At 32.7% G+C, this 227114-nt stretch carries 202 protein-coding genes, 17 tRNA genes, 1 other RNA gene, 2 pseudogenes, 3 riboswitches and 3 other annotated features (1 of these 228 cut by a window edge); of the genes and pseudogenes, 181 read left to right on the top strand and 41 right to left on the bottom strand.

The genetic code is table 11. From position 1 onward, the window contains the following. The first annotated feature begins 90 nt into the window (after nucleotides 1–90). From ACA31_RS06540 to fumC, 18 genes are all read left to right on the top strand, one after another. Nucleotides 91–164 (top strand) — tRNA-Trp (locus ACA31_RS06540). Nucleotides 165–166: 2 nt separating this feature from the next. Then, a tRNA-His gene (locus ACA31_RS06535) sits at nucleotides 167–239 on the top strand. Between the two features lie 11 nt (nucleotides 240–250). After that, a tRNA-Gln gene (locus ACA31_RS06530) sits at nucleotides 251–322 on the top strand. A gap of 8 nt (nucleotides 323–330) precedes the next feature. After that, nucleotides 331–404, top strand: a tRNA-Cys gene (locus ACA31_RS06525). Between the two features lie 7 nt (nucleotides 405–411). After that, nucleotides 412–486: transfer RNA gene (locus ACA31_RS13265), tRNA-Gly, on the top strand. A gap of 18 nt (nucleotides 487–504) precedes the next feature. Then, nucleotides 505–579 (top strand) — tRNA-Gly (locus tag ACA31_RS13260). A gap of 18 nt (nucleotides 580–597) precedes the next feature. Continuing rightward, nucleotides 598–672: transfer RNA gene (locus ACA31_RS13255), tRNA-Gly, on the top strand. Between the two features lie 18 nt (nucleotides 673–690). Then, a tRNA-Gly gene (locus tag ACA31_RS06520) sits at nucleotides 691–765 on the top strand. 41 nt (nucleotides 766–806) lie between these two features. Next, nucleotides 807–890: transfer RNA gene (locus ACA31_RS06515), tRNA-Leu, on the top strand. Between the two features lie 263 nt (nucleotides 891–1153). Beyond that, complete coding sequence (locus tag ACA31_RS06510) at nucleotides 1154–2236, top strand: PTS transporter subunit IIC (RefSeq protein WP_057512534.1); 1083 nt, start codon at nucleotides 1154–1156, stop codon at nucleotides 2234–2236. A gap of 169 nt (nucleotides 2237–2405) precedes the next feature. After that, nucleotides 2406–3869, top strand: a complete 1464-nt coding sequence (locus tag ACA31_RS06505; protein ID WP_057512533.1) for an ABC transporter substrate-binding protein/permease — start codon at nucleotides 2406–2408, stop codon at nucleotides 3867–3869. Beyond that, the gene (locus ACA31_RS06500) at nucleotides 3862–4584 is read left to right on the top strand and encodes an amino acid ABC transporter ATP-binding protein (RefSeq protein ID WP_057512532.1); all 723 of its coding nucleotides are present in this window, start codon (nucleotides 3862–3864) and stop codon (nucleotides 4582–4584) included. Before ACA31_RS06505 ends, ACA31_RS06500 begins: the two co-directional genes overlap by 8 nt. A 180-nt stretch (nucleotides 4585–4764) precedes the next feature. Further along, nucleotides 4765–5895, top strand: coding sequence for a tRNA epoxyqueuosine(34) reductase QueG (gene queG / locus ACA31_RS06495; RefSeq protein ID WP_057512531.1), 1131 nt, complete (start codon nucleotides 4765–4767; stop codon nucleotides 5893–5895). Nucleotide 5896: 1 nt separating this feature from the next. Beyond that, on the top strand, nucleotides 5897–6367 hold the full coding sequence (trmL, locus tag ACA31_RS06490; RefSeq protein WP_046466318.1) for a tRNA (uridine(34)/cytosine(34)/5-carboxymethylaminomethyluridine(34)-2'-O)-methyltransferase TrmL: 471 nt from the start codon (nucleotides 5897–5899) through the stop codon (nucleotides 6365–6367). Nucleotides 6368–6551: 184 nt separating this feature from the next. Next, the gene (locus ACA31_RS06485; protein ID WP_057512530.1) at nucleotides 6552–7151 is read left to right on the top strand and encodes a 6-phosphogluconolactonase; all 600 of its coding nucleotides are present in this window, start codon (nucleotides 6552–6554) and stop codon (nucleotides 7149–7151) included. Between the two features lie 23 nt (nucleotides 7152–7174). Continuing rightward, the gene (locus ACA31_RS06480) at nucleotides 7175–7366 is read left to right on the top strand and encodes an SAS053 family DNA gyrase inhibitor (RefSeq protein WP_057512529.1); all 192 of its coding nucleotides are present in this window, start codon (nucleotides 7175–7177) and stop codon (nucleotides 7364–7366) included. A 207-nt stretch (nucleotides 7367–7573) separates the two neighbouring features. Beyond that, nucleotides 7574–7990 (top strand): hypothetical protein, encoded by a 417-nt coding sequence (locus tag ACA31_RS06475; RefSeq protein WP_057512528.1) that lies wholly within the window; start codon nucleotides 7574–7576, stop codon nucleotides 7988–7990. A 246-nt stretch (nucleotides 7991–8236) separates the two neighbouring features. Continuing rightward, on the top strand, nucleotides 8237–9622 hold the full coding sequence (gene fumC / locus ACA31_RS06470; RefSeq protein ID WP_057512527.1) for a class II fumarate hydratase: 1386 nt from the start codon (nucleotides 8237–8239) through the stop codon (nucleotides 9620–9622). 69 nt (nucleotides 9623–9691) lie between these two features. On the opposite strand, the gene ACA31_RS06465 is transcribed toward fumC, so the two are convergent. Continuing rightward, the gene (locus tag ACA31_RS06465) at nucleotides 9692–10519 is read right to left on the bottom strand and encodes an RluA family pseudouridine synthase (RefSeq protein ID WP_057512526.1); all 828 of its coding nucleotides are present in this window, start codon (nucleotides 10517–10519) and stop codon (nucleotides 9692–9694) included. Between the two features lie 196 nt (nucleotides 10520–10715). Here ACA31_RS06465 and ACA31_RS06460 point away from each other — a divergent pair, with 196 nt between their 5' ends. The 3 genes from ACA31_RS06460 (at nucleotide 10716) to ACA31_RS06450 (ending at nucleotide 13876) form a co-directional block, all read left to right on the top strand. Continuing rightward, a complete protein-coding gene (locus ACA31_RS06460; protein ID WP_057512525.1) occupies nucleotides 10716–11825 on the top strand; it encodes a GAF domain-containing sensor histidine kinase in 1110 nt (369 codons plus the stop codon). A gap of 20 nt (nucleotides 11826–11845) precedes the next feature. Further along, nucleotides 11846–12469 carry a response regulator gene (locus tag ACA31_RS06455; protein WP_057512524.1) on the top strand — a complete coding sequence of 208 codons (624 nt, stop codon included), beginning with the start codon at nucleotides 11846–11848 and terminating at the stop codon, nucleotides 12467–12469. A gap of 120 nt (nucleotides 12470–12589) precedes the next feature. Then, a complete protein-coding gene (locus ACA31_RS06450; protein WP_057512523.1) occupies nucleotides 12590–13876 on the top strand; it encodes a dicarboxylate/amino acid:cation symporter in 1287 nt (428 codons plus the stop codon). 544 nt (nucleotides 13877–14420) lie between these two features. Here ACA31_RS06450 and purU read toward each other — a convergent pair. Then, nucleotides 14421–15272 carry a formyltetrahydrofolate deformylase gene (purU, locus tag ACA31_RS06445; RefSeq protein WP_057512522.1) on the bottom strand — a complete coding sequence of 284 codons (852 nt, stop codon included), beginning with the start codon at nucleotides 15270–15272 and terminating at the stop codon, nucleotides 14421–14423. Between the two features lie 430 nt (nucleotides 15273–15702). On the opposite strand from purU, the gene xdrA reads away from it, so the two are divergent. The 6 genes from xdrA (at nucleotide 15703) to yhaM (ending at nucleotide 23299) form a co-directional block, all read left to right on the top strand. Continuing rightward, nucleotides 15703–16167: an XRE family transcriptional regulator XdrA gene (xdrA, locus tag ACA31_RS06440; RefSeq protein WP_057512521.1), complete on the top strand. Its 465-nt coding sequence runs from the start codon at nucleotides 15703–15705 to the stop codon at nucleotides 16165–16167. A 307-nt stretch (nucleotides 16168–16474) separates the two neighbouring features. Continuing rightward, complete coding sequence (locus ACA31_RS06435; RefSeq protein ID WP_057512520.1) at nucleotides 16475–17605, top strand: DUF445 domain-containing protein; 1131 nt, start codon at nucleotides 16475–16477, stop codon at nucleotides 17603–17605. 68 nt (nucleotides 17606–17673) lie between these two features. Beyond that, nucleotides 17674–18018, top strand: a complete 345-nt coding sequence (locus tag ACA31_RS06430; RefSeq protein WP_057512519.1) for a YlbF/YmcA family competence regulator — start codon at nucleotides 17674–17676, stop codon at nucleotides 18016–18018. Between the two features lie 220 nt (nucleotides 18019–18238). Beyond that, complete coding sequence (locus ACA31_RS06425) at nucleotides 18239–19423, top strand: metallophosphoesterase family protein (protein ID WP_057512518.1); 1185 nt, start codon at nucleotides 18239–18241, stop codon at nucleotides 19421–19423. Nucleotide 19424: 1 nt separating this feature from the next. Continuing rightward, nucleotides 19425–22358 carry an ATP-binding protein gene (locus ACA31_RS06420; RefSeq protein ID WP_057512517.1) on the top strand — a complete coding sequence of 978 codons (2934 nt, stop codon included), beginning with the start codon at nucleotides 19425–19427 and terminating at the stop codon, nucleotides 22356–22358. Then, nucleotides 22358–23299 carry a 3'-5' exoribonuclease YhaM gene (yhaM, locus tag ACA31_RS06415; RefSeq protein WP_057512516.1) on the top strand — a complete coding sequence of 314 codons (942 nt, stop codon included), beginning with the start codon at nucleotides 22358–22360 and terminating at the stop codon, nucleotides 23297–23299. Before ACA31_RS06420 ends, yhaM begins: the two co-directional genes overlap by 1 nt. A gap of 192 nt (nucleotides 23300–23491) precedes the next feature. Here yhaM and prsA read toward each other — a convergent pair whose 3' ends face one another. From prsA to ACA31_RS06395, 4 genes are all read right to left on the bottom strand, one after another. Further along, nucleotides 23492–24493 carry a peptidylprolyl isomerase PrsA gene (gene prsA, locus ACA31_RS06410; RefSeq protein WP_057512515.1) on the bottom strand — a complete coding sequence of 334 codons (1002 nt, stop codon included), beginning with the start codon at nucleotides 24491–24493 and terminating at the stop codon, nucleotides 23492–23494. Between the two features lie 272 nt (nucleotides 24494–24765). Then, nucleotides 24766–25323, bottom strand: a complete 558-nt coding sequence (locus ACA31_RS06405; protein WP_057512514.1) for a DUF3267 domain-containing protein — start codon at nucleotides 25321–25323, stop codon at nucleotides 24766–24768. A gap of 268 nt (nucleotides 25324–25591) precedes the next feature. Further along, nucleotides 25592–25963: a YtxH domain-containing protein gene (locus tag ACA31_RS06400; RefSeq protein WP_057512513.1), complete on the bottom strand. Its 372-nt coding sequence runs from the start codon at nucleotides 25961–25963 to the stop codon at nucleotides 25592–25594. A 79-nt stretch (nucleotides 25964–26042) separates the two neighbouring features. Then, nucleotides 26043–26468, bottom strand: a complete 426-nt coding sequence (locus tag ACA31_RS06395) for an HIT family protein (RefSeq protein WP_057512512.1) — start codon at nucleotides 26466–26468, stop codon at nucleotides 26043–26045. A 127-nt stretch (nucleotides 26469–26595) separates the two neighbouring features. On the opposite strand from ACA31_RS06395, the gene ecsA reads away from it, so the two are divergent. Together ecsA and ecsB are read left to right on the top strand one after the other, a co-directional pair. Next, on the top strand, nucleotides 26596–27333 hold the full coding sequence (gene ecsA, locus ACA31_RS06390; RefSeq protein ID WP_057512511.1) for an ABC transporter ATP-binding protein EcsA: 738 nt from the start codon (nucleotides 26596–26598) through the stop codon (nucleotides 27331–27333). Beyond that, a complete protein-coding gene (gene ecsB / locus ACA31_RS06385; protein ID WP_057512510.1) occupies nucleotides 27330–28553 on the top strand; it encodes an ABC transporter permease EcsB in 1224 nt (407 codons plus the stop codon). Before ecsA ends, ecsB begins: the two co-directional genes overlap by 4 nt. Before the next feature lie 82 nt (nucleotides 28554–28635). Here the strand turns inward: ecsB and ACA31_RS06380 are convergent, their stop codons facing one another. Continuing rightward, a complete protein-coding gene (locus ACA31_RS06380; RefSeq protein WP_057512509.1) occupies nucleotides 28636–29139 on the bottom strand; it encodes a hypothetical protein in 504 nt (167 codons plus the stop codon). A 231-nt stretch (nucleotides 29140–29370) separates the two neighbouring features. On the opposite strand from ACA31_RS06380, the gene hemE reads away from it, so the two are divergent. The 15 genes and pseudogenes from hemE to ACA31_RS06310 all read left to right on the top strand — a co-directional run bounded on the left by hemE (nucleotide 29371) and on the right by ACA31_RS06310 (nucleotide 36854). Further along, nucleotides 29371–30405 (top strand): uroporphyrinogen decarboxylase, encoded by a 1035-nt coding sequence (gene hemE, locus ACA31_RS06375; RefSeq protein WP_057512508.1) that lies wholly within the window; start codon nucleotides 29371–29373, stop codon nucleotides 30403–30405. A gap of 84 nt (nucleotides 30406–30489) precedes the next feature. Further along, entirely contained in the window at nucleotides 30490–31413 is a 924-nt protein-coding gene (hemH, locus tag ACA31_RS06370; RefSeq protein ID WP_057512507.1) for a ferrochelatase, read from the top strand. Between the two features lie 17 nt (nucleotides 31414–31430). Continuing rightward, complete coding sequence (gene hemY / locus ACA31_RS06365) at nucleotides 31431–32825, top strand: protoporphyrinogen oxidase (protein ID WP_057512506.1); 1395 nt, start codon at nucleotides 31431–31433, stop codon at nucleotides 32823–32825. 192 nt (nucleotides 32826–33017) lie between these two features. Further along, the gene (locus ACA31_RS06360; protein ID WP_057512505.1) at nucleotides 33018–33575 is read left to right on the top strand and encodes an RBBP9/YdeN family alpha/beta hydrolase; all 558 of its coding nucleotides are present in this window, start codon (nucleotides 33018–33020) and stop codon (nucleotides 33573–33575) included. Between the two features lie 375 nt (nucleotides 33576–33950). Next, a tRNA-Met gene (locus tag ACA31_RS06355) sits at nucleotides 33951–34022 on the top strand. Between the two features lie 13 nt (nucleotides 34023–34035). Beyond that, nucleotides 34036–34108 (top strand) — tRNA-Asp (locus tag ACA31_RS06350). A 13-nt stretch (nucleotides 34109–34121) separates the two neighbouring features. After that, nucleotides 34122–34194: transfer RNA gene (locus ACA31_RS06345), tRNA-Phe, on the top strand. A gap of 18 nt (nucleotides 34195–34212) precedes the next feature. Beyond that, nucleotides 34213–34288 (top strand) — tRNA-His (locus ACA31_RS06340). Nucleotides 34289–34301: 13 nt separating this feature from the next. Further along, a tRNA-Gly gene (locus tag ACA31_RS06335) sits at nucleotides 34302–34375 on the top strand. A 10-nt stretch (nucleotides 34376–34385) separates the two neighbouring features. Then, nucleotides 34386–34460, top strand: a tRNA-Asn gene (locus ACA31_RS06330). A gap of 3 nt (nucleotides 34461–34463) precedes the next feature. Then, nucleotides 34464–34535 (top strand) — tRNA-Glu (locus ACA31_RS06325). A gap of 45 nt (nucleotides 34536–34580) precedes the next feature. Continuing rightward, nucleotides 34581–34669 (top strand) — tRNA-Ser (locus ACA31_RS06320). A 213-nt stretch (nucleotides 34670–34882) separates the two neighbouring features. Further along, nucleotides 34883–34991: pseudogene (locus ACA31_RS13465) on the top strand (single-stranded DNA-binding protein); the annotation flags it as partial. Nucleotides 34992–35275: 284 nt separating this feature from the next. Beyond that, nucleotides 35276–35437: pseudogene (locus tag ACA31_RS13590) on the top strand (SH3 domain-containing protein); the annotation flags it as partial. A 976-nt stretch (nucleotides 35438–36413) separates the two neighbouring features. Next, on the top strand, nucleotides 36414–36854 hold the full coding sequence (locus ACA31_RS06310) for a carboxymuconolactone decarboxylase family protein (protein ID WP_057512503.1): 441 nt from the start codon (nucleotides 36414–36416) through the stop codon (nucleotides 36852–36854). 75 nt (nucleotides 36855–36929) lie between these two features. Here ACA31_RS06310 and ACA31_RS06305 read toward each other — a convergent pair whose 3' ends face one another. Continuing rightward, nucleotides 36930–37493, bottom strand: a complete 564-nt coding sequence (locus ACA31_RS06305; protein ID WP_057512502.1) for a PepSY domain-containing protein — start codon at nucleotides 37491–37493, stop codon at nucleotides 36930–36932. A 425-nt stretch (nucleotides 37494–37918) separates the two neighbouring features. On the opposite strand from ACA31_RS06305, the gene menE reads away from it, so the two are divergent. Continuing rightward, nucleotides 37919–39307 (top strand): o-succinylbenzoate--CoA ligase, encoded by a 1389-nt coding sequence (gene menE, locus ACA31_RS06300; protein WP_057512501.1) that lies wholly within the window; start codon nucleotides 37919–37921, stop codon nucleotides 39305–39307. Between the two features lie 12 nt (nucleotides 39308–39319). Beyond that, nucleotides 39320–40324 (top strand): o-succinylbenzoate synthase, encoded by a 1005-nt coding sequence (gene menC / locus ACA31_RS06295; RefSeq protein ID WP_057512500.1) that lies wholly within the window; start codon nucleotides 39320–39322, stop codon nucleotides 40322–40324. On the opposite strand, the gene yidD is transcribed toward menC, so the two are convergent. Beyond that, the gene (gene yidD / locus ACA31_RS06290; protein ID WP_057512499.1) at nucleotides 40325–40558 is read right to left on the bottom strand and encodes a membrane protein insertion efficiency factor YidD; all 234 of its coding nucleotides are present in this window, start codon (nucleotides 40556–40558) and stop codon (nucleotides 40325–40327) included. 62 nt (nucleotides 40559–40620) lie between these two features. Here yidD and ytkD point away from each other — a divergent pair, with 62 nt between their 5' ends. Together ytkD and ACA31_RS06280 are read left to right on the top strand one after the other, a co-directional pair. Next, nucleotides 40621–41097, top strand: coding sequence for an RNA deprotection pyrophosphohydrolase (ytkD, locus tag ACA31_RS06285; protein ID WP_057512498.1), 477 nt, complete (start codon nucleotides 40621–40623; stop codon nucleotides 41095–41097). Beyond that, nucleotides 41081–41875 carry an alpha/beta hydrolase family protein gene (locus tag ACA31_RS06280; RefSeq protein WP_172793154.1) on the top strand — a complete coding sequence of 265 codons (795 nt, stop codon included), beginning with the start codon at nucleotides 41081–41083 and terminating at the stop codon, nucleotides 41873–41875. Before ytkD ends, ACA31_RS06280 begins: the two co-directional genes overlap by 17 nt. Before the next feature lie 52 nt (nucleotides 41876–41927). On the opposite strand, the gene pckA is transcribed toward ACA31_RS06280, so the two are convergent. Continuing rightward, nucleotides 41928–43517, bottom strand: a complete 1590-nt coding sequence (pckA, locus tag ACA31_RS06275; RefSeq protein ID WP_057512497.1) for a phosphoenolpyruvate carboxykinase (ATP) — start codon at nucleotides 43515–43517, stop codon at nucleotides 41928–41930. A 166-nt stretch (nucleotides 43518–43683) separates the two neighbouring features. Beyond that, nucleotides 43684–43796, top strand: a riboswitch (SAM riboswitch). A 109-nt stretch (nucleotides 43797–43905) separates the two neighbouring features. Between pckA and metK the strand changes: the two genes are divergently transcribed. From metK to ACA31_RS06260, 3 genes are all read left to right on the top strand, one after another. Continuing rightward, entirely contained in the window at nucleotides 43906–45102 is a 1197-nt protein-coding gene (metK, locus tag ACA31_RS06270; protein WP_057512496.1) for a methionine adenosyltransferase, read from the top strand. Nucleotides 45103–45197: 95 nt separating this feature from the next. After that, entirely contained in the window at nucleotides 45198–46106 is a 909-nt protein-coding gene (locus tag ACA31_RS06265; RefSeq protein WP_057512495.1) for a nuclease-related domain-containing protein, read from the top strand. 198 nt (nucleotides 46107–46304) lie between these two features. Further along, nucleotides 46305–47141: an aldo/keto reductase gene (locus tag ACA31_RS06260; RefSeq protein WP_057512494.1), complete on the top strand. Its 837-nt coding sequence runs from the start codon at nucleotides 46305–46307 to the stop codon at nucleotides 47139–47141. A 139-nt stretch (nucleotides 47142–47280) separates the two neighbouring features. Here the strand turns inward: ACA31_RS06260 and ACA31_RS06255 are convergent, their stop codons facing one another. The 3 genes from ACA31_RS06255 to ACA31_RS06245 form a co-directional block, all read right to left on the bottom strand. Further along, nucleotides 47281–47637 (bottom strand): fluoride efflux transporter FluC, encoded by a 357-nt coding sequence (locus ACA31_RS06255; protein WP_057512493.1) that lies wholly within the window; start codon nucleotides 47635–47637, stop codon nucleotides 47281–47283. After that, complete coding sequence (gene crcB, locus ACA31_RS06250) at nucleotides 47634–47999, bottom strand: fluoride efflux transporter CrcB (RefSeq protein WP_057512492.1); 366 nt, start codon at nucleotides 47997–47999, stop codon at nucleotides 47634–47636. Before crcB ends, ACA31_RS06255 begins: the two co-directional genes overlap by 4 nt. A 67-nt stretch (nucleotides 48000–48066) precedes the next feature. After that, nucleotides 48067–48372 (bottom strand): hypothetical protein, encoded by a 306-nt coding sequence (locus ACA31_RS06245; RefSeq protein WP_057512491.1) that lies wholly within the window; start codon nucleotides 48370–48372, stop codon nucleotides 48067–48069. A gap of 279 nt (nucleotides 48373–48651) precedes the next feature. On the opposite strand from ACA31_RS06245, the gene ACA31_RS06240 reads away from it, so the two are divergent. The 3 genes from ACA31_RS06240 (at nucleotide 48652) to ACA31_RS06230 (ending at nucleotide 50758) form a co-directional block, all read left to right on the top strand. Beyond that, nucleotides 48652–49365 (top strand): transaldolase, encoded by a 714-nt coding sequence (locus tag ACA31_RS06240; protein ID WP_057512490.1) that lies wholly within the window; start codon nucleotides 48652–48654, stop codon nucleotides 49363–49365. A 196-nt stretch (nucleotides 49366–49561) separates the two neighbouring features. Next, the gene (locus tag ACA31_RS06235; RefSeq protein ID WP_057512489.1) at nucleotides 49562–50197 is read left to right on the top strand and encodes a pentapeptide repeat-containing protein; all 636 of its coding nucleotides are present in this window, start codon (nucleotides 49562–49564) and stop codon (nucleotides 50195–50197) included. 111 nt (nucleotides 50198–50308) lie between these two features. Continuing rightward, nucleotides 50309–50758, top strand: a complete 450-nt coding sequence (locus ACA31_RS06230; protein WP_057512488.1) for a hypothetical protein — start codon at nucleotides 50309–50311, stop codon at nucleotides 50756–50758. A gap of 10 nt (nucleotides 50759–50768) precedes the next feature. Here the strand turns inward: ACA31_RS06230 and ACA31_RS06225 are convergent, their stop codons facing one another. Then, nucleotides 50769–51191, bottom strand: coding sequence for a competence protein ComK (locus ACA31_RS06225; protein WP_057512487.1), 423 nt, complete (start codon nucleotides 51189–51191; stop codon nucleotides 50769–50771). An 18-nt stretch (nucleotides 51192–51209) separates the two neighbouring features. Further along, on the bottom strand, nucleotides 51210–51674 hold the full coding sequence (locus tag ACA31_RS06220; RefSeq protein WP_057512486.1) for a sigma-70 family RNA polymerase sigma factor: 465 nt from the start codon (nucleotides 51672–51674) through the stop codon (nucleotides 51210–51212). Nucleotides 51675–51894: 220 nt separating this feature from the next. Here ACA31_RS06220 and ACA31_RS06215 point away from each other — a divergent pair, with 220 nt between their 5' ends. Further along, a complete protein-coding gene (locus tag ACA31_RS06215) occupies nucleotides 51895–52119 on the top strand; it encodes a hypothetical protein (RefSeq protein ID WP_057512485.1) in 225 nt (74 codons plus the stop codon). Nucleotides 52120–52282: 163 nt separating this feature from the next. After that, on the top strand, nucleotides 52283–53137 hold the full coding sequence (locus ACA31_RS06210; protein WP_057512484.1) for an N-acetylglucosaminidase: 855 nt from the start codon (nucleotides 52283–52285) through the stop codon (nucleotides 53135–53137). A 717-nt stretch (nucleotides 53138–53854) separates the two neighbouring features. Here the strand turns inward: ACA31_RS06210 and ACA31_RS06205 are convergent. Continuing rightward, nucleotides 53855–54781, bottom strand: a complete 927-nt coding sequence (locus ACA31_RS06205) for an osmoprotectant ABC transporter substrate-binding protein (protein ID WP_057512483.1) — start codon at nucleotides 54779–54781, stop codon at nucleotides 53855–53857. A gap of 176 nt (nucleotides 54782–54957) precedes the next feature. Here ACA31_RS06205 and ACA31_RS06200 point away from each other — a divergent pair, with 176 nt between their 5' ends. The 5 genes from ACA31_RS06200 (at nucleotide 54958) to ribH (ending at nucleotide 60362) form a co-directional block, all read left to right on the top strand. Continuing rightward, nucleotides 54958–56427: an FAD/NAD(P)-binding protein gene (locus tag ACA31_RS06200; RefSeq protein ID WP_057512482.1), complete on the top strand. Its 1470-nt coding sequence runs from the start codon at nucleotides 54958–54960 to the stop codon at nucleotides 56425–56427. A 286-nt stretch (nucleotides 56428–56713) separates the two neighbouring features. After that, nucleotides 56714–56847: riboswitch (FMN riboswitch) on the top strand. A gap of 160 nt (nucleotides 56848–57007) precedes the next feature. Next, nucleotides 57008–58051 (top strand): bifunctional diaminohydroxyphosphoribosylaminopyrimidine deaminase/5-amino-6-(5-phosphoribosylamino)uracil reductase RibD, encoded by a 1044-nt coding sequence (ribD, locus tag ACA31_RS06195; protein WP_057512553.1) that lies wholly within the window; start codon nucleotides 57008–57010, stop codon nucleotides 58049–58051. 6 nt (nucleotides 58052–58057) lie between these two features. After that, nucleotides 58058–58699, top strand: coding sequence for a riboflavin synthase (gene ribE / locus ACA31_RS06190; protein WP_057512481.1), 642 nt, complete (start codon nucleotides 58058–58060; stop codon nucleotides 58697–58699). 10 nt (nucleotides 58700–58709) lie between these two features. Next, nucleotides 58710–59891, top strand: coding sequence for a 3,4-dihydroxy-2-butanone-4-phosphate synthase (ribB, locus tag ACA31_RS06185; RefSeq protein ID WP_057512480.1), 1182 nt, complete (start codon nucleotides 58710–58712; stop codon nucleotides 59889–59891). Nucleotides 59892–59903: 12 nt separating this feature from the next. Further along, nucleotides 59904–60362, top strand: a complete 459-nt coding sequence (gene ribH / locus ACA31_RS06180; RefSeq protein WP_057512479.1) for a 6,7-dimethyl-8-ribityllumazine synthase — start codon at nucleotides 59904–59906, stop codon at nucleotides 60360–60362. Between the two features lie 110 nt (nucleotides 60363–60472). Here the strand turns inward: ribH and ACA31_RS06175 are convergent, their stop codons facing one another. Further along, a complete protein-coding gene (locus ACA31_RS06175) occupies nucleotides 60473–61474 on the bottom strand; it encodes a proline dehydrogenase family protein (protein WP_057512478.1) in 1002 nt (333 codons plus the stop codon). Nucleotides 61475–61738: 264 nt separating this feature from the next. Between ACA31_RS06175 and ACA31_RS06170 the strand changes: the two genes are divergently transcribed. The 3 genes from ACA31_RS06170 to ACA31_RS06160 all read left to right on the top strand — a co-directional run bounded on the left by ACA31_RS06170 (nucleotide 61739) and on the right by ACA31_RS06160 (nucleotide 64319). Beyond that, nucleotides 61739–62563, top strand: a complete 825-nt coding sequence (locus tag ACA31_RS06170; protein WP_057512477.1) for an alpha/beta fold hydrolase — start codon at nucleotides 61739–61741, stop codon at nucleotides 62561–62563. 249 nt (nucleotides 62564–62812) lie between these two features. Next, nucleotides 62813–63769: an L-lactate dehydrogenase gene (locus ACA31_RS06165; protein ID WP_057512476.1), complete on the top strand. Its 957-nt coding sequence runs from the start codon at nucleotides 62813–62815 to the stop codon at nucleotides 63767–63769. 148 nt (nucleotides 63770–63917) lie between these two features. Further along, a complete protein-coding gene (locus ACA31_RS06160) occupies nucleotides 63918–64319 on the top strand; it encodes a transcriptional regulator, SarA/Rot family (protein WP_021339039.1) in 402 nt (133 codons plus the stop codon). Between the two features lie 300 nt (nucleotides 64320–64619). Here ACA31_RS06160 and ACA31_RS06155 read toward each other — a convergent pair whose 3' ends face one another. Together ACA31_RS06155 and ACA31_RS06150 are read right to left on the bottom strand one after the other, a co-directional pair. Beyond that, entirely contained in the window at nucleotides 64620–65186 is a 567-nt protein-coding gene (locus ACA31_RS06155) for a tRNA (mnm(5)s(2)U34)-methyltransferase (RefSeq protein ID WP_057512475.1), read from the bottom strand. Continuing rightward, entirely contained in the window at nucleotides 65183–66136 is a 954-nt protein-coding gene (locus ACA31_RS06150) for a TIGR01212 family radical SAM protein (protein WP_057512474.1), read from the bottom strand. The genes ACA31_RS06155 and ACA31_RS06150 overlap by 4 nt, the downstream gene beginning before the upstream one ends. Nucleotides 66137–66246: 110 nt before the next feature. Between ACA31_RS06150 and ACA31_RS06145 the strand changes: the two genes are divergently transcribed. The 3 genes from ACA31_RS06145 (at nucleotide 66247) to ACA31_RS06135 (ending at nucleotide 70560) form a co-directional block, all read left to right on the top strand. Then, nucleotides 66247–67416 (top strand): MDR family MFS transporter, encoded by a 1170-nt coding sequence (locus tag ACA31_RS06145; RefSeq protein WP_057512473.1) that lies wholly within the window; start codon nucleotides 66247–66249, stop codon nucleotides 67414–67416. A 398-nt stretch (nucleotides 67417–67814) separates the two neighbouring features. Then, the gene (gene leuS / locus ACA31_RS06140) at nucleotides 67815–70229 is read left to right on the top strand and encodes a leucine--tRNA ligase (RefSeq protein WP_057512472.1); all 2415 of its coding nucleotides are present in this window, start codon (nucleotides 67815–67817) and stop codon (nucleotides 70227–70229) included. A gap of 19 nt (nucleotides 70230–70248) precedes the next feature. Next, entirely contained in the window at nucleotides 70249–70560 is a 312-nt protein-coding gene (locus ACA31_RS06135) for a rhodanese-like domain-containing protein (protein WP_057512471.1), read from the top strand. Between the two features lie 296 nt (nucleotides 70561–70856). Here ACA31_RS06135 and ACA31_RS06130 read toward each other — a convergent pair whose 3' ends face one another. Next, a complete protein-coding gene (locus ACA31_RS06130) occupies nucleotides 70857–72116 on the bottom strand; it encodes an NAD(P)/FAD-dependent oxidoreductase (RefSeq protein WP_057512470.1) in 1260 nt (419 codons plus the stop codon). A gap of 121 nt (nucleotides 72117–72237) precedes the next feature. On the opposite strand from ACA31_RS06130, the gene ACA31_RS06125 reads away from it, so the two are divergent. The 8 genes from ACA31_RS06125 to ACA31_RS06090 all read left to right on the top strand — a co-directional run bounded on the left by ACA31_RS06125 (nucleotide 72238) and on the right by ACA31_RS06090 (nucleotide 80447). After that, a complete protein-coding gene (locus tag ACA31_RS06125; protein WP_057512469.1) occupies nucleotides 72238–73875 on the top strand; it encodes a putative polysaccharide biosynthesis protein in 1638 nt (545 codons plus the stop codon). Further along, entirely contained in the window at nucleotides 73872–74570 is a 699-nt protein-coding gene (locus ACA31_RS06120) for a pseudouridine synthase (protein ID WP_057512468.1), read from the top strand. The genes ACA31_RS06125 and ACA31_RS06120 overlap by 4 nt, the downstream gene beginning before the upstream one ends. Before the next feature lie 15 nt (nucleotides 74571–74585). Beyond that, complete coding sequence (locus tag ACA31_RS06115; protein WP_057512467.1) at nucleotides 74586–74993, top strand: YtxH domain-containing protein; 408 nt, start codon at nucleotides 74586–74588, stop codon at nucleotides 74991–74993. A gap of 218 nt (nucleotides 74994–75211) precedes the next feature. Next, entirely contained in the window at nucleotides 75212–76621 is a 1410-nt protein-coding gene (pepV, locus tag ACA31_RS06110; protein ID WP_057512466.1) for a dipeptidase PepV, read from the top strand. Nucleotides 76622–76623: 2 nt separating this feature from the next. Beyond that, nucleotides 76624–77469, top strand: coding sequence for a D-amino-acid transaminase (dat, locus tag ACA31_RS06105; protein WP_057512465.1), 846 nt, complete (start codon nucleotides 76624–76626; stop codon nucleotides 77467–77469). Nucleotides 77470–77935: 466 nt separating this feature from the next. After that, the gene (locus ACA31_RS06100) at nucleotides 77936–78727 is read left to right on the top strand and encodes a phosphotransferase family protein (RefSeq protein WP_057512464.1); all 792 of its coding nucleotides are present in this window, start codon (nucleotides 77936–77938) and stop codon (nucleotides 78725–78727) included. A gap of 12 nt (nucleotides 78728–78739) precedes the next feature. Beyond that, nucleotides 78740–79384, top strand: a complete 645-nt coding sequence (gene trmB / locus ACA31_RS06095) for a tRNA (guanosine(46)-N7)-methyltransferase TrmB (RefSeq protein ID WP_057512463.1) — start codon at nucleotides 78740–78742, stop codon at nucleotides 79382–79384. Nucleotides 79385–79619: 235 nt separating this feature from the next. Then, nucleotides 79620–80447: a YtnP family quorum-quenching lactonase gene (locus ACA31_RS06090; RefSeq protein ID WP_057512552.1), complete on the top strand. Its 828-nt coding sequence runs from the start codon at nucleotides 79620–79622 to the stop codon at nucleotides 80445–80447. A 157-nt stretch (nucleotides 80448–80604) separates the two neighbouring features. On the opposite strand, the gene ACA31_RS06085 is transcribed toward ACA31_RS06090, so the two are convergent. Beyond that, the gene (locus tag ACA31_RS06085) at nucleotides 80605–80925 is read right to left on the bottom strand and encodes a hypothetical protein (RefSeq protein WP_057512462.1); all 321 of its coding nucleotides are present in this window, start codon (nucleotides 80923–80925) and stop codon (nucleotides 80605–80607) included. Between the two features lie 115 nt (nucleotides 80926–81040). Here ACA31_RS06085 and ACA31_RS06080 point away from each other — a divergent pair, with 115 nt between their 5' ends. From ACA31_RS06080 to ccpA, 10 genes are all read left to right on the top strand, one after another. Continuing rightward, nucleotides 81041–82084: a M42 family metallopeptidase gene (locus tag ACA31_RS06080; protein WP_441296194.1), complete on the top strand. Its 1044-nt coding sequence runs from the start codon at nucleotides 81041–81043 to the stop codon at nucleotides 82082–82084. A gap of 19 nt (nucleotides 82085–82103) precedes the next feature. Then, entirely contained in the window at nucleotides 82104–82412 is a 309-nt protein-coding gene (locus ACA31_RS06075; protein WP_057512460.1) for a thioredoxin family protein, read from the top strand. Between the two features lie 128 nt (nucleotides 82413–82540). Then, nucleotides 82541–83404 carry a DUF1444 domain-containing protein gene (locus ACA31_RS06070; RefSeq protein ID WP_057512459.1) on the top strand — a complete coding sequence of 288 codons (864 nt, stop codon included), beginning with the start codon at nucleotides 82541–82543 and terminating at the stop codon, nucleotides 83402–83404. A 13-nt stretch (nucleotides 83405–83417) separates the two neighbouring features. After that, complete coding sequence (gene ytpR, locus ACA31_RS06065; protein WP_057512458.1) at nucleotides 83418–84017, top strand: YtpR family tRNA-binding protein; 600 nt, start codon at nucleotides 83418–83420, stop codon at nucleotides 84015–84017. Nucleotides 84018–84034: 17 nt separating this feature from the next. Beyond that, nucleotides 84035–87733, top strand: coding sequence for a DNA translocase FtsK (locus ACA31_RS06060; protein WP_057512457.1), 3699 nt, complete (start codon nucleotides 84035–84037; stop codon nucleotides 87731–87733). Nucleotides 87734–87755: 22 nt separating this feature from the next. After that, nucleotides 87756–89069, top strand: a complete 1314-nt coding sequence (murC, locus tag ACA31_RS06055; protein ID WP_057512456.1) for a UDP-N-acetylmuramate--L-alanine ligase — start codon at nucleotides 87756–87758, stop codon at nucleotides 89067–89069. Between the two features lie 70 nt (nucleotides 89070–89139). Next, the gene (locus tag ACA31_RS06050) at nucleotides 89140–89634 is read left to right on the top strand and encodes a DUF948 domain-containing protein (RefSeq protein ID WP_057512455.1); all 495 of its coding nucleotides are present in this window, start codon (nucleotides 89140–89142) and stop codon (nucleotides 89632–89634) included. A gap of 77 nt (nucleotides 89635–89711) precedes the next feature. Next, entirely contained in the window at nucleotides 89712–91094 is a 1383-nt protein-coding gene (locus tag ACA31_RS06045; RefSeq protein WP_057512454.1) for a hypothetical protein, read from the top strand. Between the two features lie 683 nt (nucleotides 91095–91777). Next, nucleotides 91778–92869 carry a bifunctional 3-deoxy-7-phosphoheptulonate synthase/chorismate mutase gene (locus ACA31_RS06040; protein WP_057512453.1) on the top strand — a complete coding sequence of 364 codons (1092 nt, stop codon included), beginning with the start codon at nucleotides 91778–91780 and terminating at the stop codon, nucleotides 92867–92869. Between the two features lie 416 nt (nucleotides 92870–93285). Further along, entirely contained in the window at nucleotides 93286–94275 is a 990-nt protein-coding gene (gene ccpA, locus ACA31_RS06035) for a catabolite control protein A (RefSeq protein WP_057512452.1), read from the top strand. A 117-nt stretch (nucleotides 94276–94392) separates the two neighbouring features. Here the strand turns inward: ccpA and ACA31_RS06030 are convergent, their stop codons facing one another. Together ACA31_RS06030 and ACA31_RS06025 are read right to left on the bottom strand one after the other, a co-directional pair. Then, nucleotides 94393–95547: an acetoin utilization protein AcuC gene (locus ACA31_RS06030; RefSeq protein ID WP_057512451.1), complete on the bottom strand. Its 1155-nt coding sequence runs from the start codon at nucleotides 95545–95547 to the stop codon at nucleotides 94393–94395. Nucleotides 95548–95560: 13 nt separating this feature from the next. Next, on the bottom strand, nucleotides 95561–96193 hold the full coding sequence (locus ACA31_RS06025) for a hypothetical protein (RefSeq protein ID WP_057512450.1): 633 nt from the start codon (nucleotides 96191–96193) through the stop codon (nucleotides 95561–95563). A gap of 182 nt (nucleotides 96194–96375) precedes the next feature. On the opposite strand from ACA31_RS06025, the gene acsA reads away from it, so the two are divergent. Both acsA and ACA31_RS06015 read left to right on the top strand, forming a co-directional pair. Next, the gene (gene acsA, locus ACA31_RS06020; protein WP_057512449.1) at nucleotides 96376–98088 is read left to right on the top strand and encodes an acetate--CoA ligase; all 1713 of its coding nucleotides are present in this window, start codon (nucleotides 96376–96378) and stop codon (nucleotides 98086–98088) included. A gap of 364 nt (nucleotides 98089–98452) precedes the next feature. After that, nucleotides 98453–100120 (top strand): formate--tetrahydrofolate ligase, encoded by a 1668-nt coding sequence (locus tag ACA31_RS06015; protein ID WP_057512551.1) that lies wholly within the window; start codon nucleotides 98453–98455, stop codon nucleotides 100118–100120. Nucleotides 100121–100233: 113 nt separating this feature from the next. Here ACA31_RS06015 and ACA31_RS06010 read toward each other — a convergent pair whose 3' ends face one another. After that, entirely contained in the window at nucleotides 100234–101145 is a 912-nt protein-coding gene (locus ACA31_RS06010; protein WP_057512448.1) for a biosynthetic peptidoglycan transglycosylase, read from the bottom strand. Between the two features lie 414 nt (nucleotides 101146–101559). On the opposite strand from ACA31_RS06010, the gene tyrS reads away from it, so the two are divergent. Further along, the gene (gene tyrS / locus ACA31_RS06005) at nucleotides 101560–102822 is read left to right on the top strand and encodes a tyrosine--tRNA ligase (protein ID WP_057512447.1); all 1263 of its coding nucleotides are present in this window, start codon (nucleotides 101560–101562) and stop codon (nucleotides 102820–102822) included. 228 nt (nucleotides 102823–103050) lie between these two features. On the opposite strand, the gene ACA31_RS06000 is transcribed toward tyrS, so the two are convergent. After that, nucleotides 103051–104349 (bottom strand): S1C family serine protease, encoded by a 1299-nt coding sequence (locus ACA31_RS06000; RefSeq protein ID WP_057512446.1) that lies wholly within the window; start codon nucleotides 104347–104349, stop codon nucleotides 103051–103053. A 167-nt stretch (nucleotides 104350–104516) separates the two neighbouring features. On the opposite strand from ACA31_RS06000, the gene ACA31_RS05995 reads away from it, so the two are divergent. The 3 genes from ACA31_RS05995 (at nucleotide 104517) to ACA31_RS05985 (ending at nucleotide 108159) form a co-directional block, all read left to right on the top strand. After that, nucleotides 104517–105137 carry a lysophospholipid acyltransferase family protein gene (locus tag ACA31_RS05995; protein WP_057512550.1) on the top strand — a complete coding sequence of 207 codons (621 nt, stop codon included), beginning with the start codon at nucleotides 104517–104519 and terminating at the stop codon, nucleotides 105135–105137. A 178-nt stretch (nucleotides 105138–105315) separates the two neighbouring features. Further along, nucleotides 105316–106806, top strand: a complete 1491-nt coding sequence (gene nagE / locus ACA31_RS05990) for an N-acetylglucosamine-specific PTS transporter subunit IIBC (RefSeq protein ID WP_057512445.1) — start codon at nucleotides 105316–105318, stop codon at nucleotides 106804–106806. Nucleotides 106807–107037: 231 nt separating this feature from the next. Beyond that, entirely contained in the window at nucleotides 107038–108159 is a 1122-nt protein-coding gene (locus tag ACA31_RS05985) for an HAD family hydrolase (RefSeq protein WP_057512444.1), read from the top strand. A gap of 160 nt (nucleotides 108160–108319) precedes the next feature. On the opposite strand, the gene serA is transcribed toward ACA31_RS05985, so the two are convergent. From serA to ACA31_RS05970, 3 genes are all read right to left on the bottom strand, one after another. Beyond that, the gene (gene serA, locus ACA31_RS05980; RefSeq protein WP_057512443.1) at nucleotides 108320–109936 is read right to left on the bottom strand and encodes a phosphoglycerate dehydrogenase; all 1617 of its coding nucleotides are present in this window, start codon (nucleotides 109934–109936) and stop codon (nucleotides 108320–108322) included. After that, on the bottom strand, nucleotides 109929–111089 hold the full coding sequence (locus ACA31_RS05975) for a pyridoxal-phosphate-dependent aminotransferase family protein (protein WP_057512442.1): 1161 nt from the start codon (nucleotides 111087–111089) through the stop codon (nucleotides 109929–109931). Before ACA31_RS05975 ends, serA begins: the two co-directional genes overlap by 8 nt. A 163-nt stretch (nucleotides 111090–111252) precedes the next feature. Then, entirely contained in the window at nucleotides 111253–111693 is a 441-nt protein-coding gene (locus ACA31_RS05970) for an SACOL1771 family peroxiredoxin (protein ID WP_057512441.1), read from the bottom strand. 79 nt (nucleotides 111694–111772) lie between these two features. Here ACA31_RS05970 and ACA31_RS05965 point away from each other — a divergent pair, with 79 nt between their 5' ends. Beyond that, complete coding sequence (locus ACA31_RS05965) at nucleotides 111773–112513, top strand: glycerophosphodiester phosphodiesterase (protein WP_057512440.1); 741 nt, start codon at nucleotides 111773–111775, stop codon at nucleotides 112511–112513. A gap of 81 nt (nucleotides 112514–112594) precedes the next feature. On the opposite strand, the gene ACA31_RS05960 is transcribed toward ACA31_RS05965, so the two are convergent. The 3 genes from ACA31_RS05960 to ACA31_RS05950 all read right to left on the bottom strand — a co-directional run bounded on the left by ACA31_RS05960 (nucleotide 112595) and on the right by ACA31_RS05950 (nucleotide 114633). After that, on the bottom strand, nucleotides 112595–113122 hold the full coding sequence (locus ACA31_RS05960; protein ID WP_057512439.1) for a GNAT family N-acetyltransferase: 528 nt from the start codon (nucleotides 113120–113122) through the stop codon (nucleotides 112595–112597). A 189-nt stretch (nucleotides 113123–113311) separates the two neighbouring features. Then, nucleotides 113312–113914, bottom strand: coding sequence for a 30S ribosomal protein S4 (rpsD, locus tag ACA31_RS05955; protein WP_057512438.1), 603 nt, complete (start codon nucleotides 113912–113914; stop codon nucleotides 113312–113314). Between the two features lie 254 nt (nucleotides 113915–114168). Then, entirely contained in the window at nucleotides 114169–114633 is a 465-nt protein-coding gene (locus ACA31_RS05950; protein WP_057512437.1) for a GAF domain-containing protein, read from the bottom strand. Nucleotides 114634–114861: 228 nt separating this feature from the next. On the opposite strand from ACA31_RS05950, the gene ezrA reads away from it, so the two are divergent. The 9 genes from ezrA (at nucleotide 114862) to ACA31_RS05905 (ending at nucleotide 124784) form a co-directional block, all read left to right on the top strand. After that, nucleotides 114862–116553 (top strand): septation ring formation regulator EzrA, encoded by a 1692-nt coding sequence (gene ezrA, locus ACA31_RS05945; RefSeq protein ID WP_057512436.1) that lies wholly within the window; start codon nucleotides 114862–114864, stop codon nucleotides 116551–116553. Nucleotides 116554–116774: 221 nt separating this feature from the next. After that, nucleotides 116775–117911 carry a cysteine desulfurase family protein gene (locus ACA31_RS05940; protein ID WP_057512435.1) on the top strand — a complete coding sequence of 379 codons (1137 nt, stop codon included), beginning with the start codon at nucleotides 116775–116777 and terminating at the stop codon, nucleotides 117909–117911. Continuing rightward, the gene (gene thiI, locus ACA31_RS05935) at nucleotides 117908–119131 is read left to right on the top strand and encodes a tRNA uracil 4-sulfurtransferase ThiI (protein ID WP_057512434.1); all 1224 of its coding nucleotides are present in this window, start codon (nucleotides 117908–117910) and stop codon (nucleotides 119129–119131) included. Before ACA31_RS05940 ends, thiI begins: the two co-directional genes overlap by 4 nt. A gap of 113 nt (nucleotides 119132–119244) precedes the next feature. After that, entirely contained in the window at nucleotides 119245–120018 is a 774-nt protein-coding gene (locus ACA31_RS05930) for a sulfite exporter TauE/SafE family protein (protein ID WP_057512433.1), read from the top strand. 235 nt (nucleotides 120019–120253) lie between these two features. Further along, on the top strand, nucleotides 120254–121246 hold the full coding sequence (gene sppA, locus ACA31_RS05925; protein WP_057512432.1) for a signal peptide peptidase SppA: 993 nt from the start codon (nucleotides 120254–120256) through the stop codon (nucleotides 121244–121246). A gap of 17 nt (nucleotides 121247–121263) precedes the next feature. Continuing rightward, complete coding sequence (locus ACA31_RS05920) at nucleotides 121264–121797, top strand: RDD family protein (protein WP_441296191.1); 534 nt, start codon at nucleotides 121264–121266, stop codon at nucleotides 121795–121797. A gap of 89 nt (nucleotides 121798–121886) precedes the next feature. After that, nucleotides 121887–122381: a thiol peroxidase gene (tpx, locus tag ACA31_RS05915; RefSeq protein WP_057512430.1), complete on the top strand. Its 495-nt coding sequence runs from the start codon at nucleotides 121887–121889 to the stop codon at nucleotides 122379–122381. Nucleotides 122382–122550: 169 nt separating this feature from the next. Beyond that, entirely contained in the window at nucleotides 122551–123498 is a 948-nt protein-coding gene (locus ACA31_RS05910; protein ID WP_057512429.1) for a class I SAM-dependent methyltransferase, read from the top strand. A gap of 86 nt (nucleotides 123499–123584) precedes the next feature. Then, nucleotides 123585–124784, top strand: a complete 1200-nt coding sequence (locus tag ACA31_RS05905; RefSeq protein WP_057512428.1) for an acetate kinase — start codon at nucleotides 123585–123587, stop codon at nucleotides 124782–124784. A 133-nt stretch (nucleotides 124785–124917) separates the two neighbouring features. Here ACA31_RS05905 and ACA31_RS05900 read toward each other — a convergent pair whose 3' ends face one another. After that, nucleotides 124918–126090, bottom strand: a complete 1173-nt coding sequence (locus tag ACA31_RS05900; protein WP_057512427.1) for an esterase-like activity of phytase family protein — start codon at nucleotides 126088–126090, stop codon at nucleotides 124918–124920. 262 nt (nucleotides 126091–126352) lie between these two features. Continuing rightward, nucleotides 126353–126856, bottom strand: a complete 504-nt coding sequence (locus tag ACA31_RS05895; protein WP_057512426.1) for a universal stress protein — start codon at nucleotides 126854–126856, stop codon at nucleotides 126353–126355. A 141-nt stretch (nucleotides 126857–126997) separates the two neighbouring features. Between ACA31_RS05895 and ald the strand changes: the two genes are divergently transcribed. Continuing rightward, nucleotides 126998–128146: an alanine dehydrogenase gene (gene ald, locus ACA31_RS05890; protein WP_057512425.1), complete on the top strand. Its 1149-nt coding sequence runs from the start codon at nucleotides 126998–127000 to the stop codon at nucleotides 128144–128146. Nucleotides 128147–128490: 344 nt separating this feature from the next. On the opposite strand, the gene ACA31_RS05885 is transcribed toward ald, so the two are convergent. Both ACA31_RS05885 and ACA31_RS05880 read right to left on the bottom strand, forming a co-directional pair. Next, on the bottom strand, nucleotides 128491–129120 hold the full coding sequence (locus ACA31_RS05885; RefSeq protein WP_057512424.1) for a copper homeostasis protein CutC: 630 nt from the start codon (nucleotides 129118–129120) through the stop codon (nucleotides 128491–128493). After that, entirely contained in the window at nucleotides 129117–130169 is a 1053-nt protein-coding gene (locus tag ACA31_RS05880) for a M24 family metallopeptidase (protein ID WP_057512423.1), read from the bottom strand. Before ACA31_RS05880 ends, ACA31_RS05885 begins: the two co-directional genes overlap by 4 nt. Nucleotides 130170–130375: 206 nt before the next feature. Between ACA31_RS05880 and ACA31_RS05875 the strand changes: the two genes are divergently transcribed. After that, entirely contained in the window at nucleotides 130376–131065 is a 690-nt protein-coding gene (locus tag ACA31_RS05875; protein ID WP_057512422.1) for a metal-dependent hydrolase, read from the top strand. Between the two features lie 215 nt (nucleotides 131066–131280). On the opposite strand, the gene ACA31_RS05870 is transcribed toward ACA31_RS05875, so the two are convergent. After that, nucleotides 131281–131694 carry a universal stress protein gene (locus ACA31_RS05870; RefSeq protein WP_057512421.1) on the bottom strand — a complete coding sequence of 138 codons (414 nt, stop codon included), beginning with the start codon at nucleotides 131692–131694 and terminating at the stop codon, nucleotides 131281–131283. A 228-nt stretch (nucleotides 131695–131922) separates the two neighbouring features. On the opposite strand from ACA31_RS05870, the gene ACA31_RS05865 reads away from it, so the two are divergent. From ACA31_RS05865 to pyk, 8 genes are all read left to right on the top strand, one after another. Next, nucleotides 131923–133215 (top strand): DRTGG domain-containing protein, encoded by a 1293-nt coding sequence (locus tag ACA31_RS05865; protein ID WP_057512420.1) that lies wholly within the window; start codon nucleotides 131923–131925, stop codon nucleotides 133213–133215. A gap of 36 nt (nucleotides 133216–133251) precedes the next feature. Continuing rightward, on the top strand, nucleotides 133252–134187 hold the full coding sequence (locus ACA31_RS05860) for a DHH family phosphoesterase (RefSeq protein ID WP_057512419.1): 936 nt from the start codon (nucleotides 133252–133254) through the stop codon (nucleotides 134185–134187). Between the two features lie 21 nt (nucleotides 134188–134208). Then, nucleotides 134209–137412 carry a DNA polymerase III subunit alpha gene (locus tag ACA31_RS05855; protein ID WP_057512418.1) on the top strand — a complete coding sequence of 1068 codons (3204 nt, stop codon included), beginning with the start codon at nucleotides 134209–134211 and terminating at the stop codon, nucleotides 137410–137412. A gap of 255 nt (nucleotides 137413–137667) precedes the next feature. Continuing rightward, nucleotides 137668–138900, top strand: a complete 1233-nt coding sequence (locus ACA31_RS05850) for an NAD(P)-dependent malic enzyme (protein ID WP_057512417.1) — start codon at nucleotides 137668–137670, stop codon at nucleotides 138898–138900. An 80-nt stretch (nucleotides 138901–138980) separates the two neighbouring features. After that, nucleotides 138981–139847 (top strand): acetyl-CoA carboxylase, carboxyltransferase subunit beta, encoded by an 867-nt coding sequence (gene accD, locus ACA31_RS05845; RefSeq protein ID WP_057512416.1) that lies wholly within the window; start codon nucleotides 138981–138983, stop codon nucleotides 139845–139847. Then, nucleotides 139840–140784 (top strand): acetyl-CoA carboxylase carboxyltransferase subunit alpha, encoded by a 945-nt coding sequence (locus tag ACA31_RS05840; RefSeq protein ID WP_057512415.1) that lies wholly within the window; start codon nucleotides 139840–139842, stop codon nucleotides 140782–140784. The genes accD and ACA31_RS05840 overlap by 8 nt, the downstream gene beginning before the upstream one ends. 515 nt (nucleotides 140785–141299) lie before the next feature. Beyond that, nucleotides 141300–142268: a 6-phosphofructokinase gene (pfkA, locus tag ACA31_RS05835; protein ID WP_057512414.1), complete on the top strand. Its 969-nt coding sequence runs from the start codon at nucleotides 141300–141302 to the stop codon at nucleotides 142266–142268. 20 nt (nucleotides 142269–142288) lie between these two features. Continuing rightward, the gene (gene pyk / locus ACA31_RS05830) at nucleotides 142289–144049 is read left to right on the top strand and encodes a pyruvate kinase (protein ID WP_057512413.1); all 1761 of its coding nucleotides are present in this window, start codon (nucleotides 142289–142291) and stop codon (nucleotides 144047–144049) included. 246 nt (nucleotides 144050–144295) lie between these two features. Here the strand turns inward: pyk and ACA31_RS05825 are convergent, their stop codons facing one another. Next, nucleotides 144296–145639: an amino acid permease gene (locus ACA31_RS05825; RefSeq protein WP_057512412.1), complete on the bottom strand. Its 1344-nt coding sequence runs from the start codon at nucleotides 145637–145639 to the stop codon at nucleotides 144296–144298. A gap of 355 nt (nucleotides 145640–145994) precedes the next feature. Between ACA31_RS05825 and ACA31_RS05820 the strand changes: the two genes are divergently transcribed. The 28 genes from ACA31_RS05820 (at nucleotide 145995) to ACA31_RS05685 (ending at nucleotide 178654) form a co-directional block, all read left to right on the top strand. Further along, the gene (locus ACA31_RS05820) at nucleotides 145995–147113 is read left to right on the top strand and encodes a citrate synthase (RefSeq protein ID WP_057512411.1); all 1119 of its coding nucleotides are present in this window, start codon (nucleotides 145995–145997) and stop codon (nucleotides 147111–147113) included. A gap of 105 nt (nucleotides 147114–147218) precedes the next feature. Continuing rightward, a complete protein-coding gene (gene icd / locus ACA31_RS05815; protein WP_057512410.1) occupies nucleotides 147219–148487 on the top strand; it encodes an NADP-dependent isocitrate dehydrogenase in 1269 nt (422 codons plus the stop codon). A gap of 472 nt (nucleotides 148488–148959) precedes the next feature. Continuing rightward, entirely contained in the window at nucleotides 148960–149670 is a 711-nt protein-coding gene (locus tag ACA31_RS05810; protein WP_057512409.1) for a response regulator transcription factor, read from the top strand. Further along, nucleotides 149670–151364 carry a two-component system histidine kinase PnpS gene (pnpS, locus tag ACA31_RS05805; protein WP_057512408.1) on the top strand — a complete coding sequence of 565 codons (1695 nt, stop codon included), beginning with the start codon at nucleotides 149670–149672 and terminating at the stop codon, nucleotides 151362–151364. The genes ACA31_RS05810 and pnpS overlap by 1 nt, the downstream gene beginning before the upstream one ends. 188 nt (nucleotides 151365–151552) lie before the next feature. Continuing rightward, the gene (gene polA, locus ACA31_RS05800; protein WP_057512407.1) at nucleotides 151553–154183 is read left to right on the top strand and encodes a DNA polymerase I; all 2631 of its coding nucleotides are present in this window, start codon (nucleotides 151553–151555) and stop codon (nucleotides 154181–154183) included. 15 nt (nucleotides 154184–154198) lie between these two features. After that, complete coding sequence (gene mutM / locus ACA31_RS05795; RefSeq protein WP_057512406.1) at nucleotides 154199–155071, top strand: bifunctional DNA-formamidopyrimidine glycosylase/DNA-(apurinic or apyrimidinic site) lyase; 873 nt, start codon at nucleotides 154199–154201, stop codon at nucleotides 155069–155071. Nucleotides 155072–155086: 15 nt separating this feature from the next. Further along, on the top strand, nucleotides 155087–155710 hold the full coding sequence (gene coaE, locus ACA31_RS05790; protein WP_057512405.1) for a dephospho-CoA kinase: 624 nt from the start codon (nucleotides 155087–155089) through the stop codon (nucleotides 155708–155710). Between the two features lie 298 nt (nucleotides 155711–156008). After that, nucleotides 156009–157034, top strand: coding sequence for a type I glyceraldehyde-3-phosphate dehydrogenase (gene gap, locus ACA31_RS05785; RefSeq protein ID WP_057512404.1), 1026 nt, complete (start codon nucleotides 156009–156011; stop codon nucleotides 157032–157034). Between the two features lie 393 nt (nucleotides 157035–157427). Next, entirely contained in the window at nucleotides 157428–157898 is a 471-nt protein-coding gene (gene nrdR, locus ACA31_RS05780) for a transcriptional regulator NrdR (RefSeq protein ID WP_002507372.1), read from the top strand. Beyond that, entirely contained in the window at nucleotides 157899–159305 is a 1407-nt protein-coding gene (locus ACA31_RS05775) for a replication initiation and membrane attachment family protein (RefSeq protein ID WP_057512403.1), read from the top strand. It begins immediately after the preceding gene. Next, on the top strand, nucleotides 159306–160229 hold the full coding sequence (dnaI, locus tag ACA31_RS05770; RefSeq protein WP_057512402.1) for a primosomal protein DnaI: 924 nt from the start codon (nucleotides 159306–159308) through the stop codon (nucleotides 160227–160229). Nucleotides 160230–160580: 351 nt separating this feature from the next. Beyond that, nucleotides 160581–162518 (top strand): threonine--tRNA ligase, encoded by a 1938-nt coding sequence (thrS, locus tag ACA31_RS05765; RefSeq protein WP_057512401.1) that lies wholly within the window; start codon nucleotides 160581–160583, stop codon nucleotides 162516–162518. Nucleotides 162519–162588: 70 nt separating this feature from the next. After that, a riboswitch (Lysine riboswitch) is annotated at nucleotides 162589–162761 on the top strand. A gap of 217 nt (nucleotides 162762–162978) precedes the next feature. After that, the gene (locus ACA31_RS05760) at nucleotides 162979–164463 is read left to right on the top strand and encodes an amino acid permease (RefSeq protein WP_057512400.1); all 1485 of its coding nucleotides are present in this window, start codon (nucleotides 162979–162981) and stop codon (nucleotides 164461–164463) included. Nucleotides 164464–164525: 62 nt separating this feature from the next. Then, nucleotides 164526–164654 (top strand) — a sequence feature (ribosomal protein L20 leader region). Nucleotides 164655–164676: 22 nt separating this feature from the next. After that, the gene (gene infC / locus ACA31_RS05755) at nucleotides 164677–165204 is read left to right on the top strand and encodes a translation initiation factor IF-3 (protein WP_057512549.1); all 528 of its coding nucleotides are present in this window, start codon (nucleotides 164677–164679) and stop codon (nucleotides 165202–165204) included. Nucleotides 165205–165231: 27 nt separating this feature from the next. Next, nucleotides 165232–165432, top strand: coding sequence for a 50S ribosomal protein L35 (gene rpmI / locus ACA31_RS05750; protein WP_002507378.1), 201 nt, complete (start codon nucleotides 165232–165234; stop codon nucleotides 165430–165432). 49 nt (nucleotides 165433–165481) lie between these two features. After that, on the top strand, nucleotides 165482–165838 hold the full coding sequence (gene rplT, locus ACA31_RS05745; protein ID WP_057512399.1) for a 50S ribosomal protein L20: 357 nt from the start codon (nucleotides 165482–165484) through the stop codon (nucleotides 165836–165838). 119 nt (nucleotides 165839–165957) lie between these two features. Continuing rightward, nucleotides 165958–166569 carry an NUDIX domain-containing protein gene (locus ACA31_RS05740; protein WP_057512398.1) on the top strand — a complete coding sequence of 204 codons (612 nt, stop codon included), beginning with the start codon at nucleotides 165958–165960 and terminating at the stop codon, nucleotides 166567–166569. A gap of 12 nt (nucleotides 166570–166581) precedes the next feature. Continuing rightward, nucleotides 166582–167505: a hypothetical protein gene (locus ACA31_RS05735; protein ID WP_057512397.1), complete on the top strand. Its 924-nt coding sequence runs from the start codon at nucleotides 166582–166584 to the stop codon at nucleotides 167503–167505. A 171-nt stretch (nucleotides 167506–167676) separates the two neighbouring features. Beyond that, a complete protein-coding gene (gene tig / locus ACA31_RS05730; RefSeq protein ID WP_057512396.1) occupies nucleotides 167677–168987 on the top strand; it encodes a trigger factor in 1311 nt (436 codons plus the stop codon). Nucleotides 168988–169175: 188 nt separating this feature from the next. Continuing rightward, the gene (gene clpX, locus ACA31_RS05725) at nucleotides 169176–170438 is read left to right on the top strand and encodes an ATP-dependent Clp protease ATP-binding subunit ClpX (RefSeq protein WP_057512395.1); all 1263 of its coding nucleotides are present in this window, start codon (nucleotides 169176–169178) and stop codon (nucleotides 170436–170438) included. A 150-nt stretch (nucleotides 170439–170588) separates the two neighbouring features. Further along, a complete protein-coding gene (gene yihA / locus ACA31_RS05720) occupies nucleotides 170589–171176 on the top strand; it encodes a ribosome biogenesis GTP-binding protein YihA/YsxC (protein WP_057512394.1) in 588 nt (195 codons plus the stop codon). 171 nt (nucleotides 171177–171347) lie between these two features. Beyond that, entirely contained in the window at nucleotides 171348–172679 is a 1332-nt protein-coding gene (gene hemA / locus ACA31_RS05715) for a glutamyl-tRNA reductase (protein WP_057512393.1), read from the top strand. A gap of 21 nt (nucleotides 172680–172700) precedes the next feature. Then, a complete protein-coding gene (gene ccsA, locus ACA31_RS05710) occupies nucleotides 172701–173537 on the top strand; it encodes a cytochrome c biogenesis protein (RefSeq protein ID WP_057512392.1) in 837 nt (278 codons plus the stop codon). Between the two features lie 53 nt (nucleotides 173538–173590). Further along, nucleotides 173591–174517, top strand: coding sequence for a hydroxymethylbilane synthase (gene hemC / locus ACA31_RS05705; protein WP_057512391.1), 927 nt, complete (start codon nucleotides 173591–173593; stop codon nucleotides 174515–174517). An 18-nt stretch (nucleotides 174518–174535) separates the two neighbouring features. Next, on the top strand, nucleotides 174536–175222 hold the full coding sequence (locus tag ACA31_RS05700) for a uroporphyrinogen-III synthase (protein ID WP_057512390.1): 687 nt from the start codon (nucleotides 174536–174538) through the stop codon (nucleotides 175220–175222). Beyond that, entirely contained in the window at nucleotides 175212–176189 is a 978-nt protein-coding gene (gene hemB, locus ACA31_RS05695) for a porphobilinogen synthase (RefSeq protein ID WP_057512389.1), read from the top strand. Before ACA31_RS05700 ends, hemB begins: the two co-directional genes overlap by 11 nt. A gap of 14 nt (nucleotides 176190–176203) precedes the next feature. After that, a complete protein-coding gene (gene hemL, locus ACA31_RS05690; protein WP_057512388.1) occupies nucleotides 176204–177487 on the top strand; it encodes a glutamate-1-semialdehyde 2,1-aminomutase in 1284 nt (427 codons plus the stop codon). A gap of 96 nt (nucleotides 177488–177583) precedes the next feature. Further along, complete coding sequence (locus tag ACA31_RS05685; protein WP_057512387.1) at nucleotides 177584–178654, top strand: AbrB family transcriptional regulator; 1071 nt, start codon at nucleotides 177584–177586, stop codon at nucleotides 178652–178654. 592 nt (nucleotides 178655–179246) lie between these two features. Here the strand turns inward: ACA31_RS05685 and ACA31_RS05680 are convergent. Beyond that, the gene (locus ACA31_RS05680) at nucleotides 179247–179825 is read right to left on the bottom strand and encodes a DNA-3-methyladenine glycosylase I (RefSeq protein WP_057512386.1); all 579 of its coding nucleotides are present in this window, start codon (nucleotides 179823–179825) and stop codon (nucleotides 179247–179249) included. Between the two features lie 59 nt (nucleotides 179826–179884). Beyond that, nucleotides 179885–180126, top strand: a binding site (T-box leader). A gap of 42 nt (nucleotides 180127–180168) precedes the next feature. Between ACA31_RS05680 and ACA31_RS05675 the strand changes: the two genes are divergently transcribed. The 7 genes from ACA31_RS05675 (at nucleotide 180169) to ACA31_RS05645 (ending at nucleotide 188333) form a co-directional block, all read left to right on the top strand. Then, the gene (locus ACA31_RS05675; RefSeq protein ID WP_057512385.1) at nucleotides 180169–182799 is read left to right on the top strand and encodes a valine--tRNA ligase; all 2631 of its coding nucleotides are present in this window, start codon (nucleotides 180169–180171) and stop codon (nucleotides 182797–182799) included. A gap of 11 nt (nucleotides 182800–182810) precedes the next feature. Next, a complete protein-coding gene (locus ACA31_RS05670; RefSeq protein ID WP_057512384.1) occupies nucleotides 182811–184073 on the top strand; it encodes a bifunctional folylpolyglutamate synthase/dihydrofolate synthase in 1263 nt (420 codons plus the stop codon). A 318-nt stretch (nucleotides 184074–184391) separates the two neighbouring features. Continuing rightward, nucleotides 184392–185210, top strand: coding sequence for a squalene/phytoene synthase family protein (locus tag ACA31_RS05665; protein WP_057512383.1), 819 nt, complete (start codon nucleotides 184392–184394; stop codon nucleotides 185208–185210). 309 nt (nucleotides 185211–185519) lie between these two features. Next, entirely contained in the window at nucleotides 185520–186224 is a 705-nt protein-coding gene (locus ACA31_RS05660) for a prepilin peptidase (protein WP_057512382.1), read from the top strand. Beyond that, nucleotides 186221–186898 (top strand): RadC family protein, encoded by a 678-nt coding sequence (radC, locus tag ACA31_RS05655; protein ID WP_057512381.1) that lies wholly within the window; start codon nucleotides 186221–186223, stop codon nucleotides 186896–186898. Before ACA31_RS05660 ends, radC begins: the two co-directional genes overlap by 4 nt. Before the next feature lie 154 nt (nucleotides 186899–187052). After that, the gene (locus ACA31_RS05650; protein WP_057512380.1) at nucleotides 187053–187901 is read left to right on the top strand and encodes an aldo/keto reductase; all 849 of its coding nucleotides are present in this window, start codon (nucleotides 187053–187055) and stop codon (nucleotides 187899–187901) included. Between the two features lie 150 nt (nucleotides 187902–188051). Continuing rightward, nucleotides 188052–188333 carry a hypothetical protein gene (locus ACA31_RS05645; protein ID WP_057512379.1) on the top strand — a complete coding sequence of 94 codons (282 nt, stop codon included), beginning with the start codon at nucleotides 188052–188054 and terminating at the stop codon, nucleotides 188331–188333. Between the two features lie 147 nt (nucleotides 188334–188480). Here the strand turns inward: ACA31_RS05645 and ACA31_RS13090 are convergent, their stop codons facing one another. Continuing rightward, nucleotides 188481–188660 carry a hypothetical protein gene (locus ACA31_RS13090; protein ID WP_071561853.1) on the bottom strand — a complete coding sequence of 60 codons (180 nt, stop codon included), beginning with the start codon at nucleotides 188658–188660 and terminating at the stop codon, nucleotides 188481–188483. 147 nt (nucleotides 188661–188807) lie between these two features. On the opposite strand from ACA31_RS13090, the gene ACA31_RS05640 reads away from it, so the two are divergent. The 24 genes from ACA31_RS05640 to ACA31_RS05535 all read left to right on the top strand — a co-directional run bounded on the left by ACA31_RS05640 (nucleotide 188808) and on the right by ACA31_RS05535 (nucleotide 212767). Next, a complete protein-coding gene (locus tag ACA31_RS05640; RefSeq protein WP_057512378.1) occupies nucleotides 188808–189266 on the top strand; it encodes a DUF4930 family protein in 459 nt (152 codons plus the stop codon). A gap of 70 nt (nucleotides 189267–189336) precedes the next feature. Further along, nucleotides 189337–189495, top strand: a complete 159-nt coding sequence (locus tag ACA31_RS13350; RefSeq protein ID WP_172793153.1) for a hypothetical protein — start codon at nucleotides 189337–189339, stop codon at nucleotides 189493–189495. A 579-nt stretch (nucleotides 189496–190074) separates the two neighbouring features. Then, complete coding sequence (gene mreC / locus ACA31_RS05635; protein ID WP_057512377.1) at nucleotides 190075–190917, top strand: rod shape-determining protein MreC; 843 nt, start codon at nucleotides 190075–190077, stop codon at nucleotides 190915–190917. Next, entirely contained in the window at nucleotides 190917–191441 is a 525-nt protein-coding gene (mreD, locus tag ACA31_RS05630; RefSeq protein WP_057512376.1) for a rod shape-determining protein MreD, read from the top strand. The genes mreC and mreD overlap by 1 nt, the downstream gene beginning before the upstream one ends. A gap of 29 nt (nucleotides 191442–191470) precedes the next feature. Continuing rightward, nucleotides 191471–191544 (top strand) — a sequence feature (ribosomal protein L21 leader region). Nucleotides 191545–191557: 13 nt separating this feature from the next. Then, on the top strand, nucleotides 191558–191866 hold the full coding sequence (gene rplU, locus ACA31_RS05625) for a 50S ribosomal protein L21 (protein ID WP_046465508.1): 309 nt from the start codon (nucleotides 191558–191560) through the stop codon (nucleotides 191864–191866). A 2-nt stretch (nucleotides 191867–191868) separates the two neighbouring features. After that, nucleotides 191869–192189, top strand: a complete 321-nt coding sequence (locus ACA31_RS05620; RefSeq protein ID WP_057512375.1) for a ribosomal-processing cysteine protease Prp — start codon at nucleotides 191869–191871, stop codon at nucleotides 192187–192189. Between the two features lie 11 nt (nucleotides 192190–192200). Beyond that, nucleotides 192201–192485: a 50S ribosomal protein L27 gene (rpmA, locus tag ACA31_RS05615; RefSeq protein WP_057512374.1), complete on the top strand. Its 285-nt coding sequence runs from the start codon at nucleotides 192201–192203 to the stop codon at nucleotides 192483–192485. 130 nt (nucleotides 192486–192615) lie between these two features. Further along, entirely contained in the window at nucleotides 192616–193911 is a 1296-nt protein-coding gene (obgE, locus tag ACA31_RS05610) for a GTPase ObgE (protein WP_057512373.1), read from the top strand. Nucleotides 193912–193922: 11 nt separating this feature from the next. Beyond that, nucleotides 193923–194378 (top strand): ACT domain-containing protein, encoded by a 456-nt coding sequence (locus tag ACA31_RS05605; RefSeq protein ID WP_057512372.1) that lies wholly within the window; start codon nucleotides 193923–193925, stop codon nucleotides 194376–194378. A 12-nt stretch (nucleotides 194379–194390) separates the two neighbouring features. Next, a complete protein-coding gene (gene ruvA / locus ACA31_RS05600; RefSeq protein WP_057512371.1) occupies nucleotides 194391–194993 on the top strand; it encodes a Holliday junction branch migration protein RuvA in 603 nt (200 codons plus the stop codon). Nucleotides 194994–195024: 31 nt separating this feature from the next. After that, complete coding sequence (ruvB, locus tag ACA31_RS05595; protein ID WP_057512370.1) at nucleotides 195025–196026, top strand: Holliday junction branch migration DNA helicase RuvB; 1002 nt, start codon at nucleotides 195025–195027, stop codon at nucleotides 196024–196026. Nucleotides 196027–196028: 2 nt separating this feature from the next. Continuing rightward, nucleotides 196029–197054, top strand: a complete 1026-nt coding sequence (gene queA, locus ACA31_RS05590) for a tRNA preQ1(34) S-adenosylmethionine ribosyltransferase-isomerase QueA (RefSeq protein WP_057512369.1) — start codon at nucleotides 196029–196031, stop codon at nucleotides 197052–197054. 20 nt (nucleotides 197055–197074) lie between these two features. Further along, nucleotides 197075–198214, top strand: a complete 1140-nt coding sequence (gene tgt / locus ACA31_RS05585) for a tRNA guanosine(34) transglycosylase Tgt (RefSeq protein ID WP_057512368.1) — start codon at nucleotides 197075–197077, stop codon at nucleotides 198212–198214. 18 nt (nucleotides 198215–198232) lie between these two features. After that, nucleotides 198233–198493 carry a preprotein translocase subunit YajC gene (gene yajC / locus ACA31_RS05580; RefSeq protein ID WP_057512367.1) on the top strand — a complete coding sequence of 87 codons (261 nt, stop codon included), beginning with the start codon at nucleotides 198233–198235 and terminating at the stop codon, nucleotides 198491–198493. A gap of 363 nt (nucleotides 198494–198856) precedes the next feature. Beyond that, entirely contained in the window at nucleotides 198857–201133 is a 2277-nt protein-coding gene (secDF, locus tag ACA31_RS05575) for a protein translocase subunit SecDF (protein WP_057512366.1), read from the top strand. Between the two features lie 317 nt (nucleotides 201134–201450). Next, nucleotides 201451–203730, top strand: a complete 2280-nt coding sequence (recJ, locus tag ACA31_RS05570) for a single-stranded-DNA-specific exonuclease RecJ (protein ID WP_057512365.1) — start codon at nucleotides 201451–201453, stop codon at nucleotides 203728–203730. A gap of 12 nt (nucleotides 203731–203742) precedes the next feature. Beyond that, nucleotides 203743–204261: an adenine phosphoribosyltransferase gene (locus tag ACA31_RS05565; protein ID WP_021339119.1), complete on the top strand. Its 519-nt coding sequence runs from the start codon at nucleotides 203743–203745 to the stop codon at nucleotides 204259–204261. 417 nt (nucleotides 204262–204678) lie between these two features. Continuing rightward, nucleotides 204679–206868 (top strand): RelA/SpoT family protein, encoded by a 2190-nt coding sequence (locus ACA31_RS05560; RefSeq protein ID WP_057512364.1) that lies wholly within the window; start codon nucleotides 204679–204681, stop codon nucleotides 206866–206868. A gap of 13 nt (nucleotides 206869–206881) precedes the next feature. After that, nucleotides 206882–207334, top strand: a complete 453-nt coding sequence (gene dtd, locus ACA31_RS05555) for a D-aminoacyl-tRNA deacylase (RefSeq protein WP_057512363.1) — start codon at nucleotides 206882–206884, stop codon at nucleotides 207332–207334. Beyond that, a complete protein-coding gene (locus ACA31_RS05550) occupies nucleotides 207331–208203 on the top strand; it encodes an N-acetylmuramoyl-L-alanine amidase (RefSeq protein ID WP_057512362.1) in 873 nt (290 codons plus the stop codon). The genes dtd and ACA31_RS05550 overlap by 4 nt, the downstream gene beginning before the upstream one ends. 331 nt (nucleotides 208204–208534) lie before the next feature. Further along, nucleotides 208535–209797, top strand: a complete 1263-nt coding sequence (gene hisS / locus ACA31_RS05545) for a histidine--tRNA ligase (RefSeq protein ID WP_057512361.1) — start codon at nucleotides 208535–208537, stop codon at nucleotides 209795–209797. A gap of 11 nt (nucleotides 209798–209808) precedes the next feature. Continuing rightward, nucleotides 209809–211575 (top strand): aspartate--tRNA ligase, encoded by a 1767-nt coding sequence (aspS, locus tag ACA31_RS05540; protein WP_057512360.1) that lies wholly within the window; start codon nucleotides 209809–209811, stop codon nucleotides 211573–211575. A 63-nt stretch (nucleotides 211576–211638) separates the two neighbouring features. Then, nucleotides 211639–211829, top strand: a non-coding RNA gene (ssrS, locus tag ACA31_RS13085) — 6S RNA. Between the two features lie 167 nt (nucleotides 211830–211996). Next, entirely contained in the window at nucleotides 211997–212767 is a 771-nt protein-coding gene (locus ACA31_RS05535; RefSeq protein WP_057512359.1) for a tRNA threonylcarbamoyladenosine dehydratase, read from the top strand. A gap of 93 nt (nucleotides 212768–212860) precedes the next feature. Here the strand turns inward: ACA31_RS05535 and ACA31_RS05530 are convergent, their stop codons facing one another. Further along, nucleotides 212861–214138: a replication-associated recombination protein A gene (locus tag ACA31_RS05530; RefSeq protein WP_057512358.1), complete on the bottom strand. Its 1278-nt coding sequence runs from the start codon at nucleotides 214136–214138 to the stop codon at nucleotides 212861–212863. An 86-nt stretch (nucleotides 214139–214224) separates the two neighbouring features. Here ACA31_RS05530 and cymR point away from each other — a divergent pair, with 86 nt between their 5' ends. From cymR to ACA31_RS13345, 3 genes are all read left to right on the top strand, one after another. Then, entirely contained in the window at nucleotides 214225–214644 is a 420-nt protein-coding gene (gene cymR / locus ACA31_RS05525) for a cysteine metabolism transcriptional regulator CymR (RefSeq protein ID WP_002507427.1), read from the top strand. A gap of 136 nt (nucleotides 214645–214780) precedes the next feature. Further along, nucleotides 214781–214963: a CsbD family protein gene (locus tag ACA31_RS05520; RefSeq protein WP_057512357.1), complete on the top strand. Its 183-nt coding sequence runs from the start codon at nucleotides 214781–214783 to the stop codon at nucleotides 214961–214963. 36 nt (nucleotides 214964–214999) lie between these two features. Further along, the gene (locus ACA31_RS13345; protein ID WP_172793152.1) at nucleotides 215000–215155 is read left to right on the top strand and encodes a hypothetical protein; all 156 of its coding nucleotides are present in this window, start codon (nucleotides 215000–215002) and stop codon (nucleotides 215153–215155) included. An 86-nt stretch (nucleotides 215156–215241) separates the two neighbouring features. On the opposite strand, the gene ACA31_RS05515 is transcribed toward ACA31_RS13345, so the two are convergent. Beyond that, nucleotides 215242–216240: an LLM class flavin-dependent oxidoreductase gene (locus ACA31_RS05515; protein WP_057512356.1), complete on the bottom strand. Its 999-nt coding sequence runs from the start codon at nucleotides 216238–216240 to the stop codon at nucleotides 215242–215244. A gap of 302 nt (nucleotides 216241–216542) precedes the next feature. On the opposite strand from ACA31_RS05515, the gene sal reads away from it, so the two are divergent. The 8 genes from sal to ruvX form a co-directional block, all read left to right on the top strand. Next, complete coding sequence (gene sal / locus ACA31_RS05510; protein WP_082587053.1) at nucleotides 216543–218174, top strand: Sal family ABC-F type ribosomal protection protein; 1632 nt, start codon at nucleotides 216543–216545, stop codon at nucleotides 218172–218174. A 60-nt stretch (nucleotides 218175–218234) separates the two neighbouring features. Next, nucleotides 218235–219377, top strand: coding sequence for a cysteine desulfurase family protein (locus ACA31_RS05505; RefSeq protein ID WP_057512355.1), 1143 nt, complete (start codon nucleotides 218235–218237; stop codon nucleotides 219375–219377). Beyond that, the gene (gene mnmA, locus ACA31_RS05500; protein WP_057512354.1) at nucleotides 219378–220490 is read left to right on the top strand and encodes a tRNA 2-thiouridine(34) synthase MnmA; all 1113 of its coding nucleotides are present in this window, start codon (nucleotides 219378–219380) and stop codon (nucleotides 220488–220490) included. Nucleotides 220491–220614: 124 nt separating this feature from the next. Further along, on the top strand, nucleotides 220615–221280 hold the full coding sequence (locus ACA31_RS05495) for a tetratricopeptide repeat protein (RefSeq protein ID WP_057512353.1): 666 nt from the start codon (nucleotides 220615–220617) through the stop codon (nucleotides 221278–221280). Nucleotides 221281–221283: 3 nt separating this feature from the next. Further along, nucleotides 221284–223680 carry an SF1B family DNA helicase RecD2 gene (gene recD2 / locus ACA31_RS05490; protein ID WP_057512352.1) on the top strand — a complete coding sequence of 799 codons (2397 nt, stop codon included), beginning with the start codon at nucleotides 221284–221286 and terminating at the stop codon, nucleotides 223678–223680. 353 nt (nucleotides 223681–224033) lie between these two features. After that, the gene (alaS, locus tag ACA31_RS05485) at nucleotides 224034–226664 is read left to right on the top strand and encodes an alanine--tRNA ligase (RefSeq protein WP_057512351.1); all 2631 of its coding nucleotides are present in this window, start codon (nucleotides 224034–224036) and stop codon (nucleotides 226662–226664) included. Between the two features lie 68 nt (nucleotides 226665–226732). After that, nucleotides 226733–226993: an IreB family regulatory phosphoprotein gene (locus tag ACA31_RS05480; RefSeq protein ID WP_057512350.1), complete on the top strand. Its 261-nt coding sequence runs from the start codon at nucleotides 226733–226735 to the stop codon at nucleotides 226991–226993. Between the two features lie 3 nt (nucleotides 226994–226996). Next, nucleotides 226997–227114, top strand: the start of a protein-coding gene (gene ruvX / locus ACA31_RS05475; protein WP_057512349.1) for a Holliday junction resolvase RuvX. Its footprint extends 311 nt past the window's final position; the window shows 118 of its 429 coding nt (coding positions 1–118); it begins with the start codon at nucleotides 226997–226999; its stop codon lies beyond the right edge, outside the window.

Genomic DNA, 227114 nt, shown 5'->3' with positions numbered 1-227114 from the left:
GAAGTGGCTAAACGCGGCGGACTGTAAATCCGCTCCTTCGGGTTCGGCAGTTCGAATCTGCCCCCCTCCACCATATAACTTTAATTTAATAGGGGCATATTTCAACGGTAGAATACAGGTCTCCAAAACCTTTGATGTGGGTTCGATTCCTACTGCCCCTGCCATGGCGGTTGTGGTGAAGTGGTTAACACATCGGATTGTGGTTCCGACACGCGTGGGTTCGATCCCCACCATCCGCCCTTTGTATTTTTGGGCTATAGCCAAGCGGTAAGGCAACGGACTTTGACTCCGTCACTCGTTGGTTCGAATCCAGCTAGCCCAGTTTTTATTGGCGGCATAGCCAAGTGGTAAGGCAGAGGTCTGCAAAACCTCTATCACCGGTTCAAATCCGGTTGCCGCCTCCATCAATATGCGGGAGTAGTTCAATTCTTAGAACACGTTCCTTCCCGGAACGAGGTATAGGTGTAAGTCCTATCTTCCGCTCCATAATTAATATATTTGCATGCGGGAGTAGTTCAACTCTTAGAATAAGTTCCTTCCCGGAACGAGGTATAGGTGTAAATCCTATCTTCCGCTCCATATTTATTTATATCCCATGCGGGGGTAGTTTAACTTTTAGAACACGTTCCTTCCCGGAATGAGGTATAGGTGTAAGTCCTATCTTCCGCTCCATAATTAATATATTTGCATGCGGGAGTAGTTCAACTTTTAGAACACGTTCCTTCCCGGAATGAGGTGTAGGTGTAAGTCCTATCTTCCGCTCCATTGATACTTCCACATTGGGAGTTTTTTATTTATTAAATTGAGCCGGCGTGGCGGAATTGGCAGACGCGCGGGACTCAAAATCCCGTTCCATTATTGGAGTGTCGGTTCGATCCCGACCGCCGGTATATATAACGTACTTAGTTGTACATGTTAAGCAACCTCATATTATGAGGTTGCTTTTTTATGTTCGAAATTAATTATGAGTCAATGATTTTCATTATACTCAGTGTTTATATCTATTACTTATTAATAATGTACTATTTTACTCGATTAATAAAATACACTTTATAAAACCATGTATACAATATTAATATAATCAAAGTGAATATTGTAGTTTTAGCTAAAATATAATATTATTAGTCTAATGTTATATTTGGAGGAAAATTCAATGGTTAAAACTAAAACAACCGAAACTAAAATAAATAAACCAAAAGGAAAGCAATTTTTTGGTAATATCTTACAGGCTGTCGGTGCAGGGGTAGTTATTGCGTTAATACCTAATGCACTATTAGGTGAACTATTAAAGTTTTTTAAAGAAGGCAATGAGTTATTAGAAACAACATACCAATTAGTAGTTTTAATTCAATCATTTATGGCTTTTATTATAGGTGTATTAGCTGCTCATCAATTTAAATTTAATGGTGCAGGTGCTACGATGATAGGTGTTTCTGCTATGTTGGGTAGTGGAGCTGTTAAAATTACTCCTGATGGATTTATGCTAAATGGTATTGGCGATATTATTAATACTATTTTAGTTATAATTATTGCTTGTTTTTTATACTTAATATTGCAAAATAAATTAGGTTCATTAGAAATGATCTTGTTACCAGTTATTATTCCCGTAGTAAGTGGAATTATTGGTCTATATACATTAGGTTATGTGTCTAATGTTACAAAAGGTTTAGGCCACATAGTGCACTCATTTACTGAACTCAATCCATTATTAATGTCAGTGTTAATATGTGTGACATATTCATTGCTGATGGTAACGCCAATATCGGTTGTAGCTATTGCAACAGCAATTAGTCTATCAGGACTTGGAAGTGGTGCAGCTAATATGGGTATTGTTGCAGCTTGTGTTACATTCTTATTTGGATCAATCAGAGTTAATGGTGCTGGTGTGAATCTGGTATTAATTATTGGTGCTGCTAAGATGATGATACCTGTCTATTTCAGACATTTAATCATTGCGATACCTTTAACAATTAATGGTATTATAGGCGGTTTGATTGCTTACTTTATTGGTATTGAAGGTACACCGATGTCAGCTGGTTTTGGTTATACAGGACTTGTAGGTCCAATTAATGCCTTTAACCGTATGTCTGGAGATCCAACAATGAATATCATATTATTAATTTTTGGTTATTTCATTATTCCTTTTGTTGCAGCATTTTTTGTTCATGAATTATGTAAAAAATTCATTAGTAAATATACTGATGACATATACAGTTTTGAAATTCCTAAACAGTAAGCTAGGGAGACTTAATAGTTATTAGGTCTCTTTTTTTATACATAGATAATGCATAAATTGTAATTTTAATTAAAAAAATCTTTCATACATAGCTTTTATATAAAAAGTTATTGAATAATATTACGTTATTATGTATAATAATTAATTATATAGAGAGGGGATAAACAAGATGAAACACAGTATGAAACTATTTATGGCCTTTATTATATTAATTAGCGCCATAATTACATATATAAATCCAAATGCTCATGCAGCAGAAAATGATCAATGGGATAAAATTAAAGAACGTGGAGAATTGAGAGTAGGTTTATCGGCAGATTATGCACCTTATGAATTTGAACATAATGTGAATGGTAAATCTGAATATGCCGGTATTGATATAGATTTGGCAAAGAAAATTGCAAAGAATAATGATGTAAAGTTAAAAATTGTTAATATGCAATTTGATAGTTTGTTAGGAGCAATTAAAACTGGGAAAATCGATTTAATAATTTCTGGAATGACACCAACACCTGAACGTGAAAAGGAAGTTGATTTCTCAAATCCATATATGACAGTTGAACAAAAAATGATTGTTAAAAAGTCTGAAGCAGACAGATTTCAAAATATAGATGATTTTGCTAATCAAAAAATTGGTGTGCAAAAACAAACACAACAAGAAAAGATTGCTAAAACTGAAATTGAAAATGCACAGATACAATCTTTAACGAGAGTACCTGAAGTAATCATGTCATTGAAGAGTGGTAAAGTGAACGGTATGGTGATTGAAGGACCAGTTGCAGAAGCTTACTTGAAACAAAATGAAGATTTAGCATTTGCAGATGATGTGAAATTTAATGAAGGTACGAAGCAAACAGCAATTGCAGTACCTAAAAATTCCCCTGAATTGATGGAAAGACTTAATGCTACTATTAAAGATGTTGAAGATAAAGGGTTGCTAGCAGATTATAAATCATCAGCAGCAGAAGCGATGAAAAAGGATGATGGAAATTTCTTTACTAAATATGGAAACTTCTTTATAAAAGGTATTCAAAATACGATACTAATTTCAGTTGTGGGTGTAGTACTAGGTGCAGTGTTTGGTGCATTTATTGCGTTATTAAAACTAAGTAAAGTTAGAGTTTTAAGATGGTTAGCTTCAGCCTATATTGAATTCTTAAGAGGCACACCATTGCTTGTTCAAGTATTTTTAGTTTATTTCGGTACAACTGCAGTATTAGGTTTGAATATTTCCGCATTAATTTGTGGTATGATCGCGCTTGTAATTAACTGTTCTGCATATATTGCTGAAATTATTAGAGCCGGCATAAATGCGGTAGATAAAGGACAAACTGAAGCTGCACGTAGTTTAGGATTATCTTATGGTCAAACTATGAAATCAGTCATATTACCACAAGCTATTAAAAATATTTTACCTGCCTTAGGTAACGAGTTTGTTACAGTTATTAAAGAATCTTCTATAGTATCTGTAATCGGTGTTAGTGAGATTATGTTTAATGCACAAGTTGTTCAAGGTGCATCATTTGATCCATTTACCCCATTAATCATTGCAGCAATACTATATTTTATTCTCACATTTACGTTATCTAGAGTTATGTATTTCTTTGAAGGGAGATTGAAAGTTAGTGATTAATATTAAAAACTTATACAAGTCATTTGATGAAAATGAAGTTTTAAAAGGCATTAATTTTACTGTGAACCAAGGCGAAGTTGTTGCTATCATAGGTCCTTCAGGTAGTGGGAAAAGTACATTACTGCGTTGTATGAATCTATTAGAGACACCAACAAATGGTGAAGTTATATTTAAAGACAATAATTTAACGAGTAAAGATACAGAGTTAGAAAAATTGCGTCAACAAATGGGGATGGTATTTCAAAATTTTAATTTATTTCCGCATAAAAAAGTAATAGATAATGTCATTTTAGCTCCTAGTTTATTAAAAAAAGGGAATCAAAGTGACTTAAAAAAAGAGGCACAGTTATTGCTAGAAAAAGTAGGTCTAGAAGATAAATCTGATGCATATCCAGCACAATTATCTGGAGGTCAAAAACAAAGAGTGGCAATTGCTAGAGCATTAGCAATGAACCCTGAAGTTCTATTATTTGATGAACCTACATCAGCTTTAGATCCAGAGGTTGTAGGAGACGTATTGAAAGTTATGAAAGATCTAGCTAAAGAGGGAATGACAATGGTAGTTGTAACCCATGAAATGCACTTTGCTAGAGATGTAAGTGATAAAGTAGTATTTATGGCTGATGGTGTCATTGTGGAGTCTGGGACACCGGAAGAAGTCTTTGACCACCATCAAAATGAAAGAACGAAAAACTTTTTATCAAGAGTTTTATAATTATTAAATACTAAGAGCAAGTTGGTAAAATAGGATTGTTTAAAATCAATTTTATGCTATCGATTTGGTCTTTTGTTTTTTTATATTTAAATTATAATAAAAGTAATATAGCTAATACTTCAAAGCCATATGAATGTGTTAAACTGTAGAATGTATGTTTTTAAGGTGGGGTGTAAGAAAATGGATTTAAACCAATTAAAACAAGATGTTATAGACTATGCCCATTCAATTGGAATTGATAGTATTGGTTTTACGACGGCTGATCCTTTCGATGAAATGAAGCAGAAATTAGTGGACTATCATGCAAAAGGGTATGCATCTGGTTTTGAAGAATCTGATATAGAGTTAAGAACAGAACCGAAATTAAACTTGCCAACAGCGAGATCTATTATAGCAATAGGAGTTGGCTATCCAAATAAATTAAAAGGTGCGCCTAAAAGTATCCGGGGAGACAGAAGAGGAATGTTTGCCAGAGCTTCTTGGGGGCAAGATTATCATAGTATTATGAGGAAACGATTAGACAAATTAGGTGAATATTTAGAATCTAGAGTAGAAGACGTTGAAATTAAATCTATGGTAGATACTGGCGCATTATCTGATCGCGCTGTAGCAGAACGCGCAGGACTTGGGTTTGTTGGAAGAAATGGCTTTGTCATCAATCCTGACCTTGGTACATGGACGTATTTAGGAGAAATGCTAGTTAGCATACCTTTTGCACCTGATGACCCGTTAATCGATAGCTGTGGCGATTGTACGATTTGTGTCGATCGCTGTCCAACAGGAGCACTCGTTGGTGACGGACAGTTAAATAGTCAGAAATGTATCAGTTTTTTAACTCAGACGAAGGGCTATCTAGAAGATGAATATCGTTATAAAATTGGTAATCGCCTTTATGGATGTGATACATGTCAACAAGTGTGTCCTAAAAATAAAGGGATTAATACACAACATGACGATATAGAATTAGAACCCGAAATTTTAAAACCAAGACTAGTGCCTTTATTAAAAATGAGCAATAAAGAATTTAAAAATACTTACGGTCATTTAGCAGGTGCATGGAGAGGTAAGAAACCTATTCAACGTAATGCAATTATTGCTTTGGCACATTTTAAAGAAGAAACAGCAATACCAGAATTACAAGATGTTGCATTAGATGATCCGAGACCTATGATTAGAGCTACAGCATATTGGGCAATAGGACAAATTCAAGGCGAGGCTGCTAGACCATTTATTGACCAACATTTTGAAAATGAACTAGAAGAGGTTCAAATTGAAATGTTAAAAGGACTTGAAAGGAGGAGCGAAAAATAGAATGACAAATCACATAGTACTATTTCAACCACAGATACCAGGTAATACAGGCAGTATTGCAAGAACATGTGCAGGCACATATACACATTTACACTTAATTAAGCCACTTGGTTTCAGTACAGATGATAAGATGCTAAAACGTGCCGGATTAGATTATTGGGAAACTGTTAATATCACTTATCATGAAAGTATTGAAGACTTTTTTGAAGCAACAGAAGGTACTTATTATTTATTAACTAAATTTGGGAAGAAAACATATTCAGATTTTGATTTTACTGATACTACTCATGATCACTTCTTTATTTTTGGACGTGAAACGACAGGATTACCTGACTGGGTGAAAGAAACATATCAAGAAACGGCGTTACGTATCCCTATGAATGATAATATTAGATCATTAAACTTATCTAATACAGCTTCATTGCTTATTTACGAAGCATTAAGACAACAAAGTTTTCCAGAATTACATTAATAAATGCGCTAAATGAATGAAAATAATGTGATAGATTTGTATAATAGAGATAAGTCTTATAATTTAGCATTTAATTAATCAAATTGGTACATGAGTAATGTTGTGGTTTACCTCCATTACATCAAGGGTATTAATAAAAATAATGCTAGAACGCGTCTTAATAAAAAAGAGGAGTGTAATTACTATGGCAATGAACTTTAAAGTTTTAGAAAATGAAAAAAATGTAGCTGAATATACTGCAGATATCTTAAGAAAACAATTTAACAACAATCCGACAACAATTGCAGGCGTACACCTTTCTAATGATAATTCACCAGTATTAGATGAATTAAAGAAAAACGTAGATAATCATCCTGTAGACTTTAGTCAAATTAATATTTTAGATTATGATGATAATAAATCTTATTTTGAAGCTTTAGGTGTACCTGAAGGTCAAATTTATAGTGTTTCATTTAATGAAGACACTGAATCATTTATTGGTGATAAAATTAAAACAAAAGAAAATAAAGGTAAATTGATTACACAAGTACTGTCAATTGATACTAATGGTAAATTGAACGTAAACGTGAAACAAGGTCTATTTTCAGCACGTGAAGTTATTTTAATCATCACAGGCGCTGACAAAAAAGAAATTGTGCACAAATTATATGAAGAAAATGGTAAAACAAACTTCGAACCTTCAGATTTAAAAGCACATCGTATGGTAAATGTGGTATTAGATGAAGCGGCAGCAGAAGGATTACCTGAAGATGTAAGACATTATTTCACAGCACGTTTTGCTTAATATATAAATGTGGGGTGATAGGTATGGCAAATGAAAAGAATAATAAACATTTACAAAATGATTTATCTGAACCTGAGCCTGAAAATGAAATGGTCAGTGACTACGAGGATGTAGTAGAACTTGGTAAGGAAATGGAACAAATTTCTGAGGAAAATGATGAGGATAAGTTAAATAAATCTCATGACTCAGAAGTCCGTTCAGATTTAAAAAATTAGTTTTAAAACAGCACTTTGTGGAATCTCTATTCACAAAGTGCTGTTTTTTACGTCGAAATTTAGAAATGGAAGTTTAGAGAAAATGAAAATCAAACCGTTTCGATTATCAATAATACGATAAATTATTTTTAATTTAAAAAGAAATGCCAAGTTAAAAGTGAATGTGTTATTATTAAATCATTATGGGATTTAAGGAGACTTATACATATGTTAAGTAAGTATTGGAAATACATTATGATTAGTGCTGTCATTGTTAATTTAATTTCTATTAAAGGTTTTCCTATGGCGATTGGTGCACTCTACTTACCCGTGTTGTTTAAAGTTATAAAATTACAGATAAATTTATCTCGTGGACTTGTTGATCAAGTTAATGCTTCAACGTTCGTTAAAGGTAATCAAACTGGAATTATTATAAGTGTGATATGTTGTATTGTAATAAGTGTATTGTTGTTTAAACCATTAGGAGATTTTTATAGTGGTTTAACTGGATTCTTAGGTACATTAGTTATGATTAGTCCTGTTACTATGGTTATCGGTGCGATTCTACTTATATTAACGGCAGTAGGCGTAATACAAGCAGCAAAAGTACAATTCAACAAAATAAACATTACTAAAGAAAGCTAAACTTCATAGCTGTTGGATGATTTATAAAAAATAAGATAGTTAATAAAAATGCCGTAAAATCTCATTGATTTTTGACGGTATTTTTTATGAAAAAGTGAAGGGTTCTAGTTAATAAGGTAAAATAATAACTCATAAATTCAGTTTAAAATAAAATAATATGTAAACGCTCTATAATACGATTGCCCCTTTAAAATAATTAATGCTATACTAAAGCTGAATAACGAATAGTGAAGGGGAGAATATGAAATGTCAGTTAGAATTGAACATGATACATTCGGTGAAATTGAAGTACCTGCAGAAAAATATTGGGGTGCTCAAACAGAAAGAAGTAAACGTAACTTTCCAGTAGGTAAAGAACAAATGCCAATTGAAGTTGTTTACGGATTTGCTCAGTTAAAAAGAGGAGCAGCTTTAGCTAACAATGAATTAGGAAAACTATCAGATGCTAAAAAAAATGCTATTATTTATGCTTGTGACCGTGTCATTAATAAAGAGCTAGATGAACATTTCCCATTAGTGGTTTGGCAAACAGGTAGTGGCACACAGAGTAATATGAATGTAAACGAAGTTGTGAGCTATGTAGCTAATGAATATTTAAAATCACAAGGCAGTGATGAAACGATTCACCCTAATGATGACGTTAATAAATCACAAAGTTCAAATGACACATTCCCAACAGCAATGCATGTTGCATTATATAATGAAGTAGAAACAAAACTTGAACCAGCTTTAAAAGCGTTACGTGATACTTTTAAAGAAAAAGAAGAACAATTTAGCGATATTATAAAAATTGGACGTACGCACTTACAAGATGCAACGCCTATTCGTTTAGGACAAGAAATTAGCGGATGGCGTTTCATGCTTGATAAATGTGAAACGTTGTTAGGTGAATCAAAAGCACACATTTTAAATTTAGCGATTGGCGGTACAGCTGTAGGTACAGGTATTAATGCGCATCCTGAATTTGGCGATAAAGTAGCTAAATTCATTTCAGAAAATACAGGTTATGCATTTGTATCATCTGAGAATAAATTCCATGCTTTAACTGCACACGATGAAGTGGTTCAATTACATGGTACTTTAAAAGCATTAGCAACTGACTTAATGAAAATTGCTAATGATATAAGATGGCTAGCATCAGGCCCACGTGCAGGGCTTGCTGAATTATCTATTCCTGAAAATGAACCTGGTTCATCTATCATGCCAGGAAAAGTAAACCCTACACAATGTGAAATGTTAACAATGGTAGCAGTTCAAGTTATGGGTAACGATACTGCAGTAGGTATCGGAAGTTCTCAAGGTAATTTTGAGCTTAATGTGTATAAACCTGTCATCTTGCATAATACATTACAATCTATCTATTTATTAGCAGATGGCATGCAAACATTTAATGATAATTGTGCAGTTGGTATTGAGCCAATTCCTGAAAATATAGATAATTATTTAAATCAATCATTAATGCTAGTGACTGCTTTAAATCCACATATTGGATATGAAAATGCTGCAAGTATTGCTAAAAAAGCACATCGTGAAGGACTTACATTAAAAGAATCTGCGGTACAATCAGGTCATTTGACTGAAGAACAATTCGATCAATGGATTAAACCTGAAGATATGGTTGAACCAAAATAAATATAATATTAAAAAGCCAACGGTTCTCAAATAGAACGCGTTGGCTTTTTTGTATCCAATTCATATGATTTATATTTCATCGTCCATACTTACTGAAATCGTTTTTTGAGTAAGTGGATGAATAAATTCAATTTTATAACTATTTAATTGAAGCTGTCTTAATGTTGAATTACCATATAATGGATCACCAATTACTGGATGACCAATTTCAGCTAAGTGAACGCGAATTTGGTGGGTTCTACCGGTATCTAATTTCAAATCTACTTCACTTACATCTTCCTTAATCATTTTAGAATTAATGATATGTGTAATTGCAGTTTGTCCGGTAGGTGACACTCTACGTTTGTTAGAGTGGAATTTATCTTTGCCTATTGGCATATCAATCGTTTGTGGTTTGATAGGTAATAAACTGTGCACATTTGCTTTATAAACACGGTCTATTTCATTTTCTTCTAGCATACGGTCTAAAATTTTCTTCATTAATGGATTTTTAGCAACAATCAATAAACCAACCGTTTCTTGGTCTAAGCGATGTATTGGCTCAACGTAATCACTTTTGACTGTATAGATAACATGATTCATTAATGTATTACTTTCTTTTAAATCATTCGGGTGTGTTTTAACGCCTTTTGGCTTCATCACAACAGCGATGTCATCATCTTCGTAATAAATTTGAGCATAGCGATAACTTGGTAAATAATTGCTCACTTCTTCTGGTGTAGGAATATAAGCTACATCACCAGTGTTTACTTTAGACATTAAAGTTGCAGGTTCATCGTTAATTGTAATTGACTTAGACATATTTAAGTTATGTAAGTCTTTTTTAGGTAAGTGCAATTGTTGAAAAATTTCTCTCAATGTTAATTGATTATATTTAATAGGGATTTCAAATTTCATAGTATCCTCCTTGATTATCATATATAATCATACCATAAACAACGTGTTAAAAATATTAGACATAGTAATTCTATGAAATTTATTTTATTGTTATTTAAATCATTTTAAAGGTAAATAATAACTGTATTTTTCAATTAGTTTGTGAGGCTGTATAATGTATGTAAAGTAATATTGTATAAAAGAATGGACTGGTTAAATGGAAAAACCGACTAGACTTGCTTTATTAAAAGAAATTGCAGAATTTTTAAATGTGGAAACAGAAACATATAGTATGATGCAAGGTGCATTGAAGTCTTTAATTCAAGGAAGTGAATTTACAACAGGCTGGATTTTCTTTATCGATGATTCAGGTCAACATGAACTTGTATCTCATATAGATCTACCAGGCGCATTAGCTAAACAAAACTGTAAATATATGTGTGAAGGCACGTGTTGGTGTGTTCAAGCCTATCAAAACAAGAAACTGACCAAAGCATCTAATATCATTAATTGTTCGCGTATCAACCTTGCAAACCGTGCATATCATGATGAAACTGATGGTGTCACGCATCATGCAACTGTACCGCTTAGATCAGGAGATGAACAATTCGGATTATTAAACGTTGCTACACCACATACAACGCATTATAGTGAAGAAGATTTGGAAATGCTAGAGTCTGTAGCGTTTCAAATTGGCTCTGCAATTAAACGTATATGGCTAACGGATCAAGAAAAAGAAGCAGCTCGTATAAGTGAACGAAATCGCTTAGCAAGAGACTTACATGATTCAGTGAATCAAATGCTCTTTTCTGTGAAATTAACAGCCCATGCAGCTGAAGGAATCACTAATGAAGAAGTATCACGCAAAGCTTTTCAAGTAATAGAACAAACAAGCCAACAAGCAGTTAACGAGATGCGTGCCTTGATTTGGCAGTTAAAGCCAGTCGGACTAGAACAAGGTTTAGTTAACGCTCTAAAAAAATACAGCAAGCTTTTACAACTTGAATTAACTGTTAAAGTAGATGGTCTGATTAATCTACCAAGTATAATTGAAGAAAATATTTACCGTATGATACAAGAAGCAATGAATAATACGAAAAAACATGGTGGTACCACAGAAATAAATTTATCGCTAGTTCAAAAAGATAGTTTTTTAACTATTAATATCGTAGATCATGGCAAGGGATTTAATATTAATAAATCCAATCCCCCAGATTCTCATGGTTTAAGTAATATGAGACAGCGTACAAAAATGATTAATGGTAAATTAGAAATAGATTCAACTCAAAATAAAGGCACTACAATTCATATAGCAGTTCCATTATAGTTTTTGAAAGGAAGTTTAGCATGCATCGAATTATACTCGTGGATGATCATCATATCGTAAGACAAGGATTAGAATTCCTACTATCTACTGTTGACGATATAGATGTAATAGGAGGATTTTCAGACGGTAAATCTTTCTTTGAATATTTAGAAACAAATGAATTACCTGATATTGTATTATTAGATTTAGTTATGCCTGAAATGAATGGTATTGAAATTACAGAAATAATGAAAAAAACATATCCAGAAGTGAAAATATTAGTACTTACAAGTTATGTAGACGATGAGCATGTAATTTCTGCTATTAATAAGGGTGCAGACGGATACGAGATGAAAGACGTTGAGCCTGATCAATTAATAAAAACAATTAAGAAAGTACTTTCAGGTGAGAAAATGATACACCCTCAAGCGCAAAGTGTCATAGAAGCGGTGAATAAAAAGCCGCACTTTACTAATAAATTATCAAAGCGTGAATCTGAAGTATTGGCAGAGATGGCTAAAGGTAAAACAAATAAAGAAATTGCAGAAACATTATTTGTTTCTGAGAAAACTATAAAAACACACGTAAGCCATATTTTTAACAAACTTCAAGTAACTGATCGCACACAAGCAGCGATATATGCGATGCAAAACAAACTCATTTAATATAGCGAAGTCACAGTATTGGAAGCGTATTCATTTTTTTGTCATTATTTTCAAATTTTGCTTTTAATTATATTATATTACTATATAATACAGAGTAATAAACAATAGGGGGATAATGCAATGAAAACTAAAAACCTTTCAATGAAGATTGTCATAGCATTAATATTAGGTATTACCATTGGTTCAATTTTTAATATGTTTGCACAGTCTGGATTCGTTATTAATGTTGATAAATACGTGTTTAATGTTATTGGACAAATTTTCTTGAATTTAATATTTATGTTAGTAGTGCCAGTAGTTTTTGTGTCAATCGTATTAGGTGTAGTTGGGGTTGGGGACCCGAAACTGCTCGGTGGTATAGGTTTGAAAACAATTACATTCTTTTTAACAACTACGGCTTTAGCAATTACAATTGGTATAGCTTTGGCATTAATATTTAATCCAGGGGAAGGTAAATCAGATTTATTAAAAAGCGACGACGTTTCTAGTTATCAAAAAACTTTAGATAAAGAAGAGGGCTCACAAAGCGCTGCAGCCGGTCAATCGTTTGATCAAACTTTAATTAATTTATTTCCAAAGAATCCATTACAATCAATGACTGATGAAAATATGCTTCAAATCATTACATTCGCTATTTTTATTGGGGTCGGTATTATTATGGTCGGTTCCAAAGCACAAATGGTACATAAGTTTTTTGAACAAACCAACGAGGTACTCATGTATATCGTGACAATGATTATGAGTGTCTTTGCACCAATTGGTACGTTTGGTTTAGTTGCACATGCTTTTACAGGGGCTGGTTTTGGTGCAATTAAACAATTAGGTATGTACTTCTTTATCGTACTGTTAGCACTCGCAATTCATTTCTTCGTGGTTTACGGTTCAGCAGTTAAATTCATGGGAAAAACAAGTCCATTACAATTCTTTAAAGATTTTATCCCAGCGATTTCGCTTGGATTTAGTGCTTCTAGTTCAACAGCAACGTTACCAGTTTCACTAAGATGTACGAAGAAAATGGGTGTGAGACCTGAAATTGCCTCCTTTGTTCAACCTTTAGGTGCGACAATTAATATGGATGGTACAGCAATTATGCAAGGGGTAGCAACTATTTTTATTGCTCAAATTTCAGGCGTGGACCTATCAGTTGGACAACTTATTACTGTAGTAGTGATTGCAGTTGTAGCATCAATTGGAACTGCAGGTGTGCCGGGTGTTGGTTTAATTATGCTAGCAATGGTATTAAATGCAGTGGGACTAGATCCAGCAGCAATTGGTATTATTTTAGGTATAGATAGATTGTTAGATATGACAAGAACTTCCGTAAATATTACTGGTGACGCAGCTTGTGCATTAATTATTTCAAACGCAGCAGACAGAAAAGATGCTGCTAAAAAAGCTCAAGCATAAAGCATTAATGATATTTTAATAAAAAAGCCTTCCATTCGATTATTTGAATGGAAGGCTTTTTTGAATGCCAATTTATAAATATATATAGCTACTAGTTTAGAGGATAGTACAAAACTTAATTTCTAATATTTGCTAATAGCTTCATACATGCTTACGTAGATAGAAATAGATTTATCATCGCTAAATACGTGACATCTGGTAATGTTCAGGATAGTACAAAACTCAAATTAAGATTGAAATATTAACAGTGGAAAATTTGAAAATCAGTGAGTAATATTATTACAGAGATGACCACTCGATTAACTGTTATAGAACAGATACTATTAAAATTAAAGGTATTCATTTGGATAGTGTTGAATTTAAAAAGATATAATTGCTTCACTCAATAGTGAGAAGGTAAATAAAAAACGAGATAATGCCTAAAGATTCTAGGTGCTATCTCGCTTTTGAAAATCATATTTATAATAGAAGGTATTGATATTTATTATTAAAAAAAGATATATGAGAATATGATAACAGCGAGTAGTACACGCTGTTTTTACTATTAATTAAATACGATTGTTTTATTTCCTTTTGTAACAATTACTTTGTGTTGTACATGATATTCAACGGCTTGTGCTAAAACACTTGATTCAACATGACGACCAATTTTTCTTAAGTCTTGAACATTATAACGATGATTAATACGCGTCACATCTTGGTCAATGATAGGACCTTCATCTAAGTCAGATGTTACATAGTGACTCGTAGCTCCGACAAGTTTCACTCCACGTTCCCAAGCTTGTTTATAAGGGTTTGCTCCAATAAATGAAGGTAAGAAGGAATGATGGATATTTATGATTTGATTTGGATATTGGCTCACGAAATCGTCACTTAGAATTTGCATATATTTTGCCAATACGATGAGTTCAATTTCGTGTTTAGCACAAATATCTAAAATGTTTTTTTCAACTAAATCTTTAGCATCGTTGCTAGGTACATAATAAAAAGGAATATTAAACGTTTCTGCAAAGTGTCTATTATTTTCGTGATTACTGACAACACAAACAATTTCCGCAGGTATTTCTCCACGTTTCACTCTCAGTAAAACTTCATTAAAAGCATGATCTTCTTTTGAAACAAATAAGGCAATTTTAGTTTTATGACTATTATCGAATAAGTTAAATTCAATACCATTTTCACTTAGTGTTTTGTCTAAAGCTTCTTTTACTAAAGGTACTTTATTAAATTCAAATCTTAAATATAATTTTCCATCGGCATCTTGTGCATGATCGTATTCAGTAAAATGATCTAAATGTAAAATATTAGAATCATATTGTGAAATGATATTTGTGATTAATGATGTAATTCCAACTTTGTCTGAACATGTTGCTAGTAATATGTATTTATCTTCCATTTTAAGCACCTCTAATTTTGAAAAGTAACTCAGAGTATAATGAAAATTCAGAAAAAAGTAAACGATTATAGCTTAATTTAATTACTTTAAAAATTTTCAATCTTTTTCTATGCGTAAAAAGGTAAAGTAGGCTATAATGATTAATAGTGTTTTTATCTTAAAAGAGTAATAAGTAATTTGAGAAAATAACACTTTTCACAAAAATAATACGCTTACAATTAAGATATTTTTTATTTGTAACTTATTTATAAGATATAAGATTGATTATTTTGATAATTGCGCCAATGATAAAAAACAATGAAAATTTCATTTCACTCTTTTATTTTCTTGAAAATTGTATTAAGATGTAATTTGTGTTTCAAGAAGCGTGTATTATTGCAATTTCTTGTGTCCGGATAAAATATTCTTTTATGAAAGGTAGATTAAAGTAATGGATAGACAGCATTTCACAGATTTAATTCAAACAAAATTTAAAATGGTACGTATTGAAGCAGGTTATACGCAAGATACGATGGCCCAAACTATTGGTCTTTCAAAAAAGACATTAGTTCAAATAGAAAAAGAGAGAGTATTACCTAACTGGACTACGTGTGTATCAATTTGTGCATTATTCAGAGATTCAGATGTTTTAAATAGTACTTTTGGTTGTGACCCTTTAGAAATGGTACAAACGATTTCTCGTAATCATTGTGCATACCCTAACCATTCTACAACAAGTGACATATACTGGAATACTATTGATAGCCGCAATGGTTTCATCTTACAAAGTAATAAAGTGAGTGATGTCTATCGTGTGCTTAATAACGAAACGCAACCAATATTTGGAACGTCTAAATTAAGAGAAGCTGAAACATACTTCGGCAGAATATCAAAAGAAGAATTAATGCACGTATAAAATTAATTCATTTTGTGATAGGAGAATCATTATTTATATAATTGGGTGACATGGGACTTTAAATTGTATATGAATGATTTAGTCACTTTACTCTACTTGACCTAAACAAAGATTTAGGTCTTTTTTTATTTGGTTGTTTTAGTTACTTGTAATATTTAAGATAAAAAGAGTAATTAAATATGAAAAACAAGGTATTTTTACTACACATTTTTATAGTAAGTATTGTACAATGTAAAAATGAGTGTAATTTAAAATAGTCTTTCAATAAAACAGAAATAAATCATAGAATTTAAAGGAGAAATCATCTATGCATACTTTTTTAATAATTGTATTTATGATGGTGATTGGAGCATTGATAGGTGGAGTAACAAATATTTTAGCAGTTAGAATGCTATTTCATCCATTTAAAACCTATTACATTTTTAATAAACGTGTGCCCTTTACACCTGGATTAATACCAAAACGTAGAAAAGAAGTCGCTGATAAGATTGGTCAAGTTGTTGAAGAACACTTATTAACAGAAAGTTTAATCCAATCAAAATTAAATGCACCATCTTCAAGACAAGCAATTGAAGAAGTATTACTTAAACAAATTCAAAAATTAAAACAAGAGCACATGACATTGCAATATTTCGCTGATAAGTTAGATTTAGATGTTGCGCAGTTAGCAAATGAAAAATTAGACTTAGTGATTTCAAATAAATTAGATGCGTTCTACCAAGATAATCAAACTAGATCTATCAAACACATTATTCCTGAAGAGATAGAGGCTAGCATTGATAGTAAGATAGATTTAGTTCCTGATTTATTGTTTGAAAGAGCAAGCGTGTACCTCAGTTCAGAAAAAGGTGCAGCTGACATTGCATCTATGTTGGAGACTTTCTTCAACGAAAAAGGTAAAATAGTCGGCTTATTACAAATGTTCATGACTAAAGAAAGTATTGCTGATCGAATACAACATGAACTTATTCGTTTAACTAAACATCCTAAAGCTAAGGAAATTGCAAAACAGGTCATTGATAATGAATATGAGACTATGAAATCTAAAAATTTAAATGAACTTGTTAGTGAAAGTCAGTACAAGTCATTTAAAACTTCTGTAACTGAGTTAGCTATTGGTTATTTAGATGTAGATAAAGTATCAACACAATCGTTTAATACTTTGATGCCAAGCTTTATTCATTTCTTAGAAAGCAAAGTTTCTCAAAAACTAACAGATGTTATTATTGAGAATATATCAAAACATATATCTCCAATCATGAGAAAGATTAATTTAAGACAAATGATTGAAGAGCAAATTAATACATTTGATTTAGCTTATATAGAAAGATTAATTATTGATGTCGCAAATAAAGAACTGAAATTAATTATGCTTTTAGGTTTTTTATTAGGGGGCATAATAGGGCTATTGCAGGGTGTAATTGCAATTTTTGTATAACATATTAAATTGTGTTATTGTAATACCGATGTGGTTTTCACATATATATATAAAAGGAGTGAAGTATAGTGGCAGTAAATTTACACGATCATGCAAATCAATTAGAACAAGCTTTAAGAGAAAGTGATGAATACCAAGCTATTCAAAAAGCTTATGCAAATGTTAAAGAAAATAAAGAGTCAAAAGAATTATTTGACGAATTCCGTGAAACTCAATTAGAATTCCAACAAAAACAAACGCAAGGTGAAGAAATCGGTGAAGAAGAGCTACAAAAAGCACAAGAACAAGCTCAAAAAATCGAAAATGATTCAAATATTTCAGAATTAATGGCTGCTGAACAAAATATGAGCCAAATATTCCAAGAAATCAACCAAATCATTGTCAAACCTTTAGATGAAATCTACGCTGACTAATATCAATTAATCAGATTTTTGATTTCTAGCTACAATACATTTTATGTATTGTAGCTTTTTTTGTTTTATCGACTGAATCTTAGACAATGTGGTAAAATGTAGAGATACAAGGTATTAGCATGCACATATCTTAAAATTTAAATGAACAATCAATTCATTTATAGATTGTCTTACATGTATCATCTTAAATAAACCTTTAGATAAAGGAGAACTGTACTGTATGGTGAAATTTATTCATTGTGCTGACTTACATTTAGATAGCCCATTTAAGTCAAGAAGCTATTTAAGTCAGTCGATTTTTGAAGATATGCAAAAAAGTGCGTACGAAAGCTTTAAAAAAATAGTGGATTTAGCATTGAATGAAGAAATAGATTTTATGGTTGTTTCTGGTGATTTATTTGACCAACAGAACCGGACATTACGTGCAGAAGTGTTTTTGAAAGAGCAATTTGAGCGCTTATCTAAAGAACAAATATTCGTATATATTTGTCATGGTAATCATGATCCTTTATCATCGAATATTGGTACAGAATGGCCAGATAACGTTTCAGTGTTCTCAGAAAATGTTGAAACTTATCAAACAATTACTAAAAATGGAGAAGAAATCTATCTTCATGGTTTCAGTTATCAAAATGATGCTAGTTATGAAAATAAATTAGATGCTTATCCATCAAGCCAAGGACAAAAGGGAATCCATATTGGCATACTTCATGGCACATATAGTAAATCTAGTGCAAAAGACCGTTATACAGAATTTAGATTAGAAGATTTAAACAATAAGTTGTATCATTATTGGGCACTAGGCCATATTCATGAACGTCAACAATTAAGTGATATGCCTCAAATTCACTATCCAGGTAATATACAAGGTCGACATTTTAAAGAATTAGGCGAAAAAGGCTGTTTACTAGTAGAAGGCGACGATCTAAATCTCGAGGCTAAATTCGTATCTACACAATTTATTCGTTTTGAAAAAGCAACGCTTGAAACAGATAAAACTTCTAAGCAAGGTCTTTTTGAAGCAATTCAAACTTTTAAAACTCAAGTGAGAAAAAATGGTAAATCGATTTATCAATTAAAAGTTATTGTTAATTCAGATCAATTGATACCTGAACAAGACAGCTTACAAGTTCATGAAATGATTAGTGATTATGAAGAAAATGAACATAACTTTGTATTTATTGAAAATTTAACAATCAATAATAAATATGAAGATCAAAATACATTAGTAAAAGAGTTTTCACCAGAATTAATTGATGACAACACTGTGTATGATAAAGCTATGAGCGATTTGTATTTAAATCCAAAAGCTTCTAAATATCTAGAAAATTATAACGATTTTGATCGACGTGGTTTAATAGAACATGCCGAAGGATTGTTAAAGTCAGATATGAGGGAGGAATAATATGAAAATTAAATCGTTAGAAATATATGGTTATGGCAGATTTATACAAAGAACAATCGAATTTGATGAGACTTTCACTGAAATATATGGTGAAAACGAAACTGGAAAGTCTACGATACAAGCTTTTATTCACTCCATTCTATTTGGTTTTCCGACAAAGAAAGAAAATGAACCACGTTTAGAACCACGATTAGGTAATCAATATGGTGGTAAATTAACTTTAATTCAAGATGATGGTACACGAGTTGATATAGAGCGTATAAAAGGTAGTGCAGTAGGCGATGTGAAGGTTTATTTACCTAATGGCACGATTAAAGATGAAAATTGGTTGAAAAAAGAATTGAATTTTATTTCTAAACGTACATACCAGGGTATTTTTTCTTTTGATGTACTTGGGCTACAAGATATTCATAAAAATATGGATGAGACACAATTACAAAATTATTTATTACAAGCGGGTGCATTAGGTTCTACAGAGTTTACTAGCATGCGTGGCATTTTAAATGAGAAAAAAGAAATTTTATATAAGAAAAATGGACGTAATCCAATTATTAATCAGCAATTAGAACAGTTAAAAGACTTAGAGGGTCAAATTAGAGCAGAAGAATCGAAGTTAACTACTTATAAAAGACTTGTGGATGATAAAGATAAATCAGAACGTAGGTTAGATAATATAAAGCAAAACCTATCACAATTATCTAAAATGCATAATGAAAAACAAAAAGAACTCACTTTGCATGAACAAACACAAGAGTGGAAAACGTTAGAATCTCAACTTAATATTGAGCCGATACTTTTCCCAGAACAAGGTATTGATCGCTATGAATCTGCAAAAATTCAGACGCAAAACCTTAAAAGAGATTTGGGCTTGAGAGAAGAAAAATTAGCACATCTTAAATCAGAAAACGAAAAAATTAATGTTCCACAACAAAGTGATATAGATGCTTTCAATCATTTACACCAACAAGAGAATGAAATTAAACAAAAAGAATACGAACTTAAAGCTATTGAAAAAGACATTCAAGATAAAGAACGCGAAAAGACAGGTCTGAAGTCTAATATTGGTTGGCATGATGTTCATCATCAAGCTGACAGTTCAGAAGCAATGAAAAGCTTTGTGAGTAATCAAATTAAAAACAAACAAGAACAAACTGCATTTGTACAACAACTTGAACGTAATATCGAAGAGAATAAAATTGATCAAGAGACCAATGCTACGGAAATAAATGCTTTAGAAGCAGATATTGTACCTGAAGAAAATTTTGAAAAGAAAAAACAATATAATAAACAAGTATTTGAGCTTCAAGAAAAGAATAACCTTTACCAAAAAATGAAAGAGGCTTTTGATAAAGATCAACGAGAAAATGAGAAAAAACAAAATCTATTACGCATAAGCTTAATTATATTAGCAGTAATAAGTATAGGATTAACCATTTTCTCGTTTGTATCTGCGAACATACTCTTTGGTGTTGTATTTGCGATATTGTCAGTCATATTTATCATAGGCGTTTTCTTTGTAAAATCTAAGGAAATAGGTCATAGTGAAACTTTCTCAAATGAAATAGATGATTTGCAACGACAAATTACGCATTTAGAAGATAATTATGATCTTGACTTTGATTTGGATGATCAGTACCGAGTGCGAGAACAGTTGTATAGTACAGTTAAGACAAAAGAAGCACTTGATAAAAAGGCCGAATATTTAGCAACGAGTTTAGACCAAGCTCAAAAACAATACAAAGAAGCACAAGACAATATTCATAAAGTTAAAACAGATTTACATTTATCTGATAAAATGTCAGATGAACTGATTATTGATAGTATTGGCACAATGAATAAGATTAAAGATCATGATAAACATATTGATGAACTTAAAGAACAAGCTCGACAATTGCGTGAATCAGTAGAAGCATTTTATGCGCATGCGAAAGAAATAACCAATAACCAATTTACGTATTTCAATGAATTATCACTATTCCATGACATTAGACAATGGCTCAAAGAAGAAACAAGTAATCTTGAAAAATGGAATAGAAACGATGAACAAATCAAATTAATTGAGAGTGAAGTATCACAACTACGCAGTCGATTAAACGAAAATAATAATGTGATTACACAGTTGTTTGGATACGTTAATGCTTCTGATGAAGAAACTTATTACCGACATCATGTACAATATAAAAATTATCAACAACAAATGACGAGATTTAATGATTTATCGAAATACCTAGAGAATCAAAATTATAATTATGATCTAAGCTCAAGGTTAAGTGAAAAGACTTATGCGCAATTAACGCATGAAGATGAAGTTTTAGCACGACAAGTAGATGAATATAATGATCAATATTTAGCAATGCAGTCAGAAGTTAGTGACTTGAACGCAAAAATAACTGATATGGAAACAGACAAGACATTAGCTGATTTAAGACATAGATTCCATATTCTTAAAAATAAAGTAAATGATGAAGCAAAAGATTGGGCAAGTTTGAGTTACTTACAATCTTTAGTAGAAGGCCATATTACACAAATTAAAGATAAACGTTTACCAGAAGTGATAAACGAAGCAACTGATATATTTACGCATTTGACAAATGGTCATTACGTACAAGTGACTTATGCTAACGATGAATTAATGGTAAAACAACAAAATGGTCAAATGTATGAACCAGTAGAACTTAGTCAGTCTACTAAAGAAATACTTTATATTTCACTACGTTTGAGCTTAATCAAAACGTTAAAACCATACTATCCATTTCCAATTATCATTGATGATGCATTTGTACATTTTGATAAGCAACGCAAAGAGATTATGATGAATTATTTAAGACAAATGCCAAAAGACTATCAAATTTTATTCTTTACATGTGTGAAAGATACAAGTGTGCCTTCAAAACAAATCATTACTTTGAATAAATTCGAGGAAGGCGGTAAATAATGAGAAACGTAGAAAATTTAAAGCCTGGAGATGCTGTAGATCACTTTTTTTTAATTCATAAAGCAATACAAGGTGTGACAGCTCAAGGCAAAGATTATATGACACTACATTTGCAAGATAAAAGTGGGGATATAGAATCTAAATTATGGACGGTTTCTAAAGAAGATATGAAAATATTAGAGCCTGAACAAATCGTCCATGTTACTGGTGATGTTATCAATTATCGTGGTAGAAAGCAGATGAAAATTAATAAAATACAGTTAGCTAAACCTGAAGATAATATGAAAACACAAGATTTTGTTGATGGTGCACCATTAACACCAGATGAAATTCAAGAAGAAGTTTCACATTATATGCTAGATATTGAAAATGCTACTTTACAACGCATTACTCGTCATTTGATACGTAAGCATCAGGAAGCATTTTTCACATTCCCAGCTGCAAGTACACACCACCATAACTTTTCTAGTGGTTTAAGTTATCATGTATTAACAATGTTGCGTGTTGCTAAATCTATATGCGATATTTATCCGTTACTAAACCGTAGTCTATTATATAGCTCAATTATCTTACATGATTTAGGTAAAGTAAGAGAATTAAGTGGACCAGTTGCTACGTCGTACACAGTAGAAGGTAATTTACTTGGTCACATCTCCATAGCGAGTGATGAAGTTGCAGAAGCGGCAAGAGAGTTGAATCTTGACGGGGAAGAAGTACTTTTATTGCGCCATATGATTTTAGCACATCATGGAAAGATGGAATATGGTTCACCTAAGTTACCACATATGAAAGAAGCAGAAATATTATTCTTTATTGATAATATCGATGCTAAAATGAATATGTTTGAAAAAGCATATAAGAAAACAGATAAAGGTCAATTTACTGAACGTATTTTTGGACTAGATGGCAGACAGTTTTATAATCCGACGTCACTAGACTAATCACGTCATTGCTTATATAAGAGGGTAGTTTGGAGCGTCAATATCTTATCCTTAAATTAAATACATCAAGCCATTAGTTTTGTGCTAGCTTGATGTTTTCTATTATATAAAAAAAAGGCTGATAGAATCTCTTTTGGAATCTATCAGCCTTTTTTTATTTTGCTAGCTACCTCAGTGACACTGTGCTGGCTTTTATTGTCCTGTAGACATTCCAGCTCCACCTTGTTGCATAGCTTGTTGTTGTTGCTGCTGTTGTTGTTGTTGTTGTTGTTGTTTTATTTTTTCTGGGTCTAAAATTGAATCTTCAATAGCTTTTTTAATATCTCTATCTTTATAGTCTACATTATATTCATCTAATAATTCTTTGTATGAATCTGTTAATAATTTAGGCTCTTTTTGCACTTTAGATTGTAATAATTGAGATTTAAGTTTATCTTTTTCTTTATCAAAGTCGTTTGCTTTGTCTGCTTTAATAATGTGATAACCATAATCTGTTTTCACTACTTTAGAAATCTCGCCTTCTTTAAGTTTAAAGAGGGCTTTTTCAAATTTATCTTCCATTTGGCCTTTCATTACATAGCCCAAGCTACCGTCTTTTTTAGCTGATGATTTATCTTCTGATTTTTCTTTTGCGATTTCACCGAATTTTTTTGGATCTTTATCGACTTGTTTTTTGATTTTTTCTGCTTTTGCTTTTGCATCTTTATCTGATAAACCTTCTTTATCATCTTTGTTTTCTTTTACTTTAATTAAGATATGAGAACCTTTTTTAGTGTTTTCTTTGATTTCTTTATCTGAAACATCGACTTTATCATTAAGTAATTCTTTTTGATAAGCTTGTGTTTTCTTCTGTTCTTTATAGTCACTTATAGACATTTTTTGCTGTTTTAACATACTTTCAAACTGTTCTTTACCGCCATATTGCTTTTGTTCTTTTTCGACTTCCTTGTCAATGTCTTTCGTATTAACATCGTCTTTATATTTATCTGCTAGTAATTTGTTTAATAAGATTGAGAATGAACTGTTGGCAATTTGTTCATCGCCCATTTTACTCATGACATCTTCTACTTTAACGTCTCCAGCTTTTGATGAAATAATCGTATCATCTTTTGAATCTGTTGCACTACTACCGCAAGCACTTAATAACAACGCGCTTGCCGTAACCGGAAGTATAACTTTTTTAAATGTTTTCATGGTTGGAAACTCCTTTTGTAATAATAACAACGTAAATATAACATATTATGCTGTGTGCACCAATAAGAAACCCTGTTTCTAGGACTATAGTATTAGTGAATATATATAAATAGATTATTAAAATTAATTTGAATAAAAAACAAAAAAGCGGGATAGAAATCAAATTTAAAATTTGATTTCTATCCTGACCACAAGACTTATTAAGTATCAGATAGTTATTATACAATATCTAATATCATAGCATGCTACTTTTATGTCGAAGACATTTTGCATTATTGTTCATATTTAGTTTCAACTTTATTTAAAATATTAATTCCAGTTTGATGTTCTTCTATATATGAACCTTCATTGGAAAATAGTATTATTTTTAAATAAAGAAAATCCATTACTGAATAACCCATATTTAATGCAAGAATAAACATAAAGTAATGACCGAATTGTGGAAACTGTATGCTGGCATATGCACAGGTGCTTGTAATGATGATTACAGGTGTCATTAAATCAAAGCAAAAGTAATATTTGTTTACAGGCGAGTTTACATAGGTGTTATAAAAAGGTACGGATTTATGTCGCACTAATTTATATTTTTTGAAAGATTTATAATAAGGAAACAAAAATACTAAATGAATTGCTTTATGAATAGGGTATAAAATCACCACTAATACTAAAAATACTAAAAAATATTGATCCGTTAATTTTGTATTGGAAAAAAAATACAAAATCTCATAGGCAATTAAGAATGTAATAATCGTTGTGACTAAACTTAGAAATGCGATTCTAGGTAAACCGAAACGTGCATTAATATCAATTTGGCGTGTACATAGATACATTACTAAATCATGCTCCTCTACTTAATAAATAACAGCACTTATATACTTTCGTATTATCTATCCTAATAGAAAAAAGGTCAAGATAATTTTGAATATGAAATAGGGCGTATATAAAAGAAGAAATAAATTATCACTTTAATATTTTTAAATGACGTTTTATCAGTATATAAAAAAGTGCTGTAAACCTCATTATGGACAATGTTTAGGTTTACAGCGCTATGTTATGTTTGTTAGATATTTAGAATGAAATTAATTTAATAACTGTAGGTTATTTATCTTTTTCAAAAGTTTTGCTAATTTCTTCGCCACGATTTTGTAAATTCTCGATATGAGACTGTAATTTTTCAATGTTAGGATTGATATCAGATTTGAAGTCACCAATCATTGTTTTTACTTCATCACCAATCGTACTACCAAATTCTGTACTTTCAGATTTAATTTGGGAAATATAATTCGTAATATCATTTATACTTTGCTTAATGGTATTTATTTCTCTATCAACTTCTGATTCAGCGCCGGCAGGTCTTTTTGTTTGCGCATTAAATTGATTAGAATCTCTTTTATCGCGATTCATCAAAGCGAAACCAAGACCAGTTGCAACGCCAGCACCAAGACCTAATAATATTTGAGCTGTTTTCATAAAAATTCTCCTCATTTCTAAATAATATCGCATTCTTTAATATGTTTTATATACCCCATATGAGATAAGATAAGCATGTTTAGTCGAATTGAGCTGCTATTTCTTGTGCGATTATAGCTTTTTGGTCATCATCAATTGTATCTTCATGCGTTTCCCATTTATAGCCAAAGCCATCCACATCATTTTCATATCTTGGTAAAAAGTGGAAATGAAGATGGAGGACAGATTGATCGGCAAATTCACCATTATTCTGTATAATATTTAATCCATCAGGGTTAAATGCTTTTTTAATAGCATTTGCCACTTTAGGTAATGCTGCACCAATATGTTTCATCGTCTCAGTATCTGTTTCGAAAATATTGGGTGATGCTTTTTTAGGAACTAATAGTGTGTGACCTTTTGTAACTTGAGAAATGTCTAAAAATGCGTAAACATAATTATCTTCATATACTTTATGGCTAGGTATGTCACCATCAATAATTTTACTAAAGACTGTTTCTGACATGAATCTTCACTCCTTGTAAGATTGTTACTGACTATTATAGCATTAGTATATTATTTTCGTCATTTTTCGCAGTAAATTTATGCCTATAGACTGATTTTTGATACAATATAATTTGTGGAGGTGCCATATGACAGTAAAAATAGAACATTTAACAGGCGGGTATGGTAAACGACCTGTAATTAAAAATATAAATTTTGAATTAATCCAAGGTGAAATTGTAGGGCTTATAGGATTAAACGGAGCAGGTAAAAGCACGACAATCAAGCACATGCTTGGTTTACTGACTCCTATGGAAGGTGAAATGACAATTTCTAATATAAATATAAAACAAGATGTTGAAACTTATAGAAGGAAGTTATCTTATATTCCAGAGTCTCCGGTTATTTATGAAGAATTAACATTGCAAGAACATATCTACATGACTGCTATGGCTTATAATATTAGCAAAGAATCTGCAATGGAAAAAGCACAACCTTTATTAAAAACATTTCGTTTAGAAGATAAATTGAATATATTTCCAAGCCATTTTTCTAAAGGTATGAAGCAAAAAGTGATGATTATCTGTGCCTTTATAGTAGATCCAGAATTATACATTATTGATGAACCATTTCTTGGATTAGATCCTCTAGGTATTCAATCAATGTTAGATTTAATGGTTGAGAAAAAAGACGAAGGTCGTACTGTATTAATGAGTACTCATATTTTGGCAACTGCAGAAAGATACTGCGATAGATTCTTAATTATGGATGAAGGTCAGATTGTCGCATTCGGAAACTTAGATGAACTAAGAGCACAAACAGGCTTAGAAGGTAAAACATTAGATGAAATATATATATATGTCACACAAGGTGGCCAACAAACATGAACCAAAATGCGAAACAATTATTTAGTACAAGAAAACAAGAGATAAGCAAAGAAAAACAATACTATAATAAATTCATATTTAATGGACATTTCTCTGTATTCCTTGTAATTATGTTCGGCGCCTTTCTAGTAGGCTATGGTGATTGGCTACAATCTATACCAAAACATTTTAATTACGCTTTGGTTGCTAGCATTGTCGTAGCATTAACATCTATGTTTCCAATTAGAACGTTGCTTAAAGATGCAGATAGGCTTTTTTTATTACCATTTGAAAAACACATGTCGGAATATATGAAACATAGTTTGATTTATAGTTACTTTTCTCGAATAGGGTTACAGGTAATAACACTAATTGTGTTATTCCCATTGTTTTTTGTAATTAATAATCAAAAGTTTGTTTTTTATATTTTGTTTGCTGTATTAGCACTCATTTTTCCATTATTAGGATTATTACTAAAATGGCAATGGTATAAATACCAATTAGAAGGTTGGTCTCTTTATGTATTACTCTTTATTATTTTTACCTCAGGATATTACTTAGCATTAGAACCGAAACAATTATCAAGTATTACTTCTGTTTTTGTACTTGCAGGTATAACGATGTTGATCCGTTATCAAAATAAGACACATTTATATCCTTGGGAACAAATGATTAAATCAGAACATCAACATCATATGAATTATTATAAATTTGTTAATATGTTCACGGATGTAAAATATCTTAAAGAAACAGCGGTAAGAAGAAGTTATCTAGACCCATTGCTAATTACGCCAAAAAGTAAAAGTTTTAATTCAAATTATATGTATCTTTATTTATTTATAAGAAGTTTTGTTCGTGGTAAAGATGCTTTTAATATTATTTTAAGGTTAGTAATTCTTGCGCTTGTTTTAATGTTTTGGTTAGAACAACCCATTATCATGTTAATTATTGGTAGCTTGTTTATGTACATTATCTTATTACAAATGGCACAATTTTATACACAACAAGCCTATGGTTTGTGGCCACAAGTATGGCCAGTTACTGAATCAAAAGTAATAAAAGGATATGAACAATTCTTATATAGATTAATGTTAATTGTAGGAGCGTTATTTATTATCGTTTATGCTTTTGTATTTCCACTCTATAGTTACTTTGGTTTGTTATTCTTCCTTGTAGGTTGGCTAACAATTATAAATGTCATTAAAAAACTTAAATATCAGGAAACATTGTTAAGAGATTAAAAAAGTCGTTTCTCGATGCGCTAGATAGTTTATCTAGCGCATAAGAAACGACTTTTTATTTTAAGAATTGTAATTTTCAATATTAATTGTCATCAATCGGGAATAAATGTCTTTCGAAATAGCTTGAATGTTGACGACTTGAGCCGAAGAATTGGCTTAATGCTAGCTTATCAAAGTTATCTTTGAATATAGATGAAGCTCTAAAATCTTCATAAGCATTTCTACTTTCGAAGCCAAAGTAAATCTTATATGTTAAACCTTGTTCCGGTTTTAAGAAACGATAACTTCTATAACCAGCAAATTGATTGAAATCAGTAGAAAAACCTTCCAATTTTTTCTCTAATTGATAAGCATGATCTTCTGAAGTCGGAATAAATAGTACTGAATAAAAGTTATTCTCATCTAAATCACCCTCAGCCTTTAGAACTTCATAAACTAAAGGTTGTTTTAAAACGGATTGATTATCTGTTTCTTCAATGATTACTGAAGAGTCAGAAGCTGAAAATTGTAATAAGTTATGACTAGGGTTATTAAGTCTGATTTGATTCAAATAACCAAAAGTACCATAAGATGCATAAATTTTCATAAGATTTCCCCCTTGCTTTGTTTAAGAAAATGCGTACAGCTATTATACTGTACTATAGATATATCTATTTTATCAAATAAATAGATATCTAAAAGAAAACAATAGTCAAATAATTAAGGTGATAAAAGTAGACTGTTTGTCTTTTTTATGACATTTTAACACAATGAACTACGGGGTATATAACAGTATGGTATTATAAATAAGAATGATTATAATGTAGGAGGATTCAAGGTGCATAATAAAAATAATACAATCCTAGATATGATAAATGGTGAGGCGGTAAACCACACACCAGTATGGTTTATGCGTCAAGCTGGTAGATCGCAGCCTGAATATAGAAAACTAAAAGAGAAATATTCTTTATTTGAAATTACACATCAACCTGAGTTATGTGCTTATGTTACACATTTACCAGTTGATAATTATAATACAGATGCAGCGGTGTTGTATAAAGATATTATGACACCACTTCAGCCGATAGGGGTAGATGTGGAGATTAAATCAGGTATAGGTCCAGTAATTCACAATCCTATAAAAAACATACACGACGTTGAAAAGTTAGGGAAGATTGATCCTAAGCGTGACGTGCCATATGTTTTAGATACAATAAAAATATTGACTGAAGAAAAATTAAATGTGCCATTAATTGGTTTTACAGGAGCGCCATTTACATTAGCAAGTTATATGATTGAAGGTGGACCTTCAAAGAATTACAATTTTACTAAGGCAATGATGTATAGTGACGAAGCAACTTGGTTTGCACTTATGGATCATTTAGTAGACATCTCCATCACGTATACATCTGCTCAAGTTGAGGCTGGCGCAGAAATAATTCAAGTGTTCGATTCTTGGGCTGGGGCATTAAATGTAAAAGATTATCGTTATTATATTAAACCAGCGATGGAGAAACTTATTAATGGTATAAAAGCTAAACATGATGTACCTGTAATATTATTTGGCGTAGGAGCGAGTCATTTAGCACATGAGTGGAATTCATTACCTATCGATGTATTAGGTTTAGATTGGAGGCTTTCTATCAAAGAAGCTGGAGATTTGAATATCACTAGAACCCTACAAGGTAATTTAGATCCATCATTGTTATTAGCACCATGGGATGTTATTGAAGAAAGACTAAAACCAATATTAGATCAGGGTATGGAACATGGACAGCATATTTTCAATCTTGGACATGGCGTTTTTCCAGAAGTTAAACCAGAAACACTTAAACGTATAACAACATTCGTTCATGATTATACAAAGAGATAGTAGACATAAACACACCTCTTCAAGAGTAACAACATATTATGTCATATACATCTAAAATTTATTATACAAAAGGATGATTTTAAAATGACAAAAACAATAGGCTTATTAGTTATGGCATATGGAACGCCATATCAAGAAAGTGATATTGAGGCTTATTACACAGATATTAGACATGGAAAAAAACCTACAGAAGCAGAATTACAAGATTTAAAAGATAGATACAAACATATCGGTGGGTTATCACCATTAGCTAATACAACAAATCGTCAAGCTGAAACTCTTTGTGATGCACTAAATGAAGCATACAGTGATGTTGAATTTAAATTATACATTGGTTTGAAACATATACATCCATTTATAGAAGATGCAGTTAAATCAATGCATGATGAAGGTATAGAAGAAGGGGTTACTGTAGTATTGGCTCCACACTATTCTAGTTTCTCTGTAGGTTCATATAATAAGAGAGCTCAAAAAGAAGCGGATAAATATGGTATTACATTGAAACATGTAGAACACTATTATCAACAACCTAAATTCATTCAATATTGGACAGAAAAAGTGAATGAATCATTATCAGAAATTCCTCAAGATGAACATGAGGAGACAGTGTTAGTTGTATCAGCCCATAGCCTACCAAAAGGGCTTATTGAGCAAAATAATGATCCATATCCAAACGAATTGCATCATACGGCACAATTATTAGAAGCACATTCTAATATTATCCATGTAGCCGAAGGATGGCAATCTGAAGGTAATACTGGTACGCCGTGGTTAGGGCCTGACGTTCAAGATTTAACTAGAGCATTATATAAAGAACATGGTTATAAAAATTTCATTTACACACCTGTTGGTTTTGTATGTGAACATTTAGAAGTGTTATACGATAATGATTATGAATGTAAAGTAGTCTGTGATGAATTAGGAGTTAACTATTTCCGCCCCTCAATGCCTAATACGGATCCATTATTTATTGGGGCAATCGTTGATGAAATCAAAAATGTTTATTAAAGGAAGCGTGAACTGTTTTGACTAAAAGTATTGCGATTATTGGTGCTGGTATTACAGGTTTATCAAGTGCATATTTTATTAAAAAACAAAGACCTGACATTGATGTCACTATATATGAAGCATCTAATAGAACTGGCGGTAAAATTCAAACATATAGAACTGAAGGTTACACCATCGAACTTGGGCCAGAATCCTATTTAGGGCGCAAACAGGTAATGACAGATATTGCTAAAGAAATTGGTTTAGAAAATGAACTGATTACAAACCAAACAGGTCAATCTTATATATATGCTAAAAATAAATTATTCCCGATTCCGGGTGGATCAATTTTAGGTGTACCAACTGACATTAAACCATTCTTAAAAACAAAATTAATTTCTCCTACAGGTAAATTAACAGCTGGATTAGATTTATTTAAGAAATCGATAGAAATGGAACATGATATTTCAGTTGGGTCATTTTTCCGTCAGCGCTTAGGGGATGAAGTGTTAGAAAATTTAATAGAACCTCTAATGGGTGGCATTTACGGTACGAATATAGATGATTTGAGTTTGATGAGTACTTTTCCAGAATTCAAACAAAGAGAAGAGCAATTTGGTAGCTTAATTAAAGGTATGCGATATGAAAAAGAACAGCGTCAGAAACAACGTCAACTATATCCAGGTTCGCCAAAAGGCCAATTCAAGCAATTCAGACAGGGTTTGAGTTCATTTATAGAGGCTTTAACAAAATATGTATTAAATCAAGGTGTGAAAATAGAATTTAATACGCCTATTCAAGATATTATTGTTGCGCAAAAATCTTATGAAATCGTCTCAGCAGAAATGAAAACTGAATATGATGGTGTCTTAGTTACTACGCCGCACCAAACATTTATGCAATGGTTTGGCAATGATCCTTCCTTTGACTATTTCGATACAATGGATTCTACAACTGTTGCAACAGTTGTATTAGCTTTTGATGAAGAAAATATTGAAAACACATATGACGGCACCGGATTTGTCATTGCGCGTACAAGTAAGACGAGTATCACTGCATGTACATGGACAAGTAAAAAATGGCCATTTACAACACCAAAAGGAAAAGTACTTATTCGTGCATACGTAGGTAAACCTAATGACACGGTCGTGGACGATCACACTGATGAAGAAATTGTGAATATTGTTAAAAAAGATTTGAGTCAAATGATGACATTTAAAGATGCGCCAAATTTCAGCATCGTGAATAGATTACCTAAAAGTATGCCACAATACCATGTAGGCCATATAGATTGTATTAAAGAAGTACAAGCACATATTAGAATAAGCTATCCAAGACTACGTATTACTGGAGCCTCATTTGAAGCAGTAGGGTTACCTGACTGTATTCAACAAGGTAAAAATGCTGTAGAAGAATTAATAGCTGAACTATAATAGAAAGTTTAAAGAGTCGTTTTTCGATATAATAAGTTATTATATCGAAGTAGCGGCTTATTTTTATATTTTTAATTGTTGGATAATTTAATAGTTATAACAATTGTGAGATACTTAATACATAGCGTAGTAGAAACGTAAGCAGTAGCAATTAAACAAGATATTATGAGCTATTGTACAGGGGGAGTAATGATGACAGATATTATAATAGTACATTCCAAAATTGGAGATGCTACAAATCATTGGTATAAATGGTTAGCTAATAATCTTATTTTAGAAGGTTACAACGTGACATTATTTGATTTACCAGTAGAAGAAAATGATAATCTTGAGCAGTGGGTGGAAAGAATGAAAGACCAGATCACTGTTAGAAAATATGAAACGTATTTTATAACACATGGTTTTGGTACTTTAGCATCACTAAAGTATATAGAGGATATGAATATAAGCCACATCGAAGGATTGTTTAGTGTTGCTGGCTTTATGGATGATGCGGAAGAAATAGATGCCTATGTCGATCCTGAAACGAAAGCAATTGATTATGAGATTGTTAAAAATAAAGTAGATCAATTTTATGGTTTATGTTCTAAAAATGATAAATATGTATCATTTTTAGAAACTAAAAGATTAATGGATACATTAAATGGTGTATGTAAAGTAACAGAGAATGGTGGCCACTTTATGGAAGATGATGGCTTTACTACATTTACAATTTTACACGGAAAAATGCAAGGTATCATGAGTAAGTAATTTACTATTTAACATTAAAGAACATTATTTAATTAGTTATTGTTCTTTAATGTACAATATTGAACGTAATGACATCACTATAAATGTAGTATTTAAGCGTGAAAACAATAAGTTTTTGTATAAATAAGGAACTAAAGATAAAATATTATTATTATATTCCTTTTTTACACAAAATAGTTTGTAAAAGTTATTGACTAAAGTGCTGGAAGTTTATATACTAAGTTAGTACTAATTGATAGGTGATGTGCAAACATTAATTATCGCATTAAAGTTTTAACGCCTGATTAAGCCAATGTAAATTACTTTTAAAAAGTTATTGACATTAAGTAAATATTCATGGTATATTAGTTGGGTAGGCGTCATTAATAATATTACCGCGGGATGGAGCAGCGGTAGCTCGTCGGGCTCATAACCCGAAGGTCGGTGGTTCAAATCCGCCTCCCGCAATTTTTTTATTTTAGGTCCCGTAGTGTAGCGGTTAACACGCCTGCCTGTCACGCAGGAGATCGTGGGTTCGAATCCCATCGGGACCGTCATTATTGTTATGGTTCAGTAGCTCAGTTGGTAGAGCAATGGATTGAAGCTCCATGTGTCGGCAGTTCGACTCTGTCCTGAATCATTTTTAATATTAGCTTTGGCGGTTGTGGTGAAGTGGTTAACACATCGGATTGTGGTTCCGACACGCGTGGGTTCGATCCCCATCATCCGCCCCATAATAATTAATAAGCGGGTGTAGTTTAATGGGAAAACCTCAGCCTTCCAAGCTGATGTTGTGGGTTCGATTCCCATCACCCGCTCCATCTTAATTATTCCACAGTAGCTCAGTGGTAGAGCTATCGGCTGTTAACCGATCGGTCGTAGGTTCGAGTCCTACCTGTGGAGCCATATGGCCCCGTGGTCAAGCGGTTAAGACACCGCCCTTTCACGGCGGTAACACGGGTTCGAGTCCCGTCGGGGTCATACAAACAGAAGTGAAATATCGCTTCTGTTTTTTTATATTCTATTGGAGAGTTGTCCGAGTTGGCCGAAGGAGCACGCCTGGAAAGTGTGTAGACGTCACAAGCGTCTCGAGGGTTCGAATCCCTCACTCTCCGCTATTTAGTTAATTCCCGTTAAGTTGACGTAAGTAAAACGTTGATTTGACGGGGTTTTCTTATACCTCGATATATACCGTAATTATACTTTTACGCCAACCGAACGCCAATATTGGCATTCAATTTATATCATTACTCCAACGGCTTCTAACGTAGTCATAGCCTTGTCTTTTTTAATTTCTGCCGTTTCATCTGGTAGAAATGAATAAACTTGAATATTGTAGCAAAGGTTCAAAAAATAGGTATAGATGGAACAACTAAACAAGATAGATTCACTGATAAAGAAGGTAATAATCGTTCAGGAGTACGTATTACAGCTAATTACAACATGACTGACTATAGCGGTAAAGTAAAGGGCGTTTTAATCCATAACACAGCAAGTAATGATGTGCCAGATAGAAACACAATACCTACTGAACAAGGTAAAAATGATTTTAATAAAGAAAGTGGAGATAAAGTAGATAATAGATGGAGAAAGAATAAACATAATATTCTTTGGAAACCTGAAAAGCTACATTTACTTGTAAAGCGCTAGACGAAAACGGTGAAGAAAGTTTTATTTATACAAGATACTATGGTCTATGGATAGGCTAGCCAGTAACTGTCCAGTTACATTACGGTCAATCAGTAAACTATGATGAAGTCTATGATTATGGTGGCTATATTCGTATTGCATGGACAGTAAATAATGGCGCACGTGTTTATATGCCGATTGGTTATTCAAATAGTAATGGTAGTTGGAGAGGAGACACAGGGGGCTTTAGTTAATTAAATTAATTATTGAGCAAACAATATAATAGCGTTAATATATAAATCGAGATAATTATATAAGTTATTTTTTACATTCATTAATTATTTACCTTTGGCGCTTCGGCGCCTTTTTTTATTTGTAAAAATACATAATTGGTACAAAAATGAAACAAAAGCTATTGGAGATAACGAGAGGGAGAGGAATAAATGGAATTAGGGATTATTTTTGTTTTGCTTTTAATAATACTCATTAGTATCGTTTTGACTGTTGTGTTTACACTATATAAATTGTTGATTTTATGTAAATTTTATATTAAAATGAGTGCCCAGACATAAAAATCTATCTATTTTGGGGTAAGCATTAGCGAGTGCTTGCTCTTTTTTATTATATAAAAGACTAAAAATTGATTTTAAAAAAGTTATATAGATTTCATACTCAAGGTAGATATTTATGCACAATGTTTTCACTTACTATGAAAGAACTGGAATAATTAAGATAAAATTAAGTGGAATAATTGAAATAAAATGAAGGGATTTCTTGTTGAGAGGCAATTGTCCTTTGTAATAAGTAGTGTAGTAAGTAGGTGGCAAACAGTGAACCGTTTAGAAGGGCAAGAAAACGAAGCGAAAATAGCTTTTGCTAACGAAGTGATTGAAAATAAAATCATAAAAATATTAAAAGTAATTTTTATGAAACCCACTCATTAATTTAGGTGGGTTGTTTTTACGCCAACGAAATAGCGAAAACGTTGGTATTATAGACTTCTTAAGTTCCCTCACTCTCCGCTACTTGATTATGATTACCTCATTACTCAACATTACTTAGAATGTTGATGTAGGGGGATTGTGCCTCATTATTAAAAAATAACAGTATTTTAATAGTGAAGGGTTTAAAATATGGCTGTTAAACAAAGAAATTGTGATTTTTAAACTTGAAAACTATACTGAATTAGAAAATAGAAAGATTGAAAATTATAATTATGGGGGCTCATACTTGGAAAATAGAATAGATTATTATGAAATTGCTGGAGAAGAAATGGCATTAATAATGGATTTGGAAAAACAACTAAAGAAAACATCTATTAATAGAAAGTTAAGAGAGTTGATTAAAATACGTGTCTCTCAAATAAATGGCTGCGCTTTTTGTATTGGTATGCATACTGCAGATGCTAGAAAAATGAAAGTATCAGAAGAAGAAATTTATTTATTAAACGCATGGCATGAAACTAATATATATTCTGAAAAAGATAAACTAGCTTTTAAACTTGCAGAAGCAGTGACGAATATTACTGTGAATGGCGTTACAGAGGATCTATTTAACGAAGTTCGTAAGAAGTATACAGAAGAGGAGTACACAGATTTAATATTAATTATTAATCAAATTAATATGTGGAATAGATTATCTATTTCTATGGGGAATAAACATATCATTTAAGTCATAATTTTATAGTAATAATGATAAATGAGGGTAATAATTTTTTATTGACCCTCATTTATTATTGAGTGAAGTTTAATCGTCTTGCTCATTCTTTAGTACTTTACCACTTTTAGCATCAATTGTGATTTCATGCTTAGTGCTGTTATTTTTTAGGTCTAAATCGTAAACGAGTTTGCCGTCATCTTCAGAAAGTGACCATTCCTTGATGTCACCATCAAATTCTTTTTGTCCTTTTTTGACAGCTTCTTTATAATCGATGGCATCACTATACTTAAAGGCTTCATTTTCATTTATTGAATCTTCTTTTTCAGTTTCTTTGTTTAAAACTTTTTTGTTTTTATCGGAAATGATAACTTCTGATTCTTCACCATTTTTTTGTTGTTCTATTTTATAAGCCCATTCACCGTTACTCTTTTCATAATTAATACCTTTTAAATCTTGTCCACTATATTCATCTTGTGCTTTTTTGATAGCATCTTTAGGACTTGTTTTGATTTTATCTAAAGCAATAACTTGTTTATCTGTGTCTTTATTACTAGAGTTCTCAGATTTAGTATCGCTTTCTGAATCTCCATTACCACATGCTGTAAGCAAAATACCTGATAGTGCAACCGCAGTCATTAATTTTAATTTCATATTTTAACACTCCTTGTAAATGATTCAATAATTATTCTATACCCATTAACAATACTTTTAAAATAAAAAATAAGTTTTCGAGGAATTTTAGTGTGAAAAACTTATAATCTTGAGTATAAATAACAAAAAAGTGTAAATTAAATGTTTTTCTATGACATGAAATCTTATTTATAAATTGTTCTATATAGCGTATAGCATGCAATGTGCAGCTACCTAATATATTATTTAAACGAAACGTTGTAAGCCTTAAGAAACTGCATTGTGATTAATTGTAGAAGCACCTAATCTGAATATATCTCGTCTAAATTAATAGAGAAATCATTTTCCCCTTATTATATATAGTCATAAAATTAAAGTGAAGATTTGGGCCATGTTAAATAATAATAAAAGCGTTATAATATAATATGATATGGAGGAATGTGGACGTGGAATTTTGGTTGAAAAAACAAGCAGAACTAAATGGTGAAAAGGTGTTTATAGATGATGGAATAAAGCAAATTTCATTTAATAAAACCTATCAATATGCTTCGAGATTAGCATACCAATTAAAAAAATTAGATAAGGAAAGAATTGGATTATATATCGATAATTCGATAGCATCCGTCATTTTAATTAATGCAGCGTGGTTAGCTGGTATTGAAATTGCTATGTTAAATACAAGGCTTACTAGAAATGAGATGCTTGCACAAATGGCATCCATTGAAGTTGATACTGTGATAGCGCGAGATCCTATAAAATTAGAAGGCATTCATATACTTAATTATGAAAACTTATGGACTAATTTGGATGATAATCAATTTGAAGCGTCATTTTCAATAGAACGTATTGCATCGATTATGTTTACATCAGGTACAACGGGATCTCAAAAAGCTGTGCCACAGACATTTAGCAATCATTATGCAAGTGCAAGTGGTTGTAAAAAAAGTCTTGGATTTGATCAAAATACTAAATGGCTATCGGTTTTGCCAATTTATCATATTTCAGGATTAAGCGTAATATTAAGAGCATTAATTGAAGGCTTTACAGTTCGTATAGCATCTAAATTTAATTCTGCAACTATGTTAAGTATTATAAAAGAAGAATTTCCTACACATGTGTCACTTGTGCCACAAACATTAAAGTGGTTAATGGATGAAGGATTTGACCATCCCTATCATGTTCAAAAGATATTACTTGGTGGCGCGAAACTCTCTAGTGCTCTGATTGATCAAGCACTTCAAAGTAAATTACCAATATATAATTCCTTCGGTATGACAGAAACGTGCTCACAGTTTTTAACTGCTTCGCCAGAGATGTTAGCACATCGTTATGATACAGTAGGTAAACCGAGCGAAAATGTTGATGTGAAAATTAAAGATCCAAATATGCAAGGTCATGGTGAATTGTTAATCAAGGGAGATAATGTTATGCAAGGTTACTTATATCCTGAAAATAAGCAAGATACCTTTGAAGCAGGTTATTTTAATACGGGTGATATTGCAGAAATAGATGATGACGGTTATGTAATGGTTTATGATCGCAGAAAAGATTTGATAATTAGTGGAGGGGAAAATATCTATCCCTATCAAATCGAGTCAGTAGCTAAGAATTATAATGGCATAGAAGATGCGATGTGTATCGGCGTAGAAGATTGTACATGGGGAGAGGTACCATATTTATATTACGTTGCGAATGTAACGTTATCCGAGCCGCAATTATTAGAGTATTTTGAACGAAATTTAGCAAAATATAAAATACCTAAGCAATTTGAACGTGTTAAATCATTACCTTATACATCAACAGGAAAGCTACAGAGAAATCGTTTGAAACTTTAATTCGAGGTGGATATGAAATTACAGACAGTGAAATTATACGAATATAATGCTAGTTTTAAACATACTATTGTGACACCGAAAATTAATTTGAATTATCGGAAAGTATTAATCATTGAATTAGTTACTGATACGGAGCAACATTATTTTGGAGAATGTAATGCTTTTGAGACGGATTGGTACTCATCAGAAACGATAGAAGTTGTGCGCCAACAAACTGAGAAATGGATTAAACAATACAAAAATAATACGTTTAATCATTTTGGAGAGGCACAAACAACATTAGATGGTTTGACGCCATATCCAGCTACAAGAAGCATGCTGGTAATGGCTTTTTATCAAATTTTTTATGAAATGCATTCATTTTATGTTCCATATGGTGCAACGGTAAGTGGTTTGACTGAAGGGAATTTAAAGCAACTTGTAGATACCCAACCACAACGTGTTAAAATAAAATGGTCACAGCATATACTACAAAATATTGAAACGTTAGAACAATTAGATTTTCAACCTAATATCGCAATAGATGCGAATGAAGCTATTCAAGATAATGAATCACACAAGTTAAAACAACTTGCTAATAAATCGTTACTTTATATCGAAGAACCTTTTAAATCATTAGAAAGACTGAGGGCTTTTACTAAATCTGAACTACCACCAATCGCAATAGATGAAAAAGCATTATCTAAAGATAAAATCTTGAAAATCATTGATAACAACCTTATTAATGTAGTTGTGTTGAAGCCATTTAGATTGGGTGGAGTAGACAAGGTATTAGAAATCATTAACGTATTAAAATCAAAAAACATCAAAATTGTTATCGGCGGTATGTATGAATATGGATTAAGTAGATATTTCACCGCATTGTTAGCTCAATATGCTGATTATCCAAGCGATATCACACCGGAAGGTTATTATTTTAAAAGTGATATAGTAAAAAATGCAGGTATATTAAAAGGAGATTCAATATATTTTGAACCTCCCGTAGTTAATACAGCACAATTACAGCGCGTTTATTAATCATTTTTTATTTTCTTTTTTCTTTAATGGTACTGGGTCAAAGCCACCTTTATGAAGTGGATGACATTTCGAAATTCTTTTAACACCTAACCATGTGCCTTTAAATGCACCATAGACTTGTATCGCTTCTCTCGTATATTCAGAGCAGGTAGGATAAAAGCGACATGTGGCAGGTGTCATTGGTGAAATGAAACGTTGATATATACGTATGAGTCCTAGGAACAATGTTTTCATTATAATTTTGCCTCCAACAAATAACTTAGCATAGACAGTTTAACATAATTAAAGGGAGAAGGATGAGCGTGAAGTTTAAAGATAGCGAAAATGATGATGTGTTTTTATCATATAAAAATGACGGAAATCGTGCTGATGGTAACCATGTCCTGATTATTCCTGTATTTCAAGGACAGTTGCTGTTTACTAATCATAAATTGAGAGGTATCGAGTTTCCTGGTGGCAAAAAAGAAGTAGGAGAATCCAGTGAAGTAGCAGCAGCTAGAGAATTATTCGAAGAAACAGGTGCAACGATAAAGCGGTGTAGTTATATTGCGCAATATCGTGTGGAAAGGCAAAGTGGATTAAGCTTTACTAAAGATGTATTTATGGTTGTCGTTAAGGATGCAAAGCAACAAAACGACTATTTAGAAACAAATGGACCTTTATTTTACAATAATGTATCTGATATTCCAGAAGAACGCAAAAGCTATTTATTGAAAGATGCAGCAATTTTACAATGTTTAGAGAGAGTGATGGAGCTTGGATTTTATTCATAGAAAACGTATGCCAGTTGAATCATCAACTCATTTTTTTGAAGAAGTCACATATAGTGTCGATGTGTTAAAAGTGCGTGGTCTTTTAATGTCACCTAAAGCCGATATTAAAAGAATTGTAATTTATTTACGCGGTGGAAAAGGGCAAGTTGGTAAGGTGCGTACAGGACGTTTGATGCAATTTGCAGACGATTATACATTAGTTTTCGGTCCTTATTATCGTGGGAATAATGGTAGTGAAGGAAAAGATGCATTTTACGGTGCGGATTTAAAAGACGTTACTGTTGCTATTAGAATGTTAAACCAAATGTATCCAGAAGCTTATATACATATGGTTGGATTTTCTAGAGGTGGTCTACAAGGATTGTTAACATTTCAAGAATTACCGATATCTAGTTATATTATTTGGGGTGGAGTCTCTGATATATATTTAATGTATGAAGAACGTGTTGATTTAAGAGGTATGCTTAAACGTATGATTGGTCATCCTAAAAAGAATGGTGATGCATATAGGCAGCGAGATGCAGTCTCTCAAATTACTGAGGATAGTCCACCAATTTTAATAGTACACGGTGGAAAAGATCATCAAGTTGGTATTCACCAAGCGTATTATTTAGCTGAACAATTAGATCATATAGGTACAACTTATCGCACATTTTATCAAATGGAAGAAGGGCATATTCCTAGACCCTTTGCATTACAAGCAACATTATCTACAATTAAACAATGGATGACGGATGTTGAACACCAGAAAATCAAACAAAATTATAATGAAAAATAAAAGGTATGAACTACAATTCTTTCGTAGTTCATACCTTTTTTATTAGTTTGAATTATTTGAAACCGCCATTGTAGGCTAAATCCTCTACTTCTGTACCGAATTTTTCAAAATTATGTTTAAAACGGTTAATTAAATCCTGAGCTTGCTCTCTATATGCTTCTGGCTTACTCCAAGCATTAATAGGGTTTAATAATGTCTGTGGTACACCTTCAATTTCTACTGGGATATCTAATCCGAACATATCATCTTTAATATATTCAATTTCACTTAATTGCCCAGTAATAGCTTGATTTACCATTTGTCTTGTATAGTTAAGGCTGATGCGACGTCCAAGCCCATATTGGCCACCCGTCCAACCTGTATTAACTAGATAAACATCTACATCATGTTTATCAATTAAATTTCCTAATAAGTCTGCATATACTTTTGCGTTGAGAGGTAGGAATGGTGAACCGAAACAAGTTGAGAATGATGGTTCTGGCTCTGTAACACCACGTTCTGTACCAGCTAATTTAGCTGTGAAACCACTAAGAAAATGATACATCGCTTGATCTTTAGATAGTTTGGAAATAGGCGGTAATACACCAAAAGCATCAGCAGTTAAGAAAATAATTGTATTCGGGTGTGCTGCTTTAGATGGTGTAACGATATTATCGATATGATCAATTGGATATGCGGCTCTTGTATTTTCAGTGTAGTAATTATCATCGAAGTCTACATCACCATCTTCATCGACAACTACGTTTTCTAAAATAGTACCATATTTAATTGCGTCGTAAATTTGTGGTTCTTTTTTATATGAAAGGTTAATTGCTTTGGCGTAACAACCACCTTCAATATTGAAGATGCCGTTTTCATTCCAGCCATGCTCATCATCACCAATTAGTTTACGTGTTGGGTCAGCAGAAAGTGTTGTTTTGCCTGTACCGGATAAACCGAAGAACAATGCAACATCACCCTTATCGCCAACATTAGCCGAACAGTGCATGCTCATGATTTTATCTTTAGGGAGTAAATAGTTCATTACTGAGAAGATTCCTTTTTTCATTTCTCCAGCATATTCAGTGCCACCAATCAATATCACTTTATGTTTGAAAGAGGTAATTATAAATGTTTCGGAGTTTGTGCCATCAACTTCAGGAACTGCTTTGAACGAAGGTGCTGAAACAATAGTGAAATCAGATTTGATTTCGCTAGCTTCTTCTTTAGTGCTTGGGCGAATGAACATATTTTGTGCGAATAAATTATGCCACGCCAATTCATTAATTACAGTGAGTTTTAATTGTGAATCTTCATCACTTCCTGCATAACCATTAAATACATAAAGTTCATCTTTTTTGTTTAAATGAGCTAAAACTTTATCATACAAATTTAAGAAAGTTTCTTCTTCGATAGGTTGATTTATGTTACCCCAATCGATGTCATCTCTATAAGATGGTTCATTTACAATAAACTTATCTTTTGGAGAACGACCTGTGTATTTACCTGTTTTAGCGTTAATTGCTCCAAGTTCAGTCAATGCACCTTCATCATTATTTAAAATTTTGTTATACAACTGTGTTGTAGATAATTGAAATAATGATGATGGTTTGTCCAATATACTTTCGATTTTGCTTGTGTATGTGTATGTATCTACCGCCATACTAATCCCTCCAACGCTATTTAGTTAATGTAAGCCTTTACAATTAAAAAGTATAACATATATGAAGTAATAGTCTACATCATATTAAAAGGAATTTTAAATAAATATTAATAATTGTTAAATTGACAATATATCATAGATTAGGTACTATAGGACTTAACGGATTCTCTTATCCTGAGTGGCGGAGGGACATGGACCCAATGAAGCCCAGCAACCTCTTCTTAATACGAAGAAAGGTGCCAAACCGTTTGCAGACATATATCGTCTGAACGATAAGAGCGAATGGACGTATAAGGGCCTTCTCTCTATTTAATATAGTGATGAAGGCCTTTTTTAATGAGCTCAACAGAGAGAGAATTTTCGTAATTTAAAACTAAAGGAGCAAATTATGACATACAATAGAAGATTATTCACTTCAGAATCTGTAACAGAAGGGCACCCAGATAAAATAGCGGATCAAGTATCTGATGCAATATTAGATGAGATATTAAAAGATGATCCTAATGCAAGGGTCGCTTGTGAAACTACGGTAACTACTGGTATGGCGTTAATTTCAGGTGAAATATCTACAACAACTTATGTTGATATTCCAAAAGTAGTAAGAGAAACAATTAAAGAGATTGGTTACACACGTGCAAAATATGGATATGACAGTCAAACCATGGCCGTATTAACTGCAATTGATGAGCAATCTCCTGACATCGCGCAAGGTGTCGACACAGCATTAGAATATCGTAATGATGTTTCTGAAGAAGAAATTGAAGCAACCGGTGCTGGTGACCAAGGCCTAATGTTTGGTTATGCTACGAATGAAACGGATACGTATATGCCATTACCAATCTTCTTATCACATCAACTCGCTAAGAAATTATCTGATGTGCGTAAAGATGAAATATTAAAATATTTACGCCCAGATGGAAAAGTACAAGTAACAGTTGAATATGATGAGCAGGATAAACCACAACGTATAGACACTATCGTTGTTTCTACGCAACATGCAGAAGATACTGAATTACAAAAAATTCAAGATGATATTAAAGCACATGTCATTTATCCTACAGTGCCTGAAAATCTATTAGATGAAGACACTAAATTTTATATTAACCCTACTGGTCGTTTTGTGATTGGTGGTCCTCAAGGAGATGCTGGACTTACTGGTCGTAAAATTATTGTAGACACATATGGTGGTTATGCACGTCATGGTGGCGGTTGTTTCAGTGGTAAGGATCCAACAAAAGTTGACCGTTCTGCTGCTTATGCTGCACGTTATGTAGCTAAAAATATTGTAGCTGCTAAATTAGCAGACAAATGTGAAGTACAATTAGCATATGCAATTGGAGTTGCTGAACCAGTTTCAATTTCTATTGATACATTTGGGACAAGTAGCGTAAATGAAAATGAATTAGTAGAAGCGGTACGCAAACATTTTGACTTAAGACCTGCTGGCATTATTAAAATGTTAGATTTAAAACATCCAATCTATAAACAAACAGCTGCCTATGGTCATTTTGGCCGCACAGATATCTTATTACCATGGGAAAAATTAGATAAAGTAAACCTATTAAAAGATTCTGTAGAAGCATAAAAAGCTAACATTTAATTTTGTGGACTTTTCTATCGAATGATGAGCTATTATCTATTATAATTAAGTTATTGAACACATAAAGGAGCGTTTTTGTTATGAATTCATTAGGCCCAATAGAAATTGGTTTAATCGTGGCAATCATCGTAGCAGTCATTTGTTTGATATTATTTATGCTTGCTTTAAAAAGTAAAAAGAAAGCGCAAAAAAAAGCTGAAGAGCAGTATAAATCTAGAGAACAAAAATTAAGCGATGAGCATGAGGAAGAGTTGGAAAAAGAAAGAATAGAAAATAAAAAAACTGTAACGAAGCAAAAGGAAGAATATGTAGCTACAGTTAGTTCTAAAGATAGAGAAATTGATGCCTTGAAATTATTTTCTAAGAACCATAGTGAATATGTAACTGACATGAGATTGATTGGTATCCGTGAACGTCTAGTAAATGAGAAAAGAATACGCCCTGAAGATATGCATATTATGGCTAATATATTTTTACCTAGAAATGAATTTAGTGATGTTCAACGCATCAGTCATTTAGTGCTGACACGTACTGGTCTATACATTATAGATTCACAGTTATTGAAAGGCCATGTATATAATGGCGTTAGTACAGCCCAATTCAAAGAACAACCAATGATGGAGCAAGTATTTAATACTTTAGATCTTGATAAGCGTACGCCACAAACACTTGTATTAGATCAGAATGAAGATGCGCAATCATTATCGTTTGTAAATTATACGTCGCACTTAAATGAAATAGAAAAACTTGCCGGTGATATTCAAACGGAGCTCAATTTAAAATTCACACCAACTACTATTTTGTATTTCAATCCTAAAAATGAAGGTGCTGTAACGATTTCAAATTATGCACAAAGTTCAAATACTAAAGTACTAGTGGGTGCAGAGCAACTTGATGAGTTCTTTAATAAATTTGTATTCCACGGGCGAATTCAATACAATGTTGAAGATTTGCAACGTGTTATGGATGAAATAGAAACATTTAATTAATGTGAAACACTTAATTTAAAAACAGATAGGTAGCCATATAGGTTATCTATCTGTTTTTTTGTTGGATTTTTTAGTACATAAACGATGTGTTTTAAGGGATGATTCAAGAAAATTTGGTTAATTAAAGTCCTTTTAATTTATAATTTAAAGAAAATTGATTAGTATAATAGTTATCTAAATAGAAAAGGGGTTTTTAATTTGGAACATATAACTTTTTATAATGGTAATGAAATGCCGATAGTTGGTTTAGGTACTTTTCGTGTCGAAAATAGTGATGAATGTAAAGCGTCAGTAAAACATGCGATAGAAAATGGTTATACACATATAGATACGGCAATGATATATGACAACGAAGAAAAAGTAGGCGAAGGTATCGCAGAAGGTTTAGCAGCTACTGGTAAAAATAGAAGTGATTTGTTTATCACATCTAAATTATGGTTAACAGATTATGGACGTGAGAACGTTGCAGATGCTTATGAAACGAGTTTGAATAAACTTGGATTAGATTACCTAGACTTGTATCTCATGCATTGGCCAGGTACAGATGAAGCTTTAATGATAGATACTTGGCAAGGTATGGAAGATTTATATAAGAATGACAAAGTGAAAAATATTGGTGTAAGTAATTTTAACTCGGAACATTTTGAAGCGTTGTTAGCCCAAGTTTCTATTAAACCCGTGATAAACCAAATTGAATTCCATCCATATTTATTGCAAGAATCATTAAGAAGATATTTAGAAGTACAGAATATTCATGTGGAATCGTGGTCGCCACTTATGAATGCACAAATTTTAGAAGATGATACTGTAAAAAGTGTTGCATCTGAAGTAGGAAAATCACCAGCACAAGTGATTATTCGTTGGAACATAGAACATGGTGTCGTAGTAATACCTAAATCAGTGACACCTTATAGAATTGAAGAAAATTTAAATGTATTTGATTTCCAATTAACGTCAGCACAAATAGAAAAATTAGATAAACTCAATGAAGATAGAAGAATTGGAGCAGATCCATCAAAATTTAGTGGACACTAGTATTAAAAAGAAGAGAGTAAGTTACAAATACGCGATTCTTAAATAAAAAAGGACCAATCTATTAGTTATTTTAAATAGATTGGTCCTTTTTAAATCTTTTAAAGTTGTATTTATATGCATCTGAATTTCAATCAATCAGCTAAACTATGACATATCCTAATAAACAAGCTAAAAATGAAACACCGTATTGTAATAAAGAATAAATTAAAAAGTTGAACATGTTCTTTTCGGATGTTAGTAATTTGACTAACTCTGAAGATAAAGTGGAAAATGTCGTTAATCCTCCGAGAACGCCGACAATTATAAAGGGATGGACCCAATCTATATTTAATGACATACCCATCAATAAACCGATTATAAAACTCCCTAATATATTAACAATTGGCGTTGCAATAGGTAACGTACTATTAAATCTACTTGTACAAACGTTAGTAACAAAGCCTCTGATTACAGCTCCGAGACCGCCACCTAACATAACTAACAGTAATTGTGTCATGATAAACGAGCCCCCAATTTCACACCAAGATAACAGGTCATTATACCTATGATATAACTACTTAAAGCGTATAAACTCATTAATAAATATGCTTGCTGTTCTAAAAATGAAACAAGCTCAAATTGAAAAGTAGAAAAAGTAGTGAGTGCTCCTAAAAATCCAGTAGTTATACCTTTTTTTAGTAATAGATTATTTCTAAAATACTTTATAGTCATAGTTCCAATAAGTCCCATTAAAAAAGCACCAACAATATTAGCGATAAATGTGCCTGTTGGAAATTCAGCAGTTTGATTAATGAATGTTAATAGATATCTTAGTAAAGCACCAATCGCACCGCCTATAAAAATATATAAGTATTGCATTGTTTTTATTCTTCCTCTCAACAAAAAATAAAAAACTACAAAAGTATTATAACTTTTGTAGCATTAATTAGAAAATAATACCAAACGTTGATAGTGAAGCAACAATATGGATAATAAGCACTACCAATATCACATAAGGTAATATTTTACTTGGTTTTCTAACCCAACCAGAATTTTCATGTAAGTGTTTAATTGATTTATCTGCAAAAATAATTGAAATTATTAAAATAATAGCGTTAATAATACTACAAACAAAAATTAATTTGATCATTGAACTAAAATGCATAGTAATTAGAGGATTTCTAGTATTAAAATACAAGCTAATAATAACCAATAAACTAGATAAATAAAAATAAAGTTTTGAACGTGCCATATTTACCTCCTAGTACAATTCATTAAATAATAATACCATAGATTTACAAAAAATTAACTAATTTGTAAATTTAGAATATATATTAAGATTTAGAGTAAATCATAACAACATATAGCTTCAAGTACGCTTAATGTTTCTTTTTACTCTAAAGATTTTGACAATTCAAGCAAAAAATTAGAATTTAGTGTTTAATGGTGGTATAAATGAGTTGTATGGTTAATAACCGTTATAAAAATAATTCTTTATTGAATTATTTATTTAAGTCAGGAGGAATTAGTAATGGCAAAATTAAATGTTGAAGTGTTTGCAGATGGTGCAGATATTGAAGAAATGAAAACAGCTTATAAAAATAAACAAGTAGATGGTTTTACTACTAACCCTAGTTTAATGGCAAAAGCAGGTGTAACAGATTATAAGGCTTTCGCAGAAGAAGCTGTTCGTGAAATTCCTGATGCTTCTATTTCATTCGAAGTATTCGCAGATGATTTAGAAACAATGGAAAAAGAAGCTGAAATTTTGAAACAATATGGTGAAAACGTATTTGTTAAAATTCCAGTTGTAAACACAAAAGGTGAATCAACTATTTCTCTAATTAAAAAATTATCAGCAGACAATGTACGTTTGAATGTAACTGCTGTTTATACTTTAGATCAAGTTAAAGAAATTACAGAAGCTGTAACAGAAGGTGTTCCAACTTATGTATCAGTATTTGCCGGTCGTATTGCTGATACTGGTGTAGATCCAGTTCCATTGATGAAAGATGCAGCAGAAGTAACGCATAGTAAAAAAGGCGTTAAATTACTTTGGGCAAGCTGTCGTGAAGTAATCAATGTAATCCAAGCGGATGAAGTTGGCGCAGATATCATTACATGTCCTGCAGACGTTGTTAAAAAAGTAAATAACAACCTTGGCCGTGATGTTAACGAATTATCAGTTGATACAGTACAAGGATTTGCTAAAGATATTCAAAGTTCAGGATTATCTATTCTTTAATAGAAAATTAAGAAATTTAAATTTCAAATAATAATAAGCTGAGGCAATTCATTCTAAATGAGTTGCCTCAGCTTTTATATTGAGTATAAGTATAGGATATTGAGATATCTGTTATACTGTTGAAGGCTTTAAACTTCAAATACATATATTTACTTGTTCGATTAAACTATGAATGATAAGGAGCCGAAGATTATTTATGAAAATACAGCAACCCAAAATTAGCGTAAATTTAGAACTTAAAGAATTAGAAGAAATTTTTCAAGACGAAGAGGATATAGTTGAAGTTGCAAAAATACAAAATGCTAATTTAAGTAATAAAGTTTTAGAAAGGTTTGTAGTTTATGGTTCTTATATCAAGGATTGTGATTTTTCTAACTCTGATTTAGGTCGTGCTGATTTTACAGATGTTATTTTTGAAAATTGTGATTTCTCGAATACGAAAATGGACCATGGCTCCATACATAGAGTGATATTTAAAAGTTGTCGTATGACTGGAACTTTATTTAACTATATGAGGTTTGGAAATATAGTGTTTGATGAAGTGAAAGCTGATTTTATAAGTGTTGTGGACTCTAAGATAGAAGCGCTGATGACACAAAAAAGTAACTTTGAAAATGCTGAATTTCATAATTCAAATTTGAAAAAGGTTGTTTTTGACAATAGTAATTTAGAACATTTATCTATTTACCAAACCTCATTAAAAGATTGTGATTTAAGCCAATCTTATTTTGAGTCATTTGTGGTTAATAAAGAAGACTTATATGGTTGCAAAGTTTCCAGAAATCAGGCTGTACAATTTGCTGCATTAATGGGGTTAGTTATCGTAGATTAGATAAAATAAAAATTAATACAAATATTTTAAAATTTAATTGAATAAACTAGATGATTGATTTATTATTTAATGAGTATAGAGCACTATGAAAGTTCTAAAGGAGAAACATTTATGAAACTAAATATCTTTAAACAAAAAGTTAAAAAGCAATTATGGTTTTTAAATAAGAAAGAGAAAAATCAATTAAATAAAATATTAGAGGAAGTTACTAAGTCTAGTGACGGACAAAATTTTAATCGTCCTATTGCATTTTCAAATCAATTTTTAAAGGAATATGTCTTTAGAGAGAAAGTCGTGTCATCGACACAATTATTTGCATTGCTTATAGGTATTTTAAGCACTTATATCGTGCTATTAGGCTTGTTTTTATTTGGTTTTTTGGCAAGTCTATCATCTGTGCAGTACTTTATTAAACCTGAAGTGCAATTAGCTACCACTACTGTTATTTTGACCTTGATTGGCTCAATATTACTATTAATCGTCAGTTTATATTTGATTAAAATTGTAACTGCTTATTTTACGAAAAAATTATTAGAATATAAGCATAATAAGGCGTTATAGTTAAATAATGCTACGTTAAATGGTGAGAAAGTGTTAAACTTTCTTGCCATTTTTTATAAATAAATACATAGGAGGCATTAATTGTAATGTAGGTAGCGTTTTCAAAGTGTATAATTGTTTGTGCTCCTTTTGACTTTAATCCAGTGATTGAGATTGCGTTAATATAATATTGTATTGGTGAGCGCTGTGGTTTTACTGGAAATAATGTTATATCGCTATTAATATATATTGGAACGAGCTTCCGTATTTTTAGTAATTGTTTAGCTTGTTTTGTCTGAAGTGTTAAGGATAAATGTCGTGATTCTAAAAAATAATTTAATGTGAGATTAATTGTAGTAGGGTAAGTGAATTGGTGTGTAGTATATTGGCATATTGTTAATATTTCTGGTCCAACAACTGTTTTGAAATAGAGCAATTTAGTAAGTGGAGTCATATCACATTCACCTCAATCTTAGGTATAAAATTTTAAATACTTTTGTTGAATTCGTTTTTGATAGTTTTTTAAAGTTGAGACAGAACAATTTAGAAGTTTTGCAATTTCATATTGTTTAAGCCCCGCAAATTTTAATAGTAGCCATTGCTGTTCTTTATCAGCCAATAACAATAAAAATTGTTGGAAGACTAGCATACTGTCATAATCAACATTATTTAAAGTAGTTTTAACTTCTTGCTCTAAAGCATCAATTAGAGGTAGAGCATGGTGTTTACGGAAAAGGTCTATCAAATAGAAATTTAACCGTGAATATAAGAAGGCGTTTAATGAGTTGCTCTTTTGTGAATTGTAGATTTTGCTTAGCTCCCACATTTTAATTAAGAGGAGTTGAGCATATTCATCATAATTGTACTGAATATTGTACTTTTTTAATAGATAATGAATAATATGTTTGTACTTTTTATAAACTTCTTCAAAGATCATTCATTCTCTCCATTGTCGTATATACAACATATATTTCCGGATATTATTATTTTATTATAAGAAATAGTAATTTTCATTTGCCAAATAGGCATAATAGGTGTTAAATAGTAGTCATAAGATAGATAAATTTTAAGTTTTATAACATTAGCGCGTATTCAACTTAAAGATATAACACTTTAGAGGTATATTATTATCTTCGGACAATTATCAGGAGGTTTATATGGATTACGCATATTTAAATTTAGAACATTTTTTCGCAAAGCATGATGATTTGGATATAATTAAAGACAAATCAGATTTTGTTATGATAAACAATATGGCAAATGAAATGATGTATCGAGATGGGGAAATAGAAGGTACGATTGATTTAAATCGTTATTTTTATAAAAATAGATCACAAGCTGTAAGCTTTATTATAATGGATTATTATAAAAGTCAAGAGTAATGAAATTAAAATTTCATTACTTTTTTTATGAATATGTAACAAAATTCATATTAAATTGTCTGTTCAAGTAATTAGTGTTAAACTTTATTATCGGATATCTTTAAAGCTATGATACATATGATGAAGGTGTGACCTTCCTAATTATTACCTAAGAGGTGTAAACATGACGAAGCATAAAAAAGGCTCAATTCTATCAATCATTGTTTTATTGATAGTCTTAGGTGTAGCTGTGGTTGTTGTTTTTTCAATGATCTCAGATCAAATCTTTTTTAAAGAAGTTGACGAACAAGAAAAAGTAGAAAATCTTAAAGTAACTTTGGATAAAGCATCTGAAAAACAAATTGATAATTATACAAGTCAACAAGTTTCAAGTAAAGATAATAAAACATGGAGAGATGCGTCGTCTACTGAGATAAAAGCTGCGATGAATAGTAGTGAATTTATTGAAAGTGATACGCAAAAATACCAGTTTTTAGAATTAGATAAATATCAAGGTATTGATGAAAATAGAATAAAACGCATGCTCATAGATAACCCTACGTTGTTAAAGCATTCAGATGATTTTATAAAAGCAGCACAAGACAAGCACGTTAATGAAGTTTATTTAATTTCACATGCATTACTTGAAACAGGCTCTGCTAAAAGTGAGCTCGCAAGTGGCGTAGAAATTGATGGTAAAAAATATTATAACTTCTTTGGTGTAGGTGCACTTGACGAAGATCCGGTTAAAACAGGTTCAGAATATGCAAAAAAACATGGCTGGGACACACCACAAAAAGCAATTAGTGGCGGCGCTAACTTTATCCATGATCACTTTCTAGCTAATGAAGATCAAAACACGCTTTATAGTATGAGATGGAACCCTAAAAATCCAGGAGAACATCAATATGCTACAGACATTAAATGGGCTGAAAGTAATGCGACTTTAATGGCTCATTTCTATAAAGATATGAAAACAGAAGGCAAATATTATAAATATTTTGTTTATAAAGATGATGAAAAGCACAAAACTAGATAAGTATTTGTGAAATATTAATTTCTAATACAATAGAGAACTAAGAGAACGTAGACAAACCAATTGCTATAAAAGCAATTGGTTTGTTTTTTTTATAGATATTATTCTCTTGAGTCAAAATTCGGTCATTAATTTTTATATGAAATAGAGTGAGTACCTTTCGCTTGTTCAGTTATATATCTATTTTTATGTGCGTTTGCCAATATATTTATTTTTTTTGAAAATGGCAGTGTTTAGAACCAACGCTTGACTAGTTAATAAAGTATTAGCTGAAGACTTTAGGATGAGGCTGTGCCAGCAGAAAGCGTGCACAAAAAATGCTAACAAAAGTGGAGGTTTTGTCGACGCTCTGAAAGAGGCTGAGATATAAATATATGTTTCGGTTTCAATTATTATATTGGTTGTGGCTGACTGAAGGTAAAATACGCTTATACTAAGATGTTGAAGAACTACTACTTCATTTAAGAAGACAAGCAGTTTTTATGCAAGAGACAGCTCTTGTATTTAATTTTATATAAAGAAAAGAGTCTCCATTTTTGGAAACTCTTTATAGTTATTCAACTTTATTTTTTTGGCTTATAAGTATGAAGAACATGAGTGCTGATATAAACACTTTTATAGTAAATTTCATATTATCACTTCCTAATCTATGCCAACATATTAACATTAATTTGATGTAAAGATATATCGATAACTATTGACAAGCGTATATATTGTGCATTATTCTTTGTCAAAATAATTGTGCTCTTTTAAAAATTCTTCTGCAACAACTGCTGGTTCTTTGTCTTCTCCATCTGCTTCATAATTCAATTTTTGCATTTGTTCAGTACTTATTTTATCGTTCAATTTATTGAGTGCTTTCTTAACTTTTGGTTGTTCTTTTAATAGTTTGTTTGGTGCTACAGCGCTTGCATCATATGTTGGGAAGAACTTTTTATCGTCTTTTAGTACTACTAAATCATAAGCTGCAATTCTACCATCAGTCGTATAGCCTAGAGCAACATCTAATTTTTTACTTTTCAAAGCATCGTAAACGAGTCCGATTTGCATTGGCTTAATAGAATCAAATGCAAAACCATAACGCTCTTGGAAAGGTGCATAACCATCACCGCCACGTTTAATCCAAGTGGTATCTGTGCCTACGTCTATTTTATCTTTTACTTTTTCTAAATCTGAAACAGTCTGTAAATCATATTTTTCTGCAGTTTCTTTAGTTACCATAAAAGCAAAGGTATTTTCAAAACCATATGAATCAAAAAAGGTCTGGTTAAATTTTTGCTGAAACAATTTTTTAGTTAAATTCATTGCTTTTTTAGGGTCAGTAATGGGTTCAGATTCAAGCACACCCACCAAATCTGTCCCAGTATATCTTGTACTCGAGATATCAGCGTCGTCATTCATTAGGGCATTATGCTGAATTGTGGCTGAGCCTAAGTTATTAATGATTGACCCTTTAATTTCACCTTTTGTATCATGTTCGATAAGATCTATTATCATATATGCCATGATTTGAGACTCACTCGTAGTCAAAGCTGAAACTTTAATTTCATCCTTTGATTGGCTTCCACCAAGTCCTGGCAATCCACAACCGGATAATAACATTGTACTCGCTATAATTAAGAATAATAAATGTTTTAAAAATTTCATTGTCTAGCTCCTTAAAATAATTACAGAAATAATATTTTTTCAATATATTAATATTAACATATTTATCAAAATATTATAACAACATTAAATTGTACAGTTATTGAATACATTAGCATGTAATATAAGGTTAATCATTGCTATAATGAATATAAATAATTTTAATAAGGATGTGTACAATGCGAATAGCTATCATAGGAATGGGAACAGCGGGTGTAAGCTTGCTAAAGGAATTAGTGAAACATGATAATTTTGCAACGATGAATATAGACGTGTACGATAATCCTAAAAATATGGGGAAAGGTGTACCTTTTCAAAATGACAGTGATCAATTGTTAATTAATATGCCTGCCAAACAAATGTCTTTAAACTTAGAAAATCAAGGCGAGTTTTATGAATGGTATAAATCACAATCGATATTTAAGTTTTCTAATCCGGAGTATTTACCAAGATTTATATTTGGACATTATATGAAAGCTTTTTTAGAAAAATATAACCATCAATTTGAAAGTGTCCAGATGATTAAAGAAGAAGTGTCAGAAGTTTTTATTGAGGCTGATGTAGGTCAAACGGATGTTAAATATTATGTTTGTACGTCGAAAGACATGTCAAATTGTCAAAAGTATGATGCCGTATTTTTAACGATTGGTACACTGTCATACCATGATCCGTATCATTTGAAAGGAAATAAGGGATATATTCATACACCATATCCAACTTATAATACGTTAGACGATGTGAATGATACTGACAGAATAGCCATCATTGGCACAGGTTTAGCATCTTTAGATGTGATTCGTTATGTTACTGCACATCATCCTAAATTACCGATTACTATAACAAGTCGCAAAGGTCAATTACCAAGTGTAAGAGGTGAAATGCCTGACATTGAATTTAAATACTTAACACCTGAAAATTTCAATACAATAAAGAACGAAAATTTCGGAAATGTACCTTTGGAAAAAGCACTAAACTTATTTATGAAAGATTGTGCATATTATGATATTGCAATTAAAAAATTAGTGCACCGTAGACAAAATGATCCGGTGAAGGATTTAACATATGATTTAGAACACGAAACTGAAATAGGAGCATTCCAAAGTATACTTGAATTAGTAAAAGAAAATTTAAATTGGATATGGAATAGTTTCAGTAGAGAAGATCAAAAACGATTTTTAAAAGATTACCAATCTATATTAAAGGATAATTCTAACCCGATGCCTCCACGTACTGCTAAATTAATTATAGAGCATATAAAAAATGGGACTATTGAAATTAAAAGTGGTCTAGAGGATGTTCAATATGAAGCAAGTCAATTTTATTTCAAATATAAAAATGAAACAGGGGCAATCCATAAATTTGATGTCGTAATCAACGCAACTGGTTCAAAAACGCAACTTTCAGATCTTGATAGTGATGATCAATTGGTTTTGAACCTTGAAAATAGACAGGTTGTACAAGCACATCCGCTTGGTGGTATTCAAATTATTGCTGAAACAAATCAAATTATAAGCCCCCGCTATGGAACGCTTAAACATATGTACGCATTAGGTCAGTTAACAAATGGAATCAATCAGTCTAGAAATGGTGTAGCAATGATAGTTAAACAAGCAGTAAGCGTAGTAAATCAATTGTTAGCTGATAAGTAATTGTAAAAATGAAATCATTAACTGTATATTTTTGAAGATTTTAATTTTTTTAAAATGATAACTATAATATAAAGGTTAAAAAAGTCATAATACAAATTAATTTTATATTCATTAATTTAAGTAAAAAGCTTTTCCTATTAGTATTTAAAGCATTTTAATAATAATAATGCGTTGAAAATAAAGCCGACTTAGATAATATGAATTGTCATTCTGTTTAAAATGTAGTACGATATTGTTGTAACTTAGTAATAGTTACTTGACTCAATCATTAATTACAATTTCATAGATATTCTTTCGGGGCAGGGTGAAATTCCCAACCGGCAGTAAACAAAGCCTGCGACCTGCATTTGATTGTTCAAATGTGGCTGATCTAGTGAGATTCTAGAGCCGACAGTAAAGTCTGGATGGGAGAAAGAATGAAGTATAACAAAAATGACACTTTTTAAGTGTTTATTTGGCATACACTTATGTTTGAAAATAGATAAGTGTATTTAACTTGAAGCTAATGATGTTATATCAATATATCCCACACCTGAAATATTTTATTTCAGGTGTTTTTTTATTATTTAGAGGTGATAACGTGAGTCAATATTTAAATTATGCAATCCAATTAGCAAAAATGGTAAGTGGTCAAACGGGTGTAAACCCACCTGTAGGCGCCGTAGTTGTTAAAGACGGACGAATCGTAGGTATGGGTGCACACTTAAAAAAAGGCGATAAACATGCTGAAGTACAAGCGTTAGATATGGCGCAAGATGAAGCTGAAAATGGTACTATATTCATTTCATTAGAACCATGTACACACTTTGGTTCAACTCCACCTTGTGTGAATAAAATTATCGACTTTGGCATAAAGAAAGTTATATATGCTGTAAAAGATAAGACTTTACCATCTAACGGTGATGAAATATTACAACAAGCAGGAATAGAAGTTGAATTTCGTCATAATGCAGAAGCAGAGCACTTGTATAAAGACTTCTTTATAAGCAAAAGTAAAGAGGTACCTGAAGTGACAGTTAAAGTAGCTTGTAGTCTAGATGGTAAACAGGCTACTGATAAAGGTGAAAGCAAATGGATAACGAATAAAGCCGTCAAACATGATGTATTCAACCTGCGTCATACGCATGATGCTGTACTTACAGGCAGAGGCACATTAGATGCAGATAACCCTCAATATACAACACGAATTGAGGAAGGTAAGCATCCAATAAAAGTAATTTTATCGCAATCAGGCCAAATTGATTTTGAATTAGACATGTTTAAAAATGCTAATACACCTATATGGATTTATACACAAAATGAAAACTTAAAAACAGATATTGAACAAGTAGAAATTATTATTTTAACTGATTGTTCAATTGAAAATATTTTAACAGATTTATATCAAAAGGGAATTGGGAAATTGTTAGTAGAAGCAGGTCCAACCGTATCTTCAGCATTTCTACAATCTCAATATACGAATGAACTTATCTTATATTATGCCCCGAAAATTATAGGTGGTTCTGGTAATTATCAATTTTATCAAACTAAAAACATTTTTGGATTATCAGAAATACCACAATTCGAAATTGTTAATTCTCAAATGCTTGAGCAAAACATTAAATTAGAGTTGCGAAAGAAGTGAATAATCATGTTTACCGGTATTGTTGAAGAAATAGGCACGATTAAAAAAATAACGACACAACAATCTGTAGTTAACTTAACGATTGATTGCGAGACCATCTTATCAGACATGCATATAGGAGATTCTATAAGTGTGAATGGCGCATGTTTAACTGTAGTTGATTTTAATAAGCATTCGTTTTCTGTACAAGTGATTAAAGGCACAGAAAACAAAACTTATCTAAACCATTTAAACCATTTAAACCAATCTGCAGAAGTGAATTTAGAAAGGGCGATGAGTGGTCAAGGTCGTTTTGGAGGTCACTTTGTGCTAGGACACGTAGATGAAGTAGCTAAGATTACACGTGTTCAAGCATCAGATAATTCTAAAATTATAACAATAAAACCGAATACTACACTCATTAAACAAATGGTGCCGCAAGGTTCCATAACTGTAGATGGCGTGAGTTTAACTATTTTTCAATTAAAAGATACTGAATTCGACATCCATCTCATTCCTGAAACACGAAGATCCACTATTTTAAATCAAAAACGTGTAGGCGATCCGGTCCATATTGAAACTGATATGCTATTCAAATATGTAGAGAGAATTGTCAGTAATAATGAATCAGGGTTAAGCACTGAAAAGCTTAGAGCATTTGGATTTTAGGAGGGGTAATATGAAATTAGATAATATAGATACAGCGCTTGTGGAACTTAAAAAAGGTAAAAGTATTGTTGTCGTTGATGACGAAAACAGAGAGAACGAAGGCGACCTAGTAGCTGTGACAGAATGGATGCAAGAAAATACCGTTAATTTCATGGCGAAATATGCTAGAGGACTCATTTGTGCACCAATTAGCAAAGATATAGCAAGAAAATTAGAACTCAAGCCCATGGTCGATCATAACTCTGATATCTATGGTACAGAGTTCACTGTGAGTGTCGATCATATTAATACGACGACCGGTATCAGTGCCGGAGAAAGAACAATGACAGCAAAAGCGTTAATAGAGGAAAATGCCACAGCTAGTGATTTTAATAAACCAGGTCACTTATTTCCATTAATTGCACAAGATAATGGTGTGTTAGAAAGACGTGGTCATACAGAAGCATCTGTAGATTTAGCAAAATTAACAGGTGCTAAGCCAGCAGCATTAATTTGTGAAATTATGAATGAAGATGGTTCTATGGCTAAAGGTGAAGAATTAGAAGCCTTTAAGGAAGAACATGAGCTTGTAATGATTTCAATTGAAGATTTAGAAACATATAGAAAATCATTAACATCTAAGTTAGAAGCAAAAGCAAAAGTGAAATTGCCTACTAAACATGGTAAGTTTGATATGTATGGTTTTACTTCACAGACAAGTGGCGAAGAACTTGTGGCGATTGTAAATGGAGACATAAAGAAAACTGAAAACGTGCGTATTCATTCTTCTTGTCTGACGGGCGACATTTTTCATAGTCAAAGATGTGACTGTGGAGAACAACTTGAAGCTTCTATGAAATATATAAGTGAACATGGGGGTATCATTTTATATTTACCTCAAGAAGGTAGAGGTATTGGTTTAATTAATAAGTTGAAAGCATATGAACTAATTGAACAAGGTTATGATACTGTGACAGCTAATATTGCTTTAGGTTTCGAAGAAGATTTGAGAGATTATAAAGATGCCGCGAAAATTTTGAAATATTTTGGTATTGAAAGCGTGAATTTGTTAAGCAATAATCCCAAAAAATTCGAAAGTTTAGAAACTTATGGTGTGAATATTGCTAAAAGAATTGAGCTAGTAGTTCCAACAAATAAATTTAATCAAGATTATATGGATACAAAAAAGGAAAAAATGGGTCATTTAATATAGGAGGTCAATAAGATGAATTTTGAAGGTAAATTAATAGGTTCAGATTTAAAAGTAGCAGTTGTGGTAAGTAGGTTTAATGATTTTATTACAAGTCGTTTATTAGATGGTGCTAAAGATACTTTAGTACGACATGAAGTGCAGAAGGAAAACATTGATGTAGCATATGTACCAGGTGCGTTTGAAATTCCATTAGTAGCAAAAAAATTAGCTCAAAAAGGTGAATATGATGCTGTAATTACTTTAGGTTGTGTAATAAGAGGATCTACTTCTCATTATGATTATGTTTGTAATGAAGTGGCGAAAGGTGTTTCTAAGGCAAACGATGTTGCTGATACACCAGTTATCTTCGGTGTTGTAACAACTGAAAATATTGAACAAGCAGTAGAACGTGCGGGTACAAAAGCAGGAAATAAAGGTTCAGATGCAGCAATTAGTGCAATAGAAATGGCTAATTTATTGAAAGAAATATAATAGAACAAAACTGATAACCAACCATTTAAAAGGGATTTAGAAGTTTCTACTAAATTAAAAGAATTGGACAATAACGATTTCGTTAAGTCCAATTCTTTTTTGTATTAAAATTATTTTTTGAAAAGACGATATACTAAGGTACTTGATGCTCCAAAGGCTGCAACTACACCTGTAACGATACCCACTTTTTTCATTACTTCTGGTTTCATTAATTCTTTAAACATTAAATTTAAATTCTGAGGTCGTTCAGCTAGTCGTCTCATAAAGTAACTAAACCAATCATCACCATATGGTACATAAATACAGAAATTGTTACCTTCACCAGCTATTATTTCTGCTAAATCAGTACGGAAACCATATAACATTTGAAATTCGTACTGATCTTTTTCAATATTATTGTCTTTAATAAATTGTTTTATATGTGTAATAACTTTATCATCATGGGTAGCAATTGAAGTTACATTTTTAGCGTTTAATAATCTTTTTTCAATTAAACGTATGTAATTTTCGTCAATGTCTTCTTTAGTTTGATAAGCTATTGTATCAATTTCTTTATATGCGCCTTTAACCATACGCAATCGTAATTCTGGATATTTTTCTACAAGTGTATCAGCTTCATATAAATAACCTTGAATTACTGTACCTACATTTTTGAATTCGCCTTTTAAACGATCTAATACTTGCGTAATGTCAAATAAACTATCATACTTTTCAGTATCGATATTAATATGCATATTATTAAACTCATTAGCTTTTAATAATATTTCACGGAGATTGCGATAAGCAAGATCTAAATCAAATTCAGAGCCTAATTGGCTTAATTTAATAGACATGTGACCATCTAAGCTATGATTGTAAATAGCGTACATCACTTCTAATATTTGATCTTTTGATTGAATTGCTTCACCTTCAGTTACAACAAATTCTCCAAGGCAATCTACAGTAACTGTAATTCCCTTGCTGTTTAGACGTTCAATTGTGTCTAACAAGGCTTTGATTGTATTGCCGGCAACCACTTTATTAGCACCGAGCATTGGACCGATTTCCTTTGCAGTCTTATTTAAAAAAGGATTGTTAGATAACCCGATAAAAAATTTTTTCACAATTGGCATATTAATTCCTCCCATTCTGCTTACAGCTGATCTTTCAAGATAAGTGTAGCATGAATCTAAAAGGAATGAAAACGTTTACAATGGCATATATTACACCTTGTTTTATTTAATACACATATGGAGAAGTGTTGATTATAAGATGCGTTTAATTTTTAAAACAAATTGAGTTTTTCACATCCTTGGTTATCTTTAAAATGGAAAAAGCACCTCGTATTTTGATATAATATATATAATGAAATTTAACGAAAAGGGGAAGTATGTATTATGTGGAAATGGGAAACCGAAAAGGAAGCTAAAGGTGTCGTTGTAATTGCACATAACATGCTTGAACATACGGGAAGATACGCATATGTAATTACGATGCTTCGCCGAAATGGATATCATGTTATTATGGGCGATTTACCTGGACAAGGACAAACGTCACGTTCTAACAAAGGTCAAATCAACAATTTTGATGTATATCATGAACATATTTTAGAGTGGATTAGAATAGCGAATGAATATAAAATACCTACTTACGTGTTAGGCGTCGGTCTAGGTGGTTTAATTATTCTTAATTTACTTGAAAAAGTAGAAGTACCAATTGAAGGTTTGATGCTTTTATCTCCACTTTTAGAATTTAAGAAGAGTAATAAATCTCGTAAAGATAAAATAATTTCAAATATAGGTAAAGTAGCTAAAGATACAAGATTTAAAGTAGGAATCACAGTTGAAGACTTAACTCGAAACGAAGAAGTCATTGGAGAAACAAAAAATGACCAGCTGATGTTGCAGAAAGTTACTTATCATTGGTATAAACAAATCATAGAAATTATGCAAGAAACAGTAACACATTTAACTGATATTAAATCATTACCACTACTTTTAATGTATGGTCTAGAAGATCAAGTTGCAGATGTATCCACAATGAAATTAATTAAAGACAAAGTGAAAACGGATGAATTATATTTCAAAGCATGGAAAGGACTTTATCATGAGGTACATAATGAACCTGAAAGAGATGAAGTAATGAGATATATCTTGGCATTTTTAAATAATAGTGCAAGTAATAATGGTTTTATTGTTCATGATGAACATGAAGTATCTTAATTAAAAGCATCACCATATTAAAATAGGGTAAGAAAAGCATCGGAAAACATAAAATGTTATCTGATGTCTTTTTTTATAAAAATCATCGAGAATATGGAGTATGCACATCATTCTTATGGATGTTATTAAAAACGTTTGTGAAAAAAATAACAAAGTTATTGAAAAACTCGTAAAATACTGTTACATTTATATTGTGAAATAAATCACAATATGTGACTTAAAGATTGAATACGTGAGGAGAATTATATAATGAAACAAGTGAAAAATAATAAAGTAGTGTTAATAGGTGATGGGGCGGTAGGTTCAAGTTATGCTTTTGCATTAGTAGCACAAAGTGCTGCAGATGAATTAGTAATTATTGATTTAGACGAAGAAAAAGTTAGGGGCGACGTCATGGATTTAAATCACGGCGCGCCATACGGTGATTTACCAGTGAAAATTAAAGCAGGTACATATAATGAATGTACAAATGCAGATTTAGTTGTTATTACTGCTGGAGCAGCTCAAAAACCAGGTGAAACACGCTTAGATCTTATTGAAAAAAACACTAAAATTTTTAAAGGAATTGTTTCTGAAGTTATGAAATCAGGATTCAATGGTATTTTCTTAATTGCTACAAATCCGGTAGATGTCTTAACATATGTGACATACAAAGTATCTGGTTTATCGAAAGAAAAAGTGATAGGGTCTGGTACAATTTTAGATACAGCACGTTTTAAATATGAATTAGCTAAAGAATTTGGCATTTCACCAAACAGCGTGCATGGGCAAATCATCGGTGAACACGGCGATTCAGAATTAGCGGTATGGTCTCAAGCTAATATAGCCGGTCAGTCTTTGTATCAACTATTACAAGATGACCCTGAAAAACAACACAGAGTTGAAGAGATTTTTACAAATACGCGTGATGCAGCTTACGATATAATACAAGCAAAAGGTTCAACATATTATGGTATTGCAATGGGATTACTACACATTACAAAAGCAATTTTAAATAATCAAAATATTGTATTAACAATTTCAAGTTATTTAGAAGGTGAATATAACCAAAAAGATGTCTATATTGGTGTACCAACACAAGTAAATAAAGAAGGTGCTGTGAAAGTTTTTGAAATGTCTCTAGACAGCCACGAGCGCGAATTATTAGAAAAATCAGCTGCTATTTTGAAAGAAATGCAAAATAAAATATCTCATATAATTGCATAATTCATAGTTTAAATTTAAACTGTAAATGAGGTTAATTTTATTAAAAATTCAAATGTTATTTCAGTGAAGAATTTATTTACTAAGAATGATGTTTTTGATAAATTAATTTTACATGTTTAACTTTATACTATGATTGGGGGATTATTCTATGGGGAAGACATTTACTGATAATGTTGATGGCGTTTTAAGATTAGAAATGGTGCTGAATGACATCGAAGATATCTTTAACAAAGTTCAAAAGCAGTACAAGATGTCGAAAGAAGAAATATTGATTCTTTTAACGCTTTGGAAAGAAGGATCGATGACTTTAAAGGAAATGGATGATTTTGTACACATTAAATCTTATAAGCGTACAAGAACTTATAATGATTTAGTGGAAAAAGCGTGGATCATTAAAGAAAGACCACAAAATGACGAACGTACAGTTATCATTCATTTCAATGAAGATTTAAAAGCGCAACGGGAAAGCCTTTTAAATTTCTTCAAAGAAGAAATTGAATCAAAATCAACTAGCATTCAAACTAGTCTTAAATCTATCATTAACTTATAGGGAATAAGCAAGGCCTCGGTAGTCAAATACCGAGGCTTTTGTTTATCTTGTTTAATTTTATTGTAAATAAGATTTGTGCACGCTTTCCTCAGGTACAGCTTGAGCCTATAGTCTTTGGCTTGTGCTATTCCTATTGGAGTCAGCACAAATCAGTGATAGTAAATGGAAAATGGATTAAAATATAAACAAACCAAACGTTAGTATTTACGTTTGGTTTGTTTGAGGTTTAAAATAGCTATTTTGTCTTCGAATAAAATGTTAATAACCGTGATTGCGTTTAGAAATCATACCTTGAATCCATTAGGTATTAAAAGTCTGAATTTTTTCAAGTGCACAGATAAACGGCGGGTTATTCTGTTGATTAATAAATTGATATTGCAATACATGTGCTTTAGTTTGATCAAATTGTGATAAATATTCAATTATAGTATCACGTTCTAACTTGCCTTCATCATGACCATGATAAATCACTAATATGATGAGGCCCTCTGGAGCTAACATATCAAAAATTGAGTTGATAGCAGATAATGTACTTTCAGGGTGGGTAACAATGGATTTATCACCTTTAGGTAAATATCCTAAATTGAAAATTGCAGCATCCACTTCACTCTTTTGAATGTGTTGTTTTACATGTGCATGGCTATCTTGAATCAACGTTATATTGTGATAACCTTCAGTTTTTTGTTTTGTATTGTTAATGGCTTCTGTTTGGATATCAAATGCATATACTTTACCTTGTGGCACTTGTTGTGCAAGAAAAAGTGTGTCATTGCCATTACCACAAGTAGCATCTATGACAATGCTTTCTGATGTAATGTGTTGTTGGAGCAATGTTTTTGCAAATGGTAAAATACGTTCTAATTTCATGACTTTATCGTGCTTTCAAAATGTTTACCTTGATATGATTCTCTCCGACCAAGTTCATTGTCGATTTCGTTCAGTACTTCCCATTTATTAACGCTCCACATTGGACCTACCATTAAATCAATCGGGCCATCACCAGTAATTCTATGAATAATCATTTCTTTTGGAATGATTTCTAATTGATCACAAACTAATTTAGTGTATTCATCCTGTGACATAAATTCTAACATGCCTTTATCATACTGTTTCACCATTGGCGTGCCCTTAAGTAAATGAAGTAAATGGATTTTAATACCTTGGACGTCCATTTGAGCGACTTCTTTAGCCGTCTCCATCATCATCGTATAGTCTTCGCCTGGCAAACCATTAATAATATGCGTACAAATATTAATATTATGCTTACGTAATTTTGCGATACCTTCATAATATGTTTGCATATCATGCGCACGATTGATTAAATCTGATGTTTCTTGGTGGACTGTTTGTAAACCAAGCTCTACCCATAAATATGTACGCTCGTTTAACTCTGCCAAATATTCAACCACATCATCAGGCAAACAATCAGGTCTTGTACCTATAGAAAGGCCAACAACACCAGGTTCCTTCAAAGCAGTTTCATATTTTTCACGTAATTCTTCGACAGGCGCATGAGTATTTGTAAATGCTTGGAAGTAAGCAATGTATTGACCGTCACTCCATTTTTCGTGCATTCTATCTTTAATTTGTTGAAATTGTACATCGATTGGATCCACACGATTACCTGCAAAATCTCCACTACCTGCAGCTGAACAGAAAGTACATCCTCCATGTGCTACAGTACCGTCTCTATTAGGACAATCAAAGCCACCGTCAATTGCTACTTTGAAAATCTTTTGTCCGAATTTATTTTTTAAGTGATAATTCCAAGTGTGGTATCTTTTGTTTTCGAATGCGTAAGGGAAAAATTGTCCCATATAACATTTTCCTTTCTGAATTCATTCTAGTTAAAGATTTTAACATATTTTAATGATATAGTGTTTAGAGTAAAATTAGAAATTTTTAAAATAGAGAGGAGCTTACTGTTATGAAAATGCCTAAATCAGTGTGGTGGTTAGTTATTGGGATGGCATTAAATATCACTGGCTCAAGTTTTTTATGGCCCTTAAACACAATTTATATGAATGAACAATTAGATAAAAGTCTTACAATGGCTGGTTTTGTCCTAATGATTAATTCGTTTGGTATGGTCATTGGTAATTTATTAGGTGGTAATTTATTTGATAAATTAGGTGGCTATCCGACAATTATGATAGGTACTGTTATATGTTTAATTAGTACAACGTTATTAAATTTCTTTCATGGATGGCCTTGGTATGGAGTTTGGCTCGTTGCATTAGGTTTTGGTGGGGGGATGATTATTCCAGCTATTTATGCTCTCGCAGGAGCGGCATGGCCTCAAGGTGGACGTCAAACATTTAACGCAATCTATTTAGCGCAAAATTTAGGCGTCGCGATAGGAGCAGCATCTGGAGGTTTTGTGGCAGAGTTGAGTTTCAATTATATATTTATAGCCAACTTATTAATGTATGTAGCGTTTGCAGTGGTAGCAATGACACAATTTAATATTAAACTTGATGTGAAAGTAAAAGCGAATGATACGATGTCTTTATTATCTAAACAAAACAGAGTTCAATTTACTGCGCTATCACTTTTATGTGTGATGTTTAGTATTTGTTGGATTGCATATATTCAATGGGAGAGTACGATTGCTTCTTTCACTCAAGAAATTAATATGTCAATGAGCCAATACAGCTTGTTATGGACTGTTAATGGTATTATGATTCTGGTAGCGCAACCGCTAATTATGCCGGTAATCAGGTTACTAAAAGGTAATTTGAAATATCAAATGTTTGTAGGTATAGCGATTTTCATAGTGTCATTTTTAGTGACGAGTTTTGCTGAACAATTTTCAGTGTTCATGATAGGTATGATTATACTGACATTAGGTGAAATGTTTGTTTGGCCAGCCGTTCCAACGATTGCAAACCAATTAGCTCCAAAAGGAAAAGAAGGGGCGTTTCAAGGGTATGTTAACTCAGCAGCAACTGTAGGTAAGGCTTTTGGTCCGCTTATAGGCGGTGTTCTTGTAGATTCACTAAATATGAAAGCGATGTTTTTAAGTATGATGGTTTTACTTGTTATCGCAGTGTTTTTCTTAATGATTTATGATAGTAAATTACCAAAAGATGTGTAAGTTTTACGTGGAAAATAAAAAATATAGTGATTTGATCGAACAGGTATAAGGTTGCTTGTTCGATTTTTTTGTAAAAAACTAACAAATCGCAACACAGAAACTTTTAGTGCAGCTTTATTTCGCGTTTTCCACTTGAAATAAAACCCTTTTTCAAATATCATTAGTAATGTATAGGAGTAGTAACTTGATAGCTTTTCTAAAGAGAACTAGGAAAGGTGGAACCTAGTGTTAAGCATTAAGTGAACTTACCAGGACTTAAATGAATTTATAACATCTCTAACTATTAATTTAAATGAGCGCACATTTAATGTGAAACTGGGTGGTACCGCGGTGAAAGTCGTCCCTTTTGAAATCGATAATAGTCTGAGGTGTTTTTTTATTGAATAGGAGGAAAAGTAGTGAATTACAATCATAATGAAATTGAAAAGAAATGGCAGGATTATTGGGCAGAATATAAAACTTTTAAAACGAGCGATAATTTAGGTCAAAAAAAATTCTATGCGCTAGACATGTTTCCATATCCATCAGGTTCAGGACTTCATGTAGGCCATCCAGAAGGTTATACAGCTACAGATATTATTTCTCGTTATAAACGTATGCAAGGTTATAATGTGTTACATCCAATGGGATGGGATGCATTCGGCCTTCCTGCAGAACAGTATGCCTTAGACACTGGGAATGATCCTCGTGAATTTACTAAAGCAAATATTCAGACGTTTAAACGTCAAATTAAAGAATTAGGTTTCAGTTATGATTGGGATAGAGAAGTTAATACTACAGACCCAGAATATTATAAATGGACGCAATGGATTTTTATTCAATTATATAATAAAGGACTCGCTTACGTTGATGAAGTTGCAGTAAACTGGTGTCCAGAACTTGGAACAGTACTTTCAAATGAAGAAGTTATTGATGGTTTGTCTGAACGTGGTGGTCACCCTGTGGTAAGAAGACCAATGAAACAATGGGTATTAAAAATTACTGAATATGCAGATCGTTTACTTGAAGATTTAAATGACTTAGATTGGCCTGAGTCATTAAAAGACATGCAACGTAACTGGATTGGCCGTTCAGAAGGGGCTGCTATCTCATTCGATGTAGAAGACAGTGATGCCCAAATTGAAGTATTTACAACACGTGCAGATACTGTATACGGCGCAACGTTCTTAGTGTTAAGTCCGGAACATGAACTTGTAAACCAAATTACAACTGATGATCAAGAAGCGGCTATTAAAGATTATCAACATGAAGCGGCTAAAAAGTCAGACTTAGAACGTACAGGTTTATCTAAAGAAAAATCAGGTGTGTTCACTGGTGCATATGCAACGAATCCTTTATCTGGACAACAAGTTCCAATTTGGATTGCTGATTATGTACTTGCCACATACGGAACTGGTGCAGTTATGGCAGTACCAAGTGGAGACCAAAGAGATTATGAATTCGCAAAAACTTTTGACTTGCCAATTTTAGAAGTTATTGAAGGTGGAGACTTAACACTAGAAGCCTATGATGGAGATGGACCACATGTTAATTCAGGCGAATTAAATGGTTTGTATAACGAAGAAGCGATTGCTAAAGCAATTGAATTGTTAGAACAAAAAGGTTCAGGTACTCGAAAAGTAAATTATAAATTACGAGACTGGTTATTTAGTCGTCAAAGATATTGGGGCGAACCAATACCTGTAATTCATTGGGAAGATGGTTCAATGACCACAGTTCCAGAAGAAGAATTACCGTTGCTTTTACCTGAAACGGATGAAATTAAGCCTTCAGGTACAGGCGAATCTCCATTAGCTAACATTTCAGATTTTGTTAATGTAGTTGATGAAGAAACTGGAATGAAAGGTCGTCGCGAAACAAATACCATGCCACAATGGGCAGGTAGTTGTTGGTATTATTTAAGATATATTGATCCAGATAATGATCAAATGCTTGCAGATCCAGAAAAATTAAAACACTGGCTACCGGTTGATTTATACATTGGTGGTGTGGAACACGCGGTACTTCACTTATTATATGCGAGATTCTGGCATAAAGTTTTATATGATTTAGGCGTAGTCCCTACGAAAGAACCATTCCAAAAATTATTTAACCAAGGCATGATACTTGGTGAAGGTAATGAAAAAATGAGTAAGTCAAAAGGTAATGTAATCAACCCAGATGATATCGTAAAATCACATGGTGCAGATACTTTACGTATGTATGAAATGTTTATGGGACCACTTGATGCAGCAATTGCATGGAGTGAAAATGGTTTGGACGGCTCTAGACGTTTCTTAGACAGAGTTTGGCGCTTATTAGTTACTGATGATGGTTTGATTTCTGATAAAGTGGTAAACCATAACAGTAAAGCTTTAGATAAAAGTTATCATCAAACAGTGAAAAAAGTCACTGAGGATTATAATACTTTGAATTTCAATACTGCGATAAGTCAACTTATGGTATTTATCAATGATTGTTATAAAACAGATGAAATTTATAAACCATATATTGAAGGATTCATTAAAATGTTGGCACCAATTGCACCACATATAGCAGAAGAATTATGGACGCAACTTGGACATGAAGAAACAATCACTTATCAACCATGGCCTTCATATGACGAATCATTGCTCGTTGACGATGAAATCGAAATTGTTGTTCAAGTGAATGGTAAAGTGCGTGCTAAGATTAATATTCCAAAAGGCACTTCAAAAGAAGAAATGGAACAATTAGCACTTGATAATGATAATGTTAAAGCTGAAATTGAAGGTAAAGATATCAAGAAAGTCATTGCAGTACCAAAAAAATTAGTTAATATTGTAGCTAAATAATAGTAGGAGGAATTATTTTATGGAGTCTATTACAATTGATGAGTTGAAAGATAAAGTTTTGAATTCTGATCCAATTCATATCGTTGATGTTAGAACAGATGAAGAAACAGCTATGGGTGTGATACCAGGCGCAGAAGAAATACCGATGAGTCAAGTTCCAGATGAATTAAATCATTTTAACAAAAATGAAACATACTACATTATCTGCAAAGTGGGCGGACGTAGTGCACAAGTTGTTCAATTCCTTGAGCAAAATGATATACATGCAGTTAATGTTGAAGGCGGTATGGATGCATGGGGCGACGAAGGTTTAGATATCAAGAGTGTTTAAATTAAAAAAGCATATAATCTGGAATTAAAAAGTTCTTGATTTAATAAATTCTAGTTAGCTTTCTTTTTTAGAGGGTTAACTACAATTTTTAAAGTGTCGACAAAGTCTTTGACTTTGTTGATTTTTTTGTGCACGCTTTCTGCAAGCACAGCATCCACCTATAGACTTCGGCTAGTGCTTTATGAACTTATCGAAGTCAAAGAGCGCTCACAGAAAAATACTTATCAAAAAAAACAAACAAAATGCCTTTATAGCATTTTGTTTGTTTTTTGATTTGTGAAGAATAAATTTAAGCATTAAAGATGAAATTCACCTGCATTTGAACCTGCAATATTACCAGTGACTAAAGCGCTTGTGATATTATACCCTCCGGTGTAACCATGTATATCTAATACTTCACCACATAAAAATAATCCTGGTACGTATTTTGACATCATTGTTTTAGGTTGAATTTCTTTTAATGACACGCCACCACCAGTTACAAAAGCTTTGTCGATGGACAAAGTCCCGTTGACAGTAAAAGTAAATCCTTTAAACAATTCAACTAATTTACTAATTTGTGCGTTTGAAATGTGATGGGCAGTTAAGTCATCACTAATTTGTGCTTGTTCAATAATGAATAATAAATAACGTTCTTCGATTAATCCGTGCAAACTATTTTTAATATATTTGTCAGGTGTATCTTTTAATATATTTCTAATTTGTACTTCTACTTGAGCCACGCTCAAATTTGGAAAAACATCAAGTTGCATCTGAATATCTTTTTGTTTTTGACTTTTTTGCTCTTTATATACAAATTGACTACATCTCAGTGCGGCAGGACCACTTATACCAAAATGTGTGAATATCATATCCATTTGATGTGTGACACGTTGTTTGCCATTCTTTTTCAATACGGAAAGTGCGACATCTTTTAAACTTAATCCTTTTAAGCGTTTGTTCTTAATAAATGGTTCAGAAGACTTAATAGGGACCTCAGTTGGAAATAATTCTGTAATCGTATGTCCTAAATGTTTAGCGAATTTATAACCATCTCCGGTAGAGCCTGTTTTGGGTACACTAGTACCACCGGTCGCAATAATAAGACTCTTACTTTCAAATTGTTGTTGATCATTTAGCATGACTTCAAACGTTTCTTGGGGCGTATATTCAATAGATTGAACAGTGGATTCTTCTTTAACATTTACATTGTTTTGTTGTAACGTATGAATGAGTGCATCTACCACATCTTGCGCTTTATTAGATGTTGGAAACATACGACCATGATCTTCTTCTTTTAAACTTACACCTCTTGATTCGAAAAATTGAATGATGGATTCATTATCAAATACAGAGAAAGGACTGTATAAAAACTTTCCATTACCAGGTATGTTTTTAATGATTTCATCATAAGGAAGGCGATTAGTAACATTACAGCGGCCACCACCAGAAATTTTTAGCTTGCGCCCCAATCCTTTTTTCTTTTCAATTAATAAGACATTTTCACTATTTTGACTTGCTGCAGCGGCGGCCATGAGTCCACTTGGCCCACCACCGATAATAATTGTTTGATACATTTTATTGCCTCCCTTAGCTATATAGTGTTATTTTATAGTAATATACTTTTGAAAAAAAGTAGTTATAACGTTATTATTAAAGTTATGAGTGTAAAAATTAATTTGAGATAGGAAGATCTGAATGAGTGAAAGTAAAGAATTAGTGAGGGGCACCTTTTTAATTACGCTTAGTATTTTGATTACTAAGGTTTTAGGTGTTATATATATTATCCCATTCTACTCGATTATTGGTGGAGAGGAAAATTTGGCGCCTTTCAACTATGCATACACCCCGTATAATATAGCGATTGCTATTGCAACTGCGGGTGTGCCATTAGCAGCGTCTAAATATGTATCTAAGTATAATGCAATGGGCGCATATAGGGTAAGTGAAAAACTGTATAAATCAAGCTTTCTTGTTATGACTGTAACAGGCTTTATAGGTTTTTTCATCTTATATTTATTAGCCCCAACAATTGCATCCATTACTTTAGCAAATAAAGCAGGTACAAATGGCGGATGGACAGTAGATGAAATTACATGGATTATTAGAATTATTAGTATGGTAGTTGTTTTTATCCCGCTACTTGCTACATGGCGTGGAGTGTTCCAAGGTTACAAATCTATGGGACCAACGGCAGTGTCAGAAATTATCGAACAAATCGCACGTATACTATTTATTTTAATCGGTAGTTATTTAGTTCTTAATGTCTTTAAAGGTAGTGTACTTGCAGCTAATGGTATTGCTACATTTGCAGCGGCTGTAGGGGCAGTTGCAGGGATTTTCACGTTATGGTATTACTGGAGAAAAAGAAAACCTAATATTGAAAAAATGGTTGTAACGGATACAACAGGTATCGATGTATCATACGGTAAAATGTATAAAGAAATTATTTCTTACAGTATCCCGTTCGTCATTGTGAGTTTGAATTTTCCATTATTTAATTTAGTTGATCAATTTACACATAATAGCGCACTCGGTTTAGCTGGTGTGCCAACCCGTATGCATGACTATTTCTTTACAATTTTAAATATGACGACAAACAAAATTGTGATGATTCCAACAGCACTATCAGCAGGTTTTGCAGTAAGTTTAATTCCATTTATTACGAAAACGTATGCAACGGGTGAATTGCATGAGATGCACAGACAAATGCGTACGTCATTAGGTGTTTTAATGTTCATCACAGTGCCTGCAAGTTTAGGTATTATGGCATTAGCGTTACCATTATATACAGTATTTTATAGTTATAATGTTGATGGTAGCCAAATGCTATTCTACTATGCGCCAGTAGCTATTCTAATTGGTTTACTTAGTGTAACAGCTTCTATGTTACAAGGTATTGACAAACAAAAATTAACAGTATTTGTTATATTAGCTGCAGTTGTAATAAAAGTAGTATTAAATACGCCATTAATTTTAGCGTTCCATTCTGCTGGTGCGATATTAAGCACGGCAATTGCATTGTTATTTGCAGTATCATGTAATATGTATATACTTAAAAAACATGCTAAATTTGATTTTTCAGAAACATGGTTACACTTTGGTAAAATATTCTTATATAGCTTAATTATGATGATATCAGTTGAGTTAACATTCTTTATCTTACAATTATTTATTTCAACACAATCTAAATTTGGTTCGTTGATTATAATTATTGTTAGTGTGTTTGTAGGTATGTTAGTTTATGCTAGTATGACTATGAAGACAAGACTTGCAGATCAGTTCTTAGGAGATATTCCACAGAAAATTAGACGTAAGTTAGGTATCGCAAAATGAGAATAGATAAATTCTTAGCTAATATGGGTGTTGGAACACGAACAGAAGCCAAACAGTTATTAAAAAAAGGTAATGTTTCCGTAAATAATAAAAAAGAGAAATCACCAAAAACACAAATTAACCCAGAAACGGATATTGTAAGCGTTAATGAAACGCAAATTCATTATATAGATAAAATCTATTTGATGTTAAATAAACCCAAAGGGTATTTATCAGCTACTGAAGACAATAAGCAACAGACGGTTATAGACTTAGTAGAAGAATTTAAATATTTAGAACTATTTCCAGTTGGGCGTTTGGATAAAGATACTGAGGGATTATTGCTCATTACTAATGACGGGCAGTTTAATCATCAATTGATGAGTCCAACAAAGCATGTTTCTAAGACATATGAAGTGATTTCCGAAAAAAATATTACAAAAGATGATATAGAATCCTTCAAAGCGGGTATTGAATTAAGTGAGGGATTGGCGAAACCTGCTCAATTAATCGAAGGTGATGAAAAGAACAAATCATTTGTCACAATATACGAAGGAAGGTATCATCAGGTTAAGCGTATGTTTCATGCTATAGATAATGAAGTTTTAGCTTTGAAACGTATTAGCATTGGTGACTTAAAGCTAGATTCAGCATTAGCACCAGGAGAATATCGTCATTTAACTCAACAAGATTTTAAACAATTAGGATTAAAATAATGAAGAGGTGTTTTTATGTCAAATTTATTTAAAGTAGTATTAGGTGTCGGTGGAGCAGCGGCTGCAGTTGTTCTTTCTAAAAAAGAAAATAGAGATAGATTAAAAGACGAGTATGGTAAATACAAGTCTAATCCAGAATCATATAAACAAAACGCGAAAGATATCGCTAGTCAAATTAGTTCAAAAGCGGGCGAAACTTATAGCGAAGTAAAACAAGATCCTAAGGGTTACGCGTCAAAAGTAAAACAAGACCCTAAAGGTTACCTTAGAGATCAAAAAAATCATTTCAAAAATGGTGTTAAAAAAGAAGACGTAGAAATTGAAGAAGCTAGATTTGATGATGAAGGCGGAGACCCTTCTAATAATCTACGTGTTGTAACTGAAGAAGAATTAAAAAATAATAGTAATAAACGTGATAATTAGTAATAGATTACGATTTGACGACCTAGTTCATTTAAATGAACTAGGTTTTTTTATGTTAATACAGATTTTGATATATATTAATATACATAGGTTGAACTGTTTTATTTGTTAACGAAACAGTTAGAATTTTTAAATAATAACGACATCTCACTGTAGTTTCTTCCTCACTTCATGTAAAATATTAAATATATAAGTTTGGAGAAGGAAGTGGATCATAAATGTGGAAAGATAAAGTGAAAGAATATGAAGATCTAATCGTTGAAGATTTGAAAGGTTTATTATCTATTGAGAGTGTTAGGGAAGATAATAAAGCATCAGCAGAATATCCAGTTGGACCTGGTCCACGAAAAGCCTTAGATTACATGTACAAAATAGCTGAACGCGATGGATTTGGCACTCATGATGTAGACCATATCGCTGGTCGAATTGAAGCGGGTGCTGGAGAAGATGTTTTTGGTATATTATGCCATGTTGATGTTGTGCCTGCTGGAGAAGGTTGGGATTCTGACCCATTTGATCCAGTCGTGACAAACGATAAAATTATTGCAAGAGGTACGCTTGATGATAAAGGACCAACAATTGCAGCATATTATGCAGTTAAAATATTAAATGATATGAATGTAAATTGGAAAAAACGTATACATATTATAATAGGCACTGACGAAGAATCTGATTGGCAATGTACTGAGCGTTACTTTGAAACTGAAGAAATGCCTGCTTTAGGATTTGCACCAGATGCAGAATTCCCTGCAATTCACGGCGAAAAAGGCATTACTACTTTTGATGTGATTCAAAATGAAAAAGCAGAAGACCAAGACGAGCCAGAATATGAATTAATTTCATTCAATTCAGGTCAAAGATATAATATGGTACCTGATGAAGCTGTAGCGCATGTATCTGTAAAAGAAAACATGACCGATGTCATTCAAAATTTCGAACAGTTTGTTCACGAAAACAATATTGAAGGAGAAAGTATCGTTGATAGTGGCGTACTTGTATTAAAAGTTCAAGGAAAAGCCGTACATGGTATGGATCCTTCTATAGGTGTCAATGCTGGTTTATACTTATTAAATTTCTTGTCCAGTCTAGATTTAGATAAAACAGCAGCTAATTTTGTAGATTTCAGTGAAAAATATTTATTTAATTCTCATTTTGGAGAAAAAATGGGTATGAAATTCCACACAGAGGTTATGGGTGATTTAACGACTAACATAGGTGTTATGTCTTATAACAATGTTGAAGGTGGAACATTTGGTGTTAATTTAAGATACCCGCAAGGATTTGAATTTGAAGAAGCAATGACGCGCTTCAAGAGTGAAGTTCAATCACTTGGTTTTTCAATTGAATTAGGCAAAAATCAAACACCACATTATGTAGAAAAAGATGATCCATTCGTTCAAACGTTAGTACAAGCCTATAGAAATCAAACAGGTGACGAATCTGAACCTTACACAATTGGTGGTGGCACATATGCACGTAATTTAGATAAAGGTGTTGCCTTTGGAGCAATGTTCAGTGATTCTGAAGATTTAATGCACCAAAAAAATGAATATATAAGTAAAAAGCAATTATTTGATGCGACAAGCATCTATTTAGAGTCACTATATACTATATGTGTGGAGGAATAAATATGACAAAAGTATTAATAAATGAAAGATTACTAGAAGAAAAAGATGCAAATGTAGCTTATAACGATAGAGGTTATGTATTTGGTGATGGTATTTATGAATATATAAGAGTTTATGAAAATCACCCTTTTACTGCCAATGCGCATTTTGAGAGATTATTAAGAAGTGCTAAAGAAATTGGCTTAGAATTAAACTTTACTGTTGGTGGCCTTATAGAACTCGTACGAGAACTGATAGCCGCAAATGGTATAGTTAATGGCGGCGTATATATTCAAGTAACACGTGGTACTGCGCCTCGCGATCATGCTTTTCCTACACCATCAGTAAAAGCGAACATCACAGCTTTTACAAAATCTTATGACCGTCCATATAAGTTGTTAGAAGAAGGCATAAATGCCGTAACAACTGAGGATATACGTTGGTTAAGATGTGATATAAAAAGCTTAAATTTATTAGGTAATGTATTAGCAAAAGAATATGCTGTTAAATATAATGCACAAGAAGCAATACAACACCGTGGTGAAACTGTTACAGAAGGATCTTCAAGTAATGTTTACGCAATTAAAGATGGAGTGATTTATACGCATCCAATCAATAACTATATTTTGAATGGTATTACACGTATAGTAATAAAAGAAATTGCTGAAGAAAAGGGCATTTCGTTTAAAGAAGAAACATTTACTTTAGATTTTTTAAAAAATGCGGATGAAGTTTTGGTTTCAAGTACATCAATTGAAGTGATGCCAGTTGTTAAATTAAATGGTGAAGCTGTGGGTGATGGAAAAGTAGGACCCATCACTAAGTCGCTACAAGAAGGATTTAATAGATACATTGACACGCATAGTTAATAATTTCAATAAATGGATAGAAAATGTAACATATATTAAGGTCAAATTATGTTATAATTCTTACTGAGCCGTTTAATAGAATTCCATAAAGGTATGGAATCAAAATGTGAATTTTAATTTCTCATTTATAGTTGAAATAAAGTATAAATGATCATAAAACCTTTTATACGTCATGAAATTTGAAAGTAAAAAATTTCACAAAAAAATATAGAAAAATATTAAATTAATACTCTGTTAAGAGCTGATTTATGATATGATGTAAAAGTTATTGTAAATTAGCTCAGACAATATGAGTATTAATAAATTAAAAAGAACTTGAACCACGATGGGACAATGTGTCGGTCATAAAACTTGAGGCTGCACAATTTTGGTTGAAGTTTATAATTTCGAAGTAAAAAATTATTATATATGGCTCTCGAAAATTCTTTTCAGGAGCCATTTTCTAGTTGAAAGTGAGGTGAACGTGTTGGAGCAGTTTTATCAATTAGGATGGACGCTTGATTCAGCAGGTGGTGCATCTGGTGAAGCTTATATGGCTGAACAAGATGGGCAGAAATTATTTTTAAAAAGAAATTCAAACCCTTTTATCGCAGCCTTATCTGCTGAGGGTATTGTGCCAAAACTAGTTTGGACGAAACGTATCGAAACCGGAGAAGTTGTAACAGCGCAACATTGGAAAAATGGTAGAGAACTTACTTTCAATGAAATGCACGAACAAAGAGTAGCTAATTTATTGAAAAAAATTCATAGTTCTAGAACACTTTTGAATATGTTAAAACGAATGGAAATGGAGCCGATTACACCAGATATTTTGTTGAACAAAATTAACGCTTCATTATCTAGAGAAGTTTTAACGCATCATGTAGTAAGAAAAGCATTGACTTATTTAGAAGACCATATGCCTAATTTAGATCCGCGTTTCTTTACCGTTGTACATGGCGACGTCAACCATAATAATTGGCTACTATCAGATCATGATGAGCTTTACTTGGTTGATTGGGAAGGCGCGATGATTGCTGATCCTGCAATTGATTTAGGTATGCTGCTATACAATTACGTTCCTGAAAAGAAATGGCCTCACTGGTTAGATGTGTATGGAACAAAAGATTCAATGGACTTACAAAAACGTATGAAATGGTATACAGTTATCCAGTCTATAGGTATGGTCCAATGGTATGAAGAACAAAAACGCTACAAAGATATGAATATGTGGCTCAAATTCTTAAATGAAGTAATGAATAACAATGCTTTTATATAAGGAGTTATCAGAATGAGAATGCGTTACAAGCCTTGGGCAGAAGATTATTTGAAATCACATCCTGAACTAGTGGATATGGATGGTAGTCATGCAGGGTATATAAGTGACTGGTTTGATAAAGATCAAGATATATATATTGAAATAGGATCTGGAATGGGACAGTTTATTACAACACTTGCTGGTCAAAATCCTGATATAAATTTTATTTCTTTAGAACGAGAAAAAAGTGTAGTAGTTAATATTTTAGATAAAGTTAAAGAACTTGGTCTTACTAACATTAAATTGATATGTAATGATGCATTGGAGCTCAATGAATATTTCAAAGATGGCGAAATTGATCGTATATATTTGAATTTTTCAGACCCATGGCCTAAAAAACGACATACTAAGCGTAGATTGACGTATCATACATTTTTAGCACTGTATAAGCAAGTTTTGAAAGAAGATGGAGAACTTCATTTTAAAACTGACAATAGAGGTCTTTTTGCTTATAGTTTAGAGAGTATGTCTCAATTCGGCATGTATTTTACTAAACTCAATTTAAACCTTCATCAGGAAGATGATGAAGATAATATAGAAACTGAGTATGAAAGAAAGTTTTCTGACAGGGGATCAAGAATTTATCGAATGGAAGCAAAATTCCATAAAAATTTATAATGATTTTAAATTGAAGCTGAGACATGTAGTTATGTCCTAGCTTCATTTTTTTGTTATTCTAAATAAAATTGAATGTTTAATTACAAAAATATTTAAACTAAGTTGATAAAATTAATATGAAATTTAAAGGTTAGTATTTTTAAAAAGCATATCCTTTATTTTACGTAGTAAATGTATTGTATTACTATAGTAAGTAATTGAGGTTGTTAAATGTTAGATGAGGAGGAATTAAATGATGAAATTAGGTAATTATAAAGTCCATTATTTAAACGGGGGTATTACTCATATTGATGGGGGTGCAATGTTTGGCGTTGTACCTAAAGCGCTATGGACAAAGAAATATGAAGTGAATGAAAAAAACCAAATTCCATTACCTACGCACCCGATACTTATTCAAACTTATGATAAAAATATTGTTGTTGATACTGGTATTGGTGCTGGAAAATTAACCGATAAAGAACGAAAAATATTTGGCGTACATTATGAGAGTAATGTGGAAAATGATTTGAAAGCATTAAATCTCAGCCTAGAGGATATTGATTATGTGTTAATGACTCATCTTCATTTTGATCACGCTGCTGGACTCACGGACAATGATGGGCATGCTATTTTCAGTAATGCAATACACGTCATTCAGCAAGATGAATGGCATGAGTTCCAAAGCCCTAATATACGTAGTAAATCGACTTACTGGCAGAAAAATAACGGAGATTTTAAAAATAAATTAATGCTATTTGAAGAAACGTTTGAAATATGTCCTGGTATTCAAATTCGTCATACTGGAGGACATAGTTTTGGACATTCAGTAGTGACAATTGAAAGTGAAGGAGAAAAGGCCGTGCACATGGGAGACATTTTCCCGACACTGGCTCATAGAAACCCATTGTGGGTAACGGCATATGATGATTATCCTATGCAATCCATAAGGGAGAAAGAACGTTTAATTCCAAACTATATCATGAAAGATTATTGGTTCTTATATTACCACGATGCTAAATACTTTGCTGTGAAATTTGATAAGAATAAATTGAATGAGATAGAAACTTATATTATAAGAAGTTAAAAAGGTTAAAGTTATGAACGAAGAGATATGGATAATCACTGTTTTAGATAAGAAAGGGGTTAGTCCTTGTGTTTAAACAGCGTAAATCTTTTTCTCTTGTAATGTATAGACAGTGCTTTGAGCGATTGATACACTACATGTTCAAAACTTTAACCTTTTATGATTCACATTCAATAATATCTATAACTTCTCCGCTTTTTGCATCTGCAAAAAAGTCATAATATGTTAACATTTTATTGCTTTTTGTGGTAATGCCACCTTGAAAAACAATAAAACTATTATCGGATTTTTTATACGTAATTGGCTCATTCAATATATAAGACCCTACAACATTCATAAAGTATGTTCTTACTTCAGTAATAATTTTATCTGGATCGTGATATCGTAGATCTTTTTGACGTTTATAAAAATAAGTCGCTCCGACAATTGTTGTTAGTGAAATAAATAAGATGGTAAGCCAATTCTTTTTATTTAACATAACACAGTCTACCTCCAATAAAGTAATATTTATAGTTTACCATAATGAAGATGATATAATAAATAGTAAGGAGTGAGAGACAGTGAATATAGACAATAATAAAACATTAGCTAGAATGAAAACATTAACAGAATTACATGGGGCACCTGGTTTTGAAGATGATGTAAAAGCATACCTTAAATCAGAATTAGAACCATTTGTAGATGAGTTTGTTTATAATCGCATGGGTGACATTTACGGCGTTAAACGCTCGAAAGCAAAGAATCCAAAGCGTGTAATGGTGGCTGCTCACATGGATGAAATTGGCTTTATGATCACAAATATTACAGAAAACGGTATGATACAATTTACAAATTTAGGTGGCGTTGCTACAGATATTTGGCAAGGTCAACGACTTAAAGTAAAATCACGTAAAAATGAAGAAATCATCGGTGTGGTTGCAAATATTCCAAAACATTTTAGGACAGGTAATGAAGGTGCACCTAAAATAGAAGATTTACTATTAGATATTGGTTGTGAAGCTCAAAAAGATGTAAGAAAACGTGGTATTGAAATTGGAGACTCAATTGTTCCAGAAACACCCTTTACACAATTATCAGAACATCGTTTCTCTAGTAAAGCTTGGGATAATCGTTATGGTTGTCTGCTTGGCATTGAATTATTGGAATTATTAAAAGATGTAGAGCTTGGTTATGATTTATATGTAGGCGCTAATGTTCAAGAGGAAGTTGGTTTAAGAGGAGCTAAAGCTTCTGCTGAATTGATAGACCCTGATGTGGCTTTTGTAGTAGACTGTTCACCAGCCAATGATATGAAAGGTAAACAAAATTTATCTGGAGAATTAGGTGCTGGTACATTAATTAGAATTAAAGATGGTACGATGATACTTAAACCAACTTTTAGAGATTACTTATTAGATTTAGCTGATCAATTTAAAATTAAACATCAATATTACATTTCACCTGGTGGTACAGATGGTGGAGAAATTCACAAATCAAAAATCGGTATACCAACTGCAGTAATTGGAGTTTGTGCAAGGTATATCCATAGTACAAATGCAGTGTTTGATATAAGAGATTACGAAGCTGCAAGAGCATTATTAATACAGGCTACAACGCAATTAGATGATACTAAAATTGAAGAATTACAATATAAATAACACATTTAGGAGTGATTGGATGCGACAATTAGAAACTGAACAACAATTTGAACAACTTAAAAACGAACAAACAGTATTTTTATTTACAGCTGATTGGTGTCCTGACTGTAAAGTTATTGAACCAGAATTACCGCAGTTAGAAGAAAAATACACTAATTACAAATTTATCTCAGTCGATAGAGATAAATTTATAGATATTTGTGTGGAAAATGGCATTATGGGCATACCAAGTTTTCTAGTTTTTCGTAATGGATCACAAATCGGTAGTTATATTGGAAAAGAACGAAAATCCATAGAACAAATTGATAACTTTTTAGCATCTTTATAAAACAATTACTTTGTAAATAATTAAAGTTGAAATATAAAAATATATACCCTTAGAACTTACATTTTTTCTGTTCCTAAGGGTATATTTATTGTAAACTATAATAAGGCACGTAAATAGGAGTGTTAACAATGAATGTCTTTCAAATGAGAGATAAATTAAAAGATCGACTAAGCAAACCAGAAGTGAAGTTTACTTTTAATCGTGAAGATGAAACGCTACGTATATCTAGAGTAGACAATGGCAAAGGTGTCACTGTTAAAGTTGCTACGATAGTAGCTAAATATAAAGAACAAAAAGAAAATATAGTAGATGAAATTGTATATTATGTAGAAGAAGCAATTGAACAAATGAAAGGGGAGGGGCTATCAGAGGTTAATAGTGCTCAAATCATGCCAGTACTGAGATCCCCAAGCTTTGATAAAAAAGATAAAGATGGTAATGCATTTGTTATCGAAGAACACACAGCAGAAACAAATATTTACTACGTAGTTGATCTAGGGAAATCATATCGTCTTATGGATGAAAAAATGTTAGAGTCAATGAAGTTATCTAAGCAACAATTAAAAGAAATGGCTTTATTTAATGTGCGGAAATTAGAAAATAAATATACTACGGATGAAGTAAAAGGTAATATATTTTACTTTATTAACTCTAATGATGGCTATGATGCAAGTAGAATCTTAAATACAACATTTTTAAATGAAATACAAGATCAATGTGAAGGTGAAATGTTAGTAGCTGTACCACATCAAGATGTCTTGGTTATTGCGGATATTCGTAATAAGACGGGTTATGATGTAATGGCGCATTTAACTATGGAATTTTTTACAAAAGGTTTAGTGCCTATCACATCATTATCATTAGGTTACGACAGAGGTCATTTTGAGCCTATTTTCATTTTAGGAAAAAATAATAAACAAAAAAGAGATCCTAATGTGATACAAAGATTAGAAGCAACAAGAAAACAATACGAAAATAAAGATAAGAAATAAGGAGTATATTGATATGAATTTATTTTATAACAAAGAAGCAGTAGGAGACGTTGCATTTTTACAAGTTGAACCAGCTAGTGGTGAGTTCAACTATGAATATAAAGGTGATGTTGTTGAAATTAAAAATGAGTCACAAGTGGTAGGATATAATATTTTTAATGTGTCAGAAAAATCAACTATAAGTGGGAATGGACATGTTAAGTTAACTGAACCACTAGTTAATGAATTTCAAAAAGCCATTGAAGATGCTGGATTTACATTTAAATTAAATGCAGATTTTTCTCCTAAGTTTGTTGTAGGCTTTGTAGAAACTAAAGAAAAACATCCAGATGCTGATAAATTAAGTGTACTTCGCGTTGATGTAAGTACTGAAAAGTTACAGATAGTTTGTGGTGCATCTAATATTGATGCTGGACAAAAAGTAGTAGTGGCTAAAGTAGGCGCTGTAATGCCAAGTGGTATGGTTATTAAAGATGCTGAGTTAAGAGGCGTAGCTTCAAGTGGTATGATTTGTTCTATGAAGGAACTTGATTTACCAAATGCACCTCAAGAAAAAGGGATTATGGTCTTATCTGATGATTATACAGTTGGCCAAGCATTTTTTGAAGAATAAAAGGAGGTAATGTACGAATGAGCTGGTTCGACAAGTTATTTGGAGAAGATAATGATTCTACAGAAGATTATCTTAGTAAAAGAAATCAACGACGTCAAAAAGCTACACAACAAGAAGAACAAGATTCATTACTTCCTCAAAACAATGATGTTTATGAAAGACCCAAAGGAAAATTCAGGTTTCCAATGCGTATTTTAGAAGAAGCGAATGAAGCAAAGCATCCAGAAGAAGATTCAAATTCAAAAGATAGTTCGGATTATGGTAATCAACAACATAGTGACCGTCATGCTTCAGACTCTATAAATGTCAATCATAAGCAGAGAAGACGTAGACATATGTATGATAAGACAGCTTCTAATGATGTTAGTACACAAACAGAAAATCAGCAGTCACAAACAGAAACATATTCAGAACCAAAACAAGAATCAAAACCTCATAAAGGTCAACGAATGAGAATACAAACTGATGTTTTACGTGCAAACGCTTCTAAGAAAACTAAAAGAGATACGCCTATGTATCATGAGAGCGATTTTAAAGCGAGTGAAGTTCCATCTGCTATATTTGGTACTCAAAAACCACACCCGCTTGAAAACGGTGTTATAAAACCTTCAGATGAAACTCAAAACAAAGATAGCGAGCATGAGCAAGCGCCTAATATTGGAGACAATAAAACGCATATACAATCTCCAACACAGGAATCATCTGAAACACATGATAATAAAATTTATAATGACCAATTTGTAGCACAATTAAATGAATCAATGGATAACGACGAAGATCTACAAGTTGATGATAAGCAACAATCTTCGTTTGAAAACGATGATCATGTAGAAGAACAAGTGGCAGAAGATATCAATAAGCGACAACAATCTTCTGACCAGCAGCAATCATCAAACCAACAACCTAAAGTAAACAACACAATTAATATTGAAAATATTTATGCATCACAAATCGTAGAAGAAATTCGAAGAGAGCGTGAGCGTAAAGTACTTCAAAAACGACAATTCAAAAAAGCATTACAACAAAAACGTCAAGGAAATCAAGATAATAACGAAGACAGCGTACAAAAAGCAATAGATGAAATGTATGCTAAACAAGCACACCATTTTATTGGTGAAAGTTCTTTAGACGAAGAGAGCAAGGCTAAAAATGTTTCTGAAAATGAAACAGAAGCATCGGTTCAAGACGCTCAAATATCTGATGATAGTCAACAAAATGAAGATGATACACAAGTAGGTGCTACATCTCCATTTAATTATGAAGAAATTAATTTAGATAATGTGCGTGATGTACATACAATTAATGATGAATATGTAAATGTAGATTCTGAATCAATTGATAATAACATTGAAAATACACCACCAGTTGAGCACCAAACTATAAATGATAATGTCGAAACAACGATTTCAAATGATAATACTTTAAATACAGATAAAGATAATGAGAAAAGTATTTCTGATGAAAATCTTTACGTAGAAATAGAAGATAATGACGATATATCAGACGCTCAATATAGAGAAGTGACAAGACCGCAAAATGAATCAGTTGAAGCGGATGCAGTAATACCTGAGACCGAGAAGAATCTGCATTTTGAAGCGCACCAATCAGAGTCAGAGATGTCATCGGAACCTGTGTCTAATGAAATAGATGAAGTGCAACAAGATTCAGCCCAGTACAATTCAGAACAACTGGAGACTACTCAATTTGAAAGTAAAGATGAAGGGGCTGCTCAAGAATCACAGCTTAATTCAAGTAGTACGAAATCAAGTGAGTTTAATAATGAAACAATTAAATCGAGCGAAGTGACTAGAAACAGAAATCAAACATCAATTAGAAAAGGCGGCAAGCCATTTAATGTTGTTATGACACCTTCTGACAAAAAACGTATAATGGATGCTAAAAAACTTAAAAATAGTAATCAGCATTTTACAAATTCAAGTAACGCATCACAATCATCACAAAATGAAAGTAAAGAAATTGAAACAAATTATTTTGATAATGAAACAGTTGGGCAAGAGCAACAAGAGCAAAATCTGACATCGACGGCTGAAATAACTGAATATCCGTCAAATTCGATGGGTACATCAAATCATAGTGAAGAATCTATCAATCATGAAACGTCAGAAAAACTTGACAATGAAATGGATCCATCTTCAGTTGACTCTAGTCAACCTGCAGGACACGATAGAACTGAAATTAATAACGAACATGTGTCACAAAGTTCACAAAATCAAGAGCCAAAATTAAAACCTGAGATGGCACACAATCAATTAGACGCTAGCAAAACAACTGACAACAGTGGTAAGCCAACAATTAGAAGAGGGCCTAATATTAAGTTGCCTAACTTAGATTTATTAGAAGAACCTAAACAACATGAAATTGATAATGCTTGGATTGAAGAGAAAAAACAAGAACTTAATGATGCATTTTATTATTTTAATGTACCGGCTGAAGTTCAAAATGTTACTGAAGGACCAAGTGTCACACGTTTTGAATTATCAGTAGAAAAAGGTGTCAAAGTTTCTCGAATCACTGCATTGCAAGACGACATTAAAATGGCACTTGCAGCTAAAGATATTCGTATAGAAGCACCAATTCCAGGTACTAGCCTTGTGGGTATAGAGGTCCCTAATCAGAACGCTACAACAGTCAATTTACGTTCAATTATTGAAGACCCTACGTTTAAAAATGCAGAGTCTAAATTAACTGTTGCTATGGGACTTAGAATTAATAACGAACCTTTACTAATGGATATATCTAAAACCCCACACGCGCTTATAGCTGGTGCAACTGGTTCAGGTAAATCTGTATGTATAAATAGTATTTTAATGTCATTATTATATAAAAATCATCCAGAAGAGCTAAAATTATTACTTATTGATCCTAAAATGGTAGAATTGGCACCATATAACGGTTTACCACATCTGGTAGCACCTGTTATTACTGATGTAAAAGCGGCGACACAAAGCTTAAAATGGGCTGTAGAAGAAATGGAACGTCGTTATAAAGTGTTCGCAAAATATCACGTAAGAAATATTACTGCTTTTAATAAGAAAGCAACCTATGAAGATAGAATGCCAAAAATTGTTATAGTAATTGATGAATTAGCTGATTTAATGATGATGGCTCCACAAGAAGTAGAACAATCTATCGCACGTATTGCACAAAAAGCGCGTGCATGTGGGATTCATATGTTAGTAGCAACACAACGTCCATCAGTGAATGTCATTACTGGTTTAATTAAAGCAAATATACCTACAAGAATCGCATTTATGGTATCATCTAGCGTTGATTCAAGAACGATATTAGATAGTGGCGGTGCAGAACGCTTGTTAGGTTATGGAGATATGCTTTATTTAGGTAGTGGTATGAATAAGCCGATACGTGTTCAAGGCACGTTTGTATCGGATGATGAAATAGACGATGTTGTTGATTTTATAAAACAACAAAGAGATCCAGAATATTTATTTGAAGAAAAAGAATTATTGAAAAAAACAGAAACACAACCTCAGGATAGCTTATTCGATGATGTATGTAGATTTATGTTGAAAGAAGGTCATATTTCTACTTCATTAGTTCAACGCCATTTCCAAATCGGTTATAATCGTGCAGCGAGAATTGTAGACCAATTAGAACAGTTAGGTTATGTTTCTGGAGCAAATGGTTCAAAACCAAGAGATGTATACATTACAGAATCAGATTTGAATGAGAATTAAATAGAGATAAAGGAGTGTTACAATGACACATTATCATTTTGTCGGCATAAAAGGTGCCGGCATGAGTTCATTAGCACAAATAATGCATGATCTTGGAAATGAAGTACAAGGTTCAGATATAAACAATTATGTTTTTACAGAGGTGGCATTACAAAATAATGGTATTAAGATATTACCTTTTGACGAAAACAACATAAAAGAAGATATGGTTATTGTTCAAGGTAACGCATTTCCAAATTCACATGAAGAGGTTGTTAAGGCGAATGAATTAAAACTTGATGTTATTCGCTATCATGACTTTTTAGGCCAGATTATCAATCAATATACGTCTGTAGCTGTAACAGGTGCACATGGTAAAACATCTACAACTGGGTTATTGTCACATGTGATGAATGGAGATAAAAAAACATCATTTTTAATTGGTGATGGCACAGGTTTAGGTATTCCAGAAAGTGATTATTTCGCATTTGAAGCTTGTGAATACCGTAGACATTTCCTAAGCTATCATCCAGATTACGCTATTATGACAAACATTGATTTTGATCATCCGGATTACTTTAAAGATGTTGAAGATGTGTTCAATGCTTTCCAAGAAATGGCACATAACGTTAAAAAAGCAATCATTGCATGGGGCGACGACAATCATTTACGTAAGATAGAAGCAGATGTTCCAGTATATTATTATGGTTTTTCAAAAAATGATGATGTTTATGCTGATAACCTTAAAATTAGTGAAAATGGAACTAAATTTGATGTGTATATTAAAAATGAATACTATGATACTTTCCTTTCTCCTCAATTTGGGGATCATAATATTTTGAATGGGCTTGCTGTAATTACAGTTAGCTACCTTGAAAGTTTGAATGTAAATAATATAAAAGAAGCTTTAGAAACATTTGGGGGCGTAAAACGCAGATTTAATGAAACAAAAGTAGGAAAACAGGTATTAGTTGACGATTATGCACATCATCCTAGAGAGATTAGTGCTACAATTGAGACAGCTAGAAAGAAATATCCAAATAAGGAAGTTGTAACTGTATTCCAACCTCATACTTTTAGTCGAACGCAAGCATTCTTAGATGATTTTGCTGAAAGTTTAAATTTAGCAGATAAAACTTTCTTATGTGAAATTTTTGGTTCAATAAGAGAAAATACTGGTAATTTGACAATTCAAGATTTACTCCAAAGAATTGATAATGCAACACTAATTGATGAAACCACTGTGAATGCGCTAGAACAATACAGTGATGCAGTTATTTTATTTATGGGTGCGGGCGATATTCAGAAAATTCAACGTGCTTATATGAAAGAAATGGGTGTTAGTACCTCATTTTAATATGTTTATGTTAAAATGATTTGGGTATTTATATTAAATAACTACATATGATTAATAGGAGGCGTTTTAAATGGAATGGATTTTACCTATAGCTGGTATTATTGCGGCGATTGCTTTTCTTATTTTAGTAATTGGCATCGTTGTAATTTTACTTTCAGTTAAGAAAAACTTGGATCACGTTGCAAAAACTCTTGATGGTGTCGAAGGACAAATTCAAGGTATTACACGTGAATCTACGGACTTACTTCATAAAGCAAATCGCTTAACTGAAGATATCCAAGACAAATCAGATCGTTTGAATTCTGTAGTTGATGCAGTGAAGGGCATCGGTGAATCAGCTCAAACGTTAAATGGTTCAGTTGATAGAGTTACAAACTCAATCACGCACAATATTTCTCAAAATGAAGATAAAATTTCTCAAGTAGTTCAATGGTCAAATGTAGCAATGGAAGTTGCTGACAAATGGCAAAATAGAAGAAATCGTAGAGATAGTGCAAATTATAAAGCGAGCAGCGTAGCAAATGATTCTAATCATAGCTATACTACACGTGTAAATAATAAATAATTCGTATATTTAAACAAATGCACTTAAATGAGGTATGAAACTTATTTAAGTGCATTTGTTATAGGAGGCATTCAATTATGAAGTACTATAACCGTGATAATTACGAAAGAAATGTAGAAAGTTATGAAGTACCAGAATATTTTACTAAAGGTGCAAGAAATGAGTTTGTTTATGGATTTCTTATAGGCGCATTCATTGGTTCAGCTGTAGGATTAATCTCTATAAGCAAGTCACGCACAAAAGATAAATCTCAAGTTGATTTTGAAGATGAATCACGCTTTAAATCTAGTATCATTGAGCAATCTGAAAGCGAACAAGCGGACGCTGAACAACAAGTAGATGGTATTAAATCGACTATTGCAGATGCGCAAAATAAAGATACTGAAGCAACAGATTCTGAATTAGCTGCTCAAAAAATGGCGATTCAGCAAGAAACTTCAGACAATAATTTAGCAGATACGTCACCACAAGCACAAGACCTACAAGATGATAATAATTTGAATCAGAGTGACGATACAACAACACATATTGATACCAATTCAGAACCAACTGAGGACGAGGTTAATGCGCAACAAAATGCTATTAAAGATGAAGCAGCAGGTAATAACCTAGCTGATTCCACTGCTACACCTTCAAATAACAAAGGTGCACAAACTGCAGCCACAACAACAGGTGGTGCTATAGCTGCAGGTAGTTTAGCTAAAGTTGCACAAGATAAAAAGCAATCATTAAATGACGATTCACAAGTTGCTGAAAACACTGAGAATCTTTTGAAATCTGAAGAAACAGCAAAAGGTGATACTCAAAAAAATGCACCTAACTTAGTTACTAAAGACTCAAAAGAAGATGAAAACAAAAATAATAGTCATTTGAAAGCAGGTGCTTTAGCAGGTACTGTCACAGCAACTGGATTAGCATTAGCAGCTAAAAATAAAAATAAAGCTTTAAATGACGATAATAAAGTTGTTGAAAATACAGCAACTTTATTAAAACCAGAATCACCTAAACAAAGCACTCAAAAAGATGTGCCTAATTTAGTAACACCTAAAGCTAATCATGCTGTAGAATCAACTGATAAAGTAGATAACTCTGCAGATAAAAATAATAATACGAAGACAAAACCAGAAAAAGCAGAACAACGTGTAAAACAGACACATAAAACTGTAAGTTTCAAAGATGGTATTATTGTCCATAATGAAGCAGAATCTGGTATTAGCAATCAAACTGCAAGCAAAGAGCAACAGAACGAAGCCACTACAAATGCAACAGATAAAACATCATCATTTAAAGATGGCATCCTTGTGCATGATGATGTAGAGACTGATAAAACAATAGACAATAGTGAGCCACAACAAAGTAAAGCTGGACATAACGAGCCAACATACTCTAAAAACAGATCACAATTGAAAAAATCAGAAAAAGCTCAAAGTAAAATAGACAAAAGAACTTTTAATGATTAATCATTACTAAAACTAAAATATAATAAAAGGAATCGAACAAAACCTGTTCGATTCCTTTTTAATTTATAATTTCTATTAGTTAGGTCATGTAAAGTGTAATACGATTTGGAATTTATTATACTAATTGTGTTTCTTTAAATAACGATATTAATATTTTTGAAGTATTATAACTACACAAATAAGTATGATGCGCCTAGAACGTTATTTAAGTCATCTAGATTGCCTACAAATACTTATTGTATCATCTTGATTGATTAGACTATATGGCTACATTTTGACACCTCAAATTGCAATGTGTTTTAAAATTTATAATGGACGCTTAAAATTAATGACAAACCTTATTTCAAGTGTTTTAAAGCAAAAAATAAATGTATTTATTAAACAGATAAATGAGTAAATAATCATTTTAAAAATGCAATTCAGATTTTTTATGCAAAAATAAATTGAATTAAATGAAACTTAAGTTAATAAAGTATAGAAAATGAAAGAATAGTGTAAAATATTACTGGTAAATGACTGAAAATTCAGTTACCATTAGGGATATTCACTTGCAGAAAGTGAAATTTTTACAATCATTACTTGAACTTATAAGTAGTTATTGTTAGAATTACGTTTAACAAATATTTTATCGCTTTAAAGCAGAATAAAATATCGATTTTAAATTTTTCATAGAGGTGAATAAAATGACAGACAAATTACAAGAATTCAGAAGCGAGATTGTTGATATTAATGAAGAAATTTTAAATCTTTTATCTAAAAGAGGAAAAATAGCACAAAATATTGGTGAGGAAAAACGTAAGCAAGGTACAACTGTATACGATCCTCAACGTGAAAAAGAAATGATTAACAAATTATTAGATAAAAACGAAGGTCCATTTAACGATAATGTGATCAAACAATTATTCAAGGAAATTTTTAAAGCCTCTACTGATTTACAAAAATCTGAAAATGAGAAACATTTATACGTATCAAGAAAATTAAAACCAGAAGATACAATTGTACAATTCGATAATGGGGGCATCATTGGAAGTGGTAACAAATCATTCGTATTTGGACCATGTTCAGTTGAATCTCAAGAGCAAGTTGATGCAGTTGCAGCTAATTTACAAGCTAGAGGCGAAAAATTCATTAGAGGTGGTGCTTTTAAACCGCGTACATCTCCATATGATTTCCAAGGCTTAGGTGTTGAAGGTCTTAAAATTCTTAAAAATACTAAAGACAAATACGGCCTGAATGTAGTTAGTGAAATTGTAAATCCTGCAGATTTTGAAGTAGCAGATGATTATTTAGATGTGTTCCAAATCGGTGCACGTAATATGCAAAACTTTGAATTATTAAAAGAAGCAGGTCGTTCAAATAAACCAGTATTATTAAAACGTGGTTTATCTGCAACAATTGAAGAATTTATCTTTGCAGCAGAATACATTGCTTCTCAAGGTAATGAAAACATCATTCTTTGCGAACGCGGAATCCGTACTTACGAAAAAGCAACAAGAAACACATTAGATATTTCTGCAGTACCTATTTTAAAACAAGGTACTCACTTACCAGTAATGGTTGACGTTACGCACAGTACAGGACGCAAAGATATCATGCTACCAACAGCTAAAGCTGGTTTAGCTGTTGGTGCAGATGGCATCATGGCTGAAGTTCATCCTGATCCATCAGTTGCATTAAGTGATAGTGGACAACAAATGGACTTCGATGAATTCGATAATTTCTATAATGAAATTAAACCATTAGCTGATATGTACAATAACAAACAATTAAAATAGGAAATATAAAAAAGCCCTTGTTACGTTACTACTTAAGTAGTAACTGTAATAGGGGCTTTTTGTGTTTTCATAATTTTTTGAAATGAATGAAGAGAATTGTTGCAATTTATAAAATGCTCATGCTTTAGAGTGATATGGCAACTAAATAGAGTATTTAAATATAAAATAAAAAATAAGTAATGAATCATCATATTACACTTGATTTTAATGAAAAACATAAAAATTCAAACGAAAAAGGTTTGTTTTCATTGAAAATAAGAAATATAATACATTTAGCAGGTTTATATTTTTATAAAATGACATAATTATGACATTCAAAACAAAACTATTTTACATTTTGCAAAAATATGGTAAACTTTGAAAATGTTATGAAAACAGAGTATAATAATAAAGAAATCGCTTTCAAGGAGGAAATTATGACTGTAACTATATATGATGTAGCTAGAGAAGCAAGAGTTTCTATGGCAACTGTCTCACGTGTTGTTAATGGCAATCAAAATGTTAAACCCGAAACACGTGACAAAGTAAACGATGTTATTAATAAATTGAACTACCGTCCAAACGCAGTGGCAAGAGGATTAGCTAGTAAACGAACAACAACAGTAGGCGTAATTATTCCAGATATTTCTAATGTCTATTATTCGCAACTTGCTCGAGGCTTAGAAGATATAGCAACAATGTATAAATACCATTCAATTATTTCGAATTCTGATAATGATCCAAGTAAAGAAAAAGAAATATTTAACAACCTTTTAAGTAAACAAGTAGATGGTATTATTTTTTTAGGTGGAACAATTTCAGAAGAAATTAAAGAATTGATTAATAAAACATCAGTTCCCGTAGTAGTTTCAGGTACAAACGGTAAAGATGAAGGTATTTCATCTGTAAATATTGATTTTAAATCAGCAGCTACACAAATTACAAATCAATTAATCGAAAACGGCGCAAAAACATTTGCTTTTGTCGGTGGCGATTATTCTAAAAAAGCACAAGAAGATGTGCTAGTAGGATTAAAAGACGTCTTAGCAGAGCACAAACTTTCGTTAAATGAAGAATTGATTTTTAATGGTAATGAAACTTACAAAGATGGTCTACGTGCATTTGATGCTTTGAAGTCTGCTAAGCCAGATGCAATTCTATCAATCAGTGATGAACAAGCAATTGGTCTAGTTCATGCTGCTCAAGATGCAGGTATTAACGTTCCAGAATCATTACAAATTGTAAGTTTCAACAATACTAGACTTGTTGAAATGGTAAGACCTCAATTATCTAGTGTAATCCAACCGTTATATGATATTGGCGCAGTGGGTATGAGACTTCTTACTAAATATATGAATGATGAAGAAATCGAAGAGCCTAATGTGACTTTACCTCATAGAGTTGAGTATAGAGGTACTACAAAATAGATTTTTGTAGATTAAGTAAAGTATAATGAAATACAAAAAACGAAATTCTTATTAATTAAGAATTTCGTTTTTTATTTAAATTAAAAACTTAAATCAGTATAGGTAATGTTGGTTTATTTAAAACCAACTCAGCACTTGTTTAGCATATTTTGAATTTGTTTCCGTAATTTCTTTTTGTCTAGGTATTATTTGATAGTCAGTTTTTTCATCGATCCAAGTTTGTGGTAATTCACAAGGTGCATAATGTTGCCATTTTGTTAACCATTTATTAGGCAAACGACCAGTTTGTGGTTTTTCTCCGATTAAAGCTAAAAAAACGTGGCTCCAAGCTCGTGGGACAACTTTCCATATATTATAGCCGCCACCACCAAACATTAATACTTTACTATTTGTGTATCTATCTGCTAAATCTTTAATGATATATGGAATTTGATATAGTGATTCTAGAGTACAGTTTAAGTGCGTGAGTGGATCTAAGTAGTGAATGTCAACACCGTGTACACTCACAATGATATCTGGTTTAAATGATTCCACTATAGGCTCTATGGTCTCTTTAAATGTTTCTAGAAACGAATCATCTTCTGTATAAGGTTCAAGTGGAATGTTTACTGTATAGCCAAAACCTTGTTCGCTACCACGTTCCGTGTAACGTCCAGATCCAGGGAAGAGAAATTTTCCAGTTTCATGTATCGAATAAATTAAGGCTTGGTCATTTGTATAAAAACTCCATTGCGTCCCATCACCATGATGTGCATCTGTATCAATACATAGCACGCGTTGATTATATTTTTGTATGAGATAGGCGATTGTAACTGCAACATCATTGTAAATACAAAAACCATTTGCACGACCTGGTAGGCTATGATGTAACCCGCCACCTAGATGGCAACCGTTGGTGACTGTACCATCCATGATGTGATCAGCTAAATTCAATGCGCCACCCACAATACGTGCACTGTGCTTGTGCATCATTCTAAATTGCAATGTATCATCACCATCTAATCCATACTTCTTAGCTTCATTGTTACTTAAAATACCATGTGAAGCACGTCTGATGGCTTGAATATAATCATGAGAATGAATTAATGATAATTCGCTATCATTCGCTATACGTGGTTTAATAATATGATGTGATTTTAAATAACCTAAATCTGTTAATAATTCTGTTGTTAATTTTAATCTCATTTGATTAAATGGATGGCTATTACTAAAACGATATTGCAGTATTTCATTAGAATAGACAAAGCCCGTTGATTGTTGCATATTACTCATATGTTTCTCCCCTTTAAAAGAAAAAGCGATTCATGAAACGAATGTCATCAAATGCTTGTAATTGTTCTATAGAAATTCTTGAACCAATTCTTGCCATAAGACAATTAGCAGGATGACTTGTAATTTCTGGATCATCTGTTGCAAATACTTCCAGGCCCCCATAACCCATCAATTTTTGCATTAATTTTTTATATTCATAAACATCAAGTCCAGAATTTTTCAAATCCCAATGCCAATAATATTCAGTAGTTAACACGATATAATCTTCATATTCATCAGCTTCTAAACTGACTTTGATAAGTTCACTACCTAAATGTAAATCACGATAAGCTAGGCTTAACTCAATAGCGCCTAACTCTATTAGGTATTCCAAATCTCCGCTAGACCAACGTTCTAATGGGTCTGGATAATGATAAGTGACATAACCAATAATATGCTGTGAATTACGTAGTACAAAAATTCTTCCTTCCTCTAATTCACTAATTTCTTTTATGGCTTCAAATTGATCCGTAGGTGGGCGAAATGCAAAGAGCCCTTCATCAAATGTCATAGATTCAAGGTTATTTCTTGAAACAGGACCTTCTATCACAAATGTCCCTTGATCTAAGTGATAAGTTTGAGATTGATATGTTTTTATATGTTCCATTTTTTCACTCCAAACTACCGCATACACATACAGTAAACAATCTTATATAAGTCTATTATAAGTTAAAAAAGTTTAAAATAACACAATAATGTATTCGTTTACACACTATTATTTTGAAAATTTTGACAATATTAGTTATAATAATTTTTAAGCAAGCGATTTCATTAAGAGGGGGATTCAAAATGAAAGTAGAAGTATACAAAGGGAAAAATGGAAATTTTAACCTACAAGACTATGAAAAAGAGTACGCTAATTTTGACTGGAAAGAAATAGAAAAAGTATTTTCATGGTCAGAAACTGGTAAGATCAATATGGCGCATGAATGTATTGACCGCCACGTGGATGAAGGTAATGGTCAAAAAATCGCGTTACATTATAAAGATGATAAGCGTAAAGAAAGTTATACTTTTGAAGAAATGAAATCAAATTCTAATAAAGCTGCAAATGTATTAAAAGATAAAGCAAACATTGAGAAGGGTGATCGTGTTTTTGTATTTATGCCTAGAACACCAGAACTTTATTTTGCTTTATTCGGAATATTAAAAATAGGTGCAATTGTAGGACCGCTGTTTGAAGCATTTATGGAAAAAGCTGTTGCAGATCGATTAGAAAATAGTGAAGCGAAAGTAATTGTGACAACGAATGCATTATTGCCACGTATTCCTAAAGATAAATTACCACATTTAGAAACGATTGTAGTCGTAGATGATGAGGAAGTAGAAAGTGAATATGTTGACTTTAATAGTGAATTTAAAAATGCTAGTGACCAATTTGAAACAGAATGGCTAAACTTAGATGATGGTTTAATATTGCATTATACTTCAGGTTCAACAGGTCAACCTAAAGGTGTACTACATGCTCAAAAAGCAATGCTCGTCCATTATATTTCTGGTAAATATGTACTAGATTTTAAAGAAGACGATGTATATTGGTGTACTGCTGACCCAGGATGGGTAACCGGTACTTCATACGGTATTTTCAGTCCTTGGTTAAATGGTGTGACAAATTGTATCGTTGGAGGTAGGTTCTCACCTGAAACTTGGTACGGTATGATTGAAGAATATAAAGTTACAATATGGTACACGGCACCAACTGCCTTAAGAATGTTGATGAGCGCAGGCGATGATATTATAGACAAATACGATCTATCATCACTAAAAAGTATCTTATCTGTAGGAGAACCACTTAACCCTGAAGTAATTAAATGGTCAAAAGATGTCTTTGGTAAACGTGTCTTAGATACGTGGTGGATGACTGAAACAGGGGGACATATGATTGTTAACTATCCATCTATGGATGTTAAATTAGGATCCATGGGTAAACCGTTACCAGGTATAGTAGCATCTATTGTTGATGATCAAGGTAACGAGTTGCCACCAAATCGAATGGGTAACCTCGCAATTAAAAAGGGATGGCCATCTATGATGGTTTCTATTTGGAAAAATCCTGAAAAATATGATTCATATTTTATTGGTGATTGGTATGTTTCTGGAGACTCAGCTTATAAAGACGAAGATGGCTATTATTGGTTCCAAGGCCGTGTAGATGACGTTATCATGACGGCAGGCGAACGTGTAGGTCCATTTGAAGTAGAATCAAAATTAGTAGAACATGAATCGGTTGCAGAAGCAGGTGTGATTGGTAAACCAGATCCAGTAAGAGGAGAGATTATTAAAGCATTCGTTGCTTTACGACCAGAGTATGAAGCTTCAGATGAACTAAAAGAAGAAATTCGCGTATTTGTCAAAGAAGGTTTAGCCGCACACGCTGCACCACGCGAAATAGAATTTAAAGAAAAACTTCCTAAAACACGTTCTGGTAAAATTATGCGTCGTGTCCTTAAAGCTTGGGAACTTGATTTACCTGAAGGCGATTTAAGTACAATGGAAGACTAATTAAGCAAAATAGTGATTTTATTTTACTTAGTTTAATCATAACGAGCTAACCTCTATTTCCAATTTAAAAAAATGTTTTTTCCATACTTCCTTTATATCATCAACTTTAAGCATGTACTTTATTCTACATATTAGAGATTATGATGATAATTAGGAAGTTTTTGATGTAAAATAACATTTTAAGAGTAATAAAAGACGCAAAAGGTGAAAATATTCATTTATTATTTTGAAAGCGCTATCTCTATTAATCGACAACACAACATAAATTAGTTAATATTAATATGTAAGGATTTATTTTTATCAGTAGCATATATGTGAAATATATGTATTGATTTAAAATTTATTTAAGAAGGGACGAATGAATTTGGCACACTTATCTGATTTAGATATTGCAAATCAATCAACATTAAAACCGATTGGAGATATTGCTAAGCAGGCGGGTATTCCCGCAGATGCATTAGAACCATACGGGCACTATAAAGCTAAGATTGATATTAATCAAGTTCAACAAAAAAATGGTAAGGGTAAAGTAGTATTAGTTACTGCTATGAGTCCAACACCAGCAGGTGAAGGTAAATCAACAGTTACAGTTGGATTAGCAGATGCATTCAATGAACTTAAGAAAAGCGTCATGGTAGCGTTACGTGAACCAGCTCTAGGTCCTATTTTTGGAATAAAGGGTGGTGCAACTGGTGGTGGCTATGCACAAGTATTACCAATGGAAGATGTAAATTTACACTTCAATGGCGACTTCCACGCAATCACTACTGCAAATAATGCACTGTCAGCATTTATTGATAACCATATGCATCAAGGTAATGAATTAGAAATCGACCAAAGACGTATTGAATGGAAACGTGTTTTAGACATGAATGACCGTGCGTTACGTAATGTAAATGTAGGTTTAGGTGGACCAACGCAAGGGGTTCCAAGAGAAGATGGTTTTAATATTACTGTTGCTTCTGAAATAATGGCAATTCTTTGTTTATCTAATGACCTTAATGATTTGAAAGCGAAAATTAGTAGAATTACTATAGGTTATACTAGATCACGTAAACCTGTTACTGTAGCTGACTTAAAAGTAGAAGGCGCATTAGCGATGATCCTTAAAGATGCGATTAAACCAAATCTAGTACAAACAATTGAAGGCACACCAGCCCTTGTACATGGTGGGCCATTTGCTAATATTGCACATGGTTGTAACTCAATTTTAGCAACGGAAACTGCGAGAGATTTAGCAGATGTCGTTGTGACTGAAGCAGGATTTGGCTCAGATTTAGGTGCTGAAAAATTCATCGATATTAAAGCTCGTGAAGCAGGATTTGAACCTTCAGCAGTTGTAGTAGTTGCGACTGTTCGTGCGCTTAAAATGCATGGTGGTGTACCGAAAGATAACTTAAAAGAAGAAAATGTTGAAGCGGTTAAAAAAGGTATCGTGAACTTAGAACGCCACGTTAAAAACGTTAAAAAATATGGCTTAGAACCTGTAGTTGCCTTGAATGCGTTTGTACATGATACTGAAGAAGAAACACAATATATACAACAATGGGCAAAAGAGAACGGTGTGAGACTTGCTTTAACTGAAGTTTGGGAAAAAGGCGGTAAAGGTGGTATCGATTTAGCGAATGAAGTGCTAGAGGTACTTGATGAACCACAAGATTTCAAACATTTATACGAATTGGATTTACCACTTGAAGAAAAGATTGAAACAATTGTTAAAGAAATTTATGGTGGATCAAAAGTCACATTTAGCAGTAAAGCACAGAAGCAACTTAAACAGTTTAAAGAAAATGGCTGGGATGACTATCCAGTATGTATGGCTAAAACACAGTATTCATTCACTGATGACGCAACTCAATTAGGTGCACCTGAAGGTTTTGAAATCACTATTCGTGAATTAGAAGCTAAAACAGGCGCAGGATTTATTGTTGCATTGACTGGAGCAATCATGACTATGCCTGGCCTTCCTAAAAAACCAGCAGCATTAAACATGGATGTTACTAATGATGGACATGCAATTGGTCTATTCTAAATTTTAACTGTTATATAATACAAACATACTAAGATTAGCTGTGAAAAAATCTATAACGATAGATTTTTTCACAGCTATTTTTTATAATCTGAGAAGGTTATGTTCTTAACGCTTTATTTCGTCATTAAATGTTGTTTGATATCGTATTTTTCAGCATTTTTAAAATCATAAGCAGTAATTTCACCTTCAACCAACATCCGTTTGAGAACATAGTGTTGGCGATCCAAACCAATTTGTATCTGAGCATCAGATTTGAGTGAACCATCTGCTTCATAAGGGGTGTAATAATAAGGGCTTTGTAAAAGTCCAATCAGATAGGCTGATTCAGCAATATTTAAGTTTGTAGCTGCTTTTCCAAATAAACTATAGGATGCTGAAGCGATACCTGTAATATCAGTACCATTATAATCCCGTCCAAAAGGCACGATGTTCAAATAAGTATAGATAATTTCATCTTTGGTTAAAATCTTTTCAATTCGCATAGATAAGATGAGTTCATTAGCTTTACGATTATATGTTTTTTCGTTTGTCAGTAGTTGATTTTTTACGAGTTGCTGTGTGATGGTACTTCCTCCAGTTGCAGCCTCTGTATTAAATATATCTTGCCCAACAGCTCGAACGATAGCCTTTGGTAAAATACCATTATGATAGAAAAATAAGCTGTCTTCTGAAGAAGTTAATGCTTTTATCACGTTGCTATTTACATGTTTTGGTCCGACGATGAGAGAATTTGTCGATTCATTGTATTCTGTTAAAATATGTTTATTGTTATAATTTATATCTTGGTTACCAACAATGTTCAGCAATTTTGTACGTAATTCGTTATCTGACATGTTTACAGATTCATCAGTCAAACTTTGGAAGTAAAATACCGATATGGCTAATAAAATAATAAAGGTACATGTGAAAATTGCAAACAAGCCAATGAAAAGATGCTTTAATTTTTTATAGATAATTTCAAATTTAGAGAATTTAGGGTTATGTAAATGATTGTGAACATTATTTTCATGTGTTTGATTTTCCATGTCTGACCTCCTTATGTATGCAATATTATAACATAATATATGATGTTGACTTTTAAAATAGAGTTACTTATAATTAATATCAATTCGATATCGTTTTTGGATAAAGGAGAAGTAACATACAGTGTCATCTTCAGAGAGTTAGTGGTTGCTGTGAACTAACGATGATTGATATGTGAATACACCTTAATGATTTCAATCATCCAAACGTTTAAGTTAATGAACGTATCATTAATAAAGTTGTTTGACTTAAAGTATGGTGGTACCGTGCGCATGCGCCCTTACATTAATTTGTAGGGGCGTTTTTTAATTTTTTTTAGTGTTACTCGGTCGTACTTGCTAAAAGTAAATTAAACTGTGGACGGTATTTAAAATCTATTCAAAACAATATCTTAATAAATATAGGGGGTAAATACAATGACAAATGCATTATTAGAAGATTTAAAATGGAGAGGCTTAATTTATCAACAAACAGACCAATCTGGTATAGAGAATGTACTAAATAAAGAGCAAGTTACATTATACTGTGGTGCCGATCCAACTGCAGATAGTTTACACATCGGTCATTTATTACCATTTTTAACTTTACGTAGATTCCAAGAACACGGGCATCGTCCACTTGTATTAATAGGTGGGGGTACAGGTATGATTGGAGATCCATCAGGTAAATCTGAAGAACGTGTCTTACAAACGGAAGAACAAGTTGAATTAAACGTTCAAGGCATCAGTGAACAAATGCATAAAATTTTCGAATTTGGAACTGATAAAGGTGCTAAACTTGTTAATAATAGAGATTGGTTAAGCCAAATTTCTTTGATTGATTTCTTAAGAGATTACGGTAAACATGTTGGTGTAAATTACATGTTGGGGAAAGACTCAATTCAAAGTCGTTTAGAATATGGTATTTCATTCACTGAGTTCACATATACAATACTCCAAGCAATTGATTTTGGTCATTTAAACAAGACTTACAACTGTAAAGTACAAGTTGGTGGTTCTGATCAATGGGGCAATATCACAAGTGGAATTGAATTGATGCGTCGTATGTACGGTCAAACAGAAGCTTACGGACTGACGATCCCATTGGTTGTTAAATCAGATGGTAAAAAATTCGGTAAATCAGAAGGTGGGGCAGTTTGGTTAGATGCTGCAAAAACGAGTCCATACGAATTTTATCAATTTTGGATTAACACTACAGACGATGATGTAATTAAATTCTTGAAATATTTCACATTCTTAGAAAAAGAAGAGATTGAAGCATTAGAAAAATCATTGAATGAAGCACCACATTTACGTGAAGCGCAAAAAGCTTTAGCTGAAAATGTAACACGTTTCATTCATGGTCAAGCTGCATTAGATGATGCAATTCGTATCTCAAAAGCATTATTTTCTGGAGACTTACAATCATTGTCAGCTTCAGAATTAAAAGCAGGATTCAAGGATGTGCCACAAGTTGAATTGAGCAAAGAAAAAACTAATATTGTTGAAGTAATTGTCGAAACTGGTATTTCATCATCTAAGCGTCAAGCACGGGAAGATGTAAATAATGGTGCAATTTATATCAATGGAATAAGACAAAAAGATGTGAAATATGAATTGACAGCTGACGATAAAATTGAGAATGAATTTACAATTGTTCGTCGTGGTAAGAAAAAATATTTCATGGTTAATTATAAATAATATTTGAAGAAGTATAGAAGAATAACGCGATATTTAAATTATCGACAAAACGGCCGACAAAGCTTTACGACTTTGTCGGTACTTTTTTATGCACTTTCTGTAGTGTGGAATTGAATTCGTTTTTCTAATATACATAAAATGGAATAATCTTGATTTATATGTAATAAAAAACCGACTAAGTAAATTAACATTACTTGGTCGGTTCAAGATAACTATAAGTTATTGTTTTTAATTAAACGGTGAAGTACTTTCACTTTCTTTCTCAGATGACTCTGAAGATGTGGATTTTTGTTCTTTTAATGGCACTTCAACTGTTTGCGTTTTACCATTTCTTTCAATAGTCATTTTTACTGAATTACCAGGTTTTTTATTTTCATATAAATAAGAGCGTAAGTCAGTGTCTTCTTCAACTTTTTTATCGTCTATCGCAGTGATGATATCGCCTTTTTTAAGTTCATTATCAGCATGAACTTTGGCAACGTAGACACCGTCTTTGCGTTTTGTATTCAGATCTTCTTTATATTGTTCGGGAATCTCACTTACATTGAGTAAACTAATTCCAATAGAAGGACGCTCAATCTCTCCGTTTTCTACAAGTTCTTTAATGGTAACTTTAACTTCGTTACTAGGGATTGCAAAACCAATACCTTCAACTTGTTCACTTGCAATCTTCATTGAGTTAATACCTACGAGATTACCATTAATATCTACGAGCGCACCACCTGAATTACCAGGATTGATTGCTGCATCTGTTTGTAATACATTTACTTTATTCGTACCAGCAGATGTTTTCGTATCGATTGTACGTTCGCTAGCAGAAATAATACCTGAAGTCACTGAGTTAGCAAATTGTAAGCCAAGGGGATTACCCATTGCAAAAACACTGTCTCCTGTTTTTACTTTTGAAGAATTAGCAAAATCAATTGCTTTTGTACCTTTCGTATCATTGATTTTTAGTACTGCTATATCTGTTAACGCATCTTTGCCAACTAATTTAGCGTCGACTTGTTTAGAATTATGCAATTGGACTTTAATTTCATTTGCACCATCAATGACGTGGTTGTTCGTTACGATATATGCAGAACTATTATTTTTTTGATAAATGACACCTGATCCAACACCAGCTTCTTCTGATTTAGAAGATTCATCTTTTAGTAAACTATCTAAATTCTGAGCTTTTTGCATATTAATAACACCTACAATAGCAGGAGAAACATCGTTAATCATTTGGTTCACAGAATCATATTTTTCACTTTTTCCATCAAGTGTATTGCCACCGTTGCTACTATTAGAAGCTTCTTTAACGGAAGAGCCATTATCATTTAATCCTGTGCTTTCCATAATTTTTCCAATGCCTAATACCAAAAGTGCACCTATAATACCGGCAACTAAGGCCACAATTATCGTTTTAAACCATGGGAATTTGGGTTTATGTTTTGACCTTTTATTTTGAGCTTGTTCCGGTTTTTGAGATGGCCGAGGATTTTGAGTTTCATTAGAGTTATTATCGTTATTAAAATCTGACATACTTTACCTCCGATTTATTCTATATAACCTATTATTATAGGTTTATATAACTTTTTCTAGTATATCACTATACAACTTTAGACTGAAATATAAATATTCTTGTTCATAAGGTGACTAAATGATAGAATCAATAGGTAAATATAATGGAAAATGAAGTAGGTGGAGAAATGTATAAATTCATTAGCGGTTTGTTAGATTTAATTATTGTGAAAATATGTAAATCACTTGAAGTACAAGGTAAAGAAAATATACCTCAACTTCATAGATATGTAGTGACTTGTACACACGAAAGCTATAATGAAGTCATTATGTTAGGCACAGCAATTTACCCAAATCAAATTCATTACATGGCTAAAAAAGAGTTGTTCAACAAAAAAGGTTTTGGTAAATTTTTAACTTCTTTAAATGCTTTTCCTGTAGATAGAGAAAATCCAGGACCAAGCACATTGAAAAAACCCGTTAAATTATTAAAAGAAAATAAAACAGTAGGCATATTCCCAACTGGTCATCGGATGAAGTATGACGAAGGATCACCAATAAAACGTGGGGCAGTAACCATTGCTTTGATGGCCCAAGCTCCCATTTTACCAGCAGCATATGTTGGACCTAAAGAAATTAAGGGACTCATTACCGGTAAAGCAATTGTTAAATTTGGTGAACCTATCGAAACGAAGCATTTACCAAGGGATATGAAACGTAATGAAAAGTTAGAATACTTAACTAAAGAATTAGAAAGTAGAACGACACAATTACAAAATGAATTAAATGATTATGTGAATCATAAATAGTAAGTTTCAATATTTTTAAAATAGTTAGACATTTTAATTTATATACGAATTTTTAAAAACCTGTGTTATTATGTAACTGTACAATGACAACAAGTAAAGCGTTTGCAAACACCACGTGGACATATTGTGCATGTGGTGTTTGTTTGGGTAAATATCTATTTTGAAATGGGGAATTGTTATGTTTAGTTTCTTTCAACGTCTTGGTAGATCACTTATGCTTCCTGTTGCAGTGTTACCAGCAGCCGCAATTATTACGGGTATCGGTAACGCATTAACAGCAATGGGTGTCTTGCCAACGGTAGCAGCGTTTTTCTCTTCTGCCGGTTCGACGATTCTTGAACAACTAGGTATTCTTTTTGCGATTGGGGTAGCATTAGGAATGGCTAAGAAAAATGACGGTGCAGTAGCACTCGCTGCAGCGGTTGGTTTCTTTTTAACGACAGTTGTTTTAAGTCCTGTGAAATTAGCGCCAATATTAGGTGTTAAGGAGACAGGAGTAAACGCAGCTTTTGAACAGATGAATAATTCTAACGTATTTATTGGTTTATTGATTGGTTTAATCGCAGCGTATACTTACAACAAATTTAGTAAAACTGAATTACCAACAGCATTATCATTTTTTAGTGGTAAACGTTTAGTACCAATTTTAACGGCATTTTTTAGTATTATTTTGGCCGTATTAATGCTATTTGTTTGGCCAATTATCTATTCAGCAATCGTAACATTTGGGACGTGGATTTTAGATTTAGGTCCATTCGGTGCTTTCTTATACGGTTTCTTTAATAGATTATTGATACCAACTGGATTGCATCATGCATTAAACTCAGTATTTTGGTTTGATTTAGCAGGTATTAATGATATTGCCAAATTCCAAACTGGTGATGGTGCAGTACATGGTATTACAGGACGTTATATGGCTGGTTTCTTCCCGGTAATGATGTTTGGTATTCCAGCTGCAGCACTAGCAATGTATCATACAGCAGAATCTAAACAGAAAAAGCGTGTTTATGGTTTAATGTTTGGTGGCGCAGTTTCAGCATTCTTTGTTGGGGTTACTGAGCCAATAGAATTTTCATTCATGTTCGTTGCACCAGTATTATTCGTTATTCATGCATTTTTAACTGGTTTATCGATGTTTATTGCAGCATTGTTTGAGTGGACAGCAGGGTTCTCATTTAGTGCTGGTTTAATAGACTACGTACTGTCATTAATTAATCCTGTTTCAAGTCAACCATACATGTTATTACTACAAGGACTTGTATTCTTTGTAATATACTATTTTGTATTTAGATTTGCCATTAAAGTATTGAAATTAAATACACCTGGTCGCGGAGATAATTTACTACCAGATCCAACTTCTGATGAAGCGTCAACGGGGGATGCTGCACATTCAGAAGAAGCGACTACAGCTACATCTAATAAATATACAAGTACTGCAAGCCAAATTTTAGATGGATTAGGTGGCAAAGAGAATATTGCATCATTAACAAATTGTGCTACAAGATTACGCATGGAGTTACATGATAATAGTGTCATTGATGAAGCTAAGATTAAAGGCGCAGGAGCTGTGGGTGTAACGAAGAGTGGTAAACATAATGCCCAAGTTATTATCGGCACGCAAGTTCAGCAAGTAGCTGATGAAATTGAAGTACAAATGGAATCAGAATAGCAAAATCAATAGCAAAATAATAACATATAAATAAGTTTATTTTAGGATACGCCTAATCATAGTTATCACTGAAAAAGTGAATCTTTGTAAGGCGTATTTTTTATATAAAAAAATTAAATGTTTAACGATATAAATTGTTTACTAAAATGATGAAAATACATTGCTCTTTTCATGGGTAAATAGTACGATGAACTAGTATCAGAATTTTCTGATTTAAGGAGAGTAGATGAGATGAAGTCGGTATTATTTGATGTTGATGGTGTTTTTTTAAGTGAAGAAAGGTGTTTTGATGTATCTGCACTAACGGTTTATGAAATGCTTATGAGTAAAGATTATATGGGCTTAGATCCATCTATACAATTTGATGATTTAAGTGATCAACAAATTACTGAAATAAGAGATATCGTATTCTACCATGATGAAATTTTAACTAAGTTAAAGTCACTTGGATTAAATTCAAATTGGGATATGTTATTTGTAGTTGTAGCCATTCACTTTATTGAAATTTGTAAGACATTACCCCAAGAAAAATTAGAGGAAGTTTTAAAGCCAGAAAGATTTAATCAAGAAACATTGCAACAGATTGGTGAAAATATTTTTGATATAGAATTGAACTTTGAGTTACCGTTATCGTTTTTAGATGGTATAAGTTCAGGAAAAGACAATATTTATCAAACGCTTGTTACACATGCTGGTGATCAGTTAAATACAAAGCAAACAGCACTATTTGAACTGAAAAGTCCGTTTTGGACGCTTGCCCAAGAGGTTTACCAAGAGTGGTACTTAGGCTCCAAATTATTTAATGAAGTAGAACAAAAGCCTAATCGCACAGAATTTAAAGAAGGTTACATATATAACGAAGTCGTGTTAAGACCTGTACCTGAAATCAAACAGTTATTAACAGATTTGAAAGCTGCTGGCTATCATATAGCCATTGCAACAGGTAGACCTAGAACGGAAACGATAGTGCCATTTGATGCAATTGGTATCAAAGATTTATTTGATGACTTACATATTGTTACTGCAAGTGAGGTATTAATCGCAGAGAAACAATATCCTGAGTTAAAACCATTAGGGAAGCCCAATCCGTTTAGCTATTTAGCTACATTAGAAGGTAATCATTTAAAAAATTATGAGCAATATGCTACAAATCAGGAAAATCGTGTTAATAAAGATGATGTTTTTGTGGTAGGAGATTCATTAGCAGATTTGTTAAGTTCTAAGAAAATAGGGGCAACTTTTATTGGTCCGTTGACAGGTTTGAAAGGCCAGAATGCACGTAAAGAATTAGAATCTTATGACGCTGAATATATCGTAGACCATGTAGGAGATATCAGAGGAATATTATTGTAATTAAAAGATACTACGCTTATTATTTGATGATTAAATAATAATGCGTCAGTATTTTTTTTGCTAATAAAAAATGCCAATCTATTAGCTTTCTAATAGATTGGCATTTTTAATTTATGAATGAGATATTTAGCTTCCAAGTTCTTTTGTGATGATTCAATATTTAGATATTGTAGTTTGAATTACTATTAATATCGAGTTCAACGCTTCGTATCAAATTAAATCCTTCAATTTGATATAAAGCATCAATGACATCTGGTGTAACAGGGTGGTCGATTGATAATACCATTAGGGCATTACCACCTTGGTTTGTACGACCAAGATGCATTGAAGCGATATTGATATCATAAGTACCAAGAATTTGTCCTGTACGGCCTACAATGCCTGGTCTATCGTTATGATTTATTACTAGTTGGTGACGTTCAGGTTTAAAGTCTACTGGATAATCATTTATACGTACGATTCTTGGACCATAACCATTGAGTACAGTTGCACCAATTTTAATTTGAGTATCTTTATTGATTAATGTTAATTCTATATAGTTACTAAAACCTCGATGTTTTGTGTTTTTTTCAATATTATAAGACACACCTTGTTCATTTAAGAGTACTAAAGCATTGATTAAGTTTACACGTTCTGCTAAATCTTGACGTAAGACACCAGATACAAGTGTTCTTGTAATCAAACTTGTATCATCTAATGCAATGTCACCTTCGTATTTGATTTGTAGTTCGCGCGGTGCTTTTTCAAGTAATTGAATACCCACTTCACCTGTCATTTTACTTAATTCAATATAAGGTTTCAATTCATCATTGATTTCACTGTAAGTCATTTTTGGTGCGTTAATCGCATTTAAGACGTTACCATTTTCAAAAATATCAACGATTTCATTAGCTACTGAAACAGCTACTTTTTCTTGTGCTTCAACAGTCGATGCACCTAGATGTGGCGTAACAATAATTTTATCGTGATTAACAAGAGGGGACTCAGTTGCTGGTTCGCTTTCAAATACATCTATTGCTGCACTTTGAATTTGATCATTGTTCAAAGCGTCTAATAGCGCTGCTTCATCAATGATACCACCACGCGCTACGTTAATAATTTGTAACGTTGGTTTTGCTTTTTCGAAAAAGTCTTTACCAACGATACCTTTAGTTTTCGGAGTTAATGGTGTGTGTACAGTAACGAAGTCTGCTTGTTCAGCAATTTCTTCAACTGTTGCACGTGTTACATTTAGTTCCTTTGCTTTATCTTCAGATAAGTAAGGGTCAAAAGCTAGGATATGCATACCGAAACTTTGCGCACGTTTTGCAACACCTAAACCAATTCTACCAGCGCCTATGACACCAAGCGTTTTATTATAAAGTTCTGTACCTCTATACGTTTTACGGTCCCATTTTCCATTTTTCAATGATTGATGTGCTTGTGGGATATTACGCGCCATTGATAAAATCATAGCCATAGAGTGTTCAGTTGCAGAGATTGTATTACCATCGGGTGCATTAATTACAATAACACCATTTTTGGTAGCTGCATCGACATCAATATTGTCAACGCCGACCCCAGCTCTAGCAATAACTTTTAGATTTGGAGCTGCTTCAATCATTTCTGCAGTCACTTGTGTCTGGCTTCTAACGATTAAGCCTTGGAAGTCACTAATTTTTTCAACGAGTTCGCTTTCATTTAATTCTGTATTGATTTCGACTTCGAAGTCATTATGGTCAATTAAACTTTTTAAACCTTCTGGTGAGATTGGATCAGATACTAAAATTTTATACATATGCTTTTACGACCTCCATGTACTGAGTAATTGCTGTACCAATATATGATTCTTTTCTAAATTCTGTTAACAGAATTTCTAATGCTGATACGACTTGTAAAATATCAAATGGTGAAATTTGACCCATATGGCCTATACGTAGAATTTCTCCTTTTAGATGACCTTGTCCACCTGCAATTGTTATAGCAAAACGGTTTTTAAGTTCTTTTTTAATGAAGTTGAGTTCTTCTTTTGATTTAGGCACAAAAGCAGTAACAGTAGGTGAGGCATACTCATCTTGGACTAATAAATCTAAATCTAATGATTTGAGTGATTGTCTTAAAGCATCACGTATTGCGTAGTGACGTGCAATAACTTGGTCAAATCCTTCTTGTTCAACTAACTTGGCATATGCATTTACACCTCTAAATAACGAAACGTTTGGTGTGAAAGGTGTTGAATTTGCTTCTAATGATTTCAAATATTTATTTAAATCTAAATAAAATCTCGGTGTCGTGACTTGGCTAAAACGTTCTTTAGCACGATCATTATAAGCTACAAACGCCAAACCAGGAGGCAACATAATAGCTTTTTGACTACCAGAAATAAGAACATCAATCTGATCACGTTGTAAGTCTACATCAACTGCACCGATACAGCTCACACCGTCAACGATAAAGTAAATGGATTCGTCGTACGCTTTAAGTGCATGACCTAATTCATTGACAGGGTGCAAAACTGCAGTGGATGTTTCACAATATTGACTATAAACTGCTGTAATATCTGTGTTCAATGTTTTTAAAAAGTCTATAAATTCAGGCACGTTTACAGCTTTGCCCCATTCAACTTCAAAAATATGTACGTTATCGTAGTATGTTTCAGCAATTTGTTTGAAACGATTACCGAAAGCACCTGAAACAATGATAACAATGTCGTCGTCAGGATTTGCAATATTTAACATACTTGCTTCTAAGGAACTTGTCCCGCTAGAAGTTAATATCATTACGTCATTTTGCGCACCAAATATTGGTTTTAGCGCACGAAACGCTTCTTCAGCAATTGTTTCAAAGTCACTTGATCTGTGTCCGACCATTGGTGACTGTATTGCGTGTAGAATTTCTTCTGGTACTGGCGTTGGTCCTGGTGTAAGTAACATAGGACGATAATATTTCATATGTGATTCCCCCATTGCTTATGATTGTCTTAGTTTAGCAAATTTTCAGAAAATATAAAAGCGCAAAAGTTAAAAGAGAATGTAAATAAATAAAATAAAATATCATGAAAGGGCATACATTGTTATCGCATTCATATTCCGTCATATATAAAATTATTTCAAATTATTTTATTTTTGGTTCTATTTTTACAGTAACATTACCTTTAATTGAGTTTGAAATCATACAATTATTGTCCGCAACCTTTAAGAGTTTAGGCAATTTTCTAATTAAACTATCTTTTTGTTCAGTTTCAACTTCAATAACAGGGTAGTGGATAATGTTGTCCATACGAAATTTTGCGTTTTCAAAAATAGCTGTACCTATAGATGATTGTTGAATTTCTATATTATTAAAACCAGAACGTTCGAGTACAGCTGCAAGTGAAATAATATAGCAAGAAGATGCAGCTGAAACTAATAATTCATCTGGGTTTGTACCAGTTCCATTACCACCTAAACCTGATGGTATAGATATTTGTTCATCTAATACGTCTCCGTTAAGTTGACCTACAGCTTCACGACCACCAAACCATTGTGTGTTTACTTTGAATTCATGTTGAACCATAACGATTGACCTCCAGTTGATTTGTGATAATTTAAGTTTAGATGAAAATGAGATATAAAGAAAGAGGAGAGCGACTTTAATGACAATATATAATACTGACAACAAGCTCATGTTAGTAGCACATCGTGGCATTGCTGCATATTTTCCTGAAAATACGATGAGCGCTTTTAAAGCTGCACTTGTAAGTGATATTGATATATTAGAAATAGATATACACAGGACATTAGACAATCATCTTGTAGTTATTCATGACGATTCGATTGACCGTACTTCTAATGGATCAGGAAAAATCAAGGATATGACTTTAGCAGCATTGCAACAATTTGATTATGGTATAATTAAAGATAGTAAATTTGAAGGAGCAACATTACCAACATTGGATGAAGTAATTAAATTAATCCGAGACTATCCCCAAAAGTTATTAATAGAATTAAAACAACCACAGAATTATCCTGGTATTGAAAGCGAATTAATAGATACGTTAAATGCATGGGGATTACCGAAAGATAAAGTCATTGTACAATCATTCAATCAAAAAAGTATAAAAAAATTTTTTTATATGAATGAAGGATATGAGCTAGGTGTCTTGATTAGTAAAAAGAAGTATTGGTATAAATTACCTCCATTCAAAAGCATTGCGGCCTATGCCAATTATGTGAACCCTAATTATGCATTAGTTACAGAGAAGTTTTTAAAAAGTGCACATCAGTATAGATTGTCAGTGATGCCCTATACAGTTAACGAACATGAACAAGCGAAATCATTACAGGAATTAGGGGTAGACGGACTGATTTCAGATGATCCAAATGAAATTTTATAAAATAAAAATGTCAAAAAAGCTTAAATGAATTTTAAGAATTCGTTTAAGCTTTTTATGGTTTTAATAATGATGAAAGGTATATTATTTAATATGAGATAAATCATTATCGTGATGATTTACCCAATTCTTTTTTAATAACCCCATCACATGACAATCACTATATTCACCACGAGTATAAAAATGTTCTTGTAATGTACCTTCAATTGTGAAGTTTTGTGCTTTATAAATATGAACAGCTTTTTCATTGTTTACATCAACAAATAAATATATTTTGTGGAGATTAAGTACAAGGAACGCATAATCAATAGCCATTTTAAATGCATTTTTGGCATACCCTTTACCACTATATTCGGAATCAATGATAATTTGAATTTCACAGTTACTATGTATAAAGTCAATTTCAACTAATTCGACAACACCGATACGCGTTTGATCTTTTTCAATAATAAATCTACGTTCAGTTTCATCTAACAAATGTTTTTTATATAGTGATTGAAGTTCGCTTAATGATTGGTAGGGCTCTTCAAACCAATAAGACATAATGGAATATTCATTATTTAAGTGATGTACAAAATCTAAATCTGTCTCCTCTAATGCTCTAATAATCAAATCTAACACTCCTTTATTCATAGCATACATTAATTATTATAAGAAAGTAAAAAGATATTGTGCAATGAGTGGGGGAGTCAAAAAGATTTCTATTTATAATTAAATAATTGGATGAAGTTTTTTACTTTATATAGAAATAAAAAAACCAAGAAATCCTCAAAAGGACTTCTTGGTTTGAAATTAAAACGCTTATCTTGAGTAGTACTCAACGATAAGTTGTTCGTTGATTTCAGCAGGTAATTCACTACGTTCAGGGACACGTACATATTTACCTTTTAAGTTGTCTGCATCAAATTCTAAGTACTCAGGTACGAAGTTGTTGATTTCAACAGATTCAGCAATGATATCTAATTTTAAAGATTTTTCACGTACTGAAATTTCTTGACCAGGTTTTAAAGTATATGATGGAATATCAACGCGTTTACCATCTACTAAAATATGACCGTGGTTAACAAGTTGGCGAGCTTGGCGACGCGTACGCGCTAAACCTAATGAATATACAACTGCATCTAAACGAGCAGCTAGTAATTGCATAAAGCTTTCACCATGGACACCATGTTGGTTACCAGCAATTTCAAATGAGTTACGGAATTGTCTTTCAGTCATTCCGTATAAATAACGTAATTTTTGTTTCTCACGTAATTGTAATGCATATTCTGATAATTTTTTACGTTGGTTAGGACCATGTTGGCCTGGAGCGTATGGACGCTTCTCTAATTCTTTACCAGTACCACTTAATGAGATACCTAAACGACGTGATTTTTTCCAGTTCGAACCTCTAAATCGAGCCATAATAGACTCCTCCTTTTTCTTTTTTGTTGTTATGAAAAAACAAAAAAGAGTGTTGCATGCTTATTTGGATATATTGTTTTATGTATCTTCACCTCATAGCTACGGTTACACGACACGTCCGCGTTGGGAACAACATAGAGCCAATTAATACGCAACTGCTAATTTCGTTTATTCACACAAAGAACATTGTACCACGTTATGAATTACTGTCAATAGTAAACGAAGATTCACCTATAGAAAGTAAGCGCTAAACGTTAAGCTATTTGCTGTTCAATAATGCTTATGATTTCTTCTAAAGCAACTTTATCTGTGTTTGAAAAGCGATTTGTAATTGGGGCATCAATATCTAAGACACCAATCACTTGATTGTCTTTATGAATAGGAACAACAATTTCCGACTTACTATTCGCATCACATGCGATGTGTCCTGGGAAAGCATTAACGTCTTCAACGAGTTGTGATTCGTTTAATTCTACAGCCGTGCCACATACGCCTTTGCCGATAGCAATATGCACACAAGCAGGATGACCTTGGAATGGCCCTAAGATTAATTCATTATTTTCCATTAAATAGAAGCCGACCCAATTAATTTGATCTAATGAATCATTTAGTAAAGCAGAGACATTGCTAAGTATAGCTATTAAATTTGATTCATCTTCGATTAGACTAGCAACTTGCTTTTGTAATAAACCGTAATTTGTTTCTTTTACCTCTGTCATATTAATAAAACCTCACTTTTTACTTTTCATTTAGTATAAAGACTGTTTTAATAGTAATCAATCAAATGATTTGTAAGGGCTTTTTTAGTGTCAACATGATACATAATATTAATAGAGATAGATTTACTATGAAATTTAAAATATTATCACCGATTAATTCATTTTCTCTTTTAATGCATGGGTAAATTACGTTATAATGAATAGTGATAAAATAGGAGGAGAAAACATATGGTATTGTATATCATTCTAGCAATTATTGTTATTATACTGATTATTGTCGGTGTATTATTCTATATGCGTTCGAATAAAAGCCAAATGATAGAAAAGGCTGAAGAACGAAAATTACAAGTAGAGCAATTACCCTATGATGAAAGTTTATCTCAATTATCTGATTTAACTTTAACAGGTGAAACAAAATCTACTTATGATAGATTAAAGCAAACGTCATTAGATAGTAAAAATCAATATTTGTTACCAGTAGAAGAAAAGATTCACAATGCGGAAGGTTTACTTGACAAATTTAAATTTTCGCAAGCGCAAACTGAAATTGATGAAGCACACGAATTGATGGATAAATACGAAGAAAACTATAATGTATTAACTACAGATGTCGAAGATATTATGGGAGTACATAAAGAAAGTGATCACTTATATGATGAATGTAAAGTGGATTACCGAGAAATGAAGCGAGACGTGTTAGCCAATAGACATCAGTTCGGTGAAGCAGCAACGCCATTAGAACATGAGATTGAAGCATTCGTGCCTGAAATGGAAAGCTATGAATCATATAAAGCAGAAGGTAATTATATTTACGCACATGAACATATCAAAACTTTAAATGAAGATATGAACTTTTTGAAAAAGGATATGTCAGAAATTCCAGAGTTAATCAGAGAAGCACAAAAAGAATTACCTGGACAGTTCCAAGATATGAAATATGGATGTAGAGATCTCAAAGTAGAGGGTTACGATTTAGATCATGTTAAAATTGATAGTACTCTACAAACGCTTAAAACAGAACTTAGCTTTGTGGAACCGATGATTAGTAGATTGGAACTTGATGAAGCAAATGAAAAATTAAACAATATTAATGATCGACTTGATGAAATGTATGAATTAATTGAGCACGAAGTTAAAGCGAAGAATGAAGTAGAAGAATCAAAAGAAGTCATTACAGATAATTTGTTTAGAGCAAAAGAAATGAATTATACATTACAAACTGAAATTGAATATGTACGTGAAAATTACTACATAAATGAAAGTGATGTACAGAATGTAAGACAGTTTGAAAATGAAATTCAAAACTTAATAGCTGTTTATGATGAAATTCTAAAAGAAATGGCTAAATCTGCAGTACGTTATAGTGAAGTTCAAGATAACTTGAAATATATCGAAGAGCATGTAGCTGTAATTAATGAAAAACAAGAAAAATTACAAAATCACTTAATTCAACTACGCGAAGATGAAGCAGAAGCAGAAGAAAATATTTTACGCGTACAAAGTAAAAAAGAAGAAGTTTATAGAAAATTATTAGCTTCTAACTTACCTAGCGTACCGGAACGTTTCATTATAATGAAAAATGAAATTGATTATGAAGTGCGTGAAGTAAACAAGAAATTCACTGTACGTCCAATACATGTTAAACAATTGAAAGATAAAGTATCTAAAGTAGTACTACAAATGAATAAATTTGAAGATGAAGCTACGGATGTACTCGTTAATGCAGTTTATGCTGAGAAACTTATTGAATATGGTAACCGTTACCGTAAAGATAGTTCGAATATAGATAAAAGCCTTAATGAGGCTGAAAGACTATTTAAAAATAATAGATACAAACGTTCAATTGAAATATCTGAACATGCTTTAGAAAGTGTTGAACCAGGAATTACACAACAAATAGAAGATCAAGTTATTGGTTAAACTATTTAATTATTAAAAAACATGAGTAAGACACGAAATGAATTATGATTTCGTGTCTTTTCTTTTTATTAAAAGCGAGTATAATGCTTAAAGAAGTATTAAATTAATTTTTAAAATTACAGAAAAGTATTGTTGTTAATACAATGATTTAAGTATAAATATAAAATTAGTATCACTTCTTATTATAAGTGTGTATGATAAAATGAAATGGAGTGAAAGAATTGATATATCTTGATAATGCCGCAACTACAAAGCCGAACCAAGACGTGTTGGATACTTATGTAAAAGTAAATCAGTCATTGTATTTTAACCCTAATAGTCCACATCAAGCAGGCTTACAAGCAGACCAATTATTACAACAAACTAAAAAACAAATAAAAGATTTGTTTAATTTAGATAAAAAATTTGATATCGTTTTTACAAGTGGTGCGACTGAATCTAATAATATGGCGCTTAAAGGCGTAGCATATAAGAAAAAAGCGTTTGCTAATGTAATAATCACTTCAGTACTTGAGCATCCTTCTGTATTAGAAGTTGTACGTTCTTTGGAAATAGAAGGGTTTTTTATTAAATATGTTGATGTGAGTGATGATGGACAAATAGATTTGGATCATTTAAAAACATTGATGTCAGATGATGTTGCTATAGTAACCTGTATGCACGTCAATAATATCATGGGACAAATACAGCCTTTAGAGGCAGCAGCAGAAATCGTACATCAATACCCTAAAGCGCATTTTCACGTAGATGCAGTACAAGCAATTGGTAAAGTTCCATTATGCTTTGAAGGTGTAGATACGTTGAGTTTAAGTGGGCATAAATTTCATGGTTTAAAAGGACAAGGTATATTATTTGTTCGAAATATTCATCAACTTGAACCCATTATTCACGGTGGTGGACAAGAATATGGTGTGAGAAGTGGTACAGTTAATTTACCAATGAATATTGCAATTGTTAAAGCAATGAAAGCAGCTGTGAATCATACAGCAGAACTTAACCATACTTTAAGTGAATTCAATGCTGACCTATGCCAATTTCTTACAAGTTTTCAGGGTATTAAACTGAATTCACCCCAAAATTCAGCACCACACATCCTTAATGTAGGGTTACCGGGTGTGAAAGGGGAAGTATTGGTCAATGCATTTTCAAAACATAGCATCATGTTATCTACAACAAGTGCATGTTCATCTAAAAAAGCGAGTCTAAACGAGGTGCTTTTAGCGATGAATGTGCCAAGAAAACAAATTGAAGGTAGTATTAGAATTTCAATGGGAGCCAATACGACTCAAGAAGATATTCAAACATTTAAAGATAATTTTAATAAAGTATATGAAGAAGTAAGGGAGCTGTTAATATGATTTATGATCATATATTAGTAAGGTATGGCGAATTAACATTAAAGGGCGCAAATCGTAAAATGTTCGTGAATAAATTACGCGCAAATGTAAAGCGTTCATTAATGCCTTTACAAGGCTATAAAGTAAAAGCGAATAGGGATAGAATGTATATTGAATTAGATGACGGCGCAGATATAGATGAAATGTGTAATAGACTAAAAAAAGTATTCGGCATTTATTCTATTAGTCCTGTGTTAAAAATTGATAAAACTGTAGAAGCGGCAAATGGACAAGCCATCCAATTTGCAAAAGATTACGCAAACGGAGATACATTTAAAATAGACGTAAAACGTTCAGATAAAAACTTCCCTTATGACACATATCAATTACAACGTGGGATTGGTGCTGCGGTATTAAATGCAACAGAGGATTTGACTGTCGATGTCCACAATCCGGATCACAACATAAAAGTAGAAGTCCGTTTAGATGCTATATATGTTTATGACAAAATAATAGCGGGACTTGGTGGCTTGCCAGTTGGAACGGGTGGCAAAACATTACTTATGCTCTCAGGTGGCATAGATTCTCCTGTAGCAGGTATGGAAGTTATGCGTAGAGGTGCGATGATTGAAGCAATTCATTTTCATAGTCCACCTTTTACAAGTGAAAAAGCTAAAGAAAAAGTTATTGAATTAACACGTATTTTAGCTTCTCATGTAGGGCCAATTAAATTACACATTGTGCCTTTTACAGATTTACAAAAACAAGTTAATAAAGTTGTACATGAACGTTATACAATGACATCTACACGTCGTATGATGATGAGAGTCGCAGACAAACTTCTTCATGAAATTGACGGACATGCCATTGTAAATGGTGAAAATCTTGGTCAAGTTGCGAGTCAAACGTTAAAAAGTATGTACGCGATTAATAGCGTAACTTCAACGCCAGTATTACGTCCATTACTCACATTAGATAAAGAAGATATTGTGAAAAGAGCTAAAGAAATTGGAACTTTTGATGTCTCTATTCAACCTTATGAGGATTGTTGTACTATTTTTACACCAAAAAATCCTGTAACTGAACCTGATATTGAAAAAGTGGAAAAATATGAAAATATTTTTGATTTTGAACCATTGGTACAACAAGCTGTGGATCAAATCGAAACAATAGAAATTTCAAATGACTACCAAAGTGATAAAGACTCAGAGACACAAGCTTTGGCAGACGATTTATTTTAAATATAAGTTTAAATTATAATAAGCATCATTTTAGAAATAGAAAACTTCGTTTTAGATGTTCAATTTATAATGAATAATCGGTTAACATGATTTAAACAGACAGGGGTTGGCGCATGTTAGAGTGGGACATTTCAATTGTAATTATCATCATACTGCTTGGATTTTTAGCAGCGTTTATTGATGCAGTTGTCGGCGGTGGAGGGTTGATTTCTATCCCTGCACTTTTAGCAGTAGGTATGCCACCATCTATGGCGTTAGGTACAAATAAATTAGCCAGTGCATTTGGATCGATGACTAGTGCATTTCGTTTTCTTAGATCAGGCAATATCGATTTGAAAATTGTTGGGAAGTTATTTCCATTTGTATTCCTAATGGCTATGGGTGGTGCGAGTGTTGCGACATTTTTACCGTCTGAACTTTTAAAGCCAGTCGTAATCATTATCTTAACGCTTGTAATGATTTATACATTAATGAAAAAAGATTGGGGTAGTATACGTACTTTTACAAAACTCACTACCGGTAAAGCAATATTATTTGCAGCTTTAATGTGCTTAATTGGTCTATATGATGGATTTTTAGGCGGCGGCACAGGTTCATTTATGCTTTTTGTGTTATTAATGTTTGGATTTGATTTTCTAGGCGCAGCAGGCAATGCTAAAGTATTAAATTTTGCATCCAATTTAGGGGCATTAATATTATTTATTTTCTTAGATCAAGTCGATTATTTTTATGGCTTTATCATGGCTGGCAGTATGATTTGTGGGTCATATTTGGGTGCTTTATTTGCAATTAAAAAAGGCGTTGGTTATGTCAAAGGTCTGTTTATTGTAGTTACTGCTATTTTAATTTTGAAAAATGCGTACGATTATTTAATGCAAATCATGTAGCACTTACAAAAAGTATATTAAAATAAAAATTATATAATAATCTTCTGCAAGAGCTTCAACTCTTGTCTTTCTATTTCTGGTCAGCCTTATAGAAGCGAGAATACGAAATCAAATTTTGACTTTGTATTCTCGCTCTTTTATTTTTATATTTGAGATAAGGTATACATAGCTTAATTGGTTATGGTTAAATTGATGATGGAGTCAAAAGCAAAATAAATTATGGGAGTGAGTGTAAATGTCGAAGAAAAGGATTATCGCAATCATACTTGCGGTCGTCATTGTATTAGGCGGCATCGTGATGAGTTCGATTTCAGCGGTCTTTTCATCTTTATTTGATGAACAAGCTACATCTAAAATGGATCCGTTTACAGAAAAAGTAGAAAAAGAGGGCAATTCAAGTAAACGAATTGCACATTTAACATTAGATGGCCAAATAGCTGAAGGTACAGGCGGAGGTATGTTTGGTGGCAGTGATTACAACCATGAGGCGTTCTTAAAACAATTAGAAAACGTGAAAAATGATGACACTGTCAAAGGTCTATTATTATCTGTAAATACTCCTGGTGGCGGCACATATCCTAGTGATGAAATTTATCAAAAGATAAAAGAAATTAAGCAAAAAGATAAAAAGGTTTATGTACATATGGGTAGTATGGCAGCATCCGGTGGATACTACATTTCAGCACCTGCAGACAAAATATACGCAGGCCCTCAATCAACGACAGGATCAATCGGTGTTATTATGTCTAGTACTGATTATTCAGGATTACAAGAAAAATTAGGTATTAAAGAAAATGTTATAAAATCAGGAGATCATAAAGACATATTAAGTAGCTCAAGAGCTATGACAAGTGAAGAGAAAGATATTTTACAATCTGTATTAGATGATAGTTTTGATCGATTTGTAAATATAGTTAAAGATGGTAGAGATATGTCTGAAAGTAAAGTTAGAAAGTTAGCTGATGGACGAATCTACAGTGCACAACAAGCAGAAGATAATGGTTTAATCGACGAAATTGGTTATGAAGATGAAACTTTAAAAGCAATGAAAAAAGACATGAAAGCAAAAGATGCAGAAGTATTTGAATATAGTGAAGAAGGTAGTTTATTCTCATCGTTTAGTAATACAAAAGCGAGTGTCAATCAATTTAAAAATGAATTCAATGAAGTTAAAGCAATAATTAAAAATGATACTGAAACTGAACCTATGTATCTATACGAAGGTTAGGTGTAATAATGGACAATATGAAACAAGATTATACTGCACATTCGGTTGCAGATTCAAAGGAAGCTCAAACAGAGTCAGATGCGCTTGCTCATCATCAATTAGCCAAAGCACTATATGCGGGGTTTGGTATAAGATTTTGTAGCTTTCTCGTTGATTTACTTATTATTTTTGGTATTCAAAGTATTATATTGAAGCCAATTTATCATTTCACACATATAGATAGTGCTAGGTTGTGGATTGATTATTTTAGTGTAGGTCACGTATTAAACGTACTTGTATTTTATTTGTATTTTGTGTTATTAACGAAATATTTTAAACAAACTATTGGTAAAATGATTTTAAATATTAGAGTGGAACGTACAGATAGACAACCGTTAACTTGGGTAGATGTATTATTTAGAGAATGGATTGGTCGCATTATAAGTGGTGTATTTGCTAATTTACCTTATTTAGTAACAATATTTACAGATAAACACAAAGGTATACATGATTATTTTGCTGATACAGTCGTAATAAAAAATAAATTTGAAAAATTGTTTTATTTGAAGTAGATTGTCACCATTCAAAGGGTTTAAAGTTTATTTCATCAGTTTAAACAGTTATAATTATCTAGTAAGCACTTTTTATAGGAGGCATTCAAATGGCGCAAATTACATTTAAACAAGAACCAATTACATTATTAGGATCACAAGTAAAAAAAGGTGAAACAGCACCAGATTTTACAGTGTTAGACAATGATTTAAATGAAGTAACTTTATCAAATTATGATGGTCAAAAGAAATTAATCAGTGTAGTACCATCTATTGATACAGGTGTCTGTGATAAACAAACACGCAAATTCAACGAAGAAGCAGCGCAGGAAGATGGCGTCGTGTTAACTATTTCTGTTGACTTACCATTCGCACAAAAAAGATGGTGTGCATCAAATGGCTTAGATAACGTGGTTACCTTAAGTGATCATAAAGAACTTTCATTTGGAAAAAATTATGGCGTAGTTATGGAAGAATTACGTTTACTTGCACGTTCAGTTTTTGTTTTAGATGGAAATAATAAAGTAGTATATACTGAAGTTGTTTCTGAAGGCACTGATTTCCCCGACTTCGATGCTGCTTTAGAAGCATATCGTACTATTTAAATTAAATATATGTAATATAAAATTTGTCATTTGATTTGAAGTTAAACAATCAAACAGTATCATTGACATTATAAAGTATACTGTCCATAATTATTTGGTAATATAAGTTAGCATGAACTGACTTAATTTCAAACAAATTATGGACAGTTTTTTTAGAAAGGACTATTAAATGACACAAGAAGAAACAGTAATGGAAAAGTTATTCCAAACACTCGACGAAAAAGCTAAAGCTTTAAATGAAAATAATGGTCAAAGTTTTATTGAAAACTTAGGTCTAGCAATGGAACATATTTATACAAGTAAAAGAGATTTGTTAGAACAAGCTACACTGCAGGATAGAAGAAAAGCATTTCAATTTGCTTACTTAAGCTTAATGCAAAAAGAAGATATCCAAGCTAATCATCAAATTACACCAGACACTATTGGCTTGATTTTAGGATTTTTATCTCAACGTTTCTTAAAAAACAAAGAAGAATTACATGTTGCAGATATCGCAAGTGGGGCAGGTCATCTAAGTGCGTCTGTACATGAAGTATTAACAGAACATACGGTGATGCATCATCTTATAGAAGTTGATCCAGTATTATCAAGAGTCAGCGTTCATTTAGCCAATTTTTTAGAAATACCATTTGATGTTTACCCTCAAGATGCAATAATGCCATTACCTTTTGAAGATGCAGATGTTGTTATTGGTGATTTACCTATTGGCTATTATCCGGCAGATGAGAGAAGTAAGGAAATGGCTTTAGGATTTAAAGAAGGTCACAGTTTTTCACACTTTTTATTAATTGAACAGGCTGTTGTTGCCTTAAAACAATCAGGATTTGCATTTTTAGTTGTTCCAAGTAATATATTCGAAGGTTCAAATGTGAAACAGTTACAAAACTTCATTGCTACAGAGACAGAAATGCAAGCATTTTTAAATCTACCATCAACATTATTTAAAAATGAAAAGGCACGCAAATCTATACTTGTGCTACAGAAAAAAGAAACAAACGTTACTAAACCAGTAGAGGTTTTGTTAGCTAACATTCCTGATTTCAAAAGTCCTCAACAATTCCAAGCATTTTTACAAGATTTAAATGCGTGGATGGAAGAAAATCATCCTGGAAATTAATCTGTATTATTCTTGAAAATAAACTGTATTAATGATTAAATAGATAGGTATATTAAAACTTAATTGAAAATGGAGGCAACAAGCTTATGTCAAAATTAATTTTGGCCATTAACGCTGGTAGTTCATCACTGAAATTTCAACTTATTGAAATGCCGGAAGAAAAAGTTGTTACTAAGGGACTAATTGAACGTATTGGGTTAAAAAATTCTATCTTCACTATTGAAGTGAACGGGGAAAAAATCACTGATACAAATGATATTGCTAATCATGAAGTGGCAGTAAATATTATGTTAGAAAGCTTTAAAAATCATGGAATCATTGAAAGTATTAATGATATTGATGGCACAGGACACCGTGTCGTACATGGTGGTGAATTGTTCCCAACTTCAATTTATGTAACAGATGAAGTGGAAAAACAAATTGAATCGTTAAGTGAATTAGCTCCGTTACACAACCCAGCAAATTTAATGGGAATTCGTGCATTCCGAAAACTTTTACCAGAGACACCTCATGTTGCTGTGTTTGATACTTCTTTCCATCAAACTATGCCGGAGAAATCGTACCTATATAGCTTACCGTACCAATATTATGAAGACTTCGGAATTCGTAAATATGGTTTCCATGGTACAAGCCATAAATATGTTTCGCAACGTGCATCTGAAATTTTAGGGAAACCAATTGAAGAATTACGCATTATTTCATGTCATATTGGTAACGGTGCTTCAATCGCTGCTATTGATGGTGGTGAATCTGTAGATACATCTATGGGCTTCACACCATTAGCAGGTGTTACGATGGGCACACGTTCTGGTAATATTGATCCAGCTTTAATTCCATTCATAATGGAAAAAACTGGTAAAAATGCTGAAGAAGTTTTAAATACATTAAATAAAGAATCAGGATTATTAGGTATTTCGGGTACTTCAAGTGATTTAAGAGATATCATTGAAGATTCTAAAGAAGGTAAACAAAGAGCCCAATTAGCACTTGATGTATTTGCATCTCGTATCCATAAATATATTGGATCATATGCGACACGTATGCATGGTGTTGATGTCATTGTGTTCACAGCAGGTGTAGGTGAAAACTCTGATCCTATAAGAGCAAAAGTCTTAGAAGGTCTAGAGTTTATGGGTGTTTATTGGGATGCTAAAAAAAATGAAACGATTCATGGATCTGAAGGTTTCATTAATTACCCACATTCACCTGTGAAAGTCATCGTTATTCCTACAAATGAAGAAGTAATGATTGCTCGCGATGTTGTTAACTTTGGAAACACTAAATAATCTGGAAGTAAACCCAGGTTCATTAAATAATATTAAGTTATAAATATTTGTACTTAGATTAAAAACACCCATTCTTTAGAAGAACTAATGAATGGGTGTTTTTATTATATTGTCAATCAATTGATTAAATGGATTATTTTTTCTCTGGTTTAACCTCAAAAACAATGATTTGAGATTGTTGCGTTTCATTAAAATTATTATCAGCTGTCAATACTAGACTGTCATTACCATTGTGTAGTTTTTTACCAAAAGTCATACCTTCAATGTTATCAACTTTACCAATGTCTTGTTCATTTAAATCAGCAACCAGTGTTTTATTTAGAGATTTTGTGTTTGTTTCCTTGAGTGAATCAATATCTTTAATATCGGTACCTTTACTAACATCAATTTTATATATACGTACATAATTATTAAATGAGCCATCTTCCTCTTGTACAGATGCACGCTCTAAAGTAAGGAATTCGTGATCATTGATGGCTAATATTTCTGTAATCCCATTATTAGCTTGTTTGTCTTTGCCAGGATTTTTAGGAATTGCATCAAGAGGATATGCAAATTCAGATAATATGTTGCCTTCGCGGTCATATTGTGTGATGCGTGTTAAGGCGCCCGATTCAGGAGTTGGTTTTTTATCATCTTGTAATAGGGGGCCTTCCATAGAAGTCCACAATGTATTTCCATCTTGAGAGAAAGTGCTACCTTCAATAGCTTGATTATTGCGGAAACCTTTCTTATTTTGCTTGTCCATTTTTATTGTATCTTTAATAGGAATTTCAGCTGAGTATTCTCCATCTTCAGTTGCTTTACGAATAAATGGATTTAATCCTAACGAACGATCTCCCTCACTAGTATATAGAATCTCATTATTATATGGGTCGAACCGTATCGATTCTGGATCAGCAACAATATTATTATTGTTGTTCTTATATTGTTCTTTATTGATGTAATCTTTGCCATTCGGTTGTTTCAATTTGTGCACGTCATTGAATTTGATGCTTTTGAATTCGTTGCTATTATAGTCAATATCACCTTCGTAAAACCTTGCTGAATTGTGTTCTGAACGATCATCACTAATAAGTAGCCATTTATCATTTTTAGGGTCATACGTTATACCAGACAATCCACCAACTTTCGTATCTTTGTAAGTTTTATCAAACGGTAAGATTTTAGTATCTATTAATTTGAGGTGACCTGCGGTACGAGTTGAATCGTCTTTTTCTGAAGCAATTATTTCACTATGTAATGTTGAGCTCGAAATGAATAATGTAAACATGCTTGTTATAAGTGCTTTATGCATTGGTTTCATAAGTTGTTCATACTCCTTTCATTATGCTTTTCAACTTCAATCATATATGTTTTGTTTAAAGTGCATATGAAGTTTTGATAAGGAGTTTGTAAAAATCACTTAGAATGTATAATATAACTTGGTATGTTCATTTCTATAAATATTAAAAAGGATAGATTGCTCTAAATACATGAACAAGCTATCCTAACGAAATAAACTAATTATCTTTGTTTAGTCTTTAAAGGTAATTAAATCATTTTTATAAAATTAATTTAGTATATTTTTAGTGAGCTTGGTGTTGTGATCTAAGTTCGTCTGTTGCTACTTGTGGTTGGAAATCTGCTGGCAATTCTTCAGTACGTACAACGAGCACATCACAAGGTGAGTGGCGTACGATTGCTTCAGATACGGAACCAACAATAAATCTTTCTACAGCATTTAAACCAGAAGTACCACACATAATTAAATCAGCTTCTACTTCAGTCGCTAATTTTTTGGGAATAATTGCTTTCGGAGAACCAAATTCTAAGCGAGTTTCAACATCTTTAATACCAGCGTTTGTCGCAACATCTTTATAACCTTTTAACAAATCGTCAGAGAAATTTTTAGATTTCTCAGTGAACTGTGCATCATAAACCTCGTATGATGAATATGTTCGTGAATCAATGACGTTCACAACTGTTAATTTTGCTTCGTTACGATTTGCAACATCTACAGCTTTATTAAACGCCCATTCAGCCTCGTGTGAACCATCTACCGCAATTAAAATGTTTTTATAAGTTAGCATATCAATGACCTCCTTATTCTTCTTACATATATTATACCACCATTTACAGAATATTAACACAATTCACTGTTGTAAAAGTACTCTAAACTTTGATTGCGCTTTCATAGAATACACGTTACTATAAATTTGGAGGTGGATGAAATGATTATAGGTATTCCTAAAGAGATTAAAAACAACGAAAACAGGGTGAGTTTGTCTCCAAGTGGTGTGCATGCATTAGTTGAGCAAGGTCATACTGTTATTGTTGAAAATTCTGCTGGTTTAGGCTCTTATTTTGAAGATGTGGATTATACTGAAGCTGGTGCAAAAATTGTAAATGAACAAGCTGAAGTATGGAACGTAGATATGGTTATGAAAGTTAAAGAACCATTGGAAGAAGAATTCCAGTTCTTTAAAGAAGGATTAATTTTATTTACTTATTTACATTTAGCAAATGAAGAGAAATTGACTAAAGCTTTATTAGAAAACAAAGTAATTAGTATCGCTTATGAAACAGTGCAATTGCCAGATCGTTCTTTACCATTATTAACACCAATGAGTGAGGTGGCAGGTCGTATGTCTGCTCAAATTGGTGCTGAGTTCTTACAGAAATATAAAGGCGGTATGGGTATTCTACTTGGTGGCGTACCTGGCGTAGAAAAAGGACGCGTAAGTATAATTGGTGGTGGCCAAGCTGGTACAAATGCTGCGAAAATTGCTTTAGGTTTAGGTGCTGATGTTACAATTTTAGATGTTAACCCTAAACGATTACAACAATTAGAAGACTTGTTTGGTGGTCAAGTACATACAATTATGTCAAACCCATTAAACATAGAGCAATGTGTTAAAAACAGTGACTTAGTCATTGGTGCAGTACTTATACCAGGTGCAAAAGCGCCAAAACTTGTTACTGAAGAAATGGTTAAACAAATGAGAGATGGGGCAGTGATTGTTGATATTGCTATCGACCAAGGTGGCATTTTTGAAACAACAGATCGTATTACTACACACGATGACCCAACTTATAAAAAGCATGGCGTAGTACATTATGCAGTAGCTAATATGCCTGGTGCAGTGCCACGTACGTCAACAATCGCATTAAACAATGCAACGTTACCATATGCGCAACAAGTAGCTAGAAAAGGCTATTTAAAAGCACTACAAGATAATCCAGCATTATCTTTAGGTTTAAGTACGATTAATGGTGAATTAACTAATAAAGGTGTTGCAGATGCATTAAACTTATCATATAAAGATATTGAAAGTGCTTTAAAGTTATCATATAAAGATATTGAAAGTGCATTAAAATAAAAATACCTATAATACAACTCAACCATAATGAATTAGTTGTATTAAATTGATGTAAATAAAAATGGGAGTATGACATGTGTTTATGTACCTTACTCCAAAATGCCGACAAAGTCAGATACTTTGTCGGCATTTTTTTACATTATGTCTAGTGCTGTTATAGAGCTAGTAGTGTTTGGTTCAGATTCAGTTCTTTCAAAATCGTAAGACTTTAGAGATGAAAAATGACTAATCCATTGAAAACGGATTAGTCATTTTATTTTAAGAATGCCTATTTATATCCTAGCCTGTTTTATTGAGTCTATAAGATTTTAAGTCTTAGGCAGTTAAACTATGAATGAAATGTTTTAAACGATTTTTGTACCATGCACTTCTTGGAAAGGGAAAGAAGATATTAAATCTTGCAAATTATCTTTATTCAACCCGCCACCAGGCATAATTTCGATACGCCCATCTGTATTAACCACAAGCTTGCCGAGTTGATTTAAATTATCGAAAATATCAGTGGCTGAAGGGCCACCATGTGTTAGTAATCTAACAAAGCCAATATCAATCAGTTGGTGTAGCGCTTTGATTTGACCATGCAAATGGATTTCATCAAATGCCATATGACATACGGACGGAACAGGTAGTGCTAGGTTTTTTAAAGTCTTCATTTGCCATTCATTTAAAACATTATCCTTTGTTAAACATCCGAATACAAAGTAATCTACGTTGAGTTGCTTGATTGCTTTCATGTCTCGTTGCATGATTTCAAAGTCATATAAATTATATACGAAATCACCACCGCGAGGGCGGATCATTACTGCGATTTCAACAGCATTGGTATGACAAATTTCTGTTGCGATTTCAATCATTCCAATGCTAGGTGTCGTACCTCCAACACTTAAATTATCACATAATTCTATACGATTGGCACCATTGCTAATTGCTTGTTCAACTTGTTGAATCGATTCTACAACCGCTTCTTTTATCATTTTTCGTAACCTGTTAAACTTTTATTACCATCTTCAGTTACTAAAATATCGTCTTCAATACGTACACCTGCAACGCCAGGAACGTATATGCCTGGTTCAACAGTGACAACCATTCCAGCAACAAATTGGTTAGTGTTTGAACTAGAAACATCTTGATACTCATGTTCTTCTAAACCTAATCCATGACCTAAACGATGAGGGAAATAATCACCATAACCTGCATCACTGATAATGTTACGTGCAATATCATCTACATCTTTAATTGTAACGCCTGGTTTGATTGCTGCAATCGCTTCTTGTTCAGCTTTCAAAACAACATTATATATTTCTTGAGCTTTGTCATTTGGTTCACCAAATTTAATGGTTCTAGTCATATCACTACAATAATTGTTATAAATAACACCAAGATCAAATAATACATACTCATCTTTTTGTAATTGACGATCACCAGGAGTACCATGTGGTGAAGCAGCGTGATCGCCGAAGAGTACCATTGTATCGAAACTCATTTCATTCACACCGTAATATTTTATTGCATTCTCAATATGATTGACAACTTGGCGTTCCGTGACACCTTCTTTTAAAAAGTCTACACCGATTTCAATGCATTTGTCAGCAAGTTCACATGCTTTTTGGATACTAGCAATTTCATTTTCGCTTTTAACATTACGCAAGTCTTTAATTGTTTGATCAATATCACCAAAAGTTTGTACGTTAAATGCTTCAACGAGTTCGCGTTGACGTTTTACTGTTAAATGTTCAGCTTCAACTAATAATTTATTTACAGTGAACGTATATTTATCCAATGCATTTTCTGTGTCTAAATATCCAATTACTTCGCCTTCAAAAGGAGAGGTTTTTACTTCATCAACTTCTAATTGTGGACAAAATAATACTTGTTCACCATTTTCTTTGATTAATAATGCGAGTAAACGTTCATGAGGATCACTTAGATAGCCTGTAAAGTAAAAAATGTTTAATGGTGTTGTAATCCATGCTGCTCCAGCTTGTTGTGATTTTAATTCTGTGGTAATCTGTTCTAATTTCATTTATCATCATCCTCCTAAAAATACTATCAATCTAAGTTTATGTTAGTTCATTACGGAATTCAAAAATAAAATATTATAATGATGCTGTTTTAGCTAAATGTTTTAAAATAAGCTTAAAAGCGTTATATAAAATGCATAGAGATGTTATATAACGGTATTAATGTGGTATGTAGTAAATAAATAGATTTATGGGAGGAATTTATATAATGAACTTATCATTTCATGGACAATCAACTATTTATTTCGAAGCGAACGGTAAAAAAGTAATTGTAGATCCATTTATTACTGGCAATGGCCAGTCAGACTTAGATGCAAATACTTTAGAAGTAGACTATATCATTTTGACGCATGGTCATGGTGACCATTTCGGAGATACAGTCGAGTTAGCTAATAGAAATAATGCAACTGTAATAGGTTCAGCAGAACTGGGGAATTATTTAACTACAAATAAAAATGTTGAAAACGTAAGACCAATGAACATTGGTGGTAAAGCTGAATTTGAATTTGGTACAGTTAAATTTGTACAAGCTTTTCACAGTTCAAGTTTAACTGACGATAATGGTATTCCGGTTTATCTTGGTATGCCGATGGGTATTATTTTAGAAGTTGAAGGCAAAACAGTTTATCATACTGGAGATACAGGATTATTCAGCGATATGCAATTAATTGCAGAACGTCATCCTGTCGATGTTTGTTTTGTACCTATTGGTGATAACTTTACTATGGGTATTGATGATGCAAGTTATGCAATCAACACATTTATTAAACCTAAAATCACTGTACCTATACATTACAATACATTTGAATTGATTGAACAAGATCCAAATACATTTAAATCTGCTGTCACAGTAGGAGAGGTGCAAATTTTAAAACCTGGAGAATCAGTTAAGTTTTAAAATATTTAAGGACTTAGAATTTGTAATAAATTAAAAATGTCGACAAAATTTTATTATTTTGTCGACATTTTTATGTTTTTGTAAGAAAAATTCAAAGTATTCATTTATATTTTGTGTTTTTTAGAATATAAATCAAAAAACAAACCCAATGCATTTGTGCGTTAGGCTTGTTTTGTCGTTAAACTCGAATTAATATAAAGGTTTTGAGTTTCATATTATTTTACAATAAGAACAGGGATGTTTGCTCTTTTAGCCACCTTATGGCTGACGCTACCAAGGACAAATTTTTTCCTCTCCTCAGCTTTGCGGTTACTGAGGACGACGATTTCATATTTGCCACTATTAGCCTGTTTAACTAATTGCTCTTTGGCACTGCCACGAACGATAATTTCATCATATTTGATACCATATTCATCTAAAGCCTTACGTGTAGGTTCAAGTCCTTTGCTGCGCTTTTCAATTAGTTTATCTAAATGAACACCAGATTTAATTGAAGTTTGTGCATCTTGTTCACTAATTGAATTTAAAATAGTGACCGTTGTTCCTTCACCGGCTAATTTTGATACTTCTTTAAGTGCTTTTTCGTTAGTAAGTGTTGTATCTACACCAAGTAAAATATTTTTGAACATTGTTCATCCCTCCTTGATATCATTCTAATCAAATTTTCTTGATAAATCCAATTATAAAATAACATATTACATATTAATTTCTTAAAAAGAATTATTTATATTATTTAAAAGGTGCGATTCAACATTATAAAGTTATAAACTACCATAATTTGAATTGTTACATCGCAATTTTATATATAAGAAGTTATAATGGCATAGAAACTGTTCAATATAAATGAGGTTATTTAAATGACAAAGCATGAGCAAATTTTATCATATATAGAATCTCTAGCAGTAGGACAAAAAATTTCTGTTAGAAAAGTAGCGAAAGATTTAAGTGTATCTGAAGGTACAGCATATCGTGCAATTAAAGACGCTGGTCAAATTGGCTTGGTAGCAACAATTGATCGCGTAGGTACTGTTCGTATAGAAAAGAAAACCCGCGAGCAAATTGAGCAACTTACATTTGGTGAAATTGTAAAAATTATAGATGGTCAAGTATTAGGTGGCAGAAACGGTTTAATTAAAACACTTACAAAATTTGCTATAGGTGCGATGGAGATTGACGATGTAGTAAAATACTTAAGTACGCATACATTATTGATTGTAGGTAATCGTAAAGATGTTCAATTAGCAGCTTTAAAAAGAGGAAGTGCGGTGCTGATTACAGGTGGTTTTAAAACTTCTGATGAAATTATAAAGTATGCGGATGAACATGATCTACCTATACTTTCTTCTAATTATGATACATACCTAGTAGCAAACATCATTAATAGAGCAATGTATAATCAAATGATTCGTAAAGAAATATTGGTCGTTGAAGATATTGTGAAATCAGTAAAAGAAAGCACAGTAATCTTCGAAAATATGAAGTTGATTGATTATAAAGAAAAAGCAAGAGCTACTGGACATTCAAGATTTCCAGTTATTGATGAACAGTGGAAACTAGTAGGTATTATTACGAGCAAAGAAATTATTAAAATGGATGATTATGACACAATAGCTCAGTTTATGACGAAGTCTCCTATAAATGTCCAATTAACTACCACGGTAGCAAATTGTGCCCATATGATGATTTGGGAAGGCATAGAACTGTTACCAGTTACTACAGCTAGCAAGAAACTTATAGGTGTTATAACTAGAAAAGATGTATTGACAGCGATGCAATTATTAAGCCGACAACCTCAAGTGGGTGAAACTATTAATGATCAAATTGCAAAACACATCAACATTACAAATAATGGCATTCAAGTACAAACAACACCGCTATTAACGAATCAATATGGTACTTTAAGTAAAGCTGTATTCGTCGCTATAATTGAAGAAACAGTACGTTATGAAATGAGAAAGTTAAAAAAACTTGAAGTGATGATAGAAAGTTTGAACATCATATATATTAAGACAGTTCAAATCGAATCAGAAATTGATGTACATTATGATATGTTAGATGTAGGGAGAAACTTTGCTAAACTAGAAGTGACAATGTCTACTGATGAACATCATGTCGCGAAAGCAATGATTATCTGCCAGATGATAGATTAAACGAATTTTATATAACTAATGAAAAGGAAGATATAAATGACTAAAGAATTCAATCAAATTATGAGTGAAATTAACGAAGCTGAAACAGTTATTATACATAGACATGTCAGACCCGATCCAGATGCTTATGGTTCACAGCTTGGTTTGAAACATTATTTAACATTAAAATTTCCAGATAAAAACATATATGCAGTTGGAGAGTCAGAGCCTTCGTTAGATTTTATTGGAACTTTTGACGAAATTACAGATGAACAATACAAAGACGCACTAGTGATTGTTTGTGATACGGCTAATTCACCAAGGATTAGTGATGAACGCTTTAATAAAGGTCGTTCTTTAATTAAAATAGACCATCATCCTGCAGTAGATCAATATGGTGATATTAATTATGTGAACGCACAAGCTTCTTCCACAAGTGAAATTATCTTTGACTTTATTGTGCATTTTAATGACACAACTGTGATAGATGCATCTGTTGCACGTGTACTTTATTTAGGTATCGTTGGTGATACAGGGCGTTTCTTATTCAATAATACGACATCGCATACGATGGAAGTAGCAAGTCAGTTACTTAAATATCCATTTAAGCATAATGAAGAACTTAATAAAATGGGCGAAAAAGACCCGAAACTCTTACCATTCCAAGGGTATGTATTACAGAACTTTGAGTTAGATGAAAATGGATTTTGTAAAATAATTATCACACAAGATGTACTTAAGCAGTTTAATATTGCGGCAAACGAAGCTTCATTATTTGTAAATGCGATTGCGGATATTCAAGGGTTGAAAATATGGGTCTTTGCTGTGGATGAAGGTTCTGAAATAAGATGTCGCATCCGTTCAAAAGGCATTGTAATTAATGAGATTGCAAGTGAATTTGGTGGTGGAGGTCATCCAAATGCATCAGGTGTTTCTGTTGCTAACTGGAACGAATTTAATTCATTAGCTGAAGCTTTAAATAATAAGTTATAAGTATATAGGAGGTGTTTGCTGATGGTTACGCATTTAAATATTCATACAACATATGACTTGTTACATTCTAGTTTGAGAATAAAAGATGTTGTGGCTAAGGCCGCTAAAGAAGGGTATACTGCGCTAGCGATTACAGACACAAATGTCTTATACGGTTATCCACAATTTTATGACGCGTGTATTGCAGCAAATATTCATCCTATTTTCGGTATGACAATTTTTGTGACAGATGGTTTAGAGTCAGTGGAAACGATAGTGCTAGCGCAAAATGAGCAAGGGCTAAAAGATATGTTTAAGTTGTCGTCTGCTATAAAAATGAAAGGAAAAACGGAAACACCTATAGAGTGGCTGAAAAAATATCTACAGCATATTGCTGTTATTTTTAAAGATGTATCATCATCAAATGAAGCTATTGTAGCTGAATTTACTGACGAAACACATGTTTATGTGAATCATACGAGTGAAGTAACATTGGAATTACCAATGGTTTGGGCGCAAAGTACACGTTATCTTAATCAACAAGATGCTGGGACACTTACTGCGCTCGCTGCAATCAGGGATAACGCTAAATTAGATTTAGTGAGTGAACAACCAGATTATGATGCACATTTATACGATGATAACGATTTGACTACACTTCATTTAAGTAAGGAAGTATTGGATAACACAAATCAACTTGCAGCAGTATGTCAGGCTGAAATGATATATCATCAGTCTTTATTACCTAAATTTAAAACGCCTAATAATCAACAATCAAAAGATTATTTATGGCAAATATTACAAGAAAACTTAAGTCAACTCAATTTAGATTATAACCAATTGGAAACATATAGAGAAAGGCTTGTTCATGAGTATCAAGTCATTACTCGTATGGGATTTGAAGATTACTTTCTTATAGTAAGTGATTTAATATATTATGCGAAAACACATGATGTGTTAGTAGGACCGGGCCGTGGTTCTTCTGCAGGGTCACTGGTAAGTTATCTATTAAACATTACTACGGTCGATCCCATACAATATAATTTACTGTTTGAACGTTTTCTTAACCCGGAACGTGTAACGATGCCGGATATTGATATTGATTTTGAAGATACGCACAGAGATAAAGTTATTCAATATGTTCAGGAAAAGTATGGAGATAATCACGTTGCAGGTATAGTAACGTTTGGTCATTTGCTAGCCAGAGCAGTAGCTAGAGATGTTGGTAGAATTATGGGATTTGATGAGATAACTTTAAATGAAATTTCTAAATTAATACCACACAAGCTAGGTATAACTTTGGATCAAGCTTATGAACAAAATGATTTTAAACAGTTTGTACACCGAAATCATAGGCATGAACGATGGTTTGAAATTAGTAAAAAATTAGAGGGTTTACCTCGTCATACCTCAACACATGCTGCAGGTATCATTATTAATGATCATCCATTATATGAATATGCACCGTTGACATTAGGAGATACTGGATTATTAACACAGTGGACAATGACGGAAGCAGAGAGAATAGGCTTGCTAAAGATTGACTTCTTAGGTTTACGGAATTTATCCATTATTCATCAAATTGTGAAACAAGTGAAAAAAGACATGAATACATATATTGATATAGAACAAATACCTTTTGATGATAGCCAAGTCTTTCAATTGTTGTCACAAGGTGATACTACAGGTATCTTCCAACTAGAATCAGATGGTATTAGAAATGTATTGAAAAAATTACAACCAGAACATTTTGAAGATATTGTAGCTGTAACGTCTTTATACAGACCGGGTCCAATGGAGGAAATACCTACCTATATTGCGAGAAGACATGATCCATCGAAGGTACAATATTTGCATAGTGATTTACAGCCGATATTAAGTAACACTTATGGCGTTATCATCTATCAAGAACAAATCATGCAAATTGCCAGTAAGTTCGCAAACTTTAGTTATGGAGAAGCGGATATTTTAAGACGTGCGATGAGTAAAAAGAACCGTGCTGTATTAGAAAGTGAACGTCACCATTTTGTGGAGGGTGCTATAAAAAATGGCTATGATGAAAGCTTAAGTAAGCAAATATTTGATTTGATTCTAAAATTTGCAGACTATGGATTTGCACGTGCCCATGCCGTAAGCTATTCTAAAATCGCTTATATTATGAGCTATTTAAAAGTACATTACCCTAACTATTTTTACGCTAATATTTTGAGCAATACTATTGGAAGCGAGAAGAAGACAGCACAAATTATTGACGAAGCAAAGCACCAATCAATAAATATTTTAACGCCGAACATTAATCAAAGTCACTGGTTCTATAAAGCAACTAAACAAGGTATATACTTGTCAATTGGTGCAATTAAGGGTGTAGGTTATCAAAGCGTTAAGTTAATTGTTGATGAACGCATAACGAATGGGCATTTCAAAGACTTTTTTGATTTCACTAGACGAATCCCTAAAAGGATTAAATCCAGAAAATTACTTGAAGCGCTCATATTAGTAGGAGCTTTCGACACCTTTGGCAAAAACCGTGCTACGCTACTCCAATCAATTGATCAAGTACTTGATAGCTCATCTGATATTGAACAAGACGGCTTTATATTTGATGTATTAACTCCTAAAGCAACATATGAAGACAAAGAGGAATTGCCAGATAAAGTATTGAGTGATTACGAAAAAGAATATTTAGGTTTTTATGTTTCAACGCATCCTGTCGAAAAAGCCTTCGAACAAAAACAATACCTTGGTATATATAAACTCACTAATGCACGAGATTATCAACCGATTTTTGTTCAAATTGATAATACTAAACGTATACGTACAAAAAACGGTCAGAATATGGCTTTTGTAACACTGAATGATGGAATTAATAGCTTGGAGGGCGTCGTTTTTCCAGATGCATTCAAAAAATATGAAACAGATTTAAAAACGAATGAAACAGTCATCATAAAAGGTAAATTTGAAAATAGAAATAATAACAAGCAGCTTATTATTAATCAATTAGAGACGGTTGATGCATTCGAAGTTAGTACATTTGAACATGCGAAACAAATTGTGATTAGAAACCTTAGCGATGAAACAGAATTAAAGCAATTTTTAACACAAACAGAAAACAGCAATAATATTCCAGTTAAATATTTCCAAGAAAAGCAAAATAAGTTCAAAACTCTAGGGTATATCACACGGGATAACGACTTATTAAATACATTTATACAACGCTTTTCACCTCGGGATATAAGAATTATTTAACTTTAATAGCGCTATGAACTATGGTATAGTAAACTGATGGTTAAGGATAAACTTGCCGTCAGTTTTAATTTTAACTAAATTAAAGTTAATAATTATTTAATGTCAAATCAATCTATATATTTTTATTACAAATATTAACTTTATGAGTGAAATCGACATCTTGTTAGTAATATCATTTGTAATTTGAGTTAGATTGTAATAAAAATATATATGAACTGATTTTTATACTAGTTGAATGTAAAGGGGTAGATTTACATGACATTGAGAGACGAAGCATTAGAAATGCATAGACGAAATCAAGGTAAGTTGGAAGTAACACCAAAGGTCCAAGTTACCAATAAAGAAGAATTAAGTTTAGCTTATTCACCAGGTGTTGCAGAGCCTTGTAAAGAAATACATGAAGATTCTAGAAAAGTTTTTGAGTATACCATGAAAGGCAATACTGTTGCTGTTGTAACAGATGGCACAGCTGTTTTAGGATTAGGCAATATTGGTGCTGAAGCGAGTATTCCAGTAATGGAAGGGAAAGCAGTACTATTTAAAAGCTTTTCTGGTATCGATGGTGTACCTATTGCATTAAATACTACAGATACAGATGATATAGTTAATACTGTGAAATTATTAGAACCGAATTATGGTGGCATTAACTTAGAAGATATTTCAGCACCACGCTGTTTTGAAATTGAAGAGCGTTTAAAAAAAGAAACTAAAATACCAGTATTTCATGATGATCAACATGGTACAGGAATCGTAACAGTAGCTGGTATGATCAATGCCTTAAGAATAGTGGATAAAGATTTATCAGACATTAAGGTCGTTCTCAATGGTGCTGGTGCAGCTGGTATGGCTATCGTTAAATTATTATATTCTTATGGTGTTCGAGATATGATTATGTGTGATTCTAAAGGTGCTATTTTTGAAGGACGCGCTTTCGGTATGAATGATACAAAAGCATACGTAGCTAAGTGGACTAATAGAGAAAAAATTGAGGGTAGCTTAAATGATGTCATTAGAGATGCTGACGTATTTATAGGCGTTTCTGTTGCAGATTTATTAACAAAAGAGATGGTTGAATCTATGGCTGATGATCCTATTATCTTTGCTATGGCAAACCCTGACCCAGAAATTCAGCCAGATGTTGCTAAAGCAGCAGGTGCAAAAGTAATAGGTACAGGTCGTTCAGATTTTCCAAATCAAATTAATAATGTCTTAGCATTTCCAGGTATATTCAGAGGTGCTTTAGATGTAGAAGCAACGCAAATTAATGAGGCAATGAAGCAGGCTGCGGTTGAAGCGATTGCTAATTTAATTAATCCAGAAGAATTGAACCCTGATTATTGTATTCCTGGACCGTTTGATAAGCGTGTAGCACCGTCAGTCGCAAAAGAAGTTGCAAAAGCAGCGATGGAGTCTGGTGTTGCTAGAAGTGATGTGAATCCAGAGGAAATTTATGAAAAGACAATGAAATTAACAGATTTAGATAAATAATATTCGTTAATACTGAACTCAATACGTAACTTACAGTTAAGTATAGAGAAAGATTGCGATATTTATGTGGAGGTTTACCAATGTTTAAAGATTTTTTCAATAGAAGTAGTAAAAAGAAAAAGTACGTGACCGTATCGGATTCAAAACAAAGTGATGTTCCAGCAGGTATTATGACGAAATGTCCTAAATGTAAAAAAATTATGTATACGAAAGAATTAGCTGAAAACTTAAACGTTTGTTTTAACTGTGATCATCATATTTCGCTTACAGCTTATAAACGTATTGAAGCTATTTCTGACGAAGGTACATTTAAAGAATTTGATAGTGGCATGACCTCAGCAAACCCATTGGACTTCCCAAGTTATGAAGAAAAAATCCAAAAAGATCGACAAAAAACTGAGCTAAACGAAGCAGTAGTAACTGGAACGGCAAATTTAGAAGGTATAAGTTATGGTGTTGCTGTTATGGATGCTAGATTTAGAATGGGCAGCATGGGTTCTGTAGTAGGCGAGAAAATTTGTAGAATTATTGAGCATTGTATTGAAAATCGTTTGCCATTTATTTTATTTTCAGCAAGTGGCGGAGCTAGGATGCAAGAAGGTATCATATCGTTAATGCAAATGGGTAAAACGAGTGTGACATTGAAGAAACACGCGGATGCTGGGTTATTGTATATTTCTTACATTACTAATCCAACTACTGGTGGTGTTTCTGCAAGCTTTGCTTCTGTAGGTGATATCAATCTTAGTGAACCCAAAGCGTTAATTGGATTTGCTGGGAGACGTGTCATTGAACAAACTATTAATGAAAAATTACCAGATGATTTCCAAACTGCAGAATTTTTATTAGAACATGGCCAATTAGATAAAGTAGTACATAGAAAAGAAATGAAAGCAACGTTATCTAGTATCTTAAAAATGCACCAAGAGGTGAAAACAAATGCTTGATTTTGAAAAGCCGCTTTTTGAAATAGAAAATAAAATCGAATCATTAAAAGAATCTCAAGAGAAGAATGATGTAGATCTGCAAGAAGAAATTGATATGCTTGAAGCTTCTTTAGAGAGAGAGACTGAAAAGGTATATACAAACCTTAAACCATGGGATCGTGTGCAATTAGCACGTTTACAAGAAAGACCTACATCTTTAGATTACATACCTTATATATTTGACTCATTTATGGAACTTCATGGTGATAGGAATTACAGAGATGACCCTGCAATGATTGGTGGTATTGGTTATTTGAATGGCCAAGCAGTTACTGTAGTTGGACAACAACGTGGTAAAGACACCAAAGATAATATTTATCGTAATTTTGGTATGGCACATCCAGAAGGTTATAGAAAAGCAATTAGATTGATGAAACAGGCAGAAAAATTCAATCGACCTATTATTACTTTTATCGATACTAAAGGTGCTTATCCAGGTAAAGCAGCAGAAGAACGTGGGCAAAGTGAATCTATTGCTAGAAACTTAGTCGAAATGGCTTCGTTAACAGTACCAATCATTTCTATTGTGATTGGTGAAGGCGGTAGTGGCGGAGCTTTAGGTTTAGGTATTACAAATCGTATATTGATGCTTGAAAATAGTACGTATTCAGTTATTTCACCTGAAGGTGCGTCTGCACTGTTATGGAAAGACAGCAATCTCGCAAAAATTGCTGCAGAAACAATGAAGATTACTGCTGAAGATTTACGTGAACTCAATATAGCTGATGATGTAATTAAAGAGCCATTAGGTGGGGCACACCATGATGTTGAAATCCAAGCACAAAATATCAAAAAAGGTTTTGAATATTATTTATCAGAATTAAGTCAGCTAAGTAAACAAAAACTTGTTGATGACCGATATGCAAAATTTAGAAATATTGGATCATATCACGAATAATAATAAACACACTAAGATTAGCTGTGAAGAAATCTATGACGATAGATTTCTTCACAGCTATTTTTTATAGTTATAGACAAGTAGATTGAGTAGACCAAATGTTATATTAACAATAGCGCTTTGATATATAAACGCACTTGTTTCAAGCTTTTAAAGAACTGCTACATTATATATGATGCCAAGCAGTTCTTATGCAAGCGTTTCAACACTTGTATAACTTATGGAGGCGAGATTACGAAATTAATTTTTTGATTTCTGTCTTACTTCCTTGCCATACCCTATATTTATTTAAACAATAAATGTATTGTTTAAGAAATATAATTTAAAGGTAAATACAAAAGAACGCTCATTTCATTTTTGCCGAAAAATCATAGTAAACGCTTACTATATAAAATTTAATAGTCTAGATTAATTTAAAACGTTTACATTCGGCACAAATCCTCATTTTAATGGCACCATTGTATAATTTATGGTATTTTTAGAATAAGAAATACATGTTAGAAAGGTTTGTCGTCATGAAAAAAATTGCAGTGTTGACAAGTGGTGGAGATTCTCCAGGCATGAACGCAGCTGTAAGAGCTGTAGTTAGAAAAGCGATTTTTAATAACATTGAAGTCTATGGTGTTTACCAAGGCTATCAAGGTTTATTAAACGATGATATCGAAAAGCTTGAACTCGGTTCTGTAGGGGATACAATTCAACGCGGGGGCACTTTTTTATATTCAGCAAGATGTCCTGAATTTAAAGAAGTAGAAATGCGTAAGAAAGGTATAGAGAACTTACGTAAAAGAGGAATCGAAGGTCTTGTAGTTATCGGTGGAGACGGTAGTTACAAAGGCGCGCAACGTATAAGTGAAGAATGTGAAGAAATCCAGACAATTGGTATACCTGGTACGATTGATAATGATATTAATGGTTCAGATTTTACAATTGGATTTGATACAGCATTAAACACGATTATTGATTGCGTTGATAAAATCCGTGATACAGCATCGAGTCATGCTAGAACCTTTATTATAGAAGTTATGGGACGTAATTGTGGAGATTTAGCATTATGGGCAGGTATGTCGGTTGGTGCAGAAACAATTATCGTTCCAGAGGTAGAAACAGACATTAAAGATGTAGCTGAAAAAATCGATAATGGTATAAAAAGAGGCAAAAAACATTCAATCGTCATGGTTGCAGAAGGTTGTATGTCTGGAGAGGCATGCGCACAAGAGTTAACTAAGTATATTAATGTTGATGCCCGTGTTTCTGTATTAGGTCATATCCAACGTGGTGGTAGCCCAAGCGGAGCAGATCGTGTGTTAGCGTCACGTTTAGGCGGTCATGCAGTAGATTTATTATTACAAGGGAAAACTGCTATCGGAGTAGGTATTCGTAATAATGAATTAACTGATACACCATTTGAAGAAATATTTAGATCAGATCAACATGAGTTCGATTTTGAAACTTATGAATTAACAAATGAATTATCTATATAAAATACTTGGAGGCATTATTAATGAGAAAAACTAAAATTGTTTGTACTATTGGACCAGCGTCAGAATCGGAAGAAATGCTTGAGAAATTAGTGAACGCCGGAATGAATGTTGCCCGTTTAAACTTTTCACATGGTGATCATGCAGAACATAAAGCAAGAATTGATTCGATTCGCAAAGTATCTAAAAAATTAGATAAAACTGTTGCAATCTTACTTGATACTAAAGGACCTGAAATTCGTACACATAGTATGAAAGATGGCGGTATTGAACTTAAAAGAGATACTGAAGTCATAGTAAGCATGACAGAAGTAGAAGGTACACCTGAAAAATTCTCAGTAACTTATGATAATTTAATCAATGATGTAGAAGAAGGGTCATATATTTTATTAGATGATGGTTTAATTGAATTGCAAGTTAAACGTATCGACAAAGATAATGGTGAAGTTGTTTGTGATGTATTAAACACTGGCGAATTAAAAAATAAAAAAGGTGTTAACTTACCAGGCGTTAAAGTAAATTTACCTGGTATTACTGATAAAGATGCTGAAGATATTAATTTTGGTATTAGCGAAGGCGTTGATTTTATCGCAGCTAGTTTTGTACGTCGTCCAAGTGATGTACTAGATATCCGTAAATTACTTGAAGCACAAAAAAATACAACAATCAGTATTATACCTAAAATTGAAAATCAAGAAGGTATCGATAATATCAAAGGTATTCTTGAAGTTTCAGATGGTTTAATGGTTGCACGCGGTGACATGGGTGTTGAAATTCCACCAGAATCAGTACCTATGGTGCAAAAAGATCTAATCAGACAATGTAATAAATTAGGTAAACCTGTTATTACTGCGACTCAAATGCTTGATTCTATGCAAAGAAACCCACGTGCTACACGTGCCGAAGCAAGTGATGTTGCCAACGCAATATATGATGGTACAGATGCAGTAATGCTTTCTGGTGAAACAGCTGCTGGACTTTATCCTGAAGAAGCAGTTAAAACAATGCGTAATATCGCAGTTTCTGCTGAAGGTGCACAAGATTATAAAAAATTATTATCAGACCGCACTAAATTAGTAGAAACGTCACTAGTTAATGCAATTGGTGTTTCAGTTGCACATACAGCATTAAACTTAAATGTAAAAGCAATTGTTGCTGCTACAGAAAGTGGTTCAACTGCACGTACGATTTCTAAATATCGTCCTCAATCAGACATTATCGCAGTAACACCTAATCCAGAAACTGCACGCCAATGTGCGCTAGTTTGGGGAATTCACCCAGTAATTAAAGAAGGACGTAAAACTACAGATGCATTATTAAATAATGCTGTAGCTACTGCAGTTGAAACAGAAAAAGTTCAAAATGGTGATTTAATTATTATCACTGCTGGTGTGCCAACAGGTGAAAAAGGTACTACTAACATGATGAAATTGCATTTAGTAGGAGATGAACTTGCAAAAGGCCAAGGTATTGGTAGAAATTCGGTTGTTGGTCAAACACTTGTTGTTAATAATGCAAGTGAGTTAGAAGGTAAAGATTTATCTGAAACTATTATTGTAACGTCTTCAGTAGACGAAACACTTGTACCTTATATCGAAAATGCAATTGGTTTAATCACAGAAGAAAATGGCATTACTTCACCAAGTGCAATTATTGGTTTAGAAAAAGGTATTCCTACAGTTGTTGGTGTTGAAAACGCAACTAAAGAAATACAAAATGATGTTTTAGTTACTATTGATGCAAATCAAGGTAAAATCTTCGAAGGTTATGCTAACGTTCTATAATAGAATTACGAATATAAACTAATAAGTAGTTGTAAATTCCTATTTAAATTACTAAAAGTAAAAGAGAGTTAACTGAAGTTAAAATTCAGTTAACTCTCTTTTTTAATTTTAACCCAACTTTATATAAGGTTATTAAGTACTCATGTTTTTAATCATTATAAAAACTATCCATACACATTGCTTGCGAACCAATATGTATGGATAGTTCATTTTGAAACGCTCTTTTTTATTTATCTTGAGTACGTGCTATTTTTTATATCTTAGGTACATTATACTTAAGGCAACGAACCATATCGGAGTTAAAAATACTGCTGTTCTCGTAACTGCATTTACGAATAATAAACAAAATACTAACAAGAAGAATATTAAGATGATATAACCCATATATTTACCACCTACTAATTTAAAATTAGCCTGTTTGTGAGCTTCTGGGTTACGTTTAGTATAATTGATGTAAGCAACAATGATTAACGCCCAAACAGCTAAAAACAACACTGTAGATACAGTTGTGATATAAGTGAAGACGAGTGTTGCATTCGGTACAATATAGTTTAATAAAGCTGCAATCATCAGTAAAGCACAGGAGACAAATATTGCAATGTGCGGAACGCCATTTTTATTCGTTGATGCAAAATAAAGTGGTGCTTGTTTTTGATTAGAAAGTCCAAAGAGCATACGACTGTTAGAAAAAATACCGCTATTACAAGAAGATGCCGCTGCAGTTAGTACAACGAAATTAATAATGCCTGCTGCAAATGGAATACCAATTAACGCGAATAATCTAACAAATGGACTATCATCAGGATTGATAGCCTCCCATGGGATGATTGACATGATCACAGCTAATGCGCCTACATAAAAGACTAATATACGCAAAGGTACACTATTAATTGCTTTCGGTAAGGTTTTAGTCGGATCTTTAGTTTCACCTGCAGTAACACCTATTAATTCAATACCCACAAATGAGAATACAGCCATTTGGAATGACATTAAAAATCCATTAATCCCTTTAGGGAATATGTCATTATTGTATAAATTAGATAACGAAGCATGGCCAAATTGTGTATCATAGGCCATAATAATCATAATTACACCAACAACAATCAAAGCGAGAATCGTTACAATTTTAATGATTGCAAACCAAAATTCTAACTCACCAAATAGTTTAGCGCTTAATAAATTAAGTGACATAAGTACAAGTACACAGAACAAAGCACTGATCCAATTTGGAATGTGAGGAAACCAAAAACTTACATATTTTGCAACCGCAGTTACCTCAGCCATACCAGTAATAATCCAACACAACCAATAAGTCCAACCAGTCACAAAACCCGCAAATGAACCAATATATTGATTCGTGACATCTGCGAAAGACTTGAAATTAGTATTTGTTACAAGCATTTCTCCCAAGCCACGCATAAACATAAATAGCATAAAACCAATGATGATATATGTAAGTAAAATAGAAGGGCCAGTTAACGCGATTGTTTGACCAGCTCCTAAAAACAGACCTGTACCAATTGCGCCACCAATTGCAATCAGTTGGATATGCCGACTGCTTAGTTCTCTCTGTAATTCATTGTTTGACATAATCTACTACTCCTTCATTTTGTCGTTTTATTATTATGCAACTGTCTTTAAAATATTACAACTGTTATTTAACTGAATCGTAAAAAAATTAAGGATAAAACTACATTAATAATTAGTTATTAATAATGATAACCAAATGAAAAGTAATAAAAATTGAACTGTAAGACTTTCCATACTAAAATGAAGTTATAACACCATTTCATATTATGGCGTGTTTAAGGGTATATAAACAAATACTTATTTCTTAGTGTTTTGGCAAGAGGGTTAAACTTTAAATATTCACAAAAGAGACGAAGTTGGATATAATGGTTAATGAAAGCCATTTCATAACGAAATAGAAAAGGGGAATTTATATATGGCAGAGTTACAAAAAGGTTTAGAAGGGGTAATTGCATCTCAAACTAAAGTAAGTTCTATCATTGATAGTCAATTAACATATGCAGGTTATGATATTGATGATTTAGCTCAAAATGCTGAGTTTGAAGAAGTTGTCTTCTTGTTATGGCACTACCGATTACCTAATGAAAAAGAATTAAAAGAATTAAAAGAAAAGCTTTTTGAATACATGACACTAAACCCTAGAGTGTATAATCACTTTAAAGAATACGCTACTAGTAATGTGCATCCAATGACAGCGTTAAGAACATCTGTATCTTATATTGCCCATTTTGATGAACATGCTGAAACTGAAAGTAATGAACAGACAATGGAGCGTGCGATACGTATTCAAGCTAAAATAGCTTCTCTTGTTACAGCATATGCAAGAGTTAGAGAAGGTAAAGAGGTTGTAAAACCAAATAGCGACTTAAATTATGCAGGAAATTTCTTATATATGTTAAGAGGAGAATTACCTACAGATATCGAAGTTGAAGCGTTTAATAAAGCGCTTGTATTACACGCAGATCATGAGTTGAATGCCTCAACATTTACAGCAAGATGTGCTGTTTCATCATTATCTGATATGTATTCAGGTATTGTTGCTGCAGTTGGTTCATTAAAAGGTCCACTTCATGGTGGTGCAAATGAACGTGTCATGAGCATGCTATCTGAAGTGAAATCAATTGATGACGTTGATCATTACATCGATAAAAAAATTGAAAATAATGAAAAAATTATGGGCTTTGGACACCGTGTGTATAAAGATGGTGATCCAAGAGCGAAATACTTAAAAGAAATGAGTAGAAAAATCACAGCAGAAACAGGTCAAAGTCAATTATTTGATATTTCCGTTAAAATTGCTGATAAAATGAAAGAAGAAAAAGGCTTAATAGCCAATGTGGATTTCTTTAGTGCAACAGTTTATCATAGTATGAACATTGAGCATGATTTATTTACTCCAATTTTTGCAGTAAGTAGAACTTCTGGTTGGATTGCACATATCTTAGAACAATATAGAGATAACAGAATTATGCGTCCAAGAGCTGAATATATTGGCGAAACAGATAGAAAATATGAACCAATAGAAAAAAGATAATAAGTGTAATCATTTTTAGTGCAATGTTTATCGTAATAATGAATGTACAAACAATAATTTTGGAAATTATTTAATAAACAAAACAAAACACGGAGGTTTTTTTACATGTCAGGAGAAAAAATAGTAAAATCACAAGAAGGTTTAACAGTTCCAAATAATCCAGTCATCCCATTTATTATAGGTGATGGTATTGGACCAGATATCTGGAATGCGGCTAGTAGAGTAATTGATGCAGCTGTTGAAGATGCTTATAATGGTGAAAAGAAAATCGAATGGAAAGAAGTATTAGCTGGACAAAAAGCTTACGATGAAACTGGCGAGTGGTTACCTAAAGAAACGCTTGATACGATTAATGAATATTTAATTGCTATTAAAGGTCCTTTAACAACACCGATTGGTGGCGGCATACGTTCACTTAACGTTGCGTTACGTCAAGAATTAGATTTATTTACATGTCTACGTCCAGTACGTTGGTTCCAAGGCGTTCCTTCACCAGTTAAACGTCCTGAAGACACTGATATGGTTATTTTCCGTGAAAATACTGAAGACATTTATGCTGGTATTGAATTCCAAGAAGGTACACCTGAAGTTAAGAAATTAATTGATTTCTTACAAAATGAAATGGGTGCTAAAAATATTAGATTCCCAGAAACATCAGGTATTGGTGTGAAACCAGTTTCTAAAGAAGGTACGGAGCGTTTAGTACGTGCTTCTATACAATACGCTTTAGAAAATAATCGTAAATCATTAACATTAGTGCATAAAGGCAATATCATGAAATTTACTGAAGGCGCATTTAAACAATGGGGTTATGATTTAGCACATAACGAATTTGGTGATAAAGTATTTACTTGGCAACAATATGATGAAATTGTTGAAAAAGAAGGTAAAGACAAAGCAAACGAAGCACAAGAAAAAGCAGAAAAAGAAGGCAAAATTATCGTTAAAGATTCAATTGCTGACATTTTCTTGCAACAAATCTTAACACGTCCATCAGATCATGATGTAGTAGCTACAATGAACTTAAATGGTGACTATGTATCTGATGCATTAGCAGCACAAGTTGGTGGCATTGGTATTGCACCTGGTGCAAACATAAACTATGAAACTGGTCATGCTATTTTTGAAGCTACACATGGTACAGCTCCCAAATATGCTGGATTAAACAAAGTTAACCCATCATCTGAAATTTTAAGTGCAACACTAATGTTAGAACACTTAGGATGGCAAGAAGCTGCAGACAAGATTACTGAATCAATTGAAAAAACAATTGCTTCTAAAGTGGTAACTTACGACTTTGCACGTTTAATGGATGGTGCTAAAGAAGTTTCTACTTCTGACTTTGCAGATGAACTTATTAAAAACATCAAATAATATAAATTAGTATTGGATCATTAATGCTACAATACTAATTGATTTTTAAAGTCACCAACATTATCTGAGGATTCTGTTGGTGTTTTTGTTTTTTATGAGTTAGTAAAAAGTGCACTAAAAATCGTTTTTAATCTACATTTACTTTTTAATGTAAATTGTAAATTTTAAAACACTATTTGATGTAAATTAACACGAACTATTTCTGTGAACTGCATATTTTCAATGATATAAGTGTTCATGTTGTTAATTAAATGTTAAGATTTCGTTAACGTATAATTTTAAAAAAATTCAGTGAAATGAAATCAGCAGCGTAACAGATTGTTAACAGCACAATTACATTAAATTCAGGAATGCTTAATTTGATCCTGTATTTTAGCTATTGTAAAGTTTATGTGAAAAGAATTTAAAGTATGTTATTTTTATTTAAATATAAGTTATAATTAATTTGTAAACACAAATATGGAGGTATACTATGTCACAAAAAGTACTTGTAGTAGATGATGAGCAATCAATCGTAACCTTATTAAAATATAATTTAGAGCAAGCTGGATATATAGTGGATGTAGCTTATGATGGCGAAGAAGCACTTGAGAAGGTTAATGCTACAAACCCCGAATTAGTTGTGTTAGATGTCATGCTTCCTAAAAAAGATGGAATAGAAGTTTGTAAAACAATCCGTTCTGATAAAAACCGTGTGCCTATCTTAATGTTGACAGCTAAAGATGATGAATTTGATCGTGTACTAGGACTAGAACTTGGTGCAGATGATTATATGACTAAACCATTTTCACCAAGAGAAGTAGTAGCAAGAGTAAAAGCTATTTTAAGAAGATCTGCGATGGTTACAGAAGCAGCTCAAATTGAAAATGATGAAGATGACATACTTATTGGTTCAATCAAAATTAGACCGGAATATTTCGAAGTGTATAGAGAAGATGAATTATTAGAATTAACACCAAAAGAATTTGAGCTGTTATTATATCTTATCGAAAGACAGGGTAGAGTAATCACGCGTGAACATATGTTAAATTCAGTATGGAATTATGAATTTGCGGGTGACTCTAGAATTGTGGATGTACATATTAGTCATTTAAGAGATAAATTAGAAGAAAACCCAAAACAGCCTAAACTTATCAAAACAGTACGAGGTTTAGGATATAAGTTGGAGAGACCTAAGGTTTAATGCTGAAGTTTCATCACCGACTCTTATTTTTATTATGTACCATCGTTATTATTAGTTTTATTATGCTAGGCGCAATCATAACACATGTTATTTATAACACGGTTGCTACGGGTCAAGAAGGTGACCTAGAGCATCGTTCAGAGCATATCGTTAGTTTGTACAGCCATGATAAAATAGCTGAAATCAAAGATATTGCTGAAAGTGAGAAACTTACTGTAGTCATTGAAAAAGGTAACGATGTCTTGTTGTCCACAAAAAAAGGAACTGAGATAAATGAAAATATAAGAAATGAAGCTATTCCTTCGAAACTAATTTATGATAAGGTAGCCGATGATCGAAGATATACCTTCAAAACTTCAATCAAAGATAAAGACATTTTGATTAGTGGTGTAAATAATGAAATCTTAGAATTGCAAATTGAAATTTGGAAATACACTGCTTTAATTGGTTTAATTGTTTTAGTGATTATTTTCTTTGTAGTTCGAAGCATTAATAGAACATATATTAGACCTATTAATGAAGTAACTTATGCCACGAACCTTTTGGCCGAAGGTTATTATCACGTGAGGGTACCTGAGAGTAACGTAAAAGAGACGAGAGAGTTGTTCGTTACTACAAATGAATTAGCTAGACGTTTACAACGTTTAAACCATAAGCAAAAACTACAATCCAATAGGCTGAAAACAACTGTTGAAAGTATTCCGAGTTCCATATTAATGATTGATAAATATGGTGAAATTGTTGTAGCAAATAAAGCATATTATGAGCTGTTTACGCCTGAAGAAGCGGTAGAACATAAAAGCTATGTTGAGTTTATCGATGTTAAAATTCAAAAACTTATCGCTGATGCTTTTAAAGTAGAAAAACCTATTTATGAGCAAGTGGAATTAACTATAGATCAAGTGCATCAAAAATATTTTGATACTGCTTGTGTTCCAATCTTGTCAAAAACAAAGAAAAATTTATACGGCATGGTTATAGTTATGCATGATATCACAAACCTTAAAAAGCTTGAAAATTTACGTCGTGAATTTGTAGCGAATGTGTCACATGAGTTAAAAACACCTATTACTTCAATAAAAGGATTTGCTGAGACATTACTAGATGGGGCGAAAAATGATGAACAGGCATTAGATGATTTCTTAAAAATCATTTCTAAAGAATCTGATCGCATTGAAACCTTAGTTTTTGATTTACTAGATTTATCTCATGTTGAACAACAATCTGAAATAGAAACTGAATATATCAGTTTGTCTGACATTGCTGAGATAACGATTAAAAACATGCAGACGATTGCTGAAAGTAAAAATATAACAATTATAAATGAAGTGGCGCCTGATATTGTCATTGATGCAAATAATGATAAAGTTTCACAAGTTGTTATCAATTTATTATCAAATGCAATTAGTTACTCTAAGCAATCGGATGAAGTAATTGTTCGTGTATATAAAGAAGGGAATAAACGTATACTAGAAGTAGAAGATTTCGGTATGGGTATAAGTGAAGAAGATCAAAAACATATTTTCGAACGCTTTTATAGAGTAGATAAAGCGCGCAGTAGAGATTCAGGTGGCACAGGCTTAGGCTTGTCGATTACAAAACATATTATGGAAGCCCATAGTGGTAGAATCAACGTAATTAGTAGTCCAAACGAAGGCTCAACATTTAGAATTACATTTTTTGAAACCGAGTAAGTATACTTTAAAAGAACAATTGTTGTATGACTTCATATAATATTAAATTGATAGTCGAACTAATTAACTTATGTTATTAGGTCGACTTTTTATATTGCTATAAAAATCAGAAGATATGTCGTATCAATACGGATAGTGTCATAATTTATGATAAAATGGAAAGTAAATATGTGTTGGAGGTTAAAACATTGAATAAATTAATTTTAGTTGATGGTAACAGTCTTAGCTTTAGAGCTTTTTACGCTTTGCCATTATTACAAAATAAGGCGGGTATTCATACTAATGCCGTGTATGGTTTTGCGATGTTGCTTGAAAAAATTATAAAAGAAGAACAGCCTACACACTTCTTAGTAGCCTTCGATGCTGGAAAAACAACGTTCAGACACTCACAATATAGTGAATATAAAGGCGGACGTCAAAAAACGCCACCTGAATTAAGTGAACAATTTCCTTATATCAGACAATTATTAGATGCTTATCAAATTAAGCGCTATGAGTTAGAAAATTATGAAGCGGATGATATTATCGGTACGCTGAGTAAACAAGCAAATGAAGAAAAATTCCAAACGATTATCGTAACTGGTGACCGAGATTTAACACAACTTGCTACAGATGACGTGACAATCTATTATACTAAAAAAGGTGTAACAGACGTTGATCATTACACACCGGAATTTATTGCCGAAAAATATGATGGTTTGGTTCCAGAACAAATTATTGATATGAAAGGCTTAATGGGGGATGCTTCAGACAACATTCCAGGTGTTGCAGGTGTTGGTGAGAAAACAGCAATTAAATTATTGAAACAATTTTCAAATGTAGAAAATGTCTATGAACATCTAGATGAAGTCTCAGGTAAGAAATTAAAAGAGAAACTTGAAAATAGTAAAGATGATGCTTTAATGAGCAAGGAACTTGCAACAATTAATTGTGAAAGTCCAATTGAAGTATCTTTAAACGAGACTATGTTGCAAGAAAACTCAGATACAAGTGATAAAATTGAATTATTTAAAAAATTAGAGTTCAAACAAATGTTAGACCAAATAGATGTTGATGGTAGTAGCTCGAGTGTTGAAGAAATGGAAATCAATATAGCAAGTGATTTTGCACAGGTTGATTTTAAAAACTTAGCTGCTGCATCTATACATTTTGAATTAGATGGTTCTAATTATTTAAAAGATGACATATTAAAATTTGCTTTATATGATGGCACACACCATGTTGTTATTGATGCGCATAAGATGCATGATTATCCAGCACTTATTGCATGGTTAGAAGATAGTACAACAAAAAAGAATGTATATGATGCCAAAAAATCATATGTCGTTGCGCATAGATTAGACATTGCACTCAAACACATTGTGTTTGATGTGATGTTAGCAAGTTATATTATTGACCCATCACGTACAATAGATGACTTCAATTCAGTTGTTACGAATTATGGTCAATATTACGTACAACAAACCATTGCAATTTATGGTAAAGGCAAAAAAAGACAATTACCTGAAGATGAAGTTCTGAATCATCATGTAGCAACAATTATAGAAGCAATTAGTGCGACTAAACCTAGAATGACAGAACAATTAAATGAATATAACCAAACAGATTTACTATATGATTTAGAATTACCATTGGCACGCATTTTAAGTGAAATGGAAGAAACAGGTATTTATACAGTTGCTAATGATTTAAAAGAAATGGAAAAAGAGATTCAAAGTAAACTGGATGTGTTAATAAAAAATATACATGAAGCTGCAGGAGAGCCATTTAATATCAATTCACCAAAACAGCTAGGTGTTGTATTATTTGAAACATTAGAGTTACCTGTAATTAAAAAAACTAAGACAGGTTATTCCACAGCAGTAGATGTGTTAGAACAATTACAAGGTAAACATCCTATTATTGAGTATATCCTTGAATATAGACAGCTTGCTAAATTACAGTCTACTTATGTAGAGGGATTGCAAAAAGTGATTGCCGAGGATAATCGTATCCATACACGTTTTAATCAAACACTAGCACAAACTGGTAGGTTGTCATCTATTGATCCTAACCTACAAAATATACCTGTTCGTTTAGAAGAGGGTAGGAAAATTAGAAAAGCTTTTAAGTCTACAGATAAAAACAATGTCATATTTGCAGCCGATTACTCGCAAATTGAATTAAGAGTATTGGCACACATCACACAAGATGAAAGTATGAAACAAGCATTTATTAATGATGAAGACATTCATACAGCTACAGCTATGAAAGTATTCAATGTGCAACCGGATGAAGTTGATAGCACGATGCGTAGGCAAGCGAAGGCAGTGAATTTCGGAATTGTTTATGGTATAAGTGATTATGGTCTAAGCCAAAGTTTAGGCATAACAAGAAAACAAGCCAAACAATTTATTGATGATTATTTAGATAGTTTCCCTGGCGTTAAGCAATATATGGAAGATATTGTTAAAGACTGCAAAGCTCAGGGCTATGTTGAAACGTTATTACATCGTCGTAGATATATACCAGATATCACAAGTAGAAATTTTAATTTAAGAGGTTTTGCAGAAAGAACCGCAATGAATACACCAATCCAAGGGACAGCTGCAGATATAATTAAATTGGCTATGGTAAATTTCGCAAATGAAGTTAAAGATACGGACTTCCATGCACAACTATTATTACAAGTGCATGATGAATTGATTTTCGAAGTACCTAAAGAAGAAATAGAAGCATTTGAAGAATTCATTGAAAGAATTATGGATAATGCGATAGAGTTAGACGTACCATTAAAAGTTGAATCTAGCTATGGTCAAACATGGTACGATGCAAAATAGAAAGAGGGTATTATATTGCCTGAGTTACCAGAAGTAGAACATGTAAAAAGAGGTATTAAACCTTTTGTTAAAGGACAAACAATTGAATCAGTTACTTTTTCTGACAAAGTGCATGAAGGTAAAGCAAACCAACGTGAAACGATAATTAAAGGTTTAGCATTAGATACGTTTAGACACTTTACTGAGCATTTTACAATTATTGATATAGATAGACGAAGTAAGTATATCGTTTTCTACTTAGAGAAAAACGGTGAAAAAAGAATACTCATTAGCCATCTGGGTATGGCTGGTGGTTTCTTTGTGGTCGATAAAATAGAAGATATTAGTGTTCCGAATTATCGTAAACATTGGCATGTTATATTTAAATTAAATAATGATAAATTGCTTGTCTATTCTGATATTCGTCGTTTCGGTGAAATTAGAAATGTGCCATCGTTTGAGGCGTATCCATCATTTTTAGAAATTGCCCCAGAACCATTTGATGAAGAAGCAATGCCACATTACTTATCATGGTTTAATAAAAAACCATACCAAAACAAGCCAATTAAACAGATGATTTTAGATCATCGGGTCATTTCGGGTTGTGGTAACATTTATGCGTGTGAAGCTCTTTTCAGAGCAGGTATCCATCCAGCGCGTCTATCAAAAGAGTTAAATGACCAAGAACGCGAAACATTATTTTATTATGTTCGTGATGTGCTAGAAGCGGGTATAAAATATGGTGGAACGAGCATATCTGATTATCGTCATGCAGACGGTAGTACAGGAACGATGCAATTGCATCTTAATGTTTATAAACAAAAGATATGTAAGGTGTGTGGAAGTGACATTGAAACTCAAGTTATTGCAACGCGAAATAGTCATTTTTGCGCTACATGTCAAAAATAAAGGAAGAGTGAAATTATGCCAAAAGTTATAGGACTAACAGGTGGTATCGCATCAGGCAAATCTAGTGTTTCGGAATTATTAACCGTACATGGTTTTAAAGTCGTAGATGCAGATATTGCATCACGCCAAGCAGTAGAGAAGGGTACCAAAGGTCTAGAACAAGTTAAAGAAGCATTTGGAGAAGAAGCAATAGATGAAGATGGCAATATGAATAGATCATATGTAGGAGATGTCATATTTAATCATCCAGATAAAAGATTGGAATTAAATGAAATTATTCATCCTATTGTTAGAGACATCATGGAACAAGAAAAAGAAACTTATCTTGAGCAAGGCTATAACGTAATTATGGATATTCCATTATTATTTGAAAATGACTTGCAAGAAACTGTGGATGAAGTTTGGTTAGTATACACTTCTGAAAGTATACAAATTGATAGATTGATGGAACGTAATGATTTATCAATGGAAGATGCGAAAGCACGAGTCTATAGTCAAATTTCAATTGATAAAAAACGTAGAATGGCGGATCGTGAAATTGATAACCGTGATACGAAATTAGAATTGAAACAGAACTTAGAACAATTGCTTGTAGAAGAAGGTTATATTCACAACAATACTGAAGAAGAAGCGCAATAAATTATCTTTTTAAGTGAGTCTTCGAATGATGATTATAGTATGCTTGATTTAATATACATTAGTATGGTTTAATAAGTGTATTCAGAAGTACTACCCAACTTATAATTTAATGTTGAGTAGTACTTTTTCAATATGAACTTAAATTATGTTGTAAACTTATCTCGAAAAGGGCTCTTTAAGCTCATAGGTAAGCGATTTTTAAATTTTTTTAAATTTATTTTAGAAAACGCTTTCTTGTACTTTTATTTATGTTATACTATTTCCATAAAGTATAACACAAAAACGAGGGGTGCTTTGAATGACGACAAATATTGCAATTAATGGAATGGGTAGAATTGGAAGAATGGTATTAAGAATCGCTTTGAAAAATCAGGAATTAAATGTAGTAGCAATTAATGCGAGCTACCCACCTGAAACGATTGCCCACTTAATTAATTATGATACAACTCATGGTGCTTATGATTTAAAAGTAGAGCCTATAGAAAATGGGGTTAAAGTCGATGGCCATGAAATCAAGCTTGTTGCAGAAAGAAATCCTGAGCACTTACCTTGGGAAGCGCTGAACATCGATATTGTTATTGAGGCTACCGGAAAATTCAATCATGGAGATAAAGCCGTTGCACATATTGACGCAGGTGCTAAAAAAGTATTGCTCACTGGTCCATCTAAAGGTGGAGAAGTCCAAATGATTGTCAAAGGCGTTAATAATAATCAATTAGACATTGAACAGTATGACATATTTAGTAATGCTTCATGTACGACTAATTGTATTGGTCCAGTTGCTAAAGTATTAAATGACCAATTTGGTATCCAAAATGGTTTAATGACAACAATTCATGCCATTACGAATGATCAAAATAACATTGATAATCCGCATAAAGATTTGAGACGTGCGCGTTCTTGTAATGAAAGTATTATTCCAACTTCGACAGGTGCTGCAAAGGCACTAAAAGAAGTACTACCTGAATTAGACGGTAAATTACATGGTATGGCATTAAGAGTGCCAACGAAGAATGTTTCATTAGTCGATTTAGTCGTTGATTTAGACACGAATGTAACGGTTCAACAAGTCAATCAAGCATTTAAAGACAATGACTTAGATGGTGTGATTGCAACCGAAGATGCACCTTTAGTATCTATGGACTTTAATACAAATCCACATTCAGCAATTATTGATACACAAAGTACAATGATTATGGGCGACAATAAAGTCAAAATAATCGCTTGGTATGATAATGAATGGGGTTATTCAAATAGAGTTGTAGATGTGACTGAACAAATAGGTCAATTACTCAAAAATGATGTTGGCGCTGTCACAAATTAAAGTACACATTTATAACAGTTAATAATTATCTATTTGATTAAATTCTGAGAATTCACAAAGTATAGTCCGTTTGATATTTTGGTAGAGAATATTATGTATACTCCTTTTGAAGTGATGCACATTGATAGTGCTACTTGGAAAGGAGTTTTCATTTTGTCTTTTAAACCTATATACTAGATGATTGTAGAAAAAGACAATGATTAAATCGCTTATCATGTTAAACTTACTGACAGTGAGATACAGTAAGTATTTTAATTTCTATCAATATTTGGGATGTAAGTGATAAAAAATACATAAAGCTTTAAGTTGTTCAAACGTATTACAGTGATTCTTTTGTGACATACATATTTATAGTATAATGATAAGTAATCAAAACGAGAGGGTGATAATTCGATGAAATGCCCGAAATGTAATTCGACTCATTCTCGTGTTGTAGACTCTAGACATGCAGATGAAGTTAATGCGATTCGACGTAGAAGAGAATGTGAAAAGTGTAGTACGAGATTCACAACTTTTGAACATATAGAAAAAAGACCACTCATTGTGGTAAAAAAAGATGGCACACGGGAACAATTTTCACGTGAAAAGATTTTAAATGGATTGGTACGTTCATGTGAAAAAAGACCAGTACGTTATCAACAATTAGAAGATATTACGAATAATGTTGAATGGAAGTTACGTGATGAAGGACATGCAGAAATTTCTTCAAGAGAAATTGGAGAACATGTGATGAATTTGCTTATGCACGTAGACCAAGTATCATATGTAAGATTTGCATCTGTATATAAAGAATTTAAGGATGTTGATCAACTATTACAATCAATGCAAGGTATTTTAGCTGGAAATAAACGGAGTGATTCTTAAATGGGGTTACAATCATATGATTATGGTTTAAGACCACATGATAATTTTACTGTTGTGCGAAATTTCTATTTGAACAGCAAGCATCTAGAAATTTTAAATAGATTGTTTACACCAATGATTGGTGCAAATGCAATTGGTTTATATCATTATTTGAATCAGTTTGTAGAATATGAAGCGGATTCTGTATTGACGCACTATATAATTATGAGTGAGTTAAAGATTAATTTATTAGAATTCAGAAAAGATATGGACTTATTAGAGGGTATTGGATTAGTTAAAACATTAGTGAATCATGATGCACAGCATTCATCCTTTGTTTATCAGCTTGTCCAGCCGCCATCAGCAAAACAGTTTTTCAGTGATCCAATGTTATCAGTGTATTTGTTTAGTGAAGTAAGCAAACAACGTTATCAACAATTGAAACGTCATTTTGAACATAAAAAGCAAATTGACTTTAGTAAGTATCAAGATGTGACACGCAATTTCACCGATGTGTTTAAAGTACCTAATAAGCCATTAGATAACGATACAAATGAAATACTAAGTGAAACTGCATATCAAGGTTTAAACTTGTCACAAGTGCACTTTGATTTTGAAACATTATATGATTTATTACAAAGTCACTTTATCAGTACAAAAATTATAGATAAAGAAGCCAAAGCTTTAATTACACAAATTGCGACTTTATATGGTTTGACGCCGGAGCCGATGAAACGCATCATTTTAAAATCTATAACAAGCGCACAAGAACTTTCGTTTGAAGAATTAAGAAAACATGCAAGAACTTATTATTTGATGGAACATGAACAGCAAATGCCATCTTTAAATAGTAAAACTAACAATTATGTAGATAACACGGGCCAAGTTGGTCAAACGCAGAATAATAACCAAACTCAAAACCAAACGCAAAACGAAGATAAATCTGCTACATGGCTAAAACAGTTAGAAGAAACAAGTCCAATAGATATGTTAGCATCTTGGTCAGAATCTGAACCAACAACACAACAAAAATATATGATTGAAGAATTAGTAGAACGTGAACAATTGTCATTCGGTGTCATTAATATACTGTTACAATTTGTGATGTTGAAAGAAGATATGAAGCTACCTAAAACTTATATTTTTGAAATAGCATCAAATTGGAAGAAAAAAGGTATCAAAACAGCTGAACAAGCATATAATTATGCGATAAAAGTGAATCAACCTAAGACAGAAAACAAGTCATCTAAGCCGTATTATAAACAAAAACAATTAGCATCGAGAGAGATGACACCTAAATGGTTAGAAGAACGAGATAACAAAGTAGAAACTGACACTTCAAGTAATAATGAAGATGATGAAAAACTGAAGAATGATAGAGAACAGTTTTTAAATCAACTTAAAGATAGATGGAAGGAGGACAAATAAATGAAACCTTTTAATCAAATCATGGGCGATTCAAACGATTTATCAAAAAAAATTGCCAAGATAAAAAAAGATGTCGTCAATGATCCAGACGTTAAACAATTTCTACAGTCGCATAAAGCTGAACTGACGAATGCGATGATAGATGAAGATTTAAATATTTTACAAGAATATAAAGATCAAGAAAAGCGTTATGATGGTCATAAATTGAAAGACTGTCCCAATTTTGTTACAGGTCATATTCCTGAATTATATGTCGAACATAATCATATAAAAATTCGCTACTTACCTTGTCCTTGTAAAATTAAACACGATGAAGAACGGTTTAACAAACATTTAATTACATCGCACCATATGCAACGTGACACATTAGATGCAAAACTTGAAGATATATATATGGATAGAAGAGATAGATTAGATGTCGCAATGGCCGCTAACCAAATTTGTGAAAAAATAACGAATAAAGAGACACAAATTAAAGGTTTATATTTACATGGTCCATTTGGTACTGGTAAATCATTTATCCTCGGCGCAATTGCTAATCAATTAAAAACTGAAAAAATACCATCTACAATTGTCTATTTACCAGAATTTATCCGTTCGCTTAAAGGTGGATTTAAAGATGGTACTTTTGAAACGAAACTCTCTAGAGTGAGAGAAGCCAATATATTAATGTTAGATGATATAGGCGCCGAAGACATTACACCATGGGCACGCGATGAAGTAATTGGACCATTGTTACATTATCGTATGGTTCAAGAGTTACCTACATTTTTCAGTTCTAATTTAAGTTTTGAAGAATTAGAGTATCATCTCTCTGTCACGCGAGACGGTACTGAAAAAACAAAGTCTGCAAGAATAATGGAAAGAATCAAAACATTATCAACACCTTATTTCTTAGAAGGAAAAAATTACAGGAACGATTGAAATCTAAAATAAATGTTGTATAATAAACTTAAATCTAAATCATAAAAAATGAAATGAAGACGAGATGAATAAACCACTACTTCACAGAGAGCTAGTAAAAGATGAGATGCTGGTAAGTAAGTTAATTCGTTACTACTTTATAATTGATATTGTAATGAACATCCGGCTCAAGACCGTTATCTTACGTAGAGTAAAGTTATGTATGTCAAATACATCATAACTTTAATTTAGGGTGGTACCGCGAAGACCTCGTCCCTTTTTAGGGATGGGGTCTTTTTGTTTTTGAGTCTAATTCAGTATAAACATCATTTCTTTTTGATTTAAGTGCTTGAATAAATAGGAGGGTTTTTTATGGAGCAAATAAATATTAAATTTCCAGATGGCAATTCAAAAGTGTTTGACAAAGGTACAACTACAGAAGATATTGCACATTCTATAAGTCCAGGATTAAGAAAAAAAGCTGTAGCTGGTAAATTAAATGGACAATTAATAGATTTAACTAGACCCATTGACGAAGATGGATCAATTGAAATCGTAACACCTGGCTCTGATGAAGCGCTAGAAGTGTTACGTCATTCCACTGCACATCTTATGGCACAAGCTTTAAAACGATTATATGGTAATGTTCATTTTGGCGTTGGCCCAGTAATTGATGGGGGATTTTATTATGACTTTGATATGGAAGAAAGTATTTCATCAGATGATTTTGAAAAAATAGAAAAAACAATGAAACAAATTGTTAATGAAAACTATTCAATTGAACGTAAAGTCGTTTCAAGAGAAGAAGCTAAATCATTTTTCTCAGACGATCCATATAAGCAAGAATTAATCAATGCTATTCCAGAAAATGAAAATGTGACTTTATATTCTCAAGGTGAGTTCACGGATTTATGTCGTGGTGTTCATGTGCCATCTACTTCTAAAATAAAAGAATTCAAATTATTATCGACAGCTGGTGCTTATTGGCGTGGAAACAGTGATAATAAAATGTTACAACGTATATACGGCACAGCATTTTTCGATAAAAAAGAATTGAAAGCACATTTGAAAATGTTGGAGGAACGCAAAGAACGTGATCACCGTAAAATTGGTAAGGACTTAGAACTATTTGCTAACAATCCTTTAGTAGGTGCGGGTTTACCACTTTGGTTGCCTAACGGTGCTACAATTCGTCGTGAAATTGAACGTTATATTGTAGATAAAGAAGTAAGTATGGGTTATGACCATGTTTATACTCCTGTGATGGCTAACGTTGATTTATATAAAACATCAGGCCATTGGGATCATTATCAAGAAGACATGTTCCCAACAATGAAATTAGATGAACACGAAGAAATGGTATTAAGACCAATGAACTGTCCACACCATATGATGATTTATGCAAACAAACCCCATTCATATCGTGAATTGCCTATTAGAATTGCTGAATTAGGTACTATGCACCGTTATGAATCTAGTGGTGCGGTTTCTGGTTTACAACGTGTCCGCGGAATGACATTAAATGATGCACATATTTTTGTACGTCCCGACCAAATTAAAGAAGAATTCAAACGTGTTGTAAATTTAATTATTGATGTTTACAAGGATTTCAACTTTGAAAATTATAAATTCCGTGTAAGTTATAGAGATCCTGAAGATAAAGAAAAATACTTTGATGACGATGACATGTGGAATAAAGCAGAAAGTATGTTAAAAGAAGCGGCAGATGAACTCGGCTTAGATTATGAAGAAGCAGTAGGAGAAGCAGCATTCTATGGTCCGAAACTTGACGTACAGGTTCAAACTGCTATGGGTAAAGAAGAAACATTATCTACTGCCCAATTAGACTTCTTATTACCAGAAAAATTTGATTTAACTTATATTGGTAATGATGGAGAACAACATAGACCAGTAGTCATTCACCGTGGTGTAGTTTCTACTATGGAACGTTTCGTTGCATTCTTAACTGAAGAAACAAAAGGAGCATTCCCTACGTGGTTAGCGCCAAAACAAGTAGAAATCATACCTGTTAATGTTGATTTACATTATGATTATGCTAGACACATTCAAGACGAGCTTAAATCGCAAGGTGTTAGAGTTGAAATTGATGACCGTAATGAAAAAATGGGTTATAAAATTAGAGAAGCGCAAATGCAAAAAACACCTTACCAACTTGTTGTAGGGGACAAAGAAGTAGAAAATAATGAAGTGAATGTACGTAAATATGGTTCACAAGATCAAGAAACACTAGAAAAAGAAGAATTCATTTGGAATTTACTTGATGAGATTAGATTGAAAAAGCAAAGATAGTCTTGAAACTCCAGAGGAAATCATGTATATTACAGAATAGTGAAGTAATATACATTCATATTAAAATTAAATTTGAGTTAGAGGTTGCATTTTCAATGAGTAATTATTCAGAAGCCGAATGGGGCATATGTTGAATAATAGAAAGGTGAAGATGCCGAAACTTGTATTGTCCATTAAATATACAGGTTGGGCCAGTTATCGAAAGAAACTGGACTGTCACATACGTGATGTGCTACCTATATAAATGCTATTATTAAAATGGTTGCATATCTAATAGGTATGCAACCATTTTATTTTTAGTCGAATGATTATCATAAATACGTTAACGGGAAAGAGCGAAATTTATAATTGTTGTGTAATTTATATATTTGATTACAATGAAAAACTGCTCAAACTATAAATAGTATGAATCTTAATCATATAGTAAGTTAACCTCTATATTTAAGGAAAGGAAGCGTCTATGGCAAAACAAGTGAATCAAAATGATGGAGTTCAAAGGGGTCTGAAAGATCGCCATATATCCATGATTGCAATTGGAGGTTGTATTGGGACTGGTTTGTTTATGACTTCTGGTGGTGCAATACATGATGCAGGTGGTTTAGGTGCGCTTTTAGCCTTTGCAATTATTGGAGCGATGGTATTCTTCCTTATGACTTCTCTAGGAGAAATGGCAACATATTTACCTGTGTCAGGATCATTTAGTACATATGCTACGCGTTTTGTTGATCCATCTCTAGGATTTGCATTAGGTTGGAACTATTGGTTTAACTGGGTAATTACAGTTGCAGCCGATGTAACGATTGCAGCACAAGTAATACAGTATTGGACACCAATGTCAGGTATTCCAGCATGGAGTTGGAGCTGTCTATTCTTAATTATCATATTTGGGCTGAATGCATTGTCTGTTAGAGTATTTGGCGAAAGCGAATATTGGTTTGCTTTGATTAAAGTAGTTACTGTGATTATCTTTATTGCTATCGGTTTATTAACAATAGTCGGTATTATGGGTGGAGAATTTGTTGGTTTTGACACGTTCACTCAAGGTAATGGTCCTATTTTAGGTGATGGCTTTGGGGGAAGTATCTTAGCGATTTTAGGTGTGTTCTTAGTAGCAGGTTTTTCATTCCAAGGTACTGAACTCATTGGTATTACAGCAGGAGAGTCTGAAAATCCAGAGCGCGCAGTTCCTAAGGCGATTAAACAAGTCTTCTGGAGAATATTAATATTCTATATTCTTGCAATCTTTGTAATCGGTATGTTGATACCATATGATAGCCCATCACTTATGGGTGGCGGGGATGATATTTCAACTTCACCATTTACACTTGTATTTCAAAATGCAGGGCTCGCATTTGCAGCCTCATTCATGAATGCTGTTATACTCACTTCAGTATTATCAGCAGGTAATTCAGGTATGTATGCTTCAACTCGTATGCTATATTCAATGAGTAAAGATAAACTCGCATATCCAATATTTGGTAAAACAAATAGAAGTGGCGTGCCATACGTATCATTACTTGTTACGGCAGCAATCGTTGTAATTATCTTTGTACTACAACATTTAAGCGGTGATGCTTATGAATATATAGTTGCTGCAAGTGGTCTGACTGGTTTTATTGCTTGGGTTGGTATTGCAGTCAGTCATTACAGATTTAGAAAAGCGTTTGATAAACAAAACTATGATAAATCGAAATTAAAATATAAAGCTAAATTATTCCCGTTTGGTCCTATTTTTGCAGGTATCTTGTGTGTGCTTGTAATTATTGGACAAGATGTTGATTTCATCCAATCAGGAAAATTTAATCTCAATAGATTTGTTATCACATATATGGGTATTCCAGTATTCTTAGCATTCTTCTTTTATCATAAACTACGTTATAAAACAAAAATAGTACCATTGGAACAAGTAGATTTAAGACAAAATGTTAAAATGGACGATAAATAAATAGAAAAATCTATTGACTTTCCAATCAATTGTTGCTAAGATAGGTAATGTTGAATACGAAACGAACCAAGTAGAAGCTCCCGCTTCTCACCTGTTGCGACACTGATAGTAGTTGGCAGGTCTATATATATACGACATTGTTGTGTATAAAGAAGAGCGGGTATATTATATACTCGCTCTTTTTCTTGGGATAATTTCGTAAAAATCTTGGAGGTGTCAACCATAGCAAAAGATCAGACTCAAGTTAACGAAAAGATTCGTGCAAAAGAATTACGTTTAATCGGACATGACGGAGAACAGATTGGTATTAAATCTAAAACAGAAGCTTTAGAAATGGCAGAGCGTGTAGAACTTGATGTAGTTATTATGTCGCCTAATGCTAAACCACCTGTTGCGAAAATCATGGATTATGGTAAGTACAAATTCGAACAACAGAAAAAAGAAAAAGAAATGAAAAAGAAACAAAAAGTTATTAACCTTAAAGAAATTCGTTTGAGTCCTACAATTGAGGAACATGATTTCCAAACTAAATTGAAGAACGGACGTAAATTTTTAGAAAAAGGCGACAAATGTAAAGTTTCAATTCGTTTCAGAGGGCGTGCTATTACGCATAAAGAAATAGGCCAACGCGTATTAGAAAAATTTGCAGAAGAATGTAAAGATATCGCTACGATTGGGCAAAGACCTAAAATGGATGGACGCCAAATGTTCATCATGCTTAACCCACTCAACGAAAAATAAAAAAGATACTACAGGAGGAATTGAATCATGCCTAAAATGAAAACACACCGTGGAGCAGCAAAACGTGTTAAAAGAACTGGTTCAGGTAAATTAAAACGTTCTAGAGCTTTCACTTCACATATGTTTGCAAACAAAACGACTAAGCAAAAACGTAAATTACGTAAAGCTTCATTAGTGAGTAAATCAGATATGAAACGCGTTAAACAATTATTAGCTTATAAAAAATAAGTAACGACAGATAAAAATAGATTGAAGATATTTTGAGGAGGAATTTATTATGCCACGTGTTAAAGGTGGAACGGTAACAAGAGCTCGTCGTAAAAAGACGATTAAATTAGCTAAAGGTTACTTTGGTTCAAAAAGAACTTTATATAAAGTAGCAAAACAACAAGTAATGAAATCAGGACAGTACGCATTCCGCGACCGTCGTCAAAGAAAACGTGATTTCCGTAGATTATGGATTACACGTATCAACGGAGCTGCACGTCAACATGACATGAGCTATTCAAGACTAATGAACGGTTTGAAAAAAGCTGGAATCGATGTTAACCGTAAAATGCTTTCTGAAATTGCTATTGCAGATGAAAAAGCTTTCGGTGAATTAGTTGCTAAAGCTAAAGACGCTTTAAAATAATTCTCAAATAAAGAGATGTACAAATCTGTACATCTCTTTATTTTTGTATCGATTAACATTTTGATAAATAACTATCATTTGATAAAATGGCTAAGAAGTCATATATGAAGGAGAAACTTATGTCTAAATTTGATGAAATGATTACAGTAGTACCAAGAACAATTTTATTTAATAGTGAGAAGAATCAATTTAACGGTTTTCTTGATAAAAATTCTGAAAAGGGTCAAGACATCTTTGACGCACTTTCAAAGTATGAAATTAAGCGTCGTGGAGATATGGAGGAAGACCCTACATATAAACAATTGGTTTCTTATTGTATTTTAGAAAATGAGAATGATGAAATTTTAGTATATGAACGCTTATCAGGTGGTGGAGAATCACGTTTGCATGGTCAATCCTCTATCGGTGTTGGTGGACATATGAACGATGTTATTGGTGCTGGATCTATCAATGAAGTCTTACGAATTAATGCACAAAGAGAACTTGAAGAAGAAGTAGGTCTTTCAGAAAGTAAATCACAAAATTTAGCATACATAGGTTTTATTAATGATGATACCAATGAAGTTGGTGAAGTTCATTTAGGCGTAGTGTTTAAAATTAAAGTGAATAGTAATGATGTGGAAGCTAAAGAAACAGATACATTAAAAATAAAATGGGTAAATCAAAGCAAAATAGATAATTATGATGACTTTGAAACATGGAGTACATTAATATTACAGTCAATACAATAGAGGTGCATAAAAATGTCTGATATCATTCCTTTTCCACGTTCAAAAGATAAACTAATAAGAGAAATCAAACAATCTTTTAACAATAATGAATTAGATCAAATGTATGAACTGTTTGAAGATTTTGAAAAGCAATTTGAATTAGATGAGCCAATGTCTCTATTGAAATGTGGCATGCTATACAAGATGGGGCATTATCTTGAACTGCGTGAAGAAGCTATCATATTACTTAAACAAGGTATTACTAAGTATGATGATCTTATGGTTTATTACGTGAAAAGTTTAAACGGATTAGGACAATATTTTGAAGTCGTTGACGTCATTAATCAAATTATTGATGAAGTCAATGATCATAAAACGAGAATGGAACTATTTCCATTAAAAGAATATGCCTTAAGTCAAATTGATAAACATAATGCGCATGCAGCAGAAATGCTCCGTGATTTTGAGTCGTTGTCACTACGTGAACAAATTCATACAGTCTTAACTTTAATAGATCATAATCAGTATCGTTATCAAGAAACAGTGGTAAATATTATTAATGAAATTGAACTTGCACCGAATGTTGTGAGTATAATGCTTGAATATTTACGTTTTGCCGGATACAATCAAAACATTCGCGTTCAGAAATTTGGTTATACAGTTGAAGTAAACCCAAATCATCTTTCTGGTCTTGAACAAACTTTGTTTAAGATTAAAATTATTCCAGAAGTCATTAATCAAATGGAAGATGATGCGGCACAAATTGTAGAGGAAGCACTTCATCTAATGAACAACCATGCTATTTTACTTTATCCGTTAGATATAGAAGGCATAGCATCTGAAAATGAATGGATTGAAGCTTACACAAACTATTTCAAATCAATGTTAGGCTTAGAAAGTTTAGACACAACTAATTCTATTGTTAATTTAATTACTTCAATTGATATGCATGAATAATTAATATTTATATTTTTGGGTAATAAATAATAGTAGTAAAATAATAATTAAATTAATTTCAATTATTCATTCAATATGATTTGTAAACTCAGTGTTTGTGTAGAGCATTGACGTATGATATAATAATGAAGTTGAAAAAATAAAATAGGATATTCATGGAGGTTTTTATACATGACAGCAACTTGGGAAAAAAAGGAAGGTAACGAAGGAGTTTTAACCGTTACAGTTCCAGCAGAAAAAGTAGACAAAGCAATTGATCAAGCTTTCAAAAAAGTAGTTAAACAAATAAACGTGCCAGGCTTCCGTAAAGGAAAAGTACCTCGCCAAATTTTTGAACAACGCTTTGGCGTAGAAGCACTATATCAAGATGCCGTTGATATCTTATTACCAGAAGCTTATGGTGAAGCTATTGACGAAACTGGAATTAAACCAGTTGATCAACCAGAAATCAATGTAACTACAATGGAAAAAGGTAGCGATATGACATTCGAAGCGAGTGTAGTAGTTGAACCTGAAATTGAGTTAGGAGACTATAAAGGTCTTGAAATTGAAAAACAAAATGTTGAATTAACTGAAGAAGAATTACAAGAATCAATTGATCATCAATTAGGCCACTTAGCTGAAATGGTAGTTAAAGAAGATGGTGCTGTCGAAGATGGTAACACAGTTAACATCGACTTTGATGGTTACGTTGATGGCGAACAATTTGAAGGTGGACAAGCTGAAGGCTATGATCTTGAAATTGGTTCAGGTTCATTTATTCCAGGATTCGAAGAACAATTAGTTGGTGTTAAAATTGGAGAAGAAAAAGATGTTACTGTAACTTTCCCAGAAGAATACCATGCTGAAGAATTAGCTGGAAAAGAAGCTACTTTTAAAGCTAAAGTAAATGAAATTAAATATAAAGACGTTCCAGAATTAACAGATGAGATTGCGAATGAATTAGACGCAGAAGCGAACACTGTTGATGAATATAAAGAAAACTTACGTAAAAAACTAACTGAGCAAAAAGAAACTGATGCTGAGAATAATCAAAAAGAAGAAGCTATTAGCAAAGCATCAAATAATGCTTCAGTTGAAATTCCAGACGCTATGATTAACACTGAGTTAGATCGTATGGTTCAAGAATTTGGTCAACGTATGCAACAACAAGGTCTTAATTTAGAAACTTATTATCAAATTTCTGGTCAAGATGAGTCGCAATTAAGAGAACAAATGAAAGATGATGCAGAAGAACGTGTTAAAACAAACTTAACATTAACTGCTATTGCTGATGCTGAAGAAATTGAAGTAACTGATGCTGATATCGATAAAGAATTAGAAAAAATGAGTGGACAATTTAATATGTCAGTAGAAGATATTAAACAAACACTTGGTAATACTGATATTGTTAAAAATGATGTTCGTATCCAAAATGTTATCGATTTATTAGTTAAAGAAGCAAAATTAGTAGAACCATCTAAAGATGACTCTGAAGCGTAACTAAATATAAAAAGAGCAAATTATTTTGTGAATTATATGTTGGTCGTTTAATATAGTAAACTAGTAGCAGATGCATTCAAATAATGTATCTGCTACACTATTTTTAAAGCAAATAACTTGTGAAAGTTGTAAGTTGCATATTAAAATGCTATTTAGTATATTTTTTAGGGAATAGGGGTGTAAATAGAATGTTTAAATTTAATGAAGATGAAGAAAATTTAAAATGTTCTTTCTGTGGCAAAGATCAAGATCAAGTTAAAAAGCTAGTTGCAGGAAGTGGCGTTTATATTTGTAATGAGTGTATAGAGTTATGTTCAGAGATTGTAGAAGAAGAATTAGCTCAATCAGAAACTGAAGGATTAACTGAATTACCAACTCCAAAAGAAATTATGAACAAATTGAATGATTATGTAATCGGTCAAGAAAAGGCTAAGAAATCATTAGCTGTAGCTGTTTACAATCATTATAAACGTGTACAGAATATAGGACCAAGTGAAGATGAAGTTGAATTACAAAAAAGTAATATCGCTTTAATTGGACCTACAGGTAGTGGTAAAACACTCTTAGCACAAACATTGGCTAGAACATTAGATGTACCTTTTGCAATTGCTGATGCTACTAGTTTAACTGAAGCTGGTTACGTAGGTGACGATGTTGAAAACATCTTACTACGCTTAATGCAAGCAGCTGATTTTGATATTGATAAAGCTGAAAAAGGTATTATTTATGTCGATGAAATTGACAAAATAGCTAGAAAATCAGAAAATACATCTATTACACGTGATGTATCTGGTGAAGGTGTACAACAAGCATTGCTTAAAATCTTAGAAGGCACAACTGCGAGCGTACCACCTCAAGGCGGTCGTAAGCATCCTAATCAAGAGCTAATTCAAATTGACACAACAAACATTTTGTTCGTTCTTGGTGGCGCCTTTGATGGTATAGATGAAGTAATTAAACGTAGATTGGGTGAGAAAGTAATTGGATTTGCAAGTAGTGAAGCTTCAAAATATGATGAAGATGCAATACTTGAACAAATCAGACCTGAAGATTTACAATCTTACGGTTTGATTCCAGAATTTATCGGTCGTGTACCTATTGTTGCTAATTTAGAAACATTAGATGTAGACGCACTTAAAAATATTCTAACTCAACCTAAAAATGCCTTAGTGAAGCAATATACTAAAATGTTAGAGCTTGATGATGTGGAATTGGTATTTACTGATGAAGCATTATCTGCAATTAGTGATAAAGCAATTGAACGTAAAACAGGCGCACGTGGTCTTCGCTCAATTATAGAAGAAGCATTAATTGATATTATGTATGATGTACCTTCATCTGAAGGTGTTGTAAAAGTCGTGATTACAGAAGAAACAATTAATGATGAAAAAAATCCTGAACTATACGATAAAGAAGGTAACCTTGTAAACAAGGAACAAACTTCTGCTTAAATTAGGTGAATCGAATGCCCTAAGTTGTATATATGCAACTTAGGGCATTTATTTTTTAAAATGAAAGCATAGATAATATAAAAATACATATTCATAGAACTCATAGTGTAATATAATAAACAATGAGTTCAGAAGAAAAGAGGGACGATAATGAAAGTTAATCCTAATGAAATAGAATTATTAATTAGTGCAGTAAAACCGGAACAATATCCAGAGACTGGTTTAAGTGAAGTTGGCTTAAGTGGTAGATCTAATGTTGGTAAGTCAACGTTTATCAATAGCATGATTGGTCGGAAGAATATGGCAAGAACATCTCAACGACCTGGTAAGACACAAACCCTTAATTTTTATAATATAGATAATCAACTTGTATTTGTTGATGTGCCTGGTTATGGGTATGCGAAAGTAAGTAAATCACAACGTGAAGCATTTGGAAAAATGATAGAAAGGTATATTTCTCAAAGAGAATCATTGAAGCTTGTAATTCAACTTGTAGATTTACGACATAATCCAACCGAAGATGATATCATTATGTACAATTATCTTAAACACTATGAAATCCCGACCCTTATTGTAGCTACAAAAGAAGATAAAATTGCTAAGGGTAAAGTACAGAAGCATTTAGCGAAGATTCAGCAAAAATTAGAAATGGAAGCTGAGGACGAGATTATAAGCTATTCTTCAATTAAAAAAGACAAGCAACAAAAAATTTGGAATATGATTGAAAGTTATTTGTAATCATTACAGTGAAATTATAAGTTTTGATTTAAATAGGTTGAGTTTAGTACAATTATGACAACATTTTGAATGTAAATTAGAAGAATTATAATTTACTCGAGCAAGATGGTTAACTCATGACGTAATTGTGTTATAATTTATTTATTGTAATATGTATGGAGGGCGTTATAAATGCATTTAATTGCGGTTAGCATAAATCATCGTACAGCAGATGTAGCATTGAGAGAAAAAGTTGCTTTTAAAGATGATGCCATACGTTCAGCCAATGTTGATTTATTTGAAACAAAATCTATTTTAGAAAATGTTATATTATCAACTTGTAATCGCACAGAAGTATATGCAGTTGCGGATCAAATTCATACTGGTCGTTATTATATACAACGTTTTTTAGCGAGATCATTTGGATTTGATGTTGAAGATATTAAAGAAATGACTGAAGTAAAAGTGGGGGACGACGCAGTAAATCATTTATTGCGTGTTACTTCAGGTTTAGATTCTGTTGTTCTTGGTGAAACTCAAATTCTTGGACAAATTAAAGATGCATTCTTATTAGCTCAAGAAGAAGATACAACAGGTACTATATTTAATCATCTTTTCAAACAAGCAATTACATTTGCGAAAAAAGCTCATAATCAAACAGATATTGCAGACAATGCAGTAAGTGTTTCTTATGCGGCTGTTGAACTAGGTAAAAAAGTATTTGGCAAAATTAACAACAAGCAAGCTTTGATTATCGGTGCAGGGGATATGAGTGAATTATCACTCTTGAATTTAATTGGTTCAGGTGTCACAGATATTACAGTTGTTAATAGAACGTTGAGTAAAGCTCAAAAATTGGCAATGAAACATCATGTGAAATTTGAATCAATGGAATTATTACCCAAACTTTTAGCTAATGTGGATATTGTTATCAGTTCAACAAGTTCAGACGAATATATTGTGACAAACGATATGATACGTACTATTTCAACAGAACGTAAAAGCGATTCACTTGTTTTAATAGACATTGCTGTTCCACGAGACATAGAACCTAATATTAATACAATTCAAGATGTATTTAATTATGATGTAGATGACTTGAAAGGATTAGTGGATGCTAATCTCAGAGAACGTCAATTAGCAGCGAATGATATTATGCAACGAATCCCAGGAGAAATTGTTGCACATAATGAATGGGTAAGTATGTTAGGCGTTGTACCTGTTATTCGTGCCTTAAGAGAAAAAGCAATGAATATTCAGGAAGAGACTATGGATAGTATTGATAGAAAATTGCCTGCCCTAACTGAGAGAGAACGTAAAATCATTTCAAAACATACTAAAAGTATTATTAATCAAATGTTGAAAGATCCAATCAAACAAGCTAAAGAATTGAGTAATGATAGAAATAGTAACGAAAAATTAGAGCTATTTCAAAACATTTTTGACATTGAAGCTGAACAGGCTTATGAAACTAAAAAAAGAAGAAGTGAAGTGGCAACTAGTCAAATCTTAAGTTTTGAATAAGCACATGCAAATGGTGATAATATGCAAGAATTTTCATTTATAAGATTAAATGAACTTATATTATTAATTTATTTATTTAGTATTGCTTGTTACTTTTTTGATTTTGTGAAAAAGCATTATAAAGTTAGAAAAATTGGTTTTGTTACATTAGGGATTGTTTGGGTGTTACAAACAATCTCTTTATCTATTTATGCTAATGTAACGAATCAAATTCCATTAGGTAATGTTTTTGATGTGTTTTTTGCATTAGCTTGGTTAATTATCTCTATTTCTATAGTGATTAGTGTCATCAAGCAAATAAATTTTTCGATATTTTTATTTAATTTAATTGGTTTTGTATTAATTGCTATAAATACGTTTCAACCTATGCATTATCAGAGTGCAGGAGCTAAATTAAGTATTATAAACGAATTGTTAATAGTACATATTGCCTTTGCAATTATAAGTTACGCCCTGTTTGCTTTTGCATTTGTTAATTGTATATTATATTTAATACAGTATAAAAATTTAAAGCAAAAACGATTTAATCAAAAATATTTTAGAATCGGTAGTGTAGCTACACTAGAGCAAGTTGTGTTTTATAGTAGTTTGATTGGTTTTATATTTATCATATTAAGTATCATTTTAGGTACACAATGGGGTATAAACACTTTAGGTATACACATATTGAAAGATCCTAAAGTAGTGATGTCTATAATTATTGCATTGCTGTATGGTTTGTATATCATCTTTAGAGTAAGACGTACGTTAAGCAAACATAATTTGATTTATTTTAACCTCAGCTTATTTTGCTTAAGTATGATTAACTTGATTTTTGCTTCTCATATATCTGATTTTCATCAATGGACAGGAATGTGATTACTGAAAAAAGTTGATTGTTAAATATAGTCATTTCTAGGAGGTTGCGCCTAATGCGTAAGTTAATCGTTGGTTCACGTAGAAGTAAGTTAGCTATAACTCAAAGCCAACAATTTATTGAAAAATTAAAAGCAGTTAATCCAGAATTAGATATTGAAATTAAAGAAATAGTAACAAAAGGCGATCGTATTATAGATAAACAATTATCTAAAGTAGGCGGTAAAGGGCTTTTTGTAAAAGAAATTCAAAATGAATTATTTGATTATGAAATAGATATGGCGATACATTCCTTAAAAGATGTACCTAGTGTCATACCAGAAGGATTAACACTAGGTTGCATACCGGATCGTGAAAATCCATTTGATGCGTATATTGCTAAGAACCATGTTCCTTTGCATGAGCTTCCAGATAACAGTATCGTAGGTACAAGTTCTTTACGCCGTGGTGCTCAAATACTTGCAAAATATCCTAAATTACAAATAAAATGGATACGTGGCAATATTGATACACGTTTAGGTAAGTTAGAAACTGAAGATTTTGATGCAATTTTACTTGCAGCTGCTGGTTTGAAACGTATGGGCTGGTCAGATGATATCGTTACAACTTATTTAGATAAAGAGACTTTAATACCAGCCATCGGACAAGGCGCTTTAGGTATTGAATGTCGGGCGGATGATGAAGAGCTGTTAGCATTACTTAACCAAGTTCACAATGAAGATGTAGCGGATTGTGTTACTACTGAAAGAACATTCTTAGAGCGCATGAACGGCAGCTGCCAAGTTCCAATCGGTGGCTACGCTACGAAAAGTAGTGATGGTACAATCGAATTTACAGGCTTAATTATGTCTCCTGATGGTAAAGAACGTTATGAGCATACTGAGCGCGGAGAGAATCCAATTGAAATCGGTGAAAAAGTAACTGAAGTACTAAATGCACAAGGTGCATATGAAATAATAAAGGCACTAAACGAAGAACAATAATCGTTTGAGGTGAAAATAATGAGACCAGTGATAGTAATGACGCAAACTAGTGAATTTAACAAAAAAGATACATGTATTCTACACAAGCCCTTCATAGATGTAGAACCGTTATCCTTTGATTTGAATTTGCTGGATGTTAACTATGACTGGCTTATTTTTTCGTCTAAAAAAGCTGTGAAACATTTTCAACCGTATTTACCTAAATTAAAAATACAAAAGATTGCAGTAATTGGTGAAAAAACAGCTGATTATTGTAAAAGTTTAGGATTAGATGTTTCATTTTGTCCCACAGACTATTCACAAGAAGGCTTTCTTGAGGAGTTTGAAGCGATAAAAGGTAGTCGCATTTTATTACCATCAAGCGCAGCAGCAAGAACCGTATTACAAAATGGTTTAAAACAACAAGACTATTTAGTTAGAAAAATTGACTTATATAAACCTGTTCCACATACTGTGAATATAAACGAAGTCTTAAATCTCATAGCTGAAAATAAAGTGGATGCTATTACTTTTGCGAGTTCATCAGCTGTACGATATTTTTTTGAAAGTCATCAATATATACCTTTTAACAATTATTTTGCCATTGGCCAACAAACTTTGGACACATTAAATATATTTAATGTTCAAGGCACGATGTCAGAAATCCAAACCTTAGAATCATTAGTTCAAAAAACTTTAGAAAGTTGGGAAGATAATGCAATTTGATAGACACAGAAGATTACGTAGTAGTAAATCACTGAGAAACATGGTGAGTGAAACGCACGTTCGCAAAGAAGATTTGATTTATCCAATATTTGTAGTTGAACGTGATAATGTGAAAACAGAAATTAAATCCATGCCTGGTATTTACCAAATCAGTTTGAATTTATTAGATGAAGAAATTAAGGAAGCGTATGATTTAGGCATAAGAGGCATCATGTTTTTTGGTGTGCCAAATAAAAAAGATGAAGTTGGTACAGGTGCTTATGATCATAATGGCATCATACAAGCAGCGACTAGAAAAGCGAAGTCTATGTACAGTGATTTATTAATCGTTGCGGATACCTGTTTATGTGAATATACAGACCACGGTCACTGTGGTGTGATTAATCATGACACGAATGATGTTGATAATGATAAGTCACTACCATTACTCGTTAAGACTGCAATTTCTCAAGTTGAAGCTGGTGCTGACATTATTGCGCCAAGTAACATGATGGACGGCTTTGTTGCTGAAATTAGAGCAGGTCTAGATGAAGCTGGTTATTATAATGTGCCAATTATGAGTTATGGTATTAAATATTCTTCTAGTTTCTTCGGGCCTTTCCGTGATGCAGCAGAATCTACACCACAGTTTGGTGATCGCAAAACATATCAAATGGATCCTGCAAATAGAAGAGAAGCACTTAGAGAACTTGACAGTGATTTAAAAGAAGGCGTTGACATGATGATTGTTAAACCTGCTCTAAGTTTCTTAGATATCATTAGAGATGTTCGAAATACTACAAACGTACCTATAGTTGCTTATAATGTAAGTGGAGAATATAGCATGACAAAAGCAGCTGCACTTAATGGTTGGATTGATGAAAAAGCAGTGGTTATGGAACAAATGGTTTCAATGAAGCGTGCAGGCGCGGATTTAATTATTACGTATTTTTCAAAAGATATTTGTAGATATATTGATGAACAATAAGGAGGTTATATAGAATGCGTTACACTAATTCTGAAAAGGCGATGGTAAAAGCTGAACAATTGATGCCCGGTGGTGTCAATAGTCCAGTAAGAGCTTTTAAATCAGTAGATACACCAGCAATATTTATGGACCATGGTGAAGGTTCAAGAATTTATGATATTGATGGTAATGAGTACATCGATTATGTTCTAAGTTGGGGGCCTTTAATTTTAGGACATAAAAACAAGCAGGTAATTGATAAAATTCATGAAGCAGTGGATAATGGTACAAGTTTTGGCGCTTCCACACTACAAGAAAATAAATTAGCTGAACTCGTTATCGATCGTGTGCCATCTATTGAAAAAATACGTATGGTATCATCAGGTACTGAAGCAACACTTGATACACTGCGTTTAGCACGTGGTTATACTGGTCGTAATAAAATCATTAAATTTATCGGTTGTTATCATGGTCATAGTGACTCACTATTAATCAAAGCAGGATCCGGCGTTGCAACGCTTGGTTTGCCTGATTCTCCAGGAGTGCCTGAAGGTATTGCGAAAAATACAATCACAGTTCCATATAATGACTTAGATGCGTTAAAAGTTGCATTTGAAGAATTTGGTGACGATATTGCTGGCGTAATAGTAGAACCTGTAGCTGGTAATATGGGGGTAGTACCTCCAGTTGAAGGATTTTTACAAGGTTTAAGAGACATCACTACAGAATATGGTTCATTGCTTATTTTTGATGAAGTGATGACAGGATTTAGAGTTGGGTACAATTGTGCGCAAGGTTACTTTAATGTCACACCAGATTTAACTTGTTTAGGTAAAGTAATTGGTGGTGGCTTGCCTGTCGGTGCCATTGGTGGTAAAAAAGAAATTATGGATCAAATTGCACCAACTGGTGATATTTATCAAGCTGGTACGCTATCAGGTAATCCATTAGCTATGACGAGCGGTTATGAAACATTAATTCAATTAACTCCTGAATCATATGATTATTTTAATAAATTAGGTGACAAATTAGAAGAAGGTTTGAAAGAGGTCTTTGCAAAACATCATGTGCCAATCACTGTAAATCGTGCTGGTTCTATGATAGGATATTTCATAAATGCAGGGCCGGTTACAAACTTTGAACAAGCAAATAAAAGTGACTTAGAAATGTTTAGTCAAATGTATAGAGAAATGGCAAAAGAAGGCGTATTCTTACCGCCTTCCCAATTTGAAGGAACATTTCTTTCAACAGCACATACAGAAGCTGATATTGAACAAACAATACAAGCATTTGATATTGCTCTAAGTCGAATTGTATAAAGTTTATTTTTAGCCCGAACAACCACGGTGTTGATCGGGCGCTTTTATATGTAAAGGACTATGAAGTATAATGATTCCTATGAAAGTTGTGAGTACATGAGTAAGCAATTAAGAAACAATATCATCGTTTTAGCGTTATCTTTATTTTTAAGTTTTATACTTAATGCAGCCCACATATTATTGCCATTTATGTTTGGTCCTATTATTGCCAGTGTTATCTGTGTAAGGTATTTGCATTTAGAAGTAAATTGGCCATTTTGGCTAAGTCAGATTGGTTTAGTGTTATTAGGTGTTCAAATTGGCTCTACTTTCACTAAAGAGGTTATTTTAGATATTAAAGATGATTGGTTTACCATTGTAATAATTACTGTATTACTGCTTGGTCTCGCATTAATCATTGCTTATTTTTTCAAAAAAATAGCAAAAGTGAATACTGAAACAGCAATACTTAGTGTCATTCCAGGTGCGTTGAGTCAAATGTTGATTATGGCCGAGGAAAATAAAAAAGCAGATATTATGGTAGTGAGTTTGACTCAAACTTCGAGAATTATATTTGTGGTTATTCTTGTGCCTTTTATTTCATATTTTTTTAAAGACTCACAAGAATTAGCAACCGGTGGATCTGAAGTTACAGCAACATTAACAGATGCTTTATCGATTTCTAGTATTATCTTTTTGACATTAGCTGTAATCGCTGTATATATCGTAATGGGTAAAATTAATTTTCCGACAAAACAGATACTTGCACCGATTCTTGTGTTAATATGTTGGAATTTGTTGACAGGTGCTAACTTTACATTAGATAATTATATTATTGCAGGTGCACAAGTTATTTATATGATTAGAATTGGCGTTCAAATTGCACTATTATTAGATCAGATGAAAGGGCGGATTGCCGTCGCAATTGCTTTTCAAAATACATTGCTCATATTATTAGCTTTCGTAATGGTGCTAATCATTTCTACATTTTCGACTCATTCAGTAAATGAATTGTTCTTGGGCGCTGCTCCAGGTGGTATGAGTCAAATTGTTATAGTGGCGTTAGAAACAGGTGCGGATGTCGCATTGATTTCTAGTTACCATATCTTTAGAATATTCTTTATTTTATTCTTAATTGCACCAGCGATAAACGAGTTCTTGAAATATCGTGAAAAAAAACTTAAATAAACAGATGGTATTTTTTAATTAGAAAATTGAACAATAGCATCACAATGATATATTACGACTTTTATAGACAATATGATGTTATAGAGAGGGTGAAACCGTGTTAGAAAATGTGATATAGACATATCAAATAACTTTTTAGTTTAAGTGACTCTAGCGTTTGAGCCAAGAAAGTAAAGAAAAGTCACAACTAACAAAGCATTTCTAACATATATTTTATGAAAATTATTTATATAATGGTCATCATTCTTCTATGGGTCAATGTCATACTAACCTACGATATTGTTAAGGTTATTGTTGCAATGCTATTGACTTTACTTATAATCAGATTGTATAAAAACAAAGAAATCATTAAAAATAGTCACAAAAGACGAGATTTATAAAAGGTTTAAATTTTTCAACACTTTAATATTCATTTTAAAAAATAGATTCTTTACCTGTGAACTTACAATAAAAATGCCAACAAAATCTTATGGATTTGTTGGCATTTTATATATCTTCTATTGAAATATTTTGGTTTTTAGGCGTAGAATATTGTTGTATTATGCTGAAAACATCAAAAAACGAACTTTTCTTGAGAGTAATTAACCTATGACTAATTGAAGCCTATGCCTTGATAATGATTTGGATTATTAGGACATGCTTGCATATGTGCATTATACAAACCAGCAGCTTCTAAAAATGAATAGACTGTCACTGGCCCTAAAAATTTAAAACCATAACGTTTTAATGTTTTCGATAATTCCGTTGCGCGTGTGTCTACAGTTATACGATCACTTGGCTTTGTATATCCGCAATCGATAGGTTGGTGATTTACATATGACCATAGAAAATCGCTAAAACTTCCGAAGTCTTTTTCTATTTCAAAATATCCTTTTGCTTGTCCAACGATGGCCTCTATTTTTTTCCTATTATGAACGATATTAGGAAATGTCATTAAGCGGTCTATATCATTAGGTGTCATTTTAGAAATAAGCACTGGATCAAAGTCATAAAAAGCTTCTTCATAAGATGTTTTTTTCTTTAAAATTGTTAACCAATAAAGACCAGCATGTTGTGATTCTAGTGCCATCAGTTTAAATAGTTTCAAACTATCATAAAGTGGTTGACCCCACACTTCATCATGATATTCGAGGTAGGTTGGATCATTTGTGCCAAATGCGCATTCATTCATATATTTTCACTCCATTCCATTGACTTATCTTAACATCCATTATACTATAATTAAGTAAAGAAATATTGTCTACTGGGAAGAGTAAATAGGCTTAGATTTATCAGAGAGTACATGTGTGCTGAAAATGTACAGTTTAACTTATTGAAAGTAGCCCACATTGAACTTTAGCTGAAATACTGCAATATAATTGTTTGTAAAATAGGTTGAAGCGTGTTTGAGCGTTAATCATAATTTTAAGTGCTTGAAATTAGTGAACTAATTTCTTGAATTTAGGTGGTACCACGGGAAATCCGTCCTATATATTTATAGGGCGGTTTTTTTATTTTAAGGAGGATTTTAACGAATGGAAATGAAACCAAAATATAATCCGAACGAAGTTGAGTCTGGGCGCTATGAAGAATGGCTTGATAAAGGCTATTTTAAAGCGTCTGAAGATAATAAAAAAGAAACATACACAATTGTTATTCCACCACCCAATGTAACTGGTAAATTACATCTAGGGCATGCATGGGATACAACGTTACAAGATATACTTACACGTATGAAACGTATGCAAGGTTATGATACTTTATATTTACCTGGTATGGACCATGCTGGTATAGCAACACAAGCAAAAGTAGAAGCTAAATTAAATGAACAAGGATTATCTCGTCATGATTTAGGACGTGAAAAATTCCTTGAACAAGCGTGGGACTGGAAAGAAGAATATGCTACATTTATTAGAAAACAGTGGGCCAAACTAGGATTAGGTTTAGATTACAGTAGAGAAAGATTTACATTGGATGATGGATTGAGTAAAGCAGTTAATAAAGTATTCGTTGATATGTATAAAAAAGATTTAATCTATCGTGGAGAATATATTATAAACTGGGATCCTATCGCTCGTACTGCATTATCAGATATTGAAGTTATTCATGAAGACGTACAAGGTAAATTCTATCATTTTAAATACCCTTATGCAGATGGCGAAGGGTATATAGAAATCGCTACGACGCGTCCTGAAACAATGTTAGGTGATACTGCGATTGTTGTAAATCCTAATGATGATCGTTATAAAGATATCATAGGTAAAAAAGTTATTTTACCTATACTTGGTAGAGAATTGCCTATCTTAGCAGACGATTATGTGGATATTGAATTTGGTAGTGGGGCAATGAAAGTGACACCTGCGCATGATCCAAATGACTTTGAAATCGGTAATCGTCATGACTTAGAGCGCATTATTGTAATGGATGAATCTGGTAAAATGAATGACAAAGCTGGTAAATACGAAGGTTTCGATAGATTTGACTGTCGTGAACAGCTTGTAAAAGATTTAAAGTCTGAAGGTTTAGTTATTAAAATAGAAGAGCATGAACATTCTGTTGGTCATTCTGAACGTTCTGGTGCAGTTGTAGAACCTTATTTATCTACACAGTGGTTTGTAAAAATGAAACCTTTAGCAGAGCAAGCATTAGATAATCAAAAAACAGATGATAGAATCGATTTTGTACCTGCAAGATTTGAAAAAACATTTAACCGTTGGATGGAAGAAATTAGAGATTGGACAATTTCACGTCAATTATGGTGGGGACATCAAATTCCTGCATGGTATCACAATGAAACTGGCGAAATTTATGTCGGCGAAGCAGCACCAGAAGATATTGAAAATTGGACACAAGATGAAGATGTATTAGACACATGGTTCTCTAGTGCATTATGGCCATTTTCAACGTTAGGTTGGCCAGATGTTGAAGCTGAAGACTTCCAACGCTACTTCCCAACGAATGCATTAGTTACTGGTTATGACATTATCTTCTTCTGGGTGGCAAGAATGATCTTCCAAGGATTAGAATTTACTGGAAAACGTCCATTCGATGATGTATTATTACATGGATTGGTTCGTGCAGAAGATGGACGTAAAATGAGTAAATCTCTAGGTAATGGTGTTGATCCAATGGATGTTATCGATGAGTATGGTGCAGATAGTCTAAGATATTTCTTAGCAACTGGATCTTCACCAGGTCATGATTTACGTTATTCTACTGAAAAAGTTGAATCTGTATGGAATTTTATCAATAAAATTTGGAATGCAGCTCGATTTAGTTTAATGAATATTGGCGATGACTTTAAAGTGGAAGATGTAGACTTATCAGGTAATCTATCACTAGCAGATAAATGGATTTTAACCCGTTTAAATGAAACGATTGCTAACGTTACGGATTTAAGTGACAAGTATGAGTTTGGTGAAGTTGGGCGTACGCTTTATAACTTCATTTGGGATGATTTCTGTGATTGGTATATTGAAATGAGTAAAATACCAATGAATAGCGATGATGAAGCACAAAAACAAGTAACGCGTTCTGTACTAACTTATGTTTTAGATAATACAATGAGAATGTTACACCCATTCATGCCATTTGTTACTGAACAAATTTGGCAAAATCTGCCACATGAAGGTGAAACAATTGTTAATGCGCCTTGGCCTAAAGTGAACGATGCGTTGATTTTTGATGAAAGTAAAGAAACGATGCAACAACTGGTTGAAATAATTAAATCTGTTAGACAATCACGCTTGGAAGTAAATACACCATTATCTAAAGCAATACCTATTTTCATTAAAGTAAAAGATGAAAATATTAAAGATACGCTATTAAATAATTCAAATTATATAGATAGATTCTGTCATCCTAGTGAACTTACAATCGATACAGCAGTTGTAATACCTGAAAAAGCAATGACATCTATTACTACAGCTGGTGAAGTTGTCTTACCACTTGAAGGTTTAATCGATATGGATAAAGAGATTGAAAGATTAGAACATGAACTTGGGAAATGGGAAAAAGAATTGGATCGTGTTAATAAAAAATTAGCAAACGATAACTTCGTTAATAAAGCACCTGAAAAAGTAATCAATGAAGAGCGTGAGAAAAAACAAACGTATCAAGAAAAATACGAGGGTGTTAAATTACGAATTAATCAATTAAAAGCATAGGAGTCCTAAACATGAATTACCTAGATAGCTTATATTGGATACATGAAAGAACTAAATTTGGCATTAAACCAGGCGTTAAGCGTATGGAATGGATGTTGGAACGATTAAACAATCCTCAATTTAATATAAATGGTATTCATGTAGGTGGCACGAATGGAAAAGGATCCACAGTTGCATATTTAAGATCAGCACTTGTTGATAATGGATATGAAGTTGGTACTTTTACTTCGCCATTTATTGAAACCTTTAATGAGCGTATAAGTTTAAATGGGATACCGATTAGTGATGACAATATTGTTGAATTAGTTCAAAAAGTAAAACCAATAAGTGAAGCATTAGAAGTTGAAACAGAGCTTGGAACAGCCACTGAATTTGAAATCATTACTACGATGATGTTTTTATATTTTGGTGAAATACATCCAGTTGATTTTGTAATAGTTGAAGCGGGGTTAGGGATTAAGAATGATTCGACGAACGTTTTTAAACCGATATTAACAATTCTCACAAGTATAGGACTAGATCATATTGAAATTCTAGGAGATACTTATACTGACATAGCAAAAGATAAAGGTGCAATCGTCAAACCTGACACACCAATCATCTATGCAGTGAAAAATGCAGATGCGCTTAAAGTGATTCGTGGTTGCGTGGAGCAACAGAATACTGAAGGCATAGAGTTTGATCGCGATATTAGTATCGTTTCACAAGGAGAAGAATTTACTTATCGTTATAAAGACTATGAATTAGAAACCTTACTATTAAATATGTTGGGCGAGCATCAAAAAGAAAACGCAGCTTTAGCAATAACTGCACTTATTGAACTAAACGAATCAGGCATTGTTGATTTAGATTTCAATAAGATGATAGATGGTATTGAATCAGTAAGCTGGACAGGGAGAATTGAGCAAGTTAAAGAAAAGCCCTTGATGATTGTTGATGGCGCACATAATGTTGAAAGTGTAGAAGCTTTAATTAGTACAATGAAAGATTATTACCACGTTGATCGTTTGGATATCTTGTTTTCTGCAGTGAAAGGAAAACCAATTAATACGATGGTAGATCAACTTAAAACAATCGCTTCAACGTTTTATGTTACTGATTTTGATTTTCCACGAGCATTAACTAAAGACGCTATTTTTGAAGAAATAAGATTTGATCAAAAAGAACTTGTTGATGATTATGTGAAGTTTATTGAAACTTACGAAGGTGATGGATTAATCATAACTGGAAGTTTATATTTTATTAGTGAAGTTAAAGCAAAAGTTAATTTTTAAATTTTATTAAACAGCAGTGAATCTAAACGGATTTTAATTAAATATAGATTTACTCAATAAGAAAGCTAGTTATTATTTAGCGTTATTGGGTCAGGGTTAATGATTTATTCTGACTTTAATGTAAAAGTAACTGGCTTTTTTATATAGTAATTTTATGAAAATTTTTAAAAAGTAAAGATTTGTTCGATGATTTGTATGAATTTTAATCAATACATCGTTTAACACAAATAATTATTGTTGTTATTTTATCTATTTAGCAATTCCTATTTTAATTTGTGATAATATGATAGTATTTAAAAAAGGGAGGGAAAGATTAACATGACAGAAAAGAAATTTCCAAAGGATGCAATGCGCGTACTAAAAGAAACAAGTCGTACATTTTATATTCCGATTACCTTTTTAGAAAAAGAATTAAAACACTCAGTAGCATCTGCATACTTAATACTACGAGCAATTGATGAGATTGAGGATCATGAAGAAGTAGATAATGATTTAAAATATAAAATTTTAATGCAAGTGAGTGAATTATTTAAAGAACCTTTCGATGAAGAAAAATATCTAGAGATTCTTAGTCCTGTGAAAGATATCATGCCTGAAGTTACACTCCGTTTAAGTGAGTGGATAGACGCATGTCCCGATAGAACTTTGCCAATCGTTTTAGATTCTTCGAGCGAGATGGCATTCGGCATGGCTAAATGGGCGAAAGCAAACTGGGATGTTCATACACGAGAAGATTTAGATGAATATACATATTACGTTGCAGGACGTGTTGGTGTCATGCTGTCAGAACTATGGGAATTGTGTGCTGGTGAAAAAACAGATCACGATTTAGCCATTTGTTATGGACGTGGACTGCAAGCCGTCAATATTTTACGAAATGAGAAAGAAGATTTAGATGAACGTGGTGTGAGTTTTGTACCGGACGGTTGGAGTCGTGCAGATCTTTTTGATTATGCAGATGAAAACTTATCAAAAGCAGACGCGTATATTGATTCAATCCATAAGAGGACGATTATATTATTTGTCCGTTTACCTTTAGCGCTTGCACATAAATCTTTAAAAGCTATGCAAAATGGCCGTGAAAAAATAACACGAGAAGAAGTGGAAGAAACAGTGGAAGAAGTTAAGAAAAAATAGTATCGAAAAATGATGATTAACTTTCTTATTAATAATTAACAACAACACATAACATTTTAATTAATGAATACAGAGGGGCTGATTGTGTCTTACTGTGTTTCATAGTTAAATGTACATATAATTATTATACATAAGCGCGTAATCTCTATTTTATTTAAATGATTATCCATTTAAATTGTAGTGGTTATTGCGCTTTTTGTATACTGAAATTTTATTTTAACAAACTTACAATTGAAAATTTTAACTAAGTGATAATTTTGTTATTAAGTTAAAACGGACGTGATATAATTTTTATAAGGAGGTAGATCAATGATTAAACAACTTTTATTATGTCCAGTTCTATTTAGTTATTTATATCAGTTGAGCTATGTGAATCAATTAAAGTTAAATTACTTTGTCTTACGTTCCCGTTGTGATTATTGTCATAGAGGGCTTAAATTCACCGAAATGATACCAATTATAAGCTTTTTGTGTTTAAAAGGGAGGAGCAGTTGCTGCCAAAGTAAGTTGAGTTCTTTATATTTAATTGGAGAATTTTTATCTATTGCTCCTGCATTTGTACTTTCTTATTTATCAATCCCTTTAGATCAAGCCACTTTTTTACTTATTTATATATTTCTACTTGTATTTACTATGTATGACATTAAAACTTTTGCGTTGCCCCTCCCTCTGTATATTATATTTTCGTTATGTTCCTACTTTATTACACAAGGTAATGTATACCACTGCATAATCATGACTACGGTATTGCACTTTTTCTATTTTTTAGTACGTCACGGGATTGGTTATGGTGACATACTTCTCTTTTCATTGCTATCTTATTTATTACCATATCCATATTTTGTGTTAACAATGCTTTTCACGTTTATTTGTGGAGGCGTTTTTGCTTTAGTTAGTATGATATTTTTTCGTAATATAAAACAAAAAACCCCACTTATACCTTTTATTTTTGTTGCTTTTAATTTAACAATAATATCTCATCAATATTTAACTTTAGGGGTGGGTCTTATTTGAGAATAAATGAACTTGCAGATAATCAGAAGCCGAGAGAACGTTTGTTAAGCCATGGTGCCTCGCATTTATCACATGCTGAGTTATTAGCCATACTAATAAATACTGGTCGAAAAGGGAGCTCGAGTTTAGATATTGCAAACGAATTGTTGAAGACAGTTGATAGCTTAAAAGAATTAAAAATGTTATCTATTAGTGACTTAAATAAAATCAAAGGTGTAGGTTTATATAAAGCGCTTATTTTGAAAGCAGCGTTTGAGTTAGGAGAACGCATGCATTCAGGTAGTGTAGATGATAAGATTCAAATTTTAAGTCCTAAAGATGTCGCGGATTTCATGATGGGCAAAATGGAGCATTTGACCCAAGAGAAATTTATAGCGCTATTTTTAAATTCTAAAAACGTAGTTATTAAACAAAAAACTATATTTGTTGGCACTTTAAACAGTTCAATTGTACATCCACGAGAAATATTTAGTGAAGCTGTTAAAAGTGCAAGTAATGCTATTATTGTGCTACACAATCATCCCTCTGGCGATGTTACTCCTTCGAATGAAGATATTAAAACTACTGAAAGATTAAAAGAATGTGGGCGATTATTAGGGATTGATTTATTAGACCACATTATTATAGGTGACCATACTTATTTAAGCATGGTTGAAGAAGGGTATATTGACTGAAGACTACTTTTAAGTGAATTTATAAACTTACTTAGAATAAGAATGTTTTTGCAGATTATTAAATCGGTAAAAAGGGTAGAAAAAGAAAGTGACGATTAAAAAACAACATATTTATTCTGATTTTTAAATATATGGAAGAAGGGTAGGATTATTAATGACAATGTATGATGAGTTTCGTTTAAATGATGGATCAACTTTACCTCATATAGGGTTAGGAACGGTTAATATCCAAGGTGGAAAAGGTGTTAATCAATTACTAAACGCAATTAATATGGGCTATAGCTTAATAGATACTTCAACTAATTATAATAATGAAGGTATGGTAGGCGAAGCAATTCGTCGTTCGTCAATACCTCGAGAACAGATTTATGTAAGTGCTAAGTTACCAGGTGCTGCACATGAATATGATAAAGCTATAAACCTAATTCAAGAATCACTTTATCGTACTGGATTAGATTATTTTGACAAATATTTAATACATTGGCCGAATCCCAAACAAGGTAAATACGTGGAAGCTTGGAAAGCATTAGTTGATGCACAGAAATATGGCTTAATTAAAACGATTGGTGTTTCTAATTTTATGCCTGAACATTTAGATGAAATTATTGAGGCAACAGGAGTTACACCCGCTACAAATCAAATAGAGATACAACCGTATTTCAACAATAGAGATTTAATAGCAGAAAATGACAAAAGAGGTATTTTATCAGAAGCGTGGAGTCCTTTAGGACGTGAGATTAATGACGTTCTTACGAACGATACGATTAAAGGTATTGCTGATAAATATGATCGTACACCTGCCCAAGTAATTATTAACTGGGTTAATCAAAATCATGTATTTCCAATTGTTAAAGCAAGTGATGACCTACATCAACAAGAAAATTATAATTATCTTGATTTTGATTTAGATCAAGAAGACTTAGATAAGATTGACGCTTTAGATAAAGGCGAAAGCGGTCGTGTTGAAGGTCAAAACCCACGTGAATATGAAGAATTTGTATAAGAATTTAAATTAACATTATATATTAAAGACATCCTGATAATGAAAGGATGTCTTTTTACATATGACTGATTTATTTTATGAGTCACATTAATCTTCCGGTATGCCTCTAGGTATTGTATAATCAAGATGTTATATAAGGAGGATTATATATTGGGAAGTATTTTATTAATCGGTTTATTGTTACCTGTAGTGTATCTCATGCAACTTACAAAAAAGCGCCGAGCAATTAATTTGAAAAGAACAGGTATTGCAATAGCTGTTTCAGTTATCGGAGTTGTTGTTACAACTATATTATTCGTTGTATTTAATCACACATCAACTTCAATTGGGGTTTATTTATTGAGTGCTATAGCAGTATCGATAATATGGGCACTGTTATTAAGTGGTTGTTATTATATTTATCAAGTGTTGAGTAATGGTGTGGGAAAGTAAGTAAATGACAAGTTTCTCTAGTATATGTTAAGTTTTGTTAGTAGTGCTTTATATTTTTTACATATTTGAAATAAAGGTATCGAAATTTTAAATTTAATAACACAAAAATGCGCTTAATGGATAACGTAATCCTTAAGCGCTAAAATTTTAATTTATGAAATTGAAATAAGTGTTAAAATTCTCCATTAACCAAAGAATACCTTGGTAACCTAAATATATACATAACACAATAATCCCAATATATATAATAAATCTTAAAATTGATAAACCTACTCTAAATAGTAGTATGACTAAGAGTGCAAGCAGGATTATAGATAAAATACTCATTCTGTATTCACTCCCTTTAAAAACATTGTACTATGAAAATAGGGCGTATGCATCAGTCTATAGATAAATTTTAAATACTTCTAGAGACTGATGATAATTTAACAATGAAAAATTATAATATAGAGTGACTTAATAGGAGGATGGTTCATGCGGTTTATTTTCAGTATTGTAAAAAACATTATAGCTGTCATAGCGATTGTAGCAATTGTACTTTTCGCATTAAAATATGCACCTTTTTTAAAAGACCAAGAATGGAACCCAGTACATGATGATAAGCCATCTATGAATGATGAAGCACCTCAACAAAATTTGACTGGTGGTAAACGATATTCAGTAGAAGATAATGACATCCTTAATAATGTACCATTTAGTCAAACGAAAAATGTGTTTGATTGGATTAATAAAAAAGAGTTTATGTCAGTCTCAGGTTTAGAAAGAATGGGTTACACTGATGAATACTTAGCTGGGCAACGTGGCGATGAGTTTATTATCTATAAATTTGGCTCAGATTCACTTCGTGTTTACAAGACAGAAATTGAAATGGAACAAGATTTAAATCAATTAGGAGTGCATATTGAATTACAACCACAATCTAACTACGAGTAATGCGTTTGAATTATAGGGTGAAATGCGTTAGCCTTAGATAAGTAAAAACGTTAAAGGTTGGTGTCCAATTATGAGTGAACAGTCTAAAGATAAGAAAATGGCTGAGCAAGCTAAAGCACAAAATTTATTTGCACGTTGGCGTAAAAAAGAAACATTATATGAAGAAGATGAGAAAAAAGCTAAAAAATCAACTGACGACAAAAAATCAGATGAAAAAGAAAATAACTAAAGTAAGTTCACGTCTCTTATAGTAGAGGCGTTTTTTTTATGCCTTGAAAACTTTAATACAATCGCAATTTTAAATAAGAGAATAAAAAAAGATTAAGGGTCTGTGATATAAATACATGCGTTAGCCTCAAGCGTTATTTGGCAGTGACTGAATTGAAGATGCCCGGATATAACTTTTGAAGAATTACTACTTTATTTAGGAAGACAAATAATTCTTATGCAAGAGCTTCATCTCTTGTATTTCATTTTCTAGCCATTTTGGCTGACCTTGTACAACATGAATTCAAGCAGTATTTAAGTTTAAATTTTAAATAAAAAATAATATGTTGAATTATGATTCGCAAAACTAACACTTTTTAATACACTAATGACTATAAGTATTGTTATAATACAATGTATCGTTTAATTTATTACATTTTAATCAAACCTTAGAACGTATTCGCTTAATCTAGTTAAACTGTTGATTCAACAAAGGATAAATTTTGTTATGTAATATCAGGGTTCGTGCTTTATTTCGTAACACTAGTGATATAAAATGATAATAAGAATATAAAATAGTTGGTTAATAGAGGTGTTCAGGTTGTCAAAGTTTTTTAAAAACAACAAACTGATTGTTATACTGTGTGCAATCATTGTGTTTATAGCCTTAATTGGTGTATCTTTGCGTTCACAAACGCAATCACCAGTAGAACAGTATGTGGGAGATACTGTTGCTTTTGGTCAAAAAGCAGTCAGCTATCCTGTACAATTTGTAACAGGATCTATCGGTAATCTCTTTGCAAAAAATAGTTCAGAAGAACAAAATAGTAAAGTAAAGCAATTAGAATCTGAAAATGAAAGACTGAAAACAGAAAATAAAACTTACAAAAAAGAATTAGATATTGAAGATATTTCAAAATATGAACCGATTTCTAGCACAGTATTATCTAGAAATCCTGATCAATGGATGAATACATTGGTTATAAACCAAGGTTCGAAAGACGGAATAGAAAATAATATGGCTGTGATGACTTCAGAAGGATTAGTTGGCCGTATCTCTAAAGTGAATCAATTCTCGTCTCAAGTAGATTTAATATCAACGAACACACGTGCTAGTCGATTGTCTGTAAACATTCAACATGATGGCAAAAATGTTTTTGGTTTAATAGATCATTATGATGCTAAGAATGAAGAACTTGTAATTACAGATATAAATAATAAAGATGGTGTTAAAAAAGGAGATAAAGTTGTTACGAGCGGCTTAGCAGATCAACTTCCTAGTAGTATTTACATAGGTGAAGTATCTAAAGTTGAAAATGATGAGTATGGTTTATCTAAAGAAGTAAGAGTGAAGACAGCTGCAAACTTAGCAGACTTAAACCAAGTCTATGTTGCTAAAAGAGACCCTAAAACAATACCAGATAATGAAAGCGGGGATAATTAATGCGTGCATTATACTACTTTCTTATTGGTATTGTATTGTTTTATATTGATACTGCTATTGGGCTCGTTATACCAATGCAAATAGGAGACAAAGATATTATTTTCGTGCCACATTTAACAATCATGTACATTTTGATGCTAAGTGTGTATAGAAGTTTTGGTGTAGCGATGGTTTTATCGGTAGTATTAGGTCTAATCACAGATTTATATTTCGGCAGTTTTTATGGTTTATACCTATTTGGTTATATTTTATTTGTAGTCATCATGGACTTTTTCTTCAAAACATTTTATAGAGATCATACAATGCTGTTTATCATTATTTTGCTTAGTACAGTTTTCTTAGAAATTTATGCAGCAATTATGTATAGTATTTTAGGGCTTATAAATTTTGAGTTTATAGACTTTATGATATTTAGATTAATACCCACATTTATATTGAATTTAATTTTACTAACAATTTTATTTCCGATTATAATGAAATTCTTAAGAAAAGTGCAATTGAAGATTGACAGTAAGAAATCCTAATGCTAAAATGCAGTAGTTGAGTAGTTCATAGCTACATACAACCGCTCAGGTTCAGGTTCAAGTACAATTATGTCACCTGTATTTGGCGTGACTTAAAATTATAGGAGGTGCAAAGTATGTTTGCTATTATCGAAACAGGTGGAAAACAATTAAAAGTTGAAGAAGGACAAGAAATCTTCGTTGAAAAATTAAATTTAAACGAAGGTGAATCATTCACTTTTGACAAAGTATTATTTGTAGGTGGAGACTCAGTTAAAGTTGGTGCGCCAACAGTTGAGGGTGCTACTGTTACTGCTACTGCTAATAAAGAAGGACGCGGTAAAAAAATCACTGTATTCACTTACAGACGTCGTAAAGACTCAAAACGTAAAAAAGGTCATCGTCAACCTTACACTAAATTAACTATCGACAAAATCAACGCTTAATTATGATTACTGTTGATGTTACATTGAACAAAGCTGGTCAAGTAACTGATGTTATTATGGATGGTCATGCAGAATATGGCGAATACGGGCATGATATAGTTTGTGCTGGTGCATCCGCAGTTATTTTCGGAAGCGTTAATGCTATCATGGGATTAACAAACGAAAAACCAGACATTGATTACAATGATGACGGTGGACATTTCCACGTAAGAAGTGTCGATGCTACAAATGAAAAAGCGCAATTAATTCTTCAGGCAATGTTAGTATCATTGCAAACAATTGAAGAAGAATATAAAGAAAATATCAGACTAAATTATAAGTGAGGTGCAACCCAATGTTAAAATTAAACTTACAATTCTTCTCATCTAAAAAAGGGATAAGTTCTACAAAAAACGGTCGTGACTCTGAGTCAAAACGTTTAGGAGCGAAACGTGCTGATGGTCAACACGTTACAGGTGGTTCAATTTTATTCCGCCAACGCGGTACTAAAATCTATCCTGGTGAAAATGTTGGTCGTGGTGGCGACGATACATTATTCGCTAAAATCGACGGCGTTGTTAAATTTGAACGCAAAGGTCGCGACAAAAAACAAGTTTCTGTTTACGCAGCAGCTGAGTAGTTTTTGTTATCATTAACACCAGAAGTTATGACTTCTGGTGTTTATTTTTTGTCTTTATTTTCTAGTAGGCAAGATAATGATATAATATAAAAGATATAGAAATTAAGTTTTTAGAAAAAGAGGTGAAATCATGTTTGTCGATCAAGTTAAAATATCACTTAAAGCAGGTGATGGCGGTAATGGTATAACAGCCTACCGTAGAGAGAAATATATTCCATTTGGTGGCCCAGCTGGTGGCGACGGTGGTAATGGTGCGTCAATTATATTTGAGGTTGATGAAGGATTAAGAACTTTATTAGACTTTAGATATCAAACACATTTCAAGGCTAATAGAGGTGGCGCTGGTCAAACAAGTAATATGCATGGTAAAAATGCAGATCACTTAGTTCTAAAAGTACCGCCAGGCACAATTGTTAAAAATGTTAAAACAGAAGAAGTTGTTGCAGATTTAGTTGAAGATGGTCAACGTGCAACTGTAGCAAAGGGTGGTCGTGGTGGCCGAGGTAACTCTCGTTTCGCTTCTCCAAGAAACCCTGCCCCTGATTTTAGTGAAAATGGAGAACCAGGTGAAGAAATAGGTGTCACGTTAGAATTAAAATTACTAGCCGATGTAGGATTAGTAGGTTTCCCGAGTGTTGGTAAATCTACCTTGCTCTCAATAGTATCTAAAGCAAAACCGAAAATTGGTGCTTATCATTTCACTACAATTAAACCTAACTTAGGTGTTGTTTCTACTCAAGATCAAAGAAGTTTTGTAATGGCAGATTTACCTGGTCTTATTGAAGGTGCGTCTGAAGGTGTAGGATTAGGTCATCAATTTTTAAAACACGTTGAGAGAACAAAAGTGATTGTTCATATGATTGATATGAGTGGCTCTGAAGGTCGCGATCCATTCGAAGATTATAAAGTAATTAATGAAGAATTAAGTGCTTATGAACATCGCTTAGAAGAGAGACCTCAAATCGTTGTAGCAAATAAGATGGATATGCCAAACGCTGAAGATAACTTAGAAGTTTTTAAAGAAGAATTGAATGATGATAGTATTCATATTATTCCTTTATCTACAGTGATGCATGATCATATAGATGAACTTTTATATGCAATTGCAGATAAATTAGAAGAGGTAAAAGACATTGACTTTAGTAAAGAAGAAGAAGAAGACTTAGGTGTTAACAGAGTGTTGTACAAACATACGCCTAGTCAAGACAATTTCACAATTACTAGAGATGATGATGCTGCATACGTTGTAAGTGGAAAAGCAATTGAAAGAATGTTCAAGATGACTGACTTCAATAGCGACCCAGCAGTACGTAGGTTCGCACGTCAAATGCGCTCAATGGGCATCGATGAGGCATTGAGAGCACGCGGTTGTGAAAATGGTGATATCGTAAGAATACTTGGCGGAGAATTTGAATTTGTTGAATAGGAGTGCTTAATTTGGACAAAAAAGACTATAAAAAGTTTTATTTAATTAGAGAAGATGTTTTACCAGAATCAGTTGTAAAAACTTTAAAAATTAAAGATGTATTAAAAAATGATCCGTCATTGTCCATATTTGAAGCAGTCAAACAGTTCGATTTATCTAGAAGTGCATTTTATAAATATCGAGATACTATATTTCCGATTGATGAAAAGATGGAATCAACGAGAGAATTCACATTAATATTGTATGTTAATGATATCGTAGGCATGTTGGCACAAGTATTAAATACATTATCTAGTTTACGTTTATCTGTATTAACAATTCACCAAAGTATTCCAATGGACGGTAGAGCAACAATCACACTTTCTTTAGATGCCAAGGGTACGGATTTGGAAATTGATGATGTAGTGGAAGCTCTAAGAATTATTGATCACATTTCTAAAGTTGAATTAATTAGTATGACTATATAAGGAAGTGTATACGTGTACGCATATATTAAAGGCACATTAACAGTATTAAATCCTACGCACGTGGTAGTTGAATCATCAGGCGTAGGATACGAGATTCAAACACCTAATTCTTATCGTTTTCAAAAGCACATGGAGCAAGAAGTCGTGATTCACACTTCGCTTATCGTAAGAGAAGATGCACAGTTGCTCTATGGCTTTATAAATCAAGAAGAAAAAGATATGTTTTTAAGCTTGATAAAAGTAACTGGCATTGGTCCGAAATCTGCATTAGCAATTTTAGCAAGTAGTTCTCCGAATGACGTCAAAATTGCCATAGAGAATGAAAATGATGCTTACTTAACACAGTTTCCTGGTATAGGTAAAAAAACTGCGCGTCAAATTGTATTGGATCTTAAAGGCAAAGTACAGATTAACGAAGTAGATAGCAGTCAACTATTAAACATGGGAATTGATAGTAATGGTGCAACTGCAATTGTTAAAGAAGCAATGCTAGCACTAGAAGCATTAGGTTATTCTAAACGTGAATTAACTAAAGTCGAAAAAACATTAACTAAAGAATCATTTGAGTCTGTAGATGATGCAGTTAAAAGAGGATTACAATTACTTATATCATAAATATTACTATATTTAAAAAGGGGGGAATGTAATGGATGATAGAATGGTAGACCAATCAGTACATGAAGAGGAAACTTCATTTGAACTTTCTTTACGACCAACAAGGTTACGTCAATATATTGGACAATCAGCGATTAAATCGAATTTAGAAGTATTTATTAAAGCAGCTAAAATGAGACAAGAACCGTTAGATCATGTCCTATTATTTGGTCCCCCCGGATTAGGTAAGACGACTTTGTCTAATATCATTGCGAATGAAATGGAAGTAAATATTAGAACGATTTCTGGACCATCTGTAGAACGACCGGGTGATTTAGCTGCGATTCTTTCTAGTTTACAACCAGGAGACGTTTTATTTATTGATGAAATTCACAGGCTAAGTAGTGTTGTTGAAGAAGTATTATATCCCGCAATGGAAGATTTTTTCTTGGATATCGTTATTGGTAAAGGAGAAGAAGCGAGAAGTATTCGTATAGATTTGCCACCATTTACTTTAATAGGTGCTACTACAAGAGCCGGTAGTTTAACAGCTCCTTTACGTGATAGATTTGGTGTTCATCTCAGATTAGAGTATTATGAAGAGCCAGAATTAGAAGAAATCATTGTGCGTACTGCAGAAGTATTAGGTACGTCTATCGATGAAGAAAGTGCCACAGAACTGGCTAAACGTAGTCGAGGTACGCCAAGGGTTGCTAATCGTTTGTTAAAGCGTGTACGTGATTTTCAACAAGTGAAGGAAGATGAATCAATTAACATAGATACTACAAAGCAATCTCTGCAGTTATTACAAGTAGATGATGAAGGGCTAGATTACATTGATCATAAAATGATGAATTGTATATTGAAGCAGTATAAAGGTGGACCTGTTGGTTTAGATACGATTGCTGTTTCTATTGGTGAGGAACGTATTACAATTGAAGACGTATATGAACCCTTTTTAATTCAAAAAGGATTTATTGAGCGTACGCCAAGAGGACGGAAAGCGACTCCTTATGCATTTGAACATTTTAGCAAGAATGGAAAGAAGGAATAAGTTTGAATATTGAAGCATTTGATTATCATTTGCCAGAAACATTGATAGCACAAACACCTCTGAAAAACAGAGATGAGAGTAGATTATTAGTTCTTGGCAGACAAACTGGTGATATTGAACATAAACATTTTAAAGATGTCATTGATTACTTAGATAAAGGTGACACGCTTGTATTAAATGATACAAGAGTAATGCCAGCTCGTTTGTTTGGTTTAAAAGAAGAAACTGGTGCAAAAGTAGAAATGCTAATGCTGACACAAATCTCTGGTAATGATTGGGAAGTATTACTAAAACCTGCAAAAAGAATCAAAGTTGGGAACAAATTAACGTTTGGTGATGGTAAAATAGTTGCTGAATGTATTGAGGAGTTAAACCAAGGTGGTCGTATAATGAGACTACATTACGAGGGTATATTACAAGAGCGCTTAGATGAGCTTGGTGAAATGCCACTACCTCCTTATATTAAAGAACGTTTAGATGATCAAGATCGTTATCAAACTGTTTATGCCAAAGCATCTGGATCTGCAGCCGCACCAACTGCAGGGTTACATTTTACTGATGAATTATTAAATCGCATAAAAGAAAAGGGTATTAACATCGCATTCATTACATTACATGTTGGTTTAGGTACATTTAGACCTGTAAGTGTAGATAATATTGACGATCATGAAATGCACAGTGAATATTATCAAATGGACCAAGAAACAGCAGAGTTGTTAAATGAAACCAAGTTTAAAGGTCATCGTGTAATTTCTGTAGGTACTACATCTACAAGGACACTAGAAACAATTATGCAAACAAATGAGGTATTTAAAGCTCAAAGCGGCTGGACAGATATCTTTATCTTCCCAGGCTATACGTTTAAAGCAATTGATGGTTTAATTACAAACTTTCATTTACCAAAATCAACGCTTGTTATGCTAGTATCTGCTTTCAGTAGTAGAGATTATATTTTAAATGCATATCAACAAGCGGTAAAATCAGAATATAGATTCTTTAGTTTCGGAGATGCAATGTTAATTATTTAGGGAATGAAAGGAGATTTTATATGCCAGCAGTAACATATGAGCATATTAAAACTTGTAAGCAATCGGGTGCTCGTTTAGGCATTGTACACACGCCACACGGATCATTTGAAACACCAATGTTTATGCCAGTAGGTACAAAAGCAACTGTAAAAACAATGAGCCCAGAAGAATTACATCAGATGGAAGCAAAAATCATTTTAGGAAACACTTATCATTTGTGGTTACAGCCTGGAAATGATATTATCAAAAAGAGTGGGGGCTTACATCAGTTCATGAACTGGAATGGTCCTATACTGACTGATTCTGGCGGTTTCCAAGTATTTAGCTTAAGTAATTTGAGAAATATTACTGAAAAAGGCGTAGAGTTTCGTCATCACAAAAATGGATCGAAGTTATTTTTGAGTCCTGAGAAAGCTACAGAGATTCAAAATGATTTAGGTTCAGATATTATGATGGCATTTGACGAATGTCCTCCAATGCCTGCTGAGTATAAATATGTGAAAGATTCTATTGAAAGAACCACTAGATGGGCTGAAAGATGTTTGAAAGCACATAAGAGACCTGAAGATCAAGCTTTGTTTGGTATTATACAAGGCGGAGAATATAAAGATCTTAGAAAACAAAGCGCTGAGGAATTAGTTGCTTTAGATTTTCCAGGATATGCAATTGGTGGCTTGTCTGTAGGAGAGCCTAAGCCAGTGATGTACGATATGGTGGCACACACTGAACAATTTATGCCGAAGGATAAACCGCGTTATTTAATGGGTGTCGGTTCGCCGGATGCATTACTTGAATGTAGCATTCGAGGTATGGATATGTTTGATTGTGTACTACCGACACGTATTGCACGCAACGGCACATGTATGACTTCACATGGACGAGTGACTATTAAAAATGCTAAATATGCAGAAGATTTAGGACCACTTGATGATAATTGTGACTGCTATACTTGTAAAAATTATAGTAGAGCTTACATAAGACATTTAATTAAAGCAGAAGAAACATTTGGTATCCGTCTTACTACTTATCATAATTTACATTTCTTGCTAAAATTAATGGAAAATATCCGACAAGCTATTCGTGAAGATCGACTTCTAGACTTTAAAGAAGAATTCTTTGAACAGTATGGGCTTAATGTAGACAACCCAAAAAACTTTTAAAAAGGGAGAAATAAAATAATGCAATTTACTTCATTAATATTACCAATTTTATTATTAGCATTAATGTGGTTTTTCTTAATCAGACCACAACAGAAAAAAGCGAAAGAGCATCGTCAAATGATTAGCCAAGTAAGCTCTGGCCAACATGTAACTACAATCGGTGGTATCAAAGGTACTGTTCGTGCAGTAGATGAAACTACAGTAGTATTAACTTTAAATGGCAATGGTACTGAAATTACGTTAGAAAAACCTGCTATAAAACAAGTTGATCCTTCATAATAAAGTAACGAACTGATATGAAAATATCAGTTCGTTTTTTTATTAACATATTCTACTGAAACATTAATAGTAATCCTATATACTTTCTTAAACAATATGATCATATAGTGTTATAATTTAAAATGACCTTGCATATAATAATCATAACTCAACGTATAAACGAGTAATATTTTCGAAACAATTTAAATTGTTAATAACCCTTGCAATTAAGTTATGAATACAAAATAGTTGAGTTAGTTTTTACACACGTTGTAATATGTTAAAATAATAAGGTCGTTTAGAAGAAAGTATAGATTGTATAAATTGCATTAAATTGATTTAAACAAGTATTCTTATAACATAAGCTTACAATGAGGTGTTCAAGTGAAGAAGAGTAGTAGAATAGTTGCATTCATAGTGCTCGTAGGTCTGTTGTTGGGAGCTATGGCATTTACTTATAAGAGTGTACTTAAAGACGTTAGCCTTGGTTTGGACTTACAAGGTGGGTTTGAGGTCTTATACCAAGTAGATCCTTTGCAAAAAGATGATGAAATTGACGACAAATCGGTTAAAGCAACAGCAAAAACGCTTGAAAACCGTGTCAACGTCTTAGGTGTTTCTGAACCAAAAATTCAAGTCGAAGATAAAAATAGAATTCGTGTTCAACTTGCTGGTGTCAAAAACCAGTCTGAAGCTCGAGAGGTATTATCATCACAAGCAAATTTAACAATTCGTGATGCAGATGACAATATCAAATTGACTGGTAAAGACATTCAGCAAGGTTCAGCAAAACAAGAATTTAAAGAGAACACGAATCAACCAGCAGTTACTTTCAAATTAAAAGATAGTGATAAATTTAAAAAAGTAACTGAAGAAATTTCGAAAAAAGATGAAAACGTCATGGTTGTTTGGTTAGACCACGAAAAAGGTGACACTTACCATAAAGAAATGGCCAAAAAAGATCCTAAATACGTTTCAGCTGCTTCAGTAGATAAACCAATTAACTCTGATAGTGTTGAAATTTCAGGTGGGTTTAATGGTGAAAAAGGAATTAAAGAGGCAAAACAAATTGCTGATTTATTAAATTCAGGTTCCTTACCAGTTGATTTAAATGAAATTTATTCTAATTCAGTCGGTGCCCAATTTGGTCAAGATGCTTTAGATAAAACAGTATTTGCTGCTGTCATAGGTATTGCAGTAATTTATCTATTCATGTTAGGCTTCTACCGTTTACCAGGTTTAGTAGCAATTATTGCGCTAACGGCATATATATACTTAACAATGCTAGCATTTAACTTTATATCTGGTGTGCTTACATTACCAGGTTTAGCAGCCCTAGTGTTAGGTGTTGGTATGGCTGTTGATGCGAATATCATAATGTATGAGCGGATTAAAGACGAGCTCAAAATTGGACGGACACTCAAACAAGCTTATAAAAAAGCGAATAAAAGTTCTTTCTTAACCATTGTCGATGCACAGTTAACAACTGTTATTGCAGCCGCAGTGTTGTTCTTCTTTGGTGAAAGTTCAGTTAAAGGTTTCGCAACTATGTTACTCATTGGTATCTTAATGATCTTTGTAACAGCAGTGTTCTTGTCAAGATGGCTATTATCATTACTCATATCATCTAATTACTTCAAAAAATCATATTGGTTATTTGGTGTAAACAAAAAAGATATTTACAATATCAATGAAGAAAAAGACGTACATGATTTGAAAACGCCATATGAACGTTGGAACTTTATGAAATTGGCTAAGCCATTGTTATCATTGAGTATTCTTATTATCGTTGTAGGTGCTATCATACTCTTTATTTTCAAATTAAATTTAGGTATTGATTTCACAAGTGGTACGAGGGTTGATTTTGAATCTGAAAATAAAGTGTCAGAGGAAAAAGTGACTCAAACACTTGAAGATAAAGATTTCAAACCGACTCAGGTTTCATTAGGTGAAAATGGTCAAAATGCTACTGTACAATTTAAAGATGATTTATCTAAAGATGAAGTTGCTAAAATTAAGAGTACTATAGATAATAAGTTTGGTAATGATCCAACAGTTAATACAGTTTCACCAGTGATTGGTCAAGAACTTGCTAAAAATGCCATGTTTGCACTTGTATATGCTGCTATTGGTATTATTATCTATACTACATTTAGATTTGAGTGGCGTATGGGACTATCATCAGTACTGGCACTACTACATGATGCGTTTATCATTGTTGCTGTATTTAGTTTATTCAGATTAGAGGTAGATATTACCTTTATCGCAGCAGTATTAACGATTATTGGTTACTCTATCAATGATACGATAGTTACATTCGATAGGGTCCGGGAAAATTTACACAAAGTAAAAGTGATTACGAGGAATTCTCAAATCGACGATATTGTTAATAGATCGATTCGTCAGACAATGACACGTTCTATCAATACTGTTTTAACGGTAGTTATTGTAGTTATTTCATTACTTGCATTTGGTGCACCAAGTATCTTTAACTTCTCATTAGCCTTACTCATCGGTCTGATTTCAGGTGTGTTCTCATCTGTATTTATTGCAGTACCGTTATGGGGTATTATGAAGAAACGTCAACTTAAAAAATCAGATGATCATAAGATTGTCGTTTATAAAGAGAAAAAATCAAATGATGAAAAAATCTTAGTATAAAGTTATACAGGATGAATGGTATATGAATTATATTGGCAACTATAGGTGAAATATTTCATATAAACTGAAACAGCTCGAATTAAAAATTCGAGCTGTTTTTTATGTGTTTTAAAAGTTATTTACTAATAAAGTAATTATAATTACGAATTATTTATGATTAAGCTAAAGTAGAATACTTTTCATGTTAAGATGTATTTGTGAATTTTATAAAATGGTATTCGCTGCATAAATTTAATAGAAAGTCTTGTTTAAATGTAAGTGCTTTTTATTTTCGAATATCTTTTGTATAATTGCTTGTGGAAATGAGGGAGAATAGTATGATTAAATCCAAGTATACTTGGGATGTTAACGCACCAGAAATTGAGATTACAGAGGAAGTTTCATCAGATTTAAAGCTAACTCCTATTGTAAAGAAAATCTTAGAAAGTAAAGGATTAACTGATAAACCATCAATTGAGGCTTTATTAAAAGGAACTCAAGTCACACATGACCCATTATTAATGAGCGATATGACTAAAGCTATCGAACGCATTAATTTGGCAATAGATCAAAATCAAAAGATTTTAGTATATGGTGATTATGATGCGGATGGCGTAACATCTACGACGATACTCGTTAATACATTAAAAGAATTGGGCGCACATGTGGGTTGGTATATACCGAATCGCTTTTCGGAAGGATATGGACCAAATGAAATGGCGTTTAAAAATGCTTACGAAGAAGAGATTTCATTAATTATAACCGTAGATAATGGCATACAAGGCCATGAAGAAATACAGATGGTACAAGATTTAGGTGTCGATGTCATTGTGACAGACCATCACGAAATTGGTAGAACAATGCCTAATGCCTATGCAATTGTACATCCGATGCATCAGGAATTTGATTATCCTTTCAAATATTTATGTGGGGCAGGCGTAGCTTATAAGTTAGCGCAAAATTTATTGGATGAGCCACCTGCATATTTCCTTGGTTTAGTTGCTATAGGAACAATTGCTGATTTAGTATCTTTAACGGATGAAAATCGAACTTTAGTTCAAAAAGGGTTAGAAGTTCTTAATAGTCATTGTCCTCCATCTATTAGAGCAATTTTAAAACAAGCTGGTTACAGTGATGAAATTAATGAAGAAACAATCGGTTTTATCATCGGCCCTCGTTTAAACGCAGTAGGCAGACTTGAGGATGCTGCGCTTGCTGCAGAATTATTAATGGCTGAAACAGATGAAGAAGCAGATTTTTTAGCTGAACAGGTGGAATTCTTTAATCAAGAACGTAAAGACATTGTTGCACAAATTTCTGAAGAAGCATTACAAGTTGCTGAAGCACAAGTACAACAAGGCGCTAAATTCTTATTATTAGCTGAACCAAATTGGCATGAAGGTGTTTTAGGCATAGTGGCCTCTAAAGTTGTTGAAACGTATAGTTTACCAACACTTATATTAAATATAGATGAGGCTCAAGGTCATGCAAAAGGTTCAGCTCGTAGTATAGCCCAAGTCTCAATGTTCGAAGTTTTGAATGCGCATGGTGATTTAATTTCGAAATTTGGTGGTCATCATATGGCTGCAGGTGTGACGATGCCTATAGAACATATTGAAGCACTGAGACAAGGATTAAATGATTGGATGACTCGACTTGCTGAAACAACATCACTCGAGCCACGTAAAAAAGTAGACGTCAAAATTTCAGAAGTTGATATTACAATAAAGAACATTCAAGATATTCAAAGGTTGCGTCCTTTTGGCACAGACTTTTCTAGTCCATGCTTTGAATTACAAGATGTCATTGTCAATCAAGCAAAAGGAATTGGCCAAGAACAGAAACATCTAAAACTCGTAATGGGTGAAAGTCAATTACAGGCCATCTTTTGGCAAAACGGTCACCTTGTTAAAGAATTGGGTGAACAACAACCAATTAATTGTATTGGTACGTTGCAGATTAATGAATGGAATGGTTTTCAATCACCTCAATTCATGATACAAGACTTATCAAGTAATAATTTGCAAATTCTTGATTATCGAAGTAAAAGTAAAGTGAGTGGCTTTGAGCAAGATTCAAAGGATGTAGCTTACCTTATTCATAAAAAAAGTGAAAAACTAAGCGAGAATTATTACTTTTATGGTGATGAAATTCAGCAAAATTACGATAAATATGTTTTCCGTGATTTGCCTGCTTCGATACAAGAAATTAAAGATACTTTGAAAACCATAGAAGCTTCCCAAATTTACCTTGTTTTAAATCATGAACGCTCGATTTATTTCGAAGGCATGCCCAAAATGGAAACGTTCAAACAATGTTTTAAAGCGTTGGCTACGAAAAAAGAAACTAATTTAGCAAAAGACGGTATGCAACTTTGCCAATACTTAAATATACAGTCTAGTATGCTTAAATTCATTTTGAAAGTTTTCCTTGATTTAAAGTTTATCAAAGATGAAAATGGTATAATTAAGATAAATAGCGACTCCACTAAGAAAGTGATTGAATCGAGTAAGTATTATCAAGGTCGTTTAGAAAGAATTGAAGTTGAAAAAATGTTGCTTTATGAAGATTTTAATAATTTAAAGCAATGGATTAAGTCTGAACTGGTAGATAAATAGGAGGAAGTTTGAATGGATTTAAAACAGTATGTGTCGGAAGTAGAAGATTGGCCAAAGCCTGGGGTTAACTTTAAAGATATTACAACAATTATGGATAATGGTGAAGCATTTGGTTATGCTACAGATCAAATTGTTCATTATGCAAAAGACCGTGATGTGGATGTTATAGTCGGGCCAGAAGCACGTGGCTTTATCATAGGCTGTCCAGTAGCTTATTCAATGGGTATTGGTTTTGCGCCAGTTAGAAAAGAAGGCAAATTACCAAGAGAAGTAATTCGCTATGAATACGACTTAGAATATGGTACAAATGTGTTAACAATGCACAAAGATGCACTTAAACCAGGTCAACGTGTGTTGATTACGGATGACTTATTAGCTACAGGTGGAACGATTGAAGCGGCAATTAAACTTGTTGAACAATTGGGTGGCATTGTTGTAGGTATTGCATTTATCATTGAACTTAAATATCTTAATGGTATTGAAAAAATAGAAGATTATGACGTAATGAGTTTAATCTCATACGACGAATAAAGTATAATGGTAAGATAATAAAAGAGGCTCAGACATGTATTTATGTCCTAGCTTCTTTTTTATTTACAATATTATCTAATTTATTACAATAGAGCGTAACGTCGGTGAGTTATCTGAGACCTATTGTCCTAACCTATTTCATCTTTTATCTAAATTTCAAAATATTTGTGTCTTTGTTATGAATGCCATACACTTGAACACACTATATAATATTTAAAAATAAATTTTATTTTCCTAATACTCACATGAACTCATTTATTTATTTAATAACATGTAGTATCATATAACTATTATACAAAATTTGACCTAATAAAATGAAAACACGTTACAATCGTAGTAAATGAAATTAGATAAAATTAACGGAATATAATACTGGGTATCTAATAGCGATTAATATTTAGTATGGGGGTGTCTTAAGTGAACAACGAATATCCATATAGTGCTGATGAAGTACTATCTAAAGCCAAATCATATTTGTCAAAAGAAGACTATGAATATGTGTTAAAAAGTTATCATATTGCTTATGAGGCACATGAAGGTCAATTTCGAAAAAATGGTTTGCCATACATAATGCATCCAATTCAAGTTGCTGGCATATTAACTGAAATGCATTTAGATGGGCCAACGATTGTTGCAGGTTTTTTGCATGACGTAATCGAGGATACACCATATACATTTGATGATGTTCAAGGTATGTTCAATGAAGAAATAGCAGTTATTGTAGAAGGTGTAACAAAATTAAAAAAAGTGAAATATCGTTCAAAAGAAGAACAACAAGCGGAGAATCATCGAAAACTATTTATCGCAATTGCTAAAGATGTACGTGTGATTTTAGTTAAATTGGCAGATCGTTTACATAATATGAGAACGATAAAGCCGATGCCAAGAGAAAAACAAATTAGAATTTCTAAAGAGACACTTGAAATTTATGCACCTTTGGCTCATAGATTGGGTATCAATACCATTAAATGGGAATTGGAAGATACAGCGCTTAGATACATAGATAGCGTTCAATATTTCAGAATTGTTAATTTAATGAAGAAAAAACGTAGTGAAAGAGAAGATTATATTCAAAATGCTATAAACCGCATACAAGCAGATATGTCTAGTATGAATATTGTTGGAGAAATCAATGGTCGTCCTAAGCACATATATAGTATATATAGAAAAATGGTTAAACAAAAGAAACAGTTTGACCAAATTTTCGATTTGTTAGCCGTTAGAATTATCGTAAATTCTATTAACGATTGTTACGCTGTACTGGGCTTAGTACATACACTTTGGAAACCGATGCCTGGTAGATTTAAAGATTACATCGCGATGCCAAAACAAAATATGTATCAGTCACTACATACAACGGTTGTTGGTCCAAACGGCGATCCACTTGAAATACAAATTAGAACTTCTGAAATGCATGAAATCGCTGAACATGGTGTAGCAGCACACTGGGCATATAAAGAAGGCAAGAAAGTAACAGAGAAAGCACAAAACTTTAATAAAAAGTTAAATTGGATTAAAGAGTTTGCAGAAACAGACAATACCACATCGGATGCCGAAGAATTTATGGAAACACTTAAATTTGATTTACAAAGCGACAAAGTATATGCATTTACGCCAGAAAGTGATGTTGTAGAATTACCTTATGGTGCGGTCCCTATTGATTTTGCATATGCAGTTCATAGTGAAGTAGGCAATAAAATGATAGGGTCAAAAGTAAACGGTAAAATTGAACCTATAGATTATGTCTTGCAGACTGGAGATATTGTTGAAATTAGAACAAGTAAACATTCTTATGGTCCAAGTAGAGATTGGTTGAAAATTGTTAAATCATCAAGTGCTAAAAGTAAAATTCGTAGTTTCTTTAAAAAACAAGATCGTTCTTCAAACATTGAAAAGGGTAAATTTATGATTGAAGCTGAAATAAAAGATCAAGGTTTTAGAGTAGACGCCGTTTTAAATGAAGAAAATATCGGTGTAGTAAATAATAAATACAATTTTGCTAATGATGATGACTTATTTGCTGCAGTTGGTTTTGGTGGTGTAACAGCCTTACAAATAGTGAATAAATTGACTGAAAAACAACGTATCCAAGATAAGCAAAAAGCATTGAATTCAGCACAAGAAATTTCTAAATCAGTACCTATTAAAGATGACATTACAACGGATAGTGGCGTTTATGTTGAAGGTATTGAAAATGTCTTAATCAAATTATCAAAATGTTGTAATCCAATCCCAGGTGATGATATTGTTGGTTATATCACTAAAGGGCATGGCATTAAAGTACATAGAACGGATTGTCCTAATATTAAAAGTGAAAAAGATCGTTTGATTCACGTAGAATGGGTACGTTCTAAAGATGCTACTCAACGTTATCAAGTAGATTTAGAAGTTTCGGCTTATGATAGAAATGGGCTGTTAAATGAAGTATTACAAGCTGTAAATTCAACTAAAAGTAATTTAGTGAAAGTATCTGGTAAGTCAGATATAGATAAAAATGCTGTGATTAATATTAGTGTTATGGTGAAAAATGTTAACGAAGTTTACCAAGTTGTAGACAAGATCAAACAACTCGGCGATGTATATACTGTCACAAGAGTATGGAATTAGAGGTGCAACATACATGAAAATAGTCTTACAAAGAGTAAAGGAAGCTTCGGTTTCTAATGAAAATATAGAAAATAAAATAAAAAAAGGATATTGCCTATTAGTTGGTGTTGGCAAAACATCTACGGAGGCTGATATTTTAGCATTGGCAAAAAAAATTGTGAATGCACGGTTATTTGAAGATAATGATGGAAAGCTTAACTTAAATATTCAACAAGTAGAAGGTGAAATCTTATCTATATCACAATTTACATTGTATGCAGATGTTAGAAAAGGGAACAGACCAGGATTTTCTCATTCTATGCCTCCAGAACAGGCAAATGAGTATTATGAAATGTTTAACGAGGCATTACGTTCTTATGGAATAAACGTGTTAACAGGCGAATTTGGTACTGATATGTTAGTGAATATTGCTAATGATGGACCTGTAACAGTGATTTATGAAAGTCAGGATGGCAAAATAGTATGAAAAGACTCGATACTTGGTTAGAAAAACATAATCTCAGAAACATCCCCACACTTATTGTCATAGTAGCATTTCTCATTTTCATCATTATGATTATTGCTTTCTTAAATCATAATGATGAAAACAGTAGTACGATTTATATTACTGAAAATGCAGAATTAAGAACAGGCCCTAACGCAGTTTATCCAGAAATTGATTCTATCGAAAAAGGACAAAACTTCCATAAAATTGGCAAATCTGGTAAGTGGATTGAAGTAGAATCCGGCAATAATAAAAAAGGTTGGGTAGCAGGTTGGCATACGAATTTAAATATTCAAGCAGACGCTAGCAATAATACTAAATCTTTAAAAGATAAAACAATTGTACTTGACCCTGGCCACGGTGGACGTGATCAGGGTGCATCAAGTAATACAAAAAAACACAGTAAAGAGAAAGTATATACTTTAAAAACCGCTCAAGAGCTTAAAGCACTTTTAGAAAAAGAAGGTGCAACGGTGAATATGACACGTAGTTCAGATGAATACGTCAGTCTTAGCGATAGAAATATTAAAGGTGATGCTTATATTAGTATACATAATGATTCATTAAAATCAGCTAAAGCAAATGGTAGTACCGTTTATTGGTTTAAGAAAAATCAAAAAGCATTAGCAGAGACATTGAGTGCGAGCCTACAAAAGAAAGCATTATTAACAAATAAAGGCGCACGGCAAGAAAACTTCCAAGTATTGAGACAAACAGATGTACCAGCAGTATTATTAGAGTTAGGTTATATTAGTAATCCTACAGATGAAGATATGATTAAAGATCAATTACATCGACAAATTGTAGAAAAAGCAGTCGTTGATGGGCTACGTGCATACTTCTCAGAATAAAAAGGTTGCATATTAATCATATACTCGTTATTATTAAATATGAATTCTATATTAAAACCGCTATGATTCTTGAAAGTTCTAAACGAAATGTTAGCATTTAAACAATGTGAAGAGACATAATTCCTGGCTGAAAAATTATGCTTAGTAATTTAGAAATTTAACACAAGAAGAGGTGCTTTAAAAATAAAGCCGCGTAACGAACGTTATTCGTATGAAGAGGGTTATAAATTTAAATGTTTATAACCAATTAGGGTGGCAACACGGAAATTCGTCCCTTGTATGACTATTAGTCATGCAAGGGTTTTTTTATTGCTTAAAAAGGAGAGGTTCTATGATAAATATACCTAGAGGGACTCAAGACATTTTACCAGAGGAAACAAAGAAATGGCGTTATATTGAAGCAAAATTAGATCAGCTCATGGAATTGTATAATTATGAAGAAATTCGTACACCAATTTTTGAAAGTACTGAATTGTTTGCACGCGGTGTAGGTGGTTCAACGGATGTTGTTCAAAAAGAAATGTATACCTTTAAGGATAAAGGCGACCGAAATATCACATTGCGTCCAGAGGGTACAGCAGCAGTTGTGCGTTCATATATAGAAAATAAAATGCAAGGTATTCCGAACCAGCCTATTAAATTATATTATAACGGACCAATGTTCCGTTATGAACGAAAACAAAAAGGTAGATATCGCCAATTCACTCAGTTTGGTGTAGAAGCTATTGGCGCTGAAAATCCAGGTGTAGATGCAGAAGTACTAGCAATGGCAATGCATATTTATCAGTCATTTGGATTGAAACACTTAAAACTCGTTATTAATAGTATTGGTGATATAAATTCTCGTAAAGAATATAATGATGCACTTGTGAATCATTTTGAACCTGTAATCGAACATTTTTGTAGTGATTGTCAATCACGTATACACACAAATCCGATGAGAATTTTAGATTGTAAAATCGATAAAGATAAAGTAGAAATAAAAACAGCTCCAAGCATTACAGAATTTTTAAATGAATCATCAAAAGCTTACTATTCAGAAGTCAAACAACATTTAGATGATTTAGGTATTCCATACGTAGAAGATCCAAATTTAGTTAGAGGACTAGATTATTATACACATACTGCTTTCGAGTTAATGATGGATAACCCTAATTATGATGGTGCAATTACTACATTATGTGGTGGCGGACGATATAATGGCTTATTAGAATTGCTAGATGGGCCAAGCCAAACTGGTATAGGATTTGCGTTAAGTATTGAAAGATTGTTACTTGCACTAGAGGAAGAACAAATTGAGCTTAATGCGACTCATGAATTTGATTTGTTTATTGTAACAATGGGCGATAAAGCGGATCGTTATGCTGTAAAACTATTAAATGATTTACGTAAAAATGGTGTGAAGGCAGATAAAGATTATTTACAACGTAAAGTTAAAGGCCAAATGAAGCAAGCAGATAGATTAAATGCAAGATATACAATAGTTGTTGGCGAGCAAGAGCTAGAAGAAAATAAAATTAATGTGAAAAATATGGAATCAGGTGAAACTGAAACTATTAAATTAGATGAAATGGTTAATTATTTCAAAAATTAAGGAGAGATATCATGAGTAAACGTACAACATACTGTGGCTTAGTAACTGAGTCGTTATTAGACCAAGAAGTAACATTAAAAGGTTGGGTACACAACCGTAGAGATTTAGGTGGCTTAATTTTTGTTGATTTACGTGACCGTGAAGGTTATGTTCAAATCGTATTTAACCCAGATTTTTCAGCAGAAGCATTACAAATTGCAGAAACTGTTAGATCAGAATACGTGGTAGAGATTAAAGGGATAGTTAAGCAACGTGACCCTCAAACGGTAAACCCAAAGATTGAAACTGGACAGGTTGAAGTACAAGTTTCAGACATACAAATTATTAACAAATCTGAGACACCTCCATTTGCTTTGAATGAAGAAAACCAAAATGTAGATGAAAATATCAGATTAAAATACAGATACCTTGATTTACGACGTCAAGAGTTAGCACAAACATTTAAAATGAGACACCAAACAACACGTTCTATTAGACAATACTTAGACCAAGAAGGTTTTTATGATATAGAAACACCTGTATTAAATAAATCTACGCCAGAAGGTGCACGTGACTATTTAGTACCATCACGTGTACACGGCGGTGAATTTTATGCTTTACCTCAGTCGCCACAAATATTCAAACAATTATTAATGATTAGCGGTTTTGACAAATATTATCAAATTGTTAAATGTTTCCGTGATGAAGATTTACGTGCTGATCGTCAACCAGAATTCACTCAAGTAGATATTGAAATGAGTTTCGTGGATCAAGAAGATGTGATGGACATGGGCGAAGAAATGTTACAAAATGTTGTTAAAGATGTGAAAGACATTGAAGTACCGCGTCCATTCCCAAGAATGACGTATAACGAAGCTATGAGTCGTTATGGTTCAGATAAACCAGATACACGTTTTGGCATGGAATTAATCGATGTTTCAGAACTTGGCGAAGTTATGGACTTTAAAGTATTCAAAGATGCTATCAATAAAGATGGTCAAGTTAAGGCAATTGTAGCTGAAGGCGCTTCTGATAAATATACAAGAAAAGACATAGATGCTTTAACTGAATTTGTAAACATCTATGGTGCTAAAGGCTTGGCGTGGGTGAAAGTTGTAGAGGATGGTTTAAATGGACCAATCGCTAAATTCTTTGAAAATGATCACGTTGAAAAATTACAGTTACTAACTGGAGCGCAAGCAGGAGATTTAGTCTTATTCGTTGCAGATAAACCAAGTGTTGTTGCACAAAGTTTAGGTGCTTTACGTCTTAAACTTGCTAAAGAATTAAATTTGATTGATGAAACGAAATTGAATTTTTTATGGGTTACAGATTGGCCATTACTTGAATATGATGAAGATGCTAAACGCTATACTGCAGCACATCACCCATTCACTTCACCAAAACAGGAAGATATTGAAAAATTGAGCACCGAACCTGAGAATGTTCAAGCTAATGCATATGATATTGTTTTGAATGGTTATGAATTAGGCGGCGGTTCTATCAGAATCCATGATGCTGATTTACAAGCTAAAATGTTCGAAGTTTTAGGTTTCACAGATGAACAAGCAAGAGAACAATTTGGTTTCTTATTAGATGCCTTTAAATATGGTGCACCACCACATGGCGGTATCGCTTTAGGTTTAGACCGTTTAGTTATGTTATTAACGAATCGCACAAACTTACGTGATACAATTGCCTTTCCTAAAACTGCGTCTGCGACATGTCTATTAACAGATGCACCAAGTGAAGTATCAGAAAATCAATTAGAAGAACTTTCATTACGTATTCGTCATTAATTTTCGTAAGAAGCTATAATTCTTGCTAATTTAAGAATATGTGTTATGATAAGCACATAAGATAGTCATCTGAAGTGTTCGTAAGTTTGCTTAATATTTGGGCCTAACACTCTTTGATCCGGGAGCCCAATGGGTTTTCTTGCAGCGTACACGCCTCAATAGGAGGACTTGCAAAACAAGAAACAGGGCACCCACCTGTTATAAACAGGCCGAATGATCAAGCACTATATAACTACGGCACTAACGGACTCTATCGTACGCAAGACTTCGGTCTTGCGTATTTTTTTTGCTGAAATTTAAAATGTGAATGCTATGATTTCAAATAATAAAAGATATATATGATGCATTTTGTAAATATAAATATATGATAATGTTATAATAGTTTTGTTATAGCATATTATTAATAATAAGGAGTATTTAGATGAGACATCAATTTTCTAGAAATGAATTAGCCTATGGTCAAGAAGGCTTGGAATTATTAAAAGAAAAGACAGTTGTTGTTCTTGGTGTAGGTGGCGTAGGTTCATTTGCTGCTGAAGCTTTGGCACGTACGAATATAGGTCATATTATTCTTATCGATAAAGATGATGTAGATATCACCAACGTCAATCGTCAATTGCATGCGCTTACCACTACAATCGGTCAGAGTAAAGTGACTTTGATGGAAGAACGTATTAAATTAATTAACCCTGATTGTAAAGTGACTTCTTTGCATATGTTTTATACGGAGGAGACTTATCAAGCATTGTTCAGTGAGTATGATATCGATTATTTTGTAGATGCAAGTGATACAATCATTTATAAAGTACACTTAATGAAAGAGTGTTTGGATAGAGGTATTTCCGTGATTTCAAGCATGGGTGCTGCCAATAAAATTGATCCAACACGTTTTGAAGTTGCAGATATTTCTAAAACACATACAGATCCTATGGCTAAAATTATAAGACGTAAATTAAAAAAATTAGGCATTCATAAAGGAATACCTGTTGTATTTTCAGATGAAAGTCCAATTGTAATCAGAGAAGATGTTAAGGATACAGTGGGTGATGCTAATGCACCAACAAGAAAAGGGCAGATGCCACCATCATCAAATGCTTTTGTACCTAGTGTAGTTGGTTTAATCAGTGCCGGTTATGTAATTAATGATATTTTAAAAGACATTCCCATTACTCGCATTAAAGACAAAAAATAAAAATAAATGCTCTTTTATCAATAATTATTTTAAAAAGGTAGCTTCCCGTTTTTGGGAGCTACCTTTTATTAATTATACTGATATATTTCATATTTAATTCTTTGTTTGTGAATGGCTAATATTGTCATAGACAGACTTAAATTGTTGTTCACTTTTAGATGTTGTTTTGGGCTCATAATAAATTCTATTTTTAAGTTTATCGGGTAAATATTGTTGTGAAACGAATCCGCTCTCATAACTATGTGGATATTTATAACCGATTGCACGACCCAATTCTTTAGCACCTGCATAATGACCATCTTTTAAGTGGTCTGGAATTTGACCAACATGACCCTTACGTATATCTGATAAGGCAGCATCAATAGCTGAAATTCCTGAGTTAGATTTTGGTGATAAACAAAGTTCTATTACAGCTTGGCTTAAAGGAATTCTAGCCTCAGGGAAACCTAAACGCTCAGCTGACTCTATTGCTGCTAATGTACGTTGACCAGCTGCTGGTGAGGCTAATCCGACATCTTCAAAACTAATCACTAACAAACGTCGTACGATTGTTGGTAAATCTCCAGCTTCGATTAAACGTGCTAGGTAATGTAATGCAGCATTGACATCGCTACCTCTAATTGATTTTTGAAATGCACTCATCACATCGTAGTGCATGTCTCCATCTTTATCACTTACAAAAGCACCTTTTTGCAAACAATCTTTCGCATCTTCTAGTGTGATATGTCTATTGTCATCAACAACTTTAGAACTTAATACAGCCAATTCTAAAGCATTGAGTGCACTTCTTACATCGCCTTGACTTTGTGTAGTAAAGTAAGTCATTGCTTCATCATCAACAATAGGATTGTAAGTAGCGAGTCCACGTTCAGCGTCATTGATTGCTCTCTCTAATGATATTCTGACATCTCCATCATCTAATGGATACAATTCGAAAATTTGAGCTCTCGAACGTATAGCAGGATTAATTGCATGGTAAGGATTAGATGTTGTCGCGCCAATTAATACAATTTTCCCATTTTCTAAGTGTGGCAGTAAAAAATCTTGTTTGGCTTTATCTAAACGGTGTATTTCATCTAATAGTAGAATTACTTGTCCAGACATTTTAGCTTCTTCAACAATTAACTGCATATCCTTTTTTGTATTTGTTACAGCATTGAGCTGTCGAAACTTAAATTGTGTACTACCAGATATCGCTTTTGCAATACTTGTTTTACCTATACCGGGAGGTCCAAAAAATATCATTGAAGATAATCTTTTCGTTTCAACCATTCTTCTAATAATCCCTTTTGGACCTACTAAATGTTTTTGAGAAATAATTTCATCTATGTTATTCGGACGCATTCTTGATGCAAGTGGTTCGTTCGTCACAATCTGTCACACCTTTCTAATTCTATATTAACGTAAAAAATGATAGAATGTTAATATATAGTATTTGAATTAAGTGAGGTAATATAATGAAAATTTCAACAAAAGGAAGATATGGGTTAACATTAATGATTTCCCTAGCTAAAAAACAAGGACAAGGGTGCGTATCATTAAAATCTATAGCAGAAGAAAATAATTTAAGCGATCTATATCTAGAACAATTAGTCGGCCCTTTAAGGAATGCTGGGTTAATTCGAAGCGTTCGTGGTGCAAAAGGTGGTTATCAATTAAGAGTACCAGCGGAAGAAATTACAGCTGGTGATATTATACGTTTATTAGAAGGTCCGATTACGTTTGTAGAAAGTATTGAATCAGAGCCACCTGCGCAAAAAGAACTTTGGATTAGAATGAGAGATGCTGTAAGAGAAGTACTTGATAATACAACTTTACAATATCTAGCTGATTTTAAAGAAACTGATGATTTAGACGGTTATATGTTTTATATTTAAAATGAAATATAATTTATAATTTTATAGTTCACAATGATTTCTTTTAATGAAGATATTAGATTTATTTTCTTTTTCATGTTTAGACATAATGATTAGTGGTATTTAGTTTATATACATTGCTAAGGAGGTATTTAACATGGCAGATGAAAATAAATTCGAACAAGCAAAAGGTAATGTAAAGGAAACATTCGGTAATGTAACAGATAATAAAGATTTAGAAAACGAAGGCAAGGAAGATAAAACTTCGGGCAAAGCTAAAGAATTCGTAGAAAATGCAAAAGATAAAGCGAATGACGCTATTGATAAATTCAAAAAATAATTAAAGTTTTCATTAACTTTCAAAGGAGTAATTACTATGGCTGAAAATTTTTTAGATAAAGCAAAGGATGTTGCGAAAACTGTATCTGATAAGTTAAAAGATTCTGATAACGAAAAAGCAAAACAAGCTTCAGAACAAATTGATAAATTCACTGGTGGCAGTGATGATAAAGACAATAAAGACGAAAAATAGTTTTTACCAATTTTTTTGTAAAACACATTAAAATCCCAATCTACAAATTTGTAGATTGGGATTTTAATGTTTCATTAACTTGAACATTACAGCGTATCTATTACATTTTTTAGTTTACGGTAAGAATCAAGTTGGGCTTCTTGCTCATAAATATAGCTGATAGCCATTAATTCATCAATATGACCATGTTCATCTATAAATGTTTTAATTTTATTTTTTACAGTTTCTTCTGAGCCGATAAGTGATGAGCCCATACGTTGTTGCGCAACTTCAAATTCAGTAGGTGTTAAAATGCCTTTTAAATCATCAGTAGGTGGTTGAAGTGGTTGCATTCTACCTCTAGTAATACTGACCATAACTTGTGCTTGAGTTGTTGATAAGTATTTAGCTTGTTCATCAGTATTAGCAACAATGGCATTCAAACAAACGATGACATAAGGTTTGCTAAGTGCATCAGAAGGTTCGAATAAATCTTTATATATTTCGATTGCATCTTTCATTTGTTGTGGTGCAAAATGACCAGCAAACACATAAGGAAGTCCTTTTCGGGCTGCTAAATGGGCAGAGTCAGTAGATGAACCTAGGATATAAAGTGGTACATGTTTATCTACAGCGGGGTAAGCTCGCACATACGCTTGTTGATTGCCTGGGCCGAAATATTTAGCGAGTTGTTCTACTTCTTCTGGGAATTCATAAACGCCATTATGTTGATCTCTACGTAGGGCACTAGCTGTCATCATATCAGTGCCAGGAGCACGTCCTAAACCTAAATCTACACGTTCTGGAAATATTGTTTCCATCGTACCAAACTGTTCGGCAACTACTAATGGTGCATGATTTGGTAACATAATACCACCTGAGCCTACTCGGATTTTAGATGTGTGCTCTAATGTATGTTGGATTAACAAAGCAGTAGCAGAACTTACTAAGTTTGGTGCATTGTGATGTTCTGCAATCCAATAGCGCTTATAATCTAATGTTTCCAAATTTTGAGCTAATTTGACCATATCTTTAATCGCAGTTTGATCATCTTCTCCTTCTCGAATAGGTACAAGATTAAGCGCTGATAATTTTAAATTGTACATGTTTATTATTATCCTCCTTAGTGATTGTTATTATATTGAAGTATAACAGTCGCTATAAAACTTGCGTAAGAAACTGCTCATTGTTATAATGAATAAAATTAAAAACGTTAGGTGGCTTAATTAAGGCGATGAAGACATTGGATAAATATCAAAAGGATAAATTAGCAAAGCTACATTTAAATGAAAAAGATATAGGATATGTCCATGTCGTAAATAATATGAACTATTATTAAGTAATCGCATATATTGATTGCAGTATGATATTTATGGCATGTCATATCCTTGGAAGCGAGGAGATTGGTATGTCTTTTTATTATGTTCAAAAACCATTTGAAAAATATGGTAGAATGCTGATAACTCACGTGAATATAAGTGCTGAAATAGGAGAACACCTAGCACTCGTGGGTGATAATGGTGTTGGAAAAACAACCTTACTGAATGAGTTATATTTAAAGTATAGAGATAATGCATATCTTATGAAGCAAGATATGCTAGATTATTATAATGAAACTGGAATGGAATTCATTTTATCTTTATTTCCAGAAATATTAAAATTAAAAAAAGAAACAACTTATAACTATGAAAAAATAGCTGATTATATAGCATATAATGGTTATGAATTAGAACAAAAAATTATTACTCAAGCGAATTTATTTAATTTAACCGAAACTGATTTAGACAAGAAAATCGCCCTTTTAAGCGGAGGTCAACAAACACGCGTCGCATTATTACGTGCAATTATTTCAGAGAAAGATTTAATACTATTAGATGAACCAACTAATCATCTTGATCAAACTATGCTTAATGATTTGATAACTCATATGAATAAATCAAAGTGTACAATCATTTATGTATCTCATCACCGTGGCTTTATCAATGCCACTGCGAGTCATATCGTAGAGATAAATCGAACACAGACTAGGAAATTTACGGGTAACTATAACCAGTATAAAGAAATTAAAGATTTAGAGTTCCAAACACAAGTGAATGCTTATGAAAAACAGCAGAAAGAAGTTAAGAAGCTTGAGGATACTATTAAAAGAGTTAAAGAATGGCATGCTGCTTCTAAGCAATCAACAAGTGTTCGCAATCCATCTGGGCAAAAGCGATTAAGTAAATTAGCAAAAAAATCAAAAGTGAAAGAATCACAATTAAATCAAAAATTAAACGAAAATAATCTGGAAGAACCTGAAAAAGATAGCAGGAAATTTTATTTTGATCAACATGAAAACATACACAAACGTTATTTATTAAGGTTAGAAGATTTCAGCATTTCAATAAAGGGTCTTTGTATTTATAATCAAACCAATTTCGAAATTAAGAATAATGAAAACATTTTACTTACCGGACCCAATGGTAGTGGGAAATCACTATTAATCAGCTTGATTAGACAAACATTAAAACCTGATCAAGGTCATATCCATATTACACCTTCACTTATAATAGGTTATTTTGATCAACAAAATGATAATTTAACATATCGCGAGACACCTTTAAATATGTTGTTATCACTAGCAGGTATGACATGTAGTTATGCCCAAACGATTTTAGCTTCATTCGGTTTCAATCAAGATAAAATTAGGGAACCTATTACTTATTTATCAATGGGAGAGAAAAGCCGGCTTCAGTTTGTATTATTATTTTTCTCGAGGCCCAATTTATTGATATTAGATGAACCGACAAACTATTTTGATATCGCAACACAGGACTTAATCATGGACATGATTCATAGTTTCACTGGCCAAGTGTTCATAGTTACACATGACCAGTACTTACAATCACGATTCACAGCAACCCATTGGGAAGTATCTAATAAGCAACTTCATAATTTAACATTTAATCAATATCGTAGGTCCAATTCAGAGGATACATTGAAACTATTAGATGATTACAAAACAATTGATGAAAGTGGACATTTTGAAACAGACAACTAGAAAATTTGATTAGATGGTGCTATCATTGGAACATTGATAAAATTGTTAGGAGTGTCAAACATGGAAGTATATGCAGATTATGCTGCAACAACACCAGTCAAACAAGCAGTTATAGATAAGATGATGGATGTTTATAGCATTCATTATGGTAATCCATCTTCTGTTCATAGTATGGGTAGAGATGCAAGAAAGTATCTCGATGAGTCGCGTAGAACTGTAGCGAAGATGTTTAATGCTAAGCCAAGCGAAGTTATATTCACGAGTGGCGCTACTGAATCTAACAATACTGCAATAAAGGGCATTGCATACGAACATCAACATAAAGGTAAACACATCATTACATCTAAAATTGAACATCACTCTGTACTCCATGTATTTGAACAACTTGAAAAAGAAGGCTTTGAAGTCACTTATTTAGATGTAGATTACGAAGGCTTAATACAACTAGACCAATTAAAAGCAGCACTCACGGATGAAACAATTTTAGTGTCAATCATGTTTGTTAATAACGAAATCGGCACAGTTGAACCTATGTATGAGATGGACGACATCATTGCTGAGTCTAACGCTTTATTTCACGTTGATGCAGTTCAAGCAATAGGGCATCTAGAAATAGATTTTCATGAATTTAACATTGATGTGATGAGTATCACTGCACATAAATTTGGAGGTCCCAAAGGTGTGGGTGCGTTATTAGTTAAAGATGAAACAATATTGCAGTTCCCACAATTAGGAGGAGAACAAGAAGCAAAACGAAGAGCAGGCACAGAAAATCTCCCACAAATTGTAGGATTAGCTGAAGCTTTGACTTTAGCTTATAATCAAATAAACGATAATAACGTTCATTTAATGAATTTGAAAAATCAATTTCTCGTTACATTACAAGAGCGATCAATTCCATTTGAATTGAATGGTTCAATGACAGATTCAACAGGGCATATCGTTAATTTATATTTGCCTTTCATTGATGTAGAAACGATGCTTACCTTATTGGATTTATCTAATATATATGTCTCGTCAGGATCTGCATGTACAGCAGGAACTACGACACCATCGCACGTTTTAGTAGCAATGTATGGCAATGAAGAACGTGCAAAACACTCTGTAAGATTTAGCTTTAATGAACAAACGACTGAACAAGAAATTAAATATATAACTGCAGAAATACACAAAATTTATCACAAATTTAAGGAGGAAATATAGTTGTCAAATCAAGATACGCGTGTGGTAGTCGGTATGTCAGGTGGCGTAGACAGTTCTGTAACGGCACACATATTAAAAGAACAAGGTTACGATGTCATAGGCATTTTTATGAAAAATTGGGATGATACTGATGAGAGTGGATTTTGTACGGCTACAGAAGATTATAACGATGTAATCGCCGTATGTAATCAAATCGGTATACCTTATTATGCTGTTAATTTCGAAAAAGAATATTGGGATAAAGTGTTCACTTATTTCTTAGATGAATATAAAAAAGGGCGCACGCCTAATCCAGATGTAATGTGTAATAAAGAAATAAAATTCAAAGCTTTCTTAGAACACGCATTAAAACTTGGTGCAGATTATGTTGCAACAGGTCATTACGCTCGTATACATCGCCATGAAGATGGCCACGTCGAAATGTTGCGTGGCGTCGATAATAATAAAGATCAAACTTATTTTTTAAATCAATTATCGCAAGACCAATTATCTCGCGTCATGTTCCCAATAGGTGATATTGAAAAGAAAGAAGTACGTCGTATTGCTGAAGAACAAGATTTAGCTACCGCTAAAAAGAAAGATTCTACAGGCATTTGTTTTATAGGAGAACGTAATTTCAAAGAATTTCTATCACAATATCTACCAGCTCAGTCTGGTGATATGGTTACACTAGCAGGGGATAAAATTGGTACACACGCAGGATTAATGTACTATACAATTGGTCAACGTCACGGCCTTGGCATTGGCGGAGATGGAGATCCTTGGTTTGTAGTTGGTAAAAATCTAGATGACAACGTGTTATATGTAGAACAAGGTTTCCATCATGATGCATTATACAGTGACTATTTAATCGCTTCTGACATTTCATTTGTGAATACGGTTGATTTAGAAGAAGGGTTTGAATGTACTGCTAAATTTAGATATCGTCAAAAAGATACTAAAGTATTTGTTAAAAAAGAAAATGACAATGCAATTCGCGTTTCATTTGCTGAACCAGTTCGTGCAATCACACCGGGTCAATCTGTCGTACTTTACGATGGTGATGTATGTTTAGGTGGCGCTACAATTGATGATGTCTTTAAAGAATCAGGTCAGTTAAGTTACGTCGTATAATACATTTTACTTAGAAATCGTTAGTAAGCTATATATTATAGTAACTAACGATTTCTTTTTCTAAAATATGATTTAAAAAAGATAAGCAAATGTTATAATGAATAGTCAGAAATGAGGGTTTAAATTGGATCAAGAACAAATATATAAATTAATTAAACGAGGTAATATTGAAGAAGCATTAACAGCACTATTTGCAAATATTGAAGAAAATCCTAAAGAAGTTGAAAGTTACATAAATGCAGGTATTTTAATAGCTGAAGCGGGTGAAGTTGAAAAGGCTGAAAAGTTTTTTCAAAAAGCAATAACGCTCGATCCAGAGAATGGTGCGATTTATTATAATTTAGGTAATGTATATTATAATGAAGGACGATTTAGTGAAGCAATCAAACTATATCAACAGTCTCTAAAATACAAAGTAGATTTAGTGGATACGAATTATATGATTGGTATGTCATTTAATCAGCTAGAGGCATTTAAAGAGGCGTTACCGTTTCTAATGACTGCTGCTGAAAAAGATGACCGTAAAGACGTAGAAGTTCAATTTCAATATGGTCTTGTATTATGCCATTTAGAAATGTTTGAACAAGCAATGACTCAATTAAACTATGTATTAACTATAGATGAGAAGCACTCAGATGCTTTATATAATCTAGGTTTAGCCACTTATATGCAAACTGAAGATACAACGCAAGCAATTCAAATTTTTGAACGCGCAGTAGAGGCTAATCCAGAACATGTGATGAGTCAACACGCAATCAAAACTTTTAAATCTATAGCAGAGGAGGAATAACTAATGGAAGACCCTACATTATTTAATAATTCAATGATTAAAGGAACCGTTGATGCTATTTTATTTCAAAATAAAGAAAACTTTTATACGGTTTTAAAAGTAGATACAATTGAAACAAATGAAGAATTCGATTCAATGCCTACAATTGTAGGGTTTTTTCCGGAAATTGCTGAAGGTGATGTCTATACGTTTAAAGGCCAAGTTGTAACACATTCTAAATATGGTAAGCAACTCAAGGCTGAAACGTTTGAAAAAGAATTACCACAAACAAAAGAAGCAATTATTAGTTATTTATCCAGTGATCTTTTTAAAGGTATTGGTAAGAAAACGGCACAAAGCATTGTAAATAAATTAGGCGAGAATGCTATTAGCGACATATTAAATGATCCTACTGTTTTAGAAAAAGTACCAAGTCTACCTAAAAAGAAACAAAAGCAAATTGCAGAACAAATCGCCAGTAATCAAGAAACAGAACAAATCATTATTAGACTTCACGATTTAGGTTTTGGTCCGAAACTCGCAATGGCAATATACCAAGCCTATTTAGGTGAAACGCTTAAAGTTGTTGAAAACACACCATACCAATTGGTTTATGATGTGAAAGGAATCGGTTTTAATAAAGCAGATACATTAGCACGCAACGTGGGTATTCAATTTAATGATGATGAACGCCTGAAAGCGGGTTTATTATACGTTCTAGAAGAAGAATGTATTAAACAAGGCCATACATATTTACCTACAAGTAATGTTCTGGAAATGGCACAAGATATGTTGTCTCAACCACCAGCAGAAATGATTGATGCACAACAACTTATAAATATATTGCAAGATTTAGTAAATGATACGAAATTAATCCAACAAGAAAATGAAGTTGCTATACCAAGTTTGTATTATTCAGAGTTAAAAAGTGTTCAAAACTTATATCGCAATTTTACGCATACAAATAAATTAAAAGAAATTGAGCAATCAGAATTATTGCTTGAAATTGGTGAAATAGAGAACCGTAACGAAGTAACATATGCCGACTCTCAAAGAGACGCGTTGCAAACTGCAATCAATACTAAAACCATGCTACTCACTGGTGGCCCTGGTACTGGTAAAACGACAGTAATTAAAGGTATTGTAGAATTATATGCAGAGATTCATGGGTTGTCATTAGATTATGATGATTATCAAAATGATGATTACCCTGTTGTACTTGCTGCACCTACAGGCAGAGCATCGAAGCGGTTAGTGGAATCTACAGGTTTAGAAGCAATGACGATACACCGACTAATTGGCTGGAATCAAGATACACAACCTGAAGATATATTAGATAATGAAATTTCTGCAAAACTTATTATTATTGATGAAATGTCGATGGTTGATACATGGCTATTTCATCAATTTTTGAGTGCAGTACCTATAGATGCACAAGTTATTTTAGTAGGTGACGAAGATCAATTGCCATCTGTTGGCCCTGGACAGGTATTTAAAGATCTAATTGATTCAAAAGTAATCCCGCGCGTTAATTTAACTGAAGTATACCGACAACAAGACGGCTCTAGCATTATTGAGTTGGCGCATAGAATGAAATTGGGCGAAGCGATTGATATCACACAGCGTTTCCATGATCGTAACTTTATCAAATGTACTACTGAACAAATACCCATAGTAGTTGAGAAAGTAGTGACAAGTGCAGTGAATAAAGGATATGACATGAGTGATATCCAGGTATTGGCGCCTATGTATAAAGGTTCTGCAGGTATAAAAAAACTGAACACTGTCTTGCAAGATATATTGAACCCTAAAGATAAAGATACTCGAGAAATCGAATTTGGTGATGTTGTTTTTAGAAAAGGCGACAAAGTTTTACAACTTGTAAATCGACCTAGTGATAATATTTTCAATGGTGATATCGGAGTAATCGTAGGCATATTTTGGGCGAAAGAAAATGCATTAAATAAAGACATACTTGTTGTTGATTTTGATGGCAATGAAATTACATTTGTACGAAAGGATTTATTAGAATTAACACATGCATATTGCACATCCATTCATAAGTCTCAGGGCTCTGAATTTCCTATAGTTATTATGCCAATGGTCAAACAATATTTTAGAATGTTACAAAAACCTATTTTATACACAGGACTTACCAGAGCGAAACAGTCGCTTATATTTTTAGGTGATCCACAAGCATTTGATATTGGATTAAAAACGCACGGTCAAGTAAGAATGACACAATTGTGTACATTTCTGAAAAGTTATTTCAATAACGAAGTAACTGAAGACGTTGAAGATAGTATTGAAATCAGTAAAACAATTGATGCAGATATCATTTTGACTGAAGATAATATCTTTAAAATTAACCCTATGATTAACATGGGAGACATTTCTCCATATGACTTTGTAGAAGATTGACATTAGTAACGAAAGTAAATACAATATAATTAACTTAGCATAAAGGTGAGTAGACTCTATTAGACAAAAAGAGATGTACTGGTTGGTGGAAAGTACAGATAATACAGTTGAACGCTGCTTTATGTCAGTATAAATATTAACTAATTAAGTGATAAGTGTGAGTTAGTAAATTTTAAGAATAACTATCGTCTGATATGTAAATCTTTAAAATTTAGATAGAAATAGATTTACTAATGCTTATAACCAGGGTGGTACCGCGAAACGTTCGTCCCTTTTATGAGGATGGGCGTTTTTTATTTTCAATTTTTTCTTATAACTGTTATAACTTGATTTGAGATGGAGGAATTTTAAGGATGAAAAACTTAAAAGCTAGTGAAATTAGACAAAGTTTTATTGATTATTTCGTTGAAGAGGGACATATGGTTGAACCTTCAGCGCCGTTAGTCCCTATTGATGATGATACGCTACTATGGATTAACTCTGGTGTTGCTACATTGAAAAAGTATTTTGATGGTAGAGAAACACCGAGAAAACCTCGTATTGTGAATTCACAAAAAGCGATTCGTACAAATGATATTGAAAATGTTGGATTTACTGCCCGACACCATACGTTCTTTGAAATGTTAGGGAATTTTTCAATTGGTGATTATTTCAAAAAAGAAGCAATCCAATTTGCATGGGAATTTTTAACAAGCGAAAAATGGATGGCAATGGACCCGAAATTACTTTATGTCACAGTTCATCCTGAAGATGTGGAAGCATATAGAATATGGAATGAAGAAATGGGTTTAGAAGAAAGTAGAATCATCCGTATTGAAGGTAATTTCTGGGATATAGGTGAAGGTCCATCTGGTCCAAATACTGAAATATTCTATGATCGTGGCGATCAATTTGGTCATGATGATCCTGAAGAAGAAATGTATCCAGGTGGAGAAAATGAACGCTTTTTAGAAGTGTGGAATTTAGTGTTCAGTGAGTTCAATCACAATAAAGATCATACTTATACACCATTACCAAATCAAAATATTGATACAGGTATGGGTCTAGAAAGAATGGCATCTATCGCCCAAAATGTGCGTACAAATTATGAAACTGATTTATTTATGCCTATTATTCATGAAGTTGAAACAGTTTCGGGCAAAAAATACTTAGAAAAAGATGCTTATGATGTTGCCTTTAAAGTGATTTCTGATCATATACGTACAATTGCATTCGCAATTGCTGACGGTGCATTACCAGCTAATGAAGGCAGGGGTTATGTATTGCGTAGATTGTTGCGCCGTGCTGTAAGATTCAGTCAATCTTTAGAAATTAATGAGCCGTTTATGTATCAGTTGGTTGATATCGTTGCAGATATTATGGAACCGTATTATCCAAATGTAAAAGAAAAGTCAGATTTTATTAAACGTGTTATTAAATCAGAGGAAGAACGTTTCCATGAAACTTTAGAAGAAGGACTTGCGATATTAAATAATTTAGTTGCAAAAGCTAAAGATTCAACTCAAGAAATAAATGGTAAAGATGCGTTTAAATTATATGATACTTATGGCTTCCCAGTTGAATTAACTGAAGAGATCGCAACACAAGAAAATCTTTCTGTTGATATGCAGACTTTTGAAATTGAAATGCAACAACAAAGAAATAGAGCAAGACAAGCACGTCAAAGTTCTCAATCTATGCAGATCCAAAGTGAAGTATTGAAAAAATTAACCACCGAAAGTAAATTTGTGGGTTACGACATCATGGATAAAGCAACAACAATCACTGATATTATCTATAACGGAGAATTAGTAGATACGGTTGAAGCTGGAGAAACAATTCATTTTGTATTAAAAGAAACACCTTTCTACGCTGTAAGTGGTGGACAAGTTGCAGACCAAGGTATAATCAGTAACGAACAATTTGAAATTGCCGTGACTGAAGTAACGAAGGCACCAAATGGACAGAACCTACATAGAGGTGAAGTTCAGTTTGGAACTGTTAGAAAAGATGTTGAAGTTTCTGCGAGTGTGAATCACGAAGACCGCCGTGCAATCAAAAAAAATCACAGTGCCACACACTTATTACACGCTGCATTAAAAGAAGTTTTAGGTGATCATGTAAATCAAGCTGGTTCTTTGGTTGAAGCAGACCGTTTAAGATTTGACTTCTCGCATTTTGGTCCTATGAGCCAAGCAGAAATAGATCGTGTTGAACAACGCGTTAACGAAGAAATTTGGAACAGCATCGACGTTAATATCCAAGAAATGCCAATTGATGAGGCTAAGCAAATAGGCGCTATGGCATTATTTGGTGAAAAATATGGTGATGTTGTAAGAGTTGTAAACATGGCACCATACTCTATTGAATTATGTGGTGGTATCCATGTGAATAATACTTCTGAAATTGGATTGTTTAAAATCGTTAGTGAATCAGGTACAGGTGCAGGCGTGCGTCGTATCGAAGCATTTACAAGTAAATCAGCATTTCTTTATTTGGAATCTGTTCAAGAAAAATTTAAAACCGTTAAGTCTCAAGTTAAAGTTAAAACCGATGAGCAAGTATTAGAAAAAATAGTGCAAATGCAATCTGATGAAAAAGAACTTACAAAACGATTAGAGCAAAAAAACAAAGAAGTTACAGCCTTGAAAATGGGTGATATCACTGACCAAGTTGAAGATATAAATGGCTTGAAAGTTTTAGCAACAGAAGTTGAAGTAGCAAATGCCAAAGCCATTCGTGAAACAATGGATGACTTTAAATCAAAATTACAAGATACAGTAATTGTATTAGTAAGTAACGTGGATGGAAAAGTATCATTAGTTGCCACTGTACCAAAAGAATTAACTGCTAAAGTGAAAGCAGGAGATATTATTAAAAATATGGCACCTATAGTAGGTGGAAAAGGCGGAGGCCGTCCTGACATGGCTCAGGGTGGAGGTACTCAACCTGAAAACATCACAGAATCATTACGTTTCATTAAAGAATACATTAAAACTCTATAACTTCAGTGCATAGTAATGTAGAATGTAAATAAGAACTTTTTTACTTGATACGAAGGAGTGCTAAAAGAATGGAAAATTTTGATAAAACAATGAAGTTTAATTACGATGAAATTCCAAAAGAGGATGTCAAAACAGTATTGCAAAATGTCTATAATACGCTGGACGAAAGAGGATACAACCCTGTAAATCAAATCGTAGGTTATTTACTATCAGGTGATCCAGCTTATATACCTCGTAATAACGAGGCCAGAAACCAAATACGCCGTATAGATCGTGACGATATTATGGAAGAACTTGTTTCGAATTATTTACAAGAGAATTCAAAATAATATATGTTAAAGCATAAAATATTAGGTTTAGACGTTGGAAGTAAGACTGTTGGCATTGCAGTAAGTGATTTAATGGGCTGGACAGCTCAAGGATTAGACACACTCCGTATAGACGAAGAAA

Origin of the sequence: Staphylococcus sp. NAM3COL9 (genome assembly GCF_001431205.1) — a bacterium.
Classification (GTDB): Bacteria; Bacillota; Bacilli; order Staphylococcales; family Staphylococcaceae; genus Staphylococcus.
The sequence above is the reverse complement of the archived record's forward strand: the minus strand, read 5'-3'. Positions and strand labels throughout refer to the sequence as shown.

What these genes read in the sequence shown, in the direction of transcription:
- ACA31_RS06510 (WP_057512534.1), top strand. Translation starts at nt 1,154, where the DNA reads ATGGTTAAAACTAAAACAACCGAAACTAAAATAAATAAACCAAAAGGA.
- ACA31_RS06505 (WP_057512533.1), top strand. Translation starts at nt 2,406, where the DNA reads ATGAAACACAGTATGAAACTATTTATGGCCTTTATTATATTAATTAGC.
- queG (WP_057512531.1), top strand. Translation starts at nt 4,765, where the DNA reads ATGGATTTAAACCAATTAAAACAAGATGTTATAGACTATGCCCATTCA.
- trmL (WP_046466318.1), top strand. Translation starts at nt 5,897, where the DNA reads ATGACAAATCACATAGTACTATTTCAACCACAGATACCAGGTAATACA.
- ACA31_RS06485 (WP_057512530.1), top strand. Translation starts at nt 6,552, where the DNA reads ATGGCAATGAACTTTAAAGTTTTAGAAAATGAAAAAAATGTAGCTGAA.
- ACA31_RS06480 (WP_057512529.1), top strand. Translation starts at nt 7,175, where the DNA reads ATGGCAAATGAAAAGAATAATAAACATTTACAAAATGATTTATCTGAA.
- ACA31_RS06475 (WP_057512528.1), top strand. Translation starts at nt 7,574, where the DNA reads ATGTTAAGTAAGTATTGGAAATACATTATGATTAGTGCTGTCATTGTT.
- fumC (WP_057512527.1), top strand. Translation starts at nt 8,237, where the DNA reads ATGTCAGTTAGAATTGAACATGATACATTCGGTGAAATTGAAGTACCT.
- ACA31_RS06465 (WP_057512526.1), bottom strand. Translation starts at nt 10,519, where the DNA reads ATGAAATTTGAAATCCCTATTAAATATAATCAATTAACATTGAGAGAA.
- ACA31_RS06460 (WP_057512525.1), top strand. Translation starts at nt 10,716, where the DNA reads ATGGAAAAACCGACTAGACTTGCTTTATTAAAAGAAATTGCAGAATTT.
- ACA31_RS06455 (WP_057512524.1), top strand. Translation starts at nt 11,846, where the DNA reads ATGCATCGAATTATACTCGTGGATGATCATCATATCGTAAGACAAGGA.
- ACA31_RS06450 (WP_057512523.1), top strand. Translation starts at nt 12,590, where the DNA reads ATGAAAACTAAAAACCTTTCAATGAAGATTGTCATAGCATTAATATTA.
- purU (WP_057512522.1), bottom strand. Translation starts at nt 15,272, where the DNA reads ATGGAAGATAAATACATATTACTAGCAACATGTTCAGACAAAGTTGGA.
- xdrA (WP_057512521.1), top strand. Translation starts at nt 15,703, where the DNA reads ATGGATAGACAGCATTTCACAGATTTAATTCAAACAAAATTTAAAATG.
- ACA31_RS06435 (WP_057512520.1), top strand. Translation starts at nt 16,475, where the DNA reads ATGCATACTTTTTTAATAATTGTATTTATGATGGTGATTGGAGCATTG.
- ACA31_RS06425 (WP_057512518.1), top strand. Translation starts at nt 18,239, where the DNA reads ATGGTGAAATTTATTCATTGTGCTGACTTACATTTAGATAGCCCATTT.
- ACA31_RS06420 (WP_057512517.1), top strand. Translation starts at nt 19,425, where the DNA reads ATGAAAATTAAATCGTTAGAAATATATGGTTATGGCAGATTTATACAA.
- yhaM (WP_057512516.1), top strand. Translation starts at nt 22,358, where the DNA reads ATGAGAAACGTAGAAAATTTAAAGCCTGGAGATGCTGTAGATCACTTT.
- prsA (WP_057512515.1), bottom strand. Translation starts at nt 24,493, where the DNA reads ATGAAAACATTTAAAAAAGTTATACTTCCGGTTACGGCAAGCGCGTTG.
- ACA31_RS06405 (WP_057512514.1), bottom strand. Translation starts at nt 25,323, where the DNA reads ATGTATCTATGTACACGCCAAATTGATATTAATGCACGTTTCGGTTTA.
- ACA31_RS06400 (WP_057512513.1), bottom strand. Translation starts at nt 25,963, where the DNA reads ATGAAAACAGCTCAAATATTATTAGGTCTTGGTGCTGGCGTTGCAACT.
- ACA31_RS06395 (WP_057512512.1), bottom strand. Translation starts at nt 26,468, where the DNA reads ATGTCAGAAACAGTCTTTAGTAAAATTATTGATGGTGACATACCTAGC.
- ecsA (WP_057512511.1), top strand. Translation starts at nt 26,596, where the DNA reads ATGACAGTAAAAATAGAACATTTAACAGGCGGGTATGGTAAACGACCT.
- ecsB (WP_057512510.1), top strand. Translation starts at nt 27,330, where the DNA reads ATGAACCAAAATGCGAAACAATTATTTAGTACAAGAAAACAAGAGATA.
- ACA31_RS06380 (WP_057512509.1), bottom strand. Translation starts at nt 29,139, where the DNA reads ATGAAAATTTATGCATCTTATGGTACTTTTGGTTATTTGAATCAAATC.
- hemH (WP_057512507.1), top strand. Translation starts at nt 30,490, where the DNA reads ATGACAAAAACAATAGGCTTATTAGTTATGGCATATGGAACGCCATAT.
- ACA31_RS06360 (WP_057512505.1), top strand. Translation starts at nt 33,018, where the DNA reads ATGACAGATATTATAATAGTACATTCCAAAATTGGAGATGCTACAAAT.
- ACA31_RS06305 (WP_057512502.1), bottom strand. Translation starts at nt 37,493, where the DNA reads ATGAAATTAAAATTAATGACTGCGGTTGCACTATCAGGTATTTTGCTT.
- menC (WP_057512500.1), top strand. Translation starts at nt 39,320, where the DNA reads ATGAAATTACAGACAGTGAAATTATACGAATATAATGCTAGTTTTAAA.
- yidD (WP_057512499.1), bottom strand. Translation starts at nt 40,558, where the DNA reads ATGAAAACATTGTTCCTAGGACTCATACGTATATATCAACGTTTCATT.
- ytkD (WP_057512498.1), top strand. Translation starts at nt 40,621, where the DNA reads ATGAGCGTGAAGTTTAAAGATAGCGAAAATGATGATGTGTTTTTATCA.
- pckA (WP_057512497.1), bottom strand. Translation starts at nt 43,517, where the DNA reads ATGGCGGTAGATACATACACATACACAAGCAAAATCGAAAGTATATTG.
- metK (WP_057512496.1), top strand. Translation starts at nt 43,906, where the DNA reads ATGACATACAATAGAAGATTATTCACTTCAGAATCTGTAACAGAAGGG.
- ACA31_RS06265 (WP_057512495.1), top strand. Translation starts at nt 45,198, where the DNA reads ATGAATTCATTAGGCCCAATAGAAATTGGTTTAATCGTGGCAATCATC.
- ACA31_RS06255 (WP_057512493.1), bottom strand. Translation starts at nt 47,637, where the DNA reads ATGACACAATTACTGTTAGTTATGTTAGGTGGCGGTCTCGGAGCTGTA.
- crcB (WP_057512492.1), bottom strand. Translation starts at nt 47,999, where the DNA reads ATGCAATACTTATATATTTTTATAGGCGGTGCGATTGGTGCTTTACTA.
- ACA31_RS06245 (WP_057512491.1), bottom strand. Translation starts at nt 48,372, where the DNA reads ATGGCACGTTCAAAACTTTATTTTTATTTATCTAGTTTATTGGTTATT.
- ACA31_RS06240 (WP_057512490.1), top strand. Translation starts at nt 48,652, where the DNA reads ATGGCAAAATTAAATGTTGAAGTGTTTGCAGATGGTGCAGATATTGAA.
- ACA31_RS06235 (WP_057512489.1), top strand. Translation starts at nt 49,562, where the DNA reads ATGAAAATACAGCAACCCAAAATTAGCGTAAATTTAGAACTTAAAGAA.
- ACA31_RS06230 (WP_057512488.1), top strand. Translation starts at nt 50,309, where the DNA reads ATGAAACTAAATATCTTTAAACAAAAAGTTAAAAAGCAATTATGGTTT.
- ACA31_RS06225 (WP_057512487.1), bottom strand. Translation starts at nt 51,191, where the DNA reads ATGACTCCACTTACTAAATTGCTCTATTTCAAAACAGTTGTTGGACCA.
- ACA31_RS06220 (WP_057512486.1), bottom strand. Translation starts at nt 51,674, where the DNA reads ATGATCTTTGAAGAAGTTTATAAAAAGTACAAACATATTATTCATTAT.
- ACA31_RS06215 (WP_057512485.1), top strand. Translation starts at nt 51,895, where the DNA reads ATGGATTACGCATATTTAAATTTAGAACATTTTTTCGCAAAGCATGAT.
- ACA31_RS06210 (WP_057512484.1), top strand. Translation starts at nt 52,283, where the DNA reads ATGACGAAGCATAAAAAAGGCTCAATTCTATCAATCATTGTTTTATTG.
- ACA31_RS06205 (WP_057512483.1), bottom strand. Translation starts at nt 54,781, where the DNA reads ATGAAATTTTTAAAACATTTATTATTCTTAATTATAGCGAGTACAATG.
- ACA31_RS06200 (WP_057512482.1), top strand. Translation starts at nt 54,958, where the DNA reads ATGCGAATAGCTATCATAGGAATGGGAACAGCGGGTGTAAGCTTGCTA.
- ribE (WP_057512481.1), top strand. Translation starts at nt 58,058, where the DNA reads ATGTTTACCGGTATTGTTGAAGAAATAGGCACGATTAAAAAAATAACG.
- ribB (WP_057512480.1), top strand. Translation starts at nt 58,710, where the DNA reads ATGAAATTAGATAATATAGATACAGCGCTTGTGGAACTTAAAAAAGGT.
- ribH (WP_057512479.1), top strand. Translation starts at nt 59,904, where the DNA reads ATGAATTTTGAAGGTAAATTAATAGGTTCAGATTTAAAAGTAGCAGTT.
- ACA31_RS06175 (WP_057512478.1), bottom strand. Translation starts at nt 61,474, where the DNA reads ATGCCAATTGTGAAAAAATTTTTTATCGGGTTATCTAACAATCCTTTT.
- ACA31_RS06170 (WP_057512477.1), top strand. Translation starts at nt 61,739, where the DNA reads ATGTGGAAATGGGAAACCGAAAAGGAAGCTAAAGGTGTCGTTGTAATT.
- ACA31_RS06165 (WP_057512476.1), top strand. Translation starts at nt 62,813, where the DNA reads ATGAAACAAGTGAAAAATAATAAAGTAGTGTTAATAGGTGATGGGGCG.
- ACA31_RS06160 (WP_021339039.1), top strand. Translation starts at nt 63,918, where the DNA reads ATGGGGAAGACATTTACTGATAATGTTGATGGCGTTTTAAGATTAGAA.
- ACA31_RS06155 (WP_057512475.1), bottom strand. Translation starts at nt 65,186, where the DNA reads ATGAAATTAGAACGTATTTTACCATTTGCAAAAACATTGCTCCAACAA.
- ACA31_RS06150 (WP_057512474.1), bottom strand. Translation starts at nt 66,136, where the DNA reads ATGGGACAATTTTTCCCTTACGCATTCGAAAACAAAAGATACCACACT.
- ACA31_RS06145 (WP_057512473.1), top strand. Translation starts at nt 66,247, where the DNA reads ATGAAAATGCCTAAATCAGTGTGGTGGTTAGTTATTGGGATGGCATTA.
- ACA31_RS06135 (WP_057512471.1), top strand. Translation starts at nt 70,249, where the DNA reads ATGGAGTCTATTACAATTGATGAGTTGAAAGATAAAGTTTTGAATTCT.
- ACA31_RS06130 (WP_057512470.1), bottom strand. Translation starts at nt 72,116, where the DNA reads ATGTATCAAACAATTATTATCGGTGGTGGGCCAAGTGGACTCATGGCC.
- ACA31_RS06125 (WP_057512469.1), top strand. Translation starts at nt 72,238, where the DNA reads ATGAGTGAAAGTAAAGAATTAGTGAGGGGCACCTTTTTAATTACGCTT.
- ACA31_RS06120 (WP_057512468.1), top strand. Translation starts at nt 73,872, where the DNA reads ATGAGAATAGATAAATTCTTAGCTAATATGGGTGTTGGAACACGAACA.
- ACA31_RS06115 (WP_057512467.1), top strand. Translation starts at nt 74,586, where the DNA reads ATGTCAAATTTATTTAAAGTAGTATTAGGTGTCGGTGGAGCAGCGGCT.
- pepV (WP_057512466.1), top strand. Translation starts at nt 75,212, where the DNA reads ATGTGGAAAGATAAAGTGAAAGAATATGAAGATCTAATCGTTGAAGAT.
- dat (WP_057512465.1), top strand. Translation starts at nt 76,624, where the DNA reads ATGACAAAAGTATTAATAAATGAAAGATTACTAGAAGAAAAAGATGCA.
- trmB (WP_057512463.1), top strand. Translation starts at nt 78,740, where the DNA reads ATGAGAATGCGTTACAAGCCTTGGGCAGAAGATTATTTGAAATCACAT.
- ACA31_RS06090 (WP_057512552.1), top strand. Translation starts at nt 79,620, where the DNA reads ATGAAATTAGGTAATTATAAAGTCCATTATTTAAACGGGGGTATTACT.
- ACA31_RS06085 (WP_057512462.1), bottom strand. Translation starts at nt 80,925, where the DNA reads ATGTTAAATAAAAAGAATTGGCTTACCATCTTATTTATTTCACTAACA.
- ACA31_RS06080 (WP_441296194.1), top strand. Translation starts at nt 81,041, where the DNA reads ATGAAAACATTAACAGAATTACATGGGGCACCTGGTTTTGAAGATGAT.
- ACA31_RS06075 (WP_057512460.1), top strand. Translation starts at nt 82,104, where the DNA reads ATGCGACAATTAGAAACTGAACAACAATTTGAACAACTTAAAAACGAA.
- ACA31_RS06070 (WP_057512459.1), top strand. Translation starts at nt 82,541, where the DNA reads ATGAATGTCTTTCAAATGAGAGATAAATTAAAAGATCGACTAAGCAAA.
- ytpR (WP_057512458.1), top strand. Translation starts at nt 83,418, where the DNA reads ATGAATTTATTTTATAACAAAGAAGCAGTAGGAGACGTTGCATTTTTA.
- ACA31_RS06060 (WP_057512457.1), top strand. Translation starts at nt 84,035, where the DNA reads ATGAGCTGGTTCGACAAGTTATTTGGAGAAGATAATGATTCTACAGAA.
- murC (WP_057512456.1), top strand. Translation starts at nt 87,756, where the DNA reads ATGACACATTATCATTTTGTCGGCATAAAAGGTGCCGGCATGAGTTCA.
- ACA31_RS06050 (WP_057512455.1), top strand. Translation starts at nt 89,140, where the DNA reads ATGGAATGGATTTTACCTATAGCTGGTATTATTGCGGCGATTGCTTTT.
- ACA31_RS06045 (WP_057512454.1), top strand. Translation starts at nt 89,712, where the DNA reads ATGAAGTACTATAACCGTGATAATTACGAAAGAAATGTAGAAAGTTAT.
- ACA31_RS06040 (WP_057512453.1), top strand. Translation starts at nt 91,778, where the DNA reads ATGACAGACAAATTACAAGAATTCAGAAGCGAGATTGTTGATATTAAT.
- ccpA (WP_057512452.1), top strand. Translation starts at nt 93,286, where the DNA reads ATGACTGTAACTATATATGATGTAGCTAGAGAAGCAAGAGTTTCTATG.
- ACA31_RS06030 (WP_057512451.1), bottom strand. Translation starts at nt 95,547, where the DNA reads ATGAGTAATATGCAACAATCAACGGGCTTTGTCTATTCTAATGAAATA.
- ACA31_RS06025 (WP_057512450.1), bottom strand. Translation starts at nt 96,193, where the DNA reads ATGGAACATATAAAAACATATCAATCTCAAACTTATCACTTAGATCAA.
- acsA (WP_057512449.1), top strand. Translation starts at nt 96,376, where the DNA reads ATGAAAGTAGAAGTATACAAAGGGAAAAATGGAAATTTTAACCTACAA.
- ACA31_RS06010 (WP_057512448.1), bottom strand. Translation starts at nt 101,145, where the DNA reads ATGGAAAATCAAACACATGAAAATAATGTTCACAATCATTTACATAAC.
- tyrS (WP_057512447.1), top strand. Translation starts at nt 101,560, where the DNA reads ATGACAAATGCATTATTAGAAGATTTAAAATGGAGAGGCTTAATTTAT.
- ACA31_RS06000 (WP_057512446.1), bottom strand. Translation starts at nt 104,349, where the DNA reads ATGTCAGATTTTAATAACGATAATAACTCTAATGAAACTCAAAATCCT.
- ACA31_RS05995 (WP_057512550.1), top strand. Translation starts at nt 104,517, where the DNA reads ATGTATAAATTCATTAGCGGTTTGTTAGATTTAATTATTGTGAAAATA.
- nagE (WP_057512445.1), top strand. Translation starts at nt 105,316, where the DNA reads ATGTTTAGTTTCTTTCAACGTCTTGGTAGATCACTTATGCTTCCTGTT.
- ACA31_RS05985 (WP_057512444.1), top strand. Translation starts at nt 107,038, where the DNA reads ATGAAGTCGGTATTATTTGATGTTGATGGTGTTTTTTTAAGTGAAGAA.
- serA (WP_057512443.1), bottom strand. Translation starts at nt 109,936, where the DNA reads ATGTATAAAATTTTAGTATCTGATCCAATCTCACCAGAAGGTTTAAAA.
- ACA31_RS05975 (WP_057512442.1), bottom strand. Translation starts at nt 111,089, where the DNA reads ATGAAATATTATCGTCCTATGTTACTTACACCAGGACCAACGCCAGTA.
- ACA31_RS05970 (WP_057512441.1), bottom strand. Translation starts at nt 111,693, where the DNA reads ATGGTTCAACATGAATTCAAAGTAAACACACAATGGTTTGGTGGTCGT.
- ACA31_RS05965 (WP_057512440.1), top strand. Translation starts at nt 111,773, where the DNA reads ATGACAATATATAATACTGACAACAAGCTCATGTTAGTAGCACATCGT.
- rpsD (WP_057512438.1), bottom strand. Translation starts at nt 113,914, where the DNA reads ATGGCTCGATTTAGAGGTTCGAACTGGAAAAAATCACGTCGTTTAGGT.
- ACA31_RS05950 (WP_057512437.1), bottom strand. Translation starts at nt 114,633, where the DNA reads ATGACAGAGGTAAAAGAAACAAATTACGGTTTATTACAAAAGCAAGTT.
- ezrA (WP_057512436.1), top strand. Translation starts at nt 114,862, where the DNA reads ATGGTATTGTATATCATTCTAGCAATTATTGTTATTATACTGATTATT.
- thiI (WP_057512434.1), top strand. Translation starts at nt 117,908, where the DNA reads ATGATTTATGATCATATATTAGTAAGGTATGGCGAATTAACATTAAAG.
- ACA31_RS05930 (WP_057512433.1), top strand. Translation starts at nt 119,245, where the DNA reads ATGTTAGAGTGGGACATTTCAATTGTAATTATCATCATACTGCTTGGA.
- sppA (WP_057512432.1), top strand. Translation starts at nt 120,254, where the DNA reads ATGTCGAAGAAAAGGATTATCGCAATCATACTTGCGGTCGTCATTGTA.
- ACA31_RS05920 (WP_441296191.1), top strand. Translation starts at nt 121,264, where the DNA reads ATGAAACAAGATTATACTGCACATTCGGTTGCAGATTCAAAGGAAGCT.
- tpx (WP_057512430.1), top strand. Translation starts at nt 121,887, where the DNA reads ATGGCGCAAATTACATTTAAACAAGAACCAATTACATTATTAGGATCA.
- ACA31_RS05910 (WP_057512429.1), top strand. Translation starts at nt 122,551, where the DNA reads ATGACACAAGAAGAAACAGTAATGGAAAAGTTATTCCAAACACTCGAC.
- ACA31_RS05905 (WP_057512428.1), top strand. Translation starts at nt 123,585, where the DNA reads ATGTCAAAATTAATTTTGGCCATTAACGCTGGTAGTTCATCACTGAAA.
- ACA31_RS05900 (WP_057512427.1), bottom strand. Translation starts at nt 126,090, where the DNA reads ATGAAACCAATGCATAAAGCACTTATAACAAGCATGTTTACATTATTC.
- ACA31_RS05895 (WP_057512426.1), bottom strand. Translation starts at nt 126,856, where the DNA reads ATGCTAACTTATAAAAACATTTTAATTGCGGTAGATGGTTCACACGAG.
- ald (WP_057512425.1), top strand. Translation starts at nt 126,998, where the DNA reads ATGATTATAGGTATTCCTAAAGAGATTAAAAACAACGAAAACAGGGTG.
- ACA31_RS05885 (WP_057512424.1), bottom strand. Translation starts at nt 129,120, where the DNA reads ATGATAAAAGAAGCGGTTGTAGAATCGATTCAACAAGTTGAACAAGCA.
- ACA31_RS05880 (WP_057512423.1), bottom strand. Translation starts at nt 130,169, where the DNA reads ATGAAATTAGAACAGATTACCACAGAATTAAAATCACAACAAGCTGGA.
- ACA31_RS05875 (WP_057512422.1), top strand. Translation starts at nt 130,376, where the DNA reads ATGAACTTATCATTTCATGGACAATCAACTATTTATTTCGAAGCGAAC.
- ACA31_RS05870 (WP_057512421.1), bottom strand. Translation starts at nt 131,694, where the DNA reads ATGTTCAAAAATATTTTACTTGGTGTAGATACAACACTTACTAACGAA.
- ACA31_RS05865 (WP_057512420.1), top strand. Translation starts at nt 131,923, where the DNA reads ATGACAAAGCATGAGCAAATTTTATCATATATAGAATCTCTAGCAGTA.
- ACA31_RS05860 (WP_057512419.1), top strand. Translation starts at nt 133,252, where the DNA reads ATGACTAAAGAATTCAATCAAATTATGAGTGAAATTAACGAAGCTGAA.
- ACA31_RS05855 (WP_057512418.1), top strand. Translation starts at nt 134,209, where the DNA reads ATGGTTACGCATTTAAATATTCATACAACATATGACTTGTTACATTCT.
- ACA31_RS05850 (WP_057512417.1), top strand. Translation starts at nt 137,668, where the DNA reads ATGACATTGAGAGACGAAGCATTAGAAATGCATAGACGAAATCAAGGT.
- accD (WP_057512416.1), top strand. Translation starts at nt 138,981, where the DNA reads ATGTTTAAAGATTTTTTCAATAGAAGTAGTAAAAAGAAAAAGTACGTG.
- ACA31_RS05840 (WP_057512415.1), top strand. Translation starts at nt 139,840, where the DNA reads ATGCTTGATTTTGAAAAGCCGCTTTTTGAAATAGAAAATAAAATCGAA.
- pfkA (WP_057512414.1), top strand. Translation starts at nt 141,300, where the DNA reads ATGAAAAAAATTGCAGTGTTGACAAGTGGTGGAGATTCTCCAGGCATG.
- pyk (WP_057512413.1), top strand. Translation starts at nt 142,289, where the DNA reads ATGAGAAAAACTAAAATTGTTTGTACTATTGGACCAGCGTCAGAATCG.
- ACA31_RS05825 (WP_057512412.1), bottom strand. Translation starts at nt 145,639, where the DNA reads ATGTCAAACAATGAATTACAGAGAGAACTAAGCAGTCGGCATATCCAA.
- ACA31_RS05820 (WP_057512411.1), top strand. Translation starts at nt 145,995, where the DNA reads ATGGCAGAGTTACAAAAAGGTTTAGAAGGGGTAATTGCATCTCAAACT.
- icd (WP_057512410.1), top strand. Translation starts at nt 147,219, where the DNA reads ATGTCAGGAGAAAAAATAGTAAAATCACAAGAAGGTTTAACAGTTCCA.
- ACA31_RS05810 (WP_057512409.1), top strand. Translation starts at nt 148,960, where the DNA reads ATGTCACAAAAAGTACTTGTAGTAGATGATGAGCAATCAATCGTAACC.
- pnpS (WP_057512408.1), top strand. Translation starts at nt 149,670, where the DNA reads ATGCTGAAGTTTCATCACCGACTCTTATTTTTATTATGTACCATCGTT.
- coaE (WP_057512405.1), top strand. Translation starts at nt 155,087, where the DNA reads ATGCCAAAAGTTATAGGACTAACAGGTGGTATCGCATCAGGCAAATCT.
- gap (WP_057512404.1), top strand. Translation starts at nt 156,009, where the DNA reads ATGACGACAAATATTGCAATTAATGGAATGGGTAGAATTGGAAGAATG.
- nrdR (WP_002507372.1), top strand. Translation starts at nt 157,428, where the DNA reads ATGAAATGCCCGAAATGTAATTCGACTCATTCTCGTGTTGTAGACTCT.
- ACA31_RS05775 (WP_057512403.1), top strand. Translation starts at nt 157,899, where the DNA reads ATGGGGTTACAATCATATGATTATGGTTTAAGACCACATGATAATTTT.
- dnaI (WP_057512402.1), top strand. Translation starts at nt 159,306, where the DNA reads ATGAAACCTTTTAATCAAATCATGGGCGATTCAAACGATTTATCAAAA.
- thrS (WP_057512401.1), top strand. Translation starts at nt 160,581, where the DNA reads ATGGAGCAAATAAATATTAAATTTCCAGATGGCAATTCAAAAGTGTTT.
- ACA31_RS05760 (WP_057512400.1), top strand. Translation starts at nt 162,979, where the DNA reads ATGGCAAAACAAGTGAATCAAAATGATGGAGTTCAAAGGGGTCTGAAA.
- rpmI (WP_002507378.1), top strand. Translation starts at nt 165,232, where the DNA reads ATGCCTAAAATGAAAACACACCGTGGAGCAGCAAAACGTGTTAAAAGA.
- rplT (WP_057512399.1), top strand. Translation starts at nt 165,482, where the DNA reads ATGCCACGTGTTAAAGGTGGAACGGTAACAAGAGCTCGTCGTAAAAAG.
- ACA31_RS05740 (WP_057512398.1), top strand. Translation starts at nt 165,958, where the DNA reads ATGTCTAAATTTGATGAAATGATTACAGTAGTACCAAGAACAATTTTA.
- ACA31_RS05735 (WP_057512397.1), top strand. Translation starts at nt 166,582, where the DNA reads ATGTCTGATATCATTCCTTTTCCACGTTCAAAAGATAAACTAATAAGA.
- tig (WP_057512396.1), top strand. Translation starts at nt 167,677, where the DNA reads ATGACAGCAACTTGGGAAAAAAAGGAAGGTAACGAAGGAGTTTTAACC.
- clpX (WP_057512395.1), top strand. Translation starts at nt 169,176, where the DNA reads ATGTTTAAATTTAATGAAGATGAAGAAAATTTAAAATGTTCTTTCTGT.
- yihA (WP_057512394.1), top strand. Translation starts at nt 170,589, where the DNA reads ATGAAAGTTAATCCTAATGAAATAGAATTATTAATTAGTGCAGTAAAA.
- hemA (WP_057512393.1), top strand. Translation starts at nt 171,348, where the DNA reads ATGCATTTAATTGCGGTTAGCATAAATCATCGTACAGCAGATGTAGCA.
- ccsA (WP_057512392.1), top strand. Translation starts at nt 172,701, where the DNA reads ATGCAAGAATTTTCATTTATAAGATTAAATGAACTTATATTATTAATT.
- hemC (WP_057512391.1), top strand. Translation starts at nt 173,591, where the DNA reads ATGCGTAAGTTAATCGTTGGTTCACGTAGAAGTAAGTTAGCTATAACT.
- ACA31_RS05700 (WP_057512390.1), top strand. Translation starts at nt 174,536, where the DNA reads ATGAGACCAGTGATAGTAATGACGCAAACTAGTGAATTTAACAAAAAA.
- hemB (WP_057512389.1), top strand. Translation starts at nt 175,212, where the DNA reads ATGCAATTTGATAGACACAGAAGATTACGTAGTAGTAAATCACTGAGA.
- hemL (WP_057512388.1), top strand. Translation starts at nt 176,204, where the DNA reads ATGCGTTACACTAATTCTGAAAAGGCGATGGTAAAAGCTGAACAATTG.
- ACA31_RS05685 (WP_057512387.1), top strand. Translation starts at nt 177,584, where the DNA reads ATGAGTAAGCAATTAAGAAACAATATCATCGTTTTAGCGTTATCTTTA.
- ACA31_RS05680 (WP_057512386.1), bottom strand. Translation starts at nt 179,825, where the DNA reads ATGAATGAATGCGCATTTGGCACAAATGATCCAACCTACCTCGAATAT.
- ACA31_RS05675 (WP_057512385.1), top strand. Translation starts at nt 180,169, where the DNA reads ATGGAAATGAAACCAAAATATAATCCGAACGAAGTTGAGTCTGGGCGC.
- ACA31_RS05670 (WP_057512384.1), top strand. Translation starts at nt 182,811, where the DNA reads ATGAATTACCTAGATAGCTTATATTGGATACATGAAAGAACTAAATTT.
- ACA31_RS05665 (WP_057512383.1), top strand. Translation starts at nt 184,392, where the DNA reads ATGACAGAAAAGAAATTTCCAAAGGATGCAATGCGCGTACTAAAAGAA.
- ACA31_RS05660 (WP_057512382.1), top strand. Translation starts at nt 185,520, where the DNA reads ATGATTAAACAACTTTTATTATGTCCAGTTCTATTTAGTTATTTATAT.
- ACA31_RS05650 (WP_057512380.1), top strand. Translation starts at nt 187,053, where the DNA reads ATGACAATGTATGATGAGTTTCGTTTAAATGATGGATCAACTTTACCT.
- ACA31_RS13090 (WP_071561853.1), bottom strand. Translation starts at nt 188,660, where the DNA reads ATGAGTATTTTATCTATAATCCTGCTTGCACTCTTAGTCATACTACTA.
- ACA31_RS05640 (WP_057512378.1), top strand. Translation starts at nt 188,808, where the DNA reads ATGCGGTTTATTTTCAGTATTGTAAAAAACATTATAGCTGTCATAGCG.
- ACA31_RS13350 (WP_172793153.1), top strand. Translation starts at nt 189,337, where the DNA reads ATGAGTGAACAGTCTAAAGATAAGAAAATGGCTGAGCAAGCTAAAGCA.
- mreD (WP_057512376.1), top strand. Translation starts at nt 190,917, where the DNA reads ATGCGTGCATTATACTACTTTCTTATTGGTATTGTATTGTTTTATATT.
- rplU (WP_046465508.1), top strand. Translation starts at nt 191,558, where the DNA reads ATGTTTGCTATTATCGAAACAGGTGGAAAACAATTAAAAGTTGAAGAA.
- ACA31_RS05620 (WP_057512375.1), top strand. Translation starts at nt 191,869, where the DNA reads ATGATTACTGTTGATGTTACATTGAACAAAGCTGGTCAAGTAACTGAT.
- rpmA (WP_057512374.1), top strand. Translation starts at nt 192,201, where the DNA reads ATGTTAAAATTAAACTTACAATTCTTCTCATCTAAAAAAGGGATAAGT.
- obgE (WP_057512373.1), top strand. Translation starts at nt 192,616, where the DNA reads ATGTTTGTCGATCAAGTTAAAATATCACTTAAAGCAGGTGATGGCGGT.
- ruvB (WP_057512370.1), top strand. Translation starts at nt 195,025, where the DNA reads ATGGATGATAGAATGGTAGACCAATCAGTACATGAAGAGGAAACTTCA.
- tgt (WP_057512368.1), top strand. Translation starts at nt 197,075, where the DNA reads ATGCCAGCAGTAACATATGAGCATATTAAAACTTGTAAGCAATCGGGT.
- yajC (WP_057512367.1), top strand. Translation starts at nt 198,233, where the DNA reads ATGCAATTTACTTCATTAATATTACCAATTTTATTATTAGCATTAATG.
- recJ (WP_057512365.1), top strand. Translation starts at nt 201,451, where the DNA reads ATGATTAAATCCAAGTATACTTGGGATGTTAACGCACCAGAAATTGAG.
- ACA31_RS05565 (WP_021339119.1), top strand. Translation starts at nt 203,743, where the DNA reads ATGGATTTAAAACAGTATGTGTCGGAAGTAGAAGATTGGCCAAAGCCT.
- dtd (WP_057512363.1), top strand. Translation starts at nt 206,882, where the DNA reads ATGAAAATAGTCTTACAAAGAGTAAAGGAAGCTTCGGTTTCTAATGAA.
- ACA31_RS05550 (WP_057512362.1), top strand. Translation starts at nt 207,331, where the DNA reads ATGAAAAGACTCGATACTTGGTTAGAAAAACATAATCTCAGAAACATC.
- hisS (WP_057512361.1), top strand. Translation starts at nt 208,535, where the DNA reads ATGATAAATATACCTAGAGGGACTCAAGACATTTTACCAGAGGAAACA.
- aspS (WP_057512360.1), top strand. Translation starts at nt 209,809, where the DNA reads ATGAGTAAACGTACAACATACTGTGGCTTAGTAACTGAGTCGTTATTA.
- ACA31_RS05535 (WP_057512359.1), top strand. Translation starts at nt 211,997, where the DNA reads ATGAGACATCAATTTTCTAGAAATGAATTAGCCTATGGTCAAGAAGGC.
- cymR (WP_002507427.1), top strand. Translation starts at nt 214,225, where the DNA reads ATGAAAATTTCAACAAAAGGAAGATATGGGTTAACATTAATGATTTCC.
- ACA31_RS05520 (WP_057512357.1), top strand. Translation starts at nt 214,781, where the DNA reads ATGGCAGATGAAAATAAATTCGAACAAGCAAAAGGTAATGTAAAGGAA.
- ACA31_RS13345 (WP_172793152.1), top strand. Translation starts at nt 215,000, where the DNA reads ATGGCTGAAAATTTTTTAGATAAAGCAAAGGATGTTGCGAAAACTGTA.
- ACA31_RS05515 (WP_057512356.1), bottom strand. Translation starts at nt 216,240, where the DNA reads ATGTACAATTTAAAATTATCAGCGCTTAATCTTGTACCTATTCGAGAA.
- sal (WP_082587053.1), top strand. Translation starts at nt 216,543, where the DNA reads ATGTCTTTTTATTATGTTCAAAAACCATTTGAAAAATATGGTAGAATG.
- ACA31_RS05505 (WP_057512355.1), top strand. Translation starts at nt 218,235, where the DNA reads ATGGAAGTATATGCAGATTATGCTGCAACAACACCAGTCAAACAAGCA.
- recD2 (WP_057512352.1), top strand. Translation starts at nt 221,284, where the DNA reads ATGGAAGACCCTACATTATTTAATAATTCAATGATTAAAGGAACCGTT.
- alaS (WP_057512351.1), top strand. Translation starts at nt 224,034, where the DNA reads ATGAAAAACTTAAAAGCTAGTGAAATTAGACAAAGTTTTATTGATTAT.
- ACA31_RS05480 (WP_057512350.1), top strand. Translation starts at nt 226,733, where the DNA reads ATGGAAAATTTTGATAAAACAATGAAGTTTAATTACGATGAAATTCCA.